General features: G+C 67.0%; 205 protein-coding genes, 1 tRNA gene, 27 pseudogenes and 1 riboswitch (1 of these 234 cut by a window edge). Of the genes and pseudogenes, 111 read left to right on the top strand and 122 right to left on the bottom strand.

The window, feature by feature from the left end:
• Window positions 1-1,174, bottom strand: a pseudogene (nhaA, locus tag N0A20_RS14155) (Na+/H+ antiporter NhaA) (it extends 114 nt beyond the left edge of the window).
• 116 nt (window positions 1,175-1,290) lie between these two features.
• Between nhaA and N0A20_RS14150 the strand changes: the two are divergent.
• The 4 genes and pseudogenes from N0A20_RS14150 to N0A20_RS14135 all read left to right on the top strand — a co-directional run bounded on the left by N0A20_RS14150 (window position 1,291) and on the right by N0A20_RS14135 (window position 7,415).
• Entirely contained in the window at window positions 1,291-3,840 is a 2,550-nt protein-coding gene (locus N0A20_RS14150; RefSeq protein ID WP_260580995.1) for a glycosyl transferase family protein, read from the top strand.
• Between the two features lie 102 nt (window positions 3,841-3,942).
• Entirely contained in the window at window positions 3,943-4,851 is a 909-nt protein-coding gene (locus N0A20_RS14145) for a sulfite exporter TauE/SafE family protein (RefSeq protein WP_260580994.1), read from the top strand.
• Window positions 4,848-5,618, top strand: a complete 771-nt coding sequence (locus N0A20_RS14140) for a TIGR02186 family protein (RefSeq protein WP_260580993.1) — start codon at window positions 4,848-4,850, stop codon at window positions 5,616-5,618. Before N0A20_RS14145 ends, N0A20_RS14140 begins: the two co-directional genes overlap by 4 nt.
• 80 nt (window positions 5,619-5,698) lie before the next feature.
• Window positions 5,699-7,415 (top strand): annotated as a pseudogene (locus tag N0A20_RS14135) (ATP-binding protein).
• A gap of 111 nt (window positions 7,416-7,526) precedes the next feature.
• On the opposite strand, the gene N0A20_RS14130 reads toward N0A20_RS14135, so the two are convergent.
• Entirely contained in the window at window positions 7,527-7,910 is a 384-nt protein-coding gene (locus tag N0A20_RS14130) for a VOC family protein (protein WP_260580992.1), read from the bottom strand.
• Window positions 7,911-7,953: 43 nt separating this feature from the next.
• A complete protein-coding gene (locus N0A20_RS14125) occupies window positions 7,954-9,084 on the bottom strand; it encodes a cell wall hydrolase (RefSeq protein ID WP_260580991.1) in 1,131 nt (376 codons plus the stop codon).
• Between the two features lie 331 nt (window positions 9,085-9,415).
• Here N0A20_RS14125 and rimP point away from each other — a divergent pair, with 331 nt between their 5' ends.
• The 7 genes and pseudogenes from rimP (at window position 9,416) to N0A20_RS14090 (ending at window position 16,620) form a co-directional block, all read left to right on the top strand.
• Window positions 9,416-9,964, top strand: a complete 549-nt coding sequence (rimP, locus tag N0A20_RS14120; protein ID WP_260580990.1) for a ribosome maturation protein RimP — start codon at window positions 9,416-9,418, stop codon at window positions 9,962-9,964.
• The gene (gene nusA, locus N0A20_RS14115; protein WP_260580989.1) at window positions 9,964-11,574 is read left to right on the top strand and encodes a transcription termination factor NusA; all 1,611 of its coding nucleotides are present in this window, start codon (window positions 9,964-9,966) and stop codon (window positions 11,572-11,574) included. The genes rimP and nusA overlap by 1 nt, the downstream gene beginning before the upstream one ends.
• Entirely contained in the window at window positions 11,555-12,325 is a 771-nt protein-coding gene (locus N0A20_RS14110; protein ID WP_260580988.1) for a DUF448 domain-containing protein, read from the top strand. The genes nusA and N0A20_RS14110 overlap by 20 nt, the downstream gene beginning before the upstream one ends.
• A gap of 17 nt (window positions 12,326-12,342) precedes the next feature.
• Window positions 12,343-14,881 (top strand): annotated as a pseudogene (infB, locus tag N0A20_RS14105) (translation initiation factor IF-2).
• A gap of 33 nt (window positions 14,882-14,914) precedes the next feature.
• Window positions 14,915-15,472, top strand: coding sequence for a DUF1697 domain-containing protein (locus N0A20_RS14100; protein ID WP_260580987.1), 558 nt, complete (start codon window positions 14,915-14,917; stop codon window positions 15,470-15,472).
• Window positions 15,469-15,867, top strand: a complete 399-nt coding sequence (rbfA, locus tag N0A20_RS14095; protein ID WP_260580986.1) for a 30S ribosome-binding factor RbfA — start codon at window positions 15,469-15,471, stop codon at window positions 15,865-15,867. Before N0A20_RS14100 ends, rbfA begins: the two co-directional genes overlap by 4 nt.
• A gap of 90 nt (window positions 15,868-15,957) precedes the next feature.
• A complete protein-coding gene (locus N0A20_RS14090) occupies window positions 15,958-16,620 on the top strand; it encodes a hypothetical protein (protein WP_260580985.1) in 663 nt (220 codons plus the stop codon).
• Window positions 16,621-16,631: 11 nt separating this feature from the next.
• On the opposite strand, the gene N0A20_RS14085 is transcribed toward N0A20_RS14090, so the two are convergent.
• The gene (locus tag N0A20_RS14085; protein WP_260580984.1) at window positions 16,632-18,059 is read right to left on the bottom strand and encodes a WS/DGAT/MGAT family O-acyltransferase; all 1,428 of its coding nucleotides are present in this window, start codon (window positions 18,057-18,059) and stop codon (window positions 16,632-16,634) included.
• 156 nt (window positions 18,060-18,215) lie between these two features.
• On the opposite strand from N0A20_RS14085, the gene N0A20_RS14080 reads away from it, so the two are divergent.
• The 7 genes from N0A20_RS14080 (at window position 18,216) to pnp (ending at window position 24,132) form a co-directional block, all read left to right on the top strand.
• Entirely contained in the window at window positions 18,216-18,653 is a 438-nt protein-coding gene (locus N0A20_RS14080; RefSeq protein ID WP_260580982.1) for a hypothetical protein, read from the top strand.
• A complete protein-coding gene (locus tag N0A20_RS14075) occupies window positions 18,653-19,255 on the top strand; it encodes a thymidine kinase (protein ID WP_260580981.1) in 603 nt (200 codons plus the stop codon). Before N0A20_RS14080 ends, N0A20_RS14075 begins: the two co-directional genes overlap by 1 nt.
• Window positions 19,248-19,787, top strand: a complete 540-nt coding sequence (locus N0A20_RS14070; RefSeq protein WP_260580980.1) for a GNAT family N-acetyltransferase — start codon at window positions 19,248-19,250, stop codon at window positions 19,785-19,787. The genes N0A20_RS14075 and N0A20_RS14070 overlap by 8 nt, the downstream gene beginning before the upstream one ends.
• 44 nt (window positions 19,788-19,831) lie before the next feature.
• A complete protein-coding gene (locus tag N0A20_RS14065; RefSeq protein ID WP_260580978.1) occupies window positions 19,832-20,266 on the top strand; it encodes a DUF6491 family protein in 435 nt (144 codons plus the stop codon).
• Between the two features lie 31 nt (window positions 20,267-20,297).
• Window positions 20,298-21,266 (top strand): tRNA pseudouridine(55) synthase TruB, encoded by a 969-nt coding sequence (gene truB, locus N0A20_RS14060; protein WP_260580977.1) that lies wholly within the window; start codon window positions 20,298-20,300, stop codon window positions 21,264-21,266.
• A gap of 24 nt (window positions 21,267-21,290) precedes the next feature.
• The gene (gene rpsO / locus N0A20_RS14055) at window positions 21,291-21,560 is read left to right on the top strand and encodes a 30S ribosomal protein S15 (RefSeq protein ID WP_260580976.1); all 270 of its coding nucleotides are present in this window, start codon (window positions 21,291-21,293) and stop codon (window positions 21,558-21,560) included.
• A 256-nt stretch (window positions 21,561-21,816) separates the two neighbouring features.
• The gene (gene pnp, locus N0A20_RS14050; RefSeq protein ID WP_260580975.1) at window positions 21,817-24,132 is read left to right on the top strand and encodes a polyribonucleotide nucleotidyltransferase; all 2,316 of its coding nucleotides are present in this window, start codon (window positions 21,817-21,819) and stop codon (window positions 24,130-24,132) included.
• An 80-nt stretch (window positions 24,133-24,212) separates the two neighbouring features.
• Here pnp and N0A20_RS14045 read toward each other — a convergent pair whose 3' ends face one another.
• The 3 genes and pseudogenes from N0A20_RS14045 to metE all read right to left on the bottom strand — a co-directional run.
• On the bottom strand, window positions 24,213-24,605 hold the full coding sequence (locus N0A20_RS14045; RefSeq protein WP_260580974.1) for an acyl-CoA thioesterase: 393 nt from the start codon (window positions 24,603-24,605) through the stop codon (window positions 24,213-24,215).
• Window positions 24,592-24,708: a hypothetical protein gene (locus tag N0A20_RS14040; RefSeq protein ID WP_260580973.1), complete on the bottom strand. Its 117-nt coding sequence runs from the start codon at window positions 24,706-24,708 to the stop codon at window positions 24,592-24,594. The genes N0A20_RS14045 and N0A20_RS14040 overlap by 14 nt, the downstream gene beginning before the upstream one ends.
• A 73-nt stretch (window positions 24,709-24,781) precedes the next feature.
• Window positions 24,782-26,899, bottom strand: a pseudogene (gene metE, locus N0A20_RS14035) (5-methyltetrahydropteroyltriglutamate--homocysteine S-methyltransferase); the annotation flags it as partial.
• A gap of 114 nt (window positions 26,900-27,013) precedes the next feature.
• A riboswitch (cobalamin riboswitch) is annotated at window positions 27,014-27,243 on the bottom strand.
• 145 nt (window positions 27,244-27,388) lie between these two features.
• On the opposite strand from metE, the gene N0A20_RS14030 reads away from it, so the two are divergent.
• The 11 genes from N0A20_RS14030 to phhA all read left to right on the top strand — a co-directional run bounded on the left by N0A20_RS14030 (window position 27,389) and on the right by phhA (window position 39,763).
• On the top strand, window positions 27,389-28,156 hold the full coding sequence (locus N0A20_RS14030) for a peptidylprolyl isomerase (RefSeq protein ID WP_260580972.1): 768 nt from the start codon (window positions 27,389-27,391) through the stop codon (window positions 28,154-28,156).
• Window positions 28,153-28,947 (top strand): outer membrane protein assembly factor BamD, encoded by a 795-nt coding sequence (locus N0A20_RS14025; RefSeq protein WP_260580971.1) that lies wholly within the window; start codon window positions 28,153-28,155, stop codon window positions 28,945-28,947. Before N0A20_RS14030 ends, N0A20_RS14025 begins: the two co-directional genes overlap by 4 nt.
• 411 nt (window positions 28,948-29,358) lie before the next feature.
• Window positions 29,359-31,029 (top strand): DNA repair protein RecN, encoded by a 1,671-nt coding sequence (gene recN, locus N0A20_RS14020; RefSeq protein WP_260580970.1) that lies wholly within the window; start codon window positions 29,359-29,361, stop codon window positions 31,027-31,029.
• A gap of 142 nt (window positions 31,030-31,171) precedes the next feature.
• A complete protein-coding gene (locus N0A20_RS14015; protein ID WP_260580969.1) occupies window positions 31,172-31,549 on the top strand; it encodes an endonuclease domain-containing protein in 378 nt (125 codons plus the stop codon).
• A 54-nt stretch (window positions 31,550-31,603) separates the two neighbouring features.
• Entirely contained in the window at window positions 31,604-32,251 is a 648-nt protein-coding gene (locus N0A20_RS14010; RefSeq protein WP_260583918.1) for a GNAT family N-acetyltransferase, read from the top strand.
• Complete coding sequence (locus N0A20_RS14005; RefSeq protein WP_260580968.1) at window positions 32,248-32,640, top strand: putative quinol monooxygenase; 393 nt, start codon at window positions 32,248-32,250, stop codon at window positions 32,638-32,640. Before N0A20_RS14010 ends, N0A20_RS14005 begins: the two co-directional genes overlap by 4 nt.
• Window positions 32,637-34,811, top strand: coding sequence for an NAD-dependent DNA ligase LigA (ligA, locus tag N0A20_RS14000; RefSeq protein WP_260580967.1), 2,175 nt, complete (start codon window positions 32,637-32,639; stop codon window positions 34,809-34,811). The genes N0A20_RS14005 and ligA overlap by 4 nt, the downstream gene beginning before the upstream one ends.
• Window positions 34,812-35,002: 191 nt before the next feature.
• On the top strand, window positions 35,003-36,172 hold the full coding sequence (locus N0A20_RS13995) for a sterol desaturase family protein (protein ID WP_260580966.1): 1,170 nt from the start codon (window positions 35,003-35,005) through the stop codon (window positions 36,170-36,172).
• A 158-nt stretch (window positions 36,173-36,330) separates the two neighbouring features.
• Complete coding sequence (locus tag N0A20_RS13990; protein ID WP_260580965.1) at window positions 36,331-36,723, top strand: hypothetical protein; 393 nt, start codon at window positions 36,331-36,333, stop codon at window positions 36,721-36,723.
• A gap of 71 nt (window positions 36,724-36,794) precedes the next feature.
• Window positions 36,795-38,807, top strand: coding sequence for a TonB-dependent receptor domain-containing protein (locus N0A20_RS13985; protein WP_260580964.1), 2,013 nt, complete (start codon window positions 36,795-36,797; stop codon window positions 38,805-38,807).
• An 83-nt stretch (window positions 38,808-38,890) separates the two neighbouring features.
• Entirely contained in the window at window positions 38,891-39,763 is an 873-nt protein-coding gene (phhA, locus tag N0A20_RS13980) for a phenylalanine 4-monooxygenase (protein ID WP_260580963.1), read from the top strand.
• A gap of 3 nt (window positions 39,764-39,766) precedes the next feature.
• On the opposite strand, the gene N0A20_RS13975 is transcribed toward phhA, so the two are convergent.
• The 6 genes and pseudogenes from N0A20_RS13975 to N0A20_RS13950 form a co-directional block, all read right to left on the bottom strand.
• Window positions 39,767-40,573: a hypothetical protein gene (locus N0A20_RS13975; protein ID WP_260580962.1), complete on the bottom strand. Its 807-nt coding sequence runs from the start codon at window positions 40,571-40,573 to the stop codon at window positions 39,767-39,769.
• 56 nt (window positions 40,574-40,629) lie between these two features.
• Window positions 40,630-41,602, bottom strand: a pseudogene (locus N0A20_RS13970) (50S ribosomal protein L11 methyltransferase).
• Entirely contained in the window at window positions 41,599-42,474 is an 876-nt protein-coding gene (gene bla / locus N0A20_RS13965) for a subclass B3 metallo-beta-lactamase (RefSeq protein ID WP_260580960.1), read from the bottom strand. The pseudogene N0A20_RS13970 and the gene bla overlap by 4 nt, the downstream one beginning before the upstream one ends.
• Before the next feature lie 103 nt (window positions 42,475-42,577).
• Window positions 42,578-43,270 carry an SDR family NAD(P)-dependent oxidoreductase gene (locus tag N0A20_RS13960; protein ID WP_260580959.1) on the bottom strand — a complete coding sequence of 231 codons (693 nt, stop codon included), beginning with the start codon at window positions 43,268-43,270 and terminating at the stop codon, window positions 42,578-42,580.
• A gap of 136 nt (window positions 43,271-43,406) precedes the next feature.
• Window positions 43,407-44,745, bottom strand: a pseudogene (locus tag N0A20_RS13955) (methyl-accepting chemotaxis protein); the annotation flags it as partial.
• 271 nt (window positions 44,746-45,016) lie between these two features.
• A complete protein-coding gene (locus N0A20_RS13950) occupies window positions 45,017-45,487 on the bottom strand; it encodes an Lrp/AsnC family transcriptional regulator (RefSeq protein WP_260580958.1) in 471 nt (156 codons plus the stop codon).
• Between the two features lie 161 nt (window positions 45,488-45,648).
• Here N0A20_RS13950 and ald point away from each other — a divergent pair, with 161 nt between their 5' ends.
• Together ald and N0A20_RS13940 are read left to right on the top strand one after the other, a co-directional pair.
• Window positions 45,649-46,764, top strand: coding sequence for an alanine dehydrogenase (gene ald, locus N0A20_RS13945; protein WP_260580957.1), 1,116 nt, complete (start codon window positions 45,649-45,651; stop codon window positions 46,762-46,764).
• Between the two features lie 22 nt (window positions 46,765-46,786).
• Entirely contained in the window at window positions 46,787-47,032 is a 246-nt protein-coding gene (locus N0A20_RS13940) for a hypothetical protein (protein ID WP_260580956.1), read from the top strand.
• 37 nt (window positions 47,033-47,069) lie between these two features.
• Here the strand turns inward: N0A20_RS13940 and N0A20_RS13935 are convergent, their stop codons facing one another.
• Together N0A20_RS13935 and N0A20_RS13930 are read right to left on the bottom strand one after the other, a co-directional pair.
• Entirely contained in the window at window positions 47,070-47,933 is an 864-nt protein-coding gene (locus N0A20_RS13935; protein ID WP_260580955.1) for a hypothetical protein, read from the bottom strand.
• Between the two features lie 20 nt (window positions 47,934-47,953).
• Window positions 47,954-48,634, bottom strand: coding sequence for a hypothetical protein (locus N0A20_RS13930; protein ID WP_260580954.1), 681 nt, complete (start codon window positions 48,632-48,634; stop codon window positions 47,954-47,956).
• Window positions 48,635-48,959: 325 nt separating this feature from the next.
• On the opposite strand from N0A20_RS13930, the gene sdhC reads away from it, so the two are divergent.
• From sdhC to N0A20_RS13915, 3 genes are read left to right on the top strand one after another with little or no spacing between them, the layout of a single operon-like run.
• Window positions 48,960-49,334: a succinate dehydrogenase, cytochrome b556 subunit gene (gene sdhC, locus N0A20_RS13925; protein ID WP_409574686.1), complete on the top strand. Its 375-nt coding sequence runs from the start codon at window positions 48,960-48,962 to the stop codon at window positions 49,332-49,334.
• Window positions 49,334-51,544: a succinate dehydrogenase flavoprotein subunit gene (gene sdhA, locus N0A20_RS13920; protein WP_260580952.1), complete on the top strand. Its 2,211-nt coding sequence runs from the start codon at window positions 49,334-49,336 to the stop codon at window positions 51,542-51,544. The genes sdhC and sdhA overlap by 1 nt, the downstream gene beginning before the upstream one ends.
• Entirely contained in the window at window positions 51,541-52,182 is a 642-nt protein-coding gene (locus N0A20_RS13915; RefSeq protein ID WP_260580951.1) for a hypothetical protein, read from the top strand. The genes sdhA and N0A20_RS13915 overlap by 4 nt, the downstream gene beginning before the upstream one ends.
• 22 nt (window positions 52,183-52,204) lie before the next feature.
• Here the strand turns inward: N0A20_RS13915 and N0A20_RS13910 are convergent, their stop codons facing one another.
• From N0A20_RS13910 to leuC, 5 genes and pseudogenes are all read right to left on the bottom strand, one after another.
• Entirely contained in the window at window positions 52,205-52,501 is a 297-nt protein-coding gene (locus N0A20_RS13910; RefSeq protein ID WP_260580950.1) for a hypothetical protein, read from the bottom strand.
• Window positions 52,502-52,591: 90 nt separating this feature from the next.
• Complete coding sequence (locus N0A20_RS13905; protein ID WP_260580949.1) at window positions 52,592-52,822, bottom strand: DUF167 domain-containing protein; 231 nt, start codon at window positions 52,820-52,822, stop codon at window positions 52,592-52,594.
• 47 nt (window positions 52,823-52,869) lie between these two features.
• Window positions 52,870-53,865, bottom strand: coding sequence for an NADPH:quinone oxidoreductase family protein (locus N0A20_RS13900; protein ID WP_260580948.1), 996 nt, complete (start codon window positions 53,863-53,865; stop codon window positions 52,870-52,872).
• Window positions 53,866-53,886: 21 nt separating this feature from the next.
• A complete protein-coding gene (gene leuD, locus N0A20_RS13895) occupies window positions 53,887-54,477 on the bottom strand; it encodes a 3-isopropylmalate dehydratase small subunit (protein WP_260580947.1) in 591 nt (196 codons plus the stop codon).
• Window positions 54,474-55,906 (bottom strand): annotated as a pseudogene (gene leuC, locus N0A20_RS13890) (3-isopropylmalate dehydratase large subunit). Before leuC ends, leuD begins: the two are co-directional and overlap by 4 nt.
• 213 nt (window positions 55,907-56,119) lie before the next feature.
• Here leuC and N0A20_RS13885 point away from each other — a divergent pair.
• On the top strand, window positions 56,120-56,644 hold the full coding sequence (locus N0A20_RS13885; RefSeq protein WP_260580946.1) for a sterol desaturase family protein: 525 nt from the start codon (window positions 56,120-56,122) through the stop codon (window positions 56,642-56,644).
• Here N0A20_RS13885 and N0A20_RS13880 read toward each other — a convergent pair.
• The 8 genes from N0A20_RS13880 to N0A20_RS13845 form a co-directional block, all read right to left on the bottom strand.
• Window positions 56,635-57,807 (bottom strand): aspartyl/asparaginyl beta-hydroxylase domain-containing protein, encoded by a 1,173-nt coding sequence (locus N0A20_RS13880; protein WP_260580945.1) that lies wholly within the window; start codon window positions 57,805-57,807, stop codon window positions 56,635-56,637. The two genes, N0A20_RS13885 and N0A20_RS13880, sit on opposite strands and share 10 nt — an antisense overlap.
• Window positions 57,800-58,480 (bottom strand): glutathione S-transferase family protein, encoded by a 681-nt coding sequence (locus N0A20_RS13875; RefSeq protein ID WP_260580944.1) that lies wholly within the window; start codon window positions 58,478-58,480, stop codon window positions 57,800-57,802. Before N0A20_RS13875 ends, N0A20_RS13880 begins: the two co-directional genes overlap by 8 nt.
• Window positions 58,468-59,448, bottom strand: coding sequence for an NAD-dependent epimerase/dehydratase family protein (locus N0A20_RS13870; protein ID WP_260580943.1), 981 nt, complete (start codon window positions 59,446-59,448; stop codon window positions 58,468-58,470). The genes N0A20_RS13875 and N0A20_RS13870 overlap by 13 nt, the downstream gene beginning before the upstream one ends.
• 68 nt (window positions 59,449-59,516) lie before the next feature.
• Complete coding sequence (locus tag N0A20_RS13865) at window positions 59,517-60,800, bottom strand: serine hydrolase domain-containing protein (protein ID WP_260580942.1); 1,284 nt, start codon at window positions 60,798-60,800, stop codon at window positions 59,517-59,519.
• Window positions 60,801-60,878: 78 nt separating this feature from the next.
• Window positions 60,879-61,190: a hypothetical protein gene (locus tag N0A20_RS13860; RefSeq protein ID WP_260580941.1), complete on the bottom strand. Its 312-nt coding sequence runs from the start codon at window positions 61,188-61,190 to the stop codon at window positions 60,879-60,881.
• 132 nt (window positions 61,191-61,322) lie between these two features.
• Window positions 61,323-61,958 (bottom strand): CoA transferase subunit B, encoded by a 636-nt coding sequence (locus N0A20_RS13855; RefSeq protein WP_260580940.1) that lies wholly within the window; start codon window positions 61,956-61,958, stop codon window positions 61,323-61,325.
• Window positions 61,958-62,824 (bottom strand): HAD family acid phosphatase, encoded by an 867-nt coding sequence (locus tag N0A20_RS13850; RefSeq protein ID WP_260580939.1) that lies wholly within the window; start codon window positions 62,822-62,824, stop codon window positions 61,958-61,960. Before N0A20_RS13850 ends, N0A20_RS13855 begins: the two co-directional genes overlap by 1 nt.
• Entirely contained in the window at window positions 62,824-63,534 is a 711-nt protein-coding gene (locus N0A20_RS13845) for a CoA transferase subunit A (protein WP_260580938.1), read from the bottom strand. The genes N0A20_RS13850 and N0A20_RS13845 overlap by 1 nt, the downstream gene beginning before the upstream one ends.
• Window positions 63,535-63,624: 90 nt before the next feature.
• Here N0A20_RS13845 and N0A20_RS13840 point away from each other — a divergent pair, with 90 nt between their 5' ends.
• Window positions 63,625-64,572, top strand: a complete 948-nt coding sequence (locus N0A20_RS13840; protein ID WP_260580937.1) for a LysR family transcriptional regulator — start codon at window positions 63,625-63,627, stop codon at window positions 64,570-64,572.
• 29 nt (window positions 64,573-64,601) lie between these two features.
• On the top strand, window positions 64,602-65,411 hold the full coding sequence (locus tag N0A20_RS13835) for a universal stress protein (protein WP_260580936.1): 810 nt from the start codon (window positions 64,602-64,604) through the stop codon (window positions 65,409-65,411).
• A 19-nt stretch (window positions 65,412-65,430) separates the two neighbouring features.
• Here the strand turns inward: N0A20_RS13835 and N0A20_RS20220 are convergent, their stop codons facing one another.
• The 8 genes and pseudogenes from N0A20_RS20220 to N0A20_RS13805 all read right to left on the bottom strand — a co-directional run bounded on the left by N0A20_RS20220 (window position 65,431) and on the right by N0A20_RS13805 (window position 69,582).
• Window positions 65,431-65,595: a hypothetical protein gene (locus tag N0A20_RS20220; protein WP_312846651.1), complete on the bottom strand. Its 165-nt coding sequence runs from the start codon at window positions 65,593-65,595 to the stop codon at window positions 65,431-65,433.
• Window positions 65,596-65,671: 76 nt separating this feature from the next.
• Window positions 65,672-66,088: pseudogene (locus N0A20_RS20770) on the bottom strand (HAD family hydrolase); the annotation flags it as partial.
• Window positions 66,085-66,877, bottom strand: a pseudogene (locus N0A20_RS20765) (DUF2855 family protein). The pseudogenes N0A20_RS20765 and N0A20_RS20770, both read right to left, overlap by 4 nt.
• 25 nt (window positions 66,878-66,902) lie before the next feature.
• Window positions 66,903-67,193 carry a DUF2855 family protein gene (locus tag N0A20_RS13825; protein WP_260580935.1) on the bottom strand — a complete coding sequence of 97 codons (291 nt, stop codon included), beginning with the start codon at window positions 67,191-67,193 and terminating at the stop codon, window positions 66,903-66,905.
• Window positions 67,194-67,286: 93 nt separating this feature from the next.
• Window positions 67,287-67,976, bottom strand: a complete 690-nt coding sequence (locus N0A20_RS13820; protein ID WP_260580934.1) for a VIT family protein — start codon at window positions 67,974-67,976, stop codon at window positions 67,287-67,289.
• 12 nt (window positions 67,977-67,988) lie between these two features.
• Window positions 67,989-68,375 carry a type II toxin-antitoxin system VapC family toxin gene (locus N0A20_RS13815; RefSeq protein WP_260580933.1) on the bottom strand — a complete coding sequence of 129 codons (387 nt, stop codon included), beginning with the start codon at window positions 68,373-68,375 and terminating at the stop codon, window positions 67,989-67,991.
• Between the two features lie 6 nt (window positions 68,376-68,381).
• On the bottom strand, window positions 68,382-68,630 hold the full coding sequence (locus tag N0A20_RS13810; protein WP_260580932.1) for a type II toxin-antitoxin system Phd/YefM family antitoxin: 249 nt from the start codon (window positions 68,628-68,630) through the stop codon (window positions 68,382-68,384).
• A 31-nt stretch (window positions 68,631-68,661) separates the two neighbouring features.
• Entirely contained in the window at window positions 68,662-69,582 is a 921-nt protein-coding gene (locus N0A20_RS13805) for an SMP-30/gluconolactonase/LRE family protein (RefSeq protein WP_260580931.1), read from the bottom strand.
• A gap of 165 nt (window positions 69,583-69,747) precedes the next feature.
• On the opposite strand from N0A20_RS13805, the pseudogene N0A20_RS13800 reads away from it, so the two are divergent.
• Both N0A20_RS13800 and N0A20_RS13795 read left to right on the top strand, forming a co-directional pair.
• Window positions 69,748-70,348 (top strand): annotated as a pseudogene (locus tag N0A20_RS13800) (TIGR02466 family protein).
• Between the two features lie 152 nt (window positions 70,349-70,500).
• Complete coding sequence (locus N0A20_RS13795) at window positions 70,501-71,934, top strand: NAD-dependent succinate-semialdehyde dehydrogenase (protein ID WP_260580930.1); 1,434 nt, start codon at window positions 70,501-70,503, stop codon at window positions 71,932-71,934.
• Window positions 71,935-71,971: 37 nt separating this feature from the next.
• Here N0A20_RS13795 and N0A20_RS13790 read toward each other — a convergent pair whose 3' ends face one another.
• Both N0A20_RS13790 and N0A20_RS13785 read right to left on the bottom strand, forming a co-directional pair.
• Window positions 71,972-72,733, bottom strand: coding sequence for an SDR family oxidoreductase (locus N0A20_RS13790; RefSeq protein WP_260580929.1), 762 nt, complete (start codon window positions 72,731-72,733; stop codon window positions 71,972-71,974).
• On the bottom strand, window positions 72,730-73,113 hold the full coding sequence (locus N0A20_RS13785) for a dihydroneopterin aldolase (protein ID WP_260580927.1): 384 nt from the start codon (window positions 73,111-73,113) through the stop codon (window positions 72,730-72,732). The genes N0A20_RS13790 and N0A20_RS13785 overlap by 4 nt, the downstream gene beginning before the upstream one ends.
• Window positions 73,114-73,203: 90 nt before the next feature.
• Here N0A20_RS13785 and N0A20_RS13780 point away from each other — a divergent pair.
• From N0A20_RS13780 to N0A20_RS13765, 4 genes and pseudogenes are all read left to right on the top strand, one after another.
• Window positions 73,204-73,708, top strand: a pseudogene (locus N0A20_RS13780) (GNAT family N-acetyltransferase).
• Between the two features lie 242 nt (window positions 73,709-73,950).
• On the top strand, window positions 73,951-74,535 hold the full coding sequence (locus N0A20_RS13775; RefSeq protein ID WP_260580926.1) for a DUF1285 domain-containing protein: 585 nt from the start codon (window positions 73,951-73,953) through the stop codon (window positions 74,533-74,535).
• Complete coding sequence (locus N0A20_RS13770; protein ID WP_260580925.1) at window positions 74,535-75,119, top strand: CoA pyrophosphatase; 585 nt, start codon at window positions 74,535-74,537, stop codon at window positions 75,117-75,119. Before N0A20_RS13775 ends, N0A20_RS13770 begins: the two co-directional genes overlap by 1 nt.
• Window positions 75,116-76,327: a CCA tRNA nucleotidyltransferase gene (locus N0A20_RS13765; protein WP_312846544.1), complete on the top strand. Its 1,212-nt coding sequence runs from the start codon at window positions 75,116-75,118 to the stop codon at window positions 76,325-76,327. Before N0A20_RS13770 ends, N0A20_RS13765 begins: the two co-directional genes overlap by 4 nt.
• Here the strand turns inward: N0A20_RS13765 and N0A20_RS13760 are convergent.
• The 5 genes from N0A20_RS13760 to N0A20_RS13740 all read right to left on the bottom strand — a co-directional run bounded on the left by N0A20_RS13760 (window position 76,300) and on the right by N0A20_RS13740 (window position 82,144).
• A complete protein-coding gene (locus N0A20_RS13760) occupies window positions 76,300-77,979 on the bottom strand; it encodes a putative bifunctional diguanylate cyclase/phosphodiesterase (RefSeq protein ID WP_260580924.1) in 1,680 nt (559 codons plus the stop codon). The two genes, N0A20_RS13765 and N0A20_RS13760, sit on opposite strands and share 28 nt — an antisense overlap.
• A gap of 89 nt (window positions 77,980-78,068) precedes the next feature.
• A complete protein-coding gene (parC, locus tag N0A20_RS13755; protein WP_260580923.1) occupies window positions 78,069-80,369 on the bottom strand; it encodes a DNA topoisomerase IV subunit A in 2,301 nt (766 codons plus the stop codon).
• Window positions 80,370-80,420: 51 nt separating this feature from the next.
• The gene (locus N0A20_RS13750; RefSeq protein WP_260580921.1) at window positions 80,421-80,585 is read right to left on the bottom strand and encodes a hypothetical protein; all 165 of its coding nucleotides are present in this window, start codon (window positions 80,583-80,585) and stop codon (window positions 80,421-80,423) included.
• Window positions 80,586-80,846: 261 nt separating this feature from the next.
• Window positions 80,847-81,422: a hypothetical protein gene (locus tag N0A20_RS13745; protein WP_260580920.1), complete on the bottom strand. Its 576-nt coding sequence runs from the start codon at window positions 81,420-81,422 to the stop codon at window positions 80,847-80,849.
• 14 nt (window positions 81,423-81,436) lie between these two features.
• Window positions 81,437-82,144: a protein-S-isoprenylcysteine O-methyltransferase gene (locus N0A20_RS13740; RefSeq protein WP_260580919.1), complete on the bottom strand. Its 708-nt coding sequence runs from the start codon at window positions 82,142-82,144 to the stop codon at window positions 81,437-81,439.
• Window positions 82,145-82,368: 224 nt separating this feature from the next.
• On the opposite strand from N0A20_RS13740, the gene N0A20_RS13735 reads away from it, so the two are divergent.
• From N0A20_RS13735 to N0A20_RS13725, 3 genes are all read left to right on the top strand, one after another.
• Window positions 82,369-83,658, top strand: a complete 1,290-nt coding sequence (locus N0A20_RS13735; RefSeq protein WP_260580918.1) for an acyltransferase family protein — start codon at window positions 82,369-82,371, stop codon at window positions 83,656-83,658.
• Window positions 83,659-84,130: 472 nt separating this feature from the next.
• Entirely contained in the window at window positions 84,131-84,586 is a 456-nt protein-coding gene (locus tag N0A20_RS13730) for a hypothetical protein (protein WP_260580917.1), read from the top strand.
• Window positions 84,586-85,404: a ferredoxin--NADP reductase gene (locus tag N0A20_RS13725; protein ID WP_260580916.1), complete on the top strand. Its 819-nt coding sequence runs from the start codon at window positions 84,586-84,588 to the stop codon at window positions 85,402-85,404. Before N0A20_RS13730 ends, N0A20_RS13725 begins: the two co-directional genes overlap by 1 nt.
• Before the next feature lie 33 nt (window positions 85,405-85,437).
• Here N0A20_RS13725 and N0A20_RS13720 read toward each other — a convergent pair.
• Window positions 85,438-86,839 (bottom strand): annotated as a pseudogene (locus tag N0A20_RS13720) (M20/M25/M40 family metallo-hydrolase).
• 552 nt (window positions 86,840-87,391) lie between these two features.
• Between N0A20_RS13720 and N0A20_RS13715 the strand changes: the two are divergent.
• Genes N0A20_RS13715 through N0A20_RS13700 form a run of 4 tightly spaced genes read left to right on the top strand, consistent with a single transcriptional unit; the run spans window position 87,392 to window position 89,907 of the window.
• A complete protein-coding gene (locus tag N0A20_RS13715; protein ID WP_260580915.1) occupies window positions 87,392-88,003 on the top strand; it encodes a lysophospholipid acyltransferase family protein in 612 nt (203 codons plus the stop codon).
• A gap of 15 nt (window positions 88,004-88,018) precedes the next feature.
• Complete coding sequence (locus tag N0A20_RS13710; RefSeq protein WP_260580914.1) at window positions 88,019-88,840, top strand: DUF1295 domain-containing protein; 822 nt, start codon at window positions 88,019-88,021, stop codon at window positions 88,838-88,840.
• A complete protein-coding gene (locus N0A20_RS13705; RefSeq protein ID WP_260580912.1) occupies window positions 88,830-89,234 on the top strand; it encodes a ribose-phosphate pyrophosphokinase in 405 nt (134 codons plus the stop codon). The genes N0A20_RS13710 and N0A20_RS13705 overlap by 11 nt, the downstream gene beginning before the upstream one ends.
• Window positions 89,235-89,241: 7 nt before the next feature.
• On the top strand, window positions 89,242-89,907 hold the full coding sequence (locus N0A20_RS13700) for a hypothetical protein (protein WP_260580911.1): 666 nt from the start codon (window positions 89,242-89,244) through the stop codon (window positions 89,905-89,907).
• Between the two features lie 6 nt (window positions 89,908-89,913).
• Here N0A20_RS13700 and N0A20_RS13695 read toward each other — a convergent pair whose 3' ends face one another.
• Window positions 89,914-90,843: an isopenicillin N synthase family dioxygenase gene (locus N0A20_RS13695; RefSeq protein ID WP_260580910.1), complete on the bottom strand. Its 930-nt coding sequence runs from the start codon at window positions 90,841-90,843 to the stop codon at window positions 89,914-89,916.
• Window positions 90,844-90,974: 131 nt separating this feature from the next.
• On the opposite strand from N0A20_RS13695, the gene N0A20_RS13690 reads away from it, so the two are divergent.
• A complete protein-coding gene (locus tag N0A20_RS13690) occupies window positions 90,975-91,400 on the top strand; it encodes an EVE domain-containing protein (protein WP_260580908.1) in 426 nt (141 codons plus the stop codon).
• Here the strand turns inward: N0A20_RS13690 and N0A20_RS13685 are convergent.
• From N0A20_RS13685 to N0A20_RS13660, 6 genes and pseudogenes are all read right to left on the bottom strand, one after another.
• Window positions 91,397-91,735 carry a PilZ domain-containing protein gene (locus N0A20_RS13685; protein WP_260580907.1) on the bottom strand — a complete coding sequence of 113 codons (339 nt, stop codon included), beginning with the start codon at window positions 91,733-91,735 and terminating at the stop codon, window positions 91,397-91,399. The genes N0A20_RS13690 and N0A20_RS13685 overlap by 4 nt on opposite strands.
• Window positions 91,736-91,915: 180 nt before the next feature.
• A pseudogene (arfB, locus tag N0A20_RS13680) lies at window positions 91,916-92,318 on the bottom strand (alternative ribosome rescue aminoacyl-tRNA hydrolase ArfB).
• Window positions 92,311-92,994 carry an RluA family pseudouridine synthase gene (locus N0A20_RS13675; RefSeq protein WP_260580905.1) on the bottom strand — a complete coding sequence of 228 codons (684 nt, stop codon included), beginning with the start codon at window positions 92,992-92,994 and terminating at the stop codon, window positions 92,311-92,313. The pseudogene arfB and the gene N0A20_RS13675 overlap by 8 nt, the downstream one beginning before the upstream one ends.
• Before the next feature lie 25 nt (window positions 92,995-93,019).
• Complete coding sequence (locus N0A20_RS13670; protein ID WP_260580904.1) at window positions 93,020-93,823, bottom strand: dioxygenase; 804 nt, start codon at window positions 93,821-93,823, stop codon at window positions 93,020-93,022.
• A gap of 4 nt (window positions 93,824-93,827) precedes the next feature.
• Window positions 93,828-94,424 carry an FMN-dependent NADH-azoreductase gene (locus N0A20_RS13665; RefSeq protein WP_260580903.1) on the bottom strand — a complete coding sequence of 199 codons (597 nt, stop codon included), beginning with the start codon at window positions 94,422-94,424 and terminating at the stop codon, window positions 93,828-93,830.
• A gap of 132 nt (window positions 94,425-94,556) precedes the next feature.
• Window positions 94,557-95,253, bottom strand: a pseudogene (locus tag N0A20_RS13660) (pirin family protein).
• A gap of 264 nt (window positions 95,254-95,517) precedes the next feature.
• Between N0A20_RS13660 and N0A20_RS13655 the strand changes: the two are divergent.
• The 3 genes and pseudogenes from N0A20_RS13655 to ctrA form a co-directional block, all read left to right on the top strand.
• A pseudogene (locus tag N0A20_RS13655) lies at window positions 95,518-95,649 on the top strand (LysR family transcriptional regulator); the annotation flags it as partial.
• A gap of 172 nt (window positions 95,650-95,821) precedes the next feature.
• Entirely contained in the window at window positions 95,822-96,454 is a 633-nt protein-coding gene (locus N0A20_RS13650; RefSeq protein WP_260580902.1) for a substrate binding domain-containing protein, read from the top strand.
• Between the two features lie 299 nt (window positions 96,455-96,753).
• Entirely contained in the window at window positions 96,754-97,461 is a 708-nt protein-coding gene (gene ctrA, locus N0A20_RS13645; RefSeq protein ID WP_260580901.1) for a response regulator transcription factor CtrA, read from the top strand.
• 244 nt (window positions 97,462-97,705) lie between these two features.
• Here ctrA and N0A20_RS13640 read toward each other — a convergent pair whose 3' ends face one another.
• The 13 genes from N0A20_RS13640 to N0A20_RS13580 form a co-directional block, all read right to left on the bottom strand.
• Window positions 97,706-98,143 carry a PilZ domain-containing protein gene (locus N0A20_RS13640; protein WP_260580900.1) on the bottom strand — a complete coding sequence of 146 codons (438 nt, stop codon included), beginning with the start codon at window positions 98,141-98,143 and terminating at the stop codon, window positions 97,706-97,708.
• Between the two features lie 122 nt (window positions 98,144-98,265).
• Entirely contained in the window at window positions 98,266-99,585 is a 1,320-nt protein-coding gene (locus N0A20_RS13635; RefSeq protein ID WP_260580899.1) for a M28 family metallopeptidase, read from the bottom strand.
• Window positions 99,586-99,771: 186 nt separating this feature from the next.
• A complete protein-coding gene (locus N0A20_RS13630) occupies window positions 99,772-100,290 on the bottom strand; it encodes a hypothetical protein (protein ID WP_260580897.1) in 519 nt (172 codons plus the stop codon).
• Between the two features lie 406 nt (window positions 100,291-100,696).
• Entirely contained in the window at window positions 100,697-101,215 is a 519-nt protein-coding gene (locus N0A20_RS13625) for a hypothetical protein (RefSeq protein ID WP_260580896.1), read from the bottom strand.
• A 323-nt stretch (window positions 101,216-101,538) separates the two neighbouring features.
• The gene (locus N0A20_RS13620) at window positions 101,539-101,688 is read right to left on the bottom strand and encodes a hypothetical protein (protein ID WP_260580895.1); all 150 of its coding nucleotides are present in this window, start codon (window positions 101,686-101,688) and stop codon (window positions 101,539-101,541) included.
• A complete protein-coding gene (locus N0A20_RS13615) occupies window positions 101,685-102,413 on the bottom strand; it encodes a hypothetical protein (protein WP_260580894.1) in 729 nt (242 codons plus the stop codon). The genes N0A20_RS13620 and N0A20_RS13615 overlap by 4 nt, the downstream gene beginning before the upstream one ends.
• 131 nt (window positions 102,414-102,544) lie before the next feature.
• Entirely contained in the window at window positions 102,545-103,033 is a 489-nt protein-coding gene (locus N0A20_RS13610; protein ID WP_260580893.1) for a GAF domain-containing protein, read from the bottom strand.
• Between the two features lie 9 nt (window positions 103,034-103,042).
• Window positions 103,043-104,089, bottom strand: coding sequence for a hypothetical protein (locus N0A20_RS13605; protein WP_260580892.1), 1,047 nt, complete (start codon window positions 104,087-104,089; stop codon window positions 103,043-103,045).
• A gap of 59 nt (window positions 104,090-104,148) precedes the next feature.
• Window positions 104,149-106,311 (bottom strand): prolyl oligopeptidase family serine peptidase, encoded by a 2,163-nt coding sequence (locus tag N0A20_RS13600; RefSeq protein WP_260580891.1) that lies wholly within the window; start codon window positions 106,309-106,311, stop codon window positions 104,149-104,151.
• Between the two features lie 150 nt (window positions 106,312-106,461).
• Window positions 106,462-107,550 carry a saccharopine dehydrogenase family protein gene (locus N0A20_RS13595; protein ID WP_260580890.1) on the bottom strand — a complete coding sequence of 363 codons (1,089 nt, stop codon included), beginning with the start codon at window positions 107,548-107,550 and terminating at the stop codon, window positions 106,462-106,464.
• Window positions 107,543-108,163, bottom strand: coding sequence for a DUF4166 domain-containing protein (locus N0A20_RS13590; RefSeq protein WP_260580889.1), 621 nt, complete (start codon window positions 108,161-108,163; stop codon window positions 107,543-107,545). Before N0A20_RS13590 ends, N0A20_RS13595 begins: the two co-directional genes overlap by 8 nt.
• A gap of 61 nt (window positions 108,164-108,224) precedes the next feature.
• A complete protein-coding gene (locus N0A20_RS13585; protein WP_260580888.1) occupies window positions 108,225-108,800 on the bottom strand; it encodes a GbsR/MarR family transcriptional regulator in 576 nt (191 codons plus the stop codon).
• Between the two features lie 31 nt (window positions 108,801-108,831).
• Window positions 108,832-109,314 carry a hypothetical protein gene (locus N0A20_RS13580; RefSeq protein WP_260580887.1) on the bottom strand — a complete coding sequence of 161 codons (483 nt, stop codon included), beginning with the start codon at window positions 109,312-109,314 and terminating at the stop codon, window positions 108,832-108,834.
• A 1-nt stretch (window position 109,315) separates the two neighbouring features.
• Between N0A20_RS13580 and N0A20_RS13575 the strand changes: the two genes are divergently transcribed.
• Complete coding sequence (locus N0A20_RS13575; protein WP_260580886.1) at window positions 109,316-109,633, top strand: hypothetical protein; 318 nt, start codon at window positions 109,316-109,318, stop codon at window positions 109,631-109,633.
• A 135-nt stretch (window positions 109,634-109,768) separates the two neighbouring features.
• Complete coding sequence (locus tag N0A20_RS13570) at window positions 109,769-111,352, top strand: ABC-F family ATP-binding cassette domain-containing protein (protein WP_260580885.1); 1,584 nt, start codon at window positions 109,769-109,771, stop codon at window positions 111,350-111,352.
• A gap of 197 nt (window positions 111,353-111,549) precedes the next feature.
• On the opposite strand, the gene rplQ is transcribed toward N0A20_RS13570, so the two are convergent.
• The 7 genes and pseudogenes from rplQ to N0A20_RS13535 all read right to left on the bottom strand — a co-directional run bounded on the left by rplQ (window position 111,550) and on the right by N0A20_RS13535 (window position 117,646).
• Complete coding sequence (gene rplQ / locus N0A20_RS13565) at window positions 111,550-111,972, bottom strand: 50S ribosomal protein L17 (protein WP_260580884.1); 423 nt, start codon at window positions 111,970-111,972, stop codon at window positions 111,550-111,552.
• 239 nt (window positions 111,973-112,211) lie between these two features.
• Entirely contained in the window at window positions 112,212-113,270 is a 1,059-nt protein-coding gene (locus N0A20_RS13560; RefSeq protein WP_260580883.1) for a DNA-directed RNA polymerase subunit alpha, read from the bottom strand.
• 106 nt (window positions 113,271-113,376) lie between these two features.
• Window positions 113,377-113,770: pseudogene (rpsK, locus tag N0A20_RS13555) on the bottom strand (30S ribosomal protein S11).
• Window positions 113,771-113,886: 116 nt separating this feature from the next.
• A complete protein-coding gene (rpsM, locus tag N0A20_RS13550) occupies window positions 113,887-114,255 on the bottom strand; it encodes a 30S ribosomal protein S13 (protein ID WP_260580882.1) in 369 nt (122 codons plus the stop codon).
• 610 nt (window positions 114,256-114,865) lie between these two features.
• Window positions 114,866-115,657, bottom strand: a complete 792-nt coding sequence (locus tag N0A20_RS13545; protein WP_260580881.1) for an inositol monophosphatase family protein — start codon at window positions 115,655-115,657, stop codon at window positions 114,866-114,868.
• A 266-nt stretch (window positions 115,658-115,923) separates the two neighbouring features.
• Window positions 115,924-117,268: pseudogene (locus N0A20_RS13540) on the bottom strand (TldD/PmbA family protein).
• A gap of 57 nt (window positions 117,269-117,325) precedes the next feature.
• Window positions 117,326-117,646 (bottom strand): hypothetical protein, encoded by a 321-nt coding sequence (locus N0A20_RS13535; RefSeq protein ID WP_260580879.1) that lies wholly within the window; start codon window positions 117,644-117,646, stop codon window positions 117,326-117,328.
• A 628-nt stretch (window positions 117,647-118,274) separates the two neighbouring features.
• Between N0A20_RS13535 and N0A20_RS13530 the strand changes: the two genes are divergently transcribed.
• Both N0A20_RS13530 and N0A20_RS13525 read left to right on the top strand, forming a co-directional pair.
• Entirely contained in the window at window positions 118,275-119,957 is a 1,683-nt protein-coding gene (locus tag N0A20_RS13530; RefSeq protein ID WP_260580878.1) for a prolyl oligopeptidase family serine peptidase, read from the top strand.
• Between the two features lie 147 nt (window positions 119,958-120,104).
• Window positions 120,105-121,340 (top strand): SulP family inorganic anion transporter, encoded by a 1,236-nt coding sequence (locus tag N0A20_RS13525; RefSeq protein ID WP_260580877.1) that lies wholly within the window; start codon window positions 120,105-120,107, stop codon window positions 121,338-121,340.
• Between the two features lie 10 nt (window positions 121,341-121,350).
• On the opposite strand, the gene N0A20_RS13520 is transcribed toward N0A20_RS13525, so the two are convergent.
• The 11 genes and pseudogenes from N0A20_RS13520 to N0A20_RS13470 all read right to left on the bottom strand — a co-directional run bounded on the left by N0A20_RS13520 (window position 121,351) and on the right by N0A20_RS13470 (window position 129,415).
• On the bottom strand, window positions 121,351-121,959 hold the full coding sequence (locus N0A20_RS13520) for a hypothetical protein (RefSeq protein WP_260580875.1): 609 nt from the start codon (window positions 121,957-121,959) through the stop codon (window positions 121,351-121,353).
• A 79-nt stretch (window positions 121,960-122,038) separates the two neighbouring features.
• Window positions 122,039-122,557 carry a demethoxyubiquinone hydroxylase family protein gene (locus N0A20_RS13515; protein WP_260580874.1) on the bottom strand — a complete coding sequence of 173 codons (519 nt, stop codon included), beginning with the start codon at window positions 122,555-122,557 and terminating at the stop codon, window positions 122,039-122,041.
• A complete protein-coding gene (locus N0A20_RS13510) occupies window positions 122,554-123,036 on the bottom strand; it encodes a disulfide bond formation protein B (protein WP_260580873.1) in 483 nt (160 codons plus the stop codon). Before N0A20_RS13510 ends, N0A20_RS13515 begins: the two co-directional genes overlap by 4 nt.
• 135 nt (window positions 123,037-123,171) lie before the next feature.
• Window positions 123,172-124,570: pseudogene (locus N0A20_RS13505) on the bottom strand (S41 family peptidase).
• Between the two features lie 258 nt (window positions 124,571-124,828).
• Complete coding sequence (locus tag N0A20_RS13500; RefSeq protein WP_260583917.1) at window positions 124,829-125,326, bottom strand: murein hydrolase activator EnvC family protein; 498 nt, start codon at window positions 125,324-125,326, stop codon at window positions 124,829-124,831.
• Window positions 125,327-126,039: 713 nt separating this feature from the next.
• A pseudogene (locus N0A20_RS13495) lies at window positions 126,040-126,469 on the bottom strand (23S rRNA (pseudouridine(1915)-N(3))-methyltransferase RlmH).
• A gap of 32 nt (window positions 126,470-126,501) precedes the next feature.
• Window positions 126,502-126,897, bottom strand: a complete 396-nt coding sequence (rsfS, locus tag N0A20_RS13490; RefSeq protein WP_260580872.1) for a ribosome silencing factor — start codon at window positions 126,895-126,897, stop codon at window positions 126,502-126,504.
• Window positions 126,894-127,547, bottom strand: a complete 654-nt coding sequence (locus N0A20_RS13485) for a nicotinate-nucleotide adenylyltransferase (RefSeq protein ID WP_260580871.1) — start codon at window positions 127,545-127,547, stop codon at window positions 126,894-126,896. Before N0A20_RS13485 ends, rsfS begins: the two co-directional genes overlap by 4 nt.
• Window positions 127,544-127,768 (bottom strand): type II toxin-antitoxin system RelE/ParE family toxin, encoded by a 225-nt coding sequence (locus N0A20_RS13480; protein WP_409574685.1) that lies wholly within the window; start codon window positions 127,766-127,768, stop codon window positions 127,544-127,546. Before N0A20_RS13480 ends, N0A20_RS13485 begins: the two co-directional genes overlap by 4 nt.
• A 62-nt stretch (window positions 127,769-127,830) precedes the next feature.
• Window positions 127,831-128,100 carry a CopG family ribbon-helix-helix protein gene (locus N0A20_RS13475; protein WP_260580869.1) on the bottom strand — a complete coding sequence of 90 codons (270 nt, stop codon included), beginning with the start codon at window positions 128,098-128,100 and terminating at the stop codon, window positions 127,831-127,833.
• Window positions 128,101-128,131: 31 nt separating this feature from the next.
• Complete coding sequence (locus N0A20_RS13470; protein WP_260580868.1) at window positions 128,132-129,415, bottom strand: glutamate-5-semialdehyde dehydrogenase; 1,284 nt, start codon at window positions 129,413-129,415, stop codon at window positions 128,132-128,134.
• A 77-nt stretch (window positions 129,416-129,492) separates the two neighbouring features.
• Here N0A20_RS13470 and N0A20_RS13465 point away from each other — a divergent pair, with 77 nt between their 5' ends.
• From N0A20_RS13465 to N0A20_RS20205, 3 genes are read left to right on the top strand one after another with little or no spacing between them, the layout of a single operon-like run.
• Window positions 129,493-130,629, top strand: a complete 1,137-nt coding sequence (locus tag N0A20_RS13465) for a DUF3667 domain-containing protein (RefSeq protein ID WP_260580867.1) — start codon at window positions 129,493-129,495, stop codon at window positions 130,627-130,629.
• 55 nt (window positions 130,630-130,684) lie between these two features.
• Window positions 130,685-132,025 carry an alkaline phosphatase D family protein gene (locus N0A20_RS13460; RefSeq protein ID WP_312846543.1) on the top strand — a complete coding sequence of 447 codons (1,341 nt, stop codon included), beginning with the start codon at window positions 130,685-130,687 and terminating at the stop codon, window positions 132,023-132,025.
• Window positions 131,976-132,317, top strand: a complete 342-nt coding sequence (locus tag N0A20_RS20205) for an alkaline phosphatase D family protein (RefSeq protein WP_312846650.1) — start codon at window positions 131,976-131,978, stop codon at window positions 132,315-132,317. Before N0A20_RS13460 ends, N0A20_RS20205 begins: the two co-directional genes overlap by 50 nt.
• Before the next feature lie 172 nt (window positions 132,318-132,489).
• Here N0A20_RS20205 and N0A20_RS13455 read toward each other — a convergent pair.
• Window positions 132,490-133,414: pseudogene (locus tag N0A20_RS13455) on the bottom strand (crotonase/enoyl-CoA hydratase family protein).
• 301 nt (window positions 133,415-133,715) lie between these two features.
• On the opposite strand from N0A20_RS13455, the gene purC reads away from it, so the two are divergent.
• The 3 genes from purC to N0A20_RS13440 all read left to right on the top strand — a co-directional run bounded on the left by purC (window position 133,716) and on the right by N0A20_RS13440 (window position 138,546).
• Window positions 133,716-134,495 (top strand): phosphoribosylaminoimidazolesuccinocarboxamide synthase, encoded by a 780-nt coding sequence (gene purC, locus N0A20_RS13450; protein ID WP_260580866.1) that lies wholly within the window; start codon window positions 133,716-133,718, stop codon window positions 134,493-134,495.
• Between the two features lie 111 nt (window positions 134,496-134,606).
• Window positions 134,607-137,525 carry a M16 family metallopeptidase gene (locus N0A20_RS13445; protein ID WP_260580865.1) on the top strand — a complete coding sequence of 973 codons (2,919 nt, stop codon included), beginning with the start codon at window positions 134,607-134,609 and terminating at the stop codon, window positions 137,523-137,525.
• 19 nt (window positions 137,526-137,544) lie between these two features.
• Window positions 137,545-138,546: a hypothetical protein gene (locus N0A20_RS13440; protein ID WP_260580864.1), complete on the top strand. Its 1,002-nt coding sequence runs from the start codon at window positions 137,545-137,547 to the stop codon at window positions 138,544-138,546.
• Window positions 138,547-138,622: 76 nt separating this feature from the next.
• On the opposite strand, the gene N0A20_RS13435 is transcribed toward N0A20_RS13440, so the two are convergent.
• The 3 genes from N0A20_RS13435 to N0A20_RS13425 all read right to left on the bottom strand — a co-directional run bounded on the left by N0A20_RS13435 (window position 138,623) and on the right by N0A20_RS13425 (window position 140,409).
• Window positions 138,623-139,054 (bottom strand): addiction module antidote protein, encoded by a 432-nt coding sequence (locus tag N0A20_RS13435; RefSeq protein WP_260580863.1) that lies wholly within the window; start codon window positions 139,052-139,054, stop codon window positions 138,623-138,625.
• A gap of 597 nt (window positions 139,055-139,651) precedes the next feature.
• Complete coding sequence (bfr, locus tag N0A20_RS13430; protein WP_260580862.1) at window positions 139,652-140,134, bottom strand: bacterioferritin; 483 nt, start codon at window positions 140,132-140,134, stop codon at window positions 139,652-139,654.
• A 101-nt stretch (window positions 140,135-140,235) separates the two neighbouring features.
• Window positions 140,236-140,409: a bacterioferritin-associated ferredoxin gene (locus N0A20_RS13425; RefSeq protein ID WP_260583916.1), complete on the bottom strand. Its 174-nt coding sequence runs from the start codon at window positions 140,407-140,409 to the stop codon at window positions 140,236-140,238.
• A gap of 206 nt (window positions 140,410-140,615) precedes the next feature.
• Here N0A20_RS13425 and purS point away from each other — a divergent pair, with 206 nt between their 5' ends.
• Together purS and purQ are read left to right on the top strand one after the other, a co-directional pair.
• The gene (gene purS, locus N0A20_RS13420; RefSeq protein ID WP_260580861.1) at window positions 140,616-140,846 is read left to right on the top strand and encodes a phosphoribosylformylglycinamidine synthase subunit PurS; all 231 of its coding nucleotides are present in this window, start codon (window positions 140,616-140,618) and stop codon (window positions 140,844-140,846) included.
• A gap of 14 nt (window positions 140,847-140,860) precedes the next feature.
• Entirely contained in the window at window positions 140,861-141,526 is a 666-nt protein-coding gene (purQ, locus tag N0A20_RS13415) for a phosphoribosylformylglycinamidine synthase subunit PurQ (protein WP_260580860.1), read from the top strand.
• On the opposite strand, the gene N0A20_RS13410 is transcribed toward purQ, so the two are convergent.
• Together N0A20_RS13410 and N0A20_RS13405 are read right to left on the bottom strand one after the other, a co-directional pair.
• A complete protein-coding gene (locus N0A20_RS13410) occupies window positions 141,488-141,859 on the bottom strand; it encodes a hypothetical protein (protein ID WP_260580859.1) in 372 nt (123 codons plus the stop codon). The genes purQ and N0A20_RS13410 overlap by 39 nt on opposite strands.
• 8 nt (window positions 141,860-141,867) lie before the next feature.
• On the bottom strand, window positions 141,868-142,617 hold the full coding sequence (locus N0A20_RS13405) for a queuosine precursor transporter (RefSeq protein WP_260580857.1): 750 nt from the start codon (window positions 142,615-142,617) through the stop codon (window positions 141,868-141,870).
• Window positions 142,618-142,816: 199 nt separating this feature from the next.
• On the opposite strand from N0A20_RS13405, the gene N0A20_RS13400 reads away from it, so the two are divergent.
• Window positions 142,817-142,893: transfer RNA gene (locus tag N0A20_RS13400), tRNA-Arg, on the top strand.
• A 138-nt stretch (window positions 142,894-143,031) separates the two neighbouring features.
• Window positions 143,032-144,456, top strand: a complete 1,425-nt coding sequence (locus tag N0A20_RS13395) for a class I SAM-dependent methyltransferase (RefSeq protein WP_260580856.1) — start codon at window positions 143,032-143,034, stop codon at window positions 144,454-144,456.
• Here N0A20_RS13395 and N0A20_RS13390 read toward each other — a convergent pair.
• Window positions 144,441-145,292 (bottom strand): hypothetical protein, encoded by an 852-nt coding sequence (locus N0A20_RS13390; RefSeq protein ID WP_260580855.1) that lies wholly within the window; start codon window positions 145,290-145,292, stop codon window positions 144,441-144,443. The genes N0A20_RS13395 and N0A20_RS13390 overlap by 16 nt on opposite strands.
• A 135-nt stretch (window positions 145,293-145,427) precedes the next feature.
• On the opposite strand from N0A20_RS13390, the gene N0A20_RS13385 reads away from it, so the two are divergent.
• The gene (locus N0A20_RS13385) at window positions 145,428-145,916 is read left to right on the top strand and encodes a hypothetical protein (RefSeq protein ID WP_260580854.1); all 489 of its coding nucleotides are present in this window, start codon (window positions 145,428-145,430) and stop codon (window positions 145,914-145,916) included.
• Between the two features lie 172 nt (window positions 145,917-146,088).
• Here N0A20_RS13385 and N0A20_RS13380 read toward each other — a convergent pair whose 3' ends face one another.
• The 10 genes from N0A20_RS13380 to N0A20_RS13335 all read right to left on the bottom strand — a co-directional run bounded on the left by N0A20_RS13380 (window position 146,089) and on the right by N0A20_RS13335 (window position 157,331).
• Window positions 146,089-146,388, bottom strand: coding sequence for a hypothetical protein (locus N0A20_RS13380; protein ID WP_260580853.1), 300 nt, complete (start codon window positions 146,386-146,388; stop codon window positions 146,089-146,091).
• Window positions 146,389-146,411: 23 nt separating this feature from the next.
• Complete coding sequence (locus tag N0A20_RS13375) at window positions 146,412-147,239, bottom strand: hypothetical protein (RefSeq protein ID WP_260580852.1); 828 nt, start codon at window positions 147,237-147,239, stop codon at window positions 146,412-146,414.
• A 14-nt stretch (window positions 147,240-147,253) separates the two neighbouring features.
• Window positions 147,254-148,639, bottom strand: coding sequence for a phage terminase large subunit (locus N0A20_RS13370; RefSeq protein WP_260580851.1), 1,386 nt, complete (start codon window positions 148,637-148,639; stop codon window positions 147,254-147,256).
• Window positions 148,632-149,126 (bottom strand): hypothetical protein, encoded by a 495-nt coding sequence (locus tag N0A20_RS13365; RefSeq protein ID WP_260580850.1) that lies wholly within the window; start codon window positions 149,124-149,126, stop codon window positions 148,632-148,634. Before N0A20_RS13365 ends, N0A20_RS13370 begins: the two co-directional genes overlap by 8 nt.
• A gap of 379 nt (window positions 149,127-149,505) precedes the next feature.
• Window positions 149,506-151,818, bottom strand: a complete 2,313-nt coding sequence (locus N0A20_RS13360; RefSeq protein ID WP_260580849.1) for a phage/plasmid primase, P4 family — start codon at window positions 151,816-151,818, stop codon at window positions 149,506-149,508.
• Complete coding sequence (locus N0A20_RS13355; protein WP_260580848.1) at window positions 151,811-152,140, bottom strand: hypothetical protein; 330 nt, start codon at window positions 152,138-152,140, stop codon at window positions 151,811-151,813. The genes N0A20_RS13360 and N0A20_RS13355 overlap by 8 nt, the downstream gene beginning before the upstream one ends.
• Window positions 152,137-152,412 (bottom strand): helix-turn-helix transcriptional regulator, encoded by a 276-nt coding sequence (locus N0A20_RS13350; RefSeq protein WP_260580846.1) that lies wholly within the window; start codon window positions 152,410-152,412, stop codon window positions 152,137-152,139. Before N0A20_RS13350 ends, N0A20_RS13355 begins: the two co-directional genes overlap by 4 nt.
• Before the next feature lie 218 nt (window positions 152,413-152,630).
• Window positions 152,631-153,890, bottom strand: coding sequence for a tyrosine-type recombinase/integrase (locus N0A20_RS13345; protein WP_260580844.1), 1,260 nt, complete (start codon window positions 153,888-153,890; stop codon window positions 152,631-152,633).
• 170 nt (window positions 153,891-154,060) lie between these two features.
• Entirely contained in the window at window positions 154,061-155,872 is a 1,812-nt protein-coding gene (locus tag N0A20_RS13340) for a hypothetical protein (RefSeq protein ID WP_260580843.1), read from the bottom strand.
• Window positions 155,873-156,329: 457 nt separating this feature from the next.
• On the bottom strand, window positions 156,330-157,331 hold the full coding sequence (locus N0A20_RS13335) for a hypothetical protein (protein WP_260580842.1): 1,002 nt from the start codon (window positions 157,329-157,331) through the stop codon (window positions 156,330-156,332).
• Between the two features lie 150 nt (window positions 157,332-157,481).
• On the opposite strand from N0A20_RS13335, the gene N0A20_RS13330 reads away from it, so the two are divergent.
• The 8 genes and pseudogenes from N0A20_RS13330 to N0A20_RS13295 all read left to right on the top strand — a co-directional run bounded on the left by N0A20_RS13330 (window position 157,482) and on the right by N0A20_RS13295 (window position 167,977).
• A complete protein-coding gene (locus tag N0A20_RS13330; RefSeq protein ID WP_260580841.1) occupies window positions 157,482-158,705 on the top strand; it encodes a toll/interleukin-1 receptor domain-containing protein in 1,224 nt (407 codons plus the stop codon).
• 37 nt (window positions 158,706-158,742) lie between these two features.
• Window positions 158,743-160,851, top strand: a complete 2,109-nt coding sequence (locus N0A20_RS13325) for a serine/threonine-protein kinase (protein ID WP_260580840.1) — start codon at window positions 158,743-158,745, stop codon at window positions 160,849-160,851.
• A gap of 4 nt (window positions 160,852-160,855) precedes the next feature.
• Window positions 160,856-163,429, top strand: a complete 2,574-nt coding sequence (locus N0A20_RS13320; protein WP_260580838.1) for a trypsin-like peptidase domain-containing protein — start codon at window positions 160,856-160,858, stop codon at window positions 163,427-163,429.
• Window positions 163,430-163,543: 114 nt separating this feature from the next.
• Entirely contained in the window at window positions 163,544-163,984 is a 441-nt protein-coding gene (locus N0A20_RS13315) for an FHA domain-containing protein (protein WP_260580837.1), read from the top strand.
• 19 nt (window positions 163,985-164,003) lie between these two features.
• Window positions 164,004-165,266, top strand: a complete 1,263-nt coding sequence (locus N0A20_RS13310) for a PP2C family serine/threonine-protein phosphatase (RefSeq protein ID WP_260580835.1) — start codon at window positions 164,004-164,006, stop codon at window positions 165,264-165,266.
• A gap of 90 nt (window positions 165,267-165,356) precedes the next feature.
• Window positions 165,357-165,922, top strand: a pseudogene (ahpC, locus tag N0A20_RS13305) (alkyl hydroperoxide reductase subunit C).
• Between the two features lie 244 nt (window positions 165,923-166,166).
• Entirely contained in the window at window positions 166,167-167,750 is a 1,584-nt protein-coding gene (gene ahpF / locus N0A20_RS13300; RefSeq protein ID WP_260580834.1) for an alkyl hydroperoxide reductase subunit F, read from the top strand.
• Between the two features lie 92 nt (window positions 167,751-167,842).
• Window positions 167,843-167,977 (top strand): hypothetical protein, encoded by a 135-nt coding sequence (locus N0A20_RS13295; RefSeq protein WP_260580833.1) that lies wholly within the window; start codon window positions 167,843-167,845, stop codon window positions 167,975-167,977.
• A gap of 136 nt (window positions 167,978-168,113) precedes the next feature.
• Here N0A20_RS13295 and N0A20_RS13290 read toward each other — a convergent pair whose 3' ends face one another.
• Together N0A20_RS13290 and N0A20_RS13285 are read right to left on the bottom strand one after the other, a co-directional pair.
• Window positions 168,114-168,398: a helix-turn-helix transcriptional regulator gene (locus tag N0A20_RS13290; protein ID WP_260583915.1), complete on the bottom strand. Its 285-nt coding sequence runs from the start codon at window positions 168,396-168,398 to the stop codon at window positions 168,114-168,116.
• Window positions 168,399-168,533: 135 nt separating this feature from the next.
• Window positions 168,534-169,011: pseudogene (locus N0A20_RS13285) on the bottom strand (cupin domain-containing protein); the annotation flags it as partial.
• 99 nt (window positions 169,012-169,110) lie between these two features.
• Here N0A20_RS13285 and N0A20_RS13280 point away from each other — a divergent pair.
• A pseudogene (locus tag N0A20_RS13280) lies at window positions 169,111-169,596 on the top strand (SDR family NAD(P)-dependent oxidoreductase); the annotation flags it as partial.
• Window positions 169,597-169,854: 258 nt separating this feature from the next.
• On the opposite strand, the gene glpD reads toward N0A20_RS13280, so the two are convergent.
• Window positions 169,855-171,372: a glycerol-3-phosphate dehydrogenase gene (glpD, locus tag N0A20_RS13275; RefSeq protein ID WP_260580832.1), complete on the bottom strand. Its 1,518-nt coding sequence runs from the start codon at window positions 171,370-171,372 to the stop codon at window positions 169,855-169,857.
• Window positions 171,373-171,691: 319 nt separating this feature from the next.
• Between glpD and zwf the strand changes: the two are divergent.
• From zwf to N0A20_RS13200, 15 genes and pseudogenes are all read left to right on the top strand, one after another.
• Window positions 171,692-173,096 (top strand): annotated as a pseudogene (gene zwf / locus N0A20_RS13270) (glucose-6-phosphate dehydrogenase).
• A gap of 206 nt (window positions 173,097-173,302) precedes the next feature.
• Window positions 173,303-175,225 (top strand): phosphogluconate dehydratase, encoded by a 1,923-nt coding sequence (locus N0A20_RS13265; protein WP_260580831.1) that lies wholly within the window; start codon window positions 173,303-173,305, stop codon window positions 175,223-175,225.
• Window positions 175,226-175,326: 101 nt separating this feature from the next.
• The gene (eda, locus tag N0A20_RS13260; RefSeq protein ID WP_260580830.1) at window positions 175,327-175,950 is read left to right on the top strand and encodes a bifunctional 4-hydroxy-2-oxoglutarate aldolase/2-dehydro-3-deoxy-phosphogluconate aldolase; all 624 of its coding nucleotides are present in this window, start codon (window positions 175,327-175,329) and stop codon (window positions 175,948-175,950) included.
• Window positions 175,951-176,017: 67 nt separating this feature from the next.
• Window positions 176,018-177,592, top strand: a complete 1,575-nt coding sequence (locus N0A20_RS13255; protein ID WP_260580829.1) for an HAD-IB family hydrolase — start codon at window positions 176,018-176,020, stop codon at window positions 177,590-177,592.
• A gap of 166 nt (window positions 177,593-177,758) precedes the next feature.
• A complete protein-coding gene (locus N0A20_RS13250; RefSeq protein WP_260580828.1) occupies window positions 177,759-178,727 on the top strand; it encodes a hypothetical protein in 969 nt (322 codons plus the stop codon).
• On the top strand, window positions 178,655-180,109 hold the full coding sequence (locus N0A20_RS13245) for a 1-acyl-sn-glycerol-3-phosphate acyltransferase (protein WP_260580827.1): 1,455 nt from the start codon (window positions 178,655-178,657) through the stop codon (window positions 180,107-180,109). Before N0A20_RS13250 ends, N0A20_RS13245 begins: the two co-directional genes overlap by 73 nt.
• A pseudogene (locus tag N0A20_RS13240) lies at window positions 180,102-180,866 on the top strand (wax ester/triacylglycerol synthase domain-containing protein); the annotation flags it as partial. The gene N0A20_RS13245 and the pseudogene N0A20_RS13240, both read left to right, overlap by 8 nt.
• A 211-nt stretch (window positions 180,867-181,077) precedes the next feature.
• Entirely contained in the window at window positions 181,078-181,686 is a 609-nt protein-coding gene (locus tag N0A20_RS13235) for a WSD1 family O-acyltransferase (protein WP_260583914.1), read from the top strand.
• Between the two features lie 172 nt (window positions 181,687-181,858).
• Window positions 181,859-182,428: pseudogene (locus N0A20_RS13230) on the top strand (patatin-like phospholipase family protein); the annotation flags it as partial.
• 139 nt (window positions 182,429-182,567) lie between these two features.
• Window positions 182,568-183,308, top strand: coding sequence for a patatin-like phospholipase family protein (locus tag N0A20_RS13225; protein WP_260580826.1), 741 nt, complete (start codon window positions 182,568-182,570; stop codon window positions 183,306-183,308).
• Window position 183,309: 1 nt separating this feature from the next.
• Window positions 183,310-184,164 (top strand): alpha/beta hydrolase, encoded by an 855-nt coding sequence (locus tag N0A20_RS13220; RefSeq protein ID WP_260580825.1) that lies wholly within the window; start codon window positions 183,310-183,312, stop codon window positions 184,162-184,164.
• A gap of 139 nt (window positions 184,165-184,303) precedes the next feature.
• Complete coding sequence (locus tag N0A20_RS13215; RefSeq protein ID WP_260580824.1) at window positions 184,304-185,236, top strand: alpha/beta fold hydrolase; 933 nt, start codon at window positions 184,304-184,306, stop codon at window positions 185,234-185,236.
• A gap of 39 nt (window positions 185,237-185,275) precedes the next feature.
• Window positions 185,276-186,007 (top strand): NAD(P)H-dependent glycerol-3-phosphate dehydrogenase, encoded by a 732-nt coding sequence (locus tag N0A20_RS13210; RefSeq protein WP_260580823.1) that lies wholly within the window; start codon window positions 185,276-185,278, stop codon window positions 186,005-186,007.
• Window positions 185,995-186,279, top strand: a complete 285-nt coding sequence (locus N0A20_RS13205) for an NAD(P)H-dependent glycerol-3-phosphate dehydrogenase (protein WP_260580822.1) — start codon at window positions 185,995-185,997, stop codon at window positions 186,277-186,279. Before N0A20_RS13210 ends, N0A20_RS13205 begins: the two co-directional genes overlap by 13 nt.
• 226 nt (window positions 186,280-186,505) lie before the next feature.
• A complete protein-coding gene (locus tag N0A20_RS13200; RefSeq protein WP_260580820.1) occupies window positions 186,506-186,841 on the top strand; it encodes a hypothetical protein in 336 nt (111 codons plus the stop codon).
• A gap of 281 nt (window positions 186,842-187,122) precedes the next feature.
• On the opposite strand, the gene N0A20_RS13195 is transcribed toward N0A20_RS13200, so the two are convergent.
• The 7 genes from N0A20_RS13195 to N0A20_RS13165 form a co-directional block, all read right to left on the bottom strand.
• Complete coding sequence (locus tag N0A20_RS13195; RefSeq protein WP_260580819.1) at window positions 187,123-188,274, bottom strand: acyl-CoA dehydrogenase family protein; 1,152 nt, start codon at window positions 188,272-188,274, stop codon at window positions 187,123-187,125.
• Window positions 188,274-189,485 (bottom strand): acetyl-CoA C-acetyltransferase, encoded by a 1,212-nt coding sequence (locus N0A20_RS13190; protein ID WP_260580818.1) that lies wholly within the window; start codon window positions 189,483-189,485, stop codon window positions 188,274-188,276. The genes N0A20_RS13195 and N0A20_RS13190 overlap by 1 nt, the downstream gene beginning before the upstream one ends.
• Complete coding sequence (locus N0A20_RS13185; protein ID WP_260580817.1) at window positions 189,482-190,843, bottom strand: CoA transferase; 1,362 nt, start codon at window positions 190,841-190,843, stop codon at window positions 189,482-189,484. The genes N0A20_RS13190 and N0A20_RS13185 overlap by 4 nt, the downstream gene beginning before the upstream one ends.
• 152 nt (window positions 190,844-190,995) lie before the next feature.
• Window positions 190,996-192,201, bottom strand: a complete 1,206-nt coding sequence (locus N0A20_RS13180) for an acetyl-CoA acetyltransferase (RefSeq protein WP_260580816.1) — start codon at window positions 192,199-192,201, stop codon at window positions 190,996-190,998.
• Window positions 192,202-192,409: 208 nt separating this feature from the next.
• Window positions 192,410-193,849: a 3-oxoacyl-[acyl-carrier-protein] synthase III C-terminal domain-containing protein gene (locus N0A20_RS13175; RefSeq protein WP_260580815.1), complete on the bottom strand. Its 1,440-nt coding sequence runs from the start codon at window positions 193,847-193,849 to the stop codon at window positions 192,410-192,412.
• Window positions 193,846-194,682, bottom strand: a complete 837-nt coding sequence (locus N0A20_RS13170) for a MaoC family dehydratase (protein ID WP_260580814.1) — start codon at window positions 194,680-194,682, stop codon at window positions 193,846-193,848. Before N0A20_RS13170 ends, N0A20_RS13175 begins: the two co-directional genes overlap by 4 nt.
• Window positions 194,683-194,830: 148 nt before the next feature.
• The gene (locus N0A20_RS13165) at window positions 194,831-195,736 is read right to left on the bottom strand and encodes an SDR family NAD(P)-dependent oxidoreductase (RefSeq protein ID WP_312846542.1); all 906 of its coding nucleotides are present in this window, start codon (window positions 195,734-195,736) and stop codon (window positions 194,831-194,833) included.
• 108 nt (window positions 195,737-195,844) lie between these two features.
• Here N0A20_RS13165 and N0A20_RS13160 point away from each other — a divergent pair, with 108 nt between their 5' ends.
• On the top strand, window positions 195,845-196,567 hold the full coding sequence (locus N0A20_RS13160) for an IclR family transcriptional regulator (protein WP_260580813.1): 723 nt from the start codon (window positions 195,845-195,847) through the stop codon (window positions 196,565-196,567).
• A 14-nt stretch (window positions 196,568-196,581) separates the two neighbouring features.
• Here the strand turns inward: N0A20_RS13160 and N0A20_RS13155 are convergent, their stop codons facing one another.
• A complete protein-coding gene (locus tag N0A20_RS13155) occupies window positions 196,582-197,214 on the bottom strand; it encodes a TlpA disulfide reductase family protein (RefSeq protein ID WP_260580812.1) in 633 nt (210 codons plus the stop codon).
• Between N0A20_RS13155 and argH the strand changes: the two genes are divergently transcribed.
• Genes argH through N0A20_RS13135 form a run of 4 tightly spaced genes read left to right on the top strand, consistent with a single transcriptional unit; the run spans window position 197,186 to window position 200,947 of the window.
• Window positions 197,186-198,583 (top strand): argininosuccinate lyase, encoded by a 1,398-nt coding sequence (gene argH, locus N0A20_RS13150; RefSeq protein WP_260580811.1) that lies wholly within the window; start codon window positions 197,186-197,188, stop codon window positions 198,581-198,583. The two genes, N0A20_RS13155 and argH, sit on opposite strands and share 29 nt — an antisense overlap.
• 3 nt (window positions 198,584-198,586) lie before the next feature.
• Window positions 198,587-198,841 (top strand): hypothetical protein, encoded by a 255-nt coding sequence (locus tag N0A20_RS13145; RefSeq protein WP_260580810.1) that lies wholly within the window; start codon window positions 198,587-198,589, stop codon window positions 198,839-198,841.
• A gap of 17 nt (window positions 198,842-198,858) precedes the next feature.
• A complete protein-coding gene (gene lysA, locus N0A20_RS13140; protein ID WP_260580809.1) occupies window positions 198,859-200,118 on the top strand; it encodes a diaminopimelate decarboxylase in 1,260 nt (419 codons plus the stop codon).
• A 52-nt stretch (window positions 200,119-200,170) separates the two neighbouring features.
• Window positions 200,171-200,947 (top strand): bifunctional precorrin-2 dehydrogenase/sirohydrochlorin ferrochelatase, encoded by a 777-nt coding sequence (locus tag N0A20_RS13135; protein WP_260580808.1) that lies wholly within the window; start codon window positions 200,171-200,173, stop codon window positions 200,945-200,947.
• A gap of 34 nt (window positions 200,948-200,981) precedes the next feature.
• Here N0A20_RS13135 and N0A20_RS13130 read toward each other — a convergent pair whose 3' ends face one another.
• The 5 genes from N0A20_RS13130 to N0A20_RS13110 all read right to left on the bottom strand — a co-directional run bounded on the left by N0A20_RS13130 (window position 200,982) and on the right by N0A20_RS13110 (window position 204,609).
• Window positions 200,982-201,911, bottom strand: a complete 930-nt coding sequence (locus N0A20_RS13130; protein ID WP_260580807.1) for a serine hydrolase domain-containing protein — start codon at window positions 201,909-201,911, stop codon at window positions 200,982-200,984.
• Entirely contained in the window at window positions 201,911-202,372 is a 462-nt protein-coding gene (locus N0A20_RS13125; protein ID WP_260580806.1) for a hypothetical protein, read from the bottom strand. Before N0A20_RS13125 ends, N0A20_RS13130 begins: the two co-directional genes overlap by 1 nt.
• Before the next feature lie 2 nt (window positions 202,373-202,374).
• A complete protein-coding gene (locus N0A20_RS13120; protein WP_260580805.1) occupies window positions 202,375-202,725 on the bottom strand; it encodes an MmcQ/YjbR family DNA-binding protein in 351 nt (116 codons plus the stop codon).
• Window positions 202,725-203,468, bottom strand: coding sequence for a hypothetical protein (locus tag N0A20_RS13115; RefSeq protein WP_260580804.1), 744 nt, complete (start codon window positions 203,466-203,468; stop codon window positions 202,725-202,727). Before N0A20_RS13115 ends, N0A20_RS13120 begins: the two co-directional genes overlap by 1 nt.
• A gap of 190 nt (window positions 203,469-203,658) precedes the next feature.
• A complete protein-coding gene (locus N0A20_RS13110) occupies window positions 203,659-204,609 on the bottom strand; it encodes a YncE family protein (protein ID WP_260580803.1) in 951 nt (316 codons plus the stop codon).
• Window positions 204,610-204,782: 173 nt separating this feature from the next.
• Between N0A20_RS13110 and N0A20_RS13105 the strand changes: the two genes are divergently transcribed.
• The 4 genes from N0A20_RS13105 (at window position 204,783) to N0A20_RS13090 (ending at window position 207,009) form a co-directional block, all read left to right on the top strand.
• The gene (locus N0A20_RS13105; RefSeq protein ID WP_260580802.1) at window positions 204,783-204,929 is read left to right on the top strand and encodes a hypothetical protein; all 147 of its coding nucleotides are present in this window, start codon (window positions 204,783-204,785) and stop codon (window positions 204,927-204,929) included.
• A 48-nt stretch (window positions 204,930-204,977) separates the two neighbouring features.
• On the top strand, window positions 204,978-205,292 hold the full coding sequence (locus N0A20_RS13100) for a hypothetical protein (RefSeq protein WP_260580801.1): 315 nt from the start codon (window positions 204,978-204,980) through the stop codon (window positions 205,290-205,292).
• Entirely contained in the window at window positions 205,220-206,044 is an 825-nt protein-coding gene (locus tag N0A20_RS13095) for a HEAT repeat domain-containing protein (RefSeq protein ID WP_260580800.1), read from the top strand. Before N0A20_RS13100 ends, N0A20_RS13095 begins: the two co-directional genes overlap by 73 nt.
• Before the next feature lie 80 nt (window positions 206,045-206,124).
• Complete coding sequence (locus N0A20_RS13090) at window positions 206,125-207,009, top strand: transposase (RefSeq protein ID WP_260580798.1); 885 nt, start codon at window positions 206,125-206,127, stop codon at window positions 207,007-207,009.
• Here the strand turns inward: N0A20_RS13090 and N0A20_RS13085 are convergent.
• Window positions 207,006-210,311 (bottom strand): type ISP restriction/modification enzyme, encoded by a 3,306-nt coding sequence (locus N0A20_RS13085; RefSeq protein WP_260580797.1) that lies wholly within the window; start codon window positions 210,309-210,311, stop codon window positions 207,006-207,008. The two genes, N0A20_RS13090 and N0A20_RS13085, sit on opposite strands and share 4 nt — an antisense overlap.
• Before the next feature lie 67 nt (window positions 210,312-210,378).
• Between N0A20_RS13085 and N0A20_RS13080 the strand changes: the two genes are divergently transcribed.
• The 4 genes from N0A20_RS13080 to N0A20_RS13065 all read left to right on the top strand — a co-directional run bounded on the left by N0A20_RS13080 (window position 210,379) and on the right by N0A20_RS13065 (window position 214,845).
• Window positions 210,379-210,681: a hypothetical protein gene (locus N0A20_RS13080; protein ID WP_260580796.1), complete on the top strand. Its 303-nt coding sequence runs from the start codon at window positions 210,379-210,381 to the stop codon at window positions 210,679-210,681.
• Window positions 210,682-211,153: 472 nt separating this feature from the next.
• Entirely contained in the window at window positions 211,154-212,977 is a 1,824-nt protein-coding gene (gene lepA / locus N0A20_RS13075; RefSeq protein WP_260580795.1) for a translation elongation factor 4, read from the top strand.
• Window positions 212,978-213,060: 83 nt separating this feature from the next.
• Window positions 213,061-214,185: an Eco57I restriction-modification methylase domain-containing protein gene (locus N0A20_RS13070; RefSeq protein WP_260580794.1), complete on the top strand. Its 1,125-nt coding sequence runs from the start codon at window positions 213,061-213,063 to the stop codon at window positions 214,183-214,185.
• Between the two features lie 78 nt (window positions 214,186-214,263).
• Entirely contained in the window at window positions 214,264-214,845 is a 582-nt protein-coding gene (locus N0A20_RS13065; RefSeq protein ID WP_260580793.1) for a TaqI-like C-terminal specificity domain-containing protein, read from the top strand.
• Here the strand turns inward: N0A20_RS13065 and N0A20_RS13060 are convergent.
• Both N0A20_RS13060 and N0A20_RS13055 read right to left on the bottom strand, forming a co-directional pair.
• Window positions 214,828-214,992, bottom strand: coding sequence for a hypothetical protein (locus N0A20_RS13060; protein WP_260580792.1), 165 nt, complete (start codon window positions 214,990-214,992; stop codon window positions 214,828-214,830). The two genes, N0A20_RS13065 and N0A20_RS13060, sit on opposite strands and share 18 nt — an antisense overlap.
• 105 nt (window positions 214,993-215,097) lie before the next feature.
• The gene (locus tag N0A20_RS13055; protein WP_260580791.1) at window positions 215,098-215,859 is read right to left on the bottom strand and encodes a hypothetical protein; all 762 of its coding nucleotides are present in this window, start codon (window positions 215,857-215,859) and stop codon (window positions 215,098-215,100) included.
• A gap of 186 nt (window positions 215,860-216,045) precedes the next feature.
• Here N0A20_RS13055 and N0A20_RS13050 point away from each other — a divergent pair, with 186 nt between their 5' ends.
• From N0A20_RS13050 to kynU, 3 genes and pseudogenes are all read left to right on the top strand, one after another.
• Window positions 216,046-216,654, top strand: coding sequence for a GNAT family N-acetyltransferase (locus N0A20_RS13050; protein WP_260580790.1), 609 nt, complete (start codon window positions 216,046-216,048; stop codon window positions 216,652-216,654).
• A gap of 60 nt (window positions 216,655-216,714) precedes the next feature.
• On the top strand, window positions 216,715-217,626 hold the full coding sequence (locus N0A20_RS13045; RefSeq protein ID WP_260580789.1) for an alpha/beta hydrolase family protein: 912 nt from the start codon (window positions 216,715-216,717) through the stop codon (window positions 217,624-217,626).
• Window positions 217,623-218,838: pseudogene (gene kynU, locus N0A20_RS13040) on the top strand (kynureninase). Before N0A20_RS13045 ends, kynU begins: the two are co-directional and overlap by 4 nt.
• 238 nt (window positions 218,839-219,076) lie before the next feature.
• Here kynU and N0A20_RS13035 read toward each other — a convergent pair.
• Together N0A20_RS13035 and N0A20_RS13030 are read right to left on the bottom strand one after the other, a co-directional pair.
• Window positions 219,077-219,349 carry a hypothetical protein gene (locus N0A20_RS13035; RefSeq protein ID WP_260580788.1) on the bottom strand — a complete coding sequence of 91 codons (273 nt, stop codon included), beginning with the start codon at window positions 219,347-219,349 and terminating at the stop codon, window positions 219,077-219,079.
• Window positions 219,350-219,448: 99 nt separating this feature from the next.
• Window positions 219,449-220,798: an oxygenase MpaB family protein gene (locus tag N0A20_RS13030; RefSeq protein WP_260580787.1), complete on the bottom strand. Its 1,350-nt coding sequence runs from the start codon at window positions 220,796-220,798 to the stop codon at window positions 219,449-219,451.
• A gap of 86 nt (window positions 220,799-220,884) precedes the next feature.
• On the opposite strand from N0A20_RS13030, the gene N0A20_RS13025 reads away from it, so the two are divergent.
• Complete coding sequence (locus N0A20_RS13025) at window positions 220,885-221,556, top strand: CerR family C-terminal domain-containing protein (RefSeq protein ID WP_260580786.1); 672 nt, start codon at window positions 220,885-220,887, stop codon at window positions 221,554-221,556.
• Between the two features lie 70 nt (window positions 221,557-221,626).
• On the opposite strand, the gene N0A20_RS13020 is transcribed toward N0A20_RS13025, so the two are convergent.
• Window positions 221,627-221,926: a DUF1153 domain-containing protein gene (locus tag N0A20_RS13020; RefSeq protein WP_260580785.1), complete on the bottom strand. Its 300-nt coding sequence runs from the start codon at window positions 221,924-221,926 to the stop codon at window positions 221,627-221,629.
• A 2-nt stretch (window positions 221,927-221,928) separates the two neighbouring features.
• Window positions 221,929-222,309 carry a hypothetical protein gene (locus tag N0A20_RS13015; protein ID WP_260580784.1) on the bottom strand — a complete coding sequence of 127 codons (381 nt, stop codon included), beginning with the start codon at window positions 222,307-222,309 and terminating at the stop codon, window positions 221,929-221,931.
• Window positions 222,310-222,453: 144 nt separating this feature from the next.
• On the opposite strand from N0A20_RS13015, the gene mnmA reads away from it, so the two are divergent.
• Entirely contained in the window at window positions 222,454-223,710 is a 1,257-nt protein-coding gene (gene mnmA, locus N0A20_RS13010) for a tRNA 2-thiouridine(34) synthase MnmA (RefSeq protein WP_260580783.1), read from the top strand.
• The last annotated feature ends 188 nt before the right edge of the window (window positions 223,711-223,898 follow it).

Raw genomic sequence — 223,898 nt, 5'->3', positions numbered from 1 at the left:
CCGCAACACCGCATAGCCGGCGAGCGCGGCGACCAGCGATCCCGTCAGGATCCCGATCTTCGCCTCTTCGATCAACCGGGGATCGCCGGGAAAGGCGAGGCTGCCGATGAACAGGCTCATCGTGAAACCGATGCCGCAGAGCAAGGACACGCCATAGACTTGCAGCCAGGTCGCGCCGCGCAGCTTGCCCGCGATGCCCCATTTGACGCTGAGCCAGACGCTCCCGAAAATGCCGATCTGCTTGCCGAGGAACAGCCCCGCCGCGATGCCGAGGGGAAGGGGCGCGAAAAGCTGCTCGGCGGTCAGGCCCGAAAGATCGACCCCGGCATTGGCGAAACCGAACAGGGGCACGATGGCGAAGGCGACCCAGGGGTGCAGCGCATGTTCGAGCCGGTGCAGCGGCGAGGTCGCGCTGTCCGGGGCGCCAGGCGTGCGCTCGAAGGGAATTGCCATCGCTGTGAGCACGCCCGCGATCGTCGCATGGACGCCCGACAGCAGCATCGCATACCACAGCAGCACGAACAGCAGCAGATAGGCGGGCAGGCTTTTGACGCCGAACCGGCCAAGGGCGAACATCGCGCCGAGCACGGCCGCTGCCGCGGCGAGCGCAACGAGGTCGATCTCTGCCGTATAGAAGAGCGCGATGATCGCGACCGCGCCCATATCGTCGACGATCGCGACGGTGACGAGGAAGAGCTTGAGCGAGGTCGGCGCCCGCTTGCCGAGCAGGGCGAGCACCCCGATCGCGAAGGCGATGTCGGTCGCGGCGGGGATCGCCCAGCCCCGCGCGAGGCCCGGCGTGCCCCCGGCGAGAGCCATGTAGATCAGCGCGGGCGCCGCCATGCCCGCCGCCGCCGCGATGAAGGGCAGCCGCCGCCGGTCCCAGCTCGCGAGCCGGCCATCGACGAACTCGCGCTTGATCTCCAGCCCGACGAGCAGGAAGAAGATCGCCATCAGCCCGTCGTTGATCCACAGATGCACCGTCATCGGCCCGAGCTTGTCCGACAGCACCGGGCCGGTCACCGCGTGGATGGCATCATGATAGCTCTCGCCGAGCATGGAATTGGCGACGATCATTGCGAGCGCCGCGGCGGCGATCAGGAGCATGCCGCCTAGCGCTCTCGCTTGCGAGGAAATCACGCAGGGCGCTGGGGCTGGACGGGCGACGGGTCATCGGACGCCCTCCTAGCGCGCGGTGTTTGCGGCGTCACCCTTTTGTCCGCTGCCTGCCTTTTTACTGGTCATCGGCAACTATTGACGGCATGACGTCACAAGGGGATGGGGCATATCATGGGGTTTCAGACCGCAGGACTGGAAACGCTGATCGGGCTGGTCAGTCACGAACTGATGCTGTTCGCATCGGCCGGTATCCTGTTCATCGGGCTCGACGACCTGCTGTTCGATATTCTCTGGATCGTGACGCGCAAGGGCGGCGCGTCTCCGATTTATTTGCGCGATATCGTCCGGCGCGAACCGATATCGGGCCCGCTCGCCATCTTCGTGCCTGCCTGGGACGAGGCGAACGTGCTGCCCGCGATGATCCGCCGTACCCTCGCCGCCTGGCAGGGCGAGGATTTCCGCCTCTATCTTGGCTGCTATCCCAATGATGCCGCGACGCTCTTCGCGGTGTCGCCGCTGGTCGCCGTCGATCCGCGGCTGCGGCTGGTGATCGGCGATGCCGAAGGCCCGACGACCAAGGGCGACAATCTCAACCGGCTGTGGGCGGCAATGGGCGCCGACGAGCGGATCGAGGGGCGGCGTTTCGCCGCCGTCGTGCTGCACGATGCCGAGGATGTGGTGCATTGCGCCGAACTCGCGCTCTATCGCGCCGAATTGTCCCACCATGCGATGGTCCAGATTCCGGTCCTTCCCCTGCTCGGTCTCGGGCAGCAATGGGTGGCGGGTCATTATGCCGACGAATTCGCCGAGGCGCATGGCAAGGATCTCGCGCTGCGCGCCAGGCTGCGCGCACCCCTGCCATCGGCGGGAGTCGGTTGCGCGCTGACGCGCCACGCCCTGACCCTCCTGTCGATCGAGCGCGGCGGCGCCCCTTTTCGTCCCGACAGCCTGACCGAGGATTATGAGATTGGCATCCTCGTCGGTATGCGCGGCCTGGGCACCGCCTTCATCGCGGCGGTCGACGATGCGGGCGACTGGATCGTGTCACGCGGCGCCTTTCCCGCAACGATCGCGACCGCGGTGCGGCAGAAATCGCGCTGGATCGCCGGAATTGCGCTGGCGGGATGGGACCATCTCGGCTGGGCGGGCGGATGGTTCGCGCGCTGGATGCTCTGGCGCGACCGCCGCGCGCCGCTCGCGGCGCTGATCGTCCTCGCCGCCTATGCCGCGCTGCTTGTCGGCGCGCTCGACTGGGCCGGTCATGCACTGCTCGGCTGGCAGGTCCGCCCGCCGGGGCCGACGCTGCAGCTGCTGATGGCGCTGTCGGCGATCCTGCTGCTGTGGCGCCTCGGAATGCGCGGCCATTTCGTGGCGCGCGCCTACGGCTGGCGCCAGGGATTGCGGGCTATCCCGCGGGCCTTCGTCGCCAACATCGTCGCGATGCTCGCGGCGCGCAAGGCGGTGACCGACTATTGGTGGATGTTGCGCTCGGGCCGGGTCGTGTGGGACAAGACCCAGCATGGCGAGAACGACGCGCCGCTCCTCACGGCGCTGCCGCACGGCGCGGAGATCGTGACGGGCGTGACGGCCCTCGGCGCTTCGCGCCGCGACGCGCGCGCGCTGCGTTTCCTGCTGCTCCTGCTCGGTTGCTGGATCCTGGTCCGGGTGATGGCGCATTGGACGCCCGGGCTCCCGCCACCGACCGCGATGCCGCGCGCGCCATGGGAGCGCGAGGCGGCGCCCGCGCCCTGGGTGGCGGCGGAGACGCGCGATCTCGCCTCCGGCCCTGCTTCGTCGCCGGACGCGATACGACGCCCCCGGGGCGATGTCCCGGATGCCCGGTTCGGGCTGGGTCCCGCCGATGCCTCCAAGGCATCCGCACCGGCGGGGGGCGACTGGGACGGATCCGGGCGCCACAAATTGCGGTTTGCCCTGATGGCGCGAATGCTGCCGCCGCCCGGCGGGCGCGTGTTCGGCGCCTTTCCAACGGGCGCGACGAACTGGATGACCGCGCCGGACCAGGCACGCGGCGCGGCGCCGGGTGCGGGACGGCCCTATTGGATGCAGCGCCAGCTTGCCGGCTGGTCGCTCGGGGCCTGGGTCTATGGACGCAGTGGTTCAGGCACCGCGCCCGAAGGTATCGCCGCCGCGGGCCAGCTCGGCGGCAGCCAGGCGGGGGTCCGGTTGGTCTATGGTTTCGGCGATACCGGCCGCACGCGCGCCTATGGCCGGGCGACGCTCGCGCTCGGCGATCCGCGCCAGCGCGAATTGGCCTTGGGCGTCGCCTTCGCCCCTGTCGCCCGCTTGCCGATCGACCTCGCGGTCGAACAGCGCTTCGCAGCCGGCAGGCACGGTCGTACCGCGCTGGCTGTCCTGGTCGGCGGCGGGGTCGGCGACGTCGCGCTGCCGGGGCGCTTCCGCCTTGAAGCCTATGGTCAGGCGGGTGTCGTCGGAGCGCGCCATCGCGACCCCTTCGCCGATGCCGCGGTCGCCGTCGATCGCGAAATCGCGCGCGTGCCGCAAGCTGGCCTGCATCTCGGCGCCTTCGCGGCGGGGGCGGCACAGCCCGGCGCGGCGCGCCTCGACGTCGGCCCGCGGCTGACGGTGCGCCTGCCCGATGTCGGCGAAGGCAGCCGCGTCGCGGTCGACTGGCGGCAGCGGGTGGCGGGCGATGCCCGGCCCGACGATGGCCTTGCCGTGACCTTCGCCGCCGACTTCTGATTTTCGCCCTTTTTGTGCGCCGCGGCGATTCCCCAGGAAGATAAACTGGTCTAGGGTCGATGCAGCGCCCGTGTCCTGGGCGTCAATTCGCATTCGGGGCCCATGGATCTCTACCTTCCTGTCGCCAATTTGTCGGTCAATGCGCTGGTCATCATCCTGCTCGGCGGCGGGGTGGGGTTCCTGTCGGGCATGTTCGGCGTCGGCGGGGGCTTTCTGACCACGCCGTTGCTCATTTTCTATGGCATTCCCCCGACCGTCGCCGCGGCTTCGGCGGCGACGCAGGTGACGGGCGCCAGCGTATCGGGCGCTCTCGCGCATTTCGAGCGCGACGGGGTCGATGTGCGGATGGGCGTGGTGCTGATCGCCGGCGGGCTGATCGGCTCGCTGATCGGAGCGGGCCTGTTCCAACTGCTTACCGACTGGGGCCAGATCGATACGGTGATCAACATCCTCTACGTCGCGCTGCTCGGCACGGTGGGCGGCTTCATGGCGCGTGAGGCGCTCGGCGCGCTGCGCGCTGCGCGCGCGGGCCTCCCCGCTCCGGCGCGCAAGCGGCGCCACCATCCGATGGTCGCCAACCTGCCGCTGCGCTGGCGCTTCTATCGCTCGGGCCTCTACATCTCGCCGCTCGCGCCGCTGCTCCTCGGTGCGGCGGTCGGTGTCCTCACCATGCTGCTCGGGGTCGGCGGCGGCTTCATCATGGTGCCGGCGATGCTCTATCTGCTCGGCATGGGGACGCAGGTTGTTGTCGGTACCTCGCTGTTCCAGATCCTGTTCGTCACCATCGCGACGACGATGGTCCATGCGATGACCACCGGCGCGGTCGATATCGTGCTCGCTGGACTGCTGCTGATCGGCAGCGTCACGGGCGCGCAAGTGGGCGCGCGCTTCGCGCAAAAGGTGAAGCCCGAATATCTGCGCATGGCGCTGGCGGTGATCGTGCTGCTCGTCGCGTTGCGCATGGCGGTCGACCTGTTCATCCGCCCCGAAGAAATCTACACCGTCCAATGATCCGCGCGCGTGCCCTGCTGCTGTTCGCTGCCACGATCTTCGCGATCGCTCCCGCGCGCGCCGACGATCCGCGGCTGGTTCCCGACGTGTCGAGCCGCGCGATCGACATCCAGTACAGCTTCACCGGCGAGGAACTGCTGTTGTTCGGCGCGATCCTCTATCCGGACCAGCGCCTGCCCGACGACCGCGCCGACATCGTCGTGGTGCTGAAGGGGCCGGTGCGCCCGATCATATTGCGCGAGAAGAAACGGGTCGCGGGCATCTGGGTCAACGCCAACAGCATCCGCCTGCGTACGTCGCCCGGCTTTTACGCGATCGGATCGTCACGGCCGATCGACAAGCTGGTCGACGAGCGCACCGCGGCGATCTTCGAGCTCGGCCTTACCAATCTGTCGATGTCGCCGACCGGCTTTTCGGAGAGCCGGAAGCTCGAGCGCTTCGAAAACGGGTTGATCGACCTTTATCGTCGCCTCGGGCTGTTCTACGAAAATCCGGCGGCGGTGGAAATCAGCGAAGGCGTACTCTATCGCGCCCGCATCCCGGTTCCCGCGCGCGTGCCCGTCGGTACCTATCGCGCCGAAACCTTCCTCATCAGCAAGGGCCGCGTGCTCGCGGTCGCCTCGCGCAATGTCGAGATTCGCAAGGCGGGTTTCGAACGCTTCGTCGCGCTCGCCGCACAGCGTCACGGCTTCCTTTACGGCCTTGCTGCTGTCGCGCTGTCGCTGCTGCTCGGCTATGCCGCCTCGGCGGCCTTCAAGCGTCGGTGATGCCAGCATAAGCGCTTTCTTTACCATCCGATGCGATACCGGTGTCCGGGTCGCGACAAGGATACAGGCGGGGCATTGCGATGGATATGCAAGGTGGTGGGTATAGGGCCGGGGAACCGGCGCCAGCGCAGCATGTCCGGCTCGCGGGCGGCGTGGCCGCCGCCGCGCCGCTGAACCCGGCCGCGGTGCATCACCGCGACGAGCTGCTGATCGGCGAGGTCATCGATATTTCGGGTTCGGCCTCGCGCATCCTGCTCGACGCGGCGGCGCTGCAGCGCCTGTCGGAATCGGGCGACCCGGCGGTCGCCATGGCCGGTCAGGTCGGCGCGCAGGTCAAGGTGCGGGTCGGCAATGTCTGGCTGCTCGCCAGCATTCGCGACCAGCAACTGCACGAACATGGGCAGGGGCTGATCGTCGCCTCGATCGACTTCCTCGGCGAAGGCGACGAGGAGAAGATCACGGGCCGAATCCACAATTTCCGCCGCGGCGTGACGCGCTATCCGGTGCCGGGGAGCCCGGCCTATGCCGCGACAAGCGCCGACCTCAAGCAGATATACGCCGCAGACGACCGCGCGCATGTCGAGATCGGCACCGTCTATCCGACCAAGGATATCCGCGGCTCGCTCTATGTCGACGCGATGCTCGGCAAGCATTTCGCGCTGCTCGGCTCGACCGGCACCGGCAAATCGACCAGCGCCGCGCTGATCCTGCACAAGATCTGCGAGCTCGCGCCGCAGGGTCATATCGTGATGATCGACCCGCACGGCGAATATTCGGCTGCGTTCAAGGGCACCGGCGCGCTGTTCGACGTCGACAATCTGGCGATGCCCTATTGGCTGATGAATTTCGAGGAACATTGCGAGGTGTTCGTCACCAGCGAGGGCCGCGACCGGCAAGGCGATTGCGACGTGCTCGCCAAATGCCTGCTCCAGGCGCGGCAGAAGAACCGGCTGGCCGAGGGCATGACCAAGCTGACGGTCGATTCGCCGATCCCCTATCTGCTCTCCGACCTGCTCAACATATTGCAGAACGAGATGGGCAAGCTCGACAAGGCCACGTCGAGCGCGCCCTTCATGCGCATCAAGGGCAAGATCGAGGAAATGCGCGCCGACCCGCGCTATAATTTCATGTTCTCGGGGATGCTCGTCGCCGACACGATGGCGAGCTTCATCGGCAAGATTTTCCGCCTGCCGTCCGATGGCTAAGCCGATCTCGATCATCGACGTGTCGGGGGTTCCTTCGGACATCACCGCGGTCGTGGTCGCGGTGCTCTCGCGCCTGACGTTCGACTATGCGATCTGGTCACGCGGCGAACCGCAACGCCCGATCCTGCTCGTCTGCGAGGAGGCGCATCGCTACATCCCGTCGAAGGACGTCGGACAGGGCCAGGCGGTCCGCAAGATCCTCGAACGGATCGCCAAGGAAGGCCGTAAATATGGCGTGTCGCTGGGGCTGATCACGCAGCGTCCGTCGGACCTGGCCGAAGGCGTGCTGTCGCAGTGCGGCACGATCATCTCGATGCGCCTCAACAACGAGCGCGACCAGCATTTCGTGAAGGCGGCGATGCCCGAAGGCGCGCGCGGCTTCATCGATTCGATCCCGGCGCTGCGCAACCGCGAATGCATCATCTGCGGCGAAGGCGTGTCGATCCCGATCCGCGTCTATCTCGACACGCTCGAGGAGGACAAGCGCCCGGCATCGAGCGACCCGCTCTTCTCGAAACTGTGGCGCGAGGCGGGCGGCGAGGCCGAAATCCTCGACCGCGTCGTCAAGCGCTGGCGCAGTCAGGGCAGGTAACAACCATCGTCATTGCGAGGAGCCGAAGGCGACGCGGCAATCCAGAGTAGCGTAAACCCGCTCTGGATTGCTTCGCTACGCTCGCAATGACGAAGCTTTTGTCCGCTGCCGTCAGTTCGCAGGCGGTTCCCACAATTCGATCGGATTGCCCTCCGGATCGAACACCCGCGCGAAACGTCCGACCGCGGGGTCGTCCCACTCGGGCTTGGTGATGATCTCGTCATCTGCCTCGCGGAACGGCGCCAGCACCGCGTCGAGATCGTCGACCCGCAGATTGACCATATATTGCTTGTCGGCCGGGAAATAGTCGGTCTCGGCCTTGAAGGGGGCGAAGACGACCGGTCCGGCGGTGACGGCCCAGGTCCATTCGTCGACCGGGCCGTCCTCGGCGCTGCACCCGGCGCCGACGCCCAGCCGCTCGCGATACCAGGCGTTCAGCGCGTCGGGGTCGCGCGCCCGGAAAAACAGCCCGCCGATGCCCTTTACATGACCCATGGCAACCTCCCTGCGCTAGGGATACCAGCCTAGGCTGATCGGGTCAGCGAATCCACTCCCCGCTCTTGTTATACTCCTCGCGCACCTGCCCCGACTGGTTGAGCCGCGGGTCGGCGTAGGTCTTCGCGGGCGCGGCGGGCGCCGCCACCGGCGTGCCGATCGGCCGTTCGGCCTGCGCCATCGCCTGCGGGGTCGGCGCCGGGGCGACATCGGGAAGCGGGGCCAGGGTGCCGCTGCCTTCGGGCAGCAGCGTGGTCGCCGCGCCGCCCTGACCGCGCAGCACCGCGAGTTGCTGCGCCACCGGCGTATAGGGACCCGGCACCGGCTCGCGGCCCAGATAGGGGGCGCGGAACGCATCGGGCATCCCCCAGCGCCCGCGCCAGCGGTGAAAGATATGCGCGCCGACGATATTGGTCATCACCAGGCTCTTCCCCCAGCGCGGCCAGATCGCCTGCGTGTGATAATGGGTGGCGAGGCCGACGCCCGGGAAGACATGACCGTTCAGCGCCGCCGACGCGACTCGGCTCGCACGCAGCCAGTTGGGCTTGCTCGGCGCGCGTGCCATCGCGCCGTCGCAACTGAAGGTGAACTGGCACACGCCGACGCGCTGCGACCCCTGGAACACGACGCCGCACACGGTGTTGGGAAAGCTCGGGTGGCGGACGCGGTTGAGGATCGTCTGCGCGACGCCGCGCATGCCGTCGTCGCTTTCCGACGCGGCCTCGTAATAGATGGCGGCGGTCAGGCAATAATGGGCGCGCTCGCGGTCGAGCGCGGTGACGCCGCGAAACACATAGGGCGTGGCGGCGGGGCCGACGAAGGCTTCCTGCTGCAATTTCGAGGGATCGGCCGGGGGGAGGGCGGTCGCATCGGCAAAGCCGACGCTGGCCGGATCGGGCAGCGTCGGGTCGATTTTCAGCGCCGCCTCATAATCCTCCGCATTCATGATCGCCCAGCGCGTGGGGTCATAGGGTTTGAAATCGAGCGGTACGCTGACGCTATAGGGTCCGGGCACATAGGCGCGCAGCTGGCCGGTCGTCGCGACGAGCGCAAGGCACGCGAACAGGCTGGCGAGCGCCAGCCCGATCCACCAGCGCCGTTTCGGCCCGCGCGTGGGCTCGGCCGCCGGATCGAGCCAGGGCGATTGGGCGCGGAGGTTGAGTTCGGGCTTCATTCGCGGATCGACGTCTCTTGACCCGCCCGCGCGACCGATTCGCGCAGGACGGGCAGCCTGTCTTATGCGCCGAGGTGCGAACAAAATGTTGCGCGGCGGGCGGGGTGTCCCTCCAAGGGACAGGTTGGGCGGATCATGTGAAGACTGCTCCGCCTGCGGAAGGGGAGCCATGATGGCGAATCCTCCCGCTCCATTCCCCCTTGCCCGAATCCTCGCGACCGCCTATATGCGCCCTACTTCTTGACATGGTTAGCCAGTTGGGACGTCGGGGCCGCGGGCCGCGGCGGCTGTTTCTGCATGGCTTTCCGACCGACCGCTTTGAAAGACCCGCTTGGCCGATCTCGACGTCCTGAATGCGATCATCGCCCCCGAAGCCGAAGCCCTCGGCCTCGCGCTGGTGCGCGTTGCTTTCTTTGGCGGCGAGAGCGATCCGACGCTGCAGGTGATGGCCGAGCGTCCCGACACCCGCCAGCTGACGATCGACGATTGCGCCGACCTGTCGCGCCGCATCTCGGACCGGCTCGACGCGCTCGAGGAAGCGGGCAAGGACCCGATCGACGTCGCCTACCGGCTCGAAGTGTCGTCGCCGGGCATCGACCGCCCGCTGACCCGCCGCGCCGACTTCGCCGACTGGGCGGGGCACGAGGCGAAGGTTTCGCTGAAGGAAAAGCGCGACGGACGTCAGCGTTTCAACGGCGAACTGATCGGCATCGACGACGAAGGCGTCGTGACCATCGAGGACAAGGAAGGGGTGCAGCACCGCCTGCCGTTCGACGCGATCGACACGGCCAAGCTGGTTCTCACCGACAAATTGATTGCCGCAACCGTCCCGCTCTCGATCGAGGGCGCCGACGAAATGGAAGAAGAAGGACAGGACTGATGGCCACTGCCATTTCCGCCAACAAGGCCGAACTGCTTGCGATCGCCAATTCGGTCGCCAGCGAGAAGATGATCGACAAGACGATCGTCATCGAGGCGATCGAGGAAGCGATCCAGCGCGCCGCCCGCGCGCGCTACGGCGCCGAGAACGACATCCGCGCCAAGCTCGATCCGCAGACCGGCGACCTGCGCCTGTGGCGCGTCGTCGAGGTCGTCGAGCAGGTCGAGGATTATTTCAAGCAGGTCGACCTCGCCGCGGGCCAGAAGCTGCAGAAGGACGCCAAGATCGGCGACTTCATCGTCGACCCGCTGCCCGCGGTCGACCTCGGCCGCATCGACGCCCAGTCGGCGAAGCAGGTGATCTTCCAGAAGGTCCGCGAAGCCGATCGCGAGCGCCAGTATCAGGAATTCAAGGACCGCGCGGGCGAGATCATCACCGGCGTCGTCAAGTCGGTCGAATTCGGCCACATCGTCGTCAACCTCGGCCGCGCCGAGGGCGTCATCCGCCGCGACCAGCAGATTCCGCGCGAACTGATGCGCGTCGGCGACCGCGTCCGCGCGATCATCCTGTCGGTGCGCAGCGAAACGCGCGGTCCCCAGATTTTCCTGTCCCGCGCGCACCCCGACTTCATGAAGAAACTGTTCGCGCAGGAAGTGCCCGAAATCTATGACGGCATCATCGAGATCAAGGCCGCCGCGCGCGATCCGGGCAGCCGTGCCAAGATCGGCGTCATCAGCTATGACGGCAGCATCGACCCCGTCGGCGCCTGCGTCGGCATGAAGGGCAGCCGCGTCCAGGCGGTCGTCCAGGAAATGCAGGGCGAAAAGATCGACATCATCCCCTGGTCCGAGGATACCGCGACCTTCGTCGTCAACGCGCTCCAGCCGGCGACGGTGCAGCGCGTCGTGATCGACGAGGATGACGGCCGCATCGAAGTCGTCGTTCCCGACGACCAGCTCAGCCTCGCCATCGGCCGCCGCGGCCAGAATGTCCGACTCGCCAGCCAGCTCACCGGCAGCCAGATCGACATCATGACCGAAGCCGATGCGAGCGAGAAGCGCCAGCGCGAATTCGTCGAACGCTCGACGATGTTCCAGGAAGAACTCGATGTCGACGAAACGCTCGCGCAGTTGCTCGTCGCCGAGGGCTTCAGCGAGCTCGAGGAAGTCGCTTACGTCCCGCTCGACGAACTGGCTGGCATCGAAGGCTTCGACGAGGAACTCGGCCAGGAACTGCAGAGCCGCGCGACCGAAGCGCTCGAACGCCGCGAGGAAGCCGCGCGCGAGGAACGCCGCGCGCTCGGCGTCGAGGACGACCTCGCGACGATGCCGCACCTGACCGAGGCGATGCTCGTCGTGCTCGGCAAGGCCGGGATCAAGACGCTCGACGACCTCGCCGACCTTGCGACCGACGAACTGATCGCCAAGAAGAGGCAGGACAATCGCCGTGGCCCGTCGCGCGGCGACCGTCCCGAGGACAAGGGCGGCGTGCTCGGCGAATATGGCCTGTCGGAAGAGCAGGGCAACGAGATCATCATGGCGGCGCGTGCGCACTGGTTTGCGGACGAGCCCGAAGCCGGGGAGGCCGCCGATGCGGACCCCGCGCAATGATCAGCTAAGCGAAACCGACCGCGCAAAGGGGCGCGGCCACCATGTGCCCGAGCGGCGCTGCGTGATCACCGGCGAGGTGTCGCCGGCGGAGCGGCTCGTGCGCCTGGCGCTCGGCCCCGATGGCCAGATCGCGCCCGATGTTCATGCCAAGGCGCCCGGTCGCGGTGCCTGGATCGGCATCGACCGCCCGACGCTCGAAGCCGCGCAGGCCAAGGGCAAGCTCAAGGGCGGGCTCGCGCGGGCGCTGCACGAGGGGCAGTTCACGATTCCCGACGACCTCGGCGCGCGCATCGAGACGCAGCTTGCCCGCGCGACGCTCGACCGGCTCGGGCTCGAAGCGCGGTCGGGCACGCTGATCAGCGGCAGCGACAAGATCGAGCAGGCGGCGCGGCGCGGGCAGGTTCGCTTGCTCCTTCACGCCAGCGATGCCGGCGAGGATGGGCGCAAGAAACTGGCGCAGGCCTGGCGCGTCGGCGAGGATGATGAGGGCTCGGGCCGCGAGGGGCACGTCTTGCCGGTGGACCGGAACGCCCTATCTATGGCATTGGGACGGGAGAATGCGGTGCATCTGGCGTTGACCGACGCCCGCGCCGCGGCCCGCGTGCTGGCGCATTTGAGCCGCTGGCAGTTTTTCACGGGATGGAGTAGGGACGCGGCCAACCGCGATTCCGACCCGCTTGGCCTGTCGTCCGACGACGGGGCAGAAAATGGGGCGGCGCCACAGGGCACCGCCGCTTCGGACGCGTTTTGAAGGAATGATGGTTTTCGATGAGTGACGAACAGGACAAACCGACCCTTAGCCGCAAGCCGCTCGGGCTGAAGCGGACGGTCGAGGCCGGACAGGTGCAGCAGCAATTCAGCCACGGCCGCCGCAACACGGTGGTGGTCGAGGTGAAGCGCCGCCGCGTGCTCGGCCGTCCCGGCGAAGCCGCGCCCGAACCGGTGGCCGAAGAGGTCGTCGAAGCGGCGCCCGCACCCGCCCCGGCTCCGGCGCCCGCCCCGGCCCCCAAGCCGGCGCCGCGCGCCACCGAAAACGACAGCCTGATGTCGCGTCAGGAACGCCAGGCGCAGCTGCTGCGCGAGGCGGAGGAAGCGCGCATGGCCGCGCTCGAGGAAACGCGCCGCCGCGAAGAGGCTGCGCGTGCCCGCGCCGCCGAGGAGGAAAAGGCCCGCGCCGAACAGGCCGCTGCGACGCCTGCCCCGGCTCCCGAATCTGCGTCGGCTCCCGCCGCCGAAGCCGCACCTGCCGAAGCGCCCGCCGCCAAGGCCGACGAGGGCGAGGCCCCTTCACGCCCCGCGACAACCACCAGCGCCGCCCCCGCGCCGCGCCGCTTCACGCCCGTGGAGGCGCCGAAGCGCCCGGAACCGAAGCGGCCCGAACCCAAGACCGGCCGCGGCACCGACAATCGCCGCCAGTCGGGCAAGCTGACCGTCACCCGCGCGCTCAACGAGGATGAAGGCGCCCGCGCGCGCAGCCTCGCGGCGCTCAAGCGCGCGCGCGAAAAGGAAAAAAGATCGCACACCAGCTTCTCGGGCCCGCGCGAGAAGCAGGTCCGCGAAGTCGTCGTGCCCGAAAGCATCACGGTGCAGGAACTCGCGAACCGCATGGCCGAAAAGGGCAGCGACCTGGTCAAGGCGCTGTTCAAGATGGGCAGCCCGGTGACGATCAACCAGACGATCGACCAGGACACCGCCGAACTGCTCGTCACCGAATTCGGGCACGAGATCAAGCGCGTCAGCGAAGGCGACATCGACATCCGCCACGACGAGGATGTCGACGATGCCGAGCATCTGAAGCCGCGCGCCCCGGTCGTGACGATCATGGGCCATGTCGATCACGGCAAGACCTCGCTGCTCGACGCGCTGCGCGGGGCCAATGTCGTCGCGGGCGAAGCCGGCGGGATCACCCAGCATATCGGCGCCTATCAGGTGACGACTCCCGACGGCAGCCTGGTGACCTTCCTCGACACCCCCGGTCACGAGGCGTTCACCGAGATGCGCCAGCGCGGCGCGAACGTCACCGACATCGTCATCCTGGTGGTCGCCGCCGACGACGGGCTCAAGCCCCAGTCGATCGAGGCGATCAAGCATGCGAAGGCGGCCTAGCGTGCCGATCATCGTCGCGATCAACAAGGTCGACAAGGAAGGCGCCAACCCGCAGCGCGTCCGCGAACGCCTGCTCGAACATGAGCTGGTGGTCGAGGAAATGGGCGGCGACGTCCAGAATGTCGAAGTGTCGGCGCTCAAGAAGACCGGCCTCGACAAATTGCTCGAAGCGATCGCGGTGCAGGCCGAAATCATGGAGCTCAAGGCCAACCCCGACCGCGCCGCCGAAGGCACGGTGATCGAGGCCAAGCTCGACAAGGGCCGCGGTCCGGTGGCGACGATCCTCGTCCGCCGCGGCACGCTCAAGGTCGGCGACATCTTCGTTTGCGGCGCCGAAAGCGGCCGCGTCCGCGCGCTGATCGACGACAAGGGCCAGCAGATCAAGGCGGCGACGCCCTCGATGCCGGTCGAGGTCCTCGGCCTCGGCGGCGTTCCGATGGCGGGTGACATTCTCACCGTCGTCGAGAACGAGGCGCGCGCCCGCGAGGTCGCGGCCTATCGCCAGGAACAGGCGCTCAAGAAGCGGACCGCGCAGGCGCCGGTCAGCCTCGAAGGCATGTTCTCGGCGCTCGCCGACAAGGCCAATGTCATCGAATATCCGGTGGTCGTGAAGGGCGACGTGCAGGGCAGCGTCGAGGCGATCGTCAACGCGCTGAACAAGCTGTCGACCGACGAGATCCGCGTCCGCGTGCTCCATTCGGGCGCCGGTGCGATTACCGAAAGCGACGTGACGCTGGCGGCGGCGAGCAAGGCGCCGATCATCGGCTTCAACGTCCGGCCCAACGCCAAGGCGCGCGAGATCGCGAACCGCGAAAAGGTGCGCTTCCTCTATTATGACGTCATCTATCACCTGACCGCCGATGTCGCGAAGGAGATGGCGGGCGAACTGGGTCCCGAACGCATCGAAAATGTCGTCGGCCGCGCCGAGGTCAAGGAAGTCTTCCCGGCCGGCAAGCGCGACAAGGCGGCAGGCTTGCTCGTCCTCGAAGGGCTCATCCGCAAGGGGCTGCACGCACGCCTCACGCGCGACGACGTCATCGTCTCGGCGACGACCATCGCGTCGCTGCGCCGCTTCAAGGACGACGTCGCCGAAGTGCGCGCCGGGCTCGAATGCGGTGTCGTGTTGCAGGATACCAACGACATCAAGCCGGGCGATCACCTCGAAGTCTTCGAAGTCGAACTGCGCGAACGGACGCTGTAACGGGCGTCCGCTCCGTACAGCGGTGGAGGCGGCATGATGGCGCGCTACGTCGCCCTGTTCGGCAGCATCAACGTCGGCGGCAACCGGCTGAAGATGGTCGACCTGCGCTCGGCCTTCGAGGCCGAAGGCTTCAGCAATGTCGAGACCGTCGTGGCGAGCGGCAATGTGCTGTTCGACCATGACGCGCGGCCGACGCCGGGCCTCGAGGAAAAGCTGGCGATGATGGTCTATGACCGTTTCGACATGACGAGCGCGGTCGTCGTGCGCGACCGCGACGAGCTGGCTTCGGGCGTGTCGGACAATCCCTTCGCCGGCACGAACGAGGACCGGATCGTCCACACCATGTTCCTGACCGATCGGCCGAGCCGGGAACAGTTCGACCGGCTGGTCGGCGATCACATGGGCCGCGGCGGCGAGAAACTCGCGCTCGGCAATCGCATGCTGTTCATCGATTTCGGCGACGGCGTGGCGGACAGCAAGCTGACGGGCGGCTTCATCGAAAGGCGCTTGGGCTGCAAGGGCACCGCGCGTAACATGCGCTCGATCGCGCGCATTGTCGCGAAACTGGACGAAGAGAAGAAGACGAAGTGAAGAAGGGCGAAAATCAGGGACCGTCGGTCCGCGTGCTGCGCGTCGGCGAGCAGGTGCGCCATGTGCTGAGCGAGATCATCGCGCGCGGCGACGTGCACGACGATGTGCTGACCAAGCAGCCGGTCAGCATCACCGAAGTGCGCATGTCCCCCGACCTGCGCCACGCGACGGTGTTCGTGAAGCCCCTGCTCGGCAAGGACGAGGAAGCGGTGCTGAAGGCGCTGCGCACCAACACCGCCTATCTGCAAAAGAGCGTCGCGGCGAAGGTGCGGATGAAATATGCCGCGAAACTGAAATTCCTCGCCGACGAAAGCTTCGACGAGGCAAGCCACATCGAAAAATTGCTGCGCGACCCGAAGGTGGCGCGCGATCTGGAGGACAGGGACGCCGAATGACCGGCCGCTGGATCGCCGTGGTCAGCGCGACCTTGATTGCGATCGCGGTTGCCCTCGGCTTTTCGTTCTCCGGCGGCGATGAAGAATGGCATGTGGCGCGGGGCGCGCTCGACGCCGATTGCAACAATAGCGGAGCCAATCCCGACGGCAGCGTCCAGTTCATGGTTCCGTGCCCCCGGTCGGCAACATCGCCTGACGGACGCTGGAAAGTCGTTCAAACAGCCGGCGACCGGCGGCGAAGAGGAAATCTACGACGTTCGGATCGAGGATGTGCGCGGTCGCATCATTGGCTCGGTTCCTGCGATCAATGACAGCATGCCGTTCGTTCTGCGGTGGTCGCCGCGGCGCGACTGGTTCCTGATCAACCACTGGCTGGGGTCGGGTCTGGAGCAGCCGCGCGTCTTCCAGATTACCCCGTCCGGAGTGATTGAGCATCGGGATCACCTTCGGGCTGGCCTCGCCCAGGCGCACCGCATTTCTCCGTGCCTTCCCGTCGACAAGTTGGAAGCATCCGGCAGCGGCCTCAAATGGTCGCGCGATGGGCGGCGGCTCGCATGGGTCTATGTGACGCGCCCCGACATGTGCGTCTTCTATGGCGACATGTCGGGTCCCATCCCCGCCGACAAGCAATGGAAACCGTTTCTGATGATCTCGGATGTCGACACCGGCGGGGTCGTCGCGGGCTCGATCCGCCTGCTGCCGGGCGATGGCAAATGGGATTTCCCGACCGATGGACCCTATGCGGATTTCTGACGCGCAGCGCCCTATTTCCCCTTCAGCGTCTTGATCCCCGCCGCCTGCTCCAGCTCGACCAGCGCTTCCTCCAGATAGTCGATCATCCGCTGCGCATGCGGGACGCTCCGCCGGCACGCGGTGATGCCGAAGTCGATATTCCTGAAATTCGACACCTGGGTGATGTTCATCGCCATGCCGTCGACAGGGATGCTGGCGGGATACATGCCGTCGAGCCGTGCGCCGTTCCAGTACATCTGCTCGCGCGGGCCCGGCACGTTGGAGATGGTCACCGAATAGGCCGGGAACTTGTCGGCGGTGCGGGTCAGCGCGGTCAGCATCATCGGGAAACTGGTGATCGCCATATAGAGCTGGATTTGCCCCGCGGTCATCGCGCGCAGCTGCGCCTTCGCCGAATCCATCGACGCCTGGATCGCCTTCATGCGCTCGGCCGGGTCGTCGATATTGGTCGCGAGGTTCGCGGTCACCGACGCGACCGAATTGCCCGAATCGACGTCTCCCTTCGGTCGGATTGACACCGGCGCCATGGCTTTCAGCGGCTTGTCGGGCAGCTCGTTCAGCGATTGCAGATATTTGCGCATCGCCCCCGCGCACATGCCCAGCACCGCGTCGTTGATCGTCCCGTCATAGGCCTTGCCCACCGCGCGCACGCGCTCCAGCGACCAGCTTTGCGCGACGAAGCGGCGCGCGCCGGTGATGTTGCGGTTGAAGCTGGTGCGCGGCACGCCGACGAAGGGCGTGGTCAGCCCGTCGCCGCCGATCCCGAACATCGCCGCGGCATATTGGTTGAGCGCCTTGGTCACCCCGACGCTGTTGCCCCACTGCTCCTTCAGGAAATCGCCGATCACCTTGATGTCGAGCAGATTGGGGCGCGGCGGCTTCTTTGGCGAAGGGAACTGGCGCTTATATGCCTCATAGGCCTCGACCGACAGCGGCGACGCGGCGCGCCGTTCCTTGGGGTCCGCCGACAGCATCGAATTGTAGAAATGGATGCTCGCCGCGCCGTCCATCAGCGCATGATGCACCTTCTTGAAGGTCGCGATCTGCCGGTTCGGCAGGCCGGAAATCAGCGTGATCTCCCACAAGGGCCGGGTGCGGTCGAGCAGCCCCGAATGGAGCCGCGAAGCGAGCTCGAACATCTCGCGATAACGCCCCGGCTTGGGCAGGGCGGAGGCGCGGACATGGTAATGCATGTCGATGTCGCGGTCGGGTTCGAGCCGGATCGGGCCGTACTGGCCGAGCGGGGTCAGTTTCAGAACCTCGCTGAACGGCCGCCGCAATCCTTCGGACTGGCGGAGCAGGGCGAGCTGTTCGTTGAGCCATTCGGTCTCGTCGACATCGTCGGGCAGGGTGTAGAGGTTGATGCCGCCGATATGCATCGGCATCTCGCGGCTTTCGCCCACCAGGAACATCGCATCGCTGATCGGCATCAGACGCATCGGCAGCTCTCCCCGCTGTTTGTGCTGCGTTAATTGTGCGCAGCATGACAGGGGTACGGGGGGAGTCAAGCGGGCCAGCCGGTCGGCGCCACGCGAACGCATTGCCAAGCGCCGCGCAGTTGCTATTCCCGACCCGCAACGGGTGGAGACAGCGATATGCGTATCGGGAACATGGTTTTTGGGGTGCTGATCGCCGCTGCGCTGATGCTCGGCACACCCGCGTGGGCGAAGGACAAGGCGGCGCAGCCCGGCCTCACGGTGATGATGGGTGAAAGCTGGATATTTCGCATCGACAATGGCCAGCCGGTCGACGCGCGGCGCGCAGCGGCAGGCGACAAGCCTGCGGCGGCCGAATTGATGGTCGAGATGAAGGCGTCGAACGGCACGATGCTCACCGTCACCAACAATGGCGAGACATGGTATAATTACCGCGCCTTCCTTACGAGCGGCCCGGACAAGAAGGGGCAGCCGACGAGCGTTTGCACCTTGATGGGCGGCGGGCGCTTTGCATTCGAAATGTGGCCCAATGCGATTCCGGCGATCCGCATTTCCGATTTCGAGCCGACCGACGAAGGCGGGATGGTCTGCCGCTGATGGCCAAGCTCTATTTCTACTATGCCAGCATGAATGCCGGCAAATCGACGACGCTGCTGCAGGCGGATTTCAACTATCGCGAGCGCGGCATGGAAACGATGCTGTGGACCGCGGCGCTCGACGACCGTTATGGTGCGGGGCAGGTGACGAGCCGCATCGGGCTGATGGCGACCGCGCACAAGTTTGACCCCGACAGCGACATCGGCGCCGCGGTGCTCGCCGAGCACCGCCAGCGCCCGCTCGCCTGCGTGCTCGTCGACGAGGCACAGTTCCTGTCGAAGGACCAGGTGTTCCAGCTCGCGGCGCTCGCCGACGAGGCGAATATCCCGGTGCTCTGCTACGGCCTGCGTACCGATTTTTCGGCCGAGCTGTTTCCGGGTTCGGCGGCGCTGCTCGGCATCGCCGACGCGCTCGTCGAGCTCAAGGCGGTGTGCGAATGCGGGCGCAAGGCGACGATGAACCTGCGCGTCGATGCCGAAGGCCGCGCGGTGGTAGAAGGCGCGCAGACCGAGATCGGCGGCAACGACCGCTATGTCGCGATGTGCCGGCGGCATTTCATGGCCAAGCGGCGCGAGGCTGCGGCGACGCTGGCCGATGCTTGACCGGCTCTACGTCGAACTCGCCGACGGCGACCTGCGGCTCGTCAAGCTCGCCGAGCCCCACCGCGAGGCGCTCCGCGCCGCCTGCGCCGCCGATGCCGACATCTGGCCGATCTATTCGTCGAGCTTCGATCCCGACCATTTCGATACGAGCTTCGATACGCTGATCGGCCACGCCAGCCGCATGCCCTATGCGATCATCGGCGGCGACCGCCTCGTCGGCATGACCGCCTGGCTGCGTCCCGATGTCTCGGCCGAGACGGTCGAGATCGGCAACAGCTATCTCCACCCCGACGTGCGCGGCACCGGCTTCAACGGGCGATTGAAGAGGCTGATGATCGACCATGCCTTCGCGGTCGGCATCCGCCGCATCGAATTTCGCATCGACGAGCGCAACAAGCGCAGCCAGGCCGCGGTCGCCAAGCTCGGCTGCACCAAGGAAGGCACGCTGCGGTCGGAGCGTATCACATGGACCGGCCATGTGCGCGATACCGCGCTGTGGTCGCTGCTGGCGGGGGAGTGGCGAAAGCGTTAGGGTCAGCACCGGTTCAGACTCACCCCGCTATGGAGTCGCGCATCATGAAACAGAAACTCGCACTCTCCCTGGCCGCCTTGCTGCTCCCCCTTTCGGCAGCAGCGGCCGACGAGCCCGCCCCCAAATCCGCCGCCGCGCCGCGCGAAATCGGCGTCGAGGCCAGCATCGCCTTTCCCGCCTATGGCACCGTCCGCAATTTCGAGGCCGACGGCGACGACGGCGTGTGGATCGAGGATCAGCGCCGCGACTGGTATTATGCCAAGCTCACCGGCTATTGCCCCGACCTCGATTTCGTCCAGTCGATCGGCATCGACACGCGCGGCACGTCGCGGCTCGACAAGTTCGGCGCGATCATCGTCAAAGGCCAGCGCTGCGCCATCACCTCCTTCGTCACCGCCGAAAAGCCGCTGCCGCGCAAGGAACGGCTGAAACTGGCGAAAGAGGCGAAGGAAGCTGCGAAGGCGTCCGACTCGAATTGACGCTCGCGGCGCGGCGCCATAGGGCGCGGCGATGAACGGCTGGATCATCCTCGACAAACCGCTGGGGCTCGGCTCGACGCAGGCGGTCGGCGCGGTCAAGCGCGTGTGCCGCGAGGCGGGGCTGGGCAAGGTCAAGGTCGGCCATGGCGGCACGCTCGACCCGCTCGCGACCGGCGTGCTGCCGATCGCGCTCGGCGAGGCGACCAAGCTCTGCGGGCGGATGCTCGACGCGAGCAAGGTCTACGACTTCACCATCCGTTTCGGGGTGCAGACCGACGGCCTCGATGCCGAGGGGGCAGTGGTCGCGACGAGCGCCGTGCGGCCGGCACTGGCGGCGGTCGAGGCGGTGCTTCCGCGCTTCACCGGGCCGATCGAACAGGTGCCGCCGGCTTTTTCGGCGATCAAGGTGGGCGGCGAGCGCGCCTATGATCGCGCGCGCAAGGGCGAGGCGGTCGAGATGAGGCCGCGGGCGGTGACGATCCATTCCCTTTCGCCCCTCCCGTTCAGGGGAGGGGCCGGGGGTGGGGTCTCACGATCGGGCGCGGCGTATGACGCCAAACCCCACCCCAACCCCTCCCCGGAAGGGGAGGGGCTAGAGGAAATCACCCTCACCGCCCATGTCTCCAAGGGCACCTATATCCGCAGCCTCGCGCGCGATATCGCGCTGGCGCTCGGCACGGTCGGCCATGTCACGATGCTGCGGCGGACGAAGGCGGGGCCGTTTACCGCGCAGCAGGCGATTTCGCTGGACAAATTGAGCGCGTTCGGCCAAGGGGCCGCGCAATCAGAAATATTTCTGCCGCTGGAGGCAGGGCTGGTCGACATCCCGGCTCTGGACCTCTCCCCGGAAGCGGCAGGGGCGATCCGCCAGGGTCGCGTCTGGACCGGGGTAAGCGCGGATGACGGGCTCTATTGGGGACGGGACGGCGACAATCGTCCGATCGCCCTGATCGAGGCTTTGGCGGGAACGCTGAAGGTCGTGCGCGGCTTCAACCTGTAAAATTCGATGTTCGAAGGAAAAAATATGTCGATTACCGCTGAACGCAAGGCCGAAGTCATCAAGGAACATGCGCGCGCCGAGGGCGACACGGGTTCGCCCGAAGTCCAGGTCGCGATCCTGACCGACCGCATCAACAACCTGACCGGCCATTTCAAGGCGAACCACAAGGACAATCACAGCCGCCGCGGGCTGCTGATGATGGTCAACAAGCGCCGCAGTCTTCTCGACTATCTCCGCAAGAAGGACGAAGGCCGCTACGCCGACCTGATCGCGAAGCTGGGTCTTCGCAAGTAACGTCATCGTTCGGCCCCCGATTTCGGGGGCCGTTTGCGTATGGCGTTATCCCGGCGAAGGCCGGGATCCAGGGCGGCGGAAGCCTCCCTGAAACAACCGGGCCCCGGCTTTGGCCGGGGAACGGTGAAGGGGCATCCCGCATCCGGCGGGTCATGTCCTTGGAAGGGGCAGACAGACGCCCCGTACCGCCCCGGGCCGGATTGCCCGGAATCAGAGGCCCCGCCCGGCATAGGGCCCGGCGGGCGAAGGAAATACCATGTTTGACGTGAAAAAAGTATCGATCGAGTGGGGCGGTGAAACGCTGACTCTCGAAACGGGCAAGGTTGCCCGCCAGGCCGACGGCGCCGTCATGGCGACGCTGGGCGAAACGGTCGTCCTGTGCGCCGTGACCGCCGCCAAGTCGGTGAAGGACGGGCAGGATTTCTTCCCGCTCACCGTCCATTATCAGGAAAAATATTCGGCCGCCGGGCGTATCCCGGGCGGCTTCTTCAAGCGCGAACGCGGCGCGACGGAAAAGGAAACGCTGATTTCCCGCCTGATCGACCGCCCGATCCGCCCGCTGTTCCCCGAAGGTTTCTATAACGAGATCAACGCCATTGCCCAGGTGCTGAGCTATGACGGCCACAACGAGCCCGACATCCTCGCGATGGTCGCGGCGTCGGCCGCGCTCACCATCTCGGGCGTGCCCTTCATGGGCCCGATCGGCGCCGCGCGCGTCGGCTATGTCGACGGCGAATATATCCTCAACCCGACCGACGAACAGGTTGCCGAAGGCGACCTCGACCTCGTCGTCGCCGCCACCTACGACGCGGTGATGATGGTCGAATCCGAAGCGAACGAACTGTCGGAAGAGGTCATGCTCGGCGCCGTCCTGTTCGCGCACGACGCGTGCAAGGAGGTCGTCAAGGCGATCGTCAAGCTCGCGGAGCAGGCCGCCAAGGATCCGTGGGACATCGACGCGGGCGACGACAATGCCGCGATCAAGGACAAGCTGAAGAAGCTGATCGGCAAGGACATCGCCGCCGCCTACAAGCTGACCGACAAGTCGGCGCGCTCGAACGCGCTCAACGAAGCGCGCGCGAAGGCGAAGGAACAGTTCACCGCCGACGGTCTCGACCCGCAGAGCGTCATGGCCGGCATCAAGCTGGTCAAGAAGCTGGAAGCCGAAATCGTGCGCGGCGCCATCCTGAAGGACGGCACGCGCATCGACGGCCGCACGACGACGCAGATCCGTCCGATCCTCGCCGAAACGCACTTCCTGCCGCGCGCGCACGGCTCGGCGCTGTTCACCCGCGGCGAGACGCAGACGATCGCGACCTGTACTTTGGGCACCAAGGAAGCCGAGCAGATGATCGACGGCCTCAACGGCCTGTCGTATCAGAACTTCATGCTGCACTATAACTTCCCGCCCTATTCGGTCGGCGAAGTCGGCCGCTTCGGGGCGCCCAGCCGCCGCGATATCGGCCATGGCAAGCTCGCCTGGCGCGCGCTGCACGCGGTGCTGCCGTCGAAGGAGGATTTCCCTTATACGATCCGCCTGACCAGCGACATCACCGAATCGAACGGTTCGTCGTCGATGGCGTCGGTGTGCGGCGGGTCGCTCGCGATGATGGACGCCGGCGTGCCGATCAAGCGTCCCGTCTCGGGCATCGCGATGGGCCTGATCCTCGAAGGCAAGGATTATGCGATCCTCAGCGACATCCTGGGCGACGAGGATCACCTCGGCGACATGGACTTCAAGGTCGCGGGCACGTCCGAAGGCATCACCACGATGCAGATGGACATCAAGATCGCGGGCATCACGCGCGAGATCTTCGAGGCCGCGTTGAACCAGGCGAAGGAAGGCCGCGCGCACATCCTCGGTGAAATGGCCAAGGCGCTCGGCGAGGTGCGCAGCGAATTGTCGGCGCATGCGCCGCGGATCGAGACGATGCAGATCGACAAGGCGAAGATTCGCGACGTCATCGGCACCGGCGGCAAGGTGATCCGCGAGATCGTCGCGACCACCGGCGCCAAGGTCGACATCGACGACGAAGGCGTGATCAAGATCTCGTCGAGCGACCTCGACCAGATCGAAGCGGCGCGCAAGTGGATCGCCGGCATCGTCGAGGAAGCCGAAGTCGGCAAGATCTATGACGGTAAGGTCGTCAACCTCGTCGATTTCGGGGCGTTCGTGAATTTCATGGGCGGCAAGGACGGTCTCGTCCACGTCAGCGAAATCAGGAACGAGCGCGTCGAAAAGGTCTCGGACGTCCTGAGCGAAGGCCAGGAGGTCAAGGTCAAGGTCCTCGAGATCGACCAGCGCGGCAAGGTCCGCCTGTCGATGCGCGTCGTCGACCAGGAAACCGGCGAGGAACTGGAAGACACCCGCCCGGCGCGCGAACCCCGCGAACCGCGCGGCGATCGCGGCCCGCGTCGTGACGGCGGCGATCGCGGCGATCGTGGCCCGCGTCGCGATGGCGGCGGTGGCCGTGACCGCGGCCCGCGCCGCGACGGCGACCGTGGCCCGCGCCGCGAGCGCAGCGAAGGTCCCGAAGACCAGGGTCATGTGCCCGACTTCCTGAAGGACTGAGCGCTTCGCGACGAGAAAAGGGAAGGGGCCGCATTTGCGGCCCCTTTTTTGTGGGCTCGCCGTCCGCGCCGACTCGGGGTTCACTCCAGCGGCGCCACCGGCCGGGGCCGCCGGTCGGGGCCCATGGCGACGAAGGCGAAATTCGCCTCGGTCACCTTGTTCGCTTCCTCCGAATGGCGGTCGCGCGCCCACGCTTCGACCGCGACCTGCATCGAGGTGCGTCCGACCTTGCGCAGCCGGGCATAGACCGACACCTCGTCGCCGACGAAGACGGGGCGGTGAAAGGTCATGCCCTCCACCGCGATCGTCACCGCCCGGCCGCGGGCATGGAGCGAGGCGACCGAGGAGGCGGCAAGGTCCATCTGCGCCATCAGCCAGCCGCCGAAGATGTCGCCATAGACATTGGCATTGGCGGGCATGGCGGTGACGCGCACCGCCGGGGCGCCTTCGGGCAAGGCGTCAGGCTGCATCATAGGCCCCCTTGACGCGCAGCCGCCGCGCCGCCGCGACCATCGCGACGAGGGCGGGGCGAACCTCGTCCCATTTGCGCGTCTTGAGCCCGCAATCGGGGTTCACCCACAGCTGGTAGAGCGGGCAGCCGCCGGCTCGCCTGCTTGAGCAGTTCGCTCATCTCGCTTTCCGCCGGGATGCGCGGCGAGTGGATGTCGTAGACCCCCGGCCCGATCTCGTTCGGATAGGCATAGCCGGCGAACACGTCGAGCAGCTCCATCTGCGACCTTGCGGTCTCGATCGAGATCACGTCGGCATCCATCGCGCCGATCGCCGCGATGATGTCGTTGAATTCCGAATAGCACATATGGGTGTGGATCTGCGTGTCGTCGGCGACCCCCGACGCCGCCAGGCGGAACGCCTCCACCGCCCAGTCGAGATAGGCCTGCCACTCGCCGCGGCGCAGCGGCAGGCCTTCGCGCAGTGCCGCCTCGTCGATCTGGATCACCGCCGCGCCGGCGCGCTCGAGGTCGAGTACCTCGTCGCGGATCGCCAGCGCGATCTGGCGGCAAGAGACCGCGCGCGGCTGGTCGTCGCGCACGAAGGACCAGTTGAGGATCGTCACCGGCCCGGTGAGCATGCCCTTCATCGGCTTGTCGGTCTGGTCCTGCGCATAGCGCCACCATTCGACCGTCATCGGCTCGGCGCGCGACACGTCGCCATAGAGGATCGGCGGACGCACGCAGCGCGAGCCATAGCTTTGCACCCAGCCGCTCTGGGTGAAGGCGAAACCGGCGAGCTGCTCGCCGAAATATTGCACCATGTCGTTGCGCTCGAATTCGCCATGAACGAGCACGTCGAGCCCGATCTCCTCCTGCCATTTGATCGCGGCGCGGGTTTCGACGCGCAGATATCGGGCATAGGCGGCATCGTCGATCTCGCCCTTGATATGCGCGGCGCGCGCCTTGCGGATCTCGGGTGTCTGGGGGAAGGAACCGATCGTCGTCGTCGGAAAGGCGGGCAGGCCGAGCCGGTCCCGCTGCAGTTCGCGCCGCGCGGCGAAGGGCGAGCGCCGCTCGACCATTGCGGCATCGACGCCTGCCAGCCGGTCCTGCACGGCGGGATCGTGAATGCGCGGCGAGCTGCGGCGCGTCGCGGCGGCGGCGCGCGTCGCGGCCAGTTGCTCGGCAACGCCGTCCTCGCCCTCGTTCAGCGCCTTGGCGATCGTCGCCAGTTCGCCGATCTTCTGCACGGCAAAGGCCAGCCATTCGGCGATTTCGGGATCGAGCCTCTTTTCGAGCGCGAGGTCCACGGGCACGTGAAGCAACGAGCAGGAGGGCGCGACGATCAGGTCGCGCGTCGCCGCGACCGGAGCGATGCGCGCAAGGATCGCGTCGAGGTCGGCGCGCCAGATATTGCGCCCGTCGATCACGCCGAGCGACAGCAGCATCGTCTTCGGCACCCGCGCGCAGACCGGGCCGAGCTGTTCGGGCGCGCGGACGAGGTCGATGTGCAGCCCGTCGACCGGCAGCCCCGCGACGAGCCCCAGATTCTCGCCGAGCCCGCCGAAATAGGTGGTGAGCATCAGCTTGACGCCCTTGCCCGCCAGCCGCGCATAGGCGGCCGCAAAGGCGTCGTGCTGCCCATGGTCGAGATCGAGCACGAGGCAGGGTTCGTCGATCTGCACCCAGTCGGCACCCGCCGCGGCGAGCGCCGCCAGCAACGCCTCATAGACCGGCAGCAGCGCGGGGAGCAGCGACAGCGGCTCGACCCCGCGCCCCTTCGCCAGCATCAGATAGCTCACCGGCCCCAGCAGCACCGGCCGCGTGTGATAGCCGAGCGCCCTGGCTTCCAGAAATTCGTCGACCAGCCGCGTCGACGACAGGCGAAAGACCTGCCCGGCTTCGAGTTCGGGGACCATATAATGATAGTTGGTGTCGAACCATTTGGTCATTTCCTGCGCGGTCGCGTCGAGCCCGTGCGCGCAGCCTGCATCGCCGCCGCCCTGCGTTCCGCGCGCCATCGCGAAATAGGTGCCGAGGCCGGCCGCCGCGCCGTCCCATCGATATCGCGCCGGGATGGCGCCCACCATGACCGACATGTCGAGCACATGGTCATAGAGCGAGAAGTCGCCCGAGGGCAGGATGTCGGCGCCGAGCGCGCGCTGGCGCGCCCAGGCCGCGGCGCGCAATGCCGCCGCGCCTTCGCGCAGCTCGTCCGCGGTCTTTTTGCCGGACCAATAGGCTTCGAGCAGGAATTTCAGTTCGCGGCGCGGACCGATGCGGGGGAAGCCGAGGGTGGCGACGGAGATGGCCATGTTTCATACCTTGCATTGGGCAAGGCGCAGGCCGGTGCGTATGCGACAGCCGATGCACCCGGCAGGGCAAGCCCGGGCGCAGCCACGCATGCGACCAGACCGGACACCCCGCCGGAGGACGTTATCTGACGAGGCAGGTCTCCTGGCTCGCGGATCGACGCGGCGGTCTGGCCTTCCCGATCCCTTGCCGGATCAGTGACACGTCTCGACCGCCGCTCACCGCTTACAGTTGCGGGGGCAGCGCCGGCCTTGCCCGCTCCCCATCGTGGCGAGCGCGCGCACCGGCTTCCCGTCTTAGCCCTGCGCCCTGCCGGACGCGGGGAACCTCGACCAGCCCAGAATAGATCGAAGCGCGCGGTTGTCAATCGACATATAAAGATTTCTTTATATCGTGTTTCCGTGGCGGGGCCGAACCGCCGGGTGTCGCCACGGCGGCATTTCTTCGGCTATGGCGGGGGGATGCCGACGCCCTTTCTTTCCGCGCTTGCGATGGCCCTCGCCGCCCAGCCGCCGGTCCCGCCGCAGACGACACAATTGCCGCCGCCACCGGCGCCGATCTCCGGACCTGAGACCCCACTGGTCGAGGTCGACACGCGCCCCTATGTGGCGCTCGTCACCGATCTTGGCACGATCACCGTGCGGATCGAGGACCGGCGCGCGCCGGTCACTGCCGCCAATTTCCTCCGCTATGTCGATTCGAAACGGATGGACGGCTTTGTTTTCTATCGCTCGACGCGCAACTGGGGCGCCAGCGCGCGCCTGGTTCAGGCCGGTCCCGGCGAGGGCGGGGAACCGAATTTCCCGCCCGTCGTGCACGAGCCCACGACCCGGACCGGCCTCACCCATTGCCGGGGCGCGCTGTCGATGGCGCGGTTGGCGCCCGGGGACGCCGCGGCCGATTTCTTCCTGATGCTGTCGGGCGTTCCGGCCTATGATGCCGACCCGGCGCGTGATGGCGACAATGCGGGTTTCGCGGTGTTCGGCGAGGTGATAGCCGGCATGGAGGTCGCGGAGGCGATCTACGCCGCACCGGTTTCGCGCGGCCGCGGGGCAGGGGGTAATGGTCGGCCAGATGCTCGATCCGGTGGTGACGATCCGGACCGCGCGCCGGATTTCCGCGCCGAGCAGACGCGCCCGCGGGCTGCGTCGTCAAGGCGCCATAGATTGGCGTTCGTCGTGCGCTGGCGCCGAAACCCATGCAAAACGCCCATCATTTATTTTGCGTTCATCGGCGCTGTGGCTATACCGCGCGCATGACTCAGCGTCCCACCCTGCGCGCCTCGACGCGCCTGCTCGCCGCCGCCCTTGCCATCACCCCCTTGCTGGCGGCCTGCGCCGGCGGCGGCGGGGTCAAGAAGGACACGCGTTATGTCGCGCGCGACGTCAGCACGCTGTACCGCGCGGCGCAGGACCGGCTCGACAGGGGCAATTACGGTCTCGCCGCCGCGCTGTTCGACGAGGTGGAGCGCCAGCATCCCTATTCGCCCTGGGCACGCCGTGCGCAGCTGATGAGCGCCTTCAGCTACTATATGGACCGTGAATATACCCCCGCGGTCGAAGCGGCGCAGCGCTTCCTCGCGATCCATCCGGGCAACAAGGACGCCCCCTATGCCTTCTATCTGATCGGGCTCAGCTATTATGAGCAGATCAGCGACGTCACCCGCGACCAGAAGATCACGCAGCAGGCGCTCGCCGCATTGGGCGAAGTGATCCGCCGCTATCCCGACAGCCGCTATGCCGCCGACGCGCGGTTGAAGATCGACCTGGTGCAGGACCATCTGGCGGGCAAGGAAATGGAGATCGGCCGTTTCTACCAGCGCAGCTCGAACTGGCTCGCCGCGTCGATCCGCTTCCGCGAAGTGAGCGAGAAATATCAGACGACGAGCCACACGCCCGAAGCGCTGTACCGGCTGACCGAATGCTATCTCGCACTGGGCGTGCCGTCGGAGGCGAAAAAGTCGGCCGCCGTACTCGGCGCCAATTATCCGGGCAGCAAATGGTACGAACGCGCCTATCAGCTGATGCAGAAGCATGCGCCGAGCGCGTGATGCTTGACCGTCGCCCCCGCGCAGGCGGGGCCGCTGGCCGACTTGCCCGGCGTCGCCGCGTAAACCGATTGCAGCCTCCGCCTGCGTGGGGGCGACGAGCTATTGCAGAATAGATTCGCTTTTTGTTCTGCGGTAAGGACGTTGGGGTCCGAATCCACTATTGATGCGATCGAGGTTTGGGGCGATTTGGCCCAGTGCTAGGAGGCGAAGCGCAGGAATATGTCGATATTTCCAGCGCTGCCGACGCCGCAATGGGCCAAATCGGTCAAATCCCGAAGGGACATCAAAATGGCTTCGGTCTCGAAGCGAGCTGACTTTGCGGGTAACGCCGCTACCCGCTACAGCCATCTCACTCCGATACCTTCGCCATTTTGATGCCTCGACCGCATCAATAGTGGATTCGGATCCCTTATGCTGACCGCTCTGTCCATCGCCAACATCGTCCTGATCGAACGGCTCGACCTCGATTTCGCGGCCGGGCTCGGCGTGCTCACGGGCGAGACCGGGGCGGGCAAGTCGATCCTGCTCGACGCGCTCGGGCTGGCGCTGGGCGCGCGTGCCGACAGCGCGCTGGTGCGCCAGGGCAGCGACAAGGCGCAGGTCACCGCCAGCTTCGCGCCGCCTGCGCCGGGGACGGCGCTCGCCGCGCTGCTGGGCGAGAATGATATCGAAATCGAACCCGGCGAGCCCTTGCTCGTTCGCCGAACGCTGAAGGCCGACGGCGGCAGCCGCGCCTTCCTGAACGACCAGCCCTGCTCGGCGGCGCTGCTGCGCGAGGTCGGGGGCCATCTGGTCGAGATCCACGGCCAGCACGACGATCGCGGTCTGCTCGCGCCCGCGGGCCACCGCGCGCTGCTCGACGCCTATGGCCGCTGCGACAGCGCCGCGGTCGCGGCGGCGCATGGCGAATGGCGCGGCGCCGAGGCGCGGCTGGCGGCGGCGCGCGCGGCGCTCGACGAGGCAGTGCGCGACCGCGAATGGCTCGAACATTGCGTCGCCGAACTGACCGCGCTTGCGCCGCAACCGGGCGAAGAAGCCGAACTCGCCGAGGCGCGCACAACCATGCAGAAGGGCGAGCGCATCGCTGGGGATATGGGCGCGATCATGGCGGCGTTCGAGGGCAGCGACAGCGGTCCCGCGCAGCTCCGCGCGGCGGCGCGGCGGCTCGACCGGCTCGCGGGCGACCACCCGCTGCTCGCCGAGGCGCTCGCCGGGCTCGACCGGGCGATCATCGAGGCCGACGAGGCCGAGCAAAGGCTGCAAGAAGCCGCGCGTGCGCTCGAATATGACCCGGCGCGGCTCGAGGAGGCGGAGACGCGGCTGTTCGAGCTGCGCGCGATGGCGCGCAAGCATCATGTCCAGCCCGACGAACTCGCCACCCTTGCGGGCGACCTGGCCGCGCGGCTCGACGCGATCGAGGGCGGCAGCGAGGGGCTGGCGAAGCTGGAGGCCGAGGTCGCGGCAAAGGCCGCCGCCTACACCCACGCCGCGGCCGCGCTCTCCGATGCGCGGAGCAAGGCGGCGGCGCGGCTCGACAAGGCGGTGGCGGGCGAACTGGTGCCGCTGAAGCTCGATGCCGCGCGGTTCCGGACGCTCGTCGAACGCCTGCCCGCCGAGCGCTGGGGGCCGGAGGGCATGGACCGCGTCGAATTTCTGATCTCGACCAATCCCGGCGCGCCCTTCGCGCCGCTCGTCAGGATCGCGAGCGGAGGCGAATTGTCGCGCTTCATCCTCGCGCTGAAGGTCGCGCTCGCCGAAGAAGGCGGCGCCGACACGATCATCTTCGACGAGATCGACCGCGGCGTCGGCGGCGCGGTGGCGAGCGCGATCGGCGAACGGCTGGCGCGGCTCGCGGGCGCGGGCAAGCAGCTTCTTGCCGTCACCCACTCGCCGCAGGTCGCGGCGAAGGGCGCGTCGCACTTCCTGATCGCCAAATCGAGCGAAGGCACGGTGACGCGCACCGGCGTTCGCGCGCTCGGCGAAGCCGAACGCCGCGAGGAAATCGCCCGCATGCTGTCGGGGGCGGAGGTCACCGACGAAGCGCGGGCGCAGGCGGAACGGTTGCTGGAGGTGGCGGGGTGACGCGAATTGGGCACACCAAAAGCCCCTCCTCTTCAGAGGAGGGGTTGGGGGTGGTGAAGCTCGGTCGGGCTCGATGCCCGAGCGAGCTTGTTTGCACAAGCTCGCCACCACCCCAACCCCTCCTCTGAAGAGGAGGGGCTTTATGGTTGAACGCCACGTCATGCTTGCCCGCGCTGCCAAGATGCGCCGTGAGCCCACAGAAGCTGAAAAGCGGCTCTGGCGATATCTTTCCGGTGCTAAGCTGAGCGGCCTGAAGTTTCGTAGACAAGCCACTATCGGCGGCCCTATCGTCGACTTCTTCTGTCCGTCGAAAGGCTTGATCGTGGAGGTCGATGGCATGACTCACGACCGGGAAAGAGATGGCGCGACGGACGGTGGGACGATGGCTCAATATGGTTATGCTACCGTTCGGGTAACCAACGATGACGTGCTCGGGAATATGGACGGCGTACTGCAGCATATAGAGATTGTCGCGCTCGGGCGTCCGGACCGATGGCCTCACCCCAACCCCCTCCCCTGAAGGGGAGGGGCTTTGAAAGACGAATTTCACCCCCTCGACCGCCCGGTCTGGTCGATGCTCACCGGACGCCAGATGCATCTGGCCGAGGGGCACGCGCGGGCGCTGCGGATCGACCGCGGCTATGGCGTGTTTGGGGTCGCCGCCGATACCGGAGCCGAGGCGCAGGCAGCGCTCGCCGCGCTGATCCCCGCCGATGGCGAGCTCTGGATCGTCGAAGGCGATCGCTGGCCGCTGCCGCCCGGCACGCGCGAGGGGAAGCGCGCGGTCCTCGCGCAGATGGTCGCCGAAGGCCCGCCGCCCGCACCGCGCGCGGGCGAGCCGCCGATCATCGCGCTGAGCGATGACGACGCCGCCGAAATGGCCGCGCTCGCCGACCATGCCAGGCCGGGGCCGTGGGGCCCGAAAACGCATCTCTACGGCCCCTTCTTCGGCGTTCGCGAGAGCGGCCGCCTGCTCGCGATGGCGGGCCAGCGCATGCTGATGCCCGGCATGGCCGAGGTCAGCGGGGTCGCGACATGGGAGGATTGCCGCGGCCGCGGCCTCGCCCGCGCGCTGATCGGCCATGTCATGCGCGCGATGGTGGCGCGCGGCGAGACGCCGTTCCTGCACAGCTATGCCGACAATGCCGGCGCGATCGCGCTCTACGAATCGCTCGGCTTCCGCATCCGGCGGCAGGTGCATGTGCTGGTGATCACGAAATGAACCGTCGCGAACATCTCGCGCTGCTCGCGATGGCGGCGGCGCTGTTGCCGGCGGCGAAGCTGCGCGCGCTGGAGGATGTCATGGAAGAAGCCGTTCCCGAATATGGCCTGATCGGCCAGATGATCGCGCAGCCCGGCCAGCGCGCGGCGCTGGTCGCGGCGCTTTCCGAAGGCAGCGACGCGATGCCGGGCAATATCGCCTATCTGGTCGGCGAGGACAGCGCGAACCCCGACGCGATCTGGATCGTCGAAATCTGGGAAACGAAGGAGGCGCATGCGGCGTCGCTGCAGCTTCCCGCCGTGCAGGAGGCGATCCGCAAGGGCCGCCCGCTGATCGCCGGATTTGGCACTCGCGCCGAGTTCAAGCCGGTGGCAAAAGCGCACGCATGACCGAGATGGAATCGCTGTCCGAAGCCGACGCCGCCAACGAACTGATGCGCCTGGCGAAGGCGATCGCGCATCACAACAAACTCTATCATGCCGACGACAGTCCGGAGATTTCGGATGCCGATTACGACGCGCTCGTCCGCCGCAACAACGCGCTGGAGGCGGCCTTCCCGCACCTGATCCGCGCCGACAGCCCGAACCGGCTGGTCGGCGCGGCGGTCGAGGCGTCGCCGCTCGCCAAGGTCGCCCATGCGGTGCGGATGATGAGCCTCGACAATGCGTTCGGCGGCGAGGATGTCGAGGAGTTCGCCGCGCGCGTGCGGCGCTTTCTGAACCTGCCCGGCGATGCGGTCGTGGCGCTGACCGCCGAGGACAAGATCGACGGCCTGTCCTGCTCGCTGCGATACGAAAAGGGCCGGCTGGTGCAGGCCGCGACGCGCGGCGACGGCAGCATCGGCGAGGACGTCACCGCGAACGTCCGCACCATCGGCGACATCCCGCAGGAGCTGAAAGGCGAGGTCCCCGACGTCTTCGAGATCCGCGGCGAAGTCTATATGTCCAAGCGCGATTTCGCGGCGCTCAACGAACGGCTGATGGAAGAGGGACAGGCGCTCGCGGCGCAGCGCGAGGTCGAGTTCGATCCCGCCACCGTCCGTCAGTTCGCCAATCCGCGCAACGCCGCCGCGGGATCGCTGCGGCAGAAGGATGCCGACATCACCGCCTCGCGCCTGCTGCGTTTCCTCGCCCACGGCTGGGGCGAGGTCAGCGCGCTGCCCGCCGCGACGCAATGGGAGATGATGAAGTGCATCGAAGGCTGGGGCGTGCCGGTGTCGCCGCTGCTCCGCCGTTTCGAAAGCGTCGCCGATGTGCTCGCGCATTACCAGACGATCGAGGCGAAGCGCGCCGAACTGCCCTATGATATCGACGGCGTCGTCTACAAGGTCGACCGGCTCGACTGGCAGGCGCGGCTGGGCTTCGTGGCAAAGGCGCCGCGCTGGGCGATCGCGCACAAATTCCCCGCCGAACGCGCGCAGACGACGCTGGAGGCCATCGACATCCAGGTCGGCCGCACCGGCAAGCTGACCCCGGTCGGGCGCCTCACCCCGGTCACCGTCGGCGGGGTCGTGGTGTCGAACGTCACGCTCCACAACCGCGACGAGATCGGCCGGCTCGGCGTGCGTCCCGGCGACCGCGTCGTCATCCAGCGCGCCGGCGACGTCATCCCGCAGGTGGTCGATAATCTGACCCGCGAGGCCGAGCGCGCGCCGTTCCTCTTCCCCGACCATTGCCCGGTCTGCGGCAGCGAGGCGGTCGCCGAGGAAGGCGAGGTCGATGTGCGCTGCACCGGCGGCCTTATCTGCAATGCCCAGAAATTCGAGCGGCTGCGCCATTTCGTCAGCCGCGGCGCGCTCGATATCGAGGGGCTGGGCGAAAAGAGCATCGCCGAATTTCTGGAACTGGGCTGGCTCGACAAGGGGCCTGCCGACATCTTTCGCCTGAAAGACCATCGCGACGAACTGCTCGCGCGCGAGGGGTGGAAGGAAAAGTCGGTCGACAATCTCCTCGCAGCGATCGAGGCGAAGCGCGAACCCGACGCGGCGCGATTGCTCTTCGGGCTCGGCATTCGCCACATCGGCGCCGTCACCGCGCGCGACCTGCTCAAGGGCCTCGGCGACATCGCGCGGCTGCCCGAAAAGGCGGCGGAGCTTCGTGCATGGCTCGACGCCAATCCGCAGGGCGACGGGGAATCCGACGGCAAATATGCGGGGCGCAAGCTCGAGGCGATCAAGGCGATCCTCGAAGTGCGCGCCGACGGCATCGGCCCCGCGGTCGCCGAGGCGCTCGGCGATTTCTTCCACGAACCGCACAACCGCGACCTGTGGGACGATCTGCTCGGCGAAGTGTCGCCGCCGCCTTATGTCGTCGAAACGCGCGAGAGCGAGGTGTCGGGGATGACCGTGGTGTTCACCGGCAAGCTCGAAACGATGAGCCGCGACGAGGCCAAGGCGCAGGCCGAAGCGCTCGGCGCCAAGGCCGCGGGCAGCGTCAGCGCCAAGACCGACCTGGTGGTCGCCGACCCGGGCGCGGGATCGAAGCTCAAGCAGGCGGCGGCGCTCGGCATCCGCGTTATCGACGAGGCGGAGTGGGCGAAGATCGTGGAGGCGGCTGGCTAAATCCTCCCCGCTTGCGGGGAGGTGGCAAGCCGCAGGCTTGACGGAGGGGGCTCGCGTTATCAAGCCTTGGCATCAGGATGATAGCCCCCTCCACCATGCTTCGCATGGTCCCCCTCCCCGTTCCGGGGAGGATATATTAAGTGGTGCGCGTCATCACAGACGGCGCGGCCGAAATGCCGTGAGGAGACCACATGGCCAAACGTGACTATCTCGACCATCTGATGCGCGATCTCGAATCGCATACCGAGGTGCGGCGCTTCGGCAGCGGCTGGCTGTCGGGCTTTTTCGCACTGCTCTTCGCGATCGCCGGATTCGGCATGGTGATCGCGCTGCGCTTTCCCGACTGGTTCGCGACCCCCGAACTCGACATCGTCAAGAACTGGGGCGGTTTCCGCGGGGTGATCCACCTCGTGCTGCTCGCCAGCTACGGTCTCGCGCTGCTCAGCCTGCTGCTGCGTCCGCGCAAGGTGCTCGGTGCCACCGCGCTGATGATCGCACTCGCCGCCGCGCTGCTCGGCGGCGCGAACGTCCAGCCCGCCGAGACGCGCGACTGGGGAATCTTCTTCGGGCTCGACTTCTTCGTCGTGAACCTGCTGATCACCGGTTTCATGTTCGCGCCGCTCGAACGCGCCTTCCCGCATCGCCGCGCGCAGCGATTGTTCCGCACCGAATGGCGCGAGGATCTTTTCTATTATCTGGTCAGCACGATGTTCGTGCAGGTTCTGAGCTTTCTCGCCCTCGCGCCGCAGGAATTCGTCAACGCGCACACGAACAGCTGGGACGCTTTCCGCGCCGGGGTCGCGTCGCTGCCGTGGATCGTCCAGTTCCTGATCGTCCTCGTCGCCTCGGACATGGTGCAATATTTCTTTCACCGCACCTTCCACCGCTACCCCTTCCTCTGGGGGTTCCATGCGGTGCATCACAGCGCCAGGTCGATGGACTGGCTCGCGGGATCGCGGATGCATTTCATCGAGATCATCCTCTTGCGCGCGATCACCTCGCTGCCGCTCTTCACGCTCGGCTTCAGCCCCTCGGTGATGCAGGCCTATATCGGCTTCGTCTATGTCTGGTCGTCTTTGCTCCACGCCAATGTCGGGGGCAATTTCAACCGGTTCGGCCACTGGATCGCGACCCCGCGCTTCCACCACTGGCACCATGGGCTCGAACGCGAGGCGTTCGACGTCAATTTCGCGATCCATTTCCCGTGGATCGACAAGCTCTTCGGCACCTTCCACCTGCCCAGGGATCGCTGGCCCGAAAATTACGGCATCCCCGAGGATGTGCCGAAAAACTATTGGGGCCAGATGCTCTATCCCTGGACGCGCACCGGCAAGAAGACCGACGAGACACCGGCGGAATAGACCTCCGTCGTTGCGATCCCGGCGAAAGCCGGGGGAAGCAGTCCAGGGCGGGTTTGCGCCACTCTGGATTGCCGCGTCGCCTTCGGCTCCTCGCAATGACGAGGCGTTGGTGGCGTGCGACCTTGCCAGCCTTCGGCGCCCGGCATAAGGCGCCCCGCGTGGGCATCCTCGCCGCCTTTCGCCGTCCGGGCATCCTTCTCCTGCTGCCTTTGCTGCTCGCGCTCGCCGCGCGCATCCTCGTCGCGCCGGGCTGGATGATCGAGACCGACGCATCGGGGTCGATCACCGTCCGCGTCTGTTCGGACCCGGCGAATCCCGGCGCCACCGTCACCATCCCCATCGAAAAGGTGGCACAGCATGATGGCGCCGTTTCGGACCAGCACTGCCCCTGGGGCGCGCTCGCGGTGGCGCCGATCGTTCCCGCCGAGCCCGTCCTGCCCGCCGCGCCGGCGGCGCTGCAACCCTTGCCCGTCGCGATCCCGTCGCTCGGCTATGCTCCGGGCATTGCCTCGCCGCTGCCGCCGAGTACCGGACCGCCCGCCTTCGCCTGATCCAGCCTGAAACGACCGCCCGCGCATTCCGCGGCGCGGCCCATGCCTGAATCCCAAGCGAAGGACCTATCATGACCAGCCGTACCCACCGGGCGGCGCCGCTGCTGGCGCTCGCCTTCTCGCTCGCCCTCGCCATCGCCCCCGCCATCGCGCACGCCGAAGAGGGCGATGCGACGATCATCGTCACTGCCCCGGCGATGGCCGACGCCGCGGAAACCCGCGCCCGCCAGACGCCGGGCGGCGCCGATGTCGTCCGCCATCAGGATTATGCCGACAAGTCGATCGTGTCCCTGCGCGACACGCTGGCTTTCTCGCCCGGCGTCTATCTCCAGCCGCGCTTTGGACAGGAGGTGCGGATTTCGATCCGCGGCTCGGGCCTGTCGCGCGGCTTCCACATGCGGGGGCTGACGCTGCTTCAGGACGGCGTGCCGATCAACCTCGCCGACGACAATGGCGATTTCCAGGAACTGGAGCCGATCTTCTTCGACCATCTGGAGGTCTGGCGCGGCGCCAATGCGCTGCGCTTCGGCTCGGGCACGCTCGGCGGCGCGGTCAACGGCGTGACCCCGACCGGGCGCACCGCCGAAGGTGTGTACCTGCGCGTCGACGCCGGCGGCTTCGACAGCGTCCGCGGTCTGGTTTCGGCGGGCGTCGCCGGGCCCCGGGTCGATGGCTGGGCCGCGATCGGCGCCGACCGGTCGGACGGCGACCGCGACCATGCGGAGCGCCGCAGCCTGCGCTTCCACGGCAATGCCGGACTGAAGCTGAGCGAAGTGGCAAGCTCGCGCTTCTATGCCAGCGTCAACCATATCGAACAGCAACTGCCCGGCGCGCTGACGATGGCCGAGGCGCTGACCACGCCGCGGATCGCCGCCGCCGCGAGCGTCGCGGGCGATCAGGCGCGTGACATCGACTCGCTGCGGCTCCAGAGCCGGACGCGCTTGGATTGGGGCGAACTGACGCTCGACGTCGGCGGCTTCGTCAACGCCAAATCGCTCTATCACCCGATCTTCCAGGTCGTCGATCAGGAGAGTGTCGACCGCGGCGCCTTCTTCCGCCTCGATTATGGCGGCGGCAGGCTGGCCGCGACCCTCGGCGGCGACATCCGGGTCGGCGACATCGCATCGAAGCGTTTCGTCAATCTCGCGGGCAGGCGCGGGACCAGGACCTTCGACGCCGAACAGGATGCGCGCACCGCGACCCTCTATGGCGAACTGCGGCTGACCCCGGTCGAGACGCTGACGCTCGTCGCTGGGGGCATCTACGCCGACGGCAAAAGGCGGCAGGCGATCGCCTTCAACAGCGCCGCTCCCGCGCAGGAGGGCACGATCGCCCGCGCGGATTTCGACGCCTTCTCGCCGAAGCTCGGGCTGCTGTTCGAACCGGTCGCCGATGTGCAATTTTATGCCAACTACAGCCGCTCGGTCGAATTTCCCGGCTTCAACGAATTGGCGCAGATCGCGACCTTCGTGCCGCTCGATCCGCAGCGCGCCTGGACGGCGGAGATCGGCACGCGCGGCCGGGCGGGGACGCTGAGCTGGGACCTCAGCCTCTATCGCGCCGACATCGGGGGCGAGATGCTGCAATATAGCGTCGGCCCCGACGTCCCGGCATCGACCTTCAACGCCGGGCGCACGCGGCATCAGGGAATCGAGGCGGCGCTCGAATGGCGCCCCGCCGACTGGCTGCGGCTCAGGCAGGTCTATGCCCATAGCGACTTCCATTTCCGCAGCGACGCCGAGTTCGGGAACAATCGCCTGCCCATCGTGCCGCGCCACGTCTACCGCGCCGAAATCCGGCTGGGCGGCGACGCGCTGCACATCGCGCCGAACCTCGAATGGGTTCCCGAGGGCCCCTACGCCGATTACCGCAACCAGGTCCGTACGCCGGGCTATGCGCTGCTCGGCCTGACCGGCGGGGCGCGGATCGCGGACGGCATCGACGCCTTTGTCGACATCCGCAACATCACGGGCAAAAAGGCGATCGGCGACATCAGCGCGGCGATCGCCGTGACGCCCGCCTCGGCGATCTATTACCCCGTCGAACGCCGCGCCGTGTCGGCGGGTTTGCGCGCGCGCTTCTGACGCCGCGATATGATAGGCATACCGGTCCGGCGGAGTCGCCGGACCGGTTTCATTTGCAACTATTTCATGCTAGGCCCCGCGTCATGAAGGATGGCTTCACCCACGTCCACGCAACGCCGCCGCCGGGCGCCGCGGCCGACTGGACGATTTCGCAAAATTGGGACGCCTTCACCGCCGACGAACATGCGATGTGGGACCGGCTGTTCGCCCGCCAGTCGGCGATGCTGCCCGGCCGCGCGTCGGAAGCCTTTCTCCGCGGCATCGACGTGCTCAAGCTCGAAAAGCCGGGGATCCCCGATTATCGCGAACTCAATACGCGGCTGACGGCGGCGACGGGGTGGCAGGTCGTGGCAGTGCCGGGGCTCGTCCCCGACGACGTCTTTTTCGATCATCTCGCGAACCGCCGCTTCCCCGCGGGCAATTTCATCCGCACGCCCGAACAGCTCGACTATCTCAAGGAACCCGACGTCTTCCACGACGTCTTCGGCCACGTCCCGATGCTCGCCGACCCGGTGTTCGCCGACTATATGGTCGCCTATGGCGAGGGCGGCCTGCGCAGCCTGAAATTCGACGCGCTCAAACAGCTCGCCCGGCTTTATTGGTACACGGTCGAATTCGGCCTGATCCGTGAGGCGGGGGCCTTGCGCATCTACGGCGCGGGCATCGTGTCGAGCTATGCGGAGAGCGTCTTCGCGCTCGATTCGGACAGCCCGAACCGCATCGGCTTCGACCTCGCGCGCGTGATGCGCACCGATTACCGGATCGACGATTTCCAGCAGAATTATTTCGTCATCGACAGCCTGGGCCAATTGCTCGACGTGACGGTCAACACCGATTTCGCGCCGCTCTATGCCGCGAACGCCGCGCTGCCGCCGATCGCCATCGCCGACATCTTGCCGGGCGACGAGGTGATCACGCGCGGCACGCAGGATTATGCGCTCGCGAAGAGCGGCTGAGGGTCAATCGCGGTCCTTGCGGACCTCCGAGACCAGTTGCCGGCGGTGCTGAAAGGCCTCGCGATCGGGCGGCAGGCTATAGATGCCGCGCAGCAGCGCGGTGTCGTTGTTCGACAGCTCGCGGCGGTCCGCCTCGCCGTCGAACAGCGACAGGATCGAATCCTCGGGCGGCGGCGGATCGCTGTTCAATTCGGCGAGCGCGACCATCGCCGCATAGGAAGCGACCGAATCGAGCAAGGTGCCGTCGGCCTGTTCGGCATCGACGATGATGGTGGCGGAGCGCAGCGCCCGCACCACCTGCGTGCTGACGATGCTGCTGTTATACTGGCGTATGATCCCGGTCGTGGCGGGCATGCCGTCGCGGCTTTCGTCGCGCGTGCTGTACCACCAGCGGATCGGGCCCTTGCCCTCGATCAGGCGTTCGCGCGCGCCGGGCGACAGCGCCGCGACCTGCCGCGGCGACCTGGCGAATATCGCCCGCGTCAGGGCGTCGCCGTCGCCCGTGAAGATCACCGCGATATTGGGCGTGCAGGACGCCGGCGCCACCTTGGCGCCTGCGGTCGCGGCGACCGCGCGAATCCGGTTATCGACGATCGCCGCGACCGCCGGATCGACCCCGACCGTGCGCGGACAGACGGGCATGATCCACCGCGCGACGGGTTCGAGCCGCGCGACCCCGGCGCGGCGCACGAACTCGGCCGCGCGCTTGCGTTCTTCGGCCTTGGTCACGGGGGTCCCGGTAACCACGATCGGGTCGGGGTCGCCGCCGGCTGTGGCGGCAAGCAGGACGATGGCGGCGGCCAGGCTCATGGCGGCTCTCCCGGTAAGGTCGCGGGAAGCTTAGCAAATTCCCCGGCGATTACCAGCTACCAGCTCCCGAAGCTCGCATCCGCCGGGTCCGCGCGGTGCCGCGCGCGCTGTTTGCGGCGCCAGCCGTAGCGGCGGCGCTTGACGAGCAGCAGGCACGGCCAGTCGGCGCTTCCCCCGCGCGCGGCGAGGCGGAAACCCTGCGCGCGATAGGCGGCGAGCACCGGCTCCATCTGGCGCGCGATCAGTCCAGCGAGGATCGCATGGCCGCCCGGCGCGGTGACGCTGGCGATATCGGGGGCAAGGGTGATGAGCGGTCCCGCGAGGATGTTCGCGATGACGAGGTCATAGGGCGCACGATGCCGGATCGCGGGATGGTCGATGCCCGGCGCCACGGCGACCGCGAGCCGCCCGCCGCCGCGCCCGAGCGGCACCCCGTTGATCCCGGCATTGTCGCGCGTGACGAAGATGCTCGCCGGGTCGATGTCCGACGCGATCATCCGCGCGCGGGGCCACAGCGCGAGCCCCGCGAAGGCGAGCAGCCCGGTCCCGGTGCCGATGTCGGCGATGTTGCGCGGCACGACCCCGCGCCGCGCCATCCGGTCGAGCATGGTCAGGCAGCCGGCGGTGGTGTCGTGCCCCCCGGTGCCGAAGGCCTGGCTCGCGTCGATCAGGAAGGGCGTGCTGCCCGCCGGCGACGCGGTCGGCATGGCTGCTCGTGTGGACGAAGAAGCGCCCCGCCCGCACGGGCTCGAGTCCCTGCTGCGACAGCGTGACCCAATCCTCCTCGGGCAGCTCGGCGACGACCGGCACGGCGTCCTTGGCGCTCGGCACCAGCGATTGCAGCAGCTGCACCAGCGCCGCGCCCGGCTTGTCGTCCACATAGGCGTCGAGCTGCCATTGCCCCACCTCCTCGTCGATCTCGCGGGTCACGACGACGGGGGCGTCGGGCAGCGCGTCGAGTTCGGGAATCTCGCCCGACAGCGCCTCGGCCTCGGCGCGGGTGCAGGGCAGCGAGACGATCCAGCTCATCGCGCCGCCGCTTCCTTCGCCAGCCGCTCGTCGAGCCGTTTCGCCGCCGCCGCGGCATAGGTCTTGCACCCATCGGCATCGACCAGCGGCGCCTCGCCCGCCAGCCGCGCAAAAAAATTGCTCGCGCCCGGATGCGGGGTGATCAGCAGGTCGCAGGGCAGCGCCGGCACCCTGGCAAAGGTCGCGCGCATCATCGCGACATAATCGGGATGGTCGCTGAACCGGTACGCGTCGGCCGACACCGCCGACAGGCTGTCGATATAGGCGACGGTGCGGCAATCGCCCGCCTCGCACGACCGCCAGGTCCAGCTCGTGCTGCCCGGCGTGTGGCCGGGCGTCGCGTGCGGCGTCAGGCGCAGATCGCGAATCGGCAGCGCCTCGCCGTCCTTCACCACGCGCGCGACCTTCACCCCGGCGAAGGGCGGGATCGCGCCGCGCTGCGGGTCGATCGCCTCGGGCTCGCCGCTGGTCAGCGTCGCCACCGCTTCGGGCCGCGCCAGCACCGCGGCGCCCGTCGCGTCCTGCAGCGCCTTCAGCCCGCCGACATGGTCGAGATGCTCGTGGCTCGCGAGCAGATAGCGGACATTGGCGGGGTCGAACCCCAGCGCGCGGATATTGGCGAGGATGCCCGGCGCGGCCTCCGCGGTCGCGCCGTCGATCAGCACCAGCCCGTCGGGGTTTGCGATCAGCAGCGCGGTGATGCCGCAGGTGCCGACATAATAGGTGTTGCCGAAAATCTTCGCGGGCGGAGCGGGGTCGCTCCACCCGTCGCGGCCCGCGCAGGCGGAGGCAAGGTCCTTGCCGGTCGGCGCGGCGATGGGGGCCGCTGCTTTCGGCGCGCAAGCGGCCAGCAAGGCTGCGAACGCGGTCATCAGGAACAGCCCGCGTCCCCGCGAAGGCGGGGACCCATCTCCGGTAGTTTCGGCGTTCAGCGGCAGGCGATGGGCCCCCGCCTTCGCGGGGGCGCAAACCGGACTAGCGGACATAGCTGGCCCCGTTCACGTCGAGCACCGCGCCGGTCATCGACGCGGGCGCGTCGAGCGCGCACCAGCGCGCCATTTCCGCCACTTCCTCGGGCATCGCGACGCGCCCGAGCGGAATGTCGGCGAGCAATGCGTCGCCGCCGCGGCTTTCCAGATATTCCTCGGCCATGCCCGTCATCGTGAAACCGGGGCAGATGGCGAAGGCGAGGATATTCTCCCTCGCATAGGCGCGGGCGATCGTCTTGGTCATCGCGACCATGCCCGCCTTCGACGCGGCATAATGCCAGTGCGCCGGACTGTCGCCGCGATAGGCGGCGCGGCTCGCGATATTGACGATACGGCCTGCCGCCTTGCGCTCCTGCCAGTGCCGCACGGCGAGGCGGCAGAACAGGGCGCTCGCGGTCAGGTTGATCTGCTGCGTCCGGTTCCAGTTCGCCAGCCAGTCGGCGTCGTCGGCCTCGATCGGATTCGCCTCGAACACGCCGGCATTGTTGACCAGCACGTCGATGCGACCATCGAGGTGCGCGAGCGCGCGGTTCCAGATGCGTCCCGGCGCCGCCGGATCGGCGAGGTCGCCGTCGATGCTCGACAGCGCGACGACCTTTGTCTCGCCGGAAACGAGCGCGTCGGCGATCGCGGCACCGATGCCGCGGCTCGCGCCGCTGATCAGGATATGGGTTTGCATGGCCCCGCCTTAGAGGGGCGGGCCGAGCGGCGCCAGTGGTTCCCCGGCGAAAGCCGGGGTCTATGCGGCAAACGTCGTGTTCGCGATCTGGGCCCCGGCCTTCGCCGGGGAGCGGAGGCTTACGCCACCCATGCCGGCTGAACTCGCTCGCCGCCTTTTCGAGCGACTGGAGCCGCTCGCCCATGCGCGAGAATTCCTCGCTCAGCACGCTGATCTCGCCCGCGACCATGCCCGAATCGTTGCGGATGCTGGCGATCGTCGAGGACATCGAGTCGGCGGCGAGCGCGGTCTCGTCGACCGCCGCGGTGATCGAGGTGACCGTCTGCGCCTGCGCGTCCATCGCGTCGCGGATGCGCTGCGCCGATTGCTGCACCTCGACGATCGTCTGCTGGATCGACTGGTTGGCGGCGACCGACCCGCGCGTCGCCTGCTGGATCGCGGTGATCTTGCCCGCGATATCGTCGGTCGCGCGCGCGGTCTCGTTGGCGAGGCTCTTCACCTCCTGCGCGACGACGGCAAAGCCGCGCCCCGATTCGCTCGGCGCGCGCCGCCTCGATCGTCGCGTTCAGCGCCAGAAGGTTGGTCTGCCCCGCGATCTCGCGGATCAGGCCCAGGATCGATTCGATCGATTCGGCATGGTGCGACAGCGCTTCCGACATGGCGACGGCCTCGCCCGCCTGTTCGGACGCGCGGATCGCGACATGCGACGACGCCTCGACCTCGCTGCGCGCATCCTCGATCGCGCGGATCAGCCCGGCGGCGGTCGACGCGGCCTCGCGCATCGCGATCGCCGACTGTTCGGACGCCGCGGCGACCTCGCTCGTCTTGGCGATCATGCCCTTCGCCGCCTGGTCGGCCGAGGCCGCCTGCTTGGCGAGTTCGCGGCGCACGCTGTCGGTGTCCTGGACCAGCGAGGCGATCGACTGGTCGAAATCGCCCGCGAGCGCCTGCCGTTCGCCCGAGATCACCGCGCGGTTCAATTTTTCGGCATAGGTTTCCATGATGTCGAATTCGAGCAGCGCGAGCCGGTTGATCGCCGCGCACAGCCGCGTCGTGCGCTCGGCATCGCCCGCGCAGGCCTCGATGACATAGCGATAGGTGGTGCGCTGGCTTTCGCCGATGCACGACAGCACCGACGCCAGCGGCAACCCGACGCGCAGCGCCATATGCGTGTTCTGGCACGCGATCGTCGCTGCGGCCTGGCCGTCGGCATGGGCGTATTTTTCACGCATATGCTTCGCGCTGCCCGCGATATAGCTCGCGAGCAGATCGCCTTCGACCTTGCGTTCGACCAGCGTCAGCGCGTTGAAACTGTCCCAATAGGCGCGCGCCATCTCTTCCTCGCGCCCCGCGACGATCGCGGCGATTTCGGCGCCGTTCGCCGCGAGCCTACCGTCGAGGTCATAGAAGGGGAAGCGGTCCGACATCAAAATCGGGTCGATCTGCTGCTTATGAATGGGATTTTCCTTCACCATGATCCTGCTTCCCTCACCTCGCTCGTGGCGCGCGTCGCTGCCGTCCGCTGTCACCGGCGAAAATCATGAGCGAATAATGTGGGGAAGGGGTAAATTCGGCGTTAACCAGCGCGGCGAATTTCTGGCTATCGCGGCCAATTCGATCAGATTGCATCGCCGTTGACGGAAAAATAGGGACAGTCCCCTCCCCAACGGGCAAGCGTCGTGCCGAAATCTCGCTTTTTCCCGGTCAGCGGGGACTGTCCCTATTTTTCGCCGCGCCGCCCGTGCATTAATTGCGGTCCTCGCTACGCACCGGATATCCCTCGAAGGCCTTGATGGTGCGGAGCGCGAAGGCGCTGTGCATCGCCGCGACGCCGGGCAACCGCGACAGGCAGTGGCGGTGCAGCCGGTCGAAATCGGCGACGTTGCGCGCCGCGACGCGCAGGCGGTAGTCCGACGCGCCGGACAGCAACTGGCATTCCAATATCTCGTCGAAACTCTTCACGGCGCTCTCGAACGCCGTCAGCGCCTCCTCGCTCTGCGAATGAAGGCTGATATCGACGAACACATCGAGGCCGAGCCCGATCCTTTCGGGAGAAAGCCGCGCGGCATAGCCGGCGATGACCCCTTCCGCCTCGAGCGCGCGAATGCGGCGATGGCAGGCCGATGCGGACAGCCCGACCTTCTCGCCCAGTTCGGCGGCGGGGCGCGGTCCCTCGCGTTGCAGCAAGTCGAGCAGCTTTATGTCGATACGATCCATAATCCTGCGTCATTCGTCCATGATACGCGATATTTGTGCGTGATTGTCGGCAATCGAAAGACGATACGCAAGCACCTTGCGCGATATTTTTGCTAAGAGCGCGTCATGACAGGAGCGGCGCCAGCGGCCCGGAACCGTGGCGTCTGGCATGGAGAGCGGCAATGATCATCGGCACCCCCAAGGAAATCAAGAACCACGAATATCGCGTCGGCCTGACCCCCGAAAGCGCGCGCGAACTCGTCGCGCACCGCCATCGCGTCCTCGTCCAGACCGGCGCGGGCGGCGGCATCGGCGCCGACGACCGTTTCTATGTCGAGGCGGGGGCGGAGATCGTCGCCACCGCCGAGGAAATTTTCGCGACTTGCGACATGGTGGTGAAGGTAAAGGAACCACAGGCGGTCGAGCGCGCGATGCTGCGCCCGGGCCAGATCCTCTACACCTATCTCCACCTCGCCCCCGACCCCGACCAGACGCGCGACCTGATGGCGTCGGGCGCGGTGTGCATCGCCTATGAAACCGTCACCAGCTCGCACGGCGGGCTGCCGCTCCTGAAGCCGATGAGCCAGGTCGCGGGCCGCATGTCGATCCAGGCCGGTGCGACCGCGCTCGAAAAGGCGCATGGCGGCCGCGGCGTGCTGCTCGGCGGCGTCCCCGGCGTCGCGCCGGGCAAGGTCTGCGTGATCGGCGGCGGCGTCGTCGGCTTCAACGCGGCGCAGATGGCGGCGGGCCTCGGCGCCGACGTCACCATCCTCGACCGCGATCCCGAAGTGCTCGAACGCGTCGGCACCTTCTTCGAGGCGCGCGCCAAGACGCGCTTCTCGAACCGCGCCAACCTCGCCGAATGCATGGCGGAGGCCGACCTCGTCATCGGCGCCGTGCTGATCCCCGGCGCCGAGGCGCCCAAGCTCGTCACGCGCGACATGCTCGGCACGATGCGCCCCGGTTCGGTGCTCGTCGATGTCGCGATCGACCAGGGCGGCTGTTTCGAGACCAGCCACGCGACGACGCACGCCGATCCGACCTATGTCGTCGACGGCATCGTCCATTATGCGGTCGCGAACATGCCGGGCGCGGTCGCGCGCACCAGCACCTATGCGCTCAACAACGTCACCCTGCCGCACGCGCTGCGCATCGCCGACCTCGGGTGGAAGGAGGCGCTGAAGCGCGACGTGCATCTTTTGCACGGATTGAACGTATGGGATGGCAAGGTGACGTTCGAAGCCGTAGCGGAAGCGGTCGGAACCGATTATGTGCCTGTCGAACAGGCGCTCGCCTGAGGACAAGGACCCAAGAGAGACGATGAGCAACGAGAAAGACCTTCCCGACACTGGCACCGGCGAAGAGACCGAAAACGAGGTGCTGCGCGCCGCGCGCGAATTGCAGGCGCAAAAGGAAGCCGCCGAAGCGACCGAGGCCGCCGACAAGGGCGAGGGTGCAGGCAGGAAAAAGGGCTGGAAGACCGCCGCCACGGCCGCCGGGATCGGTATCGGTTCGGCCGCGGTGTTGGCGGCGCTGCTCTACGCCAACCGCGGAAAACTGAAATAATGCCATCCGCGCCCTCCGGCTGACAGCGAGAGGTTGCTCAGCACTTCCCCCGGCCGCAGCGGTGGTAATTTTCCCACCAGGCCTTGTCGTTCAGCCGCTGCTGGTTGCTGCGGTTATCACCCGACCTGATGCCGCCGATGCCGCTGAAGGGTAGGGTGGTGCTGCCACTACTCCGCTGTCGGGCCTGCGCTGCGGCGATTTCCTGTTGTCGCTGCTGTTCCTTCGTCAGGCAATTGTGGGGGTTGAGGCTGCAGAAGGCGGCTTCCCATTTGTCGTCGACCATCATCTGTTTCGCGTTGCGCGTCGCGGGCTGAACCAGATCCTTCCACATGTCCGGATCCTTGATGATCGAGGCATGGGCGTTGTAATAGCCGAATTCGTAAAACGTCGGGCTTTCGTCGATGAAGATGATCCGCCCGTGGGTGCCATCATTGGCATGCAACAGGGTGCGGCGCATCCCGGGCTGGTCGGCGATCGGCTGGCGGACCTGAATGGTGCGATAGCCCGGCCCCATCGTTGCCGCACTGGCGATAATCCGGTCGAGCAACTGGTCAAAGGCGGGAAGAATCGCCCCTTTGGGCGTCCAGGGCGAGACGATTTGCGGCTTGAGCGCCGTCACCGCACAATAAGCCTCCGACCGGCCCAGCTTGTCCTTGCCGAAGTAAAAGCCGAAAAGCAGCGTAGTGTCGCCTTCCTGCCGGAAATAGAGGTTGTTGGTGGCCTGCGGTGCGAGCGTGAAGCCGTTTTCGCGCAGGTCCGCCGTCAGATTCTTTCCTTCCTCGCCCTCCCAGCACATGTTGAAGCTACCCAGGACAACGCGTTCCTTCATCGTGATCGCCTGCGCAGCGGCGGGCGATGGCAAGGCCGCCGTCAACGCGGCGCAGGCGCCGCCGATCAGCACGCCGATCTTGCCTGCGGCGCTCATCGGCGCACCTCGCGCGCGAGGGTCGTCAGGCGCAGCGCCTGCGGCGTGTGTTTTTCGACCCAGCCCTTCTGGCCGGGGTGGGCGGTGCAACTCACGACGAGCAGGTCGTCGTCGTCGGTCGCCACCAGCGTGCGGGCAACGACCTCGCGATCGACGCCGAGCGGTTCGAGCAGCTTGCCCTTCTGATCGAACATGATCGCCTGAACCGGCTGCCCGGCGGCGCCCTTGGGACCGGCGAGTTCCACCATCCGGATATTGGCGGCGGGTGCGGCGGGGTCGCGAACCTTTTCAACGATGGCGTCGCGTCGGCTCGCCAGCGTCGCGGGGGCCAGCACCGCCGCGTCATCACCCAGGTCGTCGAATTGTCGACCGATGATCGTCGTGCTGCAGGTGATGTGCGGCTGGCCGGGATAGCGGAACATGCGCGACCGGCTCAGTACATCGCCGAACTGTTCGGTCATCGTCGCGGGAAAAAGAATCTGCCATCGGCCTTCCGGGTCGGTAAAGACCGCATCCTTCCAGATATTCTTGCCATCCTGCGAGATCACCTGCCCCCATTGCTGGCGCGGCGGCACCGGCCACAGCGCTTCGCCGGTGCGGTCGGCGCCTTTTGCTGCGACGACATCGCTTTCCGCGTCGGTGTCGAAGCGGTCGGGTGCCGCGGTTGCGCTCGGCACTGGTCAACAACATGGCCGCGGCCAGAAGCACGCGACGGAAAGCGGTCGTGGATATCATCTCTCTTTCCCCCCTGAATCTCAACCTATTGACCGCATAGCCATATGTGCCGTCACGGCAAGTCCTGCCGAATATCGCATCGGGGTGATTTGGGCCGGTGCAAATTCTTGTAATCGGCGCCCTAAGCAATTGCATATCGCGGCGGGAAGGCTTAACCCGCCCCCATCGACCGATCAGAGTCAGAAAAGCGGGGCTGATATGGCTGGCAAGGAAACGAGCGGGCGACCGCGCGCGCCACATTTGCAGGTTTATAAATGGGGGCCCGCGATGACGGTCTCGATCCTCCACCGCGCAAGCGGGGATGGATTGGCGATCGTCGGCGCGAGCCTGTTCCTGTGGTGGCTTTACGCCGTCGCCGCGGGGCCGGATGCCTATGCGGCCTTTGTCGCCTGCGTCTGGCACGATCCCAGCCCCGACATCACCCTGTTCCATCAGATCACCAACATCCTCGGCAAGATCGTGCTGATCGGGCTGACCTGGGCCTTTTTCCAGCATCTCTTCTCGGGCCTGCGCCACTTCGTGCTCGACGCGGGCGCGGGTTATGAGCTCAAGACCAACAAGCTGTGGGCCGCGGTGGTGATCGCGGGCGGGGTGCTCGCGACTGCGGCGACCTGGATCTACATCCTGGCGGGGGCATTCTGATGGGCAACGGCACGCAACTCGGCAGGGTCCGGGGCCTCGGTTCGGCCCAGCACGGCTCGCACCACTGGCTGCAGCAAAGGCTGACCGCGCTCGGCAATCTGCTGCTCGTCGGCTTCCTTCTCTTCTCGCTGATCCGCCTGCCGCTCGGCAACCATGCGGCGGTGTCGCGCTGGATGTCGCAACCGATGGTCGCGCTCGCGCTGATCCTGCTCGTCGTCAGCATCTTCGTCCACCTGCGCCTCGGGCTGCAGGTGCTGATCGAGGACTATGTCCATGGCGAGGCGCCGCGCCTGCTCGCGCTCGTCCTGCTGAATTTCTATGCGATCGGCGGCGCGGCCTTCGGCATCTTCACCATCGCCCGCATCGCATTGGCGCCCGTGGCGCTCGGCCCGGGGGCATGTGACATGACCGAAGCCTACAAGATCATCGACCATGTGTACGACACCGTCGTCGTCGGCGCCGGCGGCTCGGGCCTGCGCGCGACCATGGGCAGCGCCGAGGCGGGGCTGAAAACCGCCTGCATCACCAAGGTGTTCCCGACGCGCAGCCACACCGTCGCGGCGCAGGGGGGCATCGCCGCCTCGCTGGGCAACATGGGTCCGGATCACTGGACCTGGCATATGTTCGACACGGTCAAGGGGTCGGACTGGCTCGGCGACCAGGACGCGATCGAATATCTGGTGCGCGAGGCGCCCAACGCGGTCTACGAACTCGAACATGCCGGCATGCCCTTTTCGCGCACGACCGAAGGGAAAATCTATCAGCGCCCGTTCGGCGGCATGATGCAGAATATGGGCGAAGGCCCGCCGGCGCAGCGCACCTGCGCCGCCGCCGACCGCACCGGCCACGCGATGCTCCACGCGCTCTATCAGCAGTCGCTGAAATATGACGCCGATTTCTTCGTCGAATATTTCGCCATCGACCTGATCATGGAAGACGGTGCCTGCCGCGGCGTGATCGCGCTATGCATGGAGGACGGCAGTATCCACCGTTTCCGCGCGCATGCGGTGGTGCTGGCGACGGGCGGCTATGGCCGCGCCTATTTCACCTGCACCGGCGCGCATACCTGCACCGGCGACGGCGGCGGCATGGTGCTGCGCGCCGACCTGCCGCTGCAGGACATGGAATTCGTCCAGTTCCACCCCACCGGCATCTATGGCGCGGGCGTCCTCATCACCGAGGGCGCGCGCGGCGAGGGCGGTTATCTCACCAACAGCGAGGGCGAGCGTTTCATGGAACGCTATGCCCCCAGCGCGAAGGATCTCGCCAGCCGCGACGTCGTGTCGCGTTCGATGGCGATGGAAATGCGCGAAGGCCGCGGTGTCGGTCCGAACAAGGACTATATCCATCTGCATCTCGACCATCTTGATCCCAAGATTCTCGCCGAGCGTCTGCCGGGCATCACCGAAAGCGGCAAGATTTTCGCGGGCGTCGACCTGACCCGCGAGCCGCTGCCGGTCTGTCCGACGGTGCACTATAATATGGGCGGCATTCCGACCAACTATCATGGCGAGGTCGTGACGCTCGGCGCCGACGGCAATCCCGATAGCATCGTCCCCGGCCTGTTCGCGGTCGGCGAGGCGGCGTGCGTGTCGGTGCATGGCGCGAACCGCCTGGGCTCCAACTCGCTGATCGACCTGGTCGTCTTTGGCCGTGCGGCGGGCCACCGGCTCAAGGAGATCGTCACGGCCGACGCGCCGCATGCACCGCTGCCCGCCGACAGCGCCGATTTCGCGCTCGGCCGCCTCGACCATTACCGCAACGCCGGCGGCGGTAGCCCGACGTCGGAAATCCGCACCGCGATGCAGCACACGATGCAGGCGCATTGCGCGGTGTTCCGCACCGACGAGGTGCTGGCGGAGGGCAAGGAGGAGCTCGCCAAGGTCTATGCGCGGATGCGGGACGTTCACGTCAGCGACCGTTCGCTGATCTGGAACACCGACCTCATCGAAACGCTCGAGCTTGACAATCTGATCGCGCAGGCGACCGTCACCATCCACGGCGCGCACAACCGCAAGGAGAGCCGCGGCGCACACGCGCACGAGGATTTCCCGAACCGCGACGATGCGAACTGGATGAAACACACCGTCGCCTGGTTCGACGGCTGGGGCGGAAAGGGCGGCGGCGTCCGTCTCGATTACCGCCCGGTCCACGAATATACGCTGACCGACGATGCGGACTATATCAAGCCGAAGGCGCGCGTTTATTGAAGCTCGTGGGCGTCTGGCTCGCGGCCGTTCTCCTTTTTGGTTGCGGAGCGTCCGCGGCTGACTCGAGCGCCGAGGCGGTCATTGCCCGCACCAAGGCGCCGACCACCGACTATTCGCTGTTCGTCTGGACGGTGATCAACCCCGACCAGAGCGACATCGTCGATGGCTGGACCGCCGAGTTTCATAGCGGCTCGCGCCATCGCGTCGAGACGCCGTGGAATCGTGTCGTGGCGGACTGCGCGGCGATGACCGGACGTCATCTGCACCTGCCGACCGGCGAGGTCCGGACGGGGCGTGAAGTCGCCAACTCCGCCTGCGGTATCGACACCAATATGGTCGCCGGCATGAAATATGTTGGCAAGGCGGAAAGCGGTTACGGGCAGCTGGATATCGTTTCGCTGAACTCCGATGCCGATCGCACCTATTGGGTCGATCGCGACGGGATTCTGGTCCGCACAGAATTTACCCGCCCCGGACAGCCGGAGGCCTGGGTACTGCGCAACTGGGCCGTACATGTCGACCGGACCACGCCCGATTCCGCCATGTTCGCCGACGATTCTCTGTCGCGATCCTATGTTCCGGAAAAATACCGGGTCAGGATCGCCCCCGATCATCCGCTGGAATTCGACGGCGAATAGCCATCGCGCCTGCCGCTAGCGTCTACTCGCCGCCAAACAGATCGTGCATCGGATTGAGGTCGGTAAAGGGCCGGTCGACGTCCTGGCCCATGATCCACAATTTCTGGCACGCGATCAGGAAGAACATCAGGGCGATCGTCCACACGATGATCGTCTTGATGATCTGCCAGCGGCGGGCATCCGCGATCGCCTTGGCGCGCGCCTTATAGTCGATGCCCAGATCGCCCTCGAACTCGGCGACGAGCTGCGCACGGCGGGTGCGTGAGATATTCGCGAGGCTCGCGTTCGGTTCGTCGATGATCGGTCGGCGCGTTGCCATCATAGCTACCCTGCGCAAAACGCTGTTTTATCCCCTCGCACATTAGGGTGCAGCTCCTGACAAAGGGTTAACCCGGTCCTCGCAGGGCACTCAACTCGTCGCAATTCCGATCAGCTTGATACGCGCGGTGGCGCCGCGGAGCAGCGTCAGGTCGCGGCGCGGCCGGTCCAGCGCGGCGGCGAGCAGCTTCAGCACCGCATCGTTGGCGGCGCCATCGGCGGGCGGCGCGGTGACGCGCAGCTGCACCACCTCGTCCTCGATCGACACCGCATCGCGGCGCGCTCCGGGGGTCACGCGGACCACCAGCCGCCCGGTCGGCACCGCGAGCGCGTGCAGCGCCGCGGTCAGTTCGGGATCGGGCCGGTATTTCAGATCGTGATCACCAGCTTGCCGACCGCGCTGCGGTCGCCGAGCTTGGCGATCGCCTTGCCGCCGTCGGCCAGCGCGAAGCTTTCGGTGACGCGCGGCTTGATCCTGCCCTGCTCCCACAGCGCGAACAGCCGCGCGATATTGGCGCGGTTGCGCGCGGGCTCGCGCATCGTGAAGGCGCCCCAGAAGACGCCCGCGACGTCGCAGCTCTTGAGCAGCGTCAGGTTGAGCGGCAGGCGCGGGATGCCCGCGGGAAAACCGACGACAAGGTAGCGCCCCTCCCAGGCGATCGAGCGCAGCGCGGGTTCGGCATAATCGCCGCCGACGGCGTCATAGATGACATTGGCGCCGTTCGGGCCGACGGCCGCCTTGAACTTGTCGGCGAGCGCCTTCGACTGGTCCTTGTCGAACGGCTGGCGGCCGTAGACGACGACCTCGTCGGCACCGGCAGCCCGTGCGATTTCTCCCTTCTCCTCGCTCGACACGCCCGCGACGACCCGCGCGCCGAACGCCTTGCCCAGCTCGACCGCGGCGATCCCCACGCCCCCCGACGCGCCGAGCACGAGCAAGGTGTCGCCCTCCTTGATATGCCCGCGATCGACCAGCGCATGGATGCTGGTGCCATAGGTCATCAGCAGGGAGGCTCCTTCGGCGAAGTCATGCCCCTCGGGCAGGTGATAGGCATTGTGCACCGAAACCGCGATCGCCTCGGCCATGCCGCCGTTGCCGCATCCCGCGATGACCCGGTCGCCGACCTTGAAATCGGTCACGCCCTCGCCGACTTCGGCGACCAGCCCCGCGACCTCGCCGCCGGGGGCGAAGGGGCGTTCGGGCTTGAACTGATATTTGTCCTCGATGATCAGCACGTCGGGGAAGTTGACCGCGCACGCCTTCACGTCGATCACGATCTGCCCGGCGCCGGCGGTGGGGCGCGGCAGTTCGCCGACGACAAGCGTTTCGGGGCCGCCGGTGGCGGTCGACAAGAGAGCCTTCATCATCTTCTCCTCACACGGGTGTCAAAGCGCGGGTTGCAGCCAGGGGCGGTCCTGCGCCAGTCTTTCTTCATAGGCGCCGATCGCGGCGTCGCTCTTTTCGGTCAGCGAAATCTCGTCGAGCCCCTCGAGCAGGCACATCTTGCGGAACGGGTCGATCTCGAAGGCGAAACGATCCTGGAACATCGTCGTCACCGTCTGGTTTTCCAGGTCGACATGGATCGGGTCGGTCGCGGCGACCTCCATCAGCCGGTCGATCGCCGCCTGCGGCAACACGACGGGCAAGATGCCGTTCTTCACCGCATTGCCCGAGAAAATGTCCGAATAGCTGGGCGCGATCACGACGCGGATGCCGAGATCGCCCAATGCCCAGGCGGCATGTTCGCGGCTCGACCCGCAGCCGAAATTATCCCCCGCGATCAGGATCGGTGCGCCTTGAAAGGGCGGATTGTCGAACAGGTTGCCGGGATCGGCGCGCAGCGTCTCGAACGCGCCCTTGCCCATGCCCTCGCGGCTGGTGGTCTTCAGCCAGTGCGCGGGAATGATGACGTCGGTGTCGACATTCTTGAGCCCCAGCGGAATTGCGCGGCCCTCGACCTGGTTCAACGGGGTCATGCCATCAACTCCCGCACATCGGTCAGCTTGCCGGTCACCGCCGCCGCCGCCGCCATCGCGGGGCTGACGAGGTGCGTGCGGCTGCCGGGGCCCTGGCGGCCGACGAAATTGCGGTTGCTCGTCGACGCGCAACGTTCGCCCGCTCGGCACCTTGTCGGGGTTCATCGCAAGGCAGGCCGAACAGCCCGGCTCGCGCCACTCGAGCCCGGCGTCGGTAAAGATGCGGTCGAGCCCCTCCGCTTCTGCCTGCGCCTTCACGAGGCCCGATCCGGGGACGACGATCGCCCAGCGGACATTATCGGCCTTCTTGCGGCCCTTCACGATCGCGGCGGCGGCGCGCATGTCCTCGATGCGGCTGTTGGTGCAACTGCCGATGAAGATATTTTCCACCGGGACGTCCTGCATCCGCGTTCCCGGTTCGAGGCCCATATAGGCGAGCGATTTTGCCGCCGCGGCCTGCTTCGACGGATCGGCGAAGCTGGCGGGATCGGGAACGACGCCGGTGATCGGCACGACATCCTCGGGGCTGGTGCCCCAAGTCACGCTCGGTGCGATGTCGGCGGCGTCGATCACGACGACCTTGTCGTACGCCGCGCCGGGATCAGTCGCAAGGCTCTTCCACCAGGCAACCGCCGCGTCCCAATCGGCTCCCTTCGGCGCGTAGGGGCGGCCCTTGAGGTAGGCGAAGGTCGTCTCGTCGGGGGCGATCAGCCCGGCGCGCGCGCCGCCCTCGATCGCCATGTTGCTGATCGTCAGCTAGGCCCTCGATCGACAGCGCGCGGATCGCGCTGCCCGTATATTCGATGACATGGCCGGTGCCGCCCGCGGCGCCGATCGTGCCGGTGATGTGAAGGATGATGTCTTTCGCCGACACGCCCGGCCCGACATCGCCCTCGACACGCACTTCCATCGTTTTCGACGGCTGGAGCAGCAAGGTCTGCGTCGCGAGCACATGCTCGACCTCGCTCGTCCCGATGCCGAAGGCGAGCGCACCGATACCGCCGTGGCACGCGGTGTGGCTGTCGCCGCAGACGATCGTCGTGCCGGGCAGCGAGAAGCCCTGCTCGGGCCCGACGACATGGACGATCCCCTGCTCGGGCGCCACCGCGTCGATGTAGCGGATGCCATATTCGGGGGCGTTCTTTTCGAGCGCCGCCAATTGCGCCGCGCTTTCGGGGTCGGCGATCGGCAGCCTGTGGCCCGCCATATCCCTCCGCGCCGTTGTCGGCAGATTATGGTCGGGTACCGCCAGCGTCAGGTCGGGGCGGCGCACCTTGCGCCCGCTCGCGCGAAGCCCGGCGAAGGCCTGCGGGCTGGTGACTTCATGGACGAGGTGGCGGTCGATGAAGATCAGGCAGGTGCCGTCGGGGCGCTGTTCGACGACATGCGCGTCCCAGATTTTCTCATAGAGGGTGCGGGGCCGAGTCATGCGGGTTCACTTAAGCCGCCCGCATAACAATGCAAGCGAGTGGCGTTCGAAAACGCAATTTTCGGTCGCACGCTTTCCTTCCATTTTCTTCGTCACCCCGGACTTGATCCGGGGTCCGCTCTTCCGGCGCGGCAAAGTAGCGGGATGCCGGATCCAGTCCGGCATGACGAAGGGGGTGGTGCATCGCGACGCCAAAGCGCCTATATTGGCGCCATGTCGCCGCTCGCCATAATAGCGCTTGTCCTCGCCACCGTCGTGGCGATGGAGGGCGTCGCCTGGGCCAGCCACAAATATATCATGCACGGTTTCGGCTGGGCCTGGCACCGCGACCATCACGAACCACACGGGCATCTGCTCGAAAGGAACGACCTGTTCGCGCTCTTCGGCGCCGCGCTCAGCATTTCGATGTTCGCGCTTGGCAGCCCGATGATCGCGGGCGCATCGGCGTGGGAGCCGGGGACGTGGATCGGCCTCGGCGTGCTCTTCTACGGCATCATCTATACGCTGGTCCACGACGGGCTGGTCCACCAGCGCTATTTCCGCTGGGTGCCGCGGCGCGGCTATGCGAAGCGGCTGGTGCAGGCGCACAAGCTCCACCATGCGACGATCGGCAAGGAGGGCGGGGTCAGCTTCGGCTTCGTCTTCGCGCGCGATCCCGCGAAGCTGAAGGCCGAACTCAAGGCGCAGCGGGAGGCGGGGATCGCGGTGGTCCGCGACGCGCTCACCGATCAGCGATAGGCATCGACCGTCTCGAACAGGGCCGCGACCCCGCGGCGGTCGGCCTCGCTGAGTTCGGGGCGCCAGACGTCGAAGATCAGCACGATCCGATCGCTGTCGGCGTCGTTCCACGCCTCGTGCTGCACCGAATCGTCGAAGATCAGCAGCTTGCCTTCCTCCCATTGCCGCGCTTCGTCGGCTACCTGCAACGCCCCGGCGCCCGGAACGACCAGCGGCAGGTGGCAGATCAGCCGCGCGTTGATCATGCCGTGGTGCGGTGCAATGCGCGCGCCGGGCTGGAGCAGCGAAAACATGATCGAGGGCGACCGCACCGAGATGCGGCACAAGGGAGCTGTGTCGAGCGCCGCGAGCGTTTCGGGAAAACGCGCGGTCATTTCGGGGATCGGCGCGCCGTTTTCGATCAGGTGCAGCGCCGACCATTGGGGATTATCGTGCATCCCGTCGAAATCGACGCGGGGGCGGTCCGGTGCATGGGTCAGATAGGGCTTGAACAGGCCCGGATCGTCGAGCGCCGCCGTCAGCTCGGCGCGGATCGCCGCTGTCGCGGCCTCGACCGCGGGCGCCCAGGCGAATTGGTCGCGTTCGTAGAAGGCCCGCTGCGGCAAGCCTGGAAAGTAGAAGCTCGATGGCCTCTGCAACTCCATATCGACCCGCTCATCCCCGCGCACGATCGCGATCGACCGGGCAAAGGCGGGGCTGCGCACGCCCGGAGGCAGGCCGCGTTCGGCCAGCCCGGCCTCGAGCGCGGCGCCGAATTCGGCGTCGAGCTCGGCGCGCGCCGCTTCGGCCGCGGCAACGAGCATCTGCAGCGACGGCGGCAGCGGCCCCATGGCTTCGGCGAGGCGGATCGCGTTGACGTACCAGCTGGCGGCGGCGCGGCGGTCGCCCGCGGCGCGGCGGCAGTCGCCTTTCCACACGATCGCGCGCAGCGCGCGCGCGTCCCGATCGAGCACGGCGTCGGCCGCTTCTTCCTGCCCGGCATGGTCGCCGGTCAGGCGGTACGCCTCGCCCAGCATCAGCCAGATCTGCGCATTGGCGAGTCCGGCGTCGGCGACCGGGCGCAATGCGGTCCGCGCCGCTTCGGCGTCGCCGCGCTGCAGCGCCGCGCCGCCTTCCTGCGCCAGTTTCGTCGCTTCGGCGACGGTTAGTGTCGCCTCACCCATGACGGTAGTCCGCGACGACGACGCCGGCGGTCGCAAGCTCTTCCTCATGGCTCTCCTCGCGCCAGCTCTCGGCGAGCGCCTGCTCCTCCCAGTCGCGCATTGCGGGATGCGCGAGCATATGGCCGACCCAAGCCTGTCCGGCCCCGACGTCGAGGCCATAGGTCCGGATCCGGAAGGCGACCGGGGCGAAAAAGGCGTCGACGGCCGAGAAATCGGATCCTGCCAGCCATGGTCCGCCAAAACGCGCCAGCCCCTCCTCGAACAATTCGCGGATGCGCGCGACATTGGCGGTGAGCGCCGCCGACATCGGCTTGGGCGTTACCCGCACCCCGACGTTCATCGTGCAGTCGCCCCGCAGCGCCGCGAAGCCGCTGTGCATCTCGGCCGCCGCGCATTGCGCCCAGGCGCGCGCATCGGGGTGGGCCGGCCATACGCCCTCGTGCCGGTCGGCGAGATAGAGGGCGATGCCCAGCGAATCGTGGATCGTCCGCCCGTCATGGAGCAGCGCGGGCACCTGCCCGGTCGGCGAGAAGCTGCGGAAGGCGTCGTAATTGACCGGCCGCGTGAAGGGTTCGATGCGATCCTCGAACGCGATGTCCAGCCCGCGCATCAGCACCCACGGGCGCAGCGACCAGCTCGAATAATTGCGGTTGGCGGTGATCAACACATACATGCTTCGCGATCCTGACGAGCGACGATGGGGGAGGTGTAATCGGGGTCGTGCGCGAAGGGCAGCGCCGTGCCGTCGCGGAGCGCCGCGAGCACTGAACCGAAGCCGGTCGCCGCGCGCCAGCCGAAGCGGCATTCGGCGCGCGACGGGTCGTAGGCGCGGTCGATGGTCTCCGGCAGCACCCAGCCGGCGGCGGCATAGAGGTCCGCGGCATCGGGATGATGCCGCGCGATCACCGCGCGCGCGTCGCGGGCCAGTTCTTCGGCATCCTCGCGCGCGAAGGGCGGCGGCGCCGAGAGGATAAAGGTATCGCAACCGATCTGCGGCGCGGCCTCCAGTGCGGCGAGATGCGCCGCGGCGGCATCCTCGACCGTCAGGCGGCGATGGAGCAGCTCGTTGGCCTTCAAATTCGGCCCGCTCGGGGTCGCATGCGTGTCGTCGTCCTCGGGAAAGAAGCGTCCGGTGCGCAGGATCGCGACATGGATGCCATGCTCGCGGTGGACGAGGCGGCACGCCTGCTCGGCGGCGAGCTTGGTGATGCCATAGATGTTGCGCGGCTCGATCGGCCCGAAGTCCTCGTCCATCCACCAGGCGCCCGCTTCGCCCGCGTCCGCGCGGACATCGGCGCGCACCATCAGCGACGTGGTCGAGGTGAACAGGAAACGGTCGTTGCCCGCCGCGACCGCCGCCTCGATCAGGTTCAGCGTGCCCGTGACATTGACATCGACGAAGGTCTGGCGCGGATAACGCATGATATCGGGCTTGTGCAGCGCGCCGCCATGGATGACGGCCTCGATGCCCCGTTCGGCAAAGACGCGGTCGACCAGCGCGCGGTCGGCGACGGTTCCGACGATGTCGGTGTCGGCGCCCGGAACGACGTCGAGACCGGTGACCGCATGGCCGTTTCCGGCCAGCAGCGGCGCAAGGTGGCGGCCGAGCCAGCCCGACGATCCGGTCAGCAGCACGCGCATCGACGATACTCCTCCCGACCGGAAACGCGCGTTTGATACACAGGCGGCCGTTCGGGCGGCAAGGGGCGTTACTCTTTCAGGTTCACGGTGGTCGGGCTAGCTCCGCTCGCACCGCCCGTTACCGGCGGCAGCTCGCTGAGGTCGAGCCAGCGCGCGTCCGCGCGCCCGTGATAGCTGTCGATCGCGGCGAAGGGGATGCGGAAGGGAAAACCCCAGTCGCTGTTCCACAGCGCCACGACGCCTGTCCGCGTCGCCGGTTCGAAGATCATCGTCGCACGATAGCCCGAAACCGCGCCCGAATGGCCTTCGAGCCTCTGCCCGCCATAGGTGAAGCTCCGCCAGCCGAGGCCATAGGAGGCGTCGCTGGTGGCCTGGCGCAGCGTGCCGCCATAGAGCCGTCCGGTGCCGACGCGGGGGCTGTGCGCCAGTTGCAGCACGGGGCCGGGCAGCACATCGGGACGCGCGCCCATCATCGCCTGCATCCAGGTCGCGAAATCGACGATATCGCTTTCGACCCCCGCGGCGGCGGGAACGCGCCAATAGGCTTCCTTGACCGGGCGGACCCGCCCGTCCCGGTGCGGTTTCGCCCAATCCCGCGCACCGGTCAGCCGCGCCATCCCGTAACCCGCGCTGACCATGCCGAGCGGGCGGAAGAACCGCGCCTCGACGGCGTCGGGAAAGGGCTCGTTCGCCGCCCGCCCCAATATCTCGGCCGCGGTGTCGAAGGCGATATTCTGATAGGTGTGGCAGGTTCCGGGGTCGCATTGCAGCGGCGCCGAGGCCAGTCCCATGCGCAGCAGTGCCGGGTCCTGCCCCTCCTCCAGTTTCTCGTCATAGGCGTTCTTGGTCAGGCCGGTGCGCTGCGCCAGCAGGTCGCCGACCGTGACCCGCGTCTCGGCGCCGCCCGGCAGGCGCAGCGAGGTGTTCCAGCTCGCCACCGAACGGTCCAGATCGACCTTGCCGTCGCGGGTCAGCGCCGCCGCCATCGCGCCGGTCGCGGTCTTGGACACCGAGGCCCAGCGGAACAGGGTATGCGGCGTGACCGGCGCGCCCGTCGCGCTGTCGGCGACGCCATAAGTGCGCACGAAGCGCAATGCGCCATCCTCGACCACCGCCACCGCCAGCCCCGCCATTTCGGGGCGCTGCGCCAGCGCCGACAATTGCGCGTCGAGCGCGCGATAGTCGATCCGCCCGCGCCATTCGGCGGGCGTGTCGGGCAGGTCTTCGGCGGGCTTCATCGGGATGGCGACGCTGGCGGCCAGCGGGTGCCCGCCGCCAAGGCCGCGAAGGCCGAACCAGCCCGCGAACCCCAGCGCGGCGACCGCGATCAGTACAAATAAAACGCGCTTCATGGACCTGTGACTGGTTTGCGACCTCTTATAGGACCATCGTCTTAGCCGCGACTTGCACCGCCGTCACCCCCGCTGCGGTCAGCCTCCCAGAAAGCGCCATGCCTTGACCGTTCCGACGGCATAGACTGCGCCATAGGCAAGGACGATCAGCGAAGACCAGATCGCGAAGCCGTGGCTGTGCCGCGGTCGCCACAGATGCAGCGGCACGAAAAGCAGGCCGCGCAGCAGATAGATGGCCGTGATGACGGCCAGCCCCGCCCGCAGCAGCGGCAGGCGCGGGAGCCAACCAGCGCCTGAAAAGGCATAGGCGGCCCATGTCGTCAGGACGGCCGCGATCACCAGCGTGATCAGCGTCGGGCGCCAGTCGCCGCGCCCCGCCGCGCGCGCCATGCCCTCGTCGGCGCCGAAGAAGCGGTACCAATCGGGGCCGCCGAAAATGCAGGCGATATGGAGCAGTGCGGCCAGAACCGACAGGCACCCGCCGCATGATCAGCCAGGCGGAGCCGGGGCTTAGCCGCGAGATCAGCCAATATAATGCGCCGTCGTCTTTTCGGCGACTTCCTCCGCCGTCACCCCCGGCGCCAGCTCGATCAGCCGGAACGGGCTGTCATGATCGTCGCGCTTGAACACCGCCAGGTCGGTGATGATCATGTCGACGACATTCTTGCCGGTCAGCGGCAGGGTGCAGGCCGGGATGAACTTCGGGCTGCCATCCTTGGCATTATGCTCCATCACGACGATGATCTTCTTCACGCCGGCGACCAGGTCCATCGCGCCGCCCATGCCCTTGATCATCTTGCCGGGGATCATCCAGTTGGCGATGTCGCCATTCTCCGCGATCTCCATCGCGCCGAGCACGGTCAGGTCGATATGCCCGCCGCGGATCATCGCGAAGCTGTCGGCGCTGGAAAAATAGGCCGATTGCGGCAGCTCGCTGATCGTCTGCTTGCCCGCGTTGATCAGGTCGGCATCCTCGTCGCCTTCATAGGGGAAGGGGCCGATGCCGAGCATGCCGTTCTCGGACTGGAGCGTGACCGTCATCCCCGCCGGGATATGGTTCGCGACCAAAGTCGGAATGCCGATCCCTAGATTGACGTAATAGCCGTCCTGCAGTTCCTGCGCGGCGCGTGCCGCCATATCGTCTCGGGTCCAGGCCATTATTGCGGCTCCCATTGCTTGTCGGAGGGGAAGGCGTCGTCCCAGCCCAGTTTTTCCCACGGGCCATAAACGGGGTTGGGGAACAGGAACCAGCCCTTGTCCCAGAGTGCGGTTGCCGCCGGGCTCGTGGCAAGCGCCATGCGCTGCGCGGCGGGCAGGTCCTTGGCGTTGAACTGCTGGCTGAAGTCGCCGAGTTGATCGCCGCCGAGGATGATCACGCAATATTTCGACGCGATCGTCGCGCGCCGCGGATCCTTGCTCGACCCGCCAGCATCGTCGCCCATCAGGAAGAGCGTCTCGCCATGCTTGAACTCGCCGAGCCCCGCGGCGTGGAGCGTGTCCTCGCTGCCCTTGGCGTTGGCGGCGCTGCGGTTGGTGTTGGCGATGACGGTGATTCCTGCCGCGCGCAGGGTGTTCACCATCTCGACCGTGCCGGGCATGGCGACGGCTTTGCCCGCGCCACTCTTTTCCCACTGGTCCCAGACCTTGACGTCAAATGCTGTGCCCTTTTCCGCAAAATGGCGCATTGGGCCCAGATTCCAGATCAAGGTTTCGTCGGCGTCGAAAACGGCGGCGAAAGGCTTGTCGCCGCACGGCTCGAAGGCGGGCGCGTCCACGCCCGCACCGGGCGCGAGCACGACGCTGTCCTTCGGACGCTCCTTGATCCGCCACACGCCATAATCGGCGATCCGCGCATTGACCGCGCGCACCGCGACGGCCGCCTCGGGCGAGCCATAGAGATATTGCAGCGCGACCGGCGGCTTGGCGGCTTCGGCGGCGGGCGCGGCAGGGGCCGTCGAGACTTCGGCCGGTACGCTCGCGCAGCCCGCAAGGAGCAGTGCGGAGGCAATGGCAAGGCTGCGCATCACGCCGCCTCGCGCGGGCGCACAGTGCGGAACTCGATCTTCTTGTCATAGGGCGCGCCGACGATCATGCGCTTCACATAGATGCCGGGCAGGTGGATGGCGTCGGGGTCGAGGCTGCCGGTCGGCACGATCTCCTCGACCTCGGCGACGCAGATCTTCGCCGCGGTCGCCATCGGCTGGTTGAAGTTGCGCGCGGTCTTGCGGAAAATCAGATTGCCGCTCTCGTCGGCTTTCCATCCCTTGATGATCGCGAGGTCGGCAAAGATGCCGCGTTCGAGGATATAATCCTGCCCGTCGAAACTCTTCACCTCCTTGCCCTCGGCGACGAGCGTGCCGACGCCGGTCTTTGTATAGAAGCCGGGGATGCCCGCGCCGCCCGCGCGGCAGCGTTCGGCCAGCGTGCCCTGCGGACAGAATTCGACCTCGAGCTCGCCCGCCAGATATTGCCGCTCGAACTCCTTGTTCTCGCCGACATAGGAGGAGATCATCTTCCTGACCTGCCGCGTGCGGAGCAGCTTGCCGAGTCCCTCGCCGTCGATCCCGGCATTGTTGCTGGCAATGATAAGGTCCTTGGTGCCCGCATCGCGGATCGCGTCGATCAGCCGTTCGGGGATGCCGCACAGGCCGAAACCTCCCGCGCAAATCTGCATGCCGTCAAAGAGCAGGCCGTCGAGCGCCGCTGCCGCGTCGGAATATTGCTTGTTCGCCATGCCGGGGACTCCTTGCCGCTGATCCGGCGCGACTTTGGCGCAAATCATTCATCAATTCTAATTATTCTCATTTTCGGTTATTCATAATCGATGTCGATCAATCGTATCTCGCTCTATCATCTCGAAACCCTGATCTGGATCGACCGGCTCGGCACCTTCTCCGCCGCCGCCGAGCGATTGAACACGACGCAGCCCGCGGTGTCGGCGCGGATGCGCGAGCTGGAACAGCGGATGGGGACGGCGCTGTTTCGCCGCGACGGGCGCGGCATGTCGCTGACCGCCGCGGGGCGCAAGCTGGTGCGCGACTGCGACCCGCTGCTGCGCGATATGCAGCGCGCCTTGCTCGGTTCGGGCGGTTTCGCCGAGGCGAGCGGCGTCGTGCGCATCGGCGCGGGGGAGATCGCGGCGGCGAGCTGCCTGCCCGCCTTCGTCGCGGCGCTGAAGGCGGACATGCCCGACGTCGGGCTGGAGATCGAAATCGACCTCACCGCCAACCTGATCCAGCAACTGCTGACCGGGCGCACCGACATCGCCTTTGCCGCCGGGCCGGTCGCGCATCCGGCGCTCAAGACGCGGCCGATCGGCGAGGTCGCGCTCGTCTGGCTCGCCAGTCCCGCGGTCGCGGCGGCGTTCGAAGTGGAGGGCGGCGCGGAGGGCGGCGGCGCCCCCGCGGTGCCGGTCTGGTCGCTCGCCAGCCACTCGCCGATCCACGGCCGGATGCGCGACGCGATCCAGTCGTCGCGGATCGCGCAGAAATCGCTCAACCTGTGCAACAATGCGCGGATGATGATCGACGTCGCGCGGGCGGGCGGCGGCGTCGGCATCTTTCCCGAATCGATGGTGCGCGGAGAGGTCGCGAGCGGTGCGCTCGTCGAGCTTGTCGGCATGCCCGCGCTGGCGCCGGTCGAGTTCCAGGTCGCGATGCGCGTCGCCGACACCGAACCCGTGCTCGCGCGCATTTTCGACGAGGCGGCGAAATTGCGCATCGCCGCCGCGACTTTGACGCCGGTCAATGATGGGCCCGCCGCCGCCGCCTAGGATCGGCCCGTCAACCACAGGAGGCCCCCATGCGCTCGATTCTCGTTCACGCCGATCACGACCCCGCCAACGAAGGACGGCTGCAGGCCGGACTCGACATCGCCCGCCGCCACGGCGCGCACGTCACGCTGATGATCGCGACGCCGTTCCAGCAATTCATCGCCGTCGATCCCTTCGGCGGCAGCTATCTGCTCGGCGAGGCGATGGCGAAGGCGCAGGCCGACGATGCCGCGCTCGATGCGGCGCTCTCGGCGCGGCTCGCGAAGGAGGATGTGCCGTGGGACGTGGTGCTGGCGGACGGCGACGTCACCGGCTCGCTCGCGGCGGCGGCGACCTTCGCCGACCTCGCGATCGTCAGCCTGCCCGGGGGCGGGCGCGGCCGGCGTCAGGAACCGTCGATGCTCCCGGGCGACCTCGCACTCGCGATCCGCGCGCCGGTGCTGGCGCTGCCGCGCGACCTCGCGGCGCTCGATTTCGAGGCGCCCGCGCTGGTCGCGTGGAACGGCAGTCCGGAAGCGGCCAATGCGCTGCGCTCCGCGATCCCGCTGCTCGCCGGGCGGCGCGTCGAACTGGTGTCGGTAGGCAAGGACGATGGCAGCCTGCCCGCGACCGACGCGCTCGCCTATCTCTCGCGCCACGGCATCCATGCCGAGGCCCGGATCGTCGATCGCGGCACGCTGTCGGTCGAGGAGGCGCTCGAACGCGCGGCGCTCGACATGGGTGCGGGGCTGATCGTCATGGGCGCCTTCGGCAAGAGCCAGCTGCGCGAGACCCTGTTCGGCGGCGTGACGCAATATCTGGTGACGAGCGGACTCGTCCCGCTGCTGCTCGCGCACTGACCCTGTCCCTGACGATGGGTCAGGGCAAGGCCATCTCCAACGCGGCGGACAGGTCGGCCAGCGCCTGTTCGCCGCTCGTCACCTTGATCGCGTGCATGCCCAGCATCGCCGCCGGTTTGCAGTTGATGCCCAGGTCGTCGAGATAGACGCATTCGCCGGGCTCGACGCCCAGCGCCTCGCACATCATCAGATAGATGCGCGGGTCGGGCTTGCGGACGCCCGCCTTGCTCGATCTCGATGACATGCTCGAAGCGCGTCATGATCCCCGCGACCTCGGTCGCGGCTTCCGCGCTGCGCGTCATGCCCGCGCCCCCGATGCCTTTGCCGCCGCGAACATTGTTGGTGATGCAGCCGATGCGAAAGCCGCCGGCCTTCAGCGTGTCGAGCGCCGCGACCATCGCCGGACGCACCGCGCCCGCGATGACGGCGAGCACCGCTTCACCCTCCAGCTCATGCCCCAATGCGCGCGCTTCGGCGGCGAACAGGCTGTCGAACGCGGCGGCGTCGATCTCGGCGCGCTCGAACTTGGCCCAGGCATTGTCGTCGGGGTTGGTCGCATTCACCCGCCGCACGAAATCGCGCGGCAGTCCGCGTTCGTCCTCCAAACGATTAAAAGCCTCAAAGGGCGAGGCGGTGATGACGCCGCCGAAGTCGAAGATGACGGTGGTGAAGCTCATGGGATGACGACGATCCCCGCCTTGGGGTCGGCGCGGCCTGACAGCATGTCCTGATAGGCGCCGAGCGCCGCTTCGCCGCCGCGGCGCTTGTCGATCGCCGCGAGCCGCGGCGCGACGTCCATGAAGGCCAGCCAGGCCTCCGCGATCTTCTGGCCGAAGGCCGCGCCGCCCCAGTCGGCGATCCGCTTCTGGCTGCGGCCGGGGGCGAAAAAGCCCTGGCGCGCGGGTCCGGGCAGGCCGGCTGTCGTCGGCCTGCGCGTCCCAGTGCGACTTGCCGACGATGATCGAGGCCTGGAGGTTGTTCCCGAAATGGCTGTGTACCGTGCGCGTCACCGCGCCATTGCCCGCCATGTCGACCAATGCGGCGGATGTGCCGGCGTTGAGCGTCATGATCTGGTCATAGCTGATGACGCGGTCGTAGATGCCCTGCGCGGCGAGCGCATCGACATGGGCGGCGCTGGTCAGCCCGATCGTCTCGGGGCGATGCCCGCCGCGCCGCGCGAGCGAGAAGCCGAGCCCGATCGCGGTCTTGCTCGACGCGCTGGCGATCAAAATCTGCTGGACCCCGTAATCGCCCTCATCCTCGAACTGGTCGGCGATCAGCCAGCCGGTCAGGAACAGCGGGCGGAACACCGGCCAATAATCATGGTCGGCGGCGCGATAATCGGGAAGCGCGCCGACGCGCTGATAGTGATTGTAGATGGGGGGCAGGGTGGTGCGGCGCGGCGTCGCGTCGGTGAAGCCGCCGGGGCCGATATTCGCGGTGGTCAGCACCGCATGGCTCGCCATCGGATAATAGCCGTAGAAGGTCTCGCTAGGCCGCGATTCCCTCGGCGGCGCTCTCGGTCACCGTCGCGAACCCCCACACCGGCAGACGTCCCGGCGCGTCGCGCTCTGCAAAAAAGTCCCAATAGCCCTGGTCGTTGCCGAACAGCCCGGCGGGCTTGCCGAACACGGCATAGGTGATGTTGTTCGCGGTCATCGCATAGCTGTCGATATGGACGCGGACCTGTCCCGCCTCGAGCGGCGTTGCGGCATCTGCGACCAGCGTGGCGCGCGCGATATCGTCGCGATCGATGTCGATCGCCCATCCGGTTTCATTCATGTGCGGACCCCTCCGGCTGCTTGCCCGCGGACGCGGGATGGCCGACAGTCATACAGATGGAGCGGCGGCTGGCAATTGCCGACGAAGGATCGTTCAGCCCGCCGCCACTCCGAACAGCGACCCGATCGCGATCGTCGCGGCCATCGCCATCGCGCCCCAGAAGGTGACGCGCACGACCGGGCGCAGCATCGGCGCATGGCCCGCCCAGGCGCCGAGAGCGCCGAGCAGCGCGAGAAAGAGCAGGGATGCCACGGAGACCGTCCACGGCAGCGACGGGCCCCTGTCGAGCAGCACGACAATCAGCGGCAGCGCCGCGCCCACCGTGAAACTGGTGGCGGATGCGATGGCGGCCTGGATCGGCCGCGCGCGCATATCGCCGGTCAGCCCCAGCTCGTCGCGCAAGTGGCTGTCGAGCGCGTCATGCGCCATGAGCTGCGCCGCCACCTGCTCGGCAAGCGGCCGGTCGAGTCCGCGGCCCTCGTAAATCTGCGTCAATTCCTCCAGCTCGAAGGCGGGATCGGTGGCCAGTTCGCGCTTTTCGGTGGCGATATCGGCCTTTTCGGCGTCGGCCTGCGAACTCACCGACACATATTCGCCCGCCGCCATCGACATCGCGCCCGCGACCAGCCCGGCGACGCCGGTCAGCAGGACCGCCTGCGACCCGGCGCCCGCCGCCGCGACCCCCGCGATCAGGCTGGCGGTCGAAACGATCCCGTCATTGGCGCCGAGGATCGCGGCGCGCAGCCATCCGATGCGCGCGACGGCGTGGGTTTCGCGGTGCATGCGCCAGCTCTCCTACCAGAAACGGATGACGCCGAATTGATCGAACAGCTTTTCGTTGGACACGAGGCTATATTGTTCGATCTGCGACTGGGCGATCAGAATCCGGTCGAACGGATCGCGATGTTCGAAAGGCAGCAGGCCCGCCAGGCTGGCGTGGGCGACCGAAATGGGCAGTTGTTCGAAGCCGAAACCCGCAATAACCCTCTCGAATTGCTCGGCCAGTTCGTCGGCGCCTTCCAGCTTGCCGATCCGGAATTTGATCGCGACCTCGATGGCGGACACCGCGCTGATCCAGATATGATTGTCGGGATTTTCGATGGCGGACCGCACGGCATCCGGCAATTTTTCGGGTTCATTGGCGGCCCAGATGAGCGCGTGCGTATCGAGCAGCAGGTTCATCGCCCCTCAGTTGCCGCCTTCGCCGTTCCACAGCGCCAGATCTTCCTCGGGCAGGGGGTCCCAAAATCCCTTGTCGAGATCGATCTTGCCTTTCAGCGTCCCCAAAACGCGCTTCGTCTTCGGCGGCTCCTTCACCGGCATCAGCTTGACCACCGGTTCCTTGCCGCGCGCGATCGTCACCTCCTCGCCCGCGAGGACGCGCGCGATCAGGCGCGACAGATGCGTTTTCGCTTCGTGGATGGTCACGATGGTCATGTCATCCACTTAGCTAAGTCATATGACTAAGTCAATATTGCAGCTGCAGTCCCGGCCGCGGCCAGCGCGTTTTCACCAGCCGCCCCGTGCCCGACAGCGTGATATAGGCATCCTGCCGGTCGGGCCCGCCAAAGGCGATGTTGGTGGTGAAGATATCGTCGGTCGCGACGAATTCGACCAGCTCGCCCGCCGGCGACACGACGCTGATCCCGCATTCGCCGATCGTCGCGACGCAGATATTGCCGTTCGCCTCCATCGCCAGGCTGTCGAAGAATTTGTAACCCGCAGGGCGATAGAGCGGGATGCCCGGCCCGCCCGGACCCGCGTCGGGCGCGACCTTGCCGGGGGCAGTGATGTTGAACTTCATCAGGCGGCAGGTGTAGGTTTCGGCGGCATAGAGCGCGCTGCCGTCGGGCGACAGGCCGACGCCGTTGGGGTTGTTCGACGGGAAGATCACTTCCTCGATGAAGCTGCCGTCGGCTTTCGCATAGAAGATGCCGACGATGTCGTGGCAGCGCGCGGCATAATCAACCTTGCCATGGTCGGTGAACCAGAAGCCGCCATGGCTGTCGAACATGATGTCGTTGGGGCCGCGCAGCGTCACGCCATGGTCGCCCGATTGGTACAGCACTTCGACCGCGCCGGTTTCGATGTCGATCCGCTCGATCCGCCCGCCCGAATAATCCTCGGCAATGCCGTGCGGGGCGAGATAGCCGTTCGATTCGACATAGTGGAAGCCGCCATTGTTGCAGCAATAAAGCTTGCCGTCGGGGCCGAAGGCGAGGCCGTTGGGGCCGCCACCGGGGGTCGCGATCACCTCTTTCCGCCCGCCCGGCCAGCAGCGCGTGATGCAGCCGCGTTCGATCTCGACGACGATCACGCTGCCGTCGTCCATGACGACCGGCGCCTCGGGAAAACGCAATCCGCTCGCGATCAATTCAAACTCGGCCATCCTCGTCTCCCTTTCATTCTTTTGTCGTGCCGGACTTGATCCGGCATCCTTCGGTCCAACGCAGCGCATAATGGAACCCCGATCAAGTCCGGGGTGACGAAAAAGCAGGTGAGGGAGCTGGCCTCTCTCCTTGCTCTGGCGCTTATCCTATGCTTTGCGCCCATCATGCCCGTCCGCACGCTCTTCGCCAGCCTTTTCTACGAAGCCGATATCGGTTCGCCCGAGCTGCTCGCGGAGCTGGAGGGCAGTTGCCGCCTGTTCGCCGAGGAGGATGGCGCCAAGCCGCCGCTGGAGCCGCGAACATGGGTACAGGGGCTATACGAGCTACGCCAGCCTCGGCGACCTGCCCGAGCGCGACCCGGCGTTCCACGACCTCAAGCGCCTGCTCGACAAGGAAGTGAAGGCGTATGCCAAGGCCGCGCATTTCGACCTCGCCAAGCCGCTCAAACTCGACAGCCTGTGGGTCAATATATTGAAGCCCGGCGGCACCCACAGCGGCCATATCCATCCGCACAGCATCGTGTCGGGTACCTTCTACGTCGCCGTCCCGCCGGGTTCGGGGGCGCTGAAGCTCGAGGACCCGCGTCTCGCGATGCTGATGGCGGCGCCCGGCCGTACAGACGACGCGCCCGAGCATCTGCTGCCCTTCGTCTACGCCGAACCTGCGGCGGGACGCGTCTTCCTGTGGGAAAGCTGGCTGCGGCACGAGGTGACGCCCAACGCCGGCAAGGGCGAGCGGATCAGCATCAGCTTTAACTATCGCTGAGCGGGCCTATATGGGGCGCATCAGTGATCCAGCCCCCTTTCCGTTCGCGTCGAGCGAAGTCGAGACGCCCCTCGACCTTGCGTTGCGCCGATGGGTGTCTCGACTTCGCTCGACACGAACGGATTTTTGAGGACGTGTAGAAAGAGACCCAAATGACCGCGACCTACGACGCCGACCTTCAGCTTTTCATCGACGGCGCCTGGCGGAGCGGCGAGGGACGCGAGGCGCGGCCGGTCTATAACCCCGCGACCGCGGCCACGATCGCCGAACTGCCGGTGGCGACCGCCGCCGACCTCGACGAGGCGCTCGCCGCCGCGGCGCGCGGCTGGCCCGCTTGGCGCGCGAAGACCCCCGACGAACGCGCGGCGCTGATGCACAAGGCGGCAGGGCTGATCCGCGACCGCGTCGACCATATCGCGACGCTGCTGACGCTCGAACAGGGCAAGCCGATCGGCGAGGCGCGCGGCGAGGTGCTGTCGGCGGCGGGGCTGCTCGCCTATTTTGCCGAACAGGGCAAGCGCATCGAGGGCCGCGTGCTGCAACGTCCGCTCGGCCAGCGCGCCATGGTCACCAAGCATCCCGTCGGGCCGGTCGCGGCCTTCAGCCCGTGGAACTTCCCCGTCAACCTGATGGTCAAGAAGGTCGCCCCCGCACTGGCTGCAGGCTGCGTCGTCATCGCCAAGGCGCCGGAGGAAACGCCGGGCTGCACCAGCGCGGTGATGCGCTGCCTGATCGACGCCGGTATTCCGGGCGATGCCGCCCAGCTCGTCTACGGCGATCCCGACAGGATCAGCCGCCACTTGCTGGCGAGCCCGGTGATCCGCAAGGTCAGCTTCACCGGTTCGACTGCGGTCGGCAAGCACCTGATGAGGCTCGCCGCCGACGGGGTGAAGCGGATCACGATGGAACTCGGCGGCCATGCCCCGGTGCTGATCTTCGACGATTGCGATCTGGAGGCGACGCTCGACCGGGTGGTGATGCAGAAATTCCGCAACGCCGGACAGGTGTGCATCTCGCCGACGCGCTTCTATGTCCAGCAGGGCATCTACGACGCCTTCGTCAAGGGCTTCGCCGAGCGGACCGCGAAGGTGAGGATCGGCAGCGGCCTCGACCCCGACACGCAGATGGGCCCACTCGCCAACGCGCGCCGCATCCCCGCGCTCGAAGCGCTGGTCGCCGATGCGAAGGCGAAGGGCGCGCGCGTGATCGCGGGCGGCGAGGCGACCGGCACCGGCTATTTCTTCCAGCCGACCGCGATCGCCGACGTGCCGGTCGAGGCCGATGCGATGAACCACGAACCCTTTGGCCCGATGGCGCTGATCCGCCCGTTCGGCAGCGAGGAGGAAGCGCTCGAACAGGCGAACCGGCTGCCCTACGGCCTCGCCGCCTTCGCCTTCACCGAGAATGGCCGCCGCATCAACCGCATCGTCGATTCGATCGAAAGCGGCATGGTCGGGGTGAACAGCTTCGTCATCTCGACGCTCGACGCGCCGTTCGGCGGGATCAAGGAATCGGGCTTCGGCAGCGAAAGCGGGCCCGAAGGGCTCGACGGCTATCTCGTCACCAAGGCGGTGCATATTTATTGATAGATCGTCGCCCCCGCGAAGGCGGGGGCGACGGATTCTAGTCCCGCTCCAGCGCCACGAAATCGCGCCCCAGCGGCGCCAGATGTGCGCCGCCGTCGACGAAGATGGTCTGCCCCGTCACCGCCTCGGCGCGGGCCAGCCAGGCGACTGCATCGGCGATCTCCGCCGGGGTCGGCAACGCGCCGAGCGGCATCCGCTTCGCCAGCCGCCCGACCTGCGCCGCCGAATAATCCCCGGTCGCCATCGTCAGCCCCGGCGCGACGGCATTGACCCGCGCCCGGCCGCCGAACGCCACCGCCAGCGTCGCCGTCGCCTGCCACAGCGCCGATTTCGACAGGCTGTAGGCGATCTGGTCGGGCACCGGATGGACGACGCGCTGGTCGACGATGTTGACGATCGCCGGGCGCCCGTCCGCGCTCGCCGCGACGAGCGCCTTGGCGAGCATGACCGGCGCGGACAAATTGATCTGCATCATCGTGCCGAGCGCGGCCGCCGACAGATCGTCCCACCCGCCCTCGGCGAACAGCGCGGCGTTGTTGACGAGCAGGTCGGGCGCGCGGCCGAATGTCTCGACGACCGCCGGGATCAGCCCGTCGACCGCGCCGGGATCGGCCAGGTCGGCGGCGAAGCGGTGACTCTCGACGCCGGTCTCGGCCAGCGCCTCGGCCAGCACCGGGTCGGTATCGCCGCCGCTGTGGTGATGCAGCGCCAGCGCATAGCCTTCGCGTGCCAGCCGCGCGGCGATCGCGGCGCCGACGCGGTGGATGCCACCCGTCACCAGCGCCAGCTTCTGCGTCATTTGCCCGGGGTCCCGCGACTCCGCCGCATCGTGATGCCGATCTGCTCGCCCTCCTCGGCGATCGCCAGCTTGACGATCTTGACCTCGACCTCCTCGACCTTGTCGTCCTGCAGGAACAGGGTGTCGATGATATGGTCGGCGACGCTTTCGATCAGCACGAAATGCACGTCCTTGGGCAGCCCCTCGGTCGCGGCGAATTTCAGGTGCATGTAATTCTTCGAGCGGCTGAGCGGCGTCGCCAGCTCATAATGATCGGCCATCGCCAGCCGCGCGCGCACCGAAATGCGCAGCGGCTGCGGCAGATGCGTTTCCTCGGAATAGATGCCGGTCAGCACATCGACGGTCAGCCCGTCCACCTCCAGCCACAATGTATCGGTCACAAGAATTTCCTGTTCGGCGGGACCGACATTCGGCTTTGCATCGCCAGCCTGCGCCCCTAAAGCGCCGCCGCATTAGCGAAAGGGTGCGCGTTGGTCGAGTTACTTCCATTGTCCGAAATCGAGCCGCAGGCGGTCGAGCAATTGCTCGACGCCGCTTTCGGGGCGGACCGCTTTGGACGAACCGCCTATCGCATCCGCCAGGGCATGGATGCGGTGCTCGACCTTGAGCTTCGCTTTGATCGAAGACGGAGAACTCGCAGGCACGATCCAGTGCTGGCCCGTCGCGCATCATGCGCCGGACGGTAGCGCAACCCGGCTGGTGATGGTCGGTCCCGTGGCGGTGCGCCCCGACGTCCAGCGCGGCGGCCATGGCCGGACGCTGATGGCGCACATGCTCGAAGCGGCGGAGACCGAAGCCGACGCGGCGCTGATGATGATCGGCGATCCCGAATATTACGGCCGCTTCTTCGGCTTCACCGCCGATGCGACGGAGGCGTGGGATTTACCGGGCCCTTATGAGAAACGCCGCCTGCTCGCGCGCGCGGTGAACGGGCATGGCGTGCCGATGTCGGCGGGGATGATCGGGCCTCGGTAAAATTTGTTCACGCGAAGACGCGAAGACGCGAAGAGGTTGCGCCTGCCGCGAAGCGGCCTTTCTCATGAAGACTTTGCCGAATGCCGGCCCGTAGCAGAAATAACGGGCCTATCGGCCCTGACCTTCTTCTTCGCGCCTTCGCGTCTTCGCGTGAACCAAATTCACGCCGTGCCGTCGGACGTGCGCTTCGCCTCGCGGCAAAGCCGACTTGCACCATCCGCCCGTCCCCCTATGTCGGTTTCATGGTCACCCCCGCGCCCTCGCTTCCGAAGGACTTCTCGCAGCTCTCGCTGGCCGAGGCCGCCGAATTGCTCGCGGCGCGCAAGCTGCCGCCGGTCGAGAGCTGGCATCCCGAGCGCGAGGGCGACAGCGCGATGGAAATCCGCGCCGACGGCAGCTGGTATCACGAGGGCGGGCGCATCAACCGCCCGGCGATGGTCAGGCTCTTCTCGACGATCCTCCGCCGCGAACCCGACGGCGGCCATGTGCTCGTCACGCCCGCCGAGAAGCTTGCGATCGCGGTCGAAGACACCCCCTTCCGCGCGGTCGAAATGAAGAGCGAGGGCGAGGGAGAAACGCGAAAGCTGGTATTCCGTCTCGACACCGACGACCTGGTGATGGCGGGCGCGGACCATCCGCTCGGCTTCGGCGACGATCCCGAAAACCCGGACCCGCGCCTCCACGTCCGCGGCACCATCGGCAATGGCCTCGAAGCGCGCATCGACCGCGCGCTCTATTATGAGATCGCCGACCTTGCCTTGGCCGACGGCGAGGAGCCGCCTGCCATCTGGTCGAACGGCGCGCGCTTTCCGCTGGTGGTCACCTGATGCTTTCCGCCAAGCTGCGCGCCGCGCTCGACAATATGCTCCCCGGCGAGGACGAGGACGAAACCTATCTCGCCGCGCCGACGCTCCGCGATGCCGCGGTGCTCATCGCCTTCACCGACCGCCCCGACCCCGGCGTTATCCTGACCCAGCGCCCGCAATGGCTGCGCAGCCATGCCGGGCAGGTCGCCTTTCCGGGCGGCAAGATCGACCCCGGCGACCGCGATGCGGTCGACGCCGCGCTACGCGAGGCCGAGGAGGAGATCGGCCTCCATCGCCGCGACGTGATGATCGCGGGGACGACCGGTGCCTATCGCTCGGGCAGCGGCTATCACATTACTCCGGTGCTCGGCGTCATCCCGCCCGACCTCCCGCTCGACCCTAATCCCGACGAGGTCGAGGACTGGTTCGAGGTGCCGCTCGACATCCTCTTCGACCCCGGCAATTACGACCGCCAGCAGGCCTATTGGCAAGGGCACGACCGGCATTATTATGACATGATGTGGGGCGGGCGGCGGATTTGGGGAGTGACGGCGGGGATCATCGTCAATCTCGCGCGGCGCCTGCCCGCGGGCTGGCATCGGTGACCGTCCTGCCGGATACCCCATGGCGCCATGGCGAAGGGCTGCGGCGCATCGTCACCGCGCTCTGCGCGCGGGGCGGCGCGGTGAAGCTGGTCGGCGGCGCGGTGCGCGACACATTGCTCGGCCTGCCCGCCACCGACATCGACCTCGCCACGCCCTTGACCCCCGACCAGGTGATCCACCGGCTCGAAAAGGCGGGGATCAAGGTCGTGCCCACCGGGATCGCGCACGGCACCGTCACCGCGATCGCCAGCCACGAACGGCACGAGATCACGACGCTGCGCCGCGATGTTGCGACCGACGGCCGCCGCGCGACCGTCGCTTTCGCCGACGACTGGCGCGAGGATGCCGCGCGGCGCGATTTCACGATCAACGCGCTCTACGCCGATCCGCTGACCGGCGAAGTCGACGATTATTTCGGCGGGCTCGACGACCTCGCGGCCGGGCGCATCCGCTTCATCGGCGACGCCGCGACGCGCATCGCCGAGGATCATCTGCGCATCCTGCGTTTCTATCGCTTTGCGGCGCGCTTCGGGCGAGGGGAACTCGACGGCGACAGCCACGCCGCGGTGATCGCCGCGCGCCAGTCGCTCAAAAGCCTGTCGCGCGAACGCGTCGCCGACGAACTCACCAAGATATTGTCGCTCCCCGATCCGCGCCCGATCGTCAGACAGATGGCGGAGGACGGCATCTTCGAGGTGGTCCTGCCCGAGCTGGCGCCTGATTTCGCCGCGGCGCTCGACCGCTTGCTCGCCAATGAAGCCGCTACCGGCGCCACCGTATCGGCGCTCCGCCGCCTCGCCGCGCTGCTGCCGTCCGACGCCGCCATGGCCGAGCAGGTTGCCGAGCCGGCTGCGTTTCTCGACCCGCCAGCGCAAGCATCTTGCTGCCGTCGCCGCGCGCCGCGCCGGCGCCCTGCCGCCGCCACGTCAGCTCGCCCATGCGATCGGCATCGACGCCGCGACCGACGTCTATCTGCTCGCCGCAAACCCGCAGGCCGCCGCTGCGGCGCCGTGCAATCGCTGTCCGGCTGGGCCATCCCCGACCTGCCGCTCAAGGGCGGCGACATCATCGCGCGCGGCGTTACCGCCGGGCCCGAGGTCGCGAAGCTGCTGAAGGCCGTCGAGACGGCCTGGGTCGCCGAGGATTTCCCCGATGCCGCGCGCGTCGCCGCGCTGCTCGATCAGAAGATCGGCCGGCTCAGCGACTGACGCCAATAGTCGAAGGCGGCATCGGACGCCATCGGGTGGGCGAACAGGAACCCCTGCCCGAAATCGCAGCCCAATGCCGACAGCAGCCGCGCCTGGTCGGCGGTTTCGACCCCTTCGGCGGTGGTCTTCATGCCCAGCGCTTCGGCGAGGCTCTGGATCGTGCGCACGATCGCGACCTTGTCGCGGTCGTCGACCATATGGTCGACGAAGCTGCGGTCGATCTTGAGCACGTCGAGCGGCAGCCGCTGGAGATAGGCGAGGTTCGAATAGCCGGTGCCGAAATCGTCCATCGCGACGCGCGTGTGCAGCGCCTTCAATTCGCTGAGCACCGACAGGGCGAGGTCGGGGTCGCCGATGATCGCGCTTTCGGTCAGCTCGATCATCAGCCGCTCGCCGCCAACATCGTTCGCTTCCAGCGCCCGGCGGACGACCGTCGCGACATCGTCGCGCACCAGCTGGATCGCCGACACATTGACCGAGAAATAGCAGTCGACAGGCACGCCGCCGTTCTTCGCATCCCATTCGGCGATCGTGCTGGCCGCCTTGGCGATCGCCCACTGGCCGAGCGGGACGATCAGCCCCGAATCCTCGGCGATGGGAATGAATTCGGTCGGCGAGATCGCGTCCCCCGACTTGTTGTCCCAGCGCGCGAGCGCCTCGAACCCCGATACCTTGCCGGTCGCCAGCTCGATCAGCGGCTGAAAGGCGAGGTACAGGCGGTCCTCCTCGATCGCGCTGCGCAGCGCAGTTTCCAGCCCGAAACGATTGTCCGACAGCATCGCCGCTTCGGGTTCGTAAATCTCGATGCGGTCGGTCTGCTTCGCGCGCTTCAGCGCGATCTGGGCATGGCGTACCTGGTCGGCGACGTCGCGGTCGCCGCCCACCTGGATCGTGCAGCCGAGCGCGCAGTCGACGCTGACCTTCAGCTCGCCAATGCGGAAGGGATGGTCGAAACAGCCGCGGATCCGCCGCGCGATCTCGCGCACGTCGGCGCGCCCGCCGGCGATGCGCGAAGAGATGGCGAATTCGTCGCCGCCGGTGCGTGCCAATATGTCGCCGCTGCGCAGGCTCGATTTCAGCCGCCGCGCGACCGTGATGATCAGTTCGTCGCCCGCCAGCGGGCCGATATGCTCGTTGATCCGGCTGAAGCGCGCGAGGTCGAGCAACAGGATCGCATGATCCGATTCGGCATCGTCGGCGATGCGCTGTTCGACCAGTTCCTCGAATCCGGCGCGGTTGGGCAGGCCGGTCAGGCTGTCCGACACCAGTTCGCGGCGCAGGTTGCGCTCGGTCATCATTTCCTGCGTGCGGTCGATCAGCGTCAGCAGGAACAGATGGTCGCCGCCGCACTCCTCGGACAGCGGACCGATCGATCCGCGCAGGTCGCGCGCGGCGGGTCCTTCGCCCAGTTGGCAGGAAAATTCCTGTGTATCTTCAGGATCTTGATCGGCGCGTTCGATCGCGCGACGCAGCTCGATCGGCGCGGTCAGTCCGGCGGGCGACAGGCCCAGCCGGTCGAAGGCGGCGTTGCTCGCATGCAGGCGGAAATTACCGCGGGCGAGCGGGCGGATCAGCGCCGCCGGCACCGGGAGTGCGTCGATCCAGCCGACGAACAGAAGGGGCCGGTCCTCGCCGGTACGATCAATAGGCATAAAAGAAGGCTTTGTGCGACCTTTCCCCATGGCCCGGACACTATGGGGCGGGGGGTAAAGAAGGGATTTACGGCAACACCGAAATGCGATCAGCCGAAGCGGTTATTGCGGGGAAATCCGGTCGGCGGCATCCGGCCCGCCGCCCCGCGCGCGACGCGCCACGGCGCCAGGTCGGTTTCGGTGCGCGTGCGCCCCGTCTCGCCGCCCATCGCCCAGCTGAGCCCGTCGGCAAAGGCAAAGGCGATCGCGTCGGACAGCCCCCCGTCACGGTATCGTTGCAGCATCACGCCCTGGCCGCGCGCCATCACCGGCACCTCGGCGAGCGGGAAGACGACGAGCTTGCGGTTCTCGCCGACCACCGCGACGCTGTCGTCGCCCGCGCCGACCGGCCGCACCACGGCGAGCTGCGCCTTGGGCTTCAGATTGACGACATTGCGGCCCTTGCGCGTCTCGGCGATGATCTCGCCCATCTGCGCGACAAAACCGTGCCCGCTGGTCGAGGCGAGCAGCAGCCGCCCGTCGGCGCTCGCGGGGATCAGCGCGACGATCCGCGCCTCGGGGTCGATATCGACCATCAGCCGCAGCGGCTCGCCGAACCCGCGTCCGCCGGGCAATTTGTCGGCGCCGACAGTGTAGAAACGCCCGTCGCTGGCGGCGATCAGCAATTTGTCGGTGGTCTGCGCGCGCGCCGCGAACAGCAGGTCGTCGCCTTCCTTGAACTTGAACTCGCCCCACCCTTCGGGCGCGACATGGCCGCGCTGGGCGCGGATCCAGCCGCGCTTCGACAGGATCACCGTCACCGGCTCCTTTTCGATCATTGCGTCGAGCGGAATGTCGCGCGCCGGGGCGGCTTCGGCGATCGTCGTGCGCCGTGCGCCGAGCAAGGTATCGAGGCCATAGACGGCGCGCAGCTTTTCCAGGTCCTTGCGCAGCCGCGTCTTCTGCCGCGCCGGGCTTTCGACCAGCTTCGCCAGTTCCTCGCGCTCGGCGGTCAGATCGGCCTGTTCGCGCTTCAGCTCCATTTCCTCGAGCTTGCGCAGAGACCGGAGGCGCATGTTGAGGATCGCCTCGGCCTGCCGGTCGGTCAGGATGAATTCGGCGATCATCACCGGCTTGGGCTCATCCTCGGTGCGGATGATCTCGATGATCCGGTCAAGGTTGAGGAAAGCGATGATGTAACCTGCGACCAGTTCGAGCCGGTCGTCGATCTTGGCGATGCGGTGCTGGGCGCGGCGGACGAGCACGACGATCTGATGCTGCAGCCATTCGGTGAGCAGCTGGTGGAGCCCCATCACCTTGGGCGTCCGCGTCGCGTCGAGCACGTTGAGGTTGAGCGCGAAGCGGCTTTCGAGCTCGGTCAGCCGGTACAGGCTTTCCTTCAGCACATCGGGATCGACGTTGCGGCTCTTGGGGACGAGGACGATGCGCAGGTCCTCGGCGCTCTCGTCGCGAACATCCTCTAGGATCGGGAGCTTCTTGTCGGCGATCAGCTGCGCGATCTGCTCGATCAGCTTGCCCTTGGCGACGCCATAGGGAATTTCGCTGATGACAAGCTGCCAGGTGCCGCCCGCCTGTTTCTCGATCCCCGTCGCTTCCCAGCCGCCGTCGGTCTTGCCGGTCGAAAAGCGCGCGCGGACGCGGAAACCGCCGCGCCCGGTTTCGTAAGCGAGACGGATAGCATCGGGACTGTCGACGACGATGCCGCCGGTCGGAAAATCGGGGCCCTTCACATGCTCAAGCAACTGCGCGAGTTCGGCGCGCGGGTTTTCGATCAGCACCAGCGCCGCGCCGATCACCTCGGCGGCATTGTGCGGCGGGATGTTCGTCGCCATGCCGACCGCGATCCCGCTCGCGCCGTTGGCGAGCAGGTTCGGGAACAGCCCCGGCATGATCTCGGGTTCTTCGTCCTCGCCATTATAGGTCGGCTTGAAGTCGACCGTGCCCTCGTCGAGGCCCTGCATCAGGTCGACCGCGACGCGGGTCAGCCGCGCTTCGGTGTAACGGTAAGCCGCGGCATTATCGCCGTCGATATTGCCGAAATTGCCCTGGCCGTCGACGAGCGGATAGCGGAGCGAGAAATCCTGTGCGAGACGGACCATCGCGTCATAGACCGCGGTGTCGCCGTGCGGGTGGAACTTGCCGATGACGTCGCCGACGACGCGCGCGGACTTCTTGTAGCCCTGCGACGGATCGAGCCGCATCGCGCGCATCGCCCACAGCAGGCGGCGGTGGACGGGCTTCAGCCCGTCGCGCAGGTCGGGCAGCGAGCGCGCGGTGATCGTCGACAGCGCATAGACGAGATACCGCTCCGACAGCGCGCTATCGAAGGGGGTGTCGCGCATGCCGGAAACGGGGTCGGAAGGAGGAAGATCGTCGTCGTTGGTCGCCATTGCCCGGGGCGGATAGCAAGGCTGGGCCGCCAAGGCAAAGGGCGATGCGGGTCAATAGAGATTGTTCTTGTAATCCTTGTCGAGCCCCTTCTGCATGAAGCCCGGAATCGACACGACGGCGCTGGCGATCCGGGCGCCGATCCCCTTGTTCTTGTTGAGCCGCAGATGCTCGGCGAACATCCTGGCGGGGCTGATGTCGCCGGGTGCCGGCGCCATGCGGCCATAGCGCTGCGCGCTGGAGGGCGAGGCTGGGGGCGATGGCGATGCGAAGATCCTCGACGCGCGTCGCGAGCAGCGGCTGCTTGTCGCGCACGGTGAAGGGGGCGAGCGCCGCCGCGTCGGTGGTCAGCGCAGCGCGGCCGCTCAGCGTGGCGACATGATGCGATCCGGGGATCAGCAACACCGCGGCGATGCGCGGCTGCGCGATGATGTTGCGGAAACTGTCGGTGCGACGATTTCCCGGCCGGTCGGGAAAACTCAGCGTGTCGCCGTCGCTTGCTGCCAGCCGGCTCGGCAGGGTCGCCCTTGGGGCTGACGTCGGCGCGGCCTTCGGGATCGATCGTCGCCAGCGCCATCAGCCGGCTTCGCCGCGGCGAAGGCGGCCGCATCGCCGGGGCGTTCGTCGGTCGGCTCGGCTTTCCAGAAGTCGGAGCGGATCAGCGCCTTGGCGCAGTGGACATAGCATTCGCTGACCGCGATTCGCGCCATGCCGTCGATGCTGGCGACCGTGCCGTTGATGCGCAGCGTCTCGCCGATGCCGGGCAACAGGAACAGCGACCCGAATCCCGCGCCCGCTTGCAGCAGGTGCGGCGCGTCGAAATGGTCGAGCGGGATGGCAAGCGTTACGCCGTCGCTGCAGGCAAAGCCGCGCGCGCCGCCGACGAGAGTGATCGCGATATCGGGGGCGTTGCCGACACCGGCAAACATCAGCGGCGACGATGCCAGCCAGCGCTGCGCGGTCGCATCGACATGGTCGATAACCTTCAGGCCGATTGCCGGTGGCGGCTTGCCGACGGTTGCTTCGAGGGCGGCTATGGAGTCGATGATGGCCATGATCGGGTTCTGCCTCAGATTTCGGGACCGATGATCGCATTCGTCCGGGTGGGCCACAACCGTCCTGTCCGGCGGCAATAGGCGTCCCATTCCGCGCCGAAGCGTTCGGCCATCATGCGTTCCTCGTTGGGAATGCGCAGCATCCACATGGCGGCGAAGGCGGGGATGACCAGCGCGCCGGCGATCCAGTTGTGGATCAGCAGCGGCTGGGTCAGGGCCGAAAGCCAGATGGCGGCATACATCGGATGGCGGATGCGTGCGTAGACGCCGCTGGTGATCAGATTATGCCCGTCGCGCACCTCCAGCCCGGGGCTCCAGTTGCGGCCCAGGTCGGCATGGCTTCGCCAGAATAGCCAGAGGAAGGGGATCTGCAGCAAGGCGCCCGCCGCGGTTGCCCAATCGGGCAGCGTGTAATCCGCAAAGCCGAGCACCGGCGTCACGAGATGCAGCAGCGGCAGGAGCATCATCGCAAGGAACATCGCGGTCAGCAGCAGCTTTTCGGAGACATCCTTGCGCGCCGCAGTAACGACATTGGCGCGGTTACGCATCGAATGCGGGGTACGGATCGCGGTCATCGCCACAAAGGCGCCCAACCAGACGAGGGCGCCCCATCCATTCTCGCGCCAACGCAGCAGCGCGAGCGCGAGCAGGGCAAGCGCGACGGCCGCCGTCGCGATCGCGGGGAGGCTGGTCATCATCGATCGCTGGTCTCGTTTGCCCATGGTCGCATCCTTTCCACCAGAGATGCTGATATTGCCATATTTGAGAATGATTCTCAATAACAATTAATCGGGCCTTTCGGAGCGGCGCCACCGACAATCGACGCGCGGCCTTGAGTTGGCGCGTCGCCGCATTAGGTAGGGCTCCTTTATCGGTGTGGGGAACGGTCTTGGCCGCAACGGACGTGGGCGCATCGCGCGGGAATATCTGGTCGCGGGCACGCAACATGGCGGAGCAGGCACCGCCGGAGCGCAATCGCTATGTCGATTTCCTGCGCGCGCTGTCGATCCTCGCGGTCGTCGTCGGCCATTGGCTCGTCGCCGCGCCCTATATGAAGGACGGCGCGGTCGAGGGCGGGCACCTGCTCGGCATATTGCCCTGGACGCAGTGGCTGACCTGGGGGTTTCAGGTCATGCCGCTCTTCTTCCTCGTCGGCGGCTTTTCCAACGGCATGTCGTGGGCGGCGACGCGGCGCAAGGGCGGCGGCTACGCCGGCTGGTACAGCGGACGGCTCCAGCGGCTGATCAATCCGGTGCTGCCTTTGTTCCTGATCTGGACCCTCGTCGCGATGTTCGGCACGCTGATGGGCATCGACCGCAAGATCGTCGCGATGGCGGCGCAGCTCGCCCTGATCCCGGTGTGGTTCCTGTCGGTCTATCTGATGGTCGCCGCGCTCGCGCCGCTGACCTGGGCGGCGTGGCACCGCTACGGCATGGCGTCCTTTTGGGCGCTGGTCGCGGGGGCGGTGGCGATCGATGTCGCGACGCTGAAATTCGGCGTTCCCTATGTGAATTTCCTGAACTTCGGCTTCGTCTGGCTCGCGATCCACCAGCTCGGATTCGCCTGGGGCGACGGATATTTTGCGCGGCCGCAAAAGGCTTTGCTCTGGGGCCTTGGCGGGCTGGCGGCGCTCGGCCTGCTCGTCGGTTTCGGGCCCTATCCGGTCGCTATGATCGGGGTGCCGGGCAGCGGGCTCAGCAATTCGATGCCGCCGACGCTGGCCCTGCTGGCGCTCGGCATCGCGCAGACCGGCTTCGCGCTCGCGCTCGAACCCGCCGGGCGGCGGATGCTGGACAATCTGCGCGTCTGGACCGCGGTCGTGCTCGTCAACGGCATGATCATGACCATCTATCTCTGGCACCTCACCGCCTTCGTGCTGGTGCTCGTCGCGGCGTGGCTGCTCGGCGGTATCGGGCTCGACGTGATGCCGGGCAGCGCCGCTTGGTGGCTGGCGCGGCCCCTGTGGTTCGCCCTCTACATCGCCGCTTCGCTCCCGCTCGTGCTGCTTTTCGCGCGCTACGAACGTGCGAGCAGCGCGGGGGTCGAGGTGCCGCATTGGCGCCTGATCCTTGGCCTGATCCTGATCTGTGCCGGCCTCGGCGCGACCGCCGCGATCAGCATCGCCAGCCCTTACGGGGTCACCGGCGTCCGCCTCTGGCTCGTCGCGCTCCCCTTCATCGGCGCCGCGATCGCGCAGTTCGGCCCCGTCCACAAACTGGTCCGGCCGCGCGCGTAAACGACCGCGCGGCTCGCTCCGGCCAAGGTCACCCCATGGAATGGGCGCTTCTGTCCTTTGCAAATGCGATCGACGGATGGCGGGTCTCGGGCGGGAGCAGACATAGGCGATCCTCCCCCAAGGGGGAGGGGGACCACCCGAAGGGTGGTGGAGGGGCACAGGAGGCTTACGCCACACTGGACCGAAAGCCCTGCCCATTACACCTGCCCAATATAAAGGGCCGAGCCGTAGCGCATGACCTCACCGGCCGGGCAAACCGCCTGTGCCCCTCCACCAGCTTCGCTGGTCCCCCTCCCCGTGCCGGGGAGGATCGGCACCGTCCACTCCCCACCCAATGCCGCCATCGGCGCGCGAAATTGCCATCAACATCACCTCATAGAATTTCTATTATTGCAAATAACTCGCATTAACATATAAGCCGCGCGAGCTTCACACGTCGTTCTCCGCGATGTGCGCAACGATCGGAAAGTTCATGTACGCCTTCGTCGACCGTCCCGTGGACAGCCTGTGCAACGGCGGGCGCTTCCTGCTCTGGGCGATGCGCGGCTGGGTCGGCGCGGCGATGCGCGGCGCCTGTCCGCCGCAGGCGCTGCATCGCGGTTTCGGCGCCGTCCATGCCCGCGCCGCGCTGCCCGATTTCCATGTCGCGATGGCACTCCTCGCGAGCGACGGCCGCGACTGTCTGGCGCTGTCGCCGATGGCCTGCCGCCGCGTCGGCGAGGATGAGGCGGTGCTGCTGGGCCTGTGGCGCGATGCTGCCGGCGGTGCCGGCGACGCGCTGCGCGCCACGTTGGCGCTGCTGGTCGAGCCGTCCTCGGTCGGCCCGATCGCCGCTGCCATGGCGGCGGCCGCCACCCATCTGACCGAAGCGGGTTTCGACCTGCCTTTGCTTTCCTCCCCCACCAAAGACCATCAGGAATCGAAGTGATGAGCGACCGTATCGCCGCCGCCGCCAAGCTGGCCCCCTCCGCCTCGCTGACCGTCGAGGAGGTGCTCAGCGTCCGCCACTGGAACGAGCATCTGTTCAGCTTCAGGATCAGCCGCCCGGCGAGCTTTCGCTTCCGCTCGGGCGAGTTCGTGATGATCGGCCTGCCCGGCGGCGAGGGCCGCCCGCTGCTGCGCGCCTATTCGATCGCCAGCCCCGCTTATGCCGACGAATTGGAGTTTCTGTCGATCAAGGTTCCCGACGGCCCGCTGACCTCGCGGCTGCAACGGATCCAGCCCGGCGATCCGGTCTATCTCGGCCGCAAGCCCACCGGCACGCTCGTCGCCGACGCGCTGACCCCGGGACGGCGGCTGTTCCTGCTGTCGACCGGGACCGGGCTTGCCCCCTTCCTCAGCCTCGCGCGCGATCCCGACATCTACGATCGCTTCAACCAGATCGTCATCGTCCATTGCGTGCGGCAGGCCAGCGACCTTGCCTTCCGCGACGAACTCGAAAGCCAGCTCGCCGGCGACCCGCTGGTGCAGGATCAGGCGCTGCTGCAATTCCATTATCTGCCGACTGTGACGCGCGAGCCCTTTCGCACCATGGGACGCATCGACACGCTGATCGACAATGGTTCGCTGTTCGGCCACCCGCTGACCGGCCCCGCCCATTTCGATCCCGCGACCGACCGCATCATGATGTGCGGCAGCATGGCGATGATCCGCGACCTCCAGGCGCGGTTCGAGGGGCTTGGGTTCAAGGAAGGATCGAACGCCGCCCCGGGTGACTTCGTGATCGAGCGCGCGTTCGTGGGGTGAACCCTTCGCTGCGTAATGGCGAGGGGGCGGGCCTCAGTCCGCATAGGCCTTCACCAGGTCGAACATATAGTCGCGCCCGACATAGACCGCCTTCACCTCGACGCGCTCGTTGAGGCCGTGGACGCCGTTGCCGTCGGGATCGCCCCAGATGCCGGGGATGCCATAGGTCGGAATGCCGGCCGCGCCCAGAAATGTCGCGTCGGTATAGCCGTTCGCCATCGCCGGAATGACCTTCAGCCCCGGCCAGTATTTGGCGACCAGTTTCTCCATCGGTCCGATGATCTTCGGGTCGAGCGGCGGCGCGGGCGGGGCCGGACGTTTGGGCGGCAACTGGGTGATCGTCACGCCGGGGTCGCCGATCACCTTTGCCAATTCGTCCCGGATCGATTCGATGCTGTGCCCCGGAAAGATGCGGCAGTTGATGTTCGCGCTAGGCGCGTTGCGGCAGCGCATTGGGGGCATGACCGCCATCGAGCAGGGTGGCGACGCAGGTGGTGCGGATATTGCCGTGGAGGAAGCGGTCCTTGTTGACGATCGCCTCGGCCGCCTTGTCGTCCGGATTTTTCGCCAATGCGGCCATCGCCGCGCCCGTTTCGTCGCCGCGGGCCGCGCCGCTTTCGGCGAAAAAGCGCCGCGTCACATCGGTCATCTCGACCGGAAATTCATGTTCGTCGATCCTGGTGAGCGCGCGCGACAGCTGATAAATCGCATTGTCGCGCACCGGCACCGAACTGTGCCCGCCGGGGTTGCGCGTTTCGAGGCGGAAATTGGCGAAGGTCTTTTCTCCGACCTGCACCGACTGGCCGATGACCTTGCCCTTACCGTCGCTGTCGCCGCCGCCGCCTTCGTTGAGCGCGAACTCGGCGTCGATCAGCTCGCGCCGGTTCGCCGCCAGCCATTCGACGCCGTTGAACGCGCCGTTGGTTTCCTCGCCGCAGGTCAGCGCCAGCTTGACCGTGCGCCGGGGCTTGTGGCCCTGCTGCCGGAAGCGGATCAGCGTATCGACCCACACCGCCGCCTGCGCCTTGTCGTCGAGCGTGCCGCGGCCGTAGAAATAGCCACCCTCCTCGACCATCACGAAGGGGTCGCGCTCCCAATCCTCGCGCTTCGCCTCGACCACGTCGATATGCGCGACGAGCAGGATCGGCTTGGCGGTTTTCGATGTGCCGGGATAGACGGCGACGAGGCCGCCCTCCTTCGGATGCTCGGGGGTCGCGAAGAGATGAAGCTGGCTGTCGGCAAAACCCGCCGCCTTCATCCGCGCCGCCATGCGCTCGGCGGCAAGGGTGCAGCTGCCCGACGACAGCGTCGTGTTGGTTTCGACCAGTTCCTTGTAGAGATCGCGAAAGGCGAGCTGGTCGGGGCGCGGCTCCTGAGCGGCGGCGGGCGCGGCGAGCGCCAGCGCGGTCAATATCGGCAGCCAGTTCATCTTCATCGTGCAATCCCTTCGTATGCGAAGGAAGCAGAAAGCGCCAGCTGCTGCAAGGCCGATTGGCCGTTCGGAAGGTCCACCGATTCCGGGCTTAAGGAGACAAAGGATACGCACGGATGTGTCCAGAATGTCTCCTTTGTCGCTTTAAGCAGCGAATGCGAGACGAAGGGGGCCCGCGAAGTCGTATGGAGCAGGCAAGCCGGTCATCGGGGAGGGTAGACCATGGCGGGGTTTATTAGGAAAGAGATTTTTTCGCGGGCAGAGGAAGGGCCGAATTTGGGAGGAGCGGGCATTTGGCTCCCCTCCCGCAGGCGGGAGGGGTTGGGGGTGGGCAGCGACGTCGCGACGGCCCACCCCGCTGCGACTAGGGCGCAAGCGCCCAAGTCTCGCTGCCCCTCCCGCCTGCGGGAGGGGAGACCAGCCTATTACTCAAATGTCCGCTTCCCACCCCAAAGCCGACGTCGGCCGTTGCCCCTGTCGTCAACAATATCGCCTCGTTTCGCTTGCGCCCTATCCGGCTTTCGCGCATCCCGGCCGAAGGGAAGAGGAGCATCCGTGACCGAGATCGACGATCACCCGCCGGGACTGGTGGCGCGCGCCGTGCGGCGCCTGTTGCTGCTGCTCTACCGGATGCGCGGCTGGAAGGCGCAGGGCGAAGTGCCCGAACCGCGCCGCTTCATCATCATCGCCGCGCCGCACACGAGCAACTGGGATTTCGTGAACTTCCTCGGCCTGACCGCCGACCTTGGCCTGCGCGCGCATTTCATGGGCAAATTGTCGTTGTTCAGATGGCCGATCGGCGGCTTCATGAAACAGATGGGCGGCATCCCCGTCGACCGCCACAATGCGTCGAACGCGGTCGCGCAGATGGCGCAGGAATTCGCCCGCCGCGCCGAATTCATGCTGACCGTCGCGCCCGAGGGGACGCGCGGCAAGGCGAAGAAATGGCGCACCGGCTTCTACCAGATCGCGCTCGCGGCGAAGGTGCCGATGGTGGTCGGCCTGATGGATTATGGCACCAAGACCGGCGGGCTCGGCCCGCTGATCTGGCCGACGGGCGATTTCCGTGCCGATATGCAGAAGGTGTTCGACGTCTATAAAAGCTGCATCCCGAAATTTCCGGAGCGTGCGGTGACGTCGATCGATGATATCGTGGGAACCGGCTGAGCGCAGGAGAAGGCGATGACGGGCGTGGGAATCGTGCTGGCGACGAATTTCTTCGGTCTGATCCTTGTCATCGGGCTGTTGTGGCTGATCGCGCTGCAGATCCGCGACGTGTCGTTCATCGATGCTTTCTGGGCGTTCGGCATGGTGCTGCTGGCGTGGGGCACCGCGATCCAGGTGGGCAACGAGGGGCTGCGCGCGCAATTGCTGCTGGGGCTGACGACGCTCTGGGGGCTGCGGCTCGCGATCCATCTGTTCATCCGCTGGCGCCGCAGCGGCGAGGACCCGCGCTATCAGAAGATCATCACCGGCATCATGAAGAAACGCCATTGGGGATGGGAAACGACGGCGCTGGTGGCGGTCTTCCTGACCCAGGCGCCGTTGCTGTTCATCACCAGCCTGCCGGCGCAGATCGGCATCTGGGCAAGCGCCGCCGCCCCCGCGTCGCAGATCGGCGTGCTGGGATGGATCGGCGTCGCTGCGGCGCTGACCGGCATCGCGTTCGAAAGCCTCGGCGATTGGCAGCTCGACCGGTTTCGCGCCGATCCCGCCAATCAGGGCAATATCCTCGACACCGGGCTGTGGCGTTACACGCGCCATCCCAATTATTTCGGCGACGCGCTGGCCTGGTGGGGCCTTTTCCTCGTCGCCGCCGACGCGGCCATCTGGGTTGCGGTGGCGAGCGTGATCGGGCCGCTGTTCCTGACCTTCACCCTCACCAAATGGTCGGGCAAGGCCTTGCTCGAGCGCGGCATGAAACAGACGCGCCCCGGCTATGAGGATTATATCGCCCGCACCTCGGGCTTCATCCCCTGGCCGCCGAAAAAGCGTGGCGCTTGACCCCGGCCTCGATGGCGAGGCGCCGGTTCCGGCCGACGCCGGCGCGCTCGGCGATGCGCCGCGCATCCGCGCGATATTGACCGCGGCGGCGCGCGAAGGGCGCAGCGTCAGCTATTCCGAACTGCTCGGCGAACTGGGTTTCCGCTTCTCGCGGCCCAAGATGCGCGCGGTATGCAAGACGCTCGCCGAGGTCGACCGGCTATGCGCCGCGGACGGCGAACCCGACCTTGCGGTGCTGGTGGTGCGCGAAAGCGACCGGCTGCCGGGGCAAGGCTGGTGGGTCGGCGGCACGGCGCTGCTCCTCGGTTATGACGGCCCGTGGGAGGGCGCGGCGGCGGCGCGGTTCATCAGGGAGCAGCAGCAGGTGGCGTATGATTATTGGGAAGGGCGGTGACGCGCGCATGATGAATCCTTCCGACGAATCCTACCGCCGGACCAGGCTGGTCAAACAGGGCGCCGCGGCGATGCCCCCGCTGTTCCGCGCGTTGGCGGAGTGGATCGCGGCGCATTATTCGTCGCCCGTCCCCCTCAATATCGTCTTCGACAGCAACGAACCGCTCCACGGCCCGCGGCTCGACGTGATCTTCGAGCGGAAACGCGATGCCGACAGCTTCATGACCGAGCGGACGATCAGCTATGACCCGGCCAAGCAGGCGGCGATCAAGGCGCGGTTTCTGGAGTTGCTGGACGAAAGCGGCGACACGATAGCCGGAGCCGAGCGGCTGTTCGTCATCTTCTCGGCCTTCGAGCCCGCCGCCCGCCGGGAAGCCAACAGCCAGATGACCCCCGAACGGATCGAGGAGGTCGAAAAATCGCTGAGCAGCACGGTGATCTGGAAAATCCGCCCCGGCTTCGGAACCGCGATCATCTTCTTCCACACCGAGGCGCAGCTGAAGATGACCGAGGACAGTGATTTCCGTGAGCGCTGCCGCGATGCCTATATGGCCGTTCTCGGCCGGTTCGACGAATTCGGTTATTTCCGAGCGAATCCGATCGGCTTCGCCTTCGATTCCAAAGAAAATTTCGACGCCAAATATCAGGGGAGCTGGTTCGCCTACGACCGGTAGGGCGGCCTATGTCTTCAGCCCGATCTCGCGCAGCCGTTCCTGCAGATATTCGTCCGCGGTGATCGGCTCCGGATACAGGTCCGGGTGCGCCGCATCGATGCAATTCTCCAGCGTCCGGATTGGATAGTCCGAGCGGAAATGCAGGAAGAAGGGCATCGAATAGCGCGCGACGCTGGCCCGCCCTTCGTCGGGGTTGCGCACGCGGTGGGTGGTCGAGGGCAGGCGGTTGTTGGTCAGCCGCTGGAGCATGTCGCCGACATTGACCGCCATCGCGCCCGGCGGCGGCGAGACGGGGAGCCAGCTGCCGTCCTTGTCGAGGATTTCGAGCCCGGCCTCCTCGGCGCCCAGGAGCAGGGTGATCGTGTTGATGTCCTCATGCGCCTCGGCGCGGATGCCCTTCGCGGGCGCCTCGACCGGCGGATAATGGAGCAGGCGCATCACGCTGTTGCCGTCCTTCACCGTGTCTTCGAAAAAGTCGGGGTCGAGTTTCAGGTAACGCGCGATGCCCGACAGCAGCCGGCCGCCGACGCGGTCGAATTCGGCGAACAATTTGTCGTAGGCGGTGCGGAAGCCCGCGACTTCGCTGGGCCAGACGTTGTTCGGCTGCTGCGCGGCGAGCGGATGGCCTTCGGGCAGGTCGCGGCCGACGTGCCAGAATTCCTTGAGGTCGACCTCTTTCGCGCCCTTGGCGATCTCGGTGCCGAAGGGAGTATAGCCGCGCGCGCCGCCGCCGCCGGGGATATGATAGGCGCGCTTGGTCTCTTCGGGCAGCGCGAAGAATTGCTTGGCCTTGTCCCACGCCTCGTCGATCAGGCCGGGGTCGATGCCATGGTCGGTGATCATCGCGAAGCCGAAACGTTCGAAGGAGGCGCCGAAATCCTGCGCGAAGCGGTCGGCGGGAAGCGCCATGGAAATCACGGGAACGGCGGCAGTCATAAGTCTTGTCCATCTGTTCAGGGGCGGCACCGGCGGCGCGCGTCATGCGATGCGATTTAGGCGCTGCGCGCGCCGCGTTAAAGGGAAAAAGGCGGTTCCACCCCGCGCATCGCTCGGCTAGACCCGCGCTCATGGCAAAGCAATATTGGCTGATGAAATCCGAACCCGACGCCTATGCGTGGGAGCAACTCGTCAAGGACGGCCAGGGCATGTGGGACGGGGTGCGCAACCACACCGCCAAGCTCAACATGATGGCGATGAAGGTCGGCGATCAGGCGCTCTTCTATCACAGCAATATCGGCAAGGAATGCGTCGGGATCATGGAGATCGTCGAGGCGGCGACGCCCGATCCGACCGCCGAGGAAGGCTCGCCCTGGGTCATCGTGCGCGTCGCGCCGGTGCGGCCGCTCGCGCATCCGGTGACGCTGGCGGCGATCAAGGCCGATCCGGCGCTCGCGGACATGGACCTGATCCGCCAGTCGCGGCTGTCGGTCGGGCGCGTCACGCCCGCCGAGTGGAAGCATATCCTCAAGAAATCGGAAAAGCCCGAAGCCTAGTTTTTGGGCAGCGGCGTGCGCAGCTTGGTCTGCATATGCGCCGCGACCGACGGGTGCAGCGGCACGACCAGTTCGCAGCCATATTCATTGCCGTCGGCGCGCCGCACGATCGCTTCGAGCGGCTGCAGCCCCGGCAGGCTGACCCAGATATGCTTGCCGATCGCCGGCCGCGCATAGGTGTTCATGCGAAAGCCCGTCGAGGACAGGTCGAACAGTTCGGCGTCATAGGGGTTGAAGCCCGCTTCGCGAAACCGCGCATTCGCCTTCACCTGCGCGCGCTCGGCGCCGCGCGTCCGGGTGGCGGGTTTGATCGAGAAATTGCCCTGTTGTTTCACGGTCGGCTGCTGTCCCAAAGAGGTGGAGCCGCAAAACTAGGCCGTGATGCTTTCGCGCCCGTAAACGGACATCGTAAATATCTTTAAAACAGGGCCTTATTGTCTCGCGGCGGGACGATTCCGGCCGTCGGCGCCCGTATCGGCGTCCGGCTTCATTGGCAGGACATGGTAAAGATCGGATTACTCGGACGGCCGGACACGGCCGCGTCCCGCCTTGACCGCGCTGCGCGCCTTCTTGCTGTCGATGCGTTTCGCCTTGGCCGCCTTGCTCGGCCTGGTCTTGATGCGCCGCTCGGGCTGGATCAGCGCCTGGTCGATCAGCGCGTTCAGCCGCGCGCGGGCGTCGGCGCGGTTCGCTTCCTGGGTGCGATACCGGCGGGCGAGGATGACGAGTTCGCCCTCGGCCGTCATCCTGCTGCCCGCGAGCGTTTTCAGCTCGGCGCCAGGCGTCGGGTGCCAGGCCGAGCGCGAACACATCGACGCGCAGCTGGCAGGCGGTCGCAACCTTGTTGACATTCTGTCCGCCTGGGCCGCTGCCGGCGAGGAATTTTTCCGAAATCGCGGCCTCGGGAATGTCAGCCACGCGTCGGCTCCGCTCCTTCGGGCGCCGAAAAGCCGTGCGCGACAAAACGTTCGGGGAAGGGGGCCTCGGCAACGATCGGCGGTTTGGCGCCGCGCGTCAGCACCAGCCGTTCGGCGTGGAGCAACGTCTGTCCCTTGGGTCCGCCGCCGCCATAGACGGGGTCGCCCGCGATCGGGAAGCCGAGCCCTTCGAGCGCATGGACGCGCAGCTGGTGGGTGCGGCCGGTTTCGGGGCGGAAACGCACGAGCGTGCAGGCGCCGGCGGCCGCGATCACCTGCCAGTGCGAGCGGGCGGGCTTGCCGCCGGGGTCGCCCGCCATCCGCCAGCCGGCCTCGCGGGTCGATCGTTTCGACAGCGGCAGGTCGATCGTCCCGCTCTCGCCCTGCAGGATGCCGTCGATGATCGCGAGATAGCTCTTCTCGACCTCGCGGCCCTCGAAGGCGGCGGCGAAGCGCTTGTGCGCCTTGGGATTGCGCGCGAGGAGCAGGCAGCCCGAGGTGTCGCGGTCGAGCCGGTGCACCGCGAGCGGCCAGCGCTGGAAGCCGAAGCGCAGCGAATCGAGGTGGTTCTCGAGGCTGAGGCTGCCGTCGCGCGGCGGATCGACCGGCAGGCCCGCGGGCTTGTCGACGACGATCGCCTCGCCGTCGAGGAAGAGGATGCGGTCGGTGAGCAGCATGGCGGCGCTATAGGCCGCACGGGGCTCAGCCGAAAGAATAAACGTCCATGCCGAGCAGGCCATAGGTGGTGCTGGCGTGCAGCCGCTCGGCAGTGAAAGGCGAACCATGCCGGCGCCAATGGCGACGAACAGCGGCAATATATGGTCCAGGGTCGGATGATTGTCCTTGCCGTGTGGTGCAAGCTCGACCGCGTGCAGGACGTCGTCGACCGCGCCCGCCTTCATCCGGTCGGCGATCCAGTCGGTGAAGTCGGTGACCCATGCCAGGCGCGGGGGCGTCGATCGGCAGGCGCGAGGAGAAGAGCGCGCGGAGGTTGTGGGTGATGCTGCCCGACCCGATGATCAGCACGCCTTCGTTGCACAGGGGCGCGAGTGCCTGACCGAGCGAATGATGCCATTCGGGCGACGCGTTCGACGCGATCGAGAGCTGGACGACGGGAAGGTCGGCATCGGGGTAGATCAGGGACAGCGGCACCCACGCGCCATGGTCGAGACCGCGCTCGGGGTCGGCGGTGACGGCCAGGCCGTGCGCTCCGAGCAGGCCCACGATGCGTTCCGCCAGTCCGGGATCGCCCGGCGCCGGGTAGCGCATCGCGAAGAGTTCGTCGGGAAAGCCGCCGAAGTCGTGGATCGTCGGCGGCGCGGGCGAGGCGGTGACCGTCGCCCGCCCGCCCTGATACGCCGCGTCATGGTGCGCCGACACGACCAGGATCGCGCGCGGGCGCGGGAAACGGGTGCCCAGCCCGGCGAGGAAATCCCGTGCCGGGCTGGGTTCGAGCGCCATCATCGGCGAGCCGTGCGAAACGAAAAGGCTCGGCAGACGGCGCATCGCGTCAGGCCGCCTGCCGCAGCGCGTCGATCGAGGCGGTGGCGCGGGCGATCGCCTCGCCGTCCATCATCTGCTGGTCGGCGGCGATGATCGACACGTCGGTGATGCCGACGAAGCCGAGGATGTGGCGCAGGTAGCCGGTCGCGAAATCATAGTCGCTGCCGACCGGCACGCCGCCCGAGGCGACGACGAGATAGGCCTTCTTGCCCTTGAGCAGCCCTTCGGGGTCGGCTTCGGTGTAGCGGAAGGTCTTGCGGGCGCGGGCGATCAGGTCGACCCAGGCCTTGAGCGCGGCGGGGATGGCGAAATTATAGACGGGCACGCCGATGACGATGGTGTCGGCGGCTTCGAGTTCGGCGATCAGCTCGTCCGACGCGGCGAGCGCGGCGCGCTGCTCGTCGTTGCGGTCGGCGTCGTCGGTGAAGTTCGCGCCGACCCAGGCTTCGGTGAGCAGCGCGGGCGGGGCGAGCGCGAGGTCGCGGGTGGTGACCGCGGCACCATAGCCCTGTTCGACAAGGCGGGCGACGAGCTGGTCGGTCAGCAGGCGGGTGGTCGAACCGGCGTTGCGGGCCGAGGCGTCGATACGAAGAATGTGGGACATGGCATTACTCCTTTGGACTTGAACAAGAGGGGAAGGGGGTGCCGCGAGTTCCGTCGACCGGGGGGATGGGAACTCGCGGCACAGGAGCGGGCCGCCGCCTGGGAGGGGGAAGGCGGCGGCCCCGGGGTTTCATTACAGGCTGTCGACCAGCACCAGTTCGGCGTCGTCGATCGCCTCGACCTCGATCGTGCCGACATCGCGGATCGCGATGCCGTCGCGCGGGTCGGCCTCCTCGCCATTGACGCGGATCCGGCCCTTGGCGGCGACCAGATAGGCGTGGCGCCCGTCGGGCAGGTCGTAGGAGACCGTGTCGCCGGCGTTCACCGTTGCCGCGGCCACGCGGGCATCGGCACGGATCGGCAGCGCGTCATCGCCTTCGATCCCGCTCGCCAGCGTCACGAACCGGCCCGAACGGTCGGCCTGGGGAAACTGGCGCGCACCCCAGCCGGGGGTGCCTCCGGCACGGTCGGGCATGATCCAGATCTGGAACAAGGTCGTTTCCTCGTCCTCCAGGTTGAACTCGCTGTGCGTCACGCCGGTGCTAGGCGCTCATCACCTGGACGTCGCCCGCCGCGGTGCGGCCGCTGTTGCCCATCGAATCGCGGTGGCTGATCGCGCCGGTGCGGACATAGGTGATGATTTCCATGTCGCGGTGCGGGTGCGGGGGAAAGCCCGCCTGCGCCGCGATGGCATCGTCGTTCCACACGCGCAGCGCGCCCCAGCCCATGCGCTTCGGGTCGTGGTAGTTCGCGAAGGAAAAATGGTGGCGGGCGTCGAGCCAGCCGTGGTTGGCGTGGCCGAGGCTGTCGAATTTGCGGATGTCGATCATCGCGTCGTCCTTTCCTATCTTTTCGATCTTCACCCGTATCGCGGATGCGGGGTGAAGCTGTTGGGGACAAGATAGCGATGGCGATCGTTTCTGAAATAGCGTAGATGGAAATCTATCGTTTCGATATCTCTGCTAATCTGGTGCCCCAATTTCCCGTTCGTGCTGAGCTTGTCGAAGCACCGTCCTTCTTTCTCCCGACGTTCAAGAGAAAGAACGGCCCTTCGACAGGCTCAGGGCGAACGGCTTTGAGGATGGAGAATTCCAATGGCGCTTCCCGATTATGAAGGCTGGGCCTGTTTCGCCGCGGTCGCCGACAGCGGCAGTTTCACCGCCGCGGCGGTAACGCTCGGCCTGTCGAAAGCCAGCGTGTCGAAAGCGGTAACGCGGCTGGAGGCGTCGCTGGGCATCACCCTGCTCCACCGCAGTTCGCGCACGGTCACCGTGTCGACCGCGGGGGCGGGGCTGCTTGGCGAGGCGCATGCGATGGTCGCCGCCGCGACCGCCGCGACCGAGGCGGCGCGCGGCGACCGGGTCGACCTGGCTAGGCCCGATCCGCCTCGCGGCGCCGATGAGCTTCGGGATCAAGGTGCTGGGCGGGCCGCTCGCGGCCTTTCTCGAGATGCATCCGGCGGTCGAGATCGAGGTGATGCTCAGCGACGCGCGTCACGATGTCGTGGCGGACGGCATCGACCTGGCGCTCCGCATCGCGAGCATGGAGGATTCGAGCCTGCTCGCGCGCACGATCGCGCCGGTCGCGGGTTCGGTGATCGCAAGCCCCGCCTATCTGGAGAAATATGGCACGCCGCGCCACCCGCTCGAACTCGGCCGCCACCGGCTGATCGGTTACGGCCACCGCGAGAGGACGCTGCCGCTGCGCTTCCACCGCGAGGGCGAGGAGGCGACGGTGGTTCCGACCGGACCCCTGTTCACCAACAATGGCGATGTGATGATCCCGCTGATCGTCGCGGGCGGCGGCATTGCCGCGCTGCCCGACTTCATCGCCGAGGAGGCCCTGGTCGCGGGCGACGTCGTGCGCATCCTGACCGACTGGTCGCTGCCGCAATCCTTTCTTCACCTTCTTTCGCCACCATCGCGGCTGCGCCCGGCGCGGGTGAAGGCGCTGTCGGACCATCTGGTCGATACGCTGAAACGATCCTGCACCGGCGCCCATGCGCAGCATCTGGCGCTGGGGAGCGGTTGAGAACGCCCGCGGTCCTGACCATGGATCGTCGCCGTTCCCCCGGCGAAAGCCGGGGTCCATTGATGACGCGCGCATGGCATGTGGACCCCGGCTTTCGCCGGGGAACAGCTTCTCCGGCTGGTGCGGAATCGCCGCGACTCGTGGATTCCTGCGGGTTAAATCAAAATTAACCTTTTCCCTTCATTGCTTTCATGGTTAATGTTCCGGCAGTCCCGAACAGGGGGTTCGTCGGTGGCATCGCAGGATGGTCCAGCGGACGGGTCGCGGGATCATCGTGGGAACAATCTAAGGGGTGCCCAATGCGCGTATTGCTGATCGAGGACGAGCCGACGACCGCCAAGGCGATCGACACGATGCTCACGACCGAAGGCTTCAACGTCTACACCACCGACCTGGGGGAAGAGGGCCTGGACCTGGGCAAGCTCTATGATTACGACATCATCCTGCTCGACCTGAACCTGCCTGACATGCACGGTTACGACGTGCTCAAGAAACTGCGCACCGCCAAGGTGCAGACGCCGGTGCTGATCCTGTCGGGCATTTCGGAAATGGATTCGAAGGTGCGCTCGTTCGGCTTCGGCGCCGACGACTATGTCACCAAGCCCTTTCACCGCGACGAACTGGTCGCGCGCATCCATGCGGTCGTCCGCCGCTCGAAGGGCCACAGCCAGAGCGTCATCAAGACCGGCAAGCTGGCGGTCAATCTCGACACCAAGACGGTCGAGGTCGATTCGACCCGCGTGCACCTGACCGGCAAGGAATATCAGATGCTCGAGCTGCTCTCGCTCCGCAAGGGCACGACGCTGACCAAGGAAATGTTCCTGAACCACCTCTACGGCGGCATGGACGAGCCCGAACTCAAGATCATCGACGTCTTCATCTGCAAGCTGCGCAAGAAGCTGGCGCTGGCCTGCGGCGGCGAAAATTACATCGAGACCGTCTGGGGCCGCGGCTATGTGCTGCGCGACATCGACGACGAAGGCAATGAAGTGCGCCGCGTCGCCTGACGCCCAGCGCTTTTTTAACAGTTTACAACGGGGGACCCGGCGCGGAGCGATCCGCGCCGGTTTTCTTTTGTGCGGATGACGGGGGATCGATCCCCCTCCCTATTAGGGAGGGGGTTAGGGGTGGGTAGCGAGCGAAGCGAGCGAAGCGAGCAAGAAGGAAGAATGCCGCCTCCGGCCGCCCACCCACCCCCAGCCCCTCCCTTCCAGGGAGGGGAGAGCGAAGGTCGCGTTTCGTTCCCACCCCCTACCGACGCGAACGCCAGTCGCTCGTATAAGGGTTCGTCGGCGATGCGGCGCCGAGTTGCAGGCCGGGGCGCTTGGCGACGGTCTTGGGCGGCGGGATGATGCGAAATTCGATACTCTGGTCGGCCGACGGCATGCTGCCGCCATGCGCCGCGCGCAGCTGCTCGATGCGGATTTCGCTGTCGGTCTCGATCCCGAACCGTTGATCGCATACCCAGCGCACCGTGCCCGTCATCGGCGGGTGCCCGGGCAGGTGGACGGTCAGCCGCTCGCCATTCTGCAGCGGGTGCGGCGCCTGGCCGCCGATGCCGGTCTGCGACACATTGCGGACGGTGACGTCGAAGCGGCCGAAACGCTCGCTCTCGAGCGCGGCCTTCACCAGTCGCGACTGGCGCGGCTGGCGTTTTTCGGATGCAGAATCGTCTGCGGGATTGGACATGCGCGACCCAGTACAGGCCGCCCGGCATCCCACTCCAGGCGACAATATCGGTCCCATCGGCGACCATAGGAGAAGATGGTAAATATTGCACTAGCGCGGCGTGTCACGGCTCGCTTTCGAGCCTATTTTTGGGGCGGCAGACCGCCGAAGGCGACGATGCTTTCGGCGCCCTCGGCCGACACCGCCGCGACGCCGAAAAAATGGTCGTCGATCTGGACGCCTTTCAGCAGGAATTGCGTCGAGTCGCCTGGCACGGTGCGGCTGTCGGTCCAGTCGCTGCGGTCGGCGCGGCGCCAATAGAGACGGTAGGAGGCGGCATCCCTGACCGGCGTCCAGCTGATGCTGGTGTCCGAACTCACCGCGCCATCGATGGCGACGCTGGCGGGCGCGGGCGGCGCGTCGGCCAGCTCCCGCGCTAGCGCGACGTTGAGCGCGGTGACGCGGGCGAGGTATGGAAAGTCCATCTCGTCGACGGTGTCGCCATATTGGCGGCCACCCTCGGTGCGCAGATCCTGGTGCTGATGGTCATAATCCTCGACCCCGACGGTGAAGCGGATCGCCGGGTAGCCGAGTTCGAGCGAGGGCAGATGGTCGCCGCCGCGGCGGAAGCGGTCGGGGCGGCGTACCGCGAGCACCTCCAGCCCGATCGCCGGATTGCGGGTGGCGGCGCGAAGAGCGGCCCTGGCGAGCGCGCGCGATGGCCCGTCGTCCTCGCCGCCGATGCCGCGCCGCGCGAGCTGCGCCGCCAGGTCCTCCGACGCGCGGATGCCCTCGCTGAACACGCGCACCCGATTGTCGACGATCGTGCCGTCGGTGCCGTGGGTGCCGCCGACGATGTCGTTGTTGAGCAGCGCCGCGACCTGCCAGCCTTCGCTCTGGGCATGGCGCGCGAGCAGCTTGCCGCCCCACAGCCCCTGCTCCTCGCCCGAAAGCAGGGCATAGACGATCGTCGCGCGATGGTTCCGCTTCGACAGCAGCCGCGCGGCCTCGATCACCAGCGCGGTTCCCGAGCCGTCGTCGTTGGCGCCGGGGGCGTCGGCGGTGAAATTCATCGGATCGGTGACGCGGCTGTCGATATGGCCGGCGATGATGACGACATGCGCGGGGTCGCCGGTCCCCTTCTGGATCGCGAGGACATTTTCGACGATCACGCCTGCGGGCGCGCGCGGCCCCTCGAAACGGTCGGAGATGCGCGATACGGTCAGGCAGCCGCCGCAGGCCTTTGAAATGCGCTCGAATTCGGCGGCGCCCCAATTGCGCGCGGCGCCGATGCCGCGCTTCGGATCGGTCGCCGAGGACAAGGTGTGACGGGTGCCGAAGGACACGAGTTTTTCGACGTCGGCCTTGAGGCGCGCGGGGTCGACGGCGGGGGTCTCGTCCGCCGCGAGGGCAGGGGTGGCTGCGCAGAGCAGCAGCGCGGCGAGCAGGCTTTGCTTGATCATGCCGCTTCATGCGGCGGGTATCTGATCGACGCAAGACCGTCGCTGGCAATAATCGTCGCCCCCGCGAAGGCGGGGGCCGCTGTCAGCCTGTTGCTGCGTCGCGGCGTAAACCGATGGCGGCCCCCGCCTTCGCGGGGGCGACGTTATGGGAAAAGCCCCTCCCGTTTGGGGAGGGGCTTTCCAATATTAGCGCAGGCCCGAGAATTTGATGTCCTGCACGCGGCCGTAGCGGACGTCGCAGCTGAACTTGCCTTTGTCATAGTAACCGCCGCGGCCCCAGCGCCCGCCGTAACCGTCGCGGACGACGACGCGGCCCTTGATCTTGTAGCCGTCGCGCTTGCGGTCGATGCTCGTCACCTGCGTGACGTCGGTGTTGCCGTAACGGCGGCTGCCGCGTTCGACGGCGTTGACGCACTGGTTCACCGCGCTGCGGCTGTCGCCGTAGCGGCCATAGTCATAACCATAGCCGTAACGGGGGTCGTCATAGCGGCCGCGGTCGCGATAGTCGGCGCGGTCATAGCGGTCGTTGCCGCCGCTCGACAGGATGGCGGCGAGGCCGCCGAGGACGACGGCGCCGGCGATCACTTCGCCCGCGCTGATCCCGTCGCCGTCGCGGTCGCGGGCCATCGCGGGGGTGCTGCCGAGCAACATTGCGCCGGCGGTGGCCGCACCAATTGCGGCCTTGGTCATCTTGGTCATAGCCATGGTTCGGTCTCCTTCACCGCAGGGGGCGATTCGCCGCCTGTTGATGCCGGTATAGAAGGAGGGCGGTGTCGCGGGTCTGAACCCCCCGCTTATCTGCGGTTCAGACTTGGTTTAGCGGAGGTTCAGGTGGAGAAGCGAAGGCGGTTTTGGGGTGGATATAAGACATTCCCCTCCCTTTTAGGGAGGGGTTAGGGGTGGGTAGCGAGCGCAGCGAGCCAGAAGGAAGAGCGCCGCCTTCGGCGGCCACCCACCCCCAGCCCCTCCCTTGCAGGGAGGGGAGATAAACGTCCGCTCCCGCCCGACACCTGCCGTTCAGCCGGCGTGTTCGCAAAGGTCGTGATCGCCAAAGCGAAGGGCCCCGTCATCGCCGATGACGAGGCCCTTGCCCTGGTATTCGCCTGCGGGATCAGCCGCCGAAAGTGACGTCGACGACGCGGCCGTTGCGATAGCTGCAGCCGAAACTGCGCGTCTCGCCGCCCAGCCGCGACGCGGCGCCGGTGACGTACCAGCCGCCGTTCGCGGCACGGGTGCTGTCGATCCGGTCGACGCGGGCGTCGTCGCCCATCTCGCCCTCGACCGCCCAGCTGCACGCGTCGGCGGCGCGCGCCTCGGCCTCGCCGCGGCCATAGGCGCCCGGCGTGGTGCCGGCATCGGGTTCGTAACGCGGGACTTCGCGATAGTCGTCGTCGCGATAGGGCGGCTCGTAACGCTGCTCGCGCCGCTGGTCCTTGTCCTTGCTCGCGGCGCCGGCGATCGCCGCGATGGCGCCGATGACGAAGAGGCCGCCGAGCACTTCGCCGGTGCTGATATGATCGCGGTCACGGTGGTGCCTGCCACCGTAGCGGTTGCGCGCTTCGGCAGGGATGGCGGCGAAGGAGGTGACGAGGACCGCGGCCGCGGCGGTGAGAGTGGTGAAACGGCGCATCGAGGATACTCCCCACTGTGCGGGCACGGGATAGGCCCCGCCCGCCATCGGTCGCAGATAGGGGCAGGATGCTTTCGCCTCGCTGAACCGTTCTCCGCGCGCGACGAGAAGCAGGAGGGCCAATGAAAAGCCCCTGCCCTTCAGGAGTGTCAGGTCGGTCATGCCCCTGGCATGACCTAAACCGTCCGGGGGACGGTTTACCTGGCACTGGGTTGGAGTGGGGCCTGTCAGATAGTGCAAGGCCGCCGGACCCCACCCGCTGCGACTAGGCAGCAAGCTGCCAAGTCTCGCTGCCCTCCCCTGAAGGGGAGGGCAGGTAAAAATCAGCAGACGCAGCGCGGCTTGGGTTTCGGTTTCCATTTCTTTTTCGCGACATGGCGCTTCCGGACCGGAACCGTCTCGTAATAGGTGCGCGTCGAGGTTTCGACCGTCTCGGTCACCACGGGCGCGCCGGTGGTGATCACCGTCGTCACGACGACGCCGGGGGTGTAATAGCCGTAACCATAGCCATAGCCGCCCTGCTGATAGACCGTCGTGCCGCCATGGCCGCCATGATAGGGCGGCGGGGGCGGATAGGCACCGCCGTGATAATAGCCGCCCTGGGTGTAATAGCCGCCGCGGCTGGCCCGCCAGCTTTCGCAGCGCTTGCGGTCGGCCTCGCTGCCGATCGCCCCGCCGCATGATCGCGCCGAGCGCGCCGCCGATGATCGTGCCTTCGGTGCGGTTGCCCCGCCCGGCGATGCGGTTGCCGGCTGATGCCGCCTACGACGCCACCGACAACCGCACCGCCGACCGTGCCCCCCCGGCCACAGCGGCGTTCCATTTCTTCATCGTAGCGCGGATCATAGCCGCCGCGCTCGTCATAATAGGGATCATAGGCCGGCGGCGGCGCGTCGTAGCTGGTGCCCACCGACTCGACCGTGCCTTCGTAGCTGCCGTCGTAGCGGCGGCCGTCGGGCGTTTCATAGGTGCCGTTCCAGGTGCCGGTCCAGCGGCCCTGCGCGTCATAGGTTCCTTCGACGCGGCGATATTCGACTTCGCTCGGCACGCGGTCGGGATAGCCAGTGTAGACGCGGGCATCGGGCGCCGACGGCGCGCCATAGTCGAGGCTGGGCTTCTTGTCGCCATGACCGGCGTGCGCCGGGCCGGACAGCAGCGCCGATCCGGCGGCGATTCCGAGAAGAAGTGCGGTGCGCATGGCGTAACTCCCTGTTTCCTTGGGCCTGACCGGCGGCGGCAAGGACCATTGGTTAACAGGGTGTTTAGCAAATCCGGCGCTTTTCGGCGAATCCGTTTACCTTGCCGATTTCGTCCCGATTTGGGGCAGGTTCAGCCCGCGAGCGCGGTCGCGATGCGCGCGACCAGCGCCTCGGCGCCGGCCTGATCCTCCGCCGTGAAGCGGGCGGGCAGCGGGCTGTCGAGGTCGAGCACGCCGATCAGCCGCTCGCCGGCGACGATCGGCACGACCAGTTCGCTGCGGCTGTCGCCGTCGCACGCGATATGGCCGGGGAAGGCGTGGACATCCTCGACGCGCCGGGTTTCGCGGGCGCGCGCGGCGGCGCCGCAGACGCCCTTGTCGAGCGCGATGCGGATGCACGCGGCCTTGCCCTGAAAGGGTCCGAGGACGAGTTCGCGGCCGTCGAAGCGATAGAAGCCCGCCCAGTTCAGATCGGGGATCGCCTGCCAGATCAGCGCCGCGACATTGGCCATGTTGGCGATGCCGTCGGGCTCGCCCGCGACGAGCGCCTCGGCGGCGGCGGCGGCTTCGGCCCACAGTTCGGCGGGCTCGGTGGCGGAGAAGGCGAGGACATAGGACATGGGCGTCTTTCAGGATCGGGTGGCGCAGCGCGGGACGGCGATCGGCATCGCGGGCGCGTCGCCGCGCCAGCTCAGCCGGAAGGTCACATATTGGGCGGGATGGTCCGAAAGAACAGGGCCGTTTTGGCCGTCGAACAAAGTGACGACCGAAAGCGGCTCGACGCGGAGCGCGTCCGAGCCGCGATAGCCGACAAGGTCATAGGCCTCGGTCCACGCGCGCGCGTCGGTCATCGGCGCGGCGCGGGCGGCGAGGCCGGGGCCCTTGGCGGCGAGGCGGAAGGCGGGGTCGGTCGCGAAGCGGCCCGCCCTGTCGCCCGCGCGGTAATTGTTGAAGTCGCCCGCCGCGATCAGCGCGTCGCCCCCATCTTTGAGGTCGCCGAAGGCCGTCAGCAGCGCGTCGTTTTCGCGCGTCTGAAGGATATGCGACGTCTCGGCGCGGGGGATGCCGACCTGGGCGGGCTCGCGCGAATTGCGGTGGGTGTTGAACAGCGTCACCGGCTCGGGCGCGCCGGGGATGGCGACGCGCAGCGCGAGGCCGCCCTTGTTCGACAGGCAGTCGTAGCCTGCGCAGCTGTCGGCCCCGAAGGCGTCGCGCGCGCTGTCGATCACCGGCAGGTCGGTGGCGATATAGAGGCCGCCGTCGAGCCATTTGCCGATGCCCTCGCCCTTCCACCAGTGCGCGGCGCCGGCATAGCCGTCGGGCGGCGGCGCGGCGGGGAGCTGGCGTTTCTCTTTCAGCGCCGGGCCGGGGAGGATGTTGCGGAATCCGCCCGCGAGGGTGATGCGCGACGCCTCGGGCACGAACGCCTTGTGCAGGATTAGGATGTCGGGGCCATGCCCCGCCGCGCGGCGCCTGGCGATCCAGTCGGCGATCCGCTCGAGCTTCGGTCCGCGTCCGCTGCGGATCGGCCAGGGCAGGCCCTCGACATTCCAGAGCAGCACGCGCAGGCGAACCGCCTTGCGGCCGTCGGCCAGCGTCTCGACCGGCGGCAGCGCCGCCGGGTCATAACAATCGGCCCGCCGCTCGACGCGCGCCGCTTCGCCGTCGGGCAACATGCTCCCGGTCGCCGCCCCGCCCAGCAGCATGAGCGCGGCGGCGATCGCGAGGCGTTTGCCTATTCGACGCCGAGCCCGGTCCATTTGGCCGCAAAGGCATATTTGTCGGCGGCTTCGGCGATGACCTTGTCGGTCGGCTTGCCCGAACCATGGCCGGCGCGCGTTTCGATGCGGATCAGGTGCGGCCTGTCGCCCGCCTGCGCATGCTGGAGCGCGGCGGTATATTTGAAGCTGTGCCCCGGCACGACGCGGTCGTCGGTGTCGGCGGTCGTCACCAGCACCGCCGGATAGGCGACGCCGTCCCGGATGTTGTGATAGGGCGAATAGGTGAGCAGGTTCCGGAAATCCTCCTCCTTCGACGGATAGCCATAATCGTCGACCCAATAGCGGCCGACGGTGAAGCGGTCGAAGCGCAGCATGTCCATCACGCCCACCGCGGGCAGCGCGGCGGCGATCAGGTCGGGGCGCTGGTTGGTCACCGCGCCGACGAGCAGCCCGCCGTTCGAGCCGCCCTCGATCGCGAGCTGGCCCTTGCCGGTGATCCCTTGCGCGATCAGATATTCGCCCGCGGCGATAAAATCGTCGAAGACATTCTGTTTCCTGTCGAGGCGGCCGGCGTCGTGCCACGCCTTGCCATATTCGCCGCCGCCGCGCAGGTTGGCGATCGCGAGCACGCCGCCCTTGTCGACCCAGGCGAGACGGGTGGGCGAAAAGGCGGGGGTCATCGATACGTTGAAGCCGCCATAGCCGTAGAGCAGCGTCGGCGATCCCTTGCTGCGGTCGAGGCCCTTTTTCATCACCAGGAACATCGGCACCTTGGTGCCGTCCTTCGACGTGTAGAAACGCTGTTCGACGCTGAAGTCCTGCGGATTGAAGGTCAGCTTGGGCTCTGCGAAGATCTCGCTCTTCCCCGTCGCGGTGTCGAGGCGGTAGATGGTCGTCGGCCGCGCGTAGCTGGAAAAGGCGTAGAAGGTTTCGGGGTCGGCCGACTTGCCGCCGAAGCCCGAGGCCGAGCCGATGTCGGCGAGCTGGATGTTCGCGACCGGCTTGCCGTCGAGCGCGACCATGCGCGCCTCCGACTTGGCGTCGCCGAGGTAGGAGAGGATGATGCGGTTGCCGACGCGCGACGCGCCCACGAGCGTCGCCGCCTGTTCGCCGACGAGCTGGGTCAGCGCCTTGGGCTTGCGGATGTCCATCGACACCAGCCGCTGGCGCGCCGCCCCCTTGTTGGTCACGAAGGTGAAGCGCGTGCCGGTGTTGGTGACATATTCCCAATTGTTCGCGAAATCATCGACCAGAGTCACCGGCTTGCCCGCGCCATTCGGCCCGATCGGATAGAGGGTCAGTCCATACCGTTCGTCGGTGCCCTCGGAGCCGACGACGATCAGATATTTGCCGTCGTCGCTGACCACCGCGGCATTGTTCAGCTTGGGCTTATCGGGGGTCGCGTGAATCGGCACGTCCGCGCTCTGCGGCGTGCCGAGCCGGTGGAAATAGACGGTGTGATTTTCGTTCAGCGACTGGAAGGCCGCGCCCTCGGCGGGTTCGGGGAAGCGCGAATAATAAAAGCCGCTGCCGTCCTTCGCCCAGTCGAGCGCGGAGAATTTGACCCAGCGCACCTCGTCGGACAGGTCCTGGCCCGTCGCGACGTCCATGACGCGAACGATGCGCCAGTCGGTGCCGCCGTCCTGCACCGAGTAGAGCAAATATTTGCCGTCCTCCGACGGGGTCCATTCGGCGAGCGCGGTCGCGCCGTCCTGGGCCCAGCCATTGGGGTCGATCAGGATGCGGCCCTCGCCCTTCAGCCCGTCGCGGACATAGAGCACCGACTGCGGCTGCAGTCCGTCGTTGCGGGTGTAGAAATAGCGGGTGCCCGCCTTGCGTGGCAGGCCGAAGCGTTCGTAATTGTAGAGCTCGGTCATCCGCGTCTTGAAGGCGTCGCGGCCCGGCAGCGTGCCCAGATAGGCGTCGGTGACCTTGTTCTGGTCGGCGACCCATGCGGCGACCTTCGGATTGACGCGGACATCGTCCTCCAGCCAGCGATAGGGGTCGGCGACATCGACGCCGAACTGCGGATCGACCGTGTCGCCGCGCTCGGTCGCGGGATAGGCGAGCGCCGCCGCGGCGGTGGCGATGCCGGCGCTGTCCTCGGCCTGCGCCATGGCGGGCGTCATGAACAGGGCGACCAGCGCGAGCGGCGCGCGAAGAGGTTTACGGGACATGGCAAGGCGATCCTCATCGATGGGGGTAATATTCGTGCGTGCCAATGTAAGCATGGGCAAGGCGCGGGCAAGGAGATTTGGAGCGAGGGGGACTGGTTTCGGATAAAACGCGACCTTCGCTCTCCCCTCCCTAAAAGGGAGGGGAATGTCTTAAACTGTCGTCGCAATTTCCAGCGCAGCAAAGTCGTCCGCGAACTCGGCCAGCGACAGGATTCCCGCGCACGCCCGCGCCCCCGGCTCCGGAGCGCGTCCGTCCCGCAACCGCCGCAGCATGGCGAGCGCCGCGAGCGTCGGCACATGGGGGCCGCGGTTGCCGTCGGCGCGCAGGGTCCAGCGCGCGCCAACCGCTTTGCCGTCGGCGTCATGCCCGTCGACCAGGACATCCATCGCGCCGATATCGCTGCCGAAGGGGAGCAGGAGCTTTGCGATTGCGAGCAGCGGCCGCGCCGCCGGACGCAGGCTGCGCACCCATCCTCGGCGCACCGGCAGCGACAGCAGCGCGAGGCCGAGGTGGAGCAGGCCGAGTTCGAGCCCCGCGAAAAATTCGGCGCTTTGCGCCGGGCGGTAGCGCGCGACGAGCAGATCCTGTTCGGGCGTGTCGCAGACGCTGGCCCAGCGCCTGCCGACCCCGGGCACAGCCCAGCGATGCGTCATCCCCCAGCCCGGAACCGTGGTCCAGCCGCCGCCGCGCCACACGCGCACCGGATGGCCGACATAGGACAGGATCGCCTGCACCACCGCCAGCCCGCGCGGCGCGCGGTTGCCGGGGAATATGCCGATCGCGATCCGGTCGATGCCGCTCCACCCGGCGGTCAGGTCGTCGAGCACCGCATGCGACAGCGCGGGGATCGAGCTGGCGCCGCAGGTGACGCTGATCCCGGCCGCCTTGGCTGCCGCGTCGTGCGCGCCGATCGCGGCGACGAAATCGCGCCCGTCGGCGAGGTCGATATAAGGAACGCGCGCGGCGATTGCGGCCTCGATCACCGTCGGCGCCGACGCCTGAAAGGGGCCGGCGGCATCGACCACGACATCGCAATCGGCAAGGTCGGCGGCGGTCAGCGTCTCGCGGTCGAGCGTGCGCGTCGCCAATCCGTCGAGCCGCTCCGCCAGCGCACCGAGTTTCGCCTTGTCGCGCGCCGCCAGGGTAAGCGCGATGCCCTTTTCCATTGCGGTCCGCTCGGCGAGGCGGCGGCCGAAGACGCCGGTCGCGCCGATCAGCAGGACGCGAAGCTCAGCCATCGCGGAACAGGCCGTGCTGGCTGACCAGTTCGCCCAGCAGCGGATGCGTGACCTTGAGGTCGAAGGCAAAGCGGCCGCCGCCGAGATGCTGGTGCGTCACCACCGTCTCGCCGGGCGCGAGCCACGCGGGCAGGCGGAGCCGGAAACCTCTCGCCTGCCAGAAATAATGGTCGGAGGTGAAGATCAACGCATCGGCCTTCGCCCGCACCGTCAGCGCCATGCCGAAACCGCGGCCGATATGCTCCTCGAGTCCCGTCGGCCCGGTGAAGCTTTTCGCGCTGTGGATCACCTGCGGGTGGCCGCGCACGCGGCCGTAGAGCCGCGTCCAATATTGCCCCCCGCTCTCCCGGTCCTCGCTGACCGCAACCGCCGCGGGGGCGGGGCCGCTGGCGGCGAGGGGAAGCGGCGCGCCGATCAGGCGGCAGAGCTGTGCGAGCCACCAGCCCGCGCGCGAGAGGCGCGTCCAGACGATCTCGCCGCTGTAGGCCGCGACGGCCTGACCGGTCAGCCTTTTGGAGAAGCGGCGGCGGACATCTTCGGGAAGCGCATCCCACGCGGGGCGCGGGACGAGGCGGCGGAAGCGCGTATCGTAGAGCGCGTCCTTGTCCCGCAACGGGCGCGCGGAAGTCGTCCCTGTCCGTTCGCGCAGCGCACCAGCCCCCATCGCCCTTCTCCTACTTGGCGTCCTTGCCCTTGCCGGGGCGCCAGTTGATCAGCTTGGTCACGCCCGCGCCCAGCTTGATCAGCCGCATCAGCGCCGGTTTGGGCACGCTCAGCATCTCGTCGTGCCAGCGGCTCATCGTCGTCACGAAATCGAGCATCTCGGAAAGCCGCGCCTTGGCGCCGTCGCTGAGCCCGGGGTCGTGCGCGGCGCGCGCGACGCAGGCCTTCAGCGCCGCCTCGGCCGGATCGACCTCGCGCGCCTTGCGCCCCGCCGCGATGCGCGTGACCATTTCCCAGATATCCTTCTCGGCGCTGAAATGATCGCGCCGGTCGCCGAGCAGGGGGACGCGCTCGATCAGCCGCCAGCCGAGCAGTTCCTTGATCGAGTTGGAGACGTTGGAGCGCGCGAGACCGAGCAGCTCGGCGATCTCCTCGGCGTGCAGCGGGCGGTCGGACACGAACAGCAGCGCATGGATCTGCGCCACCGACCGATTGACGCCCCATTGCCCGCCGAGATTGCCCCAATGGAGAATGAACTCGGTCGCCGCGGGGGAGAGTTTCGACTCATGTTCGATAATTTCTGTCATAACAGAAATAATAGTCGAAACAGGAAAGATGTCAATTGTGGCGCGGCGGTGCGAAGGCGGCTAGACCGGGCAGCGGGTCGCTCCGGAGGGTGGGGCATTTATGCGGATATGGATGGCGGCCGCGCTGCTGGCGGCGGGATCGGCCGGGGCGATTGCGCCCGGCGCGATGGCGATGCAGGCCGATAGCGCCGCGGGCAAGGCCGAGGTCGAGGCGATCGGGCAGATGCTGTCCGAAGCGTTCGATCTCGATTACAGTACGCAGAAGGACCGGAAACGCGACGCCTTCATCGAGATCGAGGCGCGCGCCAGGGCGTCGGCGGCGCGCTTCGCGCCCGATTCCGAGGCCGCCATGCACTTGCGCACGCTGCAGGGTATCGGCGCCTTTTACGCGGCGCAGCACAATGACCCCGAATATGGCGACGTCGAAGGACAGAGGCAGGAAATCGTCTGGCTCGACGAGACCGTCCGCGCGCTCGGCCCGGTGCTCGCGGCGCGCGGCGGCGACGGCGATCATTATGAATTTCGCGGCGCCGGCCGACCAGCTGTTCGACCATGGGCTGCGCTTCGAAGATCCGCGGCTTCCCGAATGGTCGGCGATGCGCGTGCAGGCGAACCGCTATCGCGTGAAGGCGATTCCCGACGACTGGTTCGAAAAGGTCCTGCTCGCCGAGGCGCTCTACGATCATGGCTGGCTGACGGGGGATCAGGCGCTGATCGACGAGGCGAACAAGATCGCCGCGAGCCTTCCCGAAAGCGAGATGCGCGGCTCGCTGCGGCGCAAGCGCGATGCGGTGGCGGCGGGCGAGGCGCCGTACGAAAAGCCGGGCGACTGATCGTCCGGCGCGCGCGGGTTGCGGCGGCGGCCCGCGCGGCCTATGTTGGACGCCTGATTTTCAAGGAAGAGCAAGCCGTCATGGATTTCCCTGCCAAGCCATCGCCCCAGAGCCTTGCCTTGCAGGAAGCCGTCCATGCCCGCCATTACCCTCTCGAATCTTCACTACAGTACAGCTGACGCTCACCCGCTTTTCACCGGCCTCGACCTCGGCTTCGCGGCCGAGCGGACGGGGCTTGTCGGGCGCAACGGGGTCGGCAAGACGACCCTGCTGCGCCTGATCGCGGGCGAGCTCGAACCGCAGGCGGGGAGCGTGTCGGTGTCGGGCACGCTCGCGACGCTGCGCCAGAGCGTGCGGCCGCGGCCCGGTGAGACGATCGCCGACCTGTTCGGGGTGACCGGCGCGCTCGCACTGCTGGCCCGCGCCGAGGCAGGAACCGCGACGATCGACGAACTGGCCGAGGCCGACTGGACGCTCGAAAGCCGGATCGAGGTCGCGCTCGGCCGCGTCGGTCTCGCGGCGGCGCCCGGCACCCCGCTCGCCGGCCTGTCGGGCGGGCAGCGGACCCGCGCGGCGCTGGCGGCGGCGATCCTCGCCGAGCCCGATGTCCTGCTGCTCGACGAGCCGACGAACAATCTCGACCGCGACGGGCGCGACGCGGTACGCGCGCTGGTCCGCGACTGGCGGGGTGGGATGATCGTGGTCAGTCACGACCGCGAACTGCTCGAGGAGATGGACGCGATCGTCGAGCTGACGTCGCTCGGCGCGGCGCGCTACGGCGGCAATTGGAGTAGCTATCGGGCGCGCAAGGACGCCGAACTGGCGCAGGCCGAGCAGGCGCTGGCCGACGCCGAGCGCGGCAAGGCGCAAGTCGCGCGCGAAATCCGGACCGCGACCGAAAGGCAGGCGCGCCGCGACAAGGGCGGGCGCAGGAAGGCCGCGAAGGGCGACTTGCCGCGCATCCTGCTCGGCACGCTGAAGGGCCGTGCGGAGGAGACGGTGGGGGCGGGGGCGCGGCTGGCGGAACGCAAGCGCGGCGAGGCCGATGCGGCGCTCGCCGCGGCGCGGGCGAAGGTCGAAGTGCTGCAGCCGCTGATGGTCGGCATCGCGCCGAGCGGGCTCGCGGCGAACCGGGTGGTGGTCGATGTGGAGGATGTCTCCGCCGGCTATGTGCCGGGTGCGCCGGTGATCGAGGGGCTGTCCTTCACGATCACCGGGCCCGAGCGGGTCGCGGTCGCGGGCCCGAACGGATCGGGCAAATCGACCCTGCTCGCGCTGCTGACCGGGCGGCTGGCGCCCTGGGCCGGGCGGGTGGGGGTGGTCGCCGACCATGCGCTGCTCGACCAGACGGTGTCGCTGCTCGACCCGGCGCTGTCGATCCGCGACAATTTCCGGCGTCTGCATCCCGAAACCGGCGAGAATGAATGCCGCGCGGCGCTGGCGCGCTTCCGCTTTCGCGCCGATGCGGCGTTGCAGGTCGTGGGCACGCTCAGCGGCGGGCAGATGCTGCGCGCCGGGCTGGCCTGCACGCTGGGGGCGCCGAAGCCGCCGTTGCTGCTGATCCTCGACGAGCCGACCAACCATCTCGACATCGACTCGCTCGAAGCGGTCGAGGCGGGGCTGCGCGGCTATGATGGAGCACTGGTGGTGGTGAGCCACGATATGGCGTTTCTGGATGCGATCGGGGTGGGGCGATGGATCGAACTGGCGAAGACATAAAGCCCCTCCCCTTCAGGGGAGGGGTTGGGGTGGGGGCTTGCGAGATAGCGCAAGGCGTCTGGCCCCCACCCGCTGCGACTAGGAAACAAGTTTCCAAGTCTCGCTGCCCTCCCCTGAAGGGGAGGGAGGGGTTGGGGATAAGAAAAAGGGCGGCAGTCCCTTCGGACGCCGCCCTTGATTCCGTTGCCGGACGAAGCTCAGGCTTCCGCCATCTCGTCGTCATACTGCTCGACCGGGCCCGAATCCTGGCCCTTGGCATCGACGTCGCGGTCGACGAATTCGATGATCGCCATCGGTGCCGCGTCCGAGGCGCGGATGCCGGCCTTGATGACGCGGGTATAGCCGCCGTTGCGGTCGGCGTAGCGCGCCGCGATGACGTCGAACAGCTTCTTGAGCTGCGTTTCGTCGAGCAGGCGGCTCAGCGCCAGACGGCGATTGGCAAGGCCGCCGCGTTTGGCGAGCGTGACCAGCTTTTCGACGTAGGGACGCAGCTCCTTCGCCTTGGCGACGGTGGTCATGATCTGCTCATGCTTGATGAGCGAGGCCGACATGTTGCGGAACATCGCCGTGCGGTGCGCGCTGGTGCGCTGCAGTTTCCGGCCACCCGATTTATGACGCATGATTTCTTCCTTCGTTTGTCAGAGGGGCCGTGCGAGGTACCCCAAGCCAGGTCGATTGCGGGCCGACCCATTCCCGTTTGATCATCCCTCTCCCACCGGGAGAGGGATGCGGAAACTTGGCGGCTTGCCGCCTAGTTGCAGCTGGGTGAGGGCGACACGCTGTTCACCCTCATCCAACTTCGCCTAATCGCTGCGCGACAAGGCTGCGTATCCTTCTCCCGGAGGGAGAAGGAATTCGCTTAACCCAGCAGCTCCTGTTCGAGCTTCTTGGCCATTTCCTCGATATTCTCCGGCGGCCAGCCGGGGATGTCCATGCCCAGGCGCAGACCCATCGACGACAGCACTTCCTTGATTTCGTTCAGGGACTTGCGGCCGAAGTTCGGCGTGCGGAGCATTTCGGCCTCGGTCTTCTGAACGAGGTCACCGATATAGATGATGTTGTCGTTCTTCAGGCAGTTGGCCGAACGGACCGACAGTTCGAGCTCGTCGACCTTCTTGAGCAGGAAACGGTTGAGCTGGTTGACGTCCGACTCGTCGGCGGTCGCCGGCGAGGCGGCCATGCCGATCATGCCGCTGTCGTTCATCGCCTCTTCGAAGTGGACGAAGACCTGCAGCTGGTCCTGGAGGATGCGTGCGGCGTAAGCCACGGCGTCTTCCGGGGTCACGGTACCGTCGGTATCGACGGTCAGCGACAGCTTGTCATAGTCCAGTTCCTGGCCGATGCGGGCATTGTCGACCTTGTAGGCGACCTGGCGCACGGGCGAGAAGAGCGAGTCGACCGGGATCAGGCCGATCGGCGCGTCGGCCGGGCGGTTGGCGGTCGCGGGGACATAGCCCTTGCCGGTATCGGCGACGAGTTCCATGTTCAGCGTCGCGCCCTCGTCGAGGTGGCAGATGACATGGTTCGGGTTCATCACCTTGATGTCGCCCGACACCATGATGTCGCCGGCCTTGACGGTCGCGGGACCGGTGGCCGAAAGCTGCAGCCGCTTCGGGCCTTCGCCTTCCATCTTGAGCGCGATCTGCTTGACGTTGAGGACGATGTCGGTGACATCTTCGCGCACGTCGGCGAGGCTCGAGAATTCGTGGAGGACATTCTCGATCTTGATCGAGGTGATAGCCGCACCCTGGAGCGACGAGAGCAGCACGCGGCGCAGCGCGTTGCCCAGCGTCAGGCCGAAACCACGCTCAAGCGGCTCGGCGACGAAGGTCGCCTTGCGCTTGCCGTCGCTGCCGGCCTTGATTTCCAGGTTGCTGGGCTTCTTCAATTCCTGCCAGTTCCGGATATTGACAGTCATGGACTTCCCTTTGCTTTTGGCGGGACGGGGCGGGGGCGGAAACCGACCGGTCCGGCGTTAGGAGGTGGCGGATGCGGCTCCGGCCGGAGCGCATCCGAAGCAGGCGTCAGACGCGGCGGCGCTTGGCCGGGCGGACGCCGTTGTGCGGGATCGGGGTCACATCGCGGATCGAGGTGATGTGGAAACCGACCGCCTGCAGCGCGCGCAGCGCCGATTCGCGGCTAGAGCACCCCGGGCCCTTGACTTCGACCTCGAGGGTGCGGACGCCATGTTCGGCGGCCTTCTTGCCCGCATCCTCGGCGCACACCTGGGCGGCGTACGGGGTCGACTTGCGGCTGCCCTTGAAGCCCATCATGCCGGCGCTCGACCAGGCGATGGCATTGCCCTGCGCGTCGGTGATGGTGATCATCGTGTTGTTGAAGGTGGCGTTCACGTGGGCGACGCCCGACGAGATGTTCTTGCGTTCGCGCTCGGCGAAGGCGCTGCGGTTCACGAGCCATGATGAAATCCTGTCCTAAATCCTGAAGGGCCGGTGGCGGGCCGTCGAAGCTGCCCCGGCGGGGGAAACAAGGAAGCGCGCGCCCCTTTTTCGAGAGAGGGGCGGACGCGCTCGACCTTATTTCTTCTTGTCGGCGATCGGCTTGGCCTTGCCCTTGCGGGTGCGTGCATTGGTGTGCGTGCGCTGGCCGCGGACCGGCAGGCCCTTGCGATGGCGCAGGCCGCGATAGCAGGCGAGATCCATCAGGCGCTTGATGTTCATCGCCGTGTTGCGGCGCAGGTCACCCTCGACCGTCAGGTCGGCGTCGATGGTTTCGCGGATCTGCAGCACTTCGGCGTCGCTGAGGTCCTGGATGCGGCGGCTGTGGTCGATGCCGAGCTTGTCGGCGATATCGACGGCGGTCTTGCGGCCGATGCCGTGGATATAGGTGAGCGCGATGATCACGCGCTTGTTGGTGGGCAAATTGACGCCCGCGATACGTGCCATTGGGTAGCTTCTCCTGCTCCACAGGGCCGCTGGCAACGGCCCCATCTCAAAGCGTCTGATTTCCAACGCAAAAAACGGACCACGAATGCGCAGCTGCGCTTCGCCGTCCGGTCAGGCTGTCGGAATGGAAGGCGCAGATAGGGTGAGTCGTGCCGAAAGTCAAGCGAAGCGCGGGGATTTGCGGCGAGCCGCGCTCGCGCAACGATCCACTTCTCTGCCGCGTCCTTTAAGACACAAAGCCCCGCATGCGAGACCTGAATTTGTGTCCTTTGTGTCCTCAGGCCGTTTCGGGCCAAGGTGGCGCGATGCAAGGCTGGCACCGCCGGGCGAATTAGGAAAGGGCTTTTTCGTTCTTCCGCCGACATTGGTGCCGGAGTGGCTGGTTTCGGGCGGAGGCTGACATATCCAGCCCCTCCTCTTCAGAGGAGGGGTAGCGAGACTTACGAACTTGTTCGTTAGTCGCAGCGGGGTGGTGTTCGAGGGATAGGCCGACGTCTTCGGCCACCACCCCGTTCGACTAAAGGCCCGGCTGCGCCGGACCAAGTCTCACTGCCCCTCCTCTGAAGAGGAGGGGGTTGAATGTCGGTAATCCACCCCAAAGCCGCCCCGCTCAGCGCTCCGCCGTCAGCGCCACCGCGCGATCGTGCAGGCGGTCGACCACCGCGCGGTGGATGCCGGGGGCGCAGGCGATGACGCCGAAGGCTTGCGCGCGCGGGGTGTTGAAGGTCAGCGGCTCGCCGAAGGCGTCGGTGACCATCGCCCCCGCCTCGGCCGCGATCAGCGCCGCGGCGGCGACGTCCCATTCGAAACCCCAGCGCAATGTCGCGACCAGGTCGGCGCGGTCGTCGGCGACCAGCGCCATGCGCAGCGCGATGCTGTTCGGCTTGGTGACGATCACGAGGTCGTTGTCGACCTTGGGCAGCGCGTCGGCGGGCACGCGCGAGCCGGCGAATTCGGTGCGCTGGCTGGCGTGCAGCATCTCGCCGTTGAGCGTCGCCCCCTGGCCGCGCTGCGCGACCCACAGTTCGTCGAGCGCGGGGGCATAGAGCACGCCGAATTCGGGGTCGCCGTCGACGACGAGTGCGACCGACACCGCCCAGCCGGGCCGCCCGCGGATGAAATCGCGCGTTCCGTCGATCGGGTCGACGCACCACATCGCACGGCACGACAGGCGGTCGGTGTTGTCGGCGGTCTCTTCGGACAGCCAGCCCGCCTCGGGCACCATCGCGCCGAGCACCGCCTTCAGCCGCGCATCGACCGCGAGATCGACGTCGCTGACCGGGTTGTCCGGCGACTTGTACTGCACGTCGACCGCCTTGCCCTCGCCGCGCCAGCGCGCCATCGCCATGTCGCCGACCTCGCGGGTCGCGGCGATCACGGCCTCGAGGTTGCGCCCGGGCATTAGGGCCAGAACCTGACTATGGGACGGCTGAGGCGGCAAAATGGCGAACATATCGGACCAAATGGCCCGTCGGTCATAGTGGGTCTATGTCCAAGGGACATTTGGTTCGAGATGAAAGCCATTTTGCCGTCCCTCCGGGATTTGATCAAATTTGTCCATTGCCGCGTCGGAGCGCCTTGGAATATTTTCATATGCCTGCGCCGCTCCTCCTCGCACTGAACAAATTTGCTTCAAACCTCAGCCGCCCCATAGTCAGGTTCTGGCCCTTAGCTCGACGCGACGGTCATGCCGTCGATGCGGATCGTCGGGGCGTCGGTGCCGTGGCGGAAGACGAGGTCGTCGGCGGGGGTCAGTGCGGCGAACATCGCGATCAGATTGCCCGCGACGGTGAATTCGGCGATCGGCTCGGCGATCGCGCCGTTCCGGATCGCGAAGCCCGACGCGCCGCGGCTGTAGTCGCCGGTGACCGGATTGACGCCCTGGCCGATCAGTTCGGTGACATAGACGCCCTCGGCGACGTCGGCCATCAGCGCTGCGGGGCTGACGCTGCCCGCGGCCATATAGACGTTGCTGACGCTGACCCCCGATGCGCCGCCGCCGCGGCTGGCGTGGCCGGTGGGGGTGAGGCCGAGCTGCCGCGCCGACGCATTGTCGAGCAGCCAGCCGGTCAGCCGCCCGCCCGCAATCAGGTCGCGCGCCGCGGTCGGCAGCCCCTCGCCGTCGAAGGCGCGGCTTCTGAGGCCGCGCAGCCGGTGCGGCTCGTCGCGGATCACGACCGCGGGGTCGAACAACTGCTCCTCTTCCTTGCCGAGCAGGAAGCTGGTGCCGCGCGCGATCGCCGGGCCGCTGATCGCGCCGAGCAGATGGCCGATCAGGCCGCCGCTGACGCGCGGGTCATAGAAGACGGGGACCTTGCCGACCGGGGCCTTGCCGGGGTTCAGCCGCGCGACGGCGCGCGTGCCGGCGCGCGCGCCGATCTCGGCGATGGTTTCGAGGTCGGAGAGGTGGTGCGCGCTGTGCCAGCCATAGTCGCGCTGCATGCCCGCGCCTTCGCGCGGCGATGACGCTCGCCGACAGGCTGTGGCCGCTCGCCCCATAGCCGCCCGCGAAGCCGTGGCTCGTCGCGAGCGCGATACGGGTGCGGCTGTGGCTCGCGGTGCCCCCCTCGCTGTTGGTGACGCCGGCGACCGCGCGCGCGGCCTCCTCGACGGCGCGCGCGGCTTCGCGCAGCGCCTGCGGATCGGCCTCGCTGCCGTCGTCGAGGTCGAGGTCGGGGACGGGGCCCCTGAACAGCAGCTCTTCGGGGGCGAGGCCGGCATAGGGATCCTCGGGCGCCTCGCGCGCCATGGCGACACAGCGCTCGACGAGCTTGGCGAGTTCGCCCGCGTCCATGTCGGCGGTCGACACGCCCGCGCTGCGCCGGCCGACGAAGACGCGGAGCGCGATATCCTGCCCCTCGGAGCGCTCGACATCCTCGAGCGCGCCGAGCCGCATCGAGACCGAGGTCGCGGCATTGCAATAATAAAGCGCGTCGGCGGCATCGGCGCCGGTCTGGGTGGCGGCGTCGCACAGCATCTGCGCGCGGTCGAGGGCTTCGGCTACGGTCAGCATCGCCGCGCCTTAGGGCGCGCGCGCGGGGTCGTCAAAATCTTATCGGCGAAAGCGCGATCAGACGCCGAGGACGGACAAGCCCGTGGTCGCCGCCATCGCGCCGCTGACCCACAGGAAGGGCAGGGCGAGCGCCGCGACCCACAGGCGGCGGACGTCGCGGCGGAAGCGGGCGTGCAGGCCCCAACTGGCGAGCGCGCGGCGGCTGAGATGATACCAGCGCCGCTCGGTCACGCGCGCGAAGGGCACCGCGATCGCGAGCAGCAGCGCCAGCGCGACGAAGGTGAGCGCGGTGGGTGCGCCCGCAGCGATCGCGCTCGACACGAGCCAGATCTGCAGCGCGGCGAAGACGAGAAGCGCGGTGGCGGCATGAAAGGTCATTCGGCGACCGAGGCTGCGTGCCGGAGGCACGGCGCGGGCGGGGCGCCCCAACAGGCGCGGACCGAATGTTGATGCCATTTTTTACAGCCCCCTTAGGTCGAGCGATTCCCAGAAACCCGAACGTTTCAGCCCATAATGACCGAGTCAAGACAGTCTGACCGCGATTCGTTAATTTTGTTACCATTTCATCCCATATTCGGCACGATTCTGCGGTGACGGGGCCGTTTGCTGCCGATCTGGCGGCATTCGGGCCGGTGTCCGGGCGATTTGGCGGTGGGCGGGACGTCCGGCGTCCGCTCGTCGAGTCGCATCGGATTTCCGTCGAACCTTGCATCCGGACGCGCCCCTGATAGCGTCTATATCCTGTCCGTCCGGACCGTTTCGGAAAAACAGGGGAATCATCGATGCGATATCTAGCCGCTCTGGCCGCGCTTGCGCTGCCCTTCGCTCCCGCTCTGGCGCAGGAAGCGCTCGGCGCCCGCCCCCGCGGCGCCTGTCGCCCCCAAGCCCGCGGCGCTGATCGCCGACGGCATGCCCGAAATCCCCGCCGAGCTCGCCTCGGCGACGCGGCCCTATATGGAAAATCGCGGCGCCGAGCTTCGTCGGCTGGAACCCGGTCGACAAGTCGATGCTGATCTCGACCCGCTTCGGCAACACCAGCCAGATCCACCGCGTCGCCTTTCCGATGGGCGATCGCAAGCAGCTGACCTTCGAGGAGGAGCCGGTGGGCGGGGCCGCCTGGTCGCCGAAGACCGGCGACCTGATGCTGGTGCAGAAGGACATCGGCGGCAATGAATTCTATCAGATCTATGCGATGAAGAATGGGCGGCTCGAACTGCTGACCGACGGCAAGAGCCGCAACGGGCTCAACGCATGGAGCAAGGACGGCACGCTGGTCGCCTATACCTCGACGCGCCGCAACGGGCGCGACAGCGACATCTATCTGATGGACCCGCGCGATCCCAAGTCGGACCGGATGGTGGCCGAGGTCGAGGGCGGCGGCTGGGCGCTGCTCGACTTCGCGCCCGACAAGAGCTGGGCGCTCGTCGGCAAATATACGTCGGTGCAGAAATCGGACTTCTTCCGCCTCGACCTCGCGACCGGGGCGATGACCCCGATCGGCGATCACGGCAAGCAGGTCTCGCACGGCGGCGGCGAGTTCGCGCCCGACGGGACGATCTGGATCACCAGCGACGAGGGGTCCGAGTTCGAGCGCCTCGGCACGCTCGACCCCGCGACCGGGGCGTTCACGCCCAAGGGACCGGCCGAAAAATGGGAGGTCAGCGGCTTCGACATCGCCGACGACGGCAGCTTCATCGCCTATACGATCAACGAGGCGGGCATGTCGAAGCTGCGCCTGCTCGACCTCAAGACCGGCGCGGTGCGCACCGTCGAGGCACTGCCCCCCGGCATCATCGGCGGGGTCGAGATCGCGCCGTGGGGCGAGATCGGCATCAGTTTCACCTCCGCCCGCAGCGCCGCCGACGCGTTCAGCGTCGATCCCGCGACGCTCAAGGTCACGCGCTGGACCGAGAGCGAGACCGGCGGCCTCGACGTCACGAGGAATGTCGAGCCCGAGCTGGTCAAGGTGAAGAGCTTCGACGGGCTGGAGGTGTCGGGTTTCCTCTATCGCCCCGATCCCGCGAAATTCCCCGGCAAGCGTCCGCTGATCATGAACGTCCATGGCGGGCCGGAGGGCCAGTCGCGCCCCGGTTTCATGGGCCGCACCAATTATCTGATCAACGAGATGGGCATCGCGGTCTTCTTCCCCAACGTCCGCGGCTCGACCGGCTATGGCAAGACCTTCGTCAGCCTCGACAACGGGCCGTTCAAGCGCGAGGACAGCGTCAAGGACATGGGCGCCTTCCTCGACAGCCTGGCGAAGGACAAGGCGCTCGACCCGGCGCGCTTCGGGCTGACCGGGGGCAGCTATGGCGGCTATATGTGCTACGCCGCCGCGACCCATTATGCCGACAAGCTCCGCGCCAATCTGTGCGTCGTCGCGATTTCCAACTTCGTCACCTTCCTGGAGAATACGCAGGATTACCGCCGCGACCTGCGCCGCGTCGAATATGGCGACGAGCGCGATCCCGCGCAGCGCGCGAAGCTGATCGAAATCTCTCCGCTCACCCGCGTCGCCGACATCAGGAAGCCCCTGTTCGTCGTCACCGGCGCCAACGACCCGCGCGTGCCGGCTGTCGGAGGCCGACCAGATCGTCGCCGCCGTCCGCAAGAACGGCGGCACCGCCTGGCACCTCGTCGGCACCAACGAGGGGCATGGCTTCGCGAAGAAGGAAAATGCCGACTATAATTTCTGGGCGTCGCTCGTCTTCTGGCAGAAATATCTGCTGAATTGAGGCGCAAAGCTTGACCATCGGCGGGGCCGGGGCGTAGCGGCACTTTTCAGTCACATACTGGAAAGGAGACGCGATGCGCCGAGCCCAAGCTGGTGGACACGATGCGCGACTACAGCTGGCCCCTGTTTCGCGCCGACACCCTGGCCGGGATCAGCGTCGCGCTCGTCGCGCTGCCGCTGTGCATCGCGATCGCCATCGCATCGGGCAGCACGCCCTTCGTGGGGCTCGTCACCGCGATTATCGGCGGTTTCATCATCTCCGCGACCAGCGGCAGCAAGGTGCAGATCGGGGGGCCGACCGGCGCCTTCATCGTCGTCGTCTACGGCGTCATCCAGGCGCATGGCATGGACGGGCTGATCGTCGCGACGATGATGGCGGGGCTGATCCTGATCGTCGCCGGCGCCTTGCGCGCGGGGCGGCTGATCGCGCTGGTGCCCGAGGCGGTGATCGACGGCTTCACCATCGGCATCGCCGGGATCATCGCGGTCAGCCAGCTCAAGGACGCGCTCGGCTATCCCGACGGACGCGTGCCGACCGAAACGCTGCCGAAGCTCGAATGGCTGTGGGACGCGCGCGATGCGATCGGCCCGGCGGCAGTCGGCATCACCATCGCGACGATCGCCGCCATCCTGCTGCTCCAGCGCTGGCGCCCGCGCTGGCCGGTGCTGGTGATCGCGGTCGGCGCGGCGTCGCTGGCGGCGCTGTTCCTGCACCTGCCCGTCGATACGGTGGGGTCGCGCTTCGGCACGCTGCCGAGCGGCCTGCCGGTGCCGCACTGGCCGGAGGTGACGGCGGACAAGCTCGTCGAACTGCTGCCCTCGGCGCTGATCATCGCCTTTCTGGCCGGGGTCGAATCCTTGCTGTCGGCGATCGTCGCCGACCGCATGTTCGACGGCCGGCACCGGCCGAGCGCCGAACTGCTCGCGCAGGGTTATGCCAATGTCGTGACGCCGCTGTTCGGCGGCCTGCCGGTGACCGGCGCGATCGCGCGCACCGCGACCAACGTCCGGGCGGGCGGCCGGACGCCGGTCGCCGGCATAGTCCATGCGCTGGTGATCCTGCTCGTCGTGATGCTCGCGGGCGGGCTGGCCGGCGGCCTCGCGCTGCCCGCGCTCGCCGCGGTGCTGCTGGTCACCGCGTGGAACATGGCCGAGCCGGAGAAATGGCGCGAGCATCTGGCGCTGCCGTGGGACGAGCTGCTGCTGCTCGTGCTGACGCTCGTGCTGACGATCTTCGCCGATCTTGCCATCGCGATCGGGGTTGGCGTGGCGCTGGGCCTGATCCTGCGCTGGTGGAAAAACCGCGACACGGCCCTGTGGAGGCCGCGCGACCACTGATCCGGCGCGATCAGGGCTGCGGCGGAACCGGCAGCTCGCTGGAGTCGGGATCGGCCGTTTCGGGCACCGGTGCGGTGCCGTTCGCCTGCGCCTCCAGGTCGGCGGCGGCCTTCTGACGTTCGGCGAGCGCGCGTTCCTCCGCCACCACCGCGCTTTCGACCTCGGCGGCGGCGGCGTCGATGCCCGCGAGGCGCCTGGCGCGTTCGTCGGCGATCATCGCCTGCCAGTCGGTCTTGTCGGCGGCCTGCGCTTCGGCCTTGGCGCCCGCGACGAGCGCCTGGGTGCAGCCGGTGAAGCCGCCGAGCCCGACCGGCGAGCAGCTGTCGGTGCCGAAGCGGCCGACGCGCTCCATCGCGGTCACGCGGTTGAGCCAGGCCTGGTTGCGCGGGTCGAGCGGGTCGCCGCCGCGGAACAGCTGCGGCACGCGGAAACGGTCGCCTTCGGGCAGGCGGTTGCACACGACGATCTCGTCGGGGCTCGACGCCTGGCAGGGGTCGTTGCCGTAAACGATGACCTGGTTGATCTTGTCGGCGTTCGCCGTGTCGGCCTCCTGCGCGGCGGCGGGGAGCGCGAACAGGCTGCCGGCCAGAAACAGCGCGGCGAGGGGCAGGCGGGTCATCGGATCATCCTTCGTCGTTTCGTGCGGCATGGCACCGTGTGCCTGCATCCGTCATGAATGGGGCAGGCGGCTTCGTGTATCAGATACGCTTCGACAGCGCGATGGCTGCGCGACAGCCCGCGCGGATCGCGAAGCTGAGCAGCGGATAGCCCGGCGCGCTTTCGGCGCCGGCGGCCAACGCCTTGTCCTTGTGTTCCAGTTCCTCGGCGCGAAAATCGGCGACCGCGGTGCTGAGTTCGGGGTCGCTGTCGCCGAGTTCGGCGAGCTGGTCCCGGTAATGGCGGTCGATCTCGGTCTCGACCGCGGCGGTGCAGGCCATGGCGGCGCGCGGCCCCATCGCGGCGGTGACCGCCCCCAATGCGAAGCCCGCGACGTTCCACACCGGCTGCAGCGCGGTCGGGCGCACGCCGCGCCGCGCGACCATCGCGTCGAAGAACTTGCGGTGGCGCTCTTCCTGTTCGGCCATATGGGCGATCTCGCGCGCCATCGGATGGCGGTCGCCCATCACCGCGAGCTGGCCGGCATAGATGCGCGTCGCGCCATATTCGCCCGCCTGGTCGACGCGGATCATCGAGGCGTTTTTTCCGGTCCTGCTCATCGTGCCGATGTGGACCCGCGGCGCAGCAAGATCAAGACGAGCAGCGCCGCACCGAAGGAGAAGATCGCGTTGAACCCGGCGAGCGAGATGCCGCCCAGCGTCCATTGCGGCACGTCGCAGCGGACGATCGGCGCGTTCATGATGTCGTCGAGCGACACCGGCCCGGCGGCGCTGGTGCTGCACGTCGTCAGCCCTTCCCACCAGCCATATTCGACCCCGGCGTGAAAGACGCCGATCGCGCCGCTGATGGCGATCGCGGCGGCGGCGAGCAGGGTCAGCGTGCGCATCGCCCCGTTGTTCCTGCGCAGCAGCAGCGCGAGCAGCGCCAGCACGATCGCCGCCTGGTGCGGCCAGCGTTGCCAATAGCACATCTCGCACGGGTGCAGGCCGAAGCCGAACTGCGACACCAGCGCGCCGCCATAGAGCAGCAGCGGCGCCGCGAACGCGACCAGCGGCGCGGCGATACGCGAATTGAGCATCGAGGACCCCTTCGATCAGTCCAATGGAGCGGTTTAGTCCGAAACCGCAGCCCTGAGCCTGTCTAAGGGCGCCTCGCCGAGAAGCGCTCTTCGACAGGCTCAGGGCTGCGGTGATGAACGAATCCGTCCGTAATCCTAGTTGCGGCGCACCGGCTTGGCGGCGGGTTTCGCGGGCGGCTTCGCCGTCTGCGCCACGCGCGTCGCGGGGTTGATCCGGCCGATCGTTTGCAGCGCATAGTTGAGCTGGAAATCCTCGATGCCCTTGGCCTTCAACTCCTCGGCGGTCGCGGTGAAGCGCGGATCGTCCTTCTCGTCCTTTTCGAGCAGGCTGTTGTCGACCTTCTTCTCATTGATCAGGTGGCGGCGCAGGTCGCTTTCGCGGAAGCGCGGGCGGTCCTTGTAATCGGGGTCCGACAACTGCGGCACGCGGATGTCGGGGTCGATCCCGCCTTCCTGCACGCTGCGTCCCGACGGGGTGAAATAGCGCGCGGTGGTCAGGCGCAGCGCGGTGGTGTCGGTCAGCGGCAGCACGGTCTGCACCGAGCCCTTGCCGAAACTGCGCTCGCCCATGACGACCGCGCGGTGCTGGTCCTGCAACGCGCCGGCGACGATTTCGGAGGCCGAGGCCGAGCCCGCGTCGATCAGCACGATCACCGGCGCGCCGCCCGCCAGGTCGCCGGGTTCGGCGAAATAGCGTTCGATATCGCCCTTGCGGCGGCCGCGCTGCGAGACGATCTCGCCGCGTTCGAGGAACAGGTCGCTGACCCCCACCGCTTCGTCGAGCAGCCCGCCGGGGTTGGAGCGCAGGTCGAGTATCCAGCCGCGCGGTTTCCGGCCGAGCGATTTCTGCACCGACAGCATCGCCGCCTTCAGATCGGTGGTCGCGTCCGCGGAGAAGCTGGTGACGGTCAGCACGCCGACGTCGCCCTTCACTTCCCACTTCACCGGCTTCAGGTCGATGATCTCGCGCGTCAGCGTCAGTTCCATCGGCTTGTCATGGCCTTCGCGCACAACGGTGATGTCGATCTTGGTGCCGGGCTTGCCGCGCATCTGTTCGACCGCCTCGTCGAGCGTCAGGCCAAAGATCAGTTCCTTGTTGATGTGGGTGATATAATCGCCCGCCTTGATTCCCGCGCGGTCGGCGGGGGTGTCGGCGGTCGGCGCGATCACCTTGACGACGCCGTCCTCCATCGTCACCGACAGTCCGAGCCCGCCATATTCGCCGTCGGTCTGCGTGCGCAGGTTGGAAAAGCCGCGCGCGTCGAGATAGCCCGAATGCGGGTCGAGGCTGGCGAGCATGCCGTTGATCGCGCCCTCGATCAGCTTCGAGATCGTCGACCGGTTCGACATAGTTCGACCGCACCTCCAGGAAGACGTCCATGAAGCGCGAAATCTCGTCGGTCGTCGCGCTATCGACGGTCGCCATCGCCCCGGTCGCCAGCGGCACCAGCGCCAGCGTGCTCAGCGCGGCGGCGCCCTGCCACAGCGCGAAGCGGCGCCGGGGGGAGGTGAAGGTCTTGGTCGGTTCGGTCATGCTCGTCTTTCAGCCTTGGCGGAAACTTCCGCCCTATAATCCCCGGCCCGCCATATTCCTATGCATTTGCCGGGGCGTCAAGCGATGCATCCCGAAACGGCGCAGGGGCTGAATGGCGGGTTAACGGACTTTTCCTTCCCGATTCCCCGAGCGAAGCCGAGGGGTCCGTTCGAGTGGAGCGAGAACAGGCCGCGCCGCCGCCTCGACTTCGCTCGGAGAAGCCCCTCGGCTTCGCTCGGGGAATCGGGAATCCTGAATTCACCCCAGCATCGACGCAATGTCGACCGGCCGTCCCGCGCGCCGCAGTTCGACGGTGATCGCGGCGTCGTCGGACCCCGCGCGGCCGATCGGCGTCCCGGCGTCGAGCTGGTCGCCGACGCTCGCCGACAGGCCGATCATCCCGGTGAGCAGCGAGGTCCAGCCGCCGCCATGGTCGATGATGACGATCTTGCCATAGCCGCGATAGTCGCCCGCGAAGCTGACGCGGCCGGGCGCGGGGGCGACGACCTGTCCCCCCGGGCGCGCGGCGATGGTGATGCCGCGCGAGCGCACCCCGCTGTCGTCGACCTCGCCGAGCCCCGCGACGATGCGCCCGACGACGGGCAGGCGATAGGCGCCGCGCGCGAGCTCGGCCTCCTGCACTGGCGGGGCCGCGACGGCGGGGTTGCCGCTTGCCGGATCCTTCGGCCGCTGGACCGGCCCGGCCAGTTCGGCCAGTTCGGCGCGCACGCCGCTGTCGGCCTCCAGCGTGTCCATCAGTTCGACGATGTCGCGCGCCTTTTCGCCGAGCCCGAGCGCGCGGTCGGCTTCGAGCCGCGCGCTGCTCATCAGTTCGCGCGAGCGCAGCTGGCCCTCATTCTCGAGCCGCGTCAGCTCGTCGCGCCGCGCCGCGAGCTGCTTCTTGCTGGTGGCGAGCGCGGTCAGCGCGAGCGTCTGTTGCTCGCGCGTCCTGCGCAGATCGGCGAGTTCGCGGCGGACGCCCGCGGTGCGGCGGTCGATCACCGGCATCACCGCGTCGAGCACCGCGCGCGCATGGACCATGTCGGTCAGCGAGCCGGGCTGGGCGAGCACGCTCACCGGCGGCTGGCGCGACAGTTGCTGGAGCGAGGCGGCGAGCTCGAGGAGCGGCTGCTGCTGTTCGGCGAGCCGCGCCTGCTGCGCGTTGAGCTGGCGCGCGACGAGCGCAACGCGCGCCTCGCCGGCGCTGATGTCGGCCTCGGCCGACTGGATGCGCGCGGCGAGCGCGGCGCTGCGCTTCTTGAGCCGGTCGGCGGCGTCGGTCGCCGCCGCCGCCTGCGCTTCGAGCGCGGCGCTGCGTTCGAGCGCCTCGGCCGACTGCTGCTTGGCGCTGATCAGCTGCTGGCGCTCGCGCGCGGCGATCGCTTCGGGGTCGAAGACGTCGCTCTGCGCCACCGCGAACGCCCCGCCCGCGAGCGCGAGCAGCAGGGCGGGCAGGGCGAAGGCGTGCCTCATTGCTGCCCCTCGCGGTGATAGGGATGGTCGAGCGATGATGCTCGTCGCGCGCCACAATTGTTCGGCGAGCATCGCGCGCGCCATCAGGTGCGGCCAGGTCGCGCGGCCGAAGGCGATCGCCTTGTCGGCGCCCGCGCGCTCCTCGCGCGTGAAGCCGTCGGCGGCGCCGAGGCAGAAGCGCGCCTCGCGCACGCCGTCGTCGCGCCAGCGTTCGAGGAGTTTCGCGAGATCGAGGGAGGTGATCTGCTCGCCCGTTTCGTCGAGCAGGACGGTGCGGCTGCCGGGAGCCGCGGCGGGGACCTTGCCCCCGGTATCGGGCAATTCGCTGATCTTCTGCGGCCAGGTCACGCGCTTCATATAGCGTTCGACCAGTTCGGCCTCGGGGGACCGCCCGATGCGTCCCCTTGCGATGATATGCAGCAGCATGGATGCCGCCTAACCGCTAAGCGGTGGCGGCGTCAATTTACCGCGGTCACCGGGGGCGCGTCGCCGAACGACCACATCCGTTCGAGGTTGTAGAAGCTGCGCACCTCGGGGCGGAACAGGTGGACGATCACGTCGCCGGCGTCGATCAGCACCCAGTCGGCGTTGGGCAGGCCCTCGACGCGGACGAGCCGCCCCGCTTCCTGCTTGATCCGCTGCGCCAGCTTGTCGGCGATCGCCGAGACATGGCGCGTCGACCGGCCGCTCGCGATCACCATATGATCGGCGATGCTGCTCTTGCCGGCGAGCGGGATGGAGATGGTTTCCTGGGCCTGGTCCTCGTCGAGCTGGTCGAGGATCAGCGCGTGGAGCGCGTCCACGCTGTCGTTCGGTGCGGCGCCGGGCGCGGCATCCTTACTGGCGGCTATCAAGCTTTTTCATTCCTTTCTTGGCCGATCAGGCGCGAATGCGTCACCGGGTCGCGCATCGCGCGGCCGGCATGGCGTTCGAACCAGCGGGGGTTGGCCTGCCGTATCGCAGTCGCGGATCGCACATCGGGCGAAAAGCGCAGGAACACGAGGGCAGGCGGTCTCCAGTCCGTCCAGTCGAGTTTCTGGTCCGCGGGCCGGACGAAGCGCCGAAGCCAACCCATCGCCTGAGCGGCATGGGCACGGCCATTATAGCCCGGACGCGCGACAACCGCAATCGGCATGAGTCGCGCAATCCCCCGCCAGTCGCGCCAGCGGGGCAATTGGGCGAGATTGTCGGCCCCCATGATCCAGACGAAGCGGCGATTGGGGTAACGCCGCACCAGCTTTTTCAGCGTGTCGATGCTGTAGCGCGTGCCGAGTTCGGCCTCGATCGCGGTGGGGCGAATCGGCGAGCGGCGGGCCATATGCTGCGCCGAGGCGAGCCGCGCGGGGAGCGGCGCCATGCCTGTCGCGGGCTTGAGCGGATTGCCGGGCGACACCAGCCACCACAGCTCGTCGAGCCCGAGCGCGTCGATCGCATTGAGGCTGATCGCGCGATGCCCGCCATGCGCCGGGTTGAAGCTGCCGCCGAGGAGGCCGGTGGTGATCATGGCAGCGATTGCCAGTCGCTGCGATTGTGCTGCACGCGCGCGATCAGGATGCCGCCGGGTTCGACCCGGTAGATGAGGAGAAGCGGCGTGGCAAGCACGCGCCATTTGCGCAGCGACCCATCGGTGATCTGCGGCCCTGCCCGCGGGTGTTCGAGAAGAAAGTCGGCGGCGTCCAGCGCCGCATCGACCGCGCGGAATCCGAATTCCGGATCGGTCCCCATGTAAAAGTCTTCGATCCGGGCAAGGTCCGACCCCGCCGGTCCAGACCATCGAATCCGCGCCATCAGCGGGTATCGGCGCTTTTCGATGTCCGCAGCGCCCGTCGCTCGGCGATCACGCGCTTCATATCCTCGTGCGAAATCCAGTCGTCGGCGTTGGCCGCGTCCAGGCCTTGCTGCACGAAGGCCAGAAACTCGGCTTCACGCCGGGCGTGTTCGCGCACTGCTTGCGAGACGAACCATGCCCTGCTGCGGCCCTGCGCCGCGACGATCTCGTCTACCAGCGCGACGGTTTCCTCATCCACGCGGGCGGAAATGACGGTCTGTTTGGTCATGCCCGCAATGTATCATTTGTATACAAATGATTCAAGGACGCGTCTGACCGCTCCCGCGCACCAGCCATTTGTAGGTCGTGAGCCCCTCCAGCGCCACCGGCCCGCGCGCGTGCAGCCGCCCCGTCGCGATGCCGATCTCCGCCCCCAGCCCGAATTCGCCGCCGTCGGCGAACTGGGTCGAGGCGTTGTGCATCACGATCGCGCTGTCGACCTCGGCGAGGAAACGTTCGGCGGTGCCGGCATCCTCGGTGACGATCGCGTCGGTGTGCTTGCTCGAATGCGCGTCGATATGGGCGAGCGCGCCCGCGAGGCCGTCCACTTGTCCGACGGTCACAATGGCGTCGAGATATTCGCAGTCCCAGTCGTTGGCGCTCGCGGGCGTGACATGCGGGCTGAGCGCCGCGATGTCCTTGTCGCCGCGCACCTCGCATCCCGCCGCTATCAGCGCGTCGATGAGGCCGAGCGGGGCGGGATAGGCGCGGTCGATCAGGATCGTCTCGGCCGCACCGCAGACGCCGGTACGGCGCATCTTGGCGTTGACCGCCAGCGCGACCGCCTTGGCCGGATCGGCGGCGCCGTCGATGTAGAGATGGTTGATCCCGTCGAGATGCGCGAGCACCGGCACCCGCGCCTCGTCCTGCACGCGCGCGACGAGGCCCTTGCCGCCGCGCGGAATGATGATGTCGATCAGGCCCTGCGCGCGCAGCAGCGCCCCGACCGCGGCGCGGTCCTGCACCGGCACCAGTTGCACCGCGTCGGCGGGCAGGCCGGTTTCGGCGAGGCCGGCGGCGAGCGCGGCGTGAACCGCGCGGTTGCTGTTCACCGCCTCGCTGCCGCCGCGCAGGATCACCGCATTGCCCGACATCAGCCCGAGCGCGGCGGCGTCGGCGGTGACGTTGGGGCGGCTTTCATAGATGATGCCGACGACGCCGAGCGGCACGCGCACGCGGCTCAGCGCCAGGCCGTTGGGGCGCACGGCGCGGTCGATTTCCATGCCGACGGGGTCGGGCAGCGCGGCGACCGCCTCGACCGCGTCGGCGATCGCGCCCACCCGGTCGGCGTCGAGCCGCAGCCGGTCGAGCATCGCCGCCGACAGGCCGGCATCCTTGCCCGCCGCCATGTCGCGCCGGTTGGCGTCGAGAATCGCGTCGGAGCGCAGGCGGAGCTGCTTCGCCGCCGCGCGCAGGCCCGCGGCCTTTTCGGCGGTCGGCGCCACCGCCAGCGCCTTGGCGGCGACGCGCGCACGCGCGCCCATGCCGGCGATCAGCGTGTCGGCATCGGGAACGGCGGACAGGGTGTGGGCTTTGGCGGTCATGCGCGCGCCCTATCATGCTTTGCGCGGGCGGTGAAAGTCCCCGTTGCGCCCGCCGCGCGCGCTGCTACCTAGGCGTCATGACAGGGGACATCGAAGGCATCGGCGCGGCGGTGACCGCGGGGCTGGCGGCGCGGGCGGTCGAACCGCGCCATGGCGGCGGTGCGCATGGCCCGGGCCCGGCGCGCTGCCTCAACTGCGGCACCAGCCTGACCGGCCCGCACTGCCACCGATGCGGGCAAAAGGCCGACGTCCACCGCAGCTTCGGCGCGATCGGCCACGATCTCGTCCACGCGATCTTTCATTTCGAGGGCAAGATCTGGAACACGCTGCCGCTGCTTGCCTGGCGGCCGGGCGACCTGACGCGCCGCTATATCCATGGCGAGCGGGCGCGCTTCATCTCGCCGCTGGCGCTGTTCCTGTTCGCCGTCTTCCTGACCTATGCGGTGCTGGCGATGGTCGGCAGCGGCGGCGGGCTGGGCGAGGAACTCAGCAAGGCCGCGGCCGAACAGACGCGCACCGCCGCGATCAAGGACAGCATGCAGGCCGAAGTCGACCGCATCGACGCGGCGCTGGCGAAAAAGGATGTGCCGGCGACGACGCGCCAGGCGCTGCAGGACGAACGCGACACGCTGCAAAAGAGCGCCGACTATCTCGGCGTCTCGCGCAGCCGCAGCAGGGAAGAACGCGCCGCCGACCGTGCCGCGGGGCCGCCGGTGCTGGAGGACCCCAGGCAGCAGGTGATGACCGGCGCCGATTTCATCTCGCGCAACAAGGTCGATACCGGCGTGCCCTTCATCGACCATGGTCTCGAAAAGGCGTTCGCGAACCCGGCGCTGATCCTCTACAAGCTCCAGGCCAACGCCTATAAGTTCGCCTGGGCGCTGATCCCGCTGTCGCTGCCCTTCATGTGGCTGCTCTATCCGTTCAGCCGCCGGTTCCACACCTACGACCATTTCGTGTTCGTCACTTACTCGATTTCGTTCATGCTGCTGCTGTTCGTCGTCGTGCGGCTGCTCAACCTGACGATCTTCGGCGAGGTCGCGACCTTCATCGCGATCTTCTATGTGCCCTTCCACATGTATCGCCAGTTGCGCGGCGCCTATCGCTCGTCGCGGTTCGGCGCCCTCGTGCGGACGACCCTGCTCCTCTTCTTCAGCCTCTTTGCGGTCATCACCTTCATGCTGCTGTTGCTGGCGCTCGGCACGATGGGATAATCATACCGTCATCAAAGCCGGGCAGAGACCCCGCGACCGACAAAGGGAGACTGCGATGCACGGGCCTTGGGGTGAGATCGAACGCCGGCTGCTGATCCAGCTCGGCACCGCCGGGCTCGCGGCGCTGGCGCTGCCGGGCGCGGCGCGCGCGATGATGGCGCAGGGCTTCACCCATGGCGTGGCGAGCGGCGAGCCGGGCCCCAATTCGGTGCTGCTATGGACGCGCTATGCCGCCGCAAACGACAGCGCGCTGACCGTCGAAGTCGCCGAAACCAGCGATTTCACCCGCATCGTTGGCGGCGGCACCGCCCATGCCGAGGGGGCGAACGACCATTGCGCCAAGCTGAAGGTCGACGGGCTCGAACCCGGCCGCTGGTATTTCTATCGCTTCGTCGCGCCCGACGGGACGAAGTCGCTCACCGGCCGCACCCGCACCCTGCCGCAGGGACGGACCGGCGCCTTCAACCTGGCGCTCTTCTCCTGCTCGAACCTGCCCTTCGGCTGGTTCAACGCCTATGGCCACGCGGCGGCGCGCAGCGACATCGACCTTGTCGTCCATGTCGGCGACTATCTCTACGAATATCCCGCGGGCAATTATCCGGCGCGCGGACAGGCCCTGCCGGGGCGCGAGATCCAGCCGTCGCACGAGATCGTCGCGCTCGCCGACTATCGCCTGCGCTACGCCGCCTATCGCGCCGACCCCGATTTGCAGCGGCTGCACCAGCTGTTCCCGATGATCGCGCAATGGGACGATCATGAATTCGCCAACGACACATGGAAGGGCGGGGCGGAAAATCACAATGAGGGCGAGGGCAGCTGGGCCGACCGCATGGCGGCCGCCGAGCGCGCGCATGGCGAATGGATGCCGGTCGCCGACACGCGCTGGCGCGACTATCAGGTCGGCGACCTCGCGACGGTCTTCCTTCCCGAAACGCGCGTGACGGGCCGCGACCGCCCGTTCGAGATCGACGAGATCGTCGCGGGCGGCGGCGATGCCGCGGCGAAGCTCAAGGCCTTCGCCGAGACGGCCTATCGCGACCCCGCGCGCCAGTTGCTCGGCGGCGATCAGGAGAAATGGCTGTTCGGCGGGCTTGCCACCTCGACGAAGGCGGGCACGCGCTGGCAGGTCTGCGCGCAGCAGATCGTCACCGGCACGCTCCACACCCCGCCCGAATCGGCGGGCTGGTTCGGGGCCAATCCGCCCGAGGCGGTGCGCCGCCGTGTCGCGGCATCGCAGCTCGCCGCGAAGGCGGGGCTGCCGCTCAACATGGACGCGTGGGATGGCTATCCCGCCGCGCGCGGCCGAGCTGCTCGGCGCAGCGCAGGCAGCGGACGCCGATCTGGTGATGCTCGCGGGCGACAGCCACAACGGCTGGGCGTTCGACCTGGACCATGACGGGCGGCCCGCCGGCGTCGAGATCGGTGGCCACAGCGTCACCTCGCCGGGGTTCGAGGCGTACACGCCGGACATTTCCGACGACGTCCGCGTCGCTGCCCTGCGCGCCTCGTCGCCGCAGCTCCAATGGGCGAACACGCAGGACCGCGGCTATGTGTCGGTCGCGATCACGCCGGACAAGGTCGCCGCCCACTGGCACAGCATGGAAACGATCCGCGAAAAGTCGCTGGCGCTGAAGGGCACGCACAGCATGACCGTGCGGCGCGGGAAGCGGGTTTACGAGGCGGTATAAATCCCTCTCCCATCGGGAGAGGGTTGCGAAGACTTGCCAGCTTGCTGGTTAGTCGAAGCTGGGTGAGGGGATTGCCGGTCCCGTGGATAGGCGATGGCAGATACCCTCATCCAAGTTCGCCTAGGCGCTGTGCGCCAAGGCTCCCTATCCTTCTCCCAAGGGGAGAAGGATATTAGCCATAAGGCGGCGCATCCTCCCACTCGCCGAACGACGGATAATCGTTCGCGACGCTCGCGGTGAAATTCGGCGCGCGCTTTTCGAGGAAGCTGGTCACGCCCTCGGCGGCATCGGGGCTGCGCCCGCGCGCGAAGATCACGCGGCTGTCCCAGCGATGCGCGCTCATCGGGTGCGGCGCGCCGAGCATGCGCCACATCATGTGGCGGGTCAGCGCGACCGACACGGGGGCGCTGCCCTCGGTCAGCTCGCGCGCCTTCGCGATCGCCGCATCGACCAGTTCGCCCGGCGCATGGACCGACTGCACCAGCCCCTTTTCCTGCGCTTCGGCGGCGGGGATCAGCTTGGCCCGAATAGCACCAGTCGAGCGCGGTCTGGATGCCGACGAGGCGCGGCAGGAACCAGCTCGACGCCGCTTCGGGCACGATGCCGCGGCGCGCGAAGACGAAGCCGTAGCGCGCGGTCTCGCTCGCGAGCCGCGCGTCCATCGGCAGCGTCATCGTCGCGCCGATGCCGACCGCGGCGCCGTTGATCGCGCCGATCACCGGCTTCTTCGCCTCGAAGATGCGCATCGACACGCGTCCGCCGCCGTCGCGGACCAGCGGGTGCGACCAGTCGATCGTGCCGTCCTCGGCGACCGGGCTCGCCGCGACGCCCTCGGGCAGCAGCGCCGCCTTGTCGGTGCGCTTGTCGTAATCGAAGGTCGCGGCGCCGCCGCCAAGATCCGCTCCGGCGCAATAGGCGCGGTCGCCGTCGCCGGTGAACACCACCGCGCGCACGCCGTCGTCGGCGTCGCATTCGTCGAGCGCTGCAACGATCTCGGTCATCATCGTGGTGGTGAAGGCGTTCATCCGGCCGGGCCGGTACAGCGTCAGCAGCGCGATGCCCTCGTGCCGGTCGAGGCGAATCTCTTCGAAGCTCATGTCTCTCTCCTTGTCTTTGCGGCCATGGTCGCAAGCGACGCGCGCGAAGGCAAGCTCTGGTTTACGTAAGCGTAAAGACGTAAATGGGATCGTCGCCCCCGCGCAGGCGGGGGCCGCAATCGGTTTACGCAGCAGCATGGAAACAGGCCGACTGCGGCCCCCGCCTGCGCGGGGGCGACGTGACTGGTGACGCGCCCGGCCTTTGCCGCTATAGGCCGCCCGAACCGCCCCGGCGCCGCGCCTCTTGATGAGTCGTATTCGCCGGGGCCAGCTATTTTGACGCACAGGAAAGTACGCAGCCATGGCCCGTCGCCGCCAGATCTACGAAGGCAAAGCCAAGATCCTCTACGAAGGCCCCGAACCGGGCACGCTGATCCAGTATTTCAAGGACGATGCGACCGCGTTCAACGCGCAGAAAAAGGGCACGATCAGTGGCAAGGGCGTGCTCAACAACCGCATTTCGGAGCATGTCTTCACGCTGCTCGGCAACATCGGCGTGCCGACGCACTTCATCCGCCGCCTCAACATGCGCGAGCAGCTGATCCGCCAGGTCGAGATCGTGCCGATCGAGGTGATCGTGCGCAACGTCGCCGCGGGCACGCTGTCGAAGCGGCTCGGCATCGAGGAGGGGACGCAGCTTCCCCGCACGCTGATCGAATATTGCTACAAGGACGACGCGCTCGGCGACCCGCTCGTCGCCGAGGAGCATATCGCCTGCTTCAACTGGTGCAGCCAGGACGAGCTCCACGACATCCAGGACATGGCGATCCGCATCAACGATTTCATGTCGGGCATGTTCGCCGCGGTCGGCATCCGCCTCGTCGACTTCAAGCTCGAATTCGGCCGTCTCTACGAGGGCGATTTCAGCCGCATCATCCTCGCCGACGAGATCAGCCCCGACGGCTGCCGCCTGTGGGACATGACGACCAACGAAAAGCTCGACAAGGACCGCTTCCGCCGCGACCTCGGCGGCGAGGTCGAAGCCTATCAGGAGGTCGCGCGCCGCCTCGGCCTGCTCCCCGAGGGCGGCGACCATGCGGTACTCGACCTCGACAGCCACCGGAAGAAGAAGGGCAGCTGAGGCTTCCGCCGCAAGGCGAGCGCGCGAGATCCCATGTCGTCTGTCGAAAGCGCCGTGCCGGCCGGTTGACCGGCGCTTGACCCGCTTCGCGACCGCCGCCAGACCGGTGCGATGACATCCCGCCCGATCCGGCGCGCCACGCTCGCGCTTTCGCCCCTCGTCCTGCTCCTCGCCACGACCGGCCCGGCCTTTTCCGCCGATCCGGCACCGGCAGCGCCGCCCGCCGCCGCGGCCGCCAATCCCCAGACCGACGCCGCGCGCGCGTGGAACTTCGCGGCCAGCGACGTGCCGGTCGATGCGAACATCGTCTTCGGCGTGCTGCCCAACGGGATGAAATATGCGCTGCTGAAGAACAGCACGCCCAGGGACAGCGTGTCGATCCGCATGCGTTTCGACGTCGGCAGTTTCGCCGAGGCCGACGACCAGCGCGGCCTTGCCCATTTCCTGGAGCATATGGCGTTCAACGGATCGACCAATGTGCCCGAGGGCGAAATGGTCAAATTGCTCGAACGCAAGGGGCTGGCCTTCGGCGCCGATACCAATGCCCAGACGGGTTTCGACGCGACCATCTATCAGCTCGACCTGCCCAACGCCTCCGACGACCTGGTCGATACCGGGCTGATGCTGATGCGCGAGACCGCGAGCGAGCTGACGATCGATCCGGCGGCGGTCGACCGCGAACGCGGCATCATCCTGTCCGAACGGCGCGCGCGCGACACCTATCAGCTGCGCAGCCTGATCGACCAGCTCGATTTCCAGATGAAGGGCGTCATCGCCCCGAACCGCATCCCGGTCGGCACGGTCGAGGTGATCCAGTCGGCCCCCGCGGCGCGCATCCGCGACCTGTACGACCGCTATTACCGCCCCGAGCGCGCGACGCTGGTGATGGTCGGCGATTTCGACCCGGCGGCGGTCGAGGCGAAGATCAAGGCGCGCTTCGGCGACTGGACGGGGCGCGGCCCCGCGGGCGCCGACCCCGATCTCGGCACGATCGATTACCGGCGTCCGTCGGCCGCCGACGACTTCGTCGATCCCGCGATCGCCGACGGGGTGACGATCACCGCGTTCAAGCCATGGGTGAAATTGCCCGATACCAAGGCGAAGCGCGCGAAGGATCTGGCCGAGGGCATCGGCGAGGCGATCGTTTCGCGCCGCCTCGCCAAACTGGCGCTGGCTGAGGATTCGCCGATCCTGAACGGCTATTTCGGCGATGCGAACGGCTGGGACGTCTTCGACCAGGTGACGATCGGCGCGACCGCCAAAGAAGGGGCGTGGCGCGAAGCGCAGGCGCTGATCGAACAGGAATGGCGCCGCGCCGCGCAGCACGGCTTCACCCAGGCCGAGGTCGACGAACAGCTCGCCAACCGCCGCACCGCGCTGAAGAATGCGGTTGCGGGGGTCGATACGCGGCGCAGCGAGAATCTCGCCAATGTGCTGGTCGAGGCGGCCAAGGGTGATTTCGTCGTCGTCCGCCCCGAAACCGCGCAGGCGCTGTTCGAGGCGGCCGCGCCCTCGCTCAGCGCCGAAGCGGTCAGCGCGGCCTTCCGCAACCGCCTCGCCGGGCTCGGCGCCCCGCTCGTCCGCGTGACGTCGAAGACGCCGATCGAGGGCGGCACCGACGCGATCCTCGCGGCGCTCCAGGCGTCGCAGCGGGTCGCGGTCGCCGCGCCCGCCGCCGCGGCCAGCGCCGCCTTCGCCTATACCGATTTCGGCACGCCGGGGACGGTCGTCAGCGACACGCGGATCGAGGACCTCGGCATCCGCCGCCTCCGCTTCGCGAACAACGTCATGCTCAACATCAAGCGGACCGACTATCAGAAGGATACCGTCTATCTGGCGCTGCGCGTGGACGGCGGCAGCCTGCTCGCGACAAAGGAGGACCCGACGCGCGTCGCGCTCGCGGGCTCGATCAGCGTCGGCGGACTCGAGGCGCACAGCCGCGACGAGCTGAGCACGATCCTCGCCGGGCGCACGGTGAGCGGCAGCGTCGGCAGCGCGACCGACAGCTTCGGCGGCACCGCGCGCACCTCGCCCGGCGATTTCCAGCTGCAGGCGCAGCTGATGGCGGCGTATCTGACCCACCCCGGCTACCGCCCCGACGGGCTGGCACTGATCCGCCGCATCCTGCCGCAGCAATATGCCGCGAACGACGCGACGCCGGGCGCGGTGCTCAGCCGCGACGCCGGCGGCATCCTCGCCAACAATGATCCGCGCGCGACGACCCCGCCGCTCGACAAGATGCTGGCGCTCGACTGGGCCAGTCTGAAGCCGGCGGTCGCCGACAGCTTCGAACATGGCGCGATCGAGATCGGCGTCGTCGGCGACATCGACGAACAGGCAGCGATCGACGCGATCGCCGCGACCTTCGGGGCGCTGCCCGAACGGCGGCCCGCCTTCGACCCGCGGCCCGAGGCGCGCATCCGCGAATATGCGCAGGACCGCAGCGAGCGCACGCTGATCCACAAGGGGCCCGCCGAACAGGCCGAACTGCGCGTCTATTGGCCCGCGCGCGACGACAGCGACCTCGCCGAGGCGATGCGGCTGCAGCTGCTGTCGCGGGTGATGCAGCTGATGCTGACCGAGGAATTGCGCGAAAAGCTCGGCGAAAGCTACAGCCCCGGTGCGGGGGCCAGCCTGTCCGACGATTTCCCCGGCTATGGGCATCTCTTCGCGGCGAGCAACATCGATTACAAGGATATCGCGACCACCCGCGCCGCGATCCTCCGCATCGCCGGCGAATTGCGCGACGCGCCGGTCGATGCGGACCTGCTCGACCGCGCGCGCAAGCCGATGCTGGAGGCGATGACCAAGGCGCGGCGCGAGAATGGCTACTGGATTCCCTATGTGGCCGCCGCGACGAGCAAGGAAGCGCGGCTCGACCGCAGCCGCAAGAGTATCGCCGAAGTCGAAGCGGCGACGCCGGCCGAACTGCAGGCGCTCGCCAAACGCTATCTCACGGACGACAAGGCGCTGGTCATCAAGGCAGTGAGCGACAAGGCGGGTTCCGCGGGAACGGCCGCCGCGCAGTGACGTAGGCGGCGGCTTTCGCGTGCCTGAAGTCCGCAGCCGCTCCCTGCTCTCGCGCCGCGCGCTGTTGGCGACGCTCGCTCCGGCCGTTGCGATCGGAACCCTCGGCCCCGCATGGGCGCAGGCGCCGCGCTACGGCCGCCTGCGGCAGGTCCGCGAAGGGCTGAAATCGGACCTGCCGGTGACGATCGAGGTCGCGGGCGGCGCGATCGACATCGTCTTTGCCGATGGCGCACCCGGTTTCGACCGCGCCCCGGCGCTGGCTTGGGTGCGCGGCAGCGCGGAGACGGTCGCCGCCTATCTCGGTGGCCGCTTTCCGGTCCCGCGCCTGTCGCTGCTGATCGTCGCGCAGGAGGGGCGCCGCGTCGGCCGCGCGACGACCTGGGGCTATGGCAGTTCGACGATCCGCGTTGCCGTCGGGCGCGGTGCCGATGCCGCGACCTATGCGCGCGACTGGGTGATGGTGCACGAAATGCTGCACCTGATGCTGCCCACCCTGCCCGCCAACCAGTTCTGGGCGCTCGAAGGCAGCGCGACCTATGCCGAGCCGGTCGCCCGCGCGCGGCTCGGCAAGCTGTCGCAGCAGCAATTGTGGCGCGGAATGGTGCGGGGCATGCCGCAGGGCCTGCCCGCGCCGGGCGACGCGGGGCTCGACCACACCTCCACCTGGGGACGGACCTATTGGGGCGGCGCGATCTTCTGGCTGCTCGCCGATGTTCGTATTCGCCGGACGACGCGGGGCAAAATGGGCGTCGAGCATGCCTTTCGCGCGATCAACGCGGCCAGTGGCGGCAACCGGACGGCGTCGACGATGGAGCGGATCGCCGCCGTCGGAGACCGGGCGACCGGCACCGGCATCCTGTCAGTGCTTTACGCCGAGATGCGCGACGCGGCGGCGCCGGTCGACCTGCCGGCGCTGTTCGCCTCGCTGGGCGTGATCGGCGATGGCCGGGGTGTGCGGTTCGACGACGGCGCGCCGCTGGCGGCGATCCGCCAGGCGATCGGCGGAGCGTCCCCGCGCTAGAATCGTCCTGTTTAAACTGAACCGTAGCCCTGAGCGATTCCGCCCGAACAGGACAGCCTCCAGACTTCCGTGCTGTTCAGTCGCGCGTCGGTAATATGCCCGGCGCTCGTGCGCGGAGGAAATTCTCGAGCGCGACAAAGATCATCTCGCGTGCATCGCTACCCAGCATCTCGCCCGTCAGCACGTCGAACCGCGCGCGGTCGCGGCGGCCGGAGGCGCCGATCATCGCCGCGAGCAGGCTCTCGTCGAAGCTGACGCGCGGGCAGCAGGGCGGGGCGACGGCGAAGGGGTCGGGCCAGCTGTGGCCGATCGCCTCGACCACCAGCCGAAAGCGCCGCGCCGCGAGGATATTGCCCCAGCGCCGTTCGAGTTCGGGCATCGGGTCGCGTTCGCTGCGGCGGCAGAGGATGCAATAGCGGAGCGCCAGCACGGCCTGGGCGGCATCGACGGGCAGGTCGCGGATCAGCGGCTGTTCGGTCAGCCTGCGGATCAGCGTGCTCGATTCCATGGGTCGCGTCCCTTTCCCGTGCGGTCCGGTTGATTGGCGCAATCCCGGGCCGGATCCGGAAAAAGCCGTCGACCGCTGCATGGTGCAGCGGCTTAGCAGGAGGGGACTGCCTCACTTTGCTATTGAGAATTATTCTCAAAGACAAGCAAAAAAAGAGGCGCCCGTGGGCACCTGTGAATTTTTGGCGATTATATCCTTTGCAAACCCAAGCGGCCCGTCGGGATCGGGTTAGGCGGATGTTTGGCGACGCGCTCAGCAAGCGTTGTTCGAGGCTGATGGGGCGGATATTATGTTTCGCACAAAGGCACAAAGGCACGAAGATGTCGTGCTTGCCGCGAAGCGGCTTTACCTCTTCGACCTCGTCAAAGCGTCGACGCCGATGAAAAGGCGGCCTTTCGGCCGCGAACGGCCCTCTTCGTGCCTTTGTGCCTTTGTGCGAAATCAATCTCACTCACGTCGGCGCACTGCGCCTTCGGTGCCGCCGATAAGCCTGCGTCCGCTTCCGCCCGAAAGCGGTCATTCCCGTCCTGAGTCTGCAAAAGACATCATCGCCAAATTCTTATCGAATTCCTCCCCCGAAGGGGAGGGGATAAATCATCAATCGTCCCCGACCGATTTCGACTGCAGCTGGACATAATTTTCCAGCCCCATGCGCTCGATCATCTCGAACTGCTTCTCCAGCTCGTCGACATGATGCTCCTCGCTTTCGAGGATGTCGGCGAACAGGTCGCGGCTGACATAGTCGCGCACGCTTTCCGAATGCGCGATCGCATCCTTCAGCAGCGGGATCGCCTCTTCCTCGAGCGCGAGGTCGGCCTTGAGGATTTCCTCGACCGTCTCGCCGACGCGCAGGCGGCCCAGCATCTGGAAATTGGGCAGGCCGCCCAGGAAGAGGATGCGGTCGGCCAGCTTGTCGGCGTGCTTCATCTCGTCGATCGATTCCTCGCGCTCGAAATGCGCGAGCTTCGCGACGCCCCAATTGTCGAGCATCCGGTAATGCAGCCAATATTGGTTGATCGCGGTCAGCTCGTTCTTCAGCGCCTCGTTGAGGAAATCGATGACCTTGTCGTCGCCCTTCATGATGTCCGTCCTGTCTTTTTGTCTTGGGAATGGGGTGGGCGCATTATACGCGCCCCGGCCCCGTCAGGCCAAGGTCAAAAATGGCGGAAAACCGAGAAAAATCAGGCGGTCGCGGCGACTTCGCTGATGATATTGCGAGCGAATGACAGGCACTGGCCGCACTTGGGTTTGCGACCCAGTTGCGCATAGGCGGCCTTGGCGCAGCGCAACTGGCCATTGCGCGCGACGTCGCGCAGCTGGCTTTCCCTTATTGCGTTGCAGACACAGACGACCATATGCGAATCCCTCTCAACAAGGCCGATGTAGGGATAGTGCGACGGACTCGCAACAGGAAAGTTGCGACTGGTTCGCATTCCGGACAGCCGCATTTTCCCGGCGCGCCGCCCGCGCCCGCCCCCTTGCCCCGCAGGTGATTCGCGGGCATAGGCGCGCCCATCTTCCCGCCGCTCGCAGCAAAGGTCCGCCCCATGAAAGTCCCCCTATGAAGGTGAACATCTATGTGACGCTGAAACCGGGGGTGCTCGACCCGCAGGGCAAGGCGATCCACCATGCGCTCGAAGGGCTGGGGTTCGCGGGCGTCGAGGATGTCCGCGCCGGCCGCTTCATCGAACTCGAGGTCGCCGACGGCGTCTCCGACGCCGATCTCGACGCGATGTGCGCGAAGCTGCTCGCGAACACCGTGATCGAAAACTACCGCATCCAGCGCGCCTGAAGGGACCCCGAGCCATGAAGACCGCCGTCATCGTCTTTCCCGGCTCCAACTGCGACCGCGACATGGCGGTCGCGCTCGAAACCGTCACCGGCCACGCTCCCGCGATGGTGTGGCACCGCGACAGCGAACTGCCGGGCGGCATCGACTTCATCGCGCTGCCCGGCGGCTTCTCCTACGGCGACTATCTGCGTTCGGGCGCGATGGCGGCGCGTTCGCCGATCCTCGGCGCGGTGAGCGAGGCCGCGGCGCGCGGCGTGCCGGTACTCGGCGTGTGCAACGGTTTCCAGGTGCTGACCGAAGCCGGGCTGCTCCCCGGCGCGCTGATGCGCAACGCGGGGCTGAACTTCGTCTGCCGCACCGTGCCGCTGACGGTCGAAAACAGCCAGTCGCTGTTCACCGCCGGCTACCGGGCGGGCGAGGCGATCGATATCCCGGTCGCGCACCACGACGGCAATTATTTCGCCGATGCCGAGACGCTCGACCGGCTGGAAGGCGAGGGGCGTGTCGCCTTCCGCTATGCCGCGCCGGTCAACGGCTCGGCGCGCGACATTGCGGGCGTACTCAACGATGCGGGCAATGTGCTCGGCATGATGCCGCACCCCGAGCGCGCGATCGACCGCGCGCATGGCGGCACCGATGGGCTACGCCTGTTCGAGGCTGCGCTCGGCGTGCTTGCCTGATCCGGGCGCGGCGCCCGGCCGCGGCCACCGGCGTTCGGCAAGCGCGAGCACCCCCGGCCATAAGGCGGTGTTCCAGATATCGTGCCAGTGCCCCGGTTCGGGCGCGAGCCTTCCGCGCAGATATTCGCCCTCGATATCGAGCCATTCGTCGACCAGCGCCGCGATCACGACCGCGATCCACGCCATCCACGCCAGCCGCCGCAGCCCCAGCCGCACGGCGAGATAGACCGTCATGCCGGCGTAGATATGCAGCGCATCCTTGCCGAGCCCGCTGCCTTCGATCAGCACGAGCTTGACCTGCTGGTACAAGGCCGAGGCCGTCGCGGCGTCCATCGCGGCGGTCAGACCTTCGCCTTGAACGGGCTGAAGTCGGTGCCCTCGTCATAGACGTCGACCCCCTCGCGGCGCTTGAGCGTGCCGACGACGACATAGGTCACCGGGGTCAGCGCCGCTTCCCACAAGGTCTTGATCAGCCATTGCGACAGCACGACCTGCATCAGTTGTCCGGGCGGCCAGCCCGCGAGGCCGTAAAAGGCGAGCGGATAGAAGATCAGGCTGTCGAGCCCCTGGCCGACGACGGTCGAACCGATCGTGCGCATCCACAGGAAGCGCCCGCCGGTCCAGATCTTCATGCGCGCGAGGACATAGGAGTTGGCGAACTCGCCGACCCAGAAGGCGAGCATCGAGGCGATGACGATGCGCCAGCTGTTGCCGAACACGAATTCATAGCTCTCCTGCCCCGGCCAGCCCTCGGCGGCCGGCAGCGACACGACGACCCATGCCATGAAGGCCATGAAGGCGAGCGCCGCGAAGCCGGTCCATATCACGCGCCGCGCGCGCGCATAGCCATAGACCTCGGTCAGCACGTCGCCGATGATGTAGCTGATCGGAAAGAACAGCACCCCGGCGCCGAACGCCCACTGGCTGCCGTCGGGCAGCGGAATATAGCTGGGCTTCGACGCCCCGATGATGTTGCTGAGCAGCAGGATCGCCACGAACGCCGCCATGACGATGTCGTAATAGCGGAAATGCCGCACGCTCGCGGCGCTGACAGGGGCGGGGGTGGCGTCGGTTTGGGCAGGTTCGGTCATCGCCCCCCTGCTTATCTTGCTTTGCGCCCCGCGCAAACCGCGCTATTCGCGCCCTCCACAGCCTTGGTGCAAGCGCCCGTAGCTCAGCTGGATAGAGCACCCGCCTTCTAAGCGGAGGGTCTGGGTCGCGAAAAGGATGGGAGTATTGTAGGTTAGCCGTTGCCGGTGTTCCAGCGAACCGTGTAGCGAACCGTATTGGGGCCCCGTAGCTCAACTGGATAGAGCACCTGCCTTCTAAGCAGGATGTTGCGTGTTCGAGTCACGCCGGGGTCGCCACGCCACTAGCGGCAGATTTTGCGAGCTTTCCTCGGAGAGCGAGTTAACGAATGGATTATGACACAACGATTCTCCTCTGTCGCAAATGCACCATCTCTGCAGGAACATTATACGGAGGCCCCAGAGCTCCGAGACCTGATGACCGCGCTGCTCGGAGACGTTAACGGCAAGTTGGTATTAGAGCCATCGGCCGGACGTGGGGCGTTCATATCTGCTCTATGCGGCATCCCCCGAAAGCTAGATGCGATTGACGTCTCGGAAACGAGTGTAACCTATTTGGAGAGAAATTTCCCAGCCTGGGTAAAAGCGAGGCAGGCGGACTTTATTGACCTTTTCGTATCAAACCCTCTGGAAAGATTTACAATTCTTGAGCGCGAGTATGATGCGATCATTGCAAATCCGCCATTTGGTCTCAAAATGAGTAAGGAATATCGCTCTTTAATAAAGTCAATTCATCCAGATGTTTACGCGAGGGAGTCTTACGGACTATTCCTGCACTTCTCTTTGCAGCTTCTTAAAGGGGATGGTCGATATGTCTTTATCATTCCGGATACCTTTCTGCATTCAGCTTATCACAAATCTCTCCGAAAGCTGATTTTGAAGCATGGTGCGCCGACGCATATCATTCAATTTCGTTCAAGCCGATTTGAGACCGTCAACTTTGGCTACGGAAGCCTTTGCATAATTGCCGGGAATGGGAGGTCCGTACTCTCTGACGATAAGATTATATGGGTTGATGCCCAAGCCTCAACAGAGCCGTTGAGTATGAAATCGTTCGCCGATGATGGTCAGGAAGTTAGGGGCGAAGAACTTATAGCCACTGTCGAAAGCGGCTGGTCGCATCCGGCACGGAAGGCTGCGCTCAAGCATGATAGTTTTGAGACGACGCTTGGCGAGATCGCAGAATGCCGAACAGGTATATATTCAGGAGACAATTTACGCTGGTGCGGGTTCTCTAGCGAACTAGGGAAGGTTCGTGGAGTTGGCCATCCAATCGAGTGGGGCGGTAATGTCAGGGAGACCCAGCTAAGCGTCGACGAGCAGAAGACGGGGATTCTGTCGGGTCCGCATTACGTACCTTTGATAAAGGGCGGCCATCGCCAACCCCTAGAGACCACCGCGTGGGCGATAAATTGGTCAAAAAAAGCTGTAGAGTTTTATGCATCTAACAAGAAGGCGCGGCTGCAGAACTCCAATTTCTATTTCAAGCGCGGACTGGCTATACCTATGGTAACATCAGGTCGGATTTCGGCTTCTCTAATGCAGGATTCAATATTCGACCAAGGTGTCGTCGGTGTATTTCCCCACGATGAAGCATTAATCGCCCCATTGTTGATATATCTAAATTCCGATCGCGTTAGCACAGCAGTGAAAATGGCTCTGAATAGTTCTGCGAACAATTCAGCAAATTACATCAAGCGGTTCCCGATTCCGAAATTCAGCAACAGCAAAAAAATTGAAGCTGACATGATAGTCGCTCGCGCAAAAAATAAAGGCTGGGAAAGCACATATGATGATAGGGTGAATTTTATAGATTCTCTATTTGATCACCAATCCAGATAGGATCTTAGGTCCGCAAGTTGTCCATCAATGTCCCTGAAAAAATTCTCGCTTAGGTCTTCTTGAAAGTTCACGATTTCCTTGCGGAGGTCGTTGATGTTTGCCCCGGTGAGTTCATCAATCTTCTTATATGCCTCTTCGCCACAATGAACTTGCCAGAGGTTTGACCTCTTTAGAACTTCCAAATAGTTGTTATTATCAGTCTGTCTAACCAGCAGAAATAGCTGCGTGGCTGGGTTCCAAAGGCGGTATGCCCGCCCGACCCCGATCAAGCGAAGCGTGTTCCCCTTTTCGTTGGAGCCAAACCCACTCTTGAAATCAACAACGTGCGGAACATCATCGACGGAGAATACCTCGTCTTCCTTCATATTGATTTCGCCAACAAGTTCCCAGACATCGGCAAAAACGGATTTGACCTCGGGATCATCTGGCAAGCGCTTCTGCAATGCGCTTGTGATCTCGGCAAAGGACGGCTCACCAACTCGTTGCACTCCGGGGCGTGAGGGCTCGTCCCAGCAAGTGCAGCAAAATCGTTCCCAGAGCTCGCCTACCCGGCGTGAGAAGGCCATATATTCGTAAGGCCATACTGCATGCCGATATTCCAGGCTTGCTACACACGAAGCATATTGGTTCACAACAAGGGTGTTTTGCCTAACGTCCTTATCTTGAATTGTTTGCGCGATTTCTCGAAGTTCATTGTATGTCGAGGCAACAATATCATTGACCTTTTTTGCCTTTTCTTTGTGGTCAATCTCTTCTGCAGCAATCTGCGCCGTGGCTGGCCGCAAAACTTCATGGAAATGGGTTAACGCCTCTTCTTTGATCTTTGCGAAATCCATTTGATTGAAGCCCCGATGATTCGTGTCACGGGACTTTGGCGAATCGACAGAGGGGCGTCCACTCCTTGCGCGATTTCTTGGGCCGGTTAAACTGGTCGCACTCAGGACCGGCGGCTGTGATGCGATGGGTGAGGAATGAGGCTGCAACTATCCAGTTTAGCGCCGCCGGAATTGCTACGCCTTCACGCGTCCATCGGTGAAGAGCTTCGTAACCGTGGGATCGTCCGTAGCTCAAACAATCCCGTGGGCGACTTTGCGGAATACCTGTTTTGCAAGGCCTTTGGTTGGACCCAAGCGGGAAATTCCGCGAAGAGCGCTGATGCGCTTTGCTCTGCGGGAAGGCTGTATCAGGTGAAATCGAGAAGACCGACGCGCCACAATTCTTCGCGGCAATTGAGCGCCATTCGAGACTTGGACAAGGGCGGCTTCGATTATCTCGCTGGTGTCATATTCTCGGAAGATTATTCGGTCGAGCGGGCTGCAATCATTCCTTACGACTTGGTGCTGGCGAATGCATCGTATGTCGAACGGACCAATAGCTGGAAATTCTACCTTCGTGACTCGGTCTGGGATTGGCCGGACGTAGAAGACGTGACGACGCAAGTGCGCGCTGCCTGCGACTAGCCCGGCTCGAACGGGCTGACGTCACGGGTCCGACAGTCGGCGCACAAGCGGTTGCCGGGCCCGTAACTCATGAAGGGCTTGCGACAGCGCAGGCAGGGCCGCTCTTGCTCGGCTGGCTTGCCATACTTGACGCCGGTGCCCGGCGCATCGGCCGCGATGATGCCCGGCTTCCTCACTGCTCCGCGCTCCCCTCATCGTCGGGTTCGGGTTCCGGCTCAGGCTCCCAGCCGAGCTCCCCCCCATGCAGGGCCAGCGCCTCGTCGCGCGCGTCGAGGTAACGAAGGTGCATGGCAGGATCGCCCTGGAACACGTCGATGTCGGCTTGCAGGGCCTCAACGCCCCGGCCGAGGTTGGCCAATGCCCGGTCCAACGCGGCGGTGCGCGCTTCGCCAATTAGCCGTATGCCCAGCTCTGCCGCCGTTTCGACCTTCGGCCCGGTGGCATGGTGGGCAACGTAGCCGTCAGCCAGCATGACAGAGATAGGATCGGGCCGTGTCACCGGCCCGCCCCTGCCAGCGCCTTGAGGCTCTTGGCAGCCTTTGCGGCCGGGACGTTCCGCAGGGCCAGAATGTCGCCGTAACGCTTCACCAGCGCCGCTCCCGACGCGGTGACACGGTCCAAGGCCGTTTCGGTGGCGGCAAGCTGGGCACTGTCTACCGGGGCGAACCTTGCCGCCGCGCGAGCGCGGAGCGTCGCATGGGTATCGGGGTCAAACCCGGACAGGAACGGCTGGGCATGGAGCACCGCCGCCACGGTCGGGATATCGCCCGCATCGACGGCCTGCGCCACGAACCGCATCCGCTCGTCGGGCTTCTTCATGGCCTTGATATGCGCCCGCACTTCGGCCGCCAGGGCGAGCCCTTCGGGCGTCTTGCGCGCCGGGTGATCAAGCGCCGTGGCAACGCGGGTGGCGAGCGCATCGCGGTAGCCTTCCAGCTCCTTCAACCGCCGGTCGATGGCCGGGCTGACGCGGGCGAAGGCCTTTTCGGCGGCGACGATGAACTCCTCTGCATCCACAACGCGGGTCGGCCTGCCGTTCTTCATCCGCACATTGTCGCTGTACTCGGTGCGGCCGCTTCCCTCCGCCGGGTGCTGGCGACGGCGGGCCGGATCGGCGATGGCCTGCAAGTCCCGTTCGGCTTCATTCATCCGGCCGAACAGGTCATAGCAGAGGCGCAACCCCTCCCGTGCGGCAGACAGGACGGTGACGCCCAGGGTGCCTTCAGCATTGAGGGTCTGACTGAGCCCCATGAGGCTATCAGGATGCAGGCCCAGTGGCACATCGGCGCGGATCGGGGTGCTTTCGTCAAAGGGGGTAGGCATGGTTGGCTTCCTTCTCAGTAGTGGCCAGCGGAAATCCGCCCGTGGCTGGCCAGCATCACGGGGGAATTGACGAGGTAGCGAATGGCGTCAGCGGCATGGTCGGCGGCCGTGGTGTCTACGTCCTCAAGGCGCACGTCGTCGCGGGGGAGGAGCGGCAGGGTTTCCAGCGCGTAGCGGCAGCGCTCGGAAATCCAGAGGCCTGGCGTGTCGGGGTCGCCATCGCGGGCGGCGGCCATCATGGCCTTCACCTTCACCCAGCCGGAAATGCGGTCCTTGCGGGGTTTGACCAGTTGCAGGCCGTATTTGCTGAGCTGTTCCAGTAGCGTGTCGTTCTGCAGGCCGCGCGCGTCATCGCCCACGCCATACCGGCGGACGTTCCAGCGTTCGCAGGCGGCCAGCACTTCCTCGGCCACCATCTGGGGCGGCCAGCCCTTGCCCGCGTTCGGATCGTCGGCGCGGGCGCTGTGGACCTCATCCACAATGATCCACGAATGCTTGGGGAACACCTGCCCACCGGGCTCAATGAGGCCGGGGATGCGCGGCTGGATGGCGAGCATGGCAGCAGTCGGTGCCGACCAGCCCCAGTCCAGCGCGACGCAGCTATACCAGCCGTGCTCCGAAACCGGGCCGCGCGGGACGCGGAACGTGCTGTCGGGAATGATGCAGTGCTCGCCAAACACGTCCGCGAAGAACGCGCCTGCCAGGTCGGCCCAGTTATTGTTCAGCCAGGCTTCCGCCAGCGCGCGGTCACCGCCAGATGACGCGATGATCGACCGGGCGTAGCGCTCGGTGTCGATGGTCGGATTGTCCAGGTAGGTCGAGGGCGCAAACACCCAGCGGGAGCCATCGTCGAGCTCGTATGGCCGCCACGGAATGCGACCGGTGACGTGCAGCCGGGCGATGGTGGCGTGGAGCGGGCCGCCGGGGTTGCCGAGTACGATCATGCGGGTCGGGATGCCTGCCGGGCCGCGCAGGTTGGCGCGTAGCATGTTGATGTGACGCAGGGTGGTGAAGTTGGTGATCTCGTCGACCGCCAGCAGGTTCGCCTCCTGCCCCTGCCACTTGGCCACGTCCTTCTTGTGGCCGAGGTTGCCCAGGGTGACGATGGCCCCATTCGGGCAGCGGATGATGAAGTCAGCGCGGTTGCTGCTGATGCCGCCGGGGAAAGCGTCGCGGAACAGCGCTTCGAGCTCGTCCCAGAGGTTGGCCAGGCTCTTGTAGGTGGCGCGCAGGATCAGGACGCGGGCCTTGTCCTCGTACTGGACGCAGTGCCGCAGGGCCAGCAGCGCCAGGGCAGTCGTCTTGCCGGAGCCACGGCCACCAAGCATGGCGATATTCAGGTCTTCGGGGATGGCCAGCACCCGCTCTTGCCAGGGCGTCGGGGTGGTGAGCTTACTCATCGGCCGTGCTCCCCTGCTGGCGCTCGGCTTCGATCATCGCGGCGTAGGCCTTGGCCTCCATCGCGGCCGGGAGGTTGATCTGCACCGCGACCTTGGGGGCGGTGTCGGTCTGGCCATTGTCGCGGTAGCCGAACATCGACTTGAGGGCGAACATGGCCGCCACGATGTTGCCCTTGCGGGCCGCCTCCACGAGGCTGCTGGCGAGCTCGAATTCCAGTCCCGCCCTGCCCTGGGCAAAGGCCTCGTCCACCTCAGGCTGGCGCTTCCGGCACTGGTTCAGCGTCTCCCGGCTCACACCCAAGGCGGCGGCGATGGACGGCACCGGGTGGCCCAGCCGAGCCATGTTGCGGACAATGTCCAAGGCCGGGGGCAGCAAGGCGATGCCGGAAGCATCGCGCACGGTCAGGCCGGTGGGCCTTTTGCGCCCCTTCTTGCCCGTAGGCGGTTCGCTAGACGGTTCGACTTCCATGTTCATGAAATGTTCCATACACTTTTCCATGGGGTTACGGCTCTAGGTTGGGAGCCTCAGCAGCGTGGGGGCTGTCAGAAGACGTGTTTTCGGGGTGCGATCCGCCATCAGGTTCTCTTTTTTAGGGAGCAAGAACGCGGGGTGGGCGGGCACTACGCCCATGCCAGGGGAAGCCGATGCAGCGGCGCCGGTCCGTCCGGTCCGGGAGGTCCGGGCATTTAGCATTGCACTAGCTACACCTATTGTTCTCTCCCTCCCTTTCGAGTGTTCTGTTTCCCCTGCAGAGAGTTTGCTCAACCCGGACTTCCTGGACTTCCCTAGGAAATCCATGCGTTTTGCTCGGACCGTAACCCGGACCGAACCCAGACCGTTGCCCGGACCGAAGGGCGCCAAGACCTCAGAACGGCACATCGTCGTCTCCCCTGGCGAACAAGCCACCATCGCCGAATTGGTCATCTCCCTGGCCTATCCCGGACCGGCCGCCGTAACCCGGACCGGGGCGAAGCCCGATGCCAGCCCATGCCCATTGCCGCTTTCCGCCGACGTTCGGCCGGGTTTCGCGAATATGCTGCCCGACAGCCGCCTGCAGGTTCTTGCCGAACAGCTCCTTGCTGCCCCTCCAGGTGTAATCGGCGTCCTCGGCCCAGTGCTTAAAGCGCCGGTAGAGATCGTCCTTCGCAACAGACAAGTCGGCGCCCATCTCGCATTCTTCGTCCAGAAAGGCCTTAATGGGAGAGGCCAGCCGATCCATCGCCTGCACCAGCGCCAGCGAGCTCGCCGGTTGCGCGAGACGGCCTTCGGCACGAAGCCGCCGCCAGCCTTCGATGGCCCAGTTAAGGATGCCTGGCAGCTCCGCCGCAAGCGCCACATCAAGGCTCCGATCCTCGCGGCCAAGGAACGATTGCCGCATCTGCAAGACGATGTAACGGCTCATCAGGGCGCCGGACGGATCGTTCAGCGACGGCGCTTCGTTCGACATGATAACGAAGCGAGCCGACAGCCTGCCAGCCCAGTCGTTCATGTGCTTGCGGGGGACGGAGAAATCGTCCTCGCCGCTAACGCGCAGCAAAGTTTCCGCCACCTTCGCCGTGTCCGTGCGGTTGCCGAGCCGCATATCGGAAACGAGCGCGAGCTGTTTGCCGATGAGGCATTGCAACCCGAATTGTTCGGCCAGGCTGCTCAGCGTAGGGGACGAGACGTTGTGCCGACCGAGCAGGCGCAACAGAACGCGGCCGATCGTGCCCTTGCCGGAACGCGGCGGCCCGACCAGCACAAAAACCTTTTGCTGCGCTGTGTCGGGCGTCAGCAGATAACCGAACATCTGTTGCAGCGCATCGTGGCAGTCGGCTTCGTCGGCGCCGGGCCAGATTTCCCGCAGGAAGGCAAACCAGCGTTCGGGCGCGGGCGCGTCGGGCTCATAATCGAAGTCGAGCGCGTTGCGGGTAAACAGCGCCGGATCGTGCGGCGACAGGGTGCCATTCTCAAGGTCGAGCACACCGTTACGCAGGACCAAGAGCGAAGCCGGGTCCGGGCCTGCGCGGTCGTCCAGCCAGCATGGCGGAGTCAGCCTGGTCGCATCGGAATAGACCAAGCTCCGCAGCGCATCGAGCACGCAGCTAACACCCTTGCTGGAGAAGGTCGGGAACTGGCGATAAACCTCGGCCCGCATTCCTTCATCTTCGCGCTGCCGATAGGCGCCGTGGGCATAGGTCAGCCACTCGCCGTTAAACCGTAGCAGCGGCTCCTTCCGGTCGTCGAGCAGCGCCCGTGCAAGATCGAGCGGCGACGGCTGTTCGTTCGGGCTCTTGCCCTTCCGGCCAGAGGTGGTGCCGAACCAGCCGCGCACATCGTCCAGCAGCTCGGAAATGCCGAGCCCCTTGAACAGGGCAGGCATCCCTGTCACTTCGTTTCCGGCATCGAGGTTAGCGCGCGTATCGCCAGCGTGGCGAGCTTCCTGACGCTGTGTATCGCCAGCGGCCTGCCGCACGGTCCAGACAAGATCGTCCACCGCGTCATCGTCCAGGTTCATGCGGACGAGGGCGCCGGTCAGCGCCAAGGTTAGGTCATGGCGGCCAGAGCCTTCCTCGCGCGGCCACCGCCGCAGCACGACGGCGAGAAAGGCAAGCAGCCGCCCTTTCGTCGCGATTTCGTCCCAGTCCCAGCGCTCGTCCAGCGAGATTTCGTCAAGGGAGCGGCCGGGCAGCCAGGTCAAATAATCGCCGTCGGGGTGGATCGAGGGCGGCGCCATTGTGTATTGGCCCGCGCTCGCGCGGAGCTCGATGGCCCGACACTTGTTATCCGACCCCGCTTCCAGCCCAAGCAGGCGGTGCGCGGCCTCCTTATCAGAGAACTCGAACACCATCTGCTTGGGCGCCGCGCCATTGTGCCGGATGAACAGATGCGTGGTCGCACCGGCGCGACCGAAGGCGACAGTGCCGGTGCCGAATACAGCGTCAACAAGCTGGCGCGCTTCCGCCATGTCGAGATCCACATCGACAAGGCCGCCACTCGCATCGCCAAGGACGATGCCGTAGTTGATGCCGCCAGGCTCGTTTCCGGCAAAGCGCTGGTCGGCCATCTTGCCAGGGCGAAGCAACTTCTTACTTGCTGGCGCCAAGGGAACGGGATGCAGGTCATGCTTGGCGAAGCCTTCCAGAGTTTCGCTTTGCTGCGGGCGCCTGCTGGGCATGTGCAAGAGCGCCTCACCCATGGGCCAAAATCCTCTTGGCCTCGCGACGCACTTCATCTGGCAGGCTTGGTGGCAGGCAGCGGTACAAACTGGCGTAAGGTGCGTAACAACGCGCCTGCACACGGCTTGCCCAGTCCTCCAGCCCGTCCTCAAATTCGCGGTCCATATCGAACACGATTTCCGCAAACTCGGCGGCGCGTTCGGCTGCATAAAGGAGAGCGAAAGGCAATTCGCTGATTGCGAGGGGATGGTTGGGGCGCGAAGATGCCTCTTGATGGTTGGCTTCGATATGGTCCGCTCCGGTTCCCGCCGGGGCGGCCATTTCGTATGGGAGGTGCTTCATGCGTCACCTCCCGCGTCCATCCATGCCCGCACGTCGGTGGCACGGTAGCGGACGCTGGTTCCGACCTTCATGTATTTGGGGCCGATGCGCTTGGCGCGCATGGTTTCCAGCCCCTTCGGCGTGAAGCCGGTAAGCTGGGCAACCTGAAATGCGGTCAGGTATTCGGGGGCGACAGGAAGCTCGCCCCGGCGAAGGCGCTCGACCAAGCGGATTGCGACCTGGTCGCCAATCTGCTCTGCGAGCATTTGCAGTTGTGGGTCAATATCTGACATGACCGGCTCCGAAACGGTGCGCCGGTCAGGCACATGAAGCCCAAGCGCGGCGCACATTGCGCAGCTCGCTTAGGTGTCACCCCAATGTTCGGACGTTCGGCCACGTCGCGTGTTCCCCGGTCCTACGCGGTGCGTCGTGTGTGGGTTGCCAGACCCTCGACCGGGCCGCGCGAGCGGAAAGCCGGTCGATATTACACACGCCCGAGGGGCGACGGCGCTTAACTTGCCGTCGCCATTTCCATTTCGCAACCCTTTTCGGCACTTTGCGGGATGCAGAGCGCTAACAAGTGCTCGGTCATCTTGTCTTGTGTTTCAAGCAAGCCGTCAAACAGCGCCTTTTCATGGACATATACACCGTCGATACCTGGCACTGCATGGTCGAGCATCAGCTGGGCGTTGATGCGGTCGATGCCCACCCGCTGCGCGACGGTGCGGTAGGTGTGGCGCAGGATGTGGCCGGTTTCGCTGGGCAGCGTCTTTTCCTTCCAGACCTGCGTGGCAATCACGTCCCGGCTACTGTTGGCGCGGGTAGGGAACAGCCAGGGTGAGCCCGGATAGAGAAGGTCGCCCGCCGCAATAACCCGCTTCACGAGCTCGACCATGTATGCCGACAACGGCAGCGCAAAGGACCGGCCGGACTTCATGCGCGGGATCACAATGGCGCGCTCGTTGAGGTTCACCCATTCGCGGCGAAGCGATACCAGCGTCCCCGGCCGCAGACCGCTCAGCAGGCCCAGCACATGCATATCGCGCCGGATCGGGTTGGGGATTGCCTGCACCCGTTCCCACCAGTGCGGCAGGTCGTCGGGCATGATGACGCGGTTGCTGGCGCGCTCCTTGTTGAAGGTGACGGCCTTAACGGGGTTGTCGCCGATGGCGTCGGGATCGTCGGCTGCCTTGATCGCCAGATTGAAGGCCGCGCGGAACTCCTTGAACACCATGTTCGCAGCGCGCTTGCCGCTTTCCCGCGTCAGCTCCTTGTGTCGCTCGCGCGCCATGCTGCGCTTGATTTCGCTGATCGGGATATTGAGCCAGGCCTTGAGGTGCCGGTCGCGCCGGGACAGCACATCCTCAATGGTCCGTTCGCGGCAATCGCGGGCGCGCATGTCGGCGGCATACTCATCGTACATGCGCCGCACCGTCCAGGCGTCCGGGTTGGCGGTCTTGTCGTCGGGGCGGGCGTTGGGGTCTTCGCCCCGCTTCACCTGGGCGATCAACTCCTGCGCCCGCGTCCGGGCATCATCCAGCGTGATTTCGTCGGTGGTGCCTAGGGTGCGGCGGACGGTCTTGACGAAGCGACGGCGGCCGCGCTCCCCGGTGTAGAGGTCACGCTGGACCTTATAGCTCTTGCTCTTCTGGTTTATCTGGACGAGCAATCCGGTAACGGCCGTGTCGCGCACGGTGTATGGCCGGTCCAAATAGCCCAAAGTGCGGATGTAGCCTTCGGTAAGGCGGCGTGGCTGTGGGTTTCCTGACATTCTTGGCTCCTTCGTTGCGAACCGTCTGCGCCACGCCAGCGAACCGTTTTCGAACCGGGTGCTGGGAGTGGTACAAAGGGTGAACGAGGGGACTCATCTCCAAGAATGCGGGTGCAGACAATCGTTTACAGTGCTAGAGGGGGCTACGCCGTGCCCGTGGGAATCGACTTCTAAGCGGGTGGTCGCAGGTTCGAATCCTGCCGGGCGCGCCAACCGCTCCATTTAGGCTTGAGCCAGCCCCACAGCGCCGCCCCCAGCACATAGAAGAAGAAGGGGACGAAGAAGAAGAGCGCATAGAACATCAGCGTATCGGTCCAGCCGACGATCCCCGCGCCGTCGATCTGCAGTTCGCGGAGGCCGAGCAGGCTTAGCGTCACCGGCTTGCCGGCCTTCATCGCATCGTCGCCGATCCAGTACATCATCTGCCCGGCGCCGAACACGCCGGTGCCGCCGAGCAGGATGTTGAGCTGGGTGTCGCGCCGCGCCGCGGCCTTGTCGGCGTCGGCCTGATGGCGCCGCCGCAGATCGTTCGCATGATCCTCGAGGCTGGCGACGGCCAGCGCCAGCGCGTCCTTCTTGCGCTTGATGCCGCGCAGCTCCTCCAGCTTGGCGAACACGTCGCGTTCGGTGTCGTAGCGGAAGGGATTGGCATAGCGGAAGCGTTCATAGTCGCGATATTCGGCCAGCTTGGCCTGGTTGATCGCGATCTCGGCGCGGTCGTAGTCGTCTTCGCCGCTCAGCGACTCGTCGGCATCGAGCACGCTTGCCGCCCCGCCGAGCGGAAGCCGGTCCTTCTCCGCGGTGATCAGCCATTCGATGCGCTCGATCCGCGCCATGCTCTTCGCCTCGTGCCCGCGCGCGAGGAACTCGTTGTGCAGCGACATGGCGTGGATCAGAAAGGCATAGGGGCAGGTGCCGATATAGTCGTTCCCCGTCTCGAGGCTGCGGCTCTTCGGCACATAGGTGATCATCGCACGGTGGTTGGCATAGCGGACGAAGAAGCGTTCGTCGGACTGCTCGTCGCTGTCGGGATAGATGGGGTCGATGCTGTCCAGGATTTCCGACGTGTCCTGGTTCATGAAGTCGATGATATTCTGGTTGAACCCGGCAAGGAACAGATAGTCGAGGCAATCGAGCCGGTTCGCCTCGAAGGCCGGGATCTTCGCGAGCGGGGTGACCGAGGTGATGGTCTCGCCATCGGTTTCATATTCGACCCACTCGGCGCCGTCGCTGCGGATCGCCGCCGCGAGCGCCGCGACGTCCGCGAAGGTCCCGCCGCCCGCGGGGCGCAGCTGCGGGTGCGGCGCGGCGATCCAGTCGCGATAGTCGGGCCGTGCCGCCACCCAGTCCCAGAATTTGGGATCGAGCTGGACGATGCCATTGCCCTTCGAGGCCCTGTCGACCCGGCGTGCCAGTTCGTCCTGATAGGGCTGGTAGCAGGGTTCCTGCACCATCGCCTTGCGCGCCGCCGTCTCGCCGCTGTCGGGGTCGAGCGGCATCAGCCGCTTGAAGAAGCGCTCGTCGTGAATCAGGAACATGAAGCGCGACTTGGGGACCGTGAGGCCGGGCACCTCGATGAACGGCACCTCGTCGATCAACAGCTCGCCCAGGTCGGGGCGCGGTGCCGTGCCTATGACCTCTGCGATACGGTCGAACAGCAGGCGGCCGTCGGCCAGCAATTGCCTTCTCACGAACGGCCAGAAGCGCTCGGCCTTGCCGCGGCCGCTCCTGACCAGGATTGCGTCGAGCGGCGCGATCCCCAGATTCTCGTCGAACACCGACACGCTGCCGCCGTGCCCGCCGTCGAGCTCGAATTCCTTGGGCGCGGCGAGCTTCTGGAGCAGCGAGAGGAAATAATAGGTCGCCGGGTCGTAGCCGCGCTCGTCGCCGGGTTCGAGCAGCGATGCATAATGGTGACTGAAGCTCAGATGATAGCTGAGCCCGCCATTGTTGTGCGCCAGCCAGAACCGGCGCAGCCGCACCGCGCGGTCGTCGTCCAGGCCCGGCGGCGCGGCGCGATAGGTCAGCCCTTCGGTCGACCATTGGATTGCCGGCGGCAGCTTGAAGGTCAGCCGGTCGTGATGGCGGATCGCCTTTTCGGCGGCCTTGCGCCGCGCGCGCCGAGCCCGCGGGCGTGTCGGCGAAGGTCCCCGGCAGCGGTCCCGTCGCGGCGAGCAGATGCTCCTGCACTTCGCCCTGCACCTCGCGGTCGGCGATGTCGTTGAACAGCGGGTCGATCGCGTTGCGCAGCATCTGCGATGGCAGGTGCGCGCGCTGGACGGCGCCGAACTGGCCGTGGGTGAGCGGGCGTCCCGGCTGGCCCGCGGCGCGCGCGACGCGGTCGGGATCGACATAGAGCGACAGCGTCCAATAGAGCGTTCCCGACCGCGCGCTTTCGAAACCCTGGGCATCCTGCCAATCGCCACGAACCGCCACGCCCTATTTCTCCTCGCCGCTCGCCGCTGCCGCCAGCGTGCGAAAGCTGTCGAAGCCGCCGGTACTCCGCCCGCCGCGCAGCCAGGCGAGCGCCAGCTCCATCGGCAGCAGCGCGACCGGGGCGCCGCGCGCGGCCAGCGCCGTCACCTGCGCCGCCGCGACGCCGCCGGGCGGCTCGCTTTCGCCCTTGCGCACCGAAATGGCGAAGAAACTCTCCAGATGATCGTGGAGCAGGCCGGCGTCGACCGCATCGCCCGGATAATCGACCGCGGCATAGATCAGCCCGTCGTCGGCCGCCTGATCCGCCGACAGCGCGGGCTGGACATAGGGGAAATCGACGATGCGCGTGCCGACCCGCGCCCAGATCGCCAGCCGGTCGATCTGGTCGGTGCCCGAATGGGCCGTGTCGGCGGCATATTCCTCCGGCGTCAGCCGCAGCGGGTCGTTCTGTTCGATGAATATCGCCGGCGCCGGGCTGTCGGGGTCGAGGGCGAGCGCGACGAGGGCGAGCCGCCGCACCGCCCCGAGAATGAGGCGGAGCATTCCGCGCCCCCGCGCCGCCTCCTCGACATAGACATAGTTGAGCGCGATCGCGGCCGGGGGCAGGGCGGGGCCGCGGGCGATCGCGGTCGCCAGGAAATTGGCGCCGCCGAGCAGGGTTCCGCCTTCATCCTCGAAGACCGCGACCAGCTCGCTGTGGGTGCGGCCAAAGGCGTGGCGGTGGGTGGCGTTGATCGCCAGGCACGCCTCGAACCCCGCCAGCTCCTCGCGTTCGTCGGGAAGGACGAAAGCGCGGTCGTAACCGGCGAAGAAGCGCGCCAGCACGGGCGACACGGGGTCGTCCGACGCGGTCACGCGCACCCCGCCCGGCAGGTCGAAGATGATCCGGTGATTGTCCGCCCCGCCGCGCATGACCGGTCCTTGCCATGGGGTCCCCGCCGCCGCAAGATGCGGATGCGCGCCGGGCCGCTCGGCCGCTTCTCCCCTGCCGGGCGGGACGGACATTATTGTATTCCCGGCGCTTTACTTGGCCCGGCTGTTCGCATAGCCTTTTGTTTCAAGGAGCGATTAGAGAATCGACGGGCATCAAACAGGGTCGCGCTCGCGCCTGTCGGTACTTCACTCTCCCAGATAGGTGCGGGGGCACGCAATTCTGTGGGTTCGGGACGGGTATTCATCAGCCATTGCAACGCCGACCATGCGGTCGCGATGGACATCTGCAACCGTGTCGAGCGGCAGGGAATCCGGTGCTGGATCGCCCCGCGCGACGTGCTTCCGGGGGAGGACTGGGCGCGCCGCATCGGGGCGGAGATCGACCGCGCCGTCGGTTTCGTCGTCGTCCTCTCGCGCGCCTCGAACAAGTCCCGGCCGGTGAAGGCCGAGGTCGAATTCGCCTTCAATAACAGCGGCCTGCCGATCTTTCCGGTCCAGATCGACGACATCACGCTCGACAATCTCGACCGCGGCCTGCGCTTCTTCGTCGGTTCGTCGCATGTGGTCGATGCCCAGCCCGCGCTGCGCCACGCGGCGCTCGACCGCATGGCGCAGGATATCGCGCGCACCGTGCTGCGCGGGCGCGGCACGCGTACACCGGGCGGGACGACGATCCCGCCGCTGCAGCCCTATGCCGACCTCGCGGCGCGGGTCGGCGCCGACGGCCCGGTATTCGCCAAATTATGGACCGCCATGGACGCGCGCGGCGGCCGCACCGCCTGGCTCACCGAGGCCTTCATCGGCGGGCTCGCCTGGCCGTTCGTGCGCGGCATGGTCGGGCTCGGCATGGCGGCGGCGGCGGTCGTCGCGCTGCTCGTCTGGACGATGGGGCTGCTCGCGGGCACCGGCGGCGCGGTCGCGATGCTGCTCGCCGGCTGGCTGGGCGCGGCGCTGCTGTTCGGCTTCTTCGGCGCCGACCTGCTGCGCAGCTTCCATGCGGCGCAGGTCCGCGCGCGCGCCGCGCCCAGCGGGGCTGGCCCGCGCACCCTGGCGTCGCTGGTGTCGGCGGCGCTGCTGGTCGTCGCGACGATCGCCCCGGGACAGGAATTTTTCAGCCCGGCGCCCAAACCTGCCGAGATCGCGGCGCATGCGGCGCCCGCTGGACCCGCCACGATCGATCCGGCAACCGGCAAATTGCGCGAGGTCGATGGCAAGACCACGGCGCGCGGCGCCCAGGCCGAGCTCGATTACCAGACCGAACAATGGCTCGCCGCCGAACGGCAGCGCCTCGCGGACGAGCAGGCGCAGGCCGAGCAGGAAGCGGCGGCGAAGGCTTTCGTCAACGACACGATCGACGAACGCCTCGGCGCGGAAAGCGCCGCCGCCGCGGCGGCGGCCGATGCCGTCGACGAGGCGAACTCCGCCATGCAAGAGGAGAGAAGATGATCCCGTCCCGCTGCCTTTCGCAGGATATTGGCCGTCCATGACCGACAGCGACGATACCCTCCATCCGGGCGACGTGATCGCGGACTATCGCATCGACAAGGTGCTGGGGTCGGGCAGCTTCGGCGTGACCTATCTCGGTCACGACCAGCAGCTCAATCGCGGCGTCGCGATCAAGGAATATATGCCGGTCCAATATGCGAGGCGCCAGACCGGCGGCACGATCAGCTCGCGCAACGCCGAAACCGCGCCGACCTTTGCCTGGGGCCTCGACCGCTTTTCGGAAGAGGCGCGCACGCTGGCGCAGTTCAACCATCCGAACATCGTGCGCGTGCTGCGCATCATTCCCGATATCAACGGCACCAGCTACATCATCATGGAGCTGCTGGGCGGCGAGAATCTGGAAACCGTGGTCGAACGCGACGGGCCGCTCGACGTACCGCAATTCCTCAGCATCTTTGGCCAGATCCTCGACGGCATGCAGGCGGTGCACGCGATCGGCATCCTTCACCGCGACATCAAGCCCGCGAACATCGTGCTCGAAAAGCGCGGGCCGGTGCTGATCGACTTCGGCGCCGCGCGCGACCTGTCGATGCAGGCGAAGGCGGGGTTCAGCGCGCTCGTCACCGACGGTTTCTCGCCCCCCGAACAATATAGCAGCAAGAATGTGCAGAGCGAGGCGAGCGACATCTATGCGCTCGCCGCGACCGCGCATTTCCTGCTCTCGGGCGAAATCCCGCCGCCGTCGGCGGCGCGCCACGCGGGCGAGGAACTGGCGCCGATCGCGACGGTCGCGCCGGGGCTCGCGCCCGACATCGCCAAGGCGATCGACTGGGGCCTCGAACTGAAGGTCGCCGACCGCCCGGCCTCGATCGCTGACTGGCGGAAAGCGATGCCGTCGCTCGACGCGGTCGACCGGCCCGAACCCGAGGTGGTGATCGTCGAGCGCGGCGGGCCGCCGATCAATCGCCGCGCCTTGTTGCTGATGGGTGGCGGCGTCGTCATCGCCGGCGCCGCGGCGGCGGTGCTCATCGGCCGCGATTCGAGCATCAGCGGCTCGGCGAGCGGGCTGAGCCGCAGCTGGACCAAGGCGGTCGGTCCCTTGTCGAGCGAGCCTTATCCCGGCATCGCCGCGTCGGGCGACGCGGTCTATGTCACCGCGCACGCGGTGGGCGGCGACGGCAACGACGCCTTGTCGGTGACCCGCCTCGACGACAAGGGCGAGGGACGCATCGACTATGTTCACCCGGTCCCCGGATCGCGCGGTCACGGCGTCGTGGTGGCGCCCGACGGCGGGGTGTTCGTCGGCGGCGAAACCCCCGATTCGGCGATCCTGCTCAAGCTGAGCAAGGATCTGAAGCTCGAATGGGTCAAGACCTTCGACCCCGGCTCGATCAGCTCGCTGATCGTCGACGGCGACGGGCTGATCGCGGGGCTGGAAGGCCCCGACAGCAGCGGCACCGCCAAGCTGCTTTTCCTCGGCGCCGACGGCACGCTGAAATCGGACCAGACCTTGCTCGACCGGCGCGGTGATTCGGTGCAGCGGATCGCGCGCCTGTCCGACGGCGCGCTCGCGGTACTCGGCCTCCGGCTCGACACGCGCACGATCGACGGCGCGGCGCGCGACGTCGCCGGGCTGTGGGTCGCCAAGGTCAGCATCTCGGGCGAGGAGCTGTGGCGCGTGTCCGAAAGCGGCATGGGCTATGCCAATGGCATCGACGTGATCGAGGCGGGGGGCGACGTCTATGTCTGCGGCCGCACCAGCCCCGACGGCAATGTCGAAACCTATCGCCAGCTGCTGATGCGCATCGACGGCGAGGGCAAGAAGCTGTGGGCGCGCTGGGACTATCCCGGCGCCCCCGGTTCGGCGCGCGGGCTCGCCGTCGTCGGGGATTCGGGACCGCGCCTCTATGTCGCGGGCCGTGCGGGCGACCCGCCCAAGCCGCGCCTGTCGCAGATCGGGCCGAGCGGCGATCTTTTGTGGGACGGTATCGAAACCGATGCGGCGGGCTTCGGCGGCGCGGCGGCGGGGCTCGCGATGCGCCCCGACGGCAGCGGCTTCGTCGTCAACGTCGACGCGCCGACCGCGGATACATTGTCGCTGGCGGTCAGCTGCAGCTGGTGGGATGATGGAACAAGGGAAGGATAGACTGATGGCGACCCGACTGTATCGAACCGGAGGATATGCCGCGCTCGCGGCGCTGCTGCTCTCGTCGACCGCGTTGCAGGCGGCGGCCCCCGCCGCCCCGATGGCGGTCATGGTCCAGGCGGCCACCGATGTCGCCCCCGTCGCCGAAACCCCCAAGGAGGCGAAGGCGCGGATCGCCGCGGAGAAAAAGGCGCAAAAGGCCGCCGAGAAGGAAGCGAAGCGCCTCGCCAAGGAGGAGGAGAAGCAGCGCAAGGCCGCCGAACGCGCGGCGCGGCCCAAGAAGAAGTCGAACGGCCTCGCCAATTGCGCGGGCGGCGCCGTCGTCGGCGTGCTCGGCGCGCTGCTGCTCGGCGGCAAGAAGAAGAGCACGGGCGAAATCCTGGCGGGCGCGGCGATCGGCTGCGCGGTCGGCTACGGCCTCGGCGAAATATTGTCGAAGCGCGACCAGGAGGAAATGTCGGACTATGTCGACAACGACTATCTGCTCCGCGACGACGTCGCCGAATCGACCTTCGACGCCCGCGAATCGGGGCAGACCGTCGCGCTGATGAAGGGCGAGGTGACGACCGAACAGGTCGATCACCAGGTCCGCACCGGCCCCGACGTCATGCTCGCCGACAACAATATCTTGGTCAACGACCGCTATATGCGCGTCACGACCTCGCTCAGGCTGCGCTCGACGCCCGACAGTTCGTCGAACGACAATATCGTCGGCGGCTTCGAGCCCAACGACATCGTGCGCACCTTCGGCTCGACGCTCGACGGCCAGTGGACCTATGTCGCCGAGCGCCAGCCCGACGGGGTCTACGAGATCGTCGGCTATGCCGCGACCCAATATCTGTCGACCAACCTGAACAAGCCGCAGCGCGTGGCGGTCACGACGACCAAGCCGCGCCCGGTCGCCAAGCCCGCGACCAAGGCGGCGCCCAAATCGGGCACCACGCTGGCGCCCGCGGTCCGCACCGCCGAGGTGCGCACGGTGCGCGCGCCGACCGCGTGCAAGAGCTTCACCGCCGCCATGCGGCGGCAAACAGGGCGGCGGCACCGGGTGCAGCGGCGCCCGCAGCCTCGCCTTCAACAGCTATGTGACGACCAAGGGGAAAAGAGCATGATGAAGTTTCGCATTGGCGGGCGCCTGCCCGCCGCCGCCATCCTGGCCTCGGCGCTGCTGCTGTCGGCCCCCGCGCCGGTGATGGCGCAGGCCGATCCCGACCTGACCTCCGTGGTCGACGCGACGGTGCGCGTCGAGGCGAAATCGACCGGCCGCAGCGGCACCGGCTGGGTGCTCGTCGCGTCGGACAAGGTCAACCGCGCCGGCGCGGCGGTGATCGTCGCCCCGCTCAACATCGTCGAAGGATCGACGTCGATCGTCGTGCGCGAGCCGAAGACCGGCAAGGCGCTCGACGCCAGCATCGTCGCCGACGACAAGGAACGCAACCTCGCCTTCCTCGAGGTGAAGGATATCCAGGCGGCCGCGATCCCGCTGGCGCTCGCGGCGCCGAAGGTCGGCGGATCGGTCTGGGCCGCGGGCTACAACCGCGCGGCCGACGAGGCCGAGACGAAGCAGGCCGCCGATTCGACGATCAAGCGCGGTTCGATCGGGCGCGAATATCGCGGGCCGATCAGCACCGAGGCGCGTGCCAACGTCAACCAGTTCGAACTCGACGCGCCGATGCTGCCGGGCTTCGAAGGCTCGCCGGTGGTCGATGCCTGCGGCCGTGCGATCGGCATCAGCATGAAGAGCGGCATGGCGCCGCTGCCGCGCCGCCAGCTGCTCGTCCTGCCCGGCGCGACGAGCATCAACGCGCTGAAGGCGGACGAAATCTATTCGGCGGCGAACACCTACAGCATCAAGGTGGCGGCTCCGCCCGCGCAGAGCACCTGCACCCCGGGCAGCGCTACAACGGCGGCAACAACGGCGGCGACCACACCGACGAAGGTGACCGACACGCCGGCGACGAAGGAGACTCCTCCCAGCTCGGTCGGCGGTTTCGACCTCTCCGACAAGGGCCCGCTGCTCGCGCTGCTCGCGCTCGGCCTGATCATCGCGGCCTTCGGCATCTATATGCTGACGCGCAAGAAACCGACCACCGACTATACGCCGGTTCCGACTCCGGCCCCGGCCCCCACACCCGCTCCTGCTCCGGCGCCCGCCGCGGTGGCGAGCCGTCCGGTCAGCGAAGTGCTGCCCGAACCCGAAGCCGGCACGGTGCTGATCCAGGACACGCGCGCGGGCGGGACGACCAAGGAGGCCGAACTGCGGCTCAACGGGCGCGGCCCGGCGGGCGAGCCGATCGACCTGCGGTTCGAAGCGAGCGCGCTCGCGGCGAAGCCGGTGGTGCTCGGTGTCGGCACCAATGCCGATGCCAAGATCCCCGACAATCGCAGCGATCACAAGGTGTCGCGTCTCCACGCGCGCTTCGGCTATGACGGCAAGAATTTCACCATCGAGGACAACAAGTCGCTCAACGGCACGAGCGTCGGCGGCAAGAAGCTCGAACCGCACAGCCCGCAGGCGCTGGTCAACGGCGACACCATCTCGCTCGCCGACATCGACCTCAAAGTCTCGATCCTCTGATCCCGGTCAGCGCTCCTGCGGGGGCGCCGCCGCAACGAAAGGCAAAGCATATGGGTACGACCTTGATTGAAGAACCCGGCCGCCCGCAGCGGCCCAAGGGCACGACGCTGGTCGGTGCGCCCGCCGCCAGCCGGCGCGACGCGGCTCGTACGCCCCGACGAGGAGGCGGCGCCGCCGGCGCCCGCGGCGGGCGCGGCGCCCGATGCCGACAAGGGGCCGGTCGTCGGCTGGCTCGTCGTCACCGGGGGGCCGGGCCGTGGCCGTTCGCTCGAACTGGGTTTCGGCATGAATATCGTCGGGCGCGGCGGCGGCAACCGCATCGTCCTCGATTTCGGCGACGACCAGATCTCGTCCGACGATCATTTCCGCATCGCCTATGACAGCCAGCACAAGCTGTTCCACCTCGTCCCCGGGCGCGGCACCAACCTCGTCTATGTCGGCGAACAGCCTTTGCTCAGCCCGATCGCGCTGACCGATGGCGCGGCGATCAAGGTCGGCTCGACCGAATTGCGCTTCGTCGCGCTGTGCGGACCCGCGTGGAGCTGGGAGGGCTGACCCGCCGGACCACGCCGCAATGAGCTCCGCGATCCAGAGCAGCGCCCTCGAACAGATCGTCGGGCGCCGCGCCGAGCAGCAGGACATGCTGGCCGAGGGCGTCGCCCGCCTGTCGGGCGGCGGCGCCGCGCGGCTGTTCGTCATCGCCGACGGCATGGGCGGGCACAGCGGCGGCGCGGTGGCGGCGACGCTCGCGGTCAACGGCTTCCTCGGCGTGTGCGAAAGCGGCGCGTGGGACAATTATCCCGACGTCTTGCGCCATGCGCTGCTCGCCGCCAATCGCGCGATCGGCGAACATGCGCGCACCCATCCGGCGCTGTCCGACATGGGCTGCACGCTGGTCGCGGCGGCGCTCGACGGGCGCGAGCTTCACTATATCAGCGTCGGCGACAGCCCCTTTTTCTGCCTCGGCCCCGCGGGGCTCGAACGCGTCAACGCCGACCACAGCATGGCGCCGCTGATCGACGCCGCGATCGGCCGCGGCGAGATGACGATCGAGGAAGCGCGCGACCATCCGCAGCGATCGGCGCTGCGCTCGGCGATGACGGGCAAATCGATCGCGCTCGTCGACGACGGCGGCCGCACCCTCGCGGGGGGCGAGGTGCTGATCCTCGCCAGCGACGGCGTGCTGACCCTCGACGAGGCGCAGATCGTCGATGCCGTCGCGGTCGCGGGCCGCGACGCGGGGGCGATCGTCGCGCGGATGCTCGACCTGGTCGAGGCGCGCGCGCAGCCCGACCAGGATAACTGCAGCCTCGCGGTGGTGGTCATCGACCCGCCTCCGCCTCCTCCGCCGCTTGCGGCGGGCCGGCCGCGCGGGCGGCGCGGGCGGCTCTTCGGCTGGGGCGCGCTGCTCCTGGGGGTATTGCTGGCGGCGGCGGCGTGGATCGCCTTCCGCGGCCTCGGAATGCCGGGAGCCGATGCGGAACCGGCGAAGGCAGCCGAAACCGGAGAGACGGCAGCGGAAACCGCCGCGCTCGGCGACCCCGATGCCGAAGGCTCGCCGCGGCGGCCCGGCTATGACGATCTGGTACCGGTCAGGCCGGCGGCGGCGCGCAAGCCCGAAGCGTCGGCCGCGGCGAAATCGGCGCCCGAAACCGGTAAAGTCTCGCCCGCTGCGGTCGGCGTCGCCAAACTGTCCCCCTTTCCGTCGCCCGAAGGGCCGCAAAAGCCGGCGCCCAAGGCCGCAGCCGCCAAGCCCGATCCCGCCGGACCCGAGCCTGCGAAAAAGCCCGACGCCGAAGAGCCGCCGGTCCAGAACAAGCTGGGGCCGATTTATTGATAAAAGCGATCACAGGACCGCATTTTTCCAATTGTCGCACTGCAACATAGGTGGTTAGGGGAGGGCTCCAACAACAAAGGAAGGCTCTCCATGTCCGTTCTGAACACCACGCTCAAACCCTTCAACGCGACCGCCTACAAGGACGGCAAGTTCGTCGACATCAGCGACGCCGACGTGAAGGGCAAATGGGCGGTCTTCTTCTTCTATCCGGCCGACTTCACCTTCGTCTGCCCGACCGAACTCGAAGACCTCGCCGACATCTATCCGACGCTCCAGAAGATGGACGTCGAGGTTTATGCCGTGTCGACCGACACGCATTTCTGCCACAAGGCCTGGCACGACACCTCGCTGCGGCGATCGGCAAGATCAATTACTATATGGTCGGCGACCAGAACCATGTGATCTCGAACAATTTCGAGGTTCTGCGTCCGGGCGTCGGCCTCGCCGACCGCGGCACCTTCGTGCTCGATCCCAATGGCGAAATCCAGCTGCTCGAAATCACCCCCGAGGGTGTGGGCCGCAACGCCGCCGAGCTGCTGCGCAAGATCAAGGCGCTGCAATATTGGGTGAGCCACCCGGGAGAAGTCTGCCCCGCGAAGTGGGAAGAGGGCGCCGAAACCCTCGCTCCCTCGCTCGACCTCGTCGGCAAGATCTGAGCTTCGGGCGGGATGGCGTGAGGTTGATCGCGCTACCTGCCCTCACCCTTCCGGCGCTTCGCGCCTCCCTCCCTCTCCCGGCGGGAGAGGGAAGGGGCCCGCCGGCGAAGCCGGTGGGAAGGGTGAGGGTGGCGGGTGCGGTATCAAGTCATCCCGTTCAATTTTGACCGCGTATTGCCGGAGGGGCGGCGGCACGACCGCAACCCCACGGTGTCTCTCTCTCCCTCTCGCAGGAGCTCTCCCCATGCTCGACGCCAATCTGAAGCAGCAGCTTCAAGGCCTTCTCACGAACCTTCGTGAACCGATCGAACTCGTCTCGTCATTGGACGACGGCGCCAAGTCGGCCGAGCTGGCGACCCTGCTCGACGATATCGCCGCGCTGTCGGACAAGGTCGGCGTGGTTCAGGCCGACGATGACGCGCGCCGCCCCAGCTTCCTGATCCGCCGCACCGGCCACCCCGAAATCGCGGTGCGTTTCGCGGGCATCCCGATGGGGCATGAATTCACCTCGCTCGTCCTCGCGCTGCTCCAGGTCGGGGGCCACCCGCCGAAGGTCGCGCCGGAGGTGCTCGAACAGGTGCGCGCGCTCGACGGCGACTATCGTTTCGAAACCTATTTCTCGCTGTCGTGCCAGAATTGCCCCGACATCGTGCAGGCGCTCAACCTGATGAGCGTTGTCAATCCGCGCATCACCCACACCGCGATCGACGGCGGCCTGTTCCAGGCCGAGGTCGAGGATCGCAAGATCATGGCGGTGCCGGCCATCTTCCTCAACGGCGAGACTTTCGGCCAGGGCCGCATGGAACTGGAACAGATCCTCGCCAAGCTCGACAGCGGCGCCGAAGCCAAGGCGGCCGAAAAGATCGCGGCCAAGGATGCGTTCGACGTGCTCGTCGTGGGCGGCGGTCCCGCGGGCGCCGCGGCCGCCATCTACGCCGCGCGCAAGGGTATCCGGACCGGCATCGCCGCCGAGCGCTTCGGCGGGCAGGTGCTCGACACGATGGCGATCGAGAATTTCATCTCGGTCCCGCACACCGAAGGGCCGAAGCTCGTTGCGCAATTGGAGCAGCATGTGAAGGATTATGATGTCGACGTCATGAACCTGCAGCGCGCCGAGAAACTGATCCCCGCCAGGCAAGATGGCGGCCTGCACGAGGTCGTGCTGGCGAACGGCGCGTCGCTCAAGAGCCGCACCGTGATCCTCTCGACCGGCGCGCGCTGGCGCCAGCTCGGCGTGCCGGGCGAGGATGCGTATCGCAACAAGGGCGTCGCCTACTGCCCGCATTGCGACGGCCCGCTCTACAAGGGCAAGCGCGTCGCGGTGATCGGCGGCGGCAACAGCGGCGTCGAGGCGGCGATCGACCTCGCCGACCTCGTCGCACATGTCACGCTGATCGAGTTCGACAGCCAGCTTCGCGCCGACGCGGTGCTTCAACGGAAACTGGCGAGCCTGCCCAACGTCAAGATCATCACCTCGGCGCTGACCACCGAAGTGCTCGGCGATGGCGAGAAGGTCACGGGCCTTGCCTACAAGGACCGCAACAGGGACGCCGATCACCAGATCGAGCTCGAGGGCATCTTCGTCCAGATCGGCCTCGTTCCCAACACCGAATGGCTGAAGGACGCGGTCAACCTGTCGCGCCACGGCGAGATCGAGGTCGACCATCGCGGCGAGACGAGCCACGCCGGCATCTTCGCGGCGGGCGACTGCACCACAGTGCCCTACAAGCAGATCGTGATCGCGATGGGGGAGGGGTCGAAGGCGGCGCTGTCGGCGTTCGACTACATGATCCGCCTGCCCGCCGAAGCGGAAGCCGAGGCGGCGTAATCCACCGTCGTCATCCCGGGCTTGACCCGGGACCCGCCTTGTCTTCAGGATCGGGCAGCCCCCGGGTCAAGTCCGGGGTGACGAGGTTGTGCATGGCCGACAGGAAAAACCCGCCCCCACCGATCCCGCTCTGCCGCTTCGAGGAACTGGCCGAGCGCGAGAATCGCCTGCGCGAGGAAGCGGCGCGCAAGCCGAAGAAGCCGACCCAAGGCGCGCCTGGATCGTGATCGACTTCGAGTTAAAAAGCCTGTGCTCCCGCGAAGTCGGGAGCCCATCTCCTACCCGTGCCGGATTGAACCGGCGGGAGATGGGTCCCCGCCTTCGCGGGGACACGCCTGTGCTTCATTCAAGGTCGATCACGCGCTAACCCGCCGTCGCGAACCGCTTCGGCGGCACCCCCACCTGCCGCGCGAAGGCCGTACTGAACGCGCTCGCCGACCCGTAACCGACGCGCAGCGCAATCTCCTCGATCCGCCCCGTGCCGCGGCGCAGCAGGTCCTTCGCCAGGCTCATCCGCCAGCCGAGCAGATATTCCATCGGCGGCACCCCGACGATGCGCGCGAAGCGGTCGAAAAAGGCCGATCGCGACAGCGCGGCCTCCTTCGCCAGCTCGGCGGTCGTCCACGGATGCGCTGGCTCGGCATGCATGCGCCGGATCGCCGCCGCCAGCCGTGGATCGCCGAGGCCGCGCAGCAGCCCCGGCGGCGCGTCGTCGCCGCCCACCGCGCGCAGCGCCTCGACGATTAGTATCTCGACCAGCCGCCCGAGCACCAGGTCGCGCCCCGCGGCGTCGCCGCCCGCCTCCTCGCGGATCATCGCGACCAGCGCCGCGAGCCGCGCCGCGCCGCGCAGGTGGATCACCGCGGGCAATTGCGCGACGAGCAGGTCGGCATCGGGCGAATCGAACTGGAAATAGCCGCCCATCATGCGCACGTCGGGCGGACCGTCGGCGCGGCCGTGGCGCACCTCCTCCAGCCGGCGCGGGGGCGAGCTTGGGGTCGATGAAGACCGGCACCGCGGGCTCGAACCCCGCGATGGTGAAGCCCGGCGTCGCGGGCAGGAAGACGAAATCGCCCGCCTCGATGCGGATCGCCTCCGCGCCTTCGACACGCAGCCGGCACGCCCCCTCCAGCACCGCGCAAAAGCCCGGATGCCCAAAATCGCCGTAGCGCACCGCCCACGCCCCCGCGCCGCTGATCCCCTTGGCAAAGACGGTGCGCGGCCGCAGCAGCGCGATGATATCGGACAGGGGATCGAGCATATCGGGACGATCTATAAAGAAATATGGATGATTAATTATAGATAGTCCGATGGCGCGGGTCTAGAGGCTTTTCATCGCAACCCGAAAGGAACCGACCCCATGAAAACCATCCTCATCACCGGCTGCTCGTCGGGCTATGGCCTTGAAACTGCCCGCCATTTCCACGCCCGCGGCTGGACCGTCATTGCCACCATGCGCACCCCCTCCGCGGCACCTTTTGCACCTTCCGAAACTCTCCGCCTCCTCCCCCTCGACGTCACCGACGACGCCAGCATCGCCGCCGCGATCGCCGCGGCGGGGCCGGTCGACGTGCTCGTCAACAATGCCGGCATCGGCCTGTTCGGCGCGCTCGAACATTCGCCGATGGCGAAGATCCGCTCGGTCTATGCGACCAACACGCTCGGCACGATCGCGATGACGCAGGCGGTGATCCCGCAGATGCGCGAACGCGGGTCGGGCACGATCGTCAATATCACCTCCTCGGCGACCCTCGCGCCTTTCCCGCTCGCCGCCGCCTATACGGGAAGCAAGAGTGCGATCCAGGGCTTCACCGGCAGCCTCGCGCACGAGCTGGCGCCGCTCGGCATCGCGGTGAAGCTCGTCGAGCCCGGCTATGGCCCGACGACCGCCTTTTCTCAGAACACCGACATCCGGCTTCAGGATGTGCTGCCCGAACCCTATGCCGGCTACGCCGCGCCGATCCTGGCGGGCATGGCCGAACCGGCGCTGTTCACGACCGAAGCCGATGTCGCGGAGGCCGTATGGGCGGCGGTCCACGACGAAAGCGGCCAGCCCCATTTCCCGGCCGAGCGCCGACGCGCTCGCGCTGGTCGCCTGACGGGCCTAGTCGGGGAGGGGCAGGGGAAGCCTGGCGTCGACCAGCGCCGCCAGCTTCTCGACCTCCCCGGCGGTGAAGCGCAGTCCCAGCTTGCTGCGCCGCCACAAGATGTCGTCGGTCGTCCGCGCCCATTCGCGCGTCATCATCCACTCGACCTCGGCGACCGACAGCCCGTGCGCGATCTCGCCGCCGACACCGTCCCAATCCCTGGCCGTGCCCAGCCAGCGGAAGGCGTCGGTGCCATAGGCGCGCGCGATCCGCTCGGCGGCGGTCATCGGCAGGAAGGGATGGTTGCGCCGGATCTCCATCGCCAGCATCAGCACGCCGGTCAGCGGGAAATCGCCGCCGGGCAGCGGCGCCGTCGCGGTCCAGCGCTTGACCGATACGGCCTCGAGATGATCGGACAGCTCGTCGACCGCATGTTCGGCGACATGGCGGTAACTGGTGATCTTGCCGCCATAGATGGTGAGCAGCGGCGCGCCCTCGTCGGTGTCGATGTCGATGCGATAGCCGCGCGTCGCCGCCTCGGGCCGGCCCGACCCGTCTTCGATCAGCGGGCGCACCCCCGAATAGGTCCAGACGACGTCGGCGGGGGTAACGGGCTGGCGGAAATATTCGCTCGCCCCCTCGCACAGATAGGCGATCTCTTCCTCGCTCGCGTGCACCTCTTCCAGCGTTCCCTGATGATCGACGTCGGTGGTGCCGATCAGCGTATAGTCATGCTCATAGGGGATGGCGAAAAAGATGCGCCTGTCGGGCAGCTGAAAGAAATAGGCATAATCGTGGCCGAACAGGCCCGGCACGACGATATGCGATCCGCGCACCAGCCGCATCGCATAGTCGGGCTCGGCATCGGCGCGGCGCAGCAGGTCGAGCACCGCGGGGTCGGCGGCGTTGACCAGGCTGCGCCCGGTGAAGCGATACGCCTGGCCCTTGTCGCCGGTGGCCTCGACCACCCACAGCCCGTTTTCGACGCGCAGCCTCTCGGCGCGCGTGCGCGTGCGCACCTTGGCGCCGCGGTCGGCGGCGTCGCGCGCATTGAGCAGCACCAGCCGCGCATCGTCGACCCAGCCGTCCGAATATTCGAAGCCGCGGACATATTGCGGCTGCAGCGCGCCGCCCGCGTCATGCCGGGCGAGGGTGATGCTGCGCGTCGCGGGAAGCTTTTTCCGTCCGCCGAGATGGTCGTAGAGGAACAGCCCGAGCCGCAGCAGCCAGCGCGGCCGCAGCCCGCTGCGATAGGGCAGCACGAAGCGCATCGGGCGAATGATGTGCGGCGCGATGCCCCACAGGATCTCGCGCTCCTTCAGCGCCTCGCGCACCAGGCCGAATTCATAATGTTCGAGGTAGCGCAGGCCCCCGTGGATCAGCTTGGTCGAGGCCGAGGAGGTGCCCTGTGCGAGGTCGCCCTGTTCGAGCAGCAGCACCCGCGCCCCGCGCCCGGCGGCATCGCGCGCCACCCCGGCGCCGTTCACCCCGCCGCCGATCACGATCACGTCATAGGGCTGCGGCGGTTCGGTCATGAGGGCGGGTCTTAGAGCCATTCCGGGCGAAATGGAAACATCCCCTCCTCTTCAGAGGAGGGGCAGCGAGACTTGCGCGCGAAGCGCGTTAGTCGCAGCGGGGTGGTGTTTCCTCACCGGCGTCCACCACCCCAAACCCCTCCTCTGAAGAGGAGGGGCTTCAAGACGGATGGCGCCGACCGGATCAGCCTACGTATGCTGCGTTGCATTCCCCCGGCGCATCCTCCACTTTCGGTTCCGGATATCCAAGGGGACTGAAGTGAGCGTCAAGGTCGAGACATTGGTCCTGTTCGGGGCGACGGGCGACCTTGCCCAGCGCATGCTCTTCCCCTCGCTCTACAATCTCCACCTCGAAGGATTGCTCGCGCCCGAACTGACGATCGTCGCCTCGGGCCGCTCGCAGATGGACCGGGCCGGGTGCCACGATATGGTGAGGAAGGCGCTCGCCGATCACCTCCCCGCCGACCGGCTCGACGACGGCCCGATCGCCGGCTTCCTCGATCGCATCGACTATTGCCCGGTCGACGCCGAGCGTCGGCACCGGTTACGACGCGCTGGCGGCACAGCTCGGCGACCGGCTCGGCCGCCCGATCGGCGCCTATCTGTCGACCCCGCCGTCGATGTTCGGCCCGATCGCGCAGGGGTTGAAAGGCGCGGGTATCGCCTGCACCGAATGCCGCATCGCGATGGAAAAGCCGATCGGCCACGACCTCGCCTCGTCCGACGCGGTGAATGCCGAGGTCGGCGACGCCTTCGCCGAAGATCATGTGTTCCGCATCGACCATTATCTGGGCAAGGAGACGGTCCAGAACCTGCTCGCGCTGCGCTTTGCCAACATGCTGTTCGAGCCCCTGTGGAACGCGCAGGCGATCGACCATATCCAGATCACCGTCGCCGAGACGGTCGGGCTGGAGGGCCGCGTTTCCTATTATGACGGCGTCGGCGCGCTGAAGGACATGGTGCAGAACCATATGCTCCAGCTGCTCGCGATCATCGCGATGGAGCCGCCCGCCAGCGTCAGCGCGACCGCGGTGCGCGACGAAAAGGTCAAGCTGCTGCGCAGCCTTCGCAAGATGAAGGCCGAGGACGTCAAGATCCACAGCGTGAAAGGCCAATATGCGAGCGGCGCCGTCGGTGGCGCGGCGGTGAAGGGCTATGCCGACGAGCTGGGACATCCGTCGAACACCGAGACTTTCGTCGCGATCAAGGCGTTCATCGACAATTGGCGCTGGAAGGGCGTGCCTTTCTATCTGCGCACCGGCAAGCGCATGCCCGAACGCAAGTCGGAGGTGCTGATCCAGTTCAAGCCGGTGCCGCACAACATCTTTGCGCGCGTCGGCGCCGCGAAGCTCGACGCGAACAGCATGATCATCAACCTCCAGCCCGAGGAGAATATCCGGGTCAAGGTGATGGCGAAGCAGCCGGGGCTCGACCGCGACGGGGTGAAGCTGAAAGAGGTGACGATGGACGTCTCGCTCTCGCACAGCTTCGCGGGCGAGCGGCGGCGGATCGCCTACGAACGGCTGCTGCTCGACTTCATCGAAGGCGACCAGACGCTGTTCGTTCGCCGTGACGAGGTGGAGGCGCAATGGCAGTGGATCGATTCGATCCGCGACGCCTGGGCCGCGGTCGACCTAGCGCCGCAGAGCTACACCGCGGGCAGCTGGGGGCCCAGTTCGGCGATCGCCCTGATCGAGCGCGACGGGGCGAGCTGGCATGATTGAAGACCTACCTCCCCTCTCCCCTTGCGGGAGAGGGTTGCGCAGACTTGGCAGCTTGCTGCCTAGTCGAAGCTGGGTGAGGGGTTGCGGTCCGCAGGACCGCGCGCTCGCCTCGCGAGCGCAACCCCTCATCCAACTCCGCCTAGGCGCTTCGCGCCAAGGCTTCGTATCCTTCTCCCGCAAGGGGAGAAGGGATCAGGTATGACCTTATGACCCCCCTCCACCCCACCATCGCCGCCGTCACCGACCGCATCATCGCGCGCAGCGCGCCGCGCCGCGCCGCCTATCTCGACCTGATGGAGCGCCAGCGCGAGGCGGGGACCAATCGCGGCAACCTCTCCTGCGGCAACCTCGCGCACGGCTTCGCGGCGGCGGGCGACGATAAGAGCGCTATTCGTTCCGGCGCGGCGATGAATATCGGCATTGTCACCGCCTACAACGACATGCTGTCGGCGCATCAGCCCTATGGCCGCTATCCCGAGCAGATCAAACTCTTCGCGCGCGAAGTCGGCGCCACGGCGCAGGTCGCGGGCGGCGTTCCCGCGATGTGCGACGGGGTGACGCAGGGACAGGCGGGCATGGACCTGTCCTTGTTCAGCCGCGACACTATCGCGCAGGGCACGGCGATCGCACTCAGCCATGCGATGTTCGAGGGCGCGCTGCTGCTCGGCATCTGCGACAAGATCGTCCCCGGCCTCTTGATCGGGGCGCTGCGTTTCGGGCACCTGCCGCAGATCCTCGTCCCCGCGGGGCCGATGCCCTCGGGTCTCGCCAACAAGGAAAAGCAGCGCGTCCGCCAGCTCTATGCCGAGGGCAAGGCGAGCCGCGACGAACTGCTGGAGGCGGAGGCGGCGAGCTATCACGGCGCGGGAACCTGCACCTTCTATGGCACCGCGAACTCGAACCAGATGATGATGGAACTGATGGGGCTGCACATCCCCGGCAGTGCCTTCGTCAATCCTGGCACGAAGCTGCGGCAGGAACTGACCCGCGCCGCGACGCACCGGGTGGCGCAGATCGGCTGGGACGGCGACGATTATCGCCCGCTCGCGCGCTGCATCGACGAAAAGGCGATCGTCAACGCCGCGATCGGCCTGCTCGCGACGGGCGGGTCGACCAACCATGCGATCCACCTGCCCGCGATCGCGCGCGCGGCGGGGATCGTCATCGACTGGCAGGATTTCGACGAGCTCAGCCACGCGGTTCCGCTGCTGGCCCGCGTCTACCCGAACGGCGCGGGCGACGTGAACCATTTCCACGCTGCGGGCGGGATCGGCTTCGTCGTCAAGGAACTGCTCGGCGCCGGGCTGCTCCACGGTGATGTGCTCACCGTGGGCGGGACGATGGCCGATTATGCCTATGAACCCGTTCTCGGTGATGCTGCGGACGAACCGCTCCCCGGCGAAAGCCGGGGCCCAGATGCGACGCCGGACCATGGACCCCGGCTTTCGCCGGGGAACAGTCCGCTCACATGGCGACCCGCTCCCGAATTCTCGCGCGACGACACGATGCTCCGCCCGGTCGCCGCGCCCTTTTCGCCCGACGGCGGGATGCGGCTGCTCGCCGGCAATCTCGGCCGCGCGATCGTCAAGACCAGCGCGGTCGCCGAGGACCGCTGGACGATCGAGGCGCCGTGCCGGATCTTCGACGACCAGAACCAGGTCATCGCCGCCTTCAAGGCGGGCGAACTCGACCGCGACGTCGTCGTCGTCGTCCGCTTCCAGGGGCCGCGCGCCAACGGCATGCCCGAACTGCACAAGCTGACCCCCGCGCTCGGGGTGCTGCAGGACAAGGGCTATCGCGTCGCGCTGCTCACCGACGGCCGCATGTCGGGGGCGAGCGGCAAGGTGCCCGCGGTGATCCATCTGTCGCCGGAGGCGCTGCCCGGTACCGATGGCGTGAGCGGCCCGCTGGCCTTCCTCGTCGATGGCGACATCGTCCGTGTCTGCGCGCGCAAGGGCGAGGTGCTGGCGCTCGTCGATCCCGTAATCTGGGCCGCGCGCAGCGCCGCGGTCGCGCCGCCGCCCGCGCTCGGCGTCGGCCGCGAACTGTTCGCGCTGTTCCGCTACCATGCCGACGAGGCGGAGAAGGGCGGGTCGGCCATGCTCGCGGCGATGGAGACGATAATCTAACCCATGCCCGTTCGTGCTGAGCTTGTCGAAGCACCGTCTTTCTCTTCAACGGGTCAATGAAGAACAGCCCTTCGACAAGCTCAGGGCGAACGGAGTAGAAAATGGCAGGTCAATCCATCGACCAGATCATGCGGCTGGCACCCGTCATCCCGGTGATCGTGATCGACCGCGTCGAGGATGCGGTACCGATGGCCGAGGCGCTCGTCGCGGGCGGCTTGCCGGTGCTCGAGGTGACCTTGCGCACCCCCGCCGCGCTCGACGCGCTGACCGCGATGAGGGCGGTCAAGGGCGCGGTCGTCGGCGCGGGCACCGTGCTGAACCCCGCGATGCTGAGCGCCGCGATCCATGCGGGCGCCGAATTCATCGTCTCGCCGGGCCTCACCGACACGCTCGGCAAGGCGGCGGTGGCGAGCGGCATTCCCTTCCTGCCCGGCACCGCCAACGCCGGGGATATCATGTGCGGGATGGACCTTGGCCTCGACCGCTTCAAATTCTTCCCCGCGGCGACGAGCGGCGGCATCCCGGCGCTGAAGGCGCTCGCTGGCCCCTTCGGCCAGGCGCGCTTCTGCCCCACCGGCGGCATCACCGCGGCGACCGCGCCCGACTGGCTCGCGCTGGGTGCGGTGCTGTGCGTCGGCGGCAGCTGGGTCGTGCCGCCGGGGCCGCTCGACCCGGCGCGGATTGAAGAATTGGCCCGCGAGGCATCGGCGCTTTCGGGCCATTGATTAACCCCATTTTACCTGTCATCGTGCAGGGATAAGCGGCAATATAGCCGCAGGTGGGGAGTTGCGAGTGCCAAGGCCACAGCCGCATCTGGAAGAAGTACTCGCATCCGAGCCCGGACCGCATATCGCCGCGCTGTTCGATTTCGACGGCACGATCATCTCGGGCTATTCGGCCACCGCGATGCTGCGCGAGAAATTCCAGCGCCGCGAAATGTCGGTCGAGGAAATCGCCGAGACCGCGCAGGTCATCGCGCAGCACAGCCTCGGCAATATCGGCTTTTCGGGGCTGATGACCGCCGCCGCCAAATTCATGAAGGGCGTCGACGAGGAAAGCTTCGTCGCATTCGGCGAAGAACTCTACAAGAAGCATATCGCCCGCAAAATCTATCCCGAGACACGCGCGATCATCGAGGCGCATCAGGCGAAGGGCCACCGCGTCGCGATCATCTCGTCGGCGACCATCTATCAGATCGAACCGACCGCGCGCGACCTCGGCATCGCCGACATCAAATGCTCCGCCTACGAGATCGAGGACGGGGTGTTCACCGGCGAGATCGTCCGTCCCTTGTGCTTCGGCGAAGGCAAGGTGCTCGCGGCCGAAGAGTTGGCCGCCGAATATGGCCTCGATCTCGACCAGAGCTTTTTCTATTCGGATAGCGACGACGATATCGAACTGCTCGAACGCGTCGGCAAGCCGCGTCCGCTCAACCCGAACATGAAATTGAAGGGCATCGCCGACGAGCGGAACTGGCCGGTGCAGCGCTTTGCAAGCCGCGGCACGCCGTCGTGGATCGACTATGCCCGCACGATATACGCCACCGGCTCGCTCGTCGGTGCCTTCGCGGCGGGCCTGCCGATCTGGGCGCTCACCCGCTCGCAGCGCGAGGCGGTCAATTTCTCGATGGGGCTGTTCGGCGATTTCGCGACCGCGATCACCGGCGTCGAGCTGGAGGTCGAGGACGAAAGGCATCTCTGGTCCTCGCGCCCCTGCGTCTTCATCTTCAACCATCAGAGCAAGGCGGACGTCATGATCCTCGCCAAGCTCATCCGCCGCGACATGGGCGGGGTGGGCAAGAAGGAGATCAGGGACATCCCCATCCTCGGCAAGCTGATGGAATGGGGCGGGACCGTCTTCGTCGACCGCGCCGACGGCAAGAGCGCGATCAAGGCGATGGAACCGCTGGTCGATGCGATCAGGGAAGAAGGCAAGTCGATCTGCATCGCGCCCGAAGGCACGCGCAGCCTGACGCCGAAGCTCGAACCCTTCAAGAAGGGAGCTTTTCACCTTGCGATGCAGGCGGGGGTGCCGATCGTCCCGATCGTGATCCACAACGCGACCGACGTCGCGCCCAAGAACGAGTTCGTCATGCGCCCGGCGACGGTGCGCGTCACCGTGCTGCCCCCGGTCGACACGTCGAAATGGACGCCGAAGACGATCAACAGCCATGTCCGCGACGTACGCAACATGTTCCTGCGCACGCTGGGGCAGAGCGAGGAAAGCGCGGCGGACTCGGTTGCCGCGAAGACGGTGGAGGCCAAGCCCGCAAAGGCCGCCGTCAAGGAAGCGCCCGCGAAGAAGCCTGCCCCCGGGAAGAAGGCGGCGGTCAAGAAGCCCTCTCCCCGAAAGGGAAGGACCACCTAGGTCATGACACCTTTCTCTGTTCGTCCTGAGCTTGTCGAAGGACCGTCCTTTTCCTTTGCCCTAGTTGAAAGGAAGAACGGCCCTTCGACAAGCTCAGGGCGAACGGACATGCTGGTTCTGAAATTCCGTCGCGGATGCCGGTCCCCGACGGAGGGGGAGTAGGGCGGTGGCCGACGGCACGCCCCGCACGCCGATCGTGGCGGAAGCGGCGGCCGACCGGCTCTATATCATCGACGCGCGCAATGGCGTCGAACGCCAGCTCTTGCTCGACTGGATCCATGCCACCGCGGGCGACAGCGAACCCGCGTGGACCAGCCTCGATATCGAGGACGGCGACCATGCGCTGCCCGTCGACGTCCTGCAGGCGCGGCTCGGTGGCGCGCCCTCGCGGCAGGTGGTGCCGCTGCGCGTCGCGTGGCGCATTCCGGGGTTCGACCGCGACCGCGCGCTCAAACTTCGTCACCTGATCTTTGGCGACCCGCGCCATCCGGGCCCGCTCCGCGCGCGGCTGATCCTGCTGCGCGACCGCCGCCGGGCGCAGATACTGGTCGGGGAGGCGGCCTCGCTCGACGCCTTGCGGACCCGCTTCTGTGCGCAGACCGGTGGCGGGGACGGCGAAGGCGCCGACAGCCCCGAATTCGCGGGCTTCGTCGCGCGGCAGGCGGCGCTGGCGCTCGATGTCGCCGAACGCGGCGTTCGCGGGACGCGCTACAAGGTGCCGCGTTTCGTGGCCGAATCGCTGCGCACCAACCCCAAGTTCCGCGCCGCGCTCGCCGACCTTGCCGGAACGCTGGGGCGGCCGGTCGGGGAGCTCTTCCGCGAAGCACGGCCCTTGATGAAAGAGGTGATCGCGCGGCCCTCGGCGCTGTTCCTCGACCTGCGCGCCTGGCTCGATCGCAAGATGTTCGGCGGTTACGCGCCCGAGATGGAGATCGACGCCGCCGAACTCGCCCGGTTGCGCACCATATTGCGCGAGCATCCCACCGCGATCCTGTTCACCCACAAGACCTATATCGACGGCGCCACGCCCAGCTGCGGCTCGCCTATGAAAACGACCTGCCGATGCTGCACCTGTTCGGCGGGGCGAACCTCGATTTCGCGATCATGGGGGAATTTTATCGCCGGTCGGGGATGATCTTCGTCCGCCGCAGCTTTCAGGACCAGCCGGTCTACAAGCTGGTGCTGCGCCACTATATCGCCTGGCTGCTGGCCAAGCGCTTTCCCTTGAGCTGGGCGTTCGAGGGGACGCGCTCGCGGCTCGGCAAGCTGATGCCGCCCAAATATGGCCTGATGAAATATGTCCTCGACGCCGCCCACGCGACGGGGACGCAGGGCGTGCATTTCGTGCCCTTCGTCACCAGTTTCGACCTGATCCTCGACGTCGAGGAATATGCCGCCGAACAGACGGGCCGGGTGAAGAAGGCCGAAAGCCTCGGCTGGTTCGTCGGCTATATGCGCAACCTCAAGAAACCGTCGGGGCGCATCCGGCTCGACATCGGCAAGCCGATCGTGATCGAGAATGCACCGGGTCCCGAGGATAAGCGGGCGCTCGAACGGATCGCCTTCTCGGTCGCGGTCGAGGCCAATCGCGTTACCCCGCTCACCGTCTCGTCGGTGATGTGCCTGATCCTGCTCGGCACTGCGCCGCGCGGCGTGACCGCCGCCGAATTGCTCGCGACGATCGGTGCGGTAAAGGAGTGGGCGCAGGCGCGTGGCGTGCGGCTCAGCAAGGAACTGGAAAGCGCCGATGACCGGGCGCTGTCGGCGACGGTCGATACGCTGGTCGAGAGCGGGCTGCTCACCCGCTACGAGGCGGGCAGCGAGAATGTCTATTCGATCGACCCCGCCAAGCATCCGATGGCGAGCTATTACCGCAACATCATCGTCCATCATTTTCTCGACCGCGCGATGATCGAGATCGCGCTGTTCCAGCTGCGCGATGCCGACAGCGGCGATGCGACCGCGGCCTTCTGGGCGCAGGTCGATCGCCTGCGCGACCTGTTCAAATTCGAATTCTTCTATCCGCCGCGCGACGAGCATCATGCCGCGATCGAGGCCGAGCTGGAGCGCATCGACCCGACCTGGGCGAAGCGGCTCGCCAGCGGCGATCGCGGCGTCGCGCAGCTCATCCGCCGCTGCCAGCCGGTGGTCGGTCACGCGGTGCTGCTGTCCTTTGCGGAGGCCTATTCGGTGGTCGCCGACCTGTTGTCGCGCGCGGCTCCCGGTGAGGCGGTGGACGACAAGGCGATCGAGGCGGCGGCGCTGGCCGAGGGCAAGCAGGCCTATCTGCTGCGCCGGATCAGCAGCGAGGCGGCGATCGGAAAACTGCTCTTCGCCAACGGCCTGTCGCTGATGCGCCACATGGGGCTCGCCGAGCCCGCGACCCCCGACATCCTCGCCGCGCGCCGCGCCTTGCTAATGGAACTGCGCGGGCTCGCCAACGTCATGGAAACGATGCGCCTGTCGACGCTGGCGCTTGCGGACCGATTGCCGCCACCGGGAGAAGGACATGCTTAAGCAGCTCAGCGCGCAGGACGCCCAGTTCCTCTATACCCAGACCGCGAACAATCTGACGCACATCATGGGGGTCTATATCTACGATCCCTCGACCGCGCCCGGCGGCTTCGTGCGGTTCAAGGACATCATCCGTCATGTCGAGAGCCGCGTCCACACCTCGCCCTTGTTCAAGCGCCGGCTGCACCGCCTGCCGTTCGACATGGACCATCCCTATTGGGTCGAGGACGAGCATTTCGACATCGAGGCGCATATGAGCCACGCGCGCCTGCCCGAACCCGGCGACTGGCGCCAGTTCTGCATCGCGGTCGCGCGCTATTTCTCGAAGCCGATGGATATGAACCGTCCGCTGTGGGACATATATATCATCGAGGGGCTCGACCGGATTCCGGGCATCCCCAAGGGCAGCTTCGCGATGCTCCATCGCGTCCATCACGCCGCGGTGGACGGCGCCTCGGGCGCGCACGCCTTCATCGCGATGAGCGACATCGACGCGAAGGGTACCCCCGCGATAGCCGAGCCGCCCCCGGCGGAAGACCTCGGCCGCGCGCCGTCGAGCGCCGAGACGCTGACCCGCGCCTGGTCGGCGTCGATGCAGTCGCCGGTGAAATTCGTGAACGCGCTGCTCAAGGTGTCGCCCGCGATCGTCGCCTCGGCGCGGCGGTCGATCGCCGAGGGCGGGATGACGGCGGGGGTGCCCGAGACGCGCTTCAACGTCCCCGTCGGTCCGCACAAGATGTTCGATGCGACCACCGTCGCGCTGTCCGATGTCGCCGAAATCCGCAAGAAGGTGCCCGGCGCGACGGTCAATGACGTGGTGCTGACGACCGTCGGCGGCGCGCTGCGCAAATATCTGGCGAAGCACAAGGAACTGCCGAAGGAAAGCCTGGTCGCGGTCGCGCCGATCAATCTGCGCGGCAAGGAAAAGGGCGCCGAGCAAGGCCAGCACGCCCGGCAATCAGGTGTCGGCGATGAGCGTCCCGATCCGCACCGACATCGCCGATCCGCTCGAACGGCTCGCGGCGGTGCGCGATTATACGGTCGAGGCGAAGGAGGCGAAAGCGGGGGTCAGCGCGCGGCTGATGACCGACCTGTCGCAGCATATTCCGGGCGCGACGATGGCGGCGGTCGCGCGCATCCTCACCAGCGAGCGTTTCGCGGTGCGCGGGACCAACCTGTTCATCTCGAACGTACCGGGCGCGCAGGTGCCGCTATACCTCGCCGGGGCGCAACTCGTGCAGCAGCACGGCATGGCGCCGCTCGCGAACAATATGGGGCTGTTCATCGCGACCCCGAGCTACAACGGCCGCATCGCCTTTTCGATCATCGGCGAGCGGTCGATCATGCCCGACATCGCTTTTTTCCGCACCTGCATCGACGAGAGTTTCGCCGATCTGATCGCGGCGGCGCCGAAGCCCGAAAAGCCCAAAGCCGCTACGGCAAGGCCGAAAACGGCAGACAAATCCAGGGCTGCGGCGAAGCCTGCGGCCAAGGGGGGGACGAAAGCCGCCGCCAGGTCCGCACGGAAACCAGTTGCTAAAGCGAACGCGACCGGCAAAACTCGGGGCAAGGGACGATGACGTCATGCTGCTCCCCTCCCCGACGGGGAGGGGTCGGGGGTGGGGGAGCGAGGCGAAGCCGAGCGTCCCTGCCAGCGATGGAGCACCCCCACCCGGCCTCCCCCTTGAGGGGGAGGAGGAATGGAGCAGCGCGGCGTCGAGCCTATGAAATGACAGTTCGCAGGACGACCAGATGCTTTTCACCCCGACGCTCAGCGCCGACCGCGATCTCGTGACCGCGCCCGACTATGCCGCCTGGTCGAAGGCCGCGCGCGAGCATGACAGGAAGTCGGGGATGCAGGCGTGGCGCGATGCCGACGAGAGCAAGCATTTCGACTATAAGGCCATTCGGGCAAGGCTCGAACGGCTCCGCGCGCTGTCGGCGGCGGGCGACGTCAAGGGGCTGCTCTTCGTCCTCAACGAGGGTATCCACGGCAATATCGACGGCATGGGGCACGAACGCCTCTATTCCAAGGCGCGCTTCGGCACCAAGACGCTGATCGAGGACTATGTCGCCGAGGTCGTGTCGGCGCTGGGCAGGATCGCCGCCTCGCGCAGCATCGGCCGCGAGGAAAAGCGCGACTTCTTCCGCCGCGCCCAGCATTGCTACGGGCGCTCGGCGCTGCTCCTGTCGGGGTCGGGCAGTTTCCTCTTCTTCCATATCGGCGTCGTCAAGGCGCTCTGGTCGGAGGGTGTGCTGCCCGCGATCATGTCGGGCGCCAGCGGCGGGTCGATCGTCGCGGCGGTGGTCTGCACGCGCAAGGATGCCGACATCGGCGCGCTTCTCGAAAGCGACCGCCTCGCCAATCCGGCCCGCAGCCCCGACACGCGCCGCCTCGCATCCGACGAGGTGCGCGACCGGCTTGCCGATCTGATTCCCGACCTGACCTTTCAGGAGGCTTATGAAATCAGCGGCCGCCACCTCAACGTCTCTGTCGCGCCGCGCGGAAAAATATCAGAACGGCCGCCTGCTCAACGCGATCACCGCGCCCAACGTGCTGATCCGCGAGGCGGTGCTCGCCTCCTGCGCGGTGCCCGGCGTTTTCCCGCCGGTCATGCTGATGGCGCGCGACGACAAGGGCGCGCGTGTGCCGTATCAGCCCGACCGGCGCTGGGTCGACGGGTCGGTCACGCACGACATTCCGACCAAGCGGCTCGAACGCCTCTATGGCGTCAACCATCATATCGTCAGCCAGGCGAACCCGATCGCGCTGCCCTTCGCGAGCGACACGCGCAAGCAGATGGCGCCGATCGAGGCGATCCAGCACGCGTCGATGGCGACCTTCAAGGCGTGGCTCAACGCGAATATGGTGATCTTCCAGAAGCCGCTGGAGATGATCCCGCCGCTCAACAGCGTCGCCAATCTCGCGCGCTCGGTGATCAACCAGGAATATACCGGCGACATCAACATCATCCGTCCGCCCAAATTCTGGTCGCCGGCCAAGATATTGAGCGATCTGGCGCAGGACGACATCGAGGAGCTGATCGACACCGGCCAGCGCACGGCCTGGCCCAAGGTCGAGATGGTGCGCACCCAGACCGCGATCAGCCGCGCGCTCGAAGGCATTTTGGCGAAGCTCGACAAGGCCGGCGACGATGGTCCGGGCCACCGCAGCGCCGCGCTGAAGAAGGCGGTGCGATAGGATGGCGAGCGGGGCGCTGGTGCTGCCGCACGGATCGGCCGGCGCGGGCGCGGCGCTGCACGTCACCCACTGGCTTCCGGAAGGGCAGCCCAGGGCGGCCGTGCTGCTCGCGCATGGCTATGCCGAACATGCGGGGCGGTACGAGCATGTGGCGAAACGGCTGACCGATGCGGGCTATGCCGTCTATGCCGTCGATCATTGGGGACATGGCCGCTCCGACGGCACGCCGGGTTTCGTGCCGCGCTTTTCGGCCTTCACCGACGGCATGGCCGAATTGCTGACGCTGGTCGAGGTCAACCATGGCGACACGCCGCGCCTGCTGCTCGGGCACAGCATGGGCGGGCTGATCGCGACGCTGTTCCTGATTCAGCGGCAGGATGCGTTCGCCGCCGCCGCATTGTCGGGCCCCGCGATCCTCCCCGCCGCGCCGCCGTCGCGCTTCACGGTCTGGATCAGCCGTTTCCTTTCGCGCTTCTTCCCCCGGCTCGGCGTGCTCGCGCTCGATGCCAATGGCGTCAGCCGCGATCCCGCGGTGGTCGCCGCCTATCTGGCCGACCCGCTCGTCTACACGGGCAAGATCGGCGCGCGGCTCGGCAAGGAGATGATGAACGCGATGGCGGCGGCGCAGGCGGGCGCGCCGAAAATCACGCTGCCGATCCTGCTCCAGCACGGCGAAGCCGACGCGCTGACCGCGCCTGCGGGCTCGCGCTATCTGTTCGATCATGTGGCGTCGAAGGACAAGCGGCTCGAAATCTATCCCGGCCTGTTCCACGAAATCTACAACGAGCCGGAGCGCGATGCGGTGCTGGACGATCTGGTCGGCTGGTTCGATGCGCATGTCCGGCGGCCACAATAACGCCCTCCCCTTCAGGGGAGGGCAGCGAGACTTGCCAGCTTGCTGGCTTAGTCGCAGCGGGTGGGGGCCAGAGGCCTTGCGCAAGCTGTCGGGCCCCCACCCCAACCCCCCCTGAAGGGGAGGGGCTTCAGGACATCCCATGAAAATCCTTCTCATCCTGATCGCCGCGCCGCTGATCGCGCTGGCCTTGCTCTATTTCGTCTTTCCCGAGCGGCTGGTCGCCCTCGCGCGCTGGCTGATGCGGCGGCGCGCGCGTTTCGTGCAGAACAGCGTCACCGTCGACGGCCGCGTCTGGCCCTATCTGGAGGGCGGCGATGCGTCGAAGCCCGTTCTCGTCATGGTCCATGGTTTCGGCGCCGACAAGGATCATTGGAGCTTCTACGCGCCCTGGCTGACCCGCGATTATCGCGTCATCGCGCCCGACCTGCCGGGTTTCGGCGAAAACGACCGCGACCCGGCCCTGCCCTATGACGTCGCCAGCCAGTCGGAGCGGCTGAAGGGCTTTCTCGACGCGCTGGGGCTGGAACGTCCGCATCTCGGCGGCAACAGTATGGGCGGCTGGATCGCGCTGCGCTTCGCGATTGACCATCCCGGCCGCCTCCGCACGCTGACGCTGATGAACAATGCCGGCATCATGGGCGAGAAGGAAAGCTTGTTGCAGCAGCAGGCCGCCGACCGCAGCTACAACCCGCTCGTCCTTGCCGATCTCGACGATGCCGAGCGGCTGATCGCCTTTGTCGTGCACAAGCCAACGCGCGTCCCGGCGCGGCTCAAACCCGCCATCTATGGCGACGCGCTGCGCCACCGCGACCTGCTCGACACCATCTTCTGGATCATCGCGGACGATATGGAGCGAAACCCGCTCAACGACGAACTCGGTAAGGTGACCGTGCCGACGCTGATCATCTGGGGGCGTCACGACAAGCTGATCGACGTCAGCTGCGTCGCCGTGCTCGAAGCGGGGATTGCGGGGTCGCGATCGCACATCTTCGACCATGTCGCGCATGTACCGATGATGGAGGACCCCAAGGCGACCGCCGAGGTCCAGCGCGAGTTTCTTGCCAAGCATTGAAACAGCCGCCACTCTCTTCCGAAAACAGGGAGAGGTTGCATGCGTCTGAAGGTCGGCCTGCTCGGCGGGGGCAGTTGGGGGACGACGGTCGCGTCGGTGGTATCGCGCAACGCCCCGATCAGCCTCTGGGCCCGCGATGCCGAAACCGTCGAAAGCATCAACACCGCCCGCGAGAACCGCAAATATCTTCCCGGTATCGCGCTGCCGCCGGCGCTGCGCGCGACGAACGACATAGCCGATGTGGTCGCGCGCGCCGATGTCCTCGTCATGGGCGTGCCCTCGCACAGCTTCCGCGGCGTGCTCGAAGAGGCGCGCCATCACCTCCGCCCCTGGGTGCCCGTCATCAGCCTGACCAAGGGCCTCGAACTCTCGTCGGGCAAGCGGATGACCGAACTGATCGAGGAAGTGCTGCCGGGCCATCCCGTCGGTGTCCTCACCGGCCCGAACCTCGCGCGCGAGATCATGACCGGGCAGGCGGCGGCGAGCGTCCTGTCGATGGAGGACGAGATCGTCGTCCGCGCGCTCCAGCCCGTGTTCCACTCGGGCCTGTTCCGCGTCTACACCAACACCGACCTGCTCGGCTGCGAACTCGGCGGGGTGCTCAAGAATATCATCGCGATCGCGGTCGGCATGGGCGACGGGCTGGGGGCGGGCGACAATACGCGCTCGGCGCTGATGACGCGCGGGCTGGCCGAAATCACCCGGCTCGGCGTCGCGATGGGCGGGCGCGCCGAAACCTTCGCCGGCGCTTCGCCGGCATGGGCGATCTGATCGCCACCTGCACCAGCCCGCTCAGCCGCAACCGCCATGTCGGGGTCGAACTGGGCAAGGGCCGGAGGATCGACGACATCATCGCGGGCATGAACATGGTCGCCGAAGGCGTGAAGAGCGCGCCGACCGTGATCGCGCTCGCCGAAAAGCACGGCCTTGTCATGCCGATCGCGCAGGACGTCTATGACGTGACGCAGGGCCGCCGCAGTGCGCAGGAGGTGTTTCGCGGCCTGCTCCGCTCGTCGGTCGGCGACGAAGCGCATCCGGGCTAGAGCGGAGTCGCCCTCACCCTTCCGGCGCTTCGCGCCTCCCTCCCTCTCCCGGCGGGAGAGGGAAGGGGCCCGCCGGCAAAGCCGGTGGGAAGGGTGAGGGGGATCATATTTGCTCGATTCCGCCGCCAGACGTTCCGAATCTCCGCCGAACCGCGAAGAAATCGCCCCGCTCGATCGTTCTTATCCCGACCCGGATCATCCGGGCGAGTCGATCAGGAGATGGACGATGAAAAAGTGGACCACCCTCGCGCTTTGCCTGGCTCTCCCCGCCGGTTCCCTGGCCGCGGTTCCCTATGGCTCGATGCCGCCGGGCTTCGATCCCCCGCCGGTGCGCGCGAAGCCGATCGCGGGCATCTACAACCAATATTGGTACAACTACAAAGCCGACATTCTCGAGGCCGAGAAGGAACTGGTCAGCGACCTCCGCCACGCCACCGACCGCGAGGACCGCTGGGACGCGTGGGACGAATGGACGGTCGAAGTGGCCGATGCCGACAAGGATTATGTCAAGGAAATGCGCAAGAAGGGCTATCGCACCGGCCGCGTGACGGTCGGCGGCTGAGCCGCCAAGGACTCCCCGGAGCGAGGCTTCGGGTCGCAAGGGAGGGCGGGCGTCACATGGGGCGCCCGCCCTTTCTCTGTCTGCGGGCGGATGGCCGGTTTCGGGCGGTGGCGGACGTTTATCTCCCCTCCCTGCAAGGGAGGGGCTGGGGGTGGGTTGCCGCCGAAGGCGGCGTTCTTTCTTCTTGCTCGCTGCGCTCGCTACCCACCCCTAACCCCTCCCTAAAAGGGAGGGGAATGACTGCTATCCACCCCAAAGCGGATACACCGATAATCGGTCGCTCAATAACTCCGCGGCATCCCCAGCACATGCTCCGCGACATAGGACAGGATCATGTTCGTGCTGATCGGCGCGACCTGATAGAGGCGCGTTTCGCGGAACTTGCGCTCGATGTCATATTCGGCCGCGAAGCCGAAGCCGCCGTGCGTCTGGATGCAGGCCTCGCCCGCGGCCCAGCTCGCCTCGGCGGCGAGCATCTTCGCCATGTTCGCCTCCGCGCCGGCATTCTCGCCCGCCTCATATTTGGCGATGCCGTCGTGGACGAGCAGTTCGGCGGCGCGCATCTGGGCATAGGCGCGCGCGATCGGGAATTGCACGCCCTGGTTCTGGCCGATCGGGCGGCCGAACAGCACGCGCTCCTTGGCATAGGCGCTCGCCTTTTCGATGAAGTATTTGGCGTCGCCGATGCACTCGGCGGCGATCAGCAGCCGTTCGGCGTTCATGCCCGAGAGGATATAGCGGAAACCCTTGCCCTCCTCGCCGATCAGGTTGGCGGCGGGGATGCGCATATTGTCGAAGAAGATTTCGGTCGTCGCATGGTTCATCATCGTGTCGATCGGCCGGATCGACAGCGTGCCCGCTGCCAGCGCCTCCTTCATGTCGACCAGGAACACCGACAGGCCTTCGGTGCGGCTCGCGGCCTCCTCGCGCGGGGTGGTGCGCGCGAGCAGGATCATCAGGTCGCTGTGCTCGGCGCGGCTGGTCCAGAGCTTCTGGCCGTTGACCACATATTCGTCGCCATCGCGTTTCGCGACGGTCTTGAGGCTCAGCGTATCGGTGCCGCTCGTCGGCTCGGTGACGCCGAAGGCCTGCAGGCGCAGCTCGCCGGTCGCGACCTTGGGCAGATAGCGTGCCTTCTGCTCTTCCGACCCGTGGCGGAGCACGGTGCCCATCACATACATTTGCGCGTGGACCGCGCCGCCGTTGCAGCCCTGCCGCTGGATTTCCTCCAGGATCGCCGCCGCGGCCGACAGGGGTAGGCCCGCGCCGCCATAGTCCTCGGGGATCAGCGCGGCGAGATAGCCCGCCTCGCCCAAGGCTGCGACGAATTCCGACGGATAGGCGCGCACCTTGTCCTTGGCCTGCCAATAGGGGCCCGGGAACTGCGCACAGAGCTTCGCGACCTCTTCGCGGATGTCCGAATAATCCTGCATCACGCCGCCTCGAAGATCGCGGCGATGCCCTGGCCGCCGCCGATGCACATGGTTTCGAGGCCGTAGCGTCCGCCGCGCCGCTGGAGCTCGCGGGTCAGGTTGGCGAGGATGCGCCCGCCGGTCGCGCCGATCGGATGGCCGAGCGAGATGCCCGATCCGTTGACGTTCAGGATTTCGTTGCGGCTGTCGTCGTCGGACCAGCCCCACCCCTTGAGCACCGCGAGCACCTGCGGCGCGAAGGCCTCGTTGAGTTCGACGAGGTCGATGTCGCCCCAGCCGAGCCCGCTGCGTGCGAACAGCCGCTCGGTCGCCGGCACCGGGCCGATGCCCATGCGGGCGGGGTCGCATCCCGCCGCCGCCCAGCTATGGAACCAGGCGATGGGTTCGAGGCCGAGTTCGTCGAGCTTGTCCTCGGCGACGATCAGGCAGGCCGCCGCGGCGTCGTTCTGCTGGCTGGCATTGCCGGCAGTGACCACCCCGCCCTCCAGCGCGCGGAGCTTGCCCAGCGTTTCCATGCTGGCGTCGGCGCGATAGCCTTCGTCATGGTCGAAGACGACAGGATCGCCCTTTTTCTGCGGCACCGCGACCGGGACCAGCTCGTCGGCGAACAGCCCCTTTTCCCACGCGGTGGCGGCATTCCGGTGACTGCGCACCGCATAGGCGTCGCACGCCTCGCGGCTGATGTCATAATCCTTCGCCAGATTCTCCGCCGTCTCGATCATCCCCGTGATGACGCCGAAACGCTCGACCGGCTGCGACATCACGCGACCGCGCGTCAGCCGGTCGTGCAGCGTGACATTGCCTGCGCGCACGCCCTTCCTGAGGTCGGTCGAATAATGTTCGACATTCGACATGCTCTCGCAGCCGCCCGCGACGACGACGTCGGACATGCCCGTCTGCACCATCATCGCGGCGTTGACGATCGCCTGCAATCCCGAGCCGCAGCGACGGTCGAGCTGGTATCCCGGCACCTCGATGGGGAGGCCCGCGGCGAGCCACGACCAATGCCCGATGCACGGCGCCTCGCCATTGCCATAGCCCTGCGAAAAGACGACGTCGTCGACACGCGCGGGGTCGATCCCCGTGCGCTCGATCAGCGCCTTCAGGATGACGGCACCCAGTTCGCCCGCGGTCAGGCTGGACAGCGCGCCGCCGAACTTGCCGACGGGGGTGCGAATGGGGGCGACGATGGCGGCGCGGCGAAGGGTCATTCCATTTCTCCAAAGCAGTTTTGTACCGGCCCCGCCTCCCCGAGCGAAGACGAGGGGCTATGCCGAGCGAAGTCGAGGCAGCAACGGCGCAGCTTCTCGCTTCGCTCGAACGAGCCCCTCGTCTTCGCTCGGGGAAACGGGGTGGGAGCTGTCATTTCGGATTCGCCTTGCCGACGATGCCGGCTGTCGATCAGGCGGGCGATTTCGCCCGAAGGAAGCGAAAGCCGCTCGGCCAGCACCTCTTCCGAATGCTGGCCGTTGCGCGGGGCGGGGGCGGGCGGCTGGCGCTCCAGCTGCGGCACCGTGGCGAAGGCGCCCGCGGCGGGATAGGCGAAGCCGCTCGGATTCTCCGCCGCCCCGAAGATGGGGTTGTGCGCGACGAGCGCCGGGTCGTTCGCCGCGTCGAGCATGGTGCGATAGGGCGAATGGACGATCCCGCCCGCGTCGAAGGCGGCGGCGAGATCGGCATGGTCGCGGCTCCCGATCGCCGCCTCGAACAGCGGATAGAGCGCGTCGCGATGGGTGAAGCGCAGCCCGTCGTCCTTGGCGAAGGAGATGCCGCGTTCGGCCTCGACCGCCGCCACCGCTTCGCCGAGGCCGAGCGCCGCGACCAGATTGGCCCATTGCCGCGGCGTCACCACGACGATCATCGTCCGCTGTCCGTCGCGCGTCACGAAATCGCGCCCGAACAGGCCATAGACGGCGTTGCCCAGCCGCGGACGGTTGGCGCCGCCGTAGAGCACTTCTGCGATGCCGCCCAGATTGGCGACGGTGCCGATCGCGATGTCCGACAGCGGCAGGCGAACCTCGCCGCCTTCGCCGGTCGCGCTGCGCCGCTGGATCGCCGCGAGCAGCGCGAACGCCGCATAGGCGCCGGTGAGCAGGTCCCAAGCGGGCAGTACATGATTGACCGGTTCGGGCCCGGTGCCGGTAAGCATCGGATAGCCGACCGCATTGTTGACCGTATAGTCGAGCGCGGGCGATCCGTCGGCCCAGCCCATCACGCGCACGGTGACGAGGTCCGCGCGGCCCTCCGCCAGCACCTCGTGCGACAGAAAGCCGCCGACCGGAAAGTTGGTGACGAACTGGCCGGTCGCGCGCACCAGCGCCTGCAACAGCTCGCGCCCTTCGGGCCGGGCGAGGTCGAGCGCGACCGACTTCTTGGCGCGGTTGAGATTTTCCCAATAGAGCGAGTCGCCCGCCTCGGTCACCGGCCAGCGCCGGAAATCGGGCCCGCCGCCGATCTGGTCGACGCGGATCACCTCGGCCCCCATCTGCGCGAGATAGAGGCCCGCGGTGGGTGAGGCGACGAAGGAGGAGGCTTCGATGACCGAGAGATTGGGGAGGAGGTTATACATATCGGCTCCCCTCCCCGAAAAATTCGCCCCTCCCCCTTGAGGGGGAGGCTGGGTGGGGGTGCTCCGGCGCCAGCATGGACGCGAGGCCTGTCGGCCTTGCTCCCCCACCCCAACTCCTCCCCGACGGGGAGGGGCTTAAATAAGTCATCGCCTCACGCATCCGCACGTCCGATGATCGCGATCGAGGACACATTCTGGTTGGGCATCCCGCCGAGATTATGCGACAGCGCGAACACCGGATTGTCCTGCCGCTGCCGCTCGCCCGCGCGGCCGAGGATTTGCAGGTAATTCTCGTAGATCATCCTGAGGCCCGACGCGCCGATCGGATGGCCGAAACATTTCAGCCCGCCGTCGATCTGGCACGGAATCCCCCCGTCGGCGTCGTAGAAACCGTCGAGCACGTCGCGCCAGCCCTCGCCTTCCTTCGAGATGTGCAGATCCTCCATCGTCACCAGCTCGGTGATCGAAAAACAGTCGTGGACCTCGATCAGGCTGAGCTGCGAGCGCGGATCGGTGATCCCCGCCTCGTCATAGGCCTTGGTCGCCGCGATGCGCGTGGTGTGGAAATAGCTGCCGTTCCACCCCGACGCCTGCATCTCCCACCCGTTCGATGTCGCAAGCTGGAGCGCCTTCACCGTCACGATGTCGGTCTTGCCCAGGCTGCGCGCGATCTCCGGCGTGGTGACGATCGCGCAGGCGGCGCCGTCGCTGACGCCGCAGCAATCGAACAGCCCCAGCGGCTCGGCGATCATCGGCGCGTTCAGCACCTGCTCCATCGTCACCGCTTTCTGCAGATGCGCCTTCGGGTTCTTCGCGCCGTTCGCATGGCTCTTCACCGACACATGCGCCATCGCGCGCTTGAGGTCGTCCTTGCCGACGCCGTGAACGCCGCGATAGGCGCTCGCGAGCTGCGCGAAATTGCCCGGCGCCGATCCGGTGATGCCGATCATGTCGTGCGTCGTGCCACGCGTGCGGACGGGCAGGCCGCCATAGCCGGTGTCCTTCAATTTCTCGGCGCCCATCGCGAGCGCGATGTCGCACGCGCCCGATGCGACGGCATAGACGGCGCCGCGAAAGCTTTCGGTGCCGCTCGCGCAATAATTCTCGACCTTGGTCACCCCGATGTCGGGCAGGCGCAGCGCCATGGCGAGCGGGATGCCGCTCGGCCCGATATTCTGCGCGTCGAAGGCGGCGCCGAGCCACGCGGCGTCGATCCGGCTCGGCTCGATGCCGGCATCGGCAAGCGCCTCCTCATAAGCTTCGAGCATCAGCTGGTCCTCGTCCTTGTCCCAGCGTTCGCCGAACCTGGCGCAGCCCATGCCCAATATGGCGACCTTGTCGCGGATGCCCTTGGCCATAATCCCATCCTCCAAACCGACCCTTCTCCCCTTGCGGGAGAAGGATACGAAGCCTTGCGCCGCAGGCGCTAGGCGCAGTTGGATGAGGGGGCTTGCGAGCCTCCGGCTCGCGCGGTCGCGTGCGACCGCAACCCCTCACCCAGCTTCGACTAGGCAGCAAGCTGCCAAGTCTTCGCAACCCTCTCCCGCAAGGGGAGAGGGGTAAACCTCAAAAAGCCGGTGCGGCTTTCCAGAAATAGCGGCGGAAGCCGCGGTTTTCGTCATACGCCTTGATGCGGAACATCATGCGCAGATCGGCGCCGACGTCCAGCGCGCCTTCGGGGAAATCGGTGAACTCCGCCATCATCCGCCCACCGCCGACGAAATCGATATTGCCGTAACAGCTCGGCGGGTCGGGCGAATAGGCCAGCGCGTCGGCGGTCCATGTCAGAATCTTCGCGGGCACCTCGGCGAGCGGATAATCCTCCTGCGTGCCCACCGTATGGTCGTTCGCGTTGACGCTGACCTCGGTCTTGGGGAACTGCACCGTCCCGGTCTTGGTGCAGCGCCCGCCGACGAGGCCGAGCACCGCCTTGCGATTGCGCCACAAGGCGGTCAGCGCCGTCTTGCTGTCATGTTCGGCGCGCATTCCGCGATCGAGCTGGAGCAGCCCGCGATGGAAAAGATATTTTGCGTAATTGGTCGATTCGACGCGGCGTGCGAGCCAGCCCGACAGGCCGAGCCGCGGCTTCACCGACCCGATCGCATCGGTGACTTCGAGCAGCAGCAGGTCGCAGCCCTGGCCGAAGCTGGCGAGCAGGATGCGCTGCCCCGCTTTCGCCGTTTCCAGGGCGCCCGCGAGCATGACCAGCGCATGGGCCGATCCGGCATGGCCGAGATTGGCGCCAAGCGCGTCGGCGATGGCTTCCGGCGCTATGCCGGCCTTCTTTGCCAGCATCTCGGGCACGCCCTTCACCGCGACGGGAACGAGGAAATGGTCGATCGCCGCGCCCTCGACGCCCGCTTTGCCCAGCAGCGCCGCGATGGCAGGGCTCATGATCCGCGCAAAGCCCTCGTCGCGGACCCAGCGCGCCTCCCAGTCATAGTCGTGCGCTTCGCCCGCCTCGCGGAAATGGTCGACGAAATCCATCGTCACGCTGTGGCTCGCGACCAGCCGCGCGATCGGCTGACCCGCGCCGACCACCACCGCCGCTGCGGCATCGCCGCTCGTCATCTCGCGTTCCGACGCGGGCTTGGGCGTGGCGATCTCGGCGGCGGTCACCAGCGTGGTTTCGTTTCCGCCGAGCGCCGCGAACAGCGCCGAGGTCGCCGCGCGCTGCGATCCCGCGACGTCCATCGCGCCGACCGCGTCGGGCAGGTTCAGCGCCTCCTTGACGATCCCCGCATTCTGCCGGTCGGCGAAGGGCAGGGTGGTCGAGGCGATGGTCACGCGCTGCAAAATGGCGCGGTCGATGCCGTCGAGCGCGTCGCGTGCCGCCTCAACCGCCATCGTCACGCTGTCCTCGTCCCAGTTGGCGACCGCCTTCTCGCCCTTCGCCAGCCCACCGAGGCCGGGGGCGAACCATTTGTTGGTCGCATGGATCGCGCTACGCTGAAGCCGCGCGACCGGCACATAGGCGCCATAGGCCAGGATTCCGAAATCGCTCATGCCGTCTCCGCATAGCCGTTGGTGAAGACGATCCGGTCGCGCTCGACGACGCGCGCGCGGAAGGCGAGCCGCCCGCCCGCCTCGTCCCAGATCGCCGTCTCGATCGTCTCGCCGGGATAGACCGGCGACGAAAAACGCCCGTCGATGCGCTTGAGGCGCGCCGGGTCGTTGCCGCAGCGCGCGGCCAGCAGCGCCCGCCCGATCACGCCATAGGTCGCGAGTCCGTGCAGGATCGGACCGTCGAACCCCGCGCCTCTCGCGACATCGGGATCGATGTGCAGCGGGTTGAGGTCGCCCGACAGGCGATAGATCTGCGCCTGATTCGCGGCGGTCGTCAGCGTGACGACCGCATCGGGCGCGCGCTCGGGAACCGGGTGCGGCACGGGCGCGCCCTCGCCCGATCCGCCGAAGCCGCCGTCGCCGCGCAGGAAGGTCATCGCGCGCGACGTCGCGAGATGCGTTCCCGCGCCGTCGTGGATTTCGCGCGTGACCATCGCGATCGCGCCCTTGTCGGCGCCCTTGTCGAACAGCGCTTCGATGCGCGTCGTGCCGGTGATCTCGCCCTCGACCGGCAGCGGCGCGTGGAGGATCGTCGATTGCTCGCCGTGGAGGATTTTCTGCCAGTTGGCGCCGAGCGCGGGGTCGCGCCAGATGAAGCCGGGATAGCCGAGCGTCACCGCCATCGTCGGCAGCGCCTTCAGCCCCGCTTCATAGGTGAAGTCGAGTTCGGTCGCTCCAATGCCGAGTGCATACAGGATCGTGTCGCGCCGCGTTAGCGTCTGCCGCGTGACGATGGGAGGCATGGCGAGGAGAAAGGCGGGGTCGATCGCCATCAGATCCTCCCCGGCACGGGGAGGGGGACCATGCGAAGCATGGTGGAGGGGTACGGGAGGCCGTATGCCGCGTTCGACTGCACGTGCCCCTCCACCACCCTGCGGGTGGTCCCCCTCCCCCCTTGGGAGAGGATCAGCTCAGATCGGATCATAGCCGAACACATCCCCCGACCGCTCCGCCGGGTTCGCGAAGCTCCCCCGGAACAGCCGGCAGCATCTCGTCGGCGATCGCCTGCACCGTCCAGCCCTCGTTCTTCTGCATCGAGCGGATCGGGCGCGGCTTGGAGAAAAGGAAAATCTCGTTCTTGCGCACCCCGAAGACCTGGTTGGTCACCTCCTGCGACGCGTCGCTGGCGAGAAAGGCGACGAGCGGTGCGATCTTGTCGGCGGTCATCGTCTTCATCCGCTCGATGCGCAGCGCCTCGGCCTCGTTGGTCGCGGGGATCGTCGCGATCAGGCGGCTCCACGCGAAGGGCGCGATGCAGTTGGAGCGCACCCCGGCGCGCGCCATGTCGAGCGCGATCGACTGCGACAGGCCGACGATGCCCAGCTTCGCCGCCGAATAATTGGCCTGGCCGAAATTGCCGATCAGCCCGCTGGTCGAGGTGAAGTGGATGAAGCTGCCCGACTGCTGGTCGCGGAAATAGGGTGTCGCGGCCTTCGACACGTTGAAGCAGCCATTGAGGTGGACGTCGATCACCGCGTTCCAGTCCTCATGGCTCATCTTGTGCCAGATGCGGTCGCGCAGGATGCCGGCGTTGTTCACCACCGCGTCGATCCGGCCGAAATGCGCGACGGCATCCTCGATGATGCTGGCGGCGCCCTTGGGGTTGGCGACGCTGGCGCCGTTGGCGATCGCCTTGCCGCCCGCGGCCTTGATGTCGTTCACCGTTTCCTGCGCCGGCGACAGGTCGGCGCCTTCGCCTTCGGCGCTGCCGCCCAGATCGTTGACGACGACCGACGCGCCTTCCCTGGCGCAGAGCAGCGCGATCTCGCGCCCGACGCCGCGTCCCGCGCCCGTCACCGCGACTACCTTGCCGTCCAGCATGCCCATGCGACTCTCCCTTTGCCGAATTGCGAACCGGCTAGTTGAGCTTTGCCGAATATTCAATATAAAGAATAGTGTTTTCATATTTGTGAAAGGTGATGCGTGGCGGGAGAGGTGAGATCGGTGTCACAGGCGTTCGCGGTGCTGCGGCTGCTCGCCGAGCACGCACCGCTGACCTTGTCGGACATCGGCCGGGCGCTCGGACTCGGCGCCTCCTCCTGCTTCAACCTGCTCGGCACCCTGGTGGCGGAGGGCGCGGTGGTGCGCGAGGCGCCGGGCAAGCGCTATCGCCTTGCCGACGGCTGGGCGCGCTCGGGGCTGCTGCGCGACGGCCATGCGCGGCGGATGATCGACCGGCTCCGGCCGCTGATGACGCGCTTCGCGCAGGAGCATGGGGTGACCGTCGGATTGTGGCAGATCGCCTCGCGCGACCGGCTCCAGCTTGTCGCCCACGCCGAAAGCAACGCGGTGCTGCGCATTCACCTTGCGCGGGGGCAGCGCCAGCCGCTCGGCGGTGGCGCGGTCGGGCGCGCGATCGCCGCGGCACAGGCGCCCGGCGAAGAGGAAATCGCAAGGCGCTTCGCCGCGGTACGGTGGGAAAAGCCGATGTCGTTCGCCGATTATGCGGGGCAGGTGCGACGGGCGGAGCGAATGGGTTACGCGCTTGACGAGGGGCATACCCATATCGGCATCTGGACGCTGGCGGCCGTGCTTCCGGGAAGCGGCGGCGACCATGGCCTGTCGACCAGCTTCTTTGCCGGATCGCGCAGCGGCGCCGAGGTGGCTGCGCTGGGCAGGGCGCTGGTCGAGCTGGCGAGCGGCGCGGTCCCGACCTGACGCCGTGCCCCGGCTTAAGCCCCGGCTTCCGCCAGCAGCGCCTCGGCCTCCTTGCCCTGCCAGTCGATCGCGCCGACCACGCGCCAGACCTCGCGTCCCTCGGCGTCATAGAGGATGCTCGTCGGCAGCGCGCTGTTCGCGGCATCGAGCAGGTGGTTTTCGGGGTCGAGATAGGGTTGCAGCGTCGTCAGCCCCGCCTTCTGGAACCAGGGATCGACCACGTCCGCGCCCTGCAGGTCCTGCGCGACCGCGATCACCGACAGCTTGCCGGAGCGCGCCGCCGCCAGACGGTCGAGCGTCGGCATCTCGGCGACGCACGGCACGCACCAGGTCGCCCACAGATTGACGAGCAGCGGGCGCCCGCGAAACGCCGCGAGCGTCACCGGCGCGTCGTCGGGGCCGCGAAAGGCGGCGGCGGGAGCCGGCTTGCCGGCGCTGCCGCGCATCACCTCATGCTCGAAACTCTCGATGCCGCGGCCATGCGGCGCTTGGGCTGCGGCAATATTTGCTTGATCCGCGCCCGCTTGCTCCGACTGCGCCTTTTCCCTATCGCAGCCCGCGACCGATCCGGCCAGCAACAGGGCGGGGATCGCGGCATAGAGGCTTGGAACGCGGCGGATGGCGGAATCTCCGGACAGCAACAGCATGTGGGGCGGGCGCTTCGGTGCCGGTCCCGCGGCGATCATGCAAGAGATAAACGCGTCGATCCCGGTCGATAAGCGCCTGTGGCAGGAAGATATCGCCGCCAGCCGCGCGCACGCCGCGATGATCGGCGCGGCGGGGATCATTTCCGCCGACGATGCGGCGAAGATCGACGCCGGCCTCGCGCAGATCGCGGACGAGTTCGCGGCGAACGGCGTGCCGGTCGACCTCGCGCTCGAAGACATCCACATGACCGTCGAATCGCGGCTCAAGGAGATCATCGGCGAGCCTGCCGGACGGCTCCACACCGCGCGCTCGCGCAACGACCAGGTCGCGACCGACTTCCGCCTGTGGGTCCGCACCGCCTGCGCGCGGATCGACGACGGGTTGAAGGCGATCCAGGCGGCGCTGCTCGCCCGTGCCGAAGAGCATGCAGACAGCATCATGCCGGGCTTCACCCACCTCCAGGTCGCGCAGCCGGTCACGCTCGGCCACCATCTGCTCGCCTATGTCGAGATGTTCGCCCGCGACCGTTCGCGGTTCGCCGATGCGCGGGCGCGCCTCAACGAATCGCCGCTCGGCGCCGCGGCGCTCGCGGGCACCAGCTTTCCGCTCGACCGCGATGCCACGGCTTCGGCGCTCGGTTTCGACCGGCCGATGGCGAACAGCATCGACGCGGTGTCCGACCGCGATTTCGCGCTCGAATTTTGCGCCGCGGCGGCGATCGCCGCGATCCACCTGTCGCGCCTCGCCGAAGAGATCGTGATCTGGGCGAGCCAGCCCTTCGGCTTCGTGCAATTGCCCGACGCCTGGTCGACCGGCAGCTCGATCATGCCGCAGAAGCGCAACCCCGACGCCGCCGAACTGGTGCGCGGGCGCGCCGGCCTGCTGCTCGGCGCTTTCCAGCGGCTCGCGGTGATCGTGAAGGGCCTGCCGCTCACCTATTCCAAGGACCTTCAGGACGACAAGGAGACGGTGTTTGGCGCCTTCGACGCGCTCGCGCTGTCGCTTGCGGCGATGACCGGCATGGTCGAAACGCTGACCTTTCGCACCGACCGCATGCGTGCGCTCGCCGCCTCGGGTTTCTCGACCGCGACCGACCTCGCCGACTGGCTGGTGCGCGAGGCCGGGGTACCGTTCCGCGAGGCGCACCATATCGTCGGCGCCTGCGTGAAACGATCGGAGGAGCTTGGCGTTGAACTGTCGGCGCTGCCCGCCGCAGAGGCCGCCGCGATCCACGCCGCGGTGACGCCGGAGGCGCTGGCGGCGCTCACCGTCGAGGCGTCGGTCGCCAGCCGCACCAGCTATGGCGGGACGGCGCCCGAGCGGGTAAGGCAGGCCATCGCTGCGGCCCGCGCCGCGCTGGAGGAATAGAATATGGCGAAAGCCTTCGCCCTGATCGCGTCTGCTGCCGTCTGTGTCGCCGCGCTCGGCGCGTGCGGCAAGCGCGAGGATCTGAAACCGATCGCGGGCGAGGCGCCGCCGCCGCTGCCCGTCGGTGCCCGGAAACAGCCAACCACGGAGGAACTCACGACGCCCGACGCGCAGGCCCGGCCCGCGCGCAGCGACGAACTTCTCAAACGATCGGAACGCCGCGAACCCGACGATTTCGATTTGCCCCCTCCGGGCTGAATTTCAGGACTTTTCCAATGGATCATTTTGCCTTTCGCGACGGCGTCCTCCACGCCGAAGACATTCCGTTGCCGCGCATCGCCGAGGAAATCGGTACCCCCGTCTATGTCTATTCGCGCGCGACGCTCGAACGCCACGCCCAGGTGTTCGCCGACGCGCTGAAGGATATTCCGAAGAAGCACATCGCCTTCGCGATCAAGTGCAACCCCAATCTCGGCGTGCTGCGCGTGCTCGCGCGCCAGGGTTATGGCGCCGACGTCGTGTCGGGCGGCGAGCTCGAGCGCGCGCTCGCGTCGGGCATGGCGGCGGAGGACATCGTCTTTTCGGGCGTCGGCAAGACGCGCGCCGAACTGGCGCTCGGCCTCGACCGCGGCATCGGCCAGTTCAACATCGAGCATGAGCCGGAGGGTGTCGCGCTCGCCGAAATCGCGCTGCGCAAGGAAATGACCGCCCCTGCCGTGCTGCGCGTCAATCCCGACGTCGATGCGGGCACCCACGCCAAGATCTCGACCGGCAAGGCCGAGAACAAGTTCGGCGTCGGCATCGACGTCGCGCCCGAGATTTTCGGCCGGCTCGCGGCGCTGCCGGGGCTGCAGATGCGCGGGCTGGCGCTCCATATCGGGAGCCAGCTCACCAGCCTCGATCCGCTCGAAGCGGCGTTCGAACGCGTCGGGCGGCTCGTCGCCGACCTGCGCGCCGCAGGGCACAGCATCACCCATGTCGATCTCGGCGGCGGGCTCGGCGTGCCGTACAAGTCCGGCGACAACCCGCCGAGCCCGGCCGACTATGGCGCGATGGTCGCGCGCGTGACGAAGGACTGGGATGTCACGCTGATGTTCGAGCCCGGCCGGGTGATCGCCGGCAACACCGGCGTGCTGCTGACCGAGGTGCTGTGGGTGAAGCCCGGCGCCACCAACCCCTTCGTCATCGTCGACGCCGCGATGAACGACCTCGCGCGCCCCGCGCTCTACGACGCCTGGCACGATTTCGTTGCGGTGAAGCCGACGGGCGGAAAGATGACCGCCTCGATCGTCGGTCCGGTGTGCGAGACCGGCGACACCTTCGCGCGCGACCGCGAGATCGACAGCGTCGAATCGGGCGACCTCGGGGTTTTCCGTACGGCAGGCGCCTATGGCGCGACGATGGCCTCGACCTACAACAGCCGCAGCCTGGTGCCCGAAGTGCTCGTTGACGGCGACCGCTATGTCGTCGTCGCCGACCGCATCGCCGCCGGCACGATCATGGCCGCCGAACGCGTGCCCGACTGGATCGACTGAGCATTGATCACGCCCTCCCCTTCAGCGGAGGGGCTTGTTATAGGTCGCCGTCATGCACCAACTTCCCCTCTTCCTCAACCTCGCCGGCCGCGCGGTCGTGCTGGTCGGGGAAGGGGAGGCGGCCGCGGCGAAGGCGCGGCTGATCGAACGCGCGGGCGGGCGCGTCGTGGCGGAGTGGGAGGAGGGCGCGGCGATCGCCTTTGTCGCCCTCGCCGATGACGCCGCCGCGCGCGCGGCAGCGGATGGGCTCCGGGCGCGCGGCCTGCTCGTCAATGTCGTCGATCGTCCCGGCCTTTGCGATTTCACCACCCCCGCGATCGTCGACCGCGCGCCGGTGACGATTGCCATCGGGACGGGCGGCACGTCTGCCGGGCTCGCCAAGGCGGTGCGCCAGCGCATCGAAGCCTTGCTGCCGGCGCGGCTCGGCGCGCTCGCCTCGGCGCTCCACGCGGCGCGCGGCGCGATGAAGGCGCGCTGGCCCGCCGCCGCCGACCGCCGCCGCGCGATCGATGCCGCGCTGGCGCCGGGCGGTCCGCTCGATCCGCTCGATGATGGCGCGGCGGAGCGGGCCGAACCATGGCTGACCGGCGATGCCGCGATCGGGCCGGGCCGTTTCGAAACCATCCGCCTGACCAGCGCCGACCCCGACGACCTCACCCTGCGCGCCGCGCGCCTGCTCGGCGAGGCCGACCATATCTTCCACCCTGCCGATATCCCCGCCGCCATCCTTGCCCGCGCCCGCGCCGACGCGGTGCGGCACATCGTCGAAACGCCCCCCGCCGACCCGCCAGCCGGCCTGACGCTGTGGATCGCCGGGCACGGCGGCTGAGGGGCCATCACCGATGAGGACAGCGACAATCCGGCTATGGCCGATCCGCCGCAACGACGGCCGCAACCAGCCTGGCGATGTCGAGGCGGTTCCTGTCGTCGTCATAGCCCTGACGAACGATCACCAGCTCCCGCGACGGGATCACGACGACATATTGGCCGCGGTTGCCGAAGGCGCCAAAGGCATCGGGCGGAATGCCGTCCGACTTGTTGAGGAGCCAGAAGCCCGCGCCGTAGCCGAAGGGGCCGTCGGGCTGCGGCCCGCTGGGCATCGTGACGAACCTGCGCCAGTCCTCCGGGAGCAGCCGGCGCCCTTCCCACATGCCGTCATATTGATAGAGCAGCCCGAGCCGCGCGAGATCGCGCGCCGTCGTCCAGACCTGGCTCGACAAGATATAGTCGCCGTCCATGTCATGCTCGACGAAGGTGCGCGTCATGCCGAGACGGTCGAAGAAGGCGACCGGATCGAGCGCGGGGCCGCGGCGGACCATCGCCGATTTCGCGTTGCGTTCGTCGAGCGCCTTTTGCCGCGCCGCCTTCAGCGACTGGACCGCGAGCAGCGTATCGTTGTTGGCATAGCGAAAGACGCGGCCCGGCGGGTTCAGCAGCGGCCATTGCACCGTCCACTGGCGCACCGACGCACCGCCCATATAGATGGCGTCGGTGCGGTTGCCGGCGGTGTCGCTGGTCAGGCCGCTCGCCATGCGCATCAGCTGTTCGGTGGTGATCGCCGCGCGCGGGTCGCCGGGCGCCTGCCAGTCGGCGATCGTCGCGGGCTTCGTCACGTCGATATCGCCCTCCAGCACCGCGTGGCCGATCAGCGTCGCGGCCATGGACTTGGCGACCGAGAAGGTGCGCTGCGCGGTGTGGAGATCGTGTCCGTCCTGATATTGCTCGACCTCGATCTTGCCGCGTTTGACGATCAGGAGCGCGCTGGTGCGGCCGCCGAACCGGGCGCTGTCCATCACGGAAATTTCATAGGGCGTCGGGGCGCGCGGCATGGGCGCGCGGGCGCCGGCATCGCCCAGCGGCCAGGGCCTAGCCGTCGAGATCGGGCTTGGCCGGGGCGATAATCGCCGCGCGGACGCGGCGCGGCGCCGATCGGCAGCGTCACGCAACCCGTGCGGGAGTCCCACTCCGCGACGCGCGGCGGCATGTCGTCGCGATAGCGGACGCTGACGCGCTTCGCCCTGTCATCGACGTCGGCCTTCAGCGCCCGCACGCCGGCCTCGATCTCGGGATAGAGGCCGGTGAGTTCGTCGCGTTCGATGGCATCGAGCGACTTGCCCGCGCCGTTCCACAGCGCCGAACAGGTAAAGGCGGCGCGATAGCCCGCCGCCCAGGCCAGGTTGAGATCGGCACCGGCGTCGGCGGCGTGGGCGGGCGCGGCGACGCATAACAGCGCGGGGGCGATCCGGCGCAGCATCCTCAGGGGCGCTCGCCAAACGCCAGGCGCTGCGCCTTTTTCGCCCGATCCCACCAGGCGCGGCGGATGACGTCGGCGACGCGGTCGGGATCGGCGGGACCGAAGCGGACGAGCAGCCCCGGCCAGCCTTCATAATGCGGCGTCTGCCAGAAGGTGCCGGGGTCGGTTTCGAGCAGCATGTCCTTTTCCTCGTGCGGCGCCATGACATGAAAGCTGCCCGCCTCGCGCCCCGGCGAGACGAATGCCTTGCCGTTCACCTTCGGGCAGGGCGTGCCATAGAAGGGCGCCATTTCCACGTCGGGCAGCGCGCAGGCGAAAGCCACCACATCGTTCCAGTCGTCGAATTGCGGCATCATTCCTCCTTCGGCGGCGGATATTCGATCATATCCCCGACCGGCTGCATCGGCTGGAAGCGCATGCCGGTGAGGACGAGCCTGCCGTCCCTGATATCGAGATCGAACAGCCCCTGCCCGCCGCGCGGGCAGCAATTGCCGTCGCCATCGCGCGCGACCGGAATGACGGCGAGCATTTCGCCGAAGAGGAAGTCGGCGGGGCCGCGCAGCCAATAGCCCTTGGGCAGCATTTTCGCGCCGTCGTCATACCAGCCCGACAAATCGACCTGCCGCCATGCCGCCTTGTCGCCCTCGCCCATGAACAGTGCGTCGGCATTGCCCGCCCCGCTCCCGGCGAGCGTGCCGGTGACATGGACAAGGCTGTATTCGCCGTTGCTCTCGACAAGGTCGGGGGTGCCGATCGAACCGCTGCTTTCGGCGAAGCCCGCGAGCGTGGTCTTGCCCGCCGCGTCGCGCGCGAGCAGCACGACCATCCACGCCTGCGGCCCGTCGCGCGGGGCGAGCGAGAGTTTCTGCCACAGCAGCGTCGAGCCGCGTTCGGGCACCTCGATCCGCCCGCTTGCCTCGACCCCGCAGCGACCGCCATAGTCATAGAGGCAGGTGTCGGCGATTTTCGCCACGCGGCCGGGCGCGACCGCGATCTTCTTCGCGACATCGGCTCGCTGGCATTCGGTCTCTATGCTGCCGCCGGGACAGGAAATGACGGGAGTGGCGAGGGCGGCGAGTGCGAGGGTCAGTGACATAGATGGTTCCCGGACGTGGAGCGACCCAATGGGGGATGGCTAGGGCGAAGCGGCCGGGGAGGCAAGCATGCACGGTCCGTTCGATGCGCGTCGGCCGCTCCATCGGCCGCTACGCGGCCGCCTCCTCCTTCATCGCAAGCCGATAGGGGGTCGTCAAAATCCGCTCTCCACCCCAAATCCGCCCTTCCGTCTAAGGCGCGATGGCGAGTCCGTCGCCATCCTTGCCGCCCGCGATCCGGCGCAGCACCTTTCCGCTCGCGACGTCGATCTCGGCGACTGTGTCGTGGCCGGTCTCGGCGGCGTAGAGCCGCTTCGAATCGGCGCTGAACAACAGGGTCACCTGCCGCGCCGCGTCGCCCTCCGAAACCTCGATCGTCTTCACCGGCGCGCGCGTCTCGGCGTCGAACAGGCTGATCGTGCCCGCGCCGATGTTGCTCGTCGCGATCAGCTTGCCGTCGGGGCTGGCGAGCACGCGGATCGCGACCGGATCGACCGCAAGCTCGGCGACCTTTTCGCCGCTGGCGGTGTCCCACACCGACACGCGCGGCGCGCTCAGGTCGCCGACCCACAATTCGCGCCCGCCCTTCGCCAGCGCCAGCCCCTCGGGCTTGCCGCCGACCGCCAGATCGCGCAATTTCCTCGCTTCGGTCAGGTCGAGCACGCTGACCGTGCCCGATGCGATGTTGGCCGTATAGGCGGTGCGGTTGTCGGGCGCGACGGCGATCATGTGCGTGCCCTGCTGTCCGGTCGCGATCGAGGTCAGCGCGCCGTCGGGCGCGACCACCGCGACCGACTGGCTCGCCTCGGTCGTCGCCACCAGCCGCCCGTCGGAGAGCCACACCAATCCGTGCGGGCGCTGGTTCGGGCTGAGGTCGATCGTCCGGACCCTGGCGCGCTTTGCGACATCGACGATGTCGATCGTCGTCCCGCCATAGGCGACGACCGCCGCCTGTTTTCCGTCGGGCGACACGGCAATCTCGTGGGGCATTTTGCCCGTCGGTATCCGCGCGACCTCGACCCCGGTGTCGAGCGCGATCAGGCTCAGCGTGTCTTCGCCCTTGTTGCCGATCAGCAGCGTTTCGGCGGCCACCGGCGGCACCGCGAGGAGCAGGATGGACAGGATGGCGGCGGCGGGGCGCATGGCGGGTCTCCCGATATCGGACCGTGCCACCCTATGCCATGCCGGCTCATCCGGGCAACCGCCGTTCGACGAGCGACATGGCAAGATTACGATAAGTTCACTCGCTTCCGCCGCCTCCGCTTCGCACCCTTGCCGCGCGGCCGATCCGCGCCGTCACTGCTGGGGAGCGATATATGAACCTGCCATCCATCGACATCGAGGCCATCCCGTTGCTCGACACCGCCGTCGGGCTGTTCGGCTCGCTGCTGACGCCGACAGCCTCCTCGGGGCCTTCGGTCTTCGAGGTGTCGGTCACCGTCGTGCTGATCATCTACGACTGAGCGGGCGCGGGCGCGGTTCGCCGCCGCGCCCGCCTTCGGCGTTTCGCCATGTACCGACGGTCCCGCCACGACCATTTTCCGCGCGCCGACGCGGTGCGTATCGCCGCGATCCGCAGCGGCGCGAGCGATCTTGCCGCACGCTGGAGCGTCGAGGACGCGGCGCCCATGCCGGCCTCGCCACCGCGCTCGATGCCGCAGCGGGGCTCGATCCCGAAGCGGCTGTCGCGCGGCTGGGGCCCTGGCTCGACGATCCGCGCTGGCTCGGCGTCCGGCTCGGACAGGCGCTCGCCTTGCTCGCCGCCGATCCCTTTGCGCGGCCGCCGCTCCGCATCGTCGGCGGGGGCGGCGGGCCCGGCGGGCTGATCCTCGCCGAGCGCGGCGCGATCCGCCTGTCGCTCCAGTTGCTGCCGTTCGAGGCGGCGGGTGCCGCGCCGGCGACCGCGCTCTTCGTCCCCGGCCGCGCCGCAATCCGCGTGCTGGCGGCGGGCGGCGCCAGCCTGACGCTCCACCATGTCATACTCTCTGCCGAGGAAGAGGCCTGCGCCTTCGCCGCCGCCCGTGCCGCGCCCTGCCGCAACGGTCCGCCATGCCCTCTCGCCGCCGGCGACCGGTTCGACCTCGACACCGCGCGCACCAGCTTCACCATCGCCGGCGCGACCGGCGACGTCCTGCTCCTCGAACTCGCGGTCCAGCCGCCCTCGCCGCTGCCGATGCGCGCCTATGACCTTGCCGGCGGCCGCCTCGTCCATGCCTCGGCCTCGCGCCGCGACAGCAGCTTCCGCCAGATGGCGCTCGCGCTGCTCCGCACGATGGACCGCCGCGACGCCGCACCGCTCTTCGTCGAAGCCACCCGCGCCGAGGATTTCGCCGCCCGCTGGAACGCGATGCGCGACCTCGTCGCGCTCGACCCCGCCATCGCGCAGCCGCGCCTCGCCGCCATGGCCGCGGGCGATCCCCACCCCGAGGTTCGCGCCGCCGCCGCCGCCACGCTCGCGCTCTACTCGTCCCCTCCCGCAAGCGAGTGTCGGGTCGGTCATGCCCCCGGCATGACCAAAACAGTCCGGGGGACTGTTTGCCCGACACTGGGCAGCGAGACTTGCGGACTTGTTCGCTAATCGCAGCGGGGTGGGCATCCGCACCGCTGCTCGCCCACCCCCAACCCCTCCCGCTTGCGGGAGGGGAGCAGGAGACAGTCATGCCCCGCCTGATCGACCCGCCTGCCGGTCCCGAACTCGACCTCGAAGAGGTCGCCGCGCGCCTCGATGAAAGCCGCGTCGACCTGTCCGGCGAAGCCGACCTCGCCCGCGCCGCGGCGTTGCTCGCGGGCCTCGCGCGCAACCGCGCCTTCCTCGCCGACCATATCGTCGCCGAACTGAAGGCGAGTTTCGCGAACCAGCTCACCCTCAGCCGCTATTCGGCGCAGGTCTTCCTGCTCCACCGCAGCCCGCGCGGCCATTTCCTGCGCGCCAACCTCTGGCCCGCCGCGACCGACGCTGCCTATGCCGCCAGCGGCGCGGGGGCCTTCGCCTACGGCCTGCCGCACGACCATAATTTCAGCTTCCTGACCACAGGCTATTGGGGCCCGGGCTATGTCAGCGACTATTATGACTATGACGCAGAGCAGGTCGACGGCCGGATCGACGAGCCGCTGAACCTGACATTCGCCGGGCGCAGCCAGCTAAGCGAAGGCAAGACGATGCTCTACCGCGCCCACCGCGACATCCACAGCCAGCTCCCGCCGGAAAGCCTCTCGGTCAGCCTCAACATCATGGAAGAAGGCGACCACATCCCCTGGCGCGACCAATATATCGTCGATCTGGACCGCGGCACCATCGCCCGCCGCCCGACGGTGACCCAGACCGAAATGCTGCTCCGCTGCGCGGTGCATTTGACCGACGAGGGCAAGGATATCGCCGACCATTTCGCCAAGGCGCACCCGGTGCCGCGAGTGCGCGCCAACGCCATCGCAGCGCTCGCGGCGGTGGCGGAGGGCGCAGGCAGGGCGGTGGTGCTGGAACGGGGGCTGCGGGATAGCGATGCGCGGGTAAGGAATGATTGTGCGCGGTGGCTGGGGATTTAGCTGTCGTTCGCGCTTGCAAAGCGCGACGCCGGGATCAGCGGCCCGTCGCACACACGCTTCAACAGGTCGGCCTGCTGCGGCTCCAGTTCGACGAGCAGCCCCAATATGTTGAGCACATTCATCAACTCGGTCGTATATTCGCTCAACCAATGGTCGGGCTGAATGTCGCCCAGTGGCGATGGCGGGCGGCGATCGCCGATGATCGGGCGGCTGCGGTCCTTTTTGCGGTAACTGAACCATTGGACCAGCACCTGCCTGCCCGACACTTCATAGGCCCACACTTCGGACGGCACATTGTCGATGAAGCCGCTGCCGATGTTCAACCGCCGTTTTTCGGCGTCATAGCCGATGCTGTCGGGAAAACCCTCCAGCGTCGACGGGATCGTCCCTTCTTTCGGGATCGCCGGTCGCCGGCCGTCGGCCATGCGCGGCGGCCCCGCCGGGCGCCCGTCGGCAAAGCGTTCGCCGAAACTGTGCAGCCAGATCACCTCGCGCCCCAGCTTCGCCGCCTCGGCGAACAGTGCCGCATCGGCGGTCAGCGGCACGCGCAGGCCCGGACGGATCAGGTCGTCGCGAAACGTCTCGACATAGGCCGGGTGTGCCAGCAGCGCCGCGACATAGGCAAAGACATCGACCGGATCGACCGGCGCGCCAAACGCCTTGGCTAGTTCGGCCAGCACGTCGGGTGCGATATTGGCCTCGGTCGCGGCGGCGTCTTTCCAGAGAGCAAAGACGTGACCGCCACGACCGTTGTAGTAGTGTTGGTCCGGAATAATGGCTGTCATCGAAATGGCCGGTCCGCTGGAAGGTGAGCGATCCATAGGCGCAGCGATATAGATTTGCTGCTTTCCGTTTCTGGCCCACAAGTCAGGCCTTGGCCTGTCGATAATGCGGCTATCGGGGATGATCCATTGGCGGTCGAAAGAACGAAACGCGTATCGGATCGGCGTAAGAATATTCAGTGCTGATTTTGCTTGGGTATCAGTGGGATGAAGAGACTGTTCCTTCAACAGCGCTTCGATCGAGGGCAATGCACCGTGCAAGCCCTCCGCAGCTTTGGCTGGCTTTGCGATATGCGCGTCGCCTGTCTTATTCTCAAATAAGCCACCTCGCTTATCTGGGGAGGGTTCTTGAATGAGATGGTTCCAACGATCTTCGAGCGTCTTGGGATCAGATGCGATAACCCACGTCCGCCCTGCCTTCACGCCCGGACCGCTATAACCGACTACAGCGTCGAGCGGCACCATGCTTGCCCACCCGCCAGAAAATTCGGGCAGGAATGGTGTTCGCCATCCGCTGGCGCCATCGGACCATTCCGGACTGTCGAGCGCAATCTCTGCCAGTTCGACGAATTTTTCCTCGCGTCGCCCCTTTGCCAACGCGCGATAGCGTACCCGCGCAGGCGTCTCGGGATCGTTCGCGGGCGACCGTGACGCCAGCACGATGCACACCGGATGCTGCACCCCCTGAAAAATGCGCGTCGCGACCTCTGGCTGATGGCCCTCGGGCGAACAGTCTATCACCCAGATTTCGTCGCAATCGCGGCGCAGGTCGTGGCGCATCTTCTGAAAGGCGGGGCCGTTCAGAAAGCCGGACACGGTGATGTAGCAGACCATGCCCGACAGATGTTCTTCTCTCGGGGGCTGCAGGTCGCGCCCACCGGCGCCTTGTTCGAACACCTTCCACGCCGCCCAGCGCCAGAAATAGATGTAAAGGTTGCGCAGATGCTTGGCATGCGCCCCGATGCCCCAAGCGGCGGGCGGTTGCCAATCATTCAAGGGGGCAGGATGGTTGCCTGTTCCTTCTTCGATCCAGCTTCCTTTACCCTTGGCTTCATTCTTATACGGCGGATTGCCGATCACCACCGTGATCGGCTGTGACCGCTTGATCTCGTTCGCCTCGCGGCGCGACCGCGACAGTTCGCGGTAAATGCCGGTGCCGCTTTCAAATTCGGCATGCGGATCGCCCAGCGTGTCGGTGACGAACAGGCGCGGGCTGCCGCTCGCGCCCAGTTCGATCATCTCGGCCAGCATCCGCAATTGCGCGACGGCAAAGGCGCCGAATTGCAGCTCGAACCCGATCAGCCGCTGCGCGATCGCCGTCATTGCCGGGCCGACCGCGCCGGCGCCCTGATCAGCCTCGATCGTCTCGGCAATCTGCCGCATCACGCCCAGCAGGAATGTGCCCGATCCCATCGCCGGGTCGGCGACATGCACCTCGGGACCGGCCAGTCCCTGCGGTACCGCGAAACGCGCCGACGATTTCAGCGCCTCGTCGCACAAACGCACCATCGTCTGCACAACCTCTGGCGGGGTGTAATAACTGCCCGTCTTCTTGCGCAGGCTGTTATCGTACACCTCCAGAAAATGTTCGTAGAAATACAGCCAGGCTTCGGGATCGCCCTTCGACACCTGCGACCAGTCGACGACGTCGAGTACGCGCAACATCGTGTCGAGCGAGGTGACCAGCACCGGCCCCTGCTGATCGGTGAGCAGGCGCAGCGCCACGCCGATCAGCGTATTGGTTTCGCCCAGTTCCTGCGCAACATCGGCAAAACCTTCGGACAGTTTGAGTCCGCGCGACTTCGCCATCAGCAGGCCGAACGTCACCGCCTGCGCATAGCCGTCGGCGAATTGCTCGTCATTGGCTTCGGGGAACAACAGCCCGCGCCAATCGTCGCGCAATTCGGTCAGCGCCTTGCTGCCGCGCTCCATCTGTTCGACCACTTCGTCGCGCAGAAAGCGGCTCAGCCGCGCCGCGACTTCGGCAAGCTGCCGCGCGTTGCGCGGGGCGATGGGTTCCCACGTCAGGAAATCGTGAATCAGCGGCAACAGGCCGGTCGGTGCTTCGACCGCGCCGCCGTCACTCTCGATATCGCCCGACAGCCGGACGATGCCGCCCTGCAATTCGCCGTCGCGCCACAGCGAAAAACCGTTGCCGTCGGTATACAGGATATTCGGCAGCGCTTTCAGCCGTTCCCACTGCGCCTTGTCGTGTTTGTCCCTGAACTTGCGCGGGTCGGCTCCCTTGCCCGGCGCCTTGACCTCGATGAAGCCGATCAGCGCCTTGTTCGCCGTGACAGCATAGTCGGGCCGGGTCTTGAGGTCGGCGAGCGATGCCTCGCCGACCAAATGCACGGCAGCGGCCGGTATGGCTTCGGCGGCGAGCGCGGCGAACAGTGTTTCCAGCGGTGCGCGAAGCTGATCCTCGGGCTGGCCGCTCGCTGCGGGGTTGGCGAGCTTCGCCTTGGCGGCGGCGCCGAAATCGCCCACAGCTTTTTTGATGCGATCGGCTTGCGTCATTCTTCCCCCTGCGTCACAAGCTATTGGCACACAGGTTGCCGGGCGGGCAACCGCCAAAGGTTCGGATATGGCTGAAGATATCGTCGATCTTTTCCCCGGCGCACCGCGCCAGATGGGCTTCGACCTCGGCGACGCCCCGCAGCCTCGTTCGTATGAACCCGATCGTGAAGAGGTGCGGCGCGAATTGCACGAAGTGCTTGCGGCGGCGAAGGCGGCGACCGATCGCTGTCCGTGGGACCGGCGTACATTCCAGTATCACAAGACGGTGTTTCCCCAGATGGCCAACTGGCTTCCCGAAGAGGAGCGCGATCAGTTGCGCTTCGAATTCGCCGAGGAGGTTCAGCGGCTGGAAAAACTGCTCGCAGCCTGAGCGCTTCGACCGCCGCAAAAAAACGCTTTCCTAAAATATTCCGCTCTGCCAGCCTCCCGCTGCTGGCTCTTTGACTCGTCGATCTCCGCTTCCGGTTGCGCCCGAACGCCGCACCCCTGTGTATCCTTGCGATGGTTCGGCATGCGCCCGCATTTCGCCTCCGTTTGCCGCGGGCATCGGAAGGGAGAGCGCAACAACGCGCACTGGGCTGAACTTTACTGAACTTTGGGCGGAGTGCTGCGCGCGCGACCATCGCCTCCGCCTGCGATCGCCGCCCGCCGCCCCGTCGCTAAAGCGACAAAGGAGACAGTTTCGCCGCTCGCATCCGTATCCTTTGTCTCCTTAAGCCTGCCCTGAGCCGGTCGAAGGGGCCCCAAAGCCACAAAGGACACAAAATGGGCCCGCCCATGCGGGCTTTTGTGGCTTTAAGAGCCTGCTGACAGCCGGGCCGCGCGCTGCTAGGGCGCCCCGCATGACCACGCCCTTGTCCCACATCCGCAATTTCTCGATCATCGCCCACATCGACCATGGAAAATCGACGCTCGCCGACCGGCTGATCCAGTTCACCGGCGGCCTCACCGCGCGCGAGATGTCGGCGCAGGTGCTCGACAATATGGACATCGAGAAGGAGCGCGGGATCACCATCAAGGCGCAGACCGTGCGCCTGTCGTACAAGGCCCACGACGGCGAGACGTACGAGCTCAACCTGATGGATACGCCGGGCCACGTCGACTTCGCCTATGAAGTCTCGCGGTCGCTCGCCGCGTGCGAGGGCGCGCTGCTGGTGGTCGACGCGGCGCAGGGGGTCGAGGCGCAGACGCTGGCGAACGTGTACCAGTCGATCGAGCACGACCATGAGATCGTGCCGGTGATCAACAAGATCGACCTGCCCGCGGCCGACGTCGACAAGGTGAAGGCCGAGATCGAGGATATCATCGGCCTCCCCGCCGACGACGCGGTGCTCGCTTCCGCCAAGTCGGGGATCGGCATCGAGGAAGCGCTGGAGGCGATCGTCACCAGGATTCCGCCGCCGAAGGGCGACGCGGCCGCGCCGCTGCTCGCGATGCTCGTCGACAGCTGGTACGATCCCTATCTCGGCGTCGTCATCCTCGTCCGCGTCGTCGACGGCGTGCTGAAAAAGGGCCAGCAGATCAAGTTCATGCAGGCGGGCACCACCCACCTGATCGACCGCGTCGGCTGCTTCACCCCCAAGATCGAACAGCTCGGCGAACTCGGCCCCGGCGAGATCGGCTTCATCACGGCGCAGATCAAGGACGTCGCGCAGGCGCGCGTCGGCGACACCGTGACCGACGCCAGGAAACCCGCCGCGGCGCCGCTGCCGGGGTTCAAGGAGGTCCAGCCGGTCGTCTTCTGCGGCCTGTTCCCGACCGACGCCAACGACTTCGAGAAATTGCGCGAGAGCATCCAGAAGCTGCGGCTCAACGACGCGAGCTTCAGTTTCGAGATGGAGAGCAGCGCGGCGCTCGGCTTCGGCTTCCGCTGCGGCTTCCTCGGCCTGCTCCACCTCGAGATCATCCAGGAGCGGCTGAGCCGCGAATACGACCTCGACCTCATCACCACCGCGCCGTCGGTGGTGTACAAGCTCAAGCTCGGCCATACCAAGAACGAGGCGGCGAAGGAGATCGAGCTCCACAACCCCGCCGACATGCCCGATCCCAACCGCATCGACGAGATCGAGGAACCGTGGATCGAGGCGGTGATCTATGTCCCCGACGATTATCTCGGTCCGATCCTGAAGCTGTGCCAGGACCGCCGCGGCATCCAGAAGAATCTGACCTATGTCGGCGGCCGCGCGCAGATCACTTACGAGCTGCCGCTCAACGAGGTGGTGTTCGACTTCTACGACCGGTTGAAGAGCATTTCGCGCGGCTATGCGTCGTTCGACTATCACCAGATCGGCCACCGCCCCGGCGACCTCGTCAAGATGAGCATCCTCGTCAACAACGAGCCGGTCGACGCGCTCTCCATGATCGTGCATCGCGGTTCGGCGGAAAGCCGCGGTCGCGGCATGTGCGAGCGGCTGAAGGACCTGATCCCGCGCCACATGTTCAAGATTCCGATCCAGGCCGCGATCGGCGGCAAGGTGATCGCCCGCGAAACCATCGCCGCGCTGCGCAAGGACGTGACCGCCAAATGCTATGGCGGCGACGCGACCCGCAAGAAGAAGCTGCTGGAGAAGCAGAAGGAGGGCAAGAAGCGGATGCGCGAATATGGCAATGTGAACATCCCGCAGGAGGCGTTTATCGCGGCGCTCAGGATGGGCGACGATGCCTGACGCGGGCTCGTCGGGCGGGGGGTGAGGGTTCTGGAAGTTTCAATCTGGTTGATCGGACGTTCGCCTTGTGTTCAACTCCCGGCATGGAAAATCCCCCCTATCCGGTGGCGCTTCGGACTCCCGAACAGCTTGAATCCCTGTTTCCGGAGGCTGCGGAGCCGGACATTTCGGACATTGGAGAAAACCTGCCGGGGTCCGAAAGGCGATACGGAATCGTACCCGGAAAGAAGGCGGAAGGCGCGACCTACACGCCGCGGGACCTTTCCGACTTCGTCGCCGATCAGATCATCGCCGCTGCCGATATTCCAGCCGGCCGCCGCTTGCGTGTTCTGGACCCGGCTTTGGGTCATGGGGAACTTCTCTGCAGCTTGCTCGATCGCCTCCCGGCGGGTGTCGATGTGTTCGCCTTTGAAACGGACCCTGCCGCCCTTTCGGTTGCATCCGAACGGCTGACGGCTGGCTACCCGCAAGCGAAGCTGCATCTGGTCGAAGGCAGCTTCCTGGATCATGTGCTGGACGATTTCTCCAGCGGGCTGTTTTCGGAAGGCGAATCCTATGACCTGGTCATAGCCAATCCGCCTTATGTCCGGACGCAGATAATCGGTTCGCGGCGGGCGCAGGAACTGGCCTCGCAATTCGGACTTTCCGGCCGGGTCGATCTGTATTTCGCCTTTCTGCTGGGCATAGCGCGTGTCTTGAACCCCGCGGGCAGCGCAGGCATCATCGTTTCCAATCGCTTCATGACGACGCGGTCCGGGGGTGTGGTTCGCGAGGCGCTTTCGAAGGTGCTCAGCCTCCGGCGCATCTTCGATTTGGGAGATACCAAGCTGTTCGATGCGGCGGTATTGCTTAGCCGTCATCGTCGCGAACGGGCGTACCGCTGCGGCGAAGCGAGTGCGCCCGCCAGCTTTACGGCAATCTATGAGACCAAGACCAAGCGCGCCGACTTCCGGGCGGAGAGCGCTCTCGCGGCATTGCCCTACAGCGGCGTTGCGGGCTTGCCGGACGGACGCGTTTTTGAAATCCGTCACGGCAGTCTGCACACGAACCAGAATCCGGCCGACGTCTGGCGGCTCTGCTCCGAAGATGTGGTAAGCTGGCTGGCTACGGTCGAGGCAAATTCCCGGGGCCAGTTCAAGGATATCGGAAAGGTGCGTGTCGGCGTCAAAACCTGTGCCGACAAGGTGTTTGTCCGTCGCGAATGGTAAGCCCCGCTGGAACTGCTTCGGCCGCTGACCACGCACAAGATAGCCCGGCGGTTTCGACCGGACGGGTCGCGCGCCGCGATGCGGATTCTTTATCCGCACGAGGTCGTGAATGATCGGCGCCGCGCTGTGGATTTGCAGGCATACCCCCTCAGCCGAGCCTATCTGGAAAGCCACCGCGACGTGCTGACGGGGCGGAGCTATGTGCTGGAAGCGGGGCGGGAATGGTATGAAATATGGGTCCCGCAAAATCCCGCCGACTGGAGCGGCCCGAAGCTCGTCTTCCGGGATATCAGCGAGCGGCCGACTTTCTGGATGGACCTCGACGATACGATCGTGAACGGCGATTGCTACTGGCTCAAGCCGGAACCCGGGAAGGACGATCTGCTCTGGCTCGCGCTTGCCGTCGCGAATTCGAGTTTTATCGAGAAATTCTACGACTGCCGCTTCAACAACAAGCTCTATGCCGGCCGCCGCCGCTTCATCACCCAATATGTCGAGCAGTTTCCGATCCCGGATCCCGATGCTGCCCTGAGCCGCCGGATAGTCGGGCGTGCCAAACGGCTTTTTGAGCGGCTCGCCGAGAGCGATGACGCCGAACTGGAAGCGGAACTGGATGCGATGGTTTGGCAGTCCTTTGGGCTGTCAGTCGAAAAAGTCTGACGGCAGGGGGATTTGGAGCTTTTTGTTCAGCACCCTCCCTTGAAATTGGGGAAAGCGGCTGAAGAAGCGCTCGCCGGTGGTCAGGTAGAAGTGCGTCAGCGTAACCGTCGCGCCATCGGTGATCCCCGAAAAAATGGCGTAGCGCACGTCGCAGTGCCGAATCTGCTGGTCAAGCAAGCTGCGGTATGTCGAGAACGCTGTCGCTGTCGGGGCATACCAGCCCCAGATCGATGGTGGGCGAGGTTTGCAGCTTCACCTCCAGCAACTGGTGTCGGACGTCCGGAAACCGACCGTCGTCCTGATAGCTGGAATAACCCAGCTGCTTAAGCAAACCAGTTCGTGCAACGCGGCGCCCCGATTGCGGTCCTGATCACGACCCGCGTCCCGGAAACTCCGTCCGAGCAGGGGAGACAGCCGCTCGAATATTTCCGCAATCGGCAAAATCGAAGCCGCATGGGGATGATCGATCGGACTGACCGATTTGGCGGGTATGGCGCCCGCCCGCACAAAGGGCTGCAGCCGCTCGCTATCCGTATCGGCGATCAGTTCGGCATCGGCATCTCCGGGGACGAGGCGCGCCTGATATTTCTGCGTAAGCGTGCCTGTGGTGTCGAGAACGGCCAGATCTTCGCCGGTGACGACCTTCACCCTGGTCACGACATCGGCCTCATCGACACGGATCATGACATAGCGTCTTGTCGATGACAGCCCTTCGTTCCAGATTTGGAGATTGTTGGCCTTTTGGACATAGGTGTCGAACCTCTGCCCGGCAAACCGGGGTTGCAACTTTCTGAAACGCGCCGGAACGGGATATCCCAACACACGGCAGACGTGCTGCTTGGCGACTTTCGAGCGCGTTCTTATCGCCAGCCCGGCCAGGGATATGCCCGACATGCCGTGGTTCAGCAGGACCTCCAGCTCGGGCGTCGGTATCCACAACGCCGGGTCGCCGACTTCAATCGGGTCATCAATGGTCAGTCCGCTGGCTTTGATTGCCCCAATATAGTCTCTCATCGGATAATCCTCGAATCGGTGCGGGCGGGTGTTATCATGTTCGCCGTCATATTGGTCCCCGCTCGGCTGCATCCGTCCGGACCCGGCATCGCTGTTGAGGCGACCGGACGGGGCTGGAGGCGAGATTGCCATCGCCAGAGGCGCGGCCTATCTTGCGGGAAGATACGCGGCGGCCAGGAGGCGGGCATGGCGGAACGGCGGGGGGCGCTGCGCGATATCGCGGTCCACAGCAGACTGGCCGACGGGACCGCGGTTTGCCTGCGCACGATCACTCCCGACGATGCGCCGCTGCTCCGCGCAGGGGTTGCGGCGCTGTCGGCGGAGTCGCGCTATCTGCGCTTCTTCTCGCCTGCGGCGGAGCTGCCCGATGCGGTGATCGAACGGTTGGTCGATGTCGACGGGCACGACCATATCGGCTGGGGCGCGCTATGCACCGAGTGCGAGGGCACGCCGGCGATCGGCGCGGTGCATGCGGTGCGGCTGGCGGGGGCGCCATCGATAGCCGAATATTCGGTTGCAGTGCTCGACGAGTTCCAGGGCAAGGGACTCGCGCGGATGATGACCGCGGCGCTGCTGATCGAGTGCATGGGCGAGGGGCTGGCGACACTCGACCTGCATGTCCTGTCCGAGAATGCCGCGGCAAAGCGCCTGGTCAAGGCCTTGGGCGCGACGTGGGAAAGCGCGAGCGCGGGAGTGGCTGACTATCGGCTCGACGTAGCGGAGGCGCTGGCGGCGCTGCGCGCGGACCATACGGCGCAGGGGGTGCAGGATGTGGTCGCGCAGCTGATGCGATAGGTCGCCACACCGCCGCCTCGCCGCTATGCGGGTCGGATGAGGACAGGAGCGACGGCACGGATGCAGACAACAACGATGGCGATGCTGGCGGCGGCGCTGGCCGCCTGCTCCGCGCCGGGAGCGACACAGGAGGGCGCAGTGCCGCAGAAGCCGATCATGGAATGGGGCGACCTGCTGAATCGCCCGCAACCGAAACCCGATACGACGCTGCGCTATGGCGACGATCCGCTGCAGATCGTCGATGTCTGGGTACCGCAAGGCGCCGGGCCGCATCCGGCGGTGATCATGATCCACGGCGGCTGCTGGCAGACCGCCGTCGCCCAGCGCGACATCATGAACTGGATCGCCGACGATCTCCGGCGCTACGGCGTGGGCGTGTGGAACATCGAATATCGCGGCGTCGATCGCGGCGGCGGCTATCCGGGCACTTTCGACGATGTCGGCGCGGCGGCGGACCTGTTCGCGCGCGAGGGCGGCAAGCATGGCTTTGCGATGGACGCGCCGCGGATCGCGATCGGACATAGCGCGGGCGGGCATCTGGCGCTGTGGCTGGCGCGACGGCCGGCGCTGGCGGCGGACGACGCATTGCGCGGGAGCGACCCGGTGAAGATCGACCTTGCGATCAGTCAGGGCGGGCTGCCCGATCTGCGCGCGGGCGCGGCAAGTGTCGGCCATGCCTGCGGAGCGGAGGCGCCGCGCGACATGGCGCGCGGCGAATATGCGCGCACCTCGCCGCCCGAAATGCCGCCGGGTGACGCGGTGGAGGTGCAGTTCAACAACGCGCTCGACCGGGTGACGCCGCCCGCGACGGGTGAGGCCTATATCGCGGCGATGGCGCAGCGCGGACGCGCGGTGACGATGGAGGTGACTCCCGGCGAAGGCCATGTCGAGCTGATCGCGCCCGACAGCGTCAGCTGGGCGAAGCAGCGCGCGGCGATCCTGAAGACGTTCGGGATGGAGGCGCAGCGATGACGCTGGCGGCGGCACGGGCGCTCGATGCCGCCGACGGGCTCGCGCCGCTGCGCGCGCGGTTCGTGCGCCCGGAGGGTCTGGTCTATCTCGACGGCAATTCGCTGGGCATGCTGCCCGCGGACAGCGTCGCGGCGAGCGCCGACATGGTGACGCGGCAATGGGGGGAGCGGCTGATCCGCAGCTGGAACGACGGGTGGATCGACGCGCCCGCGCGGATCGGCGGGCTGATCGCACCGCTGATCGGCGCGGCGGCGGACGAGGTGATCGTCTGCGATTCGACGAGCGTGAACCTGTTCAAGGCCGTCGTCGCGGCGCTCCGCCGCGACCCCGCGCGGCGCGTGGTGGTCAGCGAGGCGGGCAATTTCCCGACCGACCTGCATATCGCATCGGGCGCGGTCGGCTGCGTGCCGGGGGCCGAATTGCGTGTCGTGCCGCGCGAGCGATTGGCCGAGGCGCTGGACGGCGATGTCGCGCTGCTGCTGCTCACGCACGTCCATTACAAAAGTGGCGCGCGCTTCGACATGGCCGAATGGACCGCGCGGGCGCAGGCGGCGGGGGCGCGGATGCTGTGGGACCTCAGCCACAGCGCGGGCGCGGTCGCGGTCGACCTGAACGGCTCCGGCGCCGATCTGGCGGTCGGGTGCGGCTATAAATATCTGAACGGGGGGCCGGGCGCGCGCGGCGTTCCTCTATGTGGCGAAACGCTGGCAGGCTGAGTTGACCAATCCGCTGTCGGGTTGGATGGGGCACGCGGCGCCCTTTGGTTTCACCGACGATTATGCGCCCGCCGCCGGTATGAAACGCTGGCTGACGGGTACGCCGCCGATGCTGGGTCTCGGCGCGCTCGAGAGCGGGCTGGCGCTGTGGCAGGGCATCGACATGCGCGTCGTCGAGGCGAAGTCGGCGGCGCTGTTCGATATGTTGCTGGCGGCGGGGATGCGGGCGGGGCTCGAATGCGTGACCCCGCTCGACCCCGCGAAGCGCGGCAGCCATATCAGTTTCCGGCACGACCAGGCCTATGCGATCGTGCAGGCGCTGATCGCGCGCGGCATCGTCGGCGATTTTCGCGCGCCCGACGTGGCGCGTTTCGGCTTCACGCCGCTGACGCTGAGTCACAAAGACGTGTGGCTGGTCGGCGAGGCGCTGGTCGAAGTGGTGGCGACACGGGCATGGGACCGGCCCGAATTTCACGCACGGGCCGCGGTCACCTGATGCCGAAGGGATAGTCCCTCCCGCCGCCGCTGGGTCGCGAGGCGACGACGGGAGGGTGGTTTGTGGCTCGATTGGCTGAGCCCCGCTCCACGAGAATCGGTCTAGACCGGGGTCTGCGTTGCCGCGGTGACGCGCGTCACAGCGACAAGGATTCTCGAAAAGAACGCAGCGCGCACGACAAAGGGCGCCGGAATCGATCCGGCGCCCTTCACCCTGCCCTTTAGGGGAGGCAGCCCTGTTATTTCTTTTCTTCGACCGGTGCGGCCGGGGTGGTGGCCGGAGCCGTACCGTTGTCGATCGCATCGGCCTTTGCTTCGCCGGCCTCCTCGATCGCGTCGGCCTTGGCTTCGGTTGCTTCCTTTGCCGGGCCTTCGGGCATCGCGTCGGCCTGGGCATCGACGACGTCGGCCTGGGCGTCCGCGGTGTCTTCGGCCTTGTCGGCGGCGGGGCTCTGGCAGGCGCCGAGGGCCAGCGTCGTGGTGGCGGCGAGGGTGATGAGGATCTTACGCATAGTCGGTGACTCCCGTGGTTGACTTGGACGCTTAACGCCCGGTGAACACGAGGGTTGCACGCCAAATGTCAAATATCCGGAAAAGCGCGGATTTTCTTGCTATCCGGTCGCAAGCCGAGGCGGCGGAGCGGCACGATATTGCGCCGCATCGGTGGTGAATTCGGCGTGGCCATAGCTCGCCAGCTGCGCCTTCAGCTTTGCGACCAGGCGGCGGTCGGCGGTGCGGTTGAGGCCCGGAATATGGCTGGCGAGCGCATAGAGCTTGATCCGGCCATAGACATAGAGCCCCGCCGCGGCGGCCCGCACCATGTCGGCGCGCGTCAGCGCCACGCCGATCGCGGCGGCCTTTTTGCGGTCTCCCGCCATGAAATTCTGGACGAAGAAGAGCTTCGAGAAACTGCGTTCGAAGCGTTCGTAGATGCGCGAGGACAGCGAGGCGTCGGGACGCAGGTCGGCCGCCATCGTCGCGCGCAGCAGTTCGCCGCAAGTGTGATCGTCATAGCCCGAACGCAGCGTGCCGCCGCGCGCAGTCATCAGGTCAACGATCCCCTGCGGCGTGTCGGCGAGCAGATCCTCGGGCAAGCCCAGCAGGAAGCAGCGGTAGCGGGCGAGTTCGACACGCGCCCGTTCGGAGCGGGTGAAGTGATTGCGGCCCTTGGCGAGGATCTTGTAGGACATCAGGAAGATCGCGATCAGCCCGGCAGGCATCTGGTCGACCTGCGGGATCGGGATGCCGAAGACGCCAACGTCCCAATCCTTCGGCCGTCGCATCACATTGGCGCGCACCATCGAGTGCATCAGCCGCACCATCGCCGCCGACTTGAAACCGGGACCGAAGCGTTCCAGCGCGCCCGGGAGGACCGAAGTGGTAAAGAAGGTGGCGGTCTCCTTGACACGGCGCGCGGCGGTGTCGCGCGACAGCGTGTTGGTGATCGCCATCGGCAGCGCGGCATATTTGTTCATGAAGGTCGCGATAAAGGCGCCGCGGATGATGAAGGGGCCGAGATTGGCGGCCGAGTTGCGGTCGAGTCGCGCGCCTTCCTCGACGAGCGCCATATCGAGCCAGTCGGGGATGCGTTCCATGTCAGCGATGAAGGCAACGAGTTCGGGCGGTGCGTCGGCAACCTTTTCGACGCCATGGTCACAGGCTTCAACCAGCATATCGACGAGGCGGCGAAAACCGTAGTCGCGCATCAGCGCGGCATAGGCGTCGGCAACGCCGTCGCCCATCATGGTATAGGCGCGGATGAATTCGAGCCGTTCGGGATCAGCGAGCAGCCGCAAACGCTCGTCGACATAACCGCCCGACAGGCTGGTCGCGTCGTCCGGGGCGTCGGCAAAGCGTTCGGGCACGGCCGAAAAGTCGACATTGCCATAGATTGCCGGAATGCGGTCCTTTTGCGCGTATACGCGGGCGCGCAAATTGTCGATCGAAACGGTCGCGGCCATGCTATTGCCTTTCCAGGCTATGTGCCCCAAAATCTATCAAGTGATAGATATATATCATATGATATAAATTCAAGGCAGAATCGCAGATGAGCCGTCATGCCCCTTCCGCCTCCCGCGCGCCGAGCGGATACCGCAAGGGCGGGGAGACGCACGCGCGCATTCTGGATGCGGCGCTGATCGAGTTCGGACTCCACGGTTATGCCGCGGCGACGACGCGGCAGATCGCAGACCGGGCGGCGGTCAACCTGCCGGCGCTGACCTATTATTTCGGGGGCAAGGAGGGGCTGTATCTCGCCTGCGCGCAGAGGATCGTCGCGGGGTATCGCGATGGAGTGGGCACCGTAGCGCAGCATGTGGCCGATGCGCTGGCGAAGCCGCTGGCACCGGGCGAGGCTGCGGCCTTGCTCCAGCGGCTGATGGCGGCACTCGCGCGGTTCCTGCTGTCCACCGGGGAGGTCGCACACCGGACCCTGTTCGTGCAACGCGAGATTGCCAGTCCTGGTCCGGCCTTCGAGATTCTCTACGCCGAATTGTGGCGTCCGGGGATCGAGCTTGCGGCGGAATTGATCGCGCATGCACGGGGCGGGATGATCGGCGAGGGCGAGGCGCGTCTGCGTGCGGTCATGATGATTTCAAGCCTGACCGGACTGGTCGAAGGCCGCGACATCGTCGCGCGGGCGATCAGCGTCGGCGATCAGGCCGATGCAGTGATCGCGATTCTCGAGGAGCAGATCGAGGGGATTGTCCGGCCCGGTTGATGGCCGATCAGTGCGCTGCCAAAAAAAAGGGCGCCCACGGGCGCCCTTTTCCCTTTTTGTCGCGCCGCGATCAGAAGCGCTGCTGCCGCTCGTAGAGGTCGCGGTAGTGCTGGATGCGCGTGACGCGCAGGCCCGGCATGCCGCTGCGATCGATCGAGCGCTGCCAGCTCGCAAATTCCTCGAGCGTCAGGCCATAGCGTTCGCAGACCTCGTCGACGGTCAGCAGACCGCCGTTGACCGCCGCCACGACTTCGGCCTTGCGGCGCACAACCCAGCGGGTCGTGTTCGCGGGCGGAAGCGAGTCGAGCGTCAGCGGCTCCCCGAGGGGGCCGATGACCTGAGCCGGGCGGATTTTCTGATTTTCGATCATAATCATTCCATATCTTCAACGTCGGAAGGGGGGATGTCCGACGAGACAGGGTCTATATGGGAGGAGTTCAACATCGGCTGAAATCCTCTGGTAAACAGGCTGTTCATAGTTTCGGGCAAGGCGTTCACTTCTTCCGACAGATCGAAAAAGCGGGCTGGTCTGGGGCCGAACGCCCAGGTTTCCGCCTTCGTTCCGCACAGCATTGCGCGGCGTGTCGCGGCGAGATCGGTGTGCGCGTCGCGGTCGCTGCGTGCGCGCAGCAGGCCGGCGGTCGGCAGCACGGCCTGGCGTGCGGCTGACACGGCCAGGATGATGTCGAAGCCGGGCTTCGACAGGCTGACGGCACCCGCAAGGCGCGGAAGGTCGGACGAGGCGAGGTTCATGCTGCCGGTCTAACCGCGACCGCCTAAAGTCCCGTAAATACCCATTTCATGGCTTGTTAGCGAAGCTTAACCCCCGTCAATATCTTGACAGACGGGGCAGAAAAGCTGGTATTTTCGGACTCTCGCCCCTAGATGGCGCGGCATATGGCAACGCTGCTTTCACCCCCTGCCGGGCTTGCCCAGGCCGACTTCCAGCTCGCCGGGCCGCTCAGGGACCGGCGAATCGTCGTCGCCATGTCGGGCGGAGTCGATTCGAGCGTCGTCGCGGCGCTCGCGGCCCGGTCGGGTGCTGAGGTGATCGGGGTGACGCTCCAGCTCTACGATCATGGCGCCAAGGCGAAGCGGGTCGGGGCGTGTTGCGCGGGGCAGGATATCCGCGACGCGCGCGCGGTCGCCGACCGGCTGGGTTTCGTCCATCATGTCCATGACCATGAGAGCCGCTTTCGCGACACGGTGATCGACCAGTTCGCCGACGAATATCTCGCCGGGCGGACGCCCATCCCGTGCGTGCGCTGCAACATGGGGGTGAAGTTCACCGACCTGTTCCAGCTCGCGAAGGAGCTGGGAGCGGATTGCCTTGCGACCGGCCATTATGTGCGGCGCGTGATGGGCCCCGCGGGCGCCGAGCTGCACCGCGCGGTCGATCCGGCGCGCGACCAGAGCTATTTCCTCTTCGCGACGACGCAGGAGCAGCTCGACTTCCTGCGCTTCCCGCTCGGCGGGCTGGAAAAGAGCGTGGTGCGCGAGATCGCGCGCGAGCTGGGCCTGGGCGTCGCGGGCAAGCCCGACAGCCAGGACATCTGCTTTGTGCCCGACGGTGATTATGCGACGCTCGTCCGCAAGCTGCGCCCCGAGGCCGACGACCAGGGCGCGATCGTCCATGTCGACGGCACGGTGCTGGGTGCGCACAAGGGCCTGATCCACTATACGGTCGGGCAGCGGCGCGGGATCGAGATCGGCGGGCAGGCCGAGCCGCTCTATGTCGTCCGCCTCGACGCGGACAGGAAAGAGGTCGTCGTCGGGCCGCGGCGCGCGCTGGCTGTCTCGGGCGCGCGGCTGGGCGAGGCGAACTGGCTGGCCGATGTCGCGGGGCGTGACGTTCTGGCGAAGGTGCGCAGCATGGCGAAGCCGGTACCCGCGCGGATCGATGGCGATCGGCTGGTCTTTGCGGCGCCCGAATATGGCGTCGCGCCGGGGCAGGCGGCGGTGCTGTACGATGCGGCCGACGAAAGCCGCGTCCTCGGCGGCGGCTGGATCGAGGAGACGTTCGCGGCAGAGGGGGGATTGAGGCGGAACACGTCGGGTGTCTGCTTTGGGGTGGTTAGCGGACATTTGAGGAATGAACCGGTTTCCCCTCCCGCAAGCGGGAGGGGCAGCGAGACTTACGAGCTTGCTCGTTAGTCGCAGCGGGGTGGGCCATCGCGACGCTGCTGCCCACCCCCGCCCCTCCCGCCTGCGGGAGGGGGAGATCAACGTCCGCCTCCGCCTGCAACCGGGCGTTTTCAGACCGTCCCCTATTTCCGTTCGTGTCGAGCCCTTCGACTGCCCGCAGGGCGGGCGCTCAGGATAAACTTCGGCCTTTGGCCGAA

This window comes from Sphingopyxis sp. PET50 (genome assembly GCF_025244705.1).
Classification (GTDB): Bacteria; Pseudomonadota; Alphaproteobacteria; order Sphingomonadales; family Sphingomonadaceae; genus Sphingopyxis.
Note: the sequence above shows the minus strand (reverse complement) of the source record. Positions and strands in the feature narration are given on the sequence as shown.

What these genes read in the sequence shown, in the direction of transcription:
- N0A20_RS13815 (WP_260580933.1), bottom strand. Translation starts at nt 68,375, where the DNA reads ATGAACCTGCTGCTCGATACGCACGCGCTCATCTGGGCCGCCAATGAA.
- N0A20_RS14065 (WP_260580978.1), top strand. Translation starts at nt 19,832, where the DNA reads ATGAAACAGAAACTCGCACTCTCCCTGGCCGCCTTGCTGCTCCCCCTT.
- N0A20_RS13865 (WP_260580942.1), bottom strand. Translation starts at nt 60,800, where the DNA reads ATGAAGCGCGTTTTATTTGTACTGATCGCGGTCGCCGCGCTGGGGTTC.
- N0A20_RS13290 (WP_260583915.1), bottom strand. Translation starts at nt 168,398, where the DNA reads ATGCATGCCGAGCCAGCGCATCCGTGGACGACCGCCGAGCTGGCGAAG.
- N0A20_RS20205 (WP_312846650.1), top strand. Translation starts at nt 131,976, where the DNA reads ATGCTCGCGGGCGACAGCCACAACGGCTGGGCGTTCGACCTGGACCAT.
- N0A20_RS13125 (WP_260580806.1), bottom strand. Translation starts at nt 202,372, where the DNA reads ATGCTGCGCCGGATCGCCCCCGCGCTGTTATGCGTCGCCGCGCCCGCC.
- N0A20_RS13985 (WP_260580964.1), top strand. Translation starts at nt 36,795, where the DNA reads ATGACCAGCCGTACCCACCGGGCGGCGCCGCTGCTGGCGCTCGCCTTC.
- N0A20_RS13910 (WP_260580950.1), bottom strand. Translation starts at nt 52,501, where the DNA reads ATGGCAACGCGCCGACCGATCATCGACGAACCGAACGCGAGCCTCGCG.
- N0A20_RS13350 (WP_260580846.1), bottom strand. Translation starts at nt 152,412, where the DNA reads ATGTCAGATATTGACCCACAACTGCAAATGCTCGCAGAGCAGATTGGC.
- N0A20_RS13880 (WP_260580945.1), bottom strand. Translation starts at nt 57,807, where the DNA reads ATGGGTGAGGCGACACTAACCGTCGCCGAAGCGACGAAACTGGCGCAG.
- N0A20_RS13775 (WP_260580926.1), top strand. Translation starts at nt 73,951, where the DNA reads ATGGTCACCCCCGCGCCCTCGCTTCCGAAGGACTTCTCGCAGCTCTCG.
- truB (WP_260580977.1), top strand. Translation starts at nt 20,298, where the DNA reads ATGAACGGCTGGATCATCCTCGACAAACCGCTGGGGCTCGGCTCGACG.
- N0A20_RS13610 (WP_260580893.1), bottom strand. Translation starts at nt 103,033, where the DNA reads ATGTCCTATGTCCTCGCCTTCTCCGCCACCGAGCCCGCCGAACTGTGG.
- N0A20_RS13665 (WP_260580903.1), bottom strand. Translation starts at nt 94,424, where the DNA reads ATGTCCCACATTCTTCGTATCGACGCCTCGGCCCGCAACGCCGGTTCG.
- N0A20_RS13650 (WP_260580902.1), top strand. Translation starts at nt 95,822, where the DNA reads ATGAGCTTCGGGATCAAGGTGCTGGGCGGGCCGCTCGCGGCCTTTCTC.
- bla (WP_260580960.1), bottom strand. Translation starts at nt 42,474, where the DNA reads ATGACCGCGTTCGCAGCCTTGCTGGCCGCTTGCGCGCCGAAAGCAGCG.
- purQ (WP_260580860.1), top strand. Translation starts at nt 140,861, where the DNA reads ATGAAGACCGCCGTCATCGTCTTTCCCGGCTCCAACTGCGACCGCGAC.
- N0A20_RS13110 (WP_260580803.1), bottom strand. Translation starts at nt 204,609, where the DNA reads ATGCGCCCCGCCGCCGCCATCCTGTCCATCCTGCTCCTCGCGGTGCCG.
- N0A20_RS13515 (WP_260580874.1), bottom strand. Translation starts at nt 122,557, where the DNA reads ATGAGCAGGACCGGAAAAAACGCCTCGATGATCCGCGTCGACCAGGCG.
- N0A20_RS13995 (WP_260580966.1), top strand. Translation starts at nt 35,003, where the DNA reads ATGGCCAAACGTGACTATCTCGACCATCTGATGCGCGATCTCGAATCG.
- N0A20_RS13875 (WP_260580944.1), bottom strand. Translation starts at nt 58,480, where the DNA reads ATGTATGTGTTGATCACCGCCAACCGCAATTATTCGAGCTGGTCGCTG.
- N0A20_RS13135 (WP_260580808.1), top strand. Translation starts at nt 200,171, where the DNA reads ATGCACCAACTTCCCCTCTTCCTCAACCTCGCCGGCCGCGCGGTCGTG.
- N0A20_RS14015 (WP_260580969.1), top strand. Translation starts at nt 31,172, where the DNA reads ATGGTTGAACGCCACGTCATGCTTGCCCGCGCTGCCAAGATGCGCCGT.
- N0A20_RS13850 (WP_260580939.1), bottom strand. Translation starts at nt 62,824, where the DNA reads ATGCGCAGCCTTGCCATTGCCTCCGCACTGCTCCTTGCGGGCTGCGCG.
- ahpF (WP_260580834.1), top strand. Translation starts at nt 166,167, where the DNA reads ATGCTCGACGCCAATCTGAAGCAGCAGCTTCAAGGCCTTCTCACGAAC.
- N0A20_RS13345 (WP_260580844.1), bottom strand. Translation starts at nt 153,890, where the DNA reads ATGTCAGGAAACCCACAGCCACGCCGCCTTACCGAAGGCTACATCCGC.
- N0A20_RS13015 (WP_260580784.1), bottom strand. Translation starts at nt 222,309, where the DNA reads ATGAACCTCGCCTCGTCCGACCTTCCGCGCCTTGCGGGTGCCGTCAGC.
- N0A20_RS13360 (WP_260580849.1), bottom strand. Translation starts at nt 151,818, where the DNA reads ATGGGTGAGGCGCTCTTGCACATGCCCAGCAGGCGCCCGCAGCAAAGC.
- sdhC (WP_409574686.1), top strand. Translation starts at nt 48,960, where the DNA reads ATGACGGTCTCGATCCTCCACCGCGCAAGCGGGGATGGATTGGCGATC.
- N0A20_RS13710 (WP_260580914.1), top strand. Translation starts at nt 88,019, where the DNA reads ATGACGGGCGTGGGAATCGTGCTGGCGACGAATTTCTTCGGTCTGATC.
- N0A20_RS14045 (WP_260580974.1), bottom strand. Translation starts at nt 24,605, where the DNA reads ATGATGCAGCCTGACGCCTTGCCCGAAGGCGCCCCGGCGGTGCGCGTC.
- N0A20_RS13795 (WP_260580930.1), top strand. Translation starts at nt 70,501, where the DNA reads ATGACCGCGACCTACGACGCCGACCTTCAGCTTTTCATCGACGGCGCC.
- phhA (WP_260580963.1), top strand. Translation starts at nt 38,891, where the DNA reads ATGAAGGATGGCTTCACCCACGTCCACGCAACGCCGCCGCCGGGCGCC.
- N0A20_RS13235 (WP_260583914.1), top strand. Translation starts at nt 181,078, where the DNA reads ATGAGCGTCCCGATCCGCACCGACATCGCCGATCCGCTCGAACGGCTC.
- N0A20_RS13090 (WP_260580798.1), top strand. Translation starts at nt 206,125, where the DNA reads ATGCCCCGCCTGATCGACCCGCCTGCCGGTCCCGAACTCGACCTCGAA.
- N0A20_RS13640 (WP_260580900.1), bottom strand. Translation starts at nt 98,143, where the DNA reads ATGTCCAATCCCGCAGACGATTCTGCATCCGAAAAACGCCAGCCGCGC.
- N0A20_RS13380 (WP_260580853.1), bottom strand. Translation starts at nt 146,388, where the DNA reads ATGCTGGCTGACGGCTACGTTGCCCACCATGCCACCGGGCCGAAGGTC.
- N0A20_RS13825 (WP_260580935.1), bottom strand. Translation starts at nt 67,193, where the DNA reads ATGAATGAAACCGGATGGGCGATCGACATCGATCGCGACGATATCGCG.
- N0A20_RS13595 (WP_260580890.1), bottom strand. Translation starts at nt 107,550, where the DNA reads ATGGCTGAGCTTCGCGTCCTGCTGATCGGCGCGACCGGCGTCTTCGGC.
- N0A20_RS13170 (WP_260580814.1), bottom strand. Translation starts at nt 194,682, where the DNA reads ATGGCGATCGACCCCGCCTTTCTCCTCGCCATGCCTCCCATCGTCACG.
- N0A20_RS13245 (WP_260580827.1), top strand. Translation starts at nt 178,655, where the DNA reads ATGCTGCACCTGTTCGGCGGGGCGAACCTCGATTTCGCGATCATGGGG.
- pnp (WP_260580975.1), top strand. Translation starts at nt 21,817, where the DNA reads ATGTTTGACGTGAAAAAAGTATCGATCGAGTGGGGCGGTGAAACGCTG.
- N0A20_RS13600 (WP_260580891.1), bottom strand. Translation starts at nt 106,311, where the DNA reads ATGTCCCGTAAACCTCTTCGCGCGCCGCTCGCGCTGGTCGCCCTGTTC.
- N0A20_RS13855 (WP_260580940.1), bottom strand. Translation starts at nt 61,958, where the DNA reads ATGGCCTGGACCCGAGACGATATGGCGGCACGCGCCGCGCAGGAACTG.
- N0A20_RS13050 (WP_260580790.1), top strand. Translation starts at nt 216,046, where the DNA reads ATGGCGGAACGGCGGGGGGCGCTGCGCGATATCGCGGTCCACAGCAGA.
- N0A20_RS13900 (WP_260580948.1), bottom strand. Translation starts at nt 53,865, where the DNA reads ATGAAGGCTCTCTTGTCGACCGCCACCGGCGGCCCCGAAACGCTTGTC.
- N0A20_RS13370 (WP_260580851.1), bottom strand. Translation starts at nt 148,639, where the DNA reads ATGAGTAAGCTCACCACCCCGACGCCCTGGCAAGAGCGGGTGCTGGCC.
- N0A20_RS13485 (WP_260580871.1), bottom strand. Translation starts at nt 127,547, where the DNA reads ATGATCACCACCGGCCTCCTCGGCGGCAGCTTCAACCCGGCGCATGGC.
- N0A20_RS13055 (WP_260580791.1), bottom strand. Translation starts at nt 215,859, where the DNA reads ATGAGAGACTATATTGGGGCAATCAAAGCCAGCGGACTGACCATTGAT.
- N0A20_RS13500 (WP_260583917.1), bottom strand. Translation starts at nt 125,326, where the DNA reads ATGGACACGCTGGAGGCCGACAGCGGCGTGCGCGCCGAACTGGCCGAA.
- N0A20_RS14030 (WP_260580972.1), top strand. Translation starts at nt 27,389, where the DNA reads ATGGCCCTCGCCGCCCAGCCGCCGGTCCCGCCGCAGACGACACAATTG.
- N0A20_RS13295 (WP_260580833.1), top strand. Translation starts at nt 167,843, where the DNA reads ATGGCCGACAGGAAAAACCCGCCCCCACCGATCCCGCTCTGCCGCTTC.
- bfr (WP_260580862.1), bottom strand. Translation starts at nt 140,134, where the DNA reads ATGAAGGGCGACGACAAGGTCATCGATTTCCTCAACGAGGCGCTGAAG.
- N0A20_RS13045 (WP_260580789.1), top strand. Translation starts at nt 216,715, where the DNA reads ATGCAGACAACAACGATGGCGATGCTGGCGGCGGCGCTGGCCGCCTGC.
- N0A20_RS13410 (WP_260580859.1), bottom strand. Translation starts at nt 141,859, where the DNA reads ATGGACGCCGCGACGGCCTCGGCCTTGTACCAGCAGGTCAAGCTCGTG.
- N0A20_RS14140 (WP_260580993.1), top strand. Translation starts at nt 4,848, where the DNA reads ATGATCCGCGCGCGTGCCCTGCTGCTGTTCGCTGCCACGATCTTCGCG.
- N0A20_RS13025 (WP_260580786.1), top strand. Translation starts at nt 220,885, where the DNA reads ATGAGCCGTCATGCCCCTTCCGCCTCCCGCGCGCCGAGCGGATACCGC.
- N0A20_RS13265 (WP_260580831.1), top strand. Translation starts at nt 173,303, where the DNA reads ATGACCCCCCTCCACCCCACCATCGCCGCCGTCACCGACCGCATCATC.
- N0A20_RS14010 (WP_260583918.1), top strand. Translation starts at nt 31,604, where the DNA reads ATGCTCACCGGACGCCAGATGCATCTGGCCGAGGGGCACGCGCGGGCG.
- N0A20_RS13130 (WP_260580807.1), bottom strand. Translation starts at nt 201,911, where the DNA reads ATGGACAGCGCCCGGTTCGGCGGCCGCACCAGCGCGCTCCTGATCGTC.
- N0A20_RS13725 (WP_260580916.1), top strand. Translation starts at nt 84,586, where the DNA reads ATGAGCGACCGTATCGCCGCCGCCGCCAAGCTGGCCCCCTCCGCCTCG.
- N0A20_RS13325 (WP_260580840.1), top strand. Translation starts at nt 158,743, where the DNA reads ATGACCGACAGCGACGATACCCTCCATCCGGGCGACGTGATCGCGGAC.
- N0A20_RS13950 (WP_260580958.1), bottom strand. Translation starts at nt 45,487, where the DNA reads ATGGATCGTATCGACATAAAGCTGCTCGACTTGCTGCAACGCGAGGGA.
- N0A20_RS13625 (WP_260580896.1), bottom strand. Translation starts at nt 101,215, where the DNA reads ATGCGCCGTTTCACCACTCTCACCGCCGCGGCCGCGGTCCTCGTCACC.
- N0A20_RS13435 (WP_260580863.1), bottom strand. Translation starts at nt 139,054, where the DNA reads ATGGAATCGAGCACGCTGATCCGCAGGCTGACCGAACAGCCGCTGATC.
- ligA (WP_260580967.1), top strand. Translation starts at nt 32,637, where the DNA reads ATGACCGAGATGGAATCGCTGTCCGAAGCCGACGCCGCCAACGAACTG.
- N0A20_RS13740 (WP_260580919.1), bottom strand. Translation starts at nt 82,144, where the DNA reads ATGGGCAAACGAGACCAGCGATCGATGATGACCAGCCTCCCCGCGATC.
- N0A20_RS13210 (WP_260580823.1), top strand. Translation starts at nt 185,276, where the DNA reads ATGCGTCTGAAGGTCGGCCTGCTCGGCGGGGGCAGTTGGGGGACGACG.
- N0A20_RS13465 (WP_260580867.1), top strand. Translation starts at nt 129,493, where the DNA reads ATGACAGGGGACATCGAAGGCATCGGCGCGGCGGTGACCGCGGGGCTG.
- N0A20_RS13035 (WP_260580788.1), bottom strand. Translation starts at nt 219,349, where the DNA reads ATGCGTAAGATCCTCATCACCCTCGCCGCCACCACGACGCTGGCCCTC.
- N0A20_RS13840 (WP_260580937.1), top strand. Translation starts at nt 63,625, where the DNA reads ATGTCGATCAATCGTATCTCGCTCTATCATCTCGAAACCCTGATCTGG.
- N0A20_RS13535 (WP_260580879.1), bottom strand. Translation starts at nt 117,646, where the DNA reads ATGACCTTTCATGCCGCCACCGCGCTTCTCGTCTTCGCCGCGCTGCAG.
- N0A20_RS13630 (WP_260580897.1), bottom strand. Translation starts at nt 100,290, where the DNA reads ATGGCTATGACCAAGATGACCAAGGCCGCAATTGGTGCGGCCACCGCC.
- N0A20_RS13030 (WP_260580787.1), bottom strand. Translation starts at nt 220,798, where the DNA reads ATGGCCGCGACCGTTTCGATCGACAATTTGCGCGCCCGCGTATACGCG.
- N0A20_RS13940 (WP_260580956.1), top strand. Translation starts at nt 46,787, where the DNA reads ATGAGCAACGAGAAAGACCTTCCCGACACTGGCACCGGCGAAGAGACC.
- N0A20_RS13635 (WP_260580899.1), bottom strand. Translation starts at nt 99,585, where the DNA reads ATGATCAAGCAAAGCCTGCTCGCCGCGCTGCTGCTCTGCGCAGCCACC.
- N0A20_RS13810 (WP_260580932.1), bottom strand. Translation starts at nt 68,630, where the DNA reads ATGACCATCGTGACCATCCACGAAGCGAAAACGCATCTGTCGCGCCTG.
- eda (WP_260580830.1), top strand. Translation starts at nt 175,327, where the DNA reads ATGGCAGGTCAATCCATCGACCAGATCATGCGGCTGGCACCCGTCATC.
- N0A20_RS13580 (WP_260580887.1), bottom strand. Translation starts at nt 109,314, where the DNA reads ATGATCGCCGTCGCCGCCGCGCGCCGCGAGCACCGGGCCGAGCGCGCG.
- N0A20_RS13885 (WP_260580946.1), top strand. Translation starts at nt 56,120, where the DNA reads ATGTCGCCGCTCGCCATAATAGCGCTTGTCCTCGCCACCGTCGTGGCG.
- N0A20_RS13560 (WP_260580883.1), bottom strand. Translation starts at nt 113,270, where the DNA reads ATGACTGTCAATATCCGGAACTGGCAGGAATTGAAGAAGCCCAGCAAC.
- N0A20_RS13790 (WP_260580929.1), bottom strand. Translation starts at nt 72,733, where the DNA reads ATGACGCAGAAGCTGGCGCTGGTGACGGGTGGCATCCACCGCGTCGGC.
- N0A20_RS13750 (WP_260580921.1), bottom strand. Translation starts at nt 80,585, where the DNA reads ATGGCGCCGGCACCCGGCGACATCAGCCCCGCCAGGATGTTCGCCGAG.
- N0A20_RS13675 (WP_260580905.1), bottom strand. Translation starts at nt 92,994, where the DNA reads ATGCTGCTCACCGACCGCATCCTCTTCCTCGACGGCGAGGCGATCGTC.
- N0A20_RS13190 (WP_260580818.1), bottom strand. Translation starts at nt 189,485, where the DNA reads ATGACCCTTCGCCGCGCCGCCATCGTCGCCCCCATTCGCACCCCCGTC.
- N0A20_RS13195 (WP_260580819.1), bottom strand. Translation starts at nt 188,274, where the DNA reads ATGCAGGATTATTCGGACATCCGCGAAGAGGTCGCGAAGCTCTGTGCG.
- N0A20_RS13070 (WP_260580794.1), top strand. Translation starts at nt 213,061, where the DNA reads ATGGAAAATCCCCCCTATCCGGTGGCGCTTCGGACTCCCGAACAGCTT.
- N0A20_RS13695 (WP_260580910.1), bottom strand. Translation starts at nt 90,843, where the DNA reads ATGACTGCCGCCGTTCCCGTGATTTCCATGGCGCTTCCCGCCGACCGC.
- N0A20_RS13175 (WP_260580815.1), bottom strand. Translation starts at nt 193,849, where the DNA reads ATGAGCGATTTCGGAATCCTGGCCTATGGCGCCTATGTGCCGGTCGCG.
- N0A20_RS13615 (WP_260580894.1), bottom strand. Translation starts at nt 102,413, where the DNA reads ATGCGCACCGCACTTCTTCTCGGAATCGCCGCCGGATCGGCGCTGCTG.
- lepA (WP_260580795.1), top strand. Translation starts at nt 211,154, where the DNA reads ATGACCACGCCCTTGTCCCACATCCGCAATTTCTCGATCATCGCCCAC.
- N0A20_RS13575 (WP_260580886.1), top strand. Translation starts at nt 109,316, where the DNA reads ATGAATTTCGCGGCGCCGGCCGACCAGCTGTTCGACCATGGGCTGCGC.
- N0A20_RS13065 (WP_260580793.1), top strand. Translation starts at nt 214,264, where the DNA reads ATGCGGATTCTTTATCCGCACGAGGTCGTGAATGATCGGCGCCGCGCT.
- N0A20_RS14025 (WP_260580971.1), top strand. Translation starts at nt 28,153, where the DNA reads ATGACTCAGCGTCCCACCCTGCGCGCCTCGACGCGCCTGCTCGCCGCC.
- N0A20_RS13105 (WP_260580802.1), top strand. Translation starts at nt 204,783, where the DNA reads ATGAACCTGCCATCCATCGACATCGAGGCCATCCCGTTGCTCGACACC.
- N0A20_RS13670 (WP_260580904.1), bottom strand. Translation starts at nt 93,823, where the DNA reads ATGCGCCGTCTGCCGAGCCTTTTCGTTTCGCACGGCTCGCCGATGATG.
- N0A20_RS13960 (WP_260580959.1), bottom strand. Translation starts at nt 43,270, where the DNA reads ATGCAAACCCATATCCTGATCAGCGGCGCGAGCCGCGGCATCGGTGCC.
- N0A20_RS14070 (WP_260580980.1), top strand. Translation starts at nt 19,248, where the DNA reads ATGCTTGACCGGCTCTACGTCGAACTCGCCGACGGCGACCTGCGGCTC.
- N0A20_RS13165 (WP_312846542.1), bottom strand. Translation starts at nt 195,736, where the DNA reads ATGGGCATGCTGGACGGCAAGGTAGTCGCGGTGACGGGCGCGGGACGC.
- N0A20_RS14145 (WP_260580994.1), top strand. Translation starts at nt 3,943, where the DNA reads ATGGATCTCTACCTTCCTGTCGCCAATTTGTCGGTCAATGCGCTGGTC.
- N0A20_RS14075 (WP_260580981.1), top strand. Translation starts at nt 18,653, where the DNA reads ATGGCCAAGCTCTATTTCTACTATGCCAGCATGAATGCCGGCAAATCG.
- N0A20_RS14005 (WP_260580968.1), top strand. Translation starts at nt 32,248, where the DNA reads ATGAACCGTCGCGAACATCTCGCGCTGCTCGCGATGGCGGCGGCGCTG.
- N0A20_RS13080 (WP_260580796.1), top strand. Translation starts at nt 210,379, where the DNA reads ATGGCTGAAGATATCGTCGATCTTTTCCCCGGCGCACCGCGCCAGATG.
- N0A20_RS13460 (WP_312846543.1), top strand. Translation starts at nt 130,685, where the DNA reads ATGCACGGGCCTTGGGGTGAGATCGAACGCCGGCTGCTGATCCAGCTC.
- N0A20_RS13820 (WP_260580934.1), bottom strand. Translation starts at nt 67,976, where the DNA reads ATGCACCGCGAAACCCACGCCGTCGCGCGCATCGGATGGCTGCGCGCC.
- rpsO (WP_260580976.1), top strand. Translation starts at nt 21,291, where the DNA reads ATGTCGATTACCGCTGAACGCAAGGCCGAAGTCATCAAGGAACATGCG.
- nusA (WP_260580989.1), top strand. Translation starts at nt 9,964, where the DNA reads ATGGCCACTGCCATTTCCGCCAACAAGGCCGAACTGCTTGCGATCGCC.
- N0A20_RS13870 (WP_260580943.1), bottom strand. Translation starts at nt 59,448, where the DNA reads ATGCGCGTGCTGCTGACCGGATCGTCGGGCTGGCTCGGCCGCCACCTT.
- N0A20_RS13395 (WP_260580856.1), top strand. Translation starts at nt 143,032, where the DNA reads ATGACCGCGCTGCTCGGAGACGTTAACGGCAAGTTGGTATTAGAGCCA.
- N0A20_RS13145 (WP_260580810.1), top strand. Translation starts at nt 198,587, where the DNA reads ATGGCGAAAGCCTTCGCCCTGATCGCGTCTGCTGCCGTCTGTGTCGCC.
- N0A20_RS14110 (WP_260580988.1), top strand. Translation starts at nt 11,555, where the DNA reads ATGCGGACCCCGCGCAATGATCAGCTAAGCGAAACCGACCGCGCAAAG.
- N0A20_RS13585 (WP_260580888.1), bottom strand. Translation starts at nt 108,800, where the DNA reads ATGACAGAAATTATCGAACATGAGTCGAAACTCTCCCCCGCGGCGACC.
- N0A20_RS13760 (WP_260580924.1), bottom strand. Translation starts at nt 77,979, where the DNA reads ATGCCTATTGATCGTACCGGCGAGGACCGGCCCCTTCTGTTCGTCGGC.
- N0A20_RS13180 (WP_260580816.1), bottom strand. Translation starts at nt 192,201, where the DNA reads ATGGCCAAGGGCATCCGCGACAAGGTCGCCATATTGGGCATGGGCTGC.
- N0A20_RS13100 (WP_260580801.1), top strand. Translation starts at nt 204,978, where the DNA reads ATGTACCGACGGTCCCGCCACGACCATTTTCCGCGCGCCGACGCGGTG.
- N0A20_RS20220 (WP_312846651.1), bottom strand. Translation starts at nt 65,595, where the DNA reads ATGTGCGAGGCGCTGGGCGTCGAGCCCGGCGAATGCGTCTATCTCGAC.
- N0A20_RS13365 (WP_260580850.1), bottom strand. Translation starts at nt 149,126, where the DNA reads ATGGAACATTTCATGAACATGGAAGTCGAACCGTCTAGCGAACCGCCT.
- N0A20_RS13690 (WP_260580908.1), top strand. Translation starts at nt 90,975, where the DNA reads ATGGCAAAGCAATATTGGCTGATGAAATCCGAACCCGACGCCTATGCG.
- lysA (WP_260580809.1), top strand. Translation starts at nt 198,859, where the DNA reads ATGGATCATTTTGCCTTTCGCGACGGCGTCCTCCACGCCGAAGACATT.
- N0A20_RS13425 (WP_260583916.1), bottom strand. Translation starts at nt 140,409, where the DNA reads ATGGTCGTCTGTGTCTGCAACGCAATAAGGGAAAGCCAGCTGCGCGAC.
- mnmA (WP_260580783.1), top strand. Translation starts at nt 222,454, where the DNA reads ATGGCAACGCTGCTTTCACCCCCTGCCGGGCTTGCCCAGGCCGACTTC.
- purC (WP_260580866.1), top strand. Translation starts at nt 133,716, where the DNA reads ATGGCCCGTCGCCGCCAGATCTACGAAGGCAAAGCCAAGATCCTCTAC.
- N0A20_RS13215 (WP_260580824.1), top strand. Translation starts at nt 184,304, where the DNA reads ATGAAAATCCTTCTCATCCTGATCGCCGCGCCGCTGATCGCGCTGGCC.
- N0A20_RS13335 (WP_260580842.1), bottom strand. Translation starts at nt 157,331, where the DNA reads ATGTCCGTCCCGCCCGGCAGGGGAGAAGCGGCCGAGCGGCCCGGCGCG.
- N0A20_RS13155 (WP_260580812.1), bottom strand. Translation starts at nt 197,214, where the DNA reads ATGCTGTTGCTGTCCGGAGATTCCGCCATCCGCCGCGTTCCAAGCCTC.
- recN (WP_260580970.1), top strand. Translation starts at nt 29,359, where the DNA reads ATGCTGACCGCTCTGTCCATCGCCAACATCGTCCTGATCGAACGGCTC.
- N0A20_RS13310 (WP_260580835.1), top strand. Translation starts at nt 164,004, where the DNA reads ATGAGCTCCGCGATCCAGAGCAGCGCCCTCGAACAGATCGTCGGGCGC.
- N0A20_RS13735 (WP_260580918.1), top strand. Translation starts at nt 82,369, where the DNA reads ATGGCGGAGCAGGCACCGCCGGAGCGCAATCGCTATGTCGATTTCCTG.
- N0A20_RS13375 (WP_260580852.1), bottom strand. Translation starts at nt 147,239, where the DNA reads ATGCCTACCCCCTTTGACGAAAGCACCCCGATCCGCGCCGATGTGCCA.
- N0A20_RS14085 (WP_260580984.1), bottom strand. Translation starts at nt 18,059, where the DNA reads ATGCGTCTGATGCCGATCAGCGATGCGATGTTCCTGGTGGGCGAAAGC.
- rpsM (WP_260580882.1), bottom strand. Translation starts at nt 114,255, where the DNA reads ATGGCACGTATCGCGGGCGTCAATTTGCCCACCAACAAGCGCGTGATC.
- N0A20_RS13185 (WP_260580817.1), bottom strand. Translation starts at nt 190,843, where the DNA reads ATGTATAACCTCCTCCCCAATCTCTCGGTCATCGAAGCCTCCTCCTTC.
- N0A20_RS13700 (WP_260580911.1), top strand. Translation starts at nt 89,242, where the DNA reads ATGATGAATCCTTCCGACGAATCCTACCGCCGGACCAGGCTGGTCAAA.
- N0A20_RS13120 (WP_260580805.1), bottom strand. Translation starts at nt 202,725, where the DNA reads ATGCCGCAATTCGACGACTGGAACGATGTGGTGGCTTTCGCCTGCGCG.
- purS (WP_260580861.1), top strand. Translation starts at nt 140,616, where the DNA reads ATGAAGGTGAACATCTATGTGACGCTGAAACCGGGGGTGCTCGACCCG.
- N0A20_RS13385 (WP_260580854.1), top strand. Translation starts at nt 145,428, where the DNA reads ATGAGGCTGCAACTATCCAGTTTAGCGCCGCCGGAATTGCTACGCCTT.
- N0A20_RS13200 (WP_260580820.1), top strand. Translation starts at nt 186,506, where the DNA reads ATGAAAAAGTGGACCACCCTCGCGCTTTGCCTGGCTCTCCCCGCCGGT.
- N0A20_RS13530 (WP_260580878.1), top strand. Translation starts at nt 118,275, where the DNA reads ATGCTGATCTCGACCCGCTTCGGCAACACCAGCCAGATCCACCGCGTC.
- N0A20_RS13390 (WP_260580855.1), bottom strand. Translation starts at nt 145,292, where the DNA reads ATGGATTTCGCAAAGATCAAAGAAGAGGCGTTAACCCATTTCCATGAA.
- N0A20_RS14125 (WP_260580991.1), bottom strand. Translation starts at nt 9,084, where the DNA reads ATGAAGCCCGAACTCAACCTCCGCGCCCAATCGCCCTGGCTCGATCCG.
- N0A20_RS13320 (WP_260580838.1), top strand. Translation starts at nt 160,856, where the DNA reads ATGGCGACCCGACTGTATCGAACCGGAGGATATGCCGCGCTCGCGGCG.
- N0A20_RS13845 (WP_260580938.1), bottom strand. Translation starts at nt 63,534, where the DNA reads ATGGCGAACAAGCAATATTCCGACGCGGCAGCGGCGCTCGACGGCCTG.
- N0A20_RS13770 (WP_260580925.1), top strand. Translation starts at nt 74,535, where the DNA reads ATGCTTTCCGCCAAGCTGCGCGCCGCGCTCGACAATATGCTCCCCGGC.
- N0A20_RS13730 (WP_260580917.1), top strand. Translation starts at nt 84,131, where the DNA reads ATGTACGCCTTCGTCGACCGTCCCGTGGACAGCCTGTGCAACGGCGGG.
- N0A20_RS13475 (WP_260580869.1), bottom strand. Translation starts at nt 128,100, where the DNA reads ATGACCAAACAGACCGTCATTTCCGCCCGCGTGGATGAGGAAACCGTC.
- parC (WP_260580923.1), bottom strand. Translation starts at nt 80,369, where the DNA reads ATGGCGACCAACGACGACGATCTTCCTCCTTCCGACCCCGTTTCCGGC.
- N0A20_RS13835 (WP_260580936.1), top strand. Translation starts at nt 64,602, where the DNA reads ATGCGCTCGATTCTCGTTCACGCCGATCACGACCCCGCCAACGAAGGA.
- N0A20_RS13510 (WP_260580873.1), bottom strand. Translation starts at nt 123,036, where the DNA reads ATGCTCAATTCGCGTATCGCCGCGCCGCTGGTCGCGTTCGCGGCGCCG.
- N0A20_RS13405 (WP_260580857.1), bottom strand. Translation starts at nt 142,617, where the DNA reads ATGACCGAACCTGCCCAAACCGACGCCACCCCCGCCCCTGTCAGCGCC.
- N0A20_RS13085 (WP_260580797.1), bottom strand. Translation starts at nt 210,311, where the DNA reads ATGACGCAAGCCGATCGCATCAAAAAAGCTGTGGGCGATTTCGGCGCC.
- N0A20_RS13520 (WP_260580875.1), bottom strand. Translation starts at nt 121,959, where the DNA reads ATGACCCGCCTGCCCCTCGCCGCGCTGTTTCTGGCCGGCAGCCTGTTC.
- N0A20_RS14080 (WP_260580982.1), top strand. Translation starts at nt 18,216, where the DNA reads ATGCGTATCGGGAACATGGTTTTTGGGGTGCTGATCGCCGCTGCGCTG.
- N0A20_RS14100 (WP_260580987.1), top strand. Translation starts at nt 14,915, where the DNA reads ATGATGGCGCGCTACGTCGCCCTGTTCGGCAGCATCAACGTCGGCGGC.
- N0A20_RS13805 (WP_260580931.1), bottom strand. Translation starts at nt 69,582, where the DNA reads ATGGCCGAGTTTGAATTGATCGCGAGCGGATTGCGTTTTCCCGAGGCG.
- N0A20_RS13860 (WP_260580941.1), bottom strand. Translation starts at nt 61,190, where the DNA reads ATGGCGCGCGCGGCGGGGCGCGGCGACTGGCGCCCGACGCTGATCACG.
- argH (WP_260580811.1), top strand. Translation starts at nt 197,186, where the DNA reads ATGGCGGAATCTCCGGACAGCAACAGCATGTGGGGCGGGCGCTTCGGT.
- N0A20_RS13115 (WP_260580804.1), bottom strand. Translation starts at nt 203,468, where the DNA reads ATGTCACTGACCCTCGCACTCGCCGCCCTCGCCACTCCCGTCATTTCC.
- N0A20_RS13480 (WP_409574685.1), bottom strand. Translation starts at nt 127,768, where the DNA reads ATGGGGACCGATCCGGAATTCGGATTCCGCGCGGTCGATGCGGCGCTG.
- N0A20_RS13745 (WP_260580920.1), bottom strand. Translation starts at nt 81,422, where the DNA reads ATGGCCATCATCGACTCCATAGCCGCCCTCGAAGCAACCGTCGGCAAG.
- N0A20_RS13225 (WP_260580826.1), top strand. Translation starts at nt 182,568, where the DNA reads ATGAAATCAGCGGCCGCCACCTCAACGTCTCTGTCGCGCCGCGCGGAA.
- N0A20_RS14090 (WP_260580985.1), top strand. Translation starts at nt 15,958, where the DNA reads ATGTGGCGCGGGGCGCGCTCGACGCCGATTGCAACAATAGCGGAGCCA.
- N0A20_RS13545 (WP_260580881.1), bottom strand. Translation starts at nt 115,657, where the DNA reads ATGCCCGGGCGCAACCTCGAGGCCGTGATCGCCGCGACCCGCGAGGTC.
- N0A20_RS13220 (WP_260580825.1), top strand. Translation starts at nt 183,310, where the DNA reads ATGGCGAGCGGGGCGCTGGTGCTGCCGCACGGATCGGCCGGCGCGGGC.
- N0A20_RS13470 (WP_260580868.1), bottom strand. Translation starts at nt 129,415, where the DNA reads ATGACCGCCAAAGCCCACACCCTGTCCGCCGTTCCCGATGCCGACACG.
- N0A20_RS13445 (WP_260580865.1), top strand. Translation starts at nt 134,607, where the DNA reads ATGACATCCCGCCCGATCCGGCGCGCCACGCTCGCGCTTTCGCCCCTC.
- N0A20_RS13020 (WP_260580785.1), bottom strand. Translation starts at nt 221,926, where the DNA reads ATGATCGAAAATCAGAAAATCCGCCCGGCTCAGGTCATCGGCCCCCTC.
- N0A20_RS13205 (WP_260580822.1), top strand. Translation starts at nt 185,995, where the DNA reads ATGGGCGATCTGATCGCCACCTGCACCAGCCCGCTCAGCCGCAACCGC.
- N0A20_RS14150 (WP_260580995.1), top strand. Translation starts at nt 1,291, where the DNA reads ATGGGGTTTCAGACCGCAGGACTGGAAACGCTGATCGGGCTGGTCAGT.
- sdhA (WP_260580952.1), top strand. Translation starts at nt 49,334, where the DNA reads ATGGGCAACGGCACGCAACTCGGCAGGGTCCGGGGCCTCGGTTCGGCC.
- ctrA (WP_260580901.1), top strand. Translation starts at nt 96,754, where the DNA reads ATGCGCGTATTGCTGATCGAGGACGAGCCGACGACCGCCAAGGCGATC.
- ald (WP_260580957.1), top strand. Translation starts at nt 45,649, where the DNA reads ATGATCATCGGCACCCCCAAGGAAATCAAGAACCACGAATATCGCGTC.
- N0A20_RS13570 (WP_260580885.1), top strand. Translation starts at nt 109,769, where the DNA reads ATGCCCGCCATTACCCTCTCGAATCTTCACTACAGTACAGCTGACGCT.
- N0A20_RS13355 (WP_260580848.1), bottom strand. Translation starts at nt 152,140, where the DNA reads ATGAAGCACCTCCCATACGAAATGGCCGCCCCGGCGGGAACCGGAGCG.
- N0A20_RS14130 (WP_260580992.1), bottom strand. Translation starts at nt 7,910, where the DNA reads ATGGGTCATGTAAAGGGCATCGGCGGGCTGTTTTTCCGGGCGCGCGAC.
- leuD (WP_260580947.1), bottom strand. Translation starts at nt 54,477, where the DNA reads ATGACCCCGTTGAACCAGGTCGAGGGCCGCGCAATTCCGCTGGGGCTC.
- rplQ (WP_260580884.1), bottom strand. Translation starts at nt 111,972, where the DNA reads ATGCGTCATAAATCGGGTGGCCGGAAACTGCAGCGCACCAGCGCGCAC.
- N0A20_RS13605 (WP_260580892.1), bottom strand. Translation starts at nt 104,089, where the DNA reads ATGTTGCCCGACGGCGAAGCGGCGCGCGTCGAGCGGCGGGCCGATTGT.
- N0A20_RS13975 (WP_260580962.1), bottom strand. Translation starts at nt 40,573, where the DNA reads ATGAGCCTGGCCGCCGCCATCGTCCTGCTTGCCGCCACAGCCGGCGGC.
- glpD (WP_260580832.1), bottom strand. Translation starts at nt 171,372, where the DNA reads ATGACCGAACCGCCGCAGCCCTATGACGTGATCGTGATCGGCGGCGGG.
- N0A20_RS13525 (WP_260580877.1), top strand. Translation starts at nt 120,105, where the DNA reads ATGCGCGACTACAGCTGGCCCCTGTTTCGCGCCGACACCCTGGCCGGG.